The sequence below is a fragment of the Sphingobacterium sp. NPDC055346 genome (genome assembly GCF_053645235.1).
Genome location: NZ_JBSHMI010000001.1, coordinates 386,161 through 616,846, shown reverse-complemented (window position 1 = coordinate 616,846; position 230,686 = coordinate 386,161). Strand labels below are relative to the sequence as shown.

Genomic DNA, 230,686 nt, shown 5'->3' with positions numbered 1-230,686 from the left:
AATTCAAAAGAGCAAATGCTGCAGTAAGGGTATCTACAGATGTAAGTGATTACTTGACTTTGCGTGCCGGAGCCATGTTCTCCCAACGTCAAAAGCTATATCCTTATGCGACGAACTCTACCACTGCCGACCCTTGGTACTACATGTACCGTTGGTCATCAGTTTATCCAATGGGATTGGATGAGAACGGAAGCAAAATCCGTAGCCCTTGGTCGGAGTACGAAGATGCAAACGAAGCATCAATGAAACGTAACTACATCAACTTGAACGCTGGTGCAACAGTCAATATGACCAAGAACTGGAGATTAGATGTGGATTACAACTTCACCAATGAGGACTACGATTGGTTTAGACCGGGTACTCGTTTTACAGCAGCTAACAGCTGGATCGCTCCGGTTCAACGTTTAGACGCCAATGGTAACCAGGTTTATGTGGACAATACAGGTGCTGTAGTGCCTGCAGGTTCTCCTGGAGCTATCGCAGCATACGACTTGAATACACATGAATATACAGCCCCAGGAGCAAATCCTGACCACGTATACGCTCGTGCAGCATATGAGTATAAACATACTTTCAATGCTTTCTCTACTTATAATCTAAACCTTGACAACGGCCATGAATTCAAATTTATGGTGGGTTCAAACTTGGTGTCTGATTATGGTAAATACAACTGGACTCAAAAAACTAACCTACTTGACTTAAGCAATCCGCAATTCGATCTTGCTTCAGGTACAGTAACAGGTTCTGGTGGTACTTTCTGGACTAGTCAGGTAGGTTTCTTCGGTCGTGTAAACTATGCCTTCAAAAACAAATACCTTTTGGAAGCGAATGCACGTTATGATGGATCTTCAAAATTCGTGGATGATTTGATCTGGAGATGGTTTACATCAGCTTCTGCCGGATGGGTGGCTTCAGAAGAAAACTTCATGCAATGGGCTAAACCGGCATTATCTCACTTGAAATTTAGAGGTTCATACGGGGTAATCGGTAACCAAGCCGTTCCTGCAAGTTTGTATACACCTAACATGTTTCCTTACGAGACTTTGTGGATCGGTGGTCAGAATAAATACTATGGCGTACCTACGCCTACATTCAGCTTAAGAGATATCTCTTGGGAAGATCTAGAAACTATTGACTTTGGAGTTGATGCTCGTTTCTTAAACAACAAACTAGGTTTGGTTTTCGATTACTATGTTCGTAATACCAACAATATGTTCGTAGGATTTCAAGGTACAACCTGGACTACCGGTGGCGCTGCACCTCTTGGAAACTTCGGTACCTTAAAAACAAAAGGTTATGAAGTAGCAGTAGACTATAACCACCGCTTTAATAATGGTCTAGGCATCAATGTTCGTGCAAACTTTGATGATGCGATCTCAAGATTCTATAATGTGACTAGCCAAAGAACAACAGGTTCTTACTATGATGGTTCTGCATATGGAGATATCTGGGGTTATGAAACCGATAGACTTTACCAAATGGATGACTTCGTATTGGGCGCTGATGGAAAACCTCAGTTGATCAATTTAACGGAGGACATGACCAAATACTTTGCAAATGGTGATGGTAAAGCTTACCAATTAAAAGATCCTAATGGAGTTTACCAACCTCGTTTAGAAAATACCAATACGTTCAACTTCGGTCCTGGTGATGTGAAATTCAAGGATTTGAACGGTGATGGTGAAATCGATAACGGTGATGGTACGGTAGATAACCCTGGTGATAGAAGAATCATTGGTAACACGACTCCACGTTATAACTACGGTTTACGTTTAGGCGCTGATTACAAAGGATTCGATTTCTCTATCTTCTTCCAAGGAACAGGACAACGTGCAATGTGGGGTAATGGTGCATTGGCAATCGCTGGTTATAATACCGCGGATGGTGCTATGCCAGCAGCAATTGTAGATGATTACTGGACGCCAGACAACACAGCTGCTTTCTATCCAGCTGCGTTCAACAATGCGGGTAGCAACGATGCCAACAACATGCAGGTTCAGTCTAAATACTTATTGGATCTATCTTACACCAGAATCAAGAACATCACATTTGGTTATGTATTGCCTAAGAGCTTTATCGCTCCAGCTAAATTGAGCAATGTACGTGTTTATGTGGCTTTAGAAAACTTCTTTACATGGGATAAATTGAATGGCTTGCCAATCGACCCAGAGGTGGTTTCTGGATTCTCTATGTTTAATGAAAGTAACTATAACACAGGTAGAACTGGGGTTGGTACTCCATCATTCAAATCTGCTTCATTCGGTGTACAGTTAAACTTCTAATCCTTACGACAATGAAAAAATTATCATATTTATTTTTAGGTTCAGCCCTGTTTTTCAGCAGCTGTAATACCCTGCTAGATAGACCGGAGTTAAACGCCATGGTGGACTCAGAGCCTACCTACTGGAGAAATGAAAATGACCTACGTCTTTTTGCAAATGACTTTTATACCAGCTTCTTCGTTGGCTATAACTCCAGCTTCGGGACAGCTTATACTCCGCTAACAGGATATAACTTTTCCGATGATTTAACGTCAGAGAACCAACAGTTAGCCTTGCTGTCCAGTCTTCCGACTGATCCTGGCGGTTCGGCAAGTACTTTGGTAGCATCTTTACGTGCTGAGCACCCAGGTCCAAACTGGAACTTCGTATGGATCAGAAAAGCCAACTTGATGTTGAACCGTATCGAGAACTTAGCAAAACCAAAGTTGACAGAAGACGAATACAAGCACTGGTCTTCAGTTGCTCGTTTCTTCAGAGCTTATGAATATAGCCGTTTGGTTAGTAATTTCGGTGATGTTCCATATTATGGCGATATCGTTGACCCGACTAATTTGGACGAACAATACAAAGATCGTACGCCTCGTGCTGAGGTAATGGACCATGTATATGAAGACTTCAAATATGTATTGGCAAACATGCGTGATAATGATGGAGTAAGCAATCTGAATAGATACGTAGCAGCCACTTTGATGTCCAACATGATGTTATTTGAAGGTTCTTGGCAACATTACCACAACTTGGATAAAACTAGAGCAAAGAAATACTTGGAACTAGCTCGTGATGCCGCGCAATACGTAATGGAATCAGGTAAATTTACCTTTGGTTCTGATTTCAAGAGCTTATTCGCATCGGAAAGCTTAGCAGGAAACCCTGAGGTTATTTTCTTCAGAACCTATGATGATGCTTTGGCAATCAGACATGCGGTAGCTTCTTATAGTAACGGTACAGAAAACCAACCACGTTCAGCAAACTTGAACTTGATCGAAGCATTCATCTGTAACGATGGCAAGACTTACCAAAACTCTGGAGTAGCCAATGCTAAAAACTTCAGATTAAAAGAATTGGTAAAAACACGTGACCCTCGTTTCGAAGCTACTTTTATGGATACGGTAAACTCTCCAGCTGTTGGTACCTTAGTTTATGCCCATAAATTTGCTGGTAGAGAGGCTTTAGATTTCTTGAACTCTGGAAAAGCATATCCTGCTAAATGGAGTTCAAACACCAATACCAATGATGCACCAATAGCTCGTTACGCTGAGGTGGTGTTAAACTGGGTAGAGGCAAAACAGATCTTAGCTGAGAACTATGGTGGAGCTGCGGTTTCTCAAGCTGACTTGGATAAATCCATCAATGCCATCCGTAAAAGACCATTGGATGCAGTTGCTGTAGCTAAAGGAGTTAAACAAACAGAACCTTTGATGCTTGGTGCTATTCCTGCAGATCCTAATAAAGATGCTGATGTATCTCCACTAATGTGGGAAATCCGTCGCGAGCGTCGTATGGAATTTGTATTCGAATATGCACGTATCCAAGATATCCGCCGTTGGAAAAAACTAGAAAACCTTAACTTTAATGATGATTCCTATAAATTGGGTTCATGGGTTATCGGTGTGAAAGATTTCGGCGACAAGAGTAATCCTGGAAAAATCTTAAACGCTTTCGTAAAAAGATTACAGGTTAAAAAAGCGGATGGTACCATCGTAACTTATGATGGAAGCAATGATGCTGAAATGGAGGGTTACTATGTGGTTAGAAATTTCACTAACCGTCTACCTGTCCTACCTAAAAACTACCTTTCTCCAGTAAGTATCGGGTTGATCCAAGCTTACCAAGACCAAGGTTATACTTTGACCCAAACACCGGGTTGGAATTAATGAAAATTTTAAGCAAAAGGTCAAGCAATTGACCTTTTGCTCTATATTTATGCTATGAGAAGACTATTATTTTTGCTGTTCCTATTGCCATTAAACCTATTTTCTCAGACTTTCAGATTTGCTCAAGTAACCGATACACATGTTGGTGGTGCTACAGGAGCTGATGATTTACGCAGAACGGTTCTGGACTTAAATCAGCAGCAAGGCATCGACTTCGTGATCCTGTCGGGGGATGTCACCGAGTTTGGTTCCGATGAGGAACTGGCCTTGGCAAAACAGATTTTGGATAGTCTGAACTTACCACTATATGTCATTCCGGGAAACCATGACAGCAACTGGTCAGAAAGTGGTGCGAACTCTTTCCGTAAGGTTTTTGGTGCTGAAACTTTCTTTTTCGAACATAATGGCGTTCAGTTTATAGGAACTACTTCGGGGCCTAATATGCGTATGAGTCCGGGGCAAATTCCAAGGGAGAACCTGGTATGGATGGATTCGATCTTTAAGGCTCATCCTGATCAACAAAAACCCTTGATCGCCATTAACCATTACCCTTTGGATTCTTCATTGAACAATTGGTATGAAAATATTGATCGCATCAAAACCAAAAACGTACAATTGGCGCTATGTGGTCATGGCCACATCAATAAACTGTATGATTGGGAGGGAATCCCTGGCGTAATGGCCAGATCTAATCTGCGTGCAAAGGATGCAGTAGGTGGATATAATATTATCACGGTTTCTTCCGATTCGGTGTTTTTCCAGGTCAGAAGGCCTCTTTTTATTACCGAAGATTATTGGCTGAAACTGCCGCTTAAACCTGTCTCTCCAGACGCTGTTCAAGGTGTAAAAAGACCAAACTACGCATTGAATGCAAACAGCCAAGCGAAAGTGCTTTGGGAATATGAAGACCATGGTGATATCGGTGCCGGTATTACGGCCGATAAAAAATGGATGTACACTGCCAATACGGTAGGTGAGGTTTATGCATTGGATCTGAAAACAGGAAAGAAGCAATGGACCTTCAAAACTGCTGGAAAAGTATATTCTACCCCGGCAGTACATAAAGGAGTGGTAGTGGTCGGTTCATCAGACCATTTTATTTATGGCATAAATGCCAAAACTGGAAAAGAACTTTGGAAGCTGCAGGCTGATAAAGCAGTGCTTGGTTCGCCAGTGGTAAAAAATGGAAAAGCCTATATCGGCGCATCAGATGGAATCTTCCGTTGTATAGATGTGAAAACCGGAAATTTAATCTGGAGCTTTAATGAGGTGCAAGGCTATGTTTCGACTTTGCCAACCTTAGCTGATAATAAAGTAATTTTTGGAAGTTGGAAAAACGGTTTCTATGCGCTAGATCAAAAGACAGGTCAGTTAGTTTGGAAATGGGACAACGGCCATACCAATAGGATGTTTTCTGCGGCAGCCTGTTATCCAGTAGTGGAAAACAATCGTGTTTTCATCGTCGCTCCGGACCGCTTTATGACAGCGATCGATCTAAAGACTGGCCAAACTATTTGGCGTGAAAAGAAAGATGAATACCGTGTAAGGGAGTCGATGGGTATTTCAAAAGATAGAAAGCTAGTCCTGGCCAAGACCATGGACGGAGAATTGATCGGAGTGCCGGTTACTGCCGATAAAATGGAGGTAAATTGGAAGGCCGAAATAAAATTACCATATGAATTAGCTCCAACTGCAATTTATACCAATTCAAAATATATATTTGTACCTAGCGACAAGGGATTATTGTCTGCTGTTGAACCTAAAACCGGAAAAACAGCTTGGCAATACAAGATTTCCAATGGTATGATCAATCCGCCACTCGTACTGAAAGACAGAGTTGTTGTCAGTACTATGGACGGAAAAATCGTAATGCTAACCTACTAAACCGAGAATAATGAATAGAGTACTTTCCTTGTTTATTTTCCTTCTTTGTGCTTTTCAGGCCTTTTCACAAGAGAATTCCTGGATCAGGATAAACCAATTAGGCTATCTTCCTGATAATAAAAAAGTAGCTGTATGGGTAACTAAAGGAGATAAAGGGATCAAGAAATTTAGTTTAATCGATAAAAACAATAATAAAGCCGTTTTTACGGCCAAGACAGGTAAACAATTTGGCCAATATGGACCCTTCCAATTAGGTTACAGGTTGGATTTCAGTAAATTCAACAAAAATGGCGAATATTACCTACTGGCCGATGATGGTACAAAGTCTCCAAGTTTTAAGATCAATGCAGATGTCTATAAAGGCACCGCCGATTTTACCTTGAGGTACATGCGTCAGCAAAGGACGCTATTTAATCCATTCCTTCAAGATTCTTGCCATACTCATGATGGGTTTACCATGTATGCCAGTTCCGTTGGTATGCCTGATAGCACTCGTGTAGAAGTGGCGGGCGGATGGCATGATGCTTCTGATTATTTGCAGTATGCCACCACATCGGCAAATGCTACCTATCATTTATTGGCAGCTTATCGTGATTTTTCATCCGTATTTACCGATGAGAAACAAGCAAACGGACTGGATGGTAAAAACGGAATTGCTGATGTTTTGGATGAAGCTATCTGGGGATTAGATTGGTTGGTGAAAATGCATCCCAAACCCAATATCATGTTCAATCAGATTGCAGATGACCGTGATCATACCGCCATGCGCTTGCCGGGCCAAGACTCAGTTTATGGAAGAGGCCATGAAAGGCCGGTATATTTTATCGATGGTAATCCGCAGCAAAGAGGAAAATTCATGAACAATACCACAGGGACAAGTTCCACTGCTGCAAAATTTGTGAGCGCCTTTGGTTTGGGTCATCAATTACTTAAAGATCAGAACGCTGATTATGCCTCAATCTTAAAGGAAAAGGCAGGTACGGCTTATCAATACGCATATATCAAACCAGGGGTAACCCAGACTGTTTCGGTCAAATCACCTTATATTTATGCTGAAGATAACTGGGTTGACGATATGGAATTGGCTGAAGCCACCATGTTCAACCTGAACCAAAACCAGGAACATATCCAAAAAGCAATGGACTTTGCCAGACAGGAAAAAGTAACTCCTTGGATGGTAAGGGATACCGCAAACCACTATCAATATTATCCTTTCATTAACCTCGGCCATTTTGAATTGGCAAAATCAGTGGATGGCAAGGTGAAGAAAGAAGCCCTAGGCTATTATAAGGAAGGTATCGAGGAAGTAAATGCTCGTGCTAAGGACAACATGTTCTATCGCGGAGTTCCTTTTATTTGGTGCAGTAACAATTTGACCACCTCATTTGCTATCCAATGCTTATGGTATCGTGAAGCTTCTGGGGACAAGCAATTCCAAGAATTGGAACAAGCTAATATAGATTGGTTATTTGGTGTTAATCCTTGGGGAACCAGTATGGTTTATGGATTACCTGCACATGGTGATACACCAACCGAGCCACATTCGTCGTTTACATATTTACACAACTATCCAATCGATGGGGGATTGGTGGATGGACCGGTATATTCAGCGATCTACAATAACCTGATCGGGATTCAATTGTACAAGCCGGATGGATATGCTCCATTCCAAAGTGATTTGGTGGTTTATCATGACGATTTTGGTGATTATAGCACGAATGAGCCAACCATGGATGGAACAGCTTCGTTGATCTATCTGTTGTCGGCAAAAGAGAGTGAATCAAAAAAAAAAGAATAACGGATTCACAAGGCGCCATCATCAGGGGCGATACCAGTAAAAGGCAGGTTAGCTTGATTTTTACAGGCGATGAATTCAGGGAAGGACTGCAAACAGTTGCAGAAACACTCGATAAAGAAAAAGTGAAAGGGAGCTTCTTTGTTACAGGAAGATTTCTGGAAGATCAGAAATCCGCAAAGGTGCTGAACAAATTATATCGTCAAGGACATTATGTTGGTCCACATTCTGACCAGCACCTGTTGTATGCACCTTGGGAGAACAGGGATAGCCTTTTGCTATCTAAAGTGGAGTTTGTCAACGATTTACAGGCCAATCTGGATAAGCTTCATGCGATTGGTATCAAGAAAATGGACAAATTTGTTGCTCCGTATGAATGGTACAATAAGCAAATTGCAGCCTGGACGAAGGAATTGGGCATGGACCTGTATAATTTTACTCCAGGTTTAAGAACAGCGGCAGATTACACGTATCCAGAAATGGGAGCGCGGTATTTGTCCACTGAAGCGATTCTGAAACAATTGGCTGAGTATGAACAGAGCAAGGGCCTCAATGGATTCCAAATTATTGTCCATCTTGGCACTGACCCTAAAAGAGAAGATAAATTATTTAATCAATTAGAAAGATTGATTGATTTATTGAAGAATAAAAATTATAAATTCGTCCCACTCGACGAGATATAAAATTAACATGCGTGTTTTTGCGTTTTTTAGCAAAAAGTCGCATATTTACGAAAAGTTATTGAATGTATTGCAAATGCTGAAGGCTATGATCAACACAACGGAGAAAGATTCCAACTATCAAGACCTAGATAAGATGTCGGTTCTTGAGATCCTGACTAATATTAATAATGAAGATAAAACAGTGCCGTTGGCAGTTGAAAAGGTTATTCCTCAAATTGATGCCTTAGTGAAGGTCGTTGCTGACCGTATGAAGGCTGGTGGGCGTCTGTTCTATATCGGTGCAGGGACTTCGGGTCGTTTGGGTATCTTGGATGCATCTGAATGCCCGCCTACTTACGGTGTGCCCTTTGATTGGGTAATCGGATTGATCGCTGGTGGCGATACGGCTATCCGTAAAGCGGTGGAGTTTGCTGAAGATGATGTTGAACAAGCTTGGAAAGATTTAGAAGAATATGCGATCAATGAAAATGACTTTGTCCTTGGTATTGCCGCTTCTGGAACCACTCCTTACGTTATTGGCGGACTTGATAAAGCGAATGAGTTAGGGATTGCAACCGGATGTTTGGTTTGTAATGGAAACTCACCGATTGCAGCCCGTGCAAAATATCCTATTGAAGTTATCGTAGGCCCTGAATTCGTTACGGGTTCTACTCGTATGAAAGCTGGAACTGCTCAAAAATTGGTGTTAAACATGATCAGTACTGCTGTCATGATCCAATTAGGCAGAGTTAAGGGAAATAAAATGGTCGATATGCAGCTCTCTAATCATAAATTGGTAGGAAGAGGGGTTCGTATGGTGATGGCAGAAACCGGAACTGACGAAGAGACTGCAACTGCACTGATCGAAGAGTTCGGAAATGTTCGAAAGGCTATCGATAATTTTAACCTTAATAAATAAAATTTAGATCTACCTATGTCACCAATTATCCTGCTAACTTTTATCGTGGTTTATTTTGGGCTTCTTTTGGCTGTAGCTTATTTTACATCCAGAAATTCCTCCGATAACTCCACGTTCTTTGTCGCGAACAGAAATGCCAAATGGTACATGGTTGCCTTCGGTATGATCGGAACCGCCCTATCGGGAGTTACCTTTATTTCAGTTCCCGGTGATGTGGGCAACACGCCCGCAGGCCTGAGCGACCCCAATAATTTCAGTTATTTTCAGTTTGTCCTCGGGAATGCCATAGGCTTCATTATCATCGCCTATGTCTTGCTTCCGCTTTATTACCGCATGAACCTAACGTCCATCTATACTTATTTGGAAGAACGTTTAGGTCACAAAAGTTACAAGGCCGGAGCAATGATCTTTTTGATCTCCAGGACTATCGGATCTGCATTTAGATTGTACCTAGTTGCCATCGTATTGCAGCGCTATATTTTCGATGCTTGGAATGTACCATTCATCCTAACTGTGGCAGTCTGTCTTATTTTAATTTGGCTGTACACCAATAAGGGCGGATTAAAAACGATTATTATTACCGATACTTTACAGACGACTTTCCTATTATTGGCCGTTGTCCTGTCTATTTATTTTATGGCAGATGGCTTGGGCTGGACCGTTACAGAGGCCTTTGAAAAGGTTAAGGAAAGCACCTATTCCAAAGTATTTATCTGGGAGAACCTATTGGGCGACCCTAGGAATATCTGGAAACATGTGATCGGCGGTATCTTCGTGACCATTGCCATGACAGGTCTTGACCAAGATTTAATGCAGAAAAACCTGAGCATGAAAACCATCAAGGAAGCACAGACCAACATGATGACCTTTACAGGTATCTTCGTGGTGATCAATCTATTCTTCCTAGCGGTGGGTGCTTTGTTGTATTTCTATGCTGATGCAAACGGAATCAATATCGCTGACCTGGGCAAATCGGATTATCTGTATCCAGAAATCGCTTTGAGACACCTGTCTATCGTACCGGGAATTATCTTTATGATGGGATTGACAGCAGCGACATTCGCAACAACAGATTCTGCATTGACAGCCTTGACCACTTCTTATTGTGTGGATTTCTTGAACTTCAATAAAAAGGAAAACCCTAATGATCCAAAATTGGTCAAACAACGTAACTATGTGCACTTTGCATTCTCGATCGTTATGTTATTGGTTATTTTGTTGTTCCATGTCATCAACGATGAGTCGGTCGTATCAGCCATCTTTAAGATTGCTGGATACACTTACGGTCCATTGTTAGGCCTGTTCTCTTTCGGTATCTTGACCAAGATGCGGGTCAAAGATAACCTTGTGCCTTACATCTGTGTCGTTTCACCGATATTGATGTACTTGTTGACGACCTATCTATTACCACTGACTGAATATAAAATCGGCTTCGAGCTGATCGTTTATAATGGCTTAACTACATTTATCTTGTTATGGTTAACTTCTCCTGGAAAAGTTAGAAAACCCATGACTGCTGTAAAGTAAGCCTATTCCTTTGATTTGTGTGTGCAAAAAAATAACAGTAAGTTTGATTAACTAGTTTTTTTGCACACATGTATCAAATGATTGAAGAATCTATCCAATCTATCCGTCGTAAAATCGGCGATTTCACCCCAGAATTCGGAATTATCTTAGGCACAGGCCTTGGAAAACTTGTAGAGGAAATTGAAGTGGAATTTCAGATGATGTATTCCAATATTCCCAATTTCCCAATCTCTACCGTTGAATTTCATACCGGAAAATTGATCTTTGGAACCCTCAATGGGCGTAAGGTGGTAGCCATGCAAGGTAGACTCCATTATTATGAAGGTTACAGCATGCAGGAAATCACTTTCCCTGTTCGCGTGATGAAAGGCTTAGGGATCCAAAAATTATTCGTATCCAATGCTTCAGGTTCCTTGAACCCTGATATCCGAAAAGGTGATATCGGTATTATTGAAGATCATATCAACTTACTTCCCGATAATCCATTACGGGGAACGAACGATGAGGACCTGGGGCCCCGTTTCCCTGACATGAGCCAGCCTTATAATTTCCAGATGATCGAACAAGGCATGGAGATCGCCAATAATCTAGGTTTCAGAACCCATAAAGTGGTGTATGTCTCCGCTCCGGGACCAAATCTTGAAACCCGTGCCGAATACCGCTACATGCGTATTATCGGAGGAGATATCGTCGGAATGAGTACGGTTCCTGAAGTGATTGTTGCCAATCATATGGGATTACCTGTTTTTGCCATCTCCGTAGTGACAGATGAAGGTTTCCATCCGAATCTAAGACCGGTATCGCTTCAGGAAATAGTGGAAGTGGCCGCAAAGGCAGAACCAAAAATGACAAGTATTTTAAAAGAATTGATCGCATTGCAATAATTTTGGTTTTTTGCGCTATTTTTGAGGGCATAAATTTTGTACCGTTCCTGATTTGAGTATGCTAAGAAGGTTATTGTTTGTATTGTTGTTGTTTAGCCTTGTTCCTAAACTATACGCCCAGACTGAAGAGGAGTTCAGTTCTGCATTGGATTCTGCGCGTAATGCAGAGGATAATAAGAAAGATTCAGTCATCTTCACGGCTAAATACGTAAGGTTTACTAACCTGAAAACAATGAAGCGGGGAACAAAGACCTTTCAGATCGATACTTCCCATGTCAATTTCCAATATTACAATAAACAGAACCTTCCTTGGGATCCTTCAATCAACCTAGGGTCCTATGGTTTGGCGACTCGAGACTTGTTGTTCAACCCGGACAAGACCATTGGTTTTCAATCCGGCTATCATGCCATGGAACGATATATCCTGCATCCGGATTCTGTCCAATATTACCGTGCTCGTGCTCGTTATTCAGAATTATATGCTGTAGGTTTCTTCTTTGATGATCAGGTTTTCCGAGCTAAATTGGCGCAGAATATTAATCCCCACCTGAATATTGGTGCGGAATACCATGCTACCAATACCGACGGATTTTATAATAACCAACAATATAGTGACCGAAAAGGGGCTGTATTTGCCTGGTACGAATCGCCTAGCAAGAGGTACAACCTCCTTTCAAACTTTACGTTCAACACCTTAGACGCGACCGAGAACGGTTCGGTAAGGAACGATACCTTATTCAGGGATACTTCCAGCAATACTTCGCCATCTCGTTATCCCGTGAAATTGGATGGGATACAGTCAAACCGCCCTTATAATAAATGGAAAGATCTGGGCTTCTTTATCAGGCAATCCTATTTTATGGGAAGGATCGACACGGTCAGTGGCAATGGTCCAGACGCCGAAATCCATCCAACGAATGTTATTGCCCATAACTCCAGTATCAGGCAACAGAAGTTTATCTTCTTCAAGAATCAGGCGGACCTCTATAATGCCCTACCTTTCAACAATCTGGTAAGGGTAGAGGACACAACAAAAATTACAACCATTTCGAACGATTTTACCTATAGTTTCTATCTCCGAGGGAAAAGCCTCAAGAATGAAGCTAAGGTCGAACTGGGCTTCCAAAATGACCTGATATGGTATGCAGACAGTGTGTTGAATAAGTTTTACCAGAACTCCATGGTAAAGGGAGCTGTCGGCTATAAGTTTTCCGATAAAGTTGACGTCAATTTTACCGCCAACCAAATTGTGGTAGGCCGAAACTTTGGGGATTTCCTTTATGAGGCCTATGCCGACATACATTTGAACGAAACCTTAGGAAAATTAAGGATCGGTGCCTATTCCCAGAATAAATCGCCCGAAATGATATTCCAAAATGCCAACCTTTCTTACCATTCCTGGAAAGAGGAAGACCTTAATCTGAATAAGATCAAGACCCAAAACCTTTCCTTTCAATACGCAAATGATAAGTTAGGCTTCAACGGAAAGCTGGAGTATTTCTTGATCAATAACTATACTTATTTTCAGGAAGTTCCAAATCCTGACAACAATATATTGGGTGCGAGGAATATCCTGCCTACCCAAGAGGGAAACCTTAATCTCTTGAAACTGACCGTCGGCCAGAACTTCAAGTTCCGTAGGTTCCACTTAGATAACCGCGTGGTTTACCAAAAGTCCGATGCGATGGACATCCTGGCGACGCCAGAGCTGTACACATGGCACAGTTTCTACTATGCGAACAAGCTGTACAATGTCATGGACTTTAGATTGGGTATGGATGTACGTTTCAATACCCCATTCCGTACACCTTCTTATTCCATCAACTCCGGACAGTTCTATAATGACAACGTAGGGATCGAGTTCTCAACTTACCCTATCGCCGATCTTTGGTTCACTGGAAACATCGATCGTGTCAATCTTTTCTTAAGCTATAACTTCGTCAACCAACATGTGTACCCTAATGGGTATTACAGCGTAAGACGTTATCCTATGGCGCCTGCAAACCTAAGGTTTGGGGTATCCTGGAAGTTCTATGATTAGTGGTTTTTAGTATTTAGTAGAGAGTATTTAGTATTTAGACTTGGTGAAAATTCTTGCCAGGGAGGGGAGTTTTTGTGTGGATTACAGGTGAAATCTTGTAAAAGTGCGTAGTTTTTTGAGAGGATTTTTGGCGATGGGCTTTGAGTATTATTCGAGGCATGTTCGGGACATATTGCGAAAATTCCGAATGTGTCTCGAATGAGGTCAGGATTATTGCTGTGAGGATTTTTTGATTATGGTCTAATCACAAGCCATGGTGTTGAATTCGATCTGCAATTGGGTTGACCCTTTTTCGTCAACGGTTAGCCATTGATAGTTTTTAAGGGTATAAGCATTGCCTCCATCAATTGAAACCCATTCATCTATACCTTTTGCGCCGTTTTTTAAGTCGCCTCTCGTCGTGAGGCCAATTGGAGCTAGATATTTTCTGTCATGTACCAGGACTTTGCATTTAGAGCTTTTAATTGCTTCTGATGCTTGGACACTAGAATAAAATTTAGCTTTTGTTAGTGCAGGTAAAGCAGAGCTTATTTTTGAAGGAGACATTGAAGTTGCGCATGAGGTTATTAAAATAATAATACCCATTACTAATAGGTTTTTCATATTGAGATTTTTTGAGGTTGTAAATATAACGTTTTAAAATATTAAAAAATCCTATTGGTTTAATAATTAATAAATAGGAAATAATAATTATCAAAACATAGGTTTATAGCATTTTTGATTCTGAACGATCAGTAAAGAATATGTACGTTTCTTCTCTATATGGGCGTGTCATTCTGTACGGAAGGTACAGGAACTGTTCGCTAATACAATCATGGTCTGTATAGTTCCGAGACCTTTCGTTCCTCAAGGTGACATTGTTAAAATAAACTTATTTGAGATGTATTGCCCTATTTTAAATGAATGTTTTGCAAAAACGATGTTCGATTAATCGAACATCGTTTTTGCGCTACTTTCAGGCTAACGTACCATACCAGCTAAAATAATGGAACCCCAAAAGGGGTTCTATATTTAAAAAATAAAAGAGCTAATTGATTTTCATTGCCAATTACTGTCATCAACTTCCAATAAATTTAGTCCAAATTTTTACTTCTCAGGGTGGCACAAGGAAAAGAGAGCGTATTTGTGGCCTATTGTCCAATGAGACAACATTATTTTAGCTGGATGGTTTGAGGCCAAATAGGGTAAAGCAAAAAAGCATCAATTTCTTGATGCTTTTCTTTCGGTAGTGGAGGCTACTGGATTCGAACCAGTGACCCTCTGCTTGTAAGGCAGATGCTCTGAACCAGCTGAGCTAAGCCTCCTTTTTATTGACCACTTCCGAATTTTTATCGGAATGCTCTGAATGACTGAGCTTGGTCTTTTTTGGTGGAGAATACTGGATTCGAACCAGTGACCCTCTGCTTGTAAGGCAGATGCTCTGAACCAGCTGAGCTAATTCTCCTTTTCCGTGTTGCGGTGTGCAAATATAGGGGTTAATTCTGATTTACAAAATATTTTATGGATATTTTTTGTGGGTGAATTGGCAAATTATTCAAAGCCAAATAATTAATTTGATTTTTAGTGTGGCTTCTTGGATATTGAACGATCATAAATGTAGTGTGAAAGTCCATTAAAGCCTGCTATTGCAAGAAAGAATAGATTCTTTCCATGTAATAGGCCTCATCTAAAGACCTGACCAATTCAGTCATTTCAAAGTGATTGAAAGAGAAATTGATTCCCGAATAGGGGCTGTTCAATAAGATCCGTTCTCGGCCATCTGGAAATGATACGGGGCTGCTCTCGGCATAGATATCCTTCACGATCCTTCGGAACATGATAAAATCTTCTTTGCTGAAGTTGATGAGGATATTATTGAAACAAAGGTGTATGATATTCTGACCCTCTGGCATACTGATGAAGCCTTGGTCATTTTTGGAGAGAATTCTTAGGCGACAGTTGTCCATATATAGCCAATCCCGTTTTTTATTTGTGCCTGCATTACCCGCATGCCTATCTTCATGCGGGTAAACAGGACTTCTGTATAATTGAAACTGTTTTCTTTGCTGGAGTAAAAGTAGGTATTATTTAGAATGATTATAAATAATAGCTCTTTTATGACATTGGGATTATATATTGTCGCCTGAGTTAAAAAAACGTCAGGATTTCTCCTGTAATAGCCGTGTCTACAGTTCTCTGATGACGATATTTCGGAAACCAACAGAGTCTGTATGATTTTGGAATGCTATCTTTCCTTTAGGGTATGTCGCAAACGCTGGATAGTTTTTCATGTTGCTATTGGCAATCTTTTGTTTGAATGCAGGGGTATTGATGCTATCTTGAAAGGTGATCTTGTCATTGAGCCAAAAGGTAACCTGTCCATCTTGCTGTTTGATCTTGCCTTTGTTCCATTCGCCGAAAGGATTGGGCTTGGAGTTGCTGCCGATACATTCCACTGAATAGAGACAGCCGGCCCAATGCGTGGAATCTACCTGATGCCTTGGTTCGGCATTGGCATTGTCAAGGAGTTGCATTTCTAGTCCAGTTGCAAAGGTGGCTGCGTAGGTACTATCCTCGCGAACATTGATGAATACACCACTGTTTCCTCCTTTTTTAACCTTCCATTCGAAGTCCAGTTCAAAGTCTTGGTATTCTCTGTCACTGATCAAGTCGCCGAATTCTCCATTGCCCTTCGGGTCACAGATCAATTCGCCATTGTCGACCTTCCATTTGGAATCCATATTTCCACGGTTGTACACATGCCATCCGGTCAAGTCCTTTGCATTGAAAAATGCACTGGAATCTGAAGTTTCTGGATTTTCTTTTACAGTTGAGGATTGGTTACAGGAAGCTAATGCTAAGGATAGGATAAGTGCAACGGATTTGATAGGGTTGGTCGACATAGTTGTTGATTTTTAAAATTTTACAAAGGACTAAATGTAAAAAGAAAAATCAAGAAAATTTTGGGAGGACCCTGGAGAATAGCTTGTATAAAGAAAATATGACAGTGGAACCTAAAAAGCAGCTGGGCCTAGAAGCGTTCTATTTCGTCGATCTGTTCCATGATAAACTTCAAGGATATAGGATCTTGAAATTCTTCCTCTGAATTCAATTCGTTTTGGATCAGTGGAATGTGAATCTTTAAGGGCAAGACGTGCATGCGCATATAGTTGCATACACCAGTGAAGTGGTCCACGCCACGGATATTTCCATATTTTCCTGTTGATACCCCGACCAGAGCGGCCTTTTTGTGATAGAAAGAGGCAGGGAATGCGCAGGCATCTATAAACACCTTTAAGATTCCCGGGTAGGAGCCATTGTATTCTGGGATGATAAACACGAATTTTTTAGCTGCAGACACTTTTTCCTGGATCTCGGCAAAGGCTTCGCTGCGTTTTCCATATAGATCCGTATCAATGATATCATGGGGAAGATCCTCAAGGGAAAGTATCTCAAACTCTTCGCCCCTTTTTGACAATTCCTTTTGATAAAATTTTGCAACTTTTAATGAGTTGGAACGTTTTCTATTTGTGCCTGAGATAATTAAATTCATTGTTTGATGTTACATGTAAAAAGCAATAGCGTTCGGTATCAATACCTAAATCTATTTTTCGTATCTTAGCATCCTGACTTGGTAGAATGAGATTCGCTTCAAAATTAGCAAATTTAACATCATTTAAGTGTCTAATATCATCAAGGTATGTTAATTTGCATATTGAAGTGAAATAATGCCGGTCGACATTATTTTCAAAAATTGAGGAATCACAATGGGAAAGATTATTGCCATAGCCAATCAAAAAGGAGGAGTTGGTAAAACAACCACCTCCATCAATCTTGCTGCGAGTTTAGCTGTGTTAGAATATAAGACTTTGTTGGTGGATGCGGATCCGCAAGCAAACTCCACGTCTGGAATTGGTTTTGATCCTCGCGCCATTAAGACCAGCATTTATGAATGTTTGGTGAATGATGTGACAGCAAAAGAAGCCATACAGGCCACCGATACTCCAAATCTAGATCTATTGCCAGCCCATATCGACTTGGTCGGTGCGGAGATTGAGATGATCAACCTGGAGGAGCGCGAATACAAGATGAAACGGCTTTTGGATGAAGTGAAGGATGATTATGATTTTGTCATCATTGACTGTTCCCCATCTTTAGGGCTAATTACCATCAATGCACTTACAGCTTCAAATTCAGTGATCATTCCGGTTCAATGTGAGTATTTTGCATTGGAAGGATTGGGTAAGTTGTTGAATACAATTAAGATTGTACAGACACGATTGAACACCGAACTGGAGATCGAAGGTATTTTATTGACGATGTACGATGTTCGTTTGAGGTTATCGAACCAAGTAGTGGAGGAGGTGCGCACGCATTTCCACGATTTGGTGTTTGATACAATTATTCAGAGAAATACGCGTTTGAGTGAAGCACCAAGTTTCGGGATTTCAGTAATCATGCATGATGCATCCTGTAAAGGTGCCATCAATTATTTGAACCTTGCACGCGAGATTTTGGAGAAGAATGGATTATTAAAAGAGAATAATAAGCAAACTGTAACAGTATAGTATGGCAGCACAACAGCGGAAAACAGGATTAGGTAAGGGTTTAGGCGCATTGCTTCAACAGGAAGTGATCAGTAGTCCTAAAGACAAGACGGCCGATGTTCCTGCGAGCAAGACACCGAGCTCTCCTGCCGGTAGCATAAACTTTATTAAAGTAGAACAAATATCGATCAACCCTTTTCAACCGAGGACAGATTTTGATGAAGGAGCCCTAAGGGAACTATCTGAGTCTATCGAGGTACAAGGTTTGATCCAGCCAATCACCGTTCGTCAGGTTGGTAAGAATGAATACCAATTGATCTCCGGTGAAAGAAGGTTGAGGGCGTCCAAATTGGCAGGTATTACCGAAATCCCTGCTTATGTGAGGACTGCAAACGATCAACAGATGCTAGAAATGGCACTGATCGAAAACATTCAACGCGAAAACCTGAATGCCATTGAGATTGCATTGAGTTTCCAGCGAATGATCGAGGAATGCAGTCTGAAACAAGAGGAACTGGGCGATCGTGTAAGCAAGAACCGTTCTACAGTAACCAATTACCTTCGTTTGTTAAAACTTCCTCCTGTGATCCAGGCGGCAATCCGTGATGGAGATTTATCCATGGGACATGCCAGAGCCTTGATCAATGTCGGAGAGATCGATAAACAGTTGTTTATATTCAAGGAGATTGTTGAAAAAGGATTGTCGGTACGTAAGGCTGAGCAATTGGTCCGTGAGGTTCAACAGGCTAAGGATAAAAAACAAAAAGGCAAAAAAGAGGCAGCTTTGAATTTTCAATATCAAAAGATTGAGGATGACCTGGCTTCGAAATTTGCCACTCGTGTAAAATTGAACGTGAAATCTACAAAAGGGAAAGGAGCCATTGAGATTCCTTTTAACTCGGAGGATGATTTGAGCCGAATTTTAGAGTTGTTAGACTGGTAATGTATAAATTTTTACTGCTCTTTGGGATGATCTTTTCCTTTACTTGTCTTAAAAGCCAAGTGAAAGATACCATTCCTGACTCTACGAAAAAGGTCCAAGTGCAGGATTCTGTAAAGAAAGCTGCGCAAGATACCGTCAAGAAAGAGACTCGCGCGGAAAGGAAAGCCAGGATAAAGGCTGAAAAGGAGCGTGAGAAATTCTATTATAAGGATATCCGTAAGGATTCAGCAAGGTTGGCGATCGAAAGATTGACCAGGATTGCCTGGAAAAGATCTTTGATTTTACCAGGTTGGGGACAATATACCAATGGGGGCTTATGGTGGATCAAGGTGCCGATCATTTACGGAGGATTTGTTGGTGCAGGTCTGACCTTTAATTACTGGCAATGGTACTATAAAGAGTTCTTAGGTGAGCTGCAATATCGGGAAGAGTTTGGGCAGCCGTCCAATCACGAATCCTTGGGTATCAATAGTAGCTGGACCGTTCAGGGTTTGGTTCAACAGAAGGATTATGGTCGCAGAAACCGTGACCTGACGATCTTGCTAACGGTAGGTTGGTATGGATTGAACGTGGTTGAGGCCTATGTGGATTCGATCCTGAAAAACCGTTGGAATATCAGTAATGATCTGAGTTTTAAGGTTTCACCAACCTTACTTCCTAACTATGCTTATACACCGGGGATGGGTACTTTTTCTGGAAACGGATTTGTATCTCCGGGTTTGAAAATGACCTTTACCATTAAATAAAAACCAATTAACTATATGAAAATCGTTTTATTAGGTTATGGAAAAATGGGGCAACTGATCGAGCGCTTCGCCATGAAAAGAGGGCATGAAGTGGTTTTGATCGTTGATGAAAGAAATAGGGACAGCATTACTTCCGAAGATCTGGAGGAAGCTGATATGGCTATTGATTTCAGTACTCCAAATGCAGCCTTAGAAAATATCAGTCTTTGTTTTGAGTCCAATCTGCCCCTAGTGGTCGGAACCACGGGTTGGTATGAGCATTTGGACGAAGTAAAAGATACTTGTTTAGAAGCTGATCAAGCCTTGCTATATGGCTCTAATTTCAGCATTGGAGTGAATATCTTCTTCCATATCAACAAGATGTTGGCAAAGGCCATCAATCCATATAAGCAATACGATGTTCAGGTGGAGGAAATCCATCATATTCATAAATTAGATGCCCCAAGCGGAACAGCAATTACCATTGCTGAAGGGATTTTGGAGAACAGTGATGAAAAGAAATCCTGGGTAAATTCTGTGGAAGGGTCTGGTGAGGAAGTAATTCCAAAGCCAAATGAATTGCTGATCGAAAGTTTAAGAATAGAAGAAGTGCCTGGTACCCATACTGTTTTGTACAGCTCGGAAGTTGACCAAATCGAATTCAAGCACACTGCGCATAGCAGGGAAGGCTTTGCTTTGGGTGCGGTTATTGCGGCTGAGTGGCTTTTTGGTAAAAAAGGGTTTTATCAGGTGACTGAAATGTTTGATTTTAATAAATAATATATGTGGTATATCATTTTAGCCATATACATCATTGGTTCCGCTTACGGGCTGTACTTATTGTATAGAAAAGCGGGCATGCAAGGATGGGAAGCTTTTGTTCCTGTTTATGCACAATATGTCATGGCGCAATTGGTTGGAAGGCCAACCTGGTGGATAGTGTGGCTATTTGTTCCGATTGTAAATATCTTTATAGGGTATGATCTCTTATTGAACTTGATCAAATCTTTTGGGAAACGTAGGTTTTGGGAAAATGCTGCTGCAGTGTTAGTTCCCTTTATCGTATTGCCAATCTGGGGCAGGGATCCGAATGTGAAATATTTGGGACAGTCCACTACCGAGGAATTCAAAAAGAAATATCCATATAAAAAGTCAGTAGCTAGAGAATGGGCTGACGCCATTATCTTTGCTACCGTTGCCGCAACGCTGATCCGTGGTTTCTTGATTGAAGCCTATATGATCCCTACTGGATCGATGGAAAGAAGCTTGTTGGTTGGTGATTTCTTGTTCGTAAGTAAGCTGAACTATGGCCCAAGGATCCCGATGACTCCTTTGGCATTTCCTTTTGCTCACCATACCATGCCTGTCACTGGTGGAAAAGCTTATTCTGAAGCGATCAAGATCCCATATAAAAGACTTCCTGGATTTCAGGATATCAAGAGGAATGATGTGGTTGTATTCAACTACCCAATGGAAGCTGATGCACCTTTCAATAGACCTATCGATAAACGCGAAAACTACATTAAGCGCTGTGTGGGTATGCCTGGGGATGTTATTTCCATGGAACGCACAAAGCTTTTTGTCAATGGAGAACCTGCCTTTACGGATGAGGATTTTCAGACCAACTATTTGGTCATAACAGACCCGAATGGTCTAAACCTACAAAAATTGTTGGATATGCGTATCGAGATGGATATGCTGTATACAGATCCAAGTATGGGTCAATATGCCATGCACATGACAAAATCTGAGGCTGAAGAGGTGAAGAAATGGTCCAACATCAAGGAATTCAGAGAGATTATTTATGAGCCAGGGGATGCGAATCCAGGTTTTCAGGCTTTCCCGATGTATACCAATGGGATCATTTGGAACTACGACAACTTTGGCCCTATCCAGGTTCCTAAAAAAGGATGGACCGTTAAGTTGGATTCATTGACAGTTCCATTGTACGAAAGAGCGATCTCGGTTTACGAAGGAAATACCTTTGAAAAGAAATCTGATGGCTATTATATCAATGGACAGAAGACCGACAGTTATACCTTCAATATGGATTACTATTGGATGATGGGTGATAACCGCCATAATTCATTGGATTCGAGAGGTTGGGGTTTTGTGCCGGAAGACCATATCGTTGGTAAGGCCTTGTTCACATGGTTGAGCTGGGATGAGAACGGATCCTTCCTGTCGAAAATTAGATGGAATAGAATCTTTAGACCGATTCATTAAGGTCAATAGCAAATAGAAAATGGGAGTCAGCAAAACTGGCTCCCATTTTTCATTTATGTGTTCTGCCTATGCTATTTTAGGCAGGCTAAGTATCTCTTGATGGTTTCTTCCAAACCTAGGTAAAGGGCATCGGAAATCAGGGCGTGGCCAATACTGACCTCCAATAATCCAGGGATGTTCTGATGGAAATATTGTAGGTTGTTTAGGTCAAGATCATGGCCGGCATTTAATCCCAATCCAACCTTTTGTGCCGCAAGTGCTGCCTTAACATAGGGTTCGATCGCTTTTTCAGGATCATTGGTAAAATCAGTTGCATAGGCCTCGGTATACAGTTCAATTCGGTCGGTTCCCGTTTCTGCTGCTGCTTCAACCAATTCTACAACTGGATCGACAAAGATAGAAACACGGATGCCCTGATCTTTGAAAAGCTTCACCATTTCGGAAAGATATTCACGGTGCTTGATTGTGTCCCAGCCATGGTTTGAAGTAATCTGTCCTTCTTCATCAGGAACCAAGGTCACTTGAGCGGGGTTATTCGCAAGGACCAAGTCAATAAATTTCTGCTCACGGCAATTACCTTCAATATTGAATTCGGTACTGATGTTGGCCTTTAAGTCATAAACATCCTGGTAGCGGATGTGTCTTTCGTCGGGTCTTGGGTGTACGGTAATTCCCTGTGCGCCAAATTTCTCACAAGCTAGGGCAGCGGCAAGAAGGTTTGGAACATGTCCACCACGGGCATTTCTCAGGGTCGCGATTTTATTGATATTTACTGAAAGTTTAGTCATAGTTTAGCTCCTTTTTACAAATTTACTGTTTTGCACTGCCATATTCCTATCATTTTATGATTTTTAATAGGTTCATCAATGGATAATATTTTTTAAATTGCAGGAAGTATGGATGGTTTGGACTTCAATCTATTAAGTGGCTTCAGGCTACTGGATTTCATCGATATATTGCTCGTGGCAATTATCATCTACTATGTCTATAGCTTGATCAAAGGGACTATAGCCGTAAATATCTTGATTGGTGTGGGGTTGTTTTACGGTATATATCTAGTCGTAAAGCAGATGGAGATGCGCCTTTTGACCGAGATATTCGGCGGTTTTATCTCTGTAGGATCCATTGCCTTGATTGTCGTGTTCCAGCAGGAAATACGGCGTTTCCTTTTACATATCGGTAAAAATATCTCCCTAAGGCGTAAGAAGTTCTTGTGGTCCATCTTTGGAGGCAAGAAATCTACCCACCGTGAGAATGTTGAATTTATCAAACCTATCGTGGAGGCTTGCCAGAACATGTCAAAGTCTAGAACTGGTGCGCTATTGGTGTTTTCAAGATATTTTGATGAGGAATATTACCAGACCAGTGGTACGATGATCGATGCGCCGATTTCCAAAAGATTATTAGAGAGTATATTTTTCAAAAATTCCCCTTTACACGATGGTGCCGTTATTATTGTGGACAACAGGATCATGACAGCGAGCTCGGTACTTCCCCTGTCGGACAGTGAGGACCTGCCGCCTCAGTTTGGATTGAGGCACCGCGCAGCAATCGGTGTGACCGAGGTGTCTGAAGCTGTGGCCGTTATCGTATCGGAAGAAACCGGAGAGATTTCCTTCGCGAAGGATGGAAATATCAATATGAACCTGACTGCCGAGGAGTTGGAGAAGATTTTAGCGGAAGAATTGTAGTTTTCCTGAATAATATTTTTGGTTATCTCTTTTTTGCTGAACAATAGTTTTTGTTTGATAAATTTTAGATAACTTTATTCAAATTATAAGACTAAATTCATTGTTATGCATTTCGACGAAAAAAAGCCTATTGATATAGTGTTGAACGATTTGTTTGAACATTACCGAGCGAACGTTTCAGATGTTGATAAGATTACCAAGGCTCTTCTCGAGCGTGGAGTTGTACAATCGCAAGCTGACATCGTAAATGACCATATTGCATTCCGTACCTTAGGTGTTCCCAATCTAGGAATCGCCTCCTTCGAGAAGATTTTCCTTTCTTTCGGCTATAAAAAGATGGATTACTATTATTTTGAAGGCAAGAAACTTGACGCACATTGGTATGCACCTCCTGCTGACCATTATCCCCGAATATTTGTTTCCCAATTACGAGTATCTGAGTTGAGCCAAGCGGCACAAGAGATTATCCTGAAATATACTGCTCCAATCACTTCTGACCCAGTTGATGCTTTGGATTTGAACAATGGACAGCAATTGGCAGACTTCTTACAGAAACCTTTATGGGATCTACCTACTTCCTCTGAATATGAAACCCTGCTCGCAGAAAGTGAATATGCGGCTTGGGTCATCTATAATCGCTATTACTTGAACCACTATACCATCTCTATCCATGAATTGAAAGATGGATATAATACCCTTGAAGAGTTCAATGCATTTTTAGAAAGCATCGGCATTAAATTGAACACTTCAGGTGGCAAGATCAAAACAAGCGGAGACAATCTTCTAAGACAGAGCAGTACGGTTTCGGCCTTGTATGATGCTAAATTTGCAGACGGTAAAACCTTGGAAATTGCAGGTAGTTATGTTGAATTTGCAGAACGCAGTGTATTGCCACAGTTTAAACATTTAGCAAAGGAAGAAATTAAGAGAGAGCATCGTCGTGACGGCTTCGAAACGAACAATGCCGATAAAATATTCGAAAGTACCTATACATCACAGATTAAAGGATCATAACTTATGGAAGAGCAGTTAACCCTGCTTTCGGAACAACTAAGTGGTGAACTATATTGGGATGAAAAGATGCGTCTGTTATATGCAACGGATGCTTCTGCTTATCGTGAGTTGCCACTTGCAGTAGCTTACCCCAAAGATAAGCAAGACCTTCTTTTGCTTATTAAATTTGCCCGAGAACAAAAGACTTCATTGATTCCTAGGACAGCTGGGACCTCCTTGGCTGGTCAGGTGGTTGGCGCAGGGATCGTGGTTGATGTTTCTAAATATTTCACGGAAATACTGGAAGTCAACCAAGCAGAATCCTGGGTGCGGGTTCAGCCCGGAGTAATCCGCGATGAACTGAATCTTTTCCTAAAACCCTATAAACTATACTTTGGCCCTGAAACTTCAACGGCCAATCGTGCTATGATTGGTGGGATGGTAGGCAACAATTCTTGTGGTTCCAATTCATTGATCTATGGAAGTGCCAGAGAGCATACCTTAGAGGTGGAAGCCTTGTTGAGCGATGGTTCTGAAGTAACGTTCAAAGCATTGAGCTTTGAGGAGTTTGACAGCAAATGCAAACAACCTGATTTGGAAGGCCGGATCTATCATGAAATCCGGAGTATGTTGGGCAACTACCATAATCAGGAACAGATACGTGAGAACTTTCCAAAGCCTTCTATTCATCGTAGAAATACAGGCTATGCAGTTGATATGCTTCTGGAAACCGATCCTTTTACAGCGGGGAAAGAACCTTTCAACTTCTGTAAACTGATCTGCGGTTCGGAAGGAACCCTTGCCTTCATTACCGAAATTAAGGTGCATGCCAATCCATTGCCGAAAAACCCAAGTGGATTGCTTTGTATTCATTTCAATTCCTTGGAAGATGCCCTTAAGGGAAATCTTATTGTTTTGAAACACCATCCATTGGTCAGCGAACTGATGGATAAATATATTTTGGAGTGTACCAAGAATAATCTGGAACAGTCCAAGAACCGCTTTTTTGTGGAGGGCGAACCTGAAGCAATCTTGATAGCAGAGTATGATGGGCTGGATCAAGAGGCTATCCTGAGCAAAGTTAAGGCTGTTGAGGAAGATCTTCTGGCCCATGGACTTGGTTATCATTTTCCAGTGGTACTAGGTGCTGACAAAAAGAAGGTCTGGAACCTTCGGAAAGCAGGTTTAGGCTTGCTTAGCAATGTGCCAGGGGATGAGAAGCCTGTCGCGGTTATCGAGGATACTGCAGTTGATGTGGAGGATCTACCAGCCTATATCAGGGATTTCAATGAAATCCTAACGAAGTACAATCTTTATGCTGTTCATTACGCCCATGCGGCAACTGGCGAGCTCCACTTGAGGCCTATCATCAATTTGAAGACTGATGAAGGCAATCAGCTATTTCGTGAAATAGCCCTTGAAATTGCTCATTTGGTGAAAAAATACAATGGTTCCTTGAGCGGTGAGCATGGGGATGGGCGATTGCGAGGGGAATTTATTCCGCTCATGATCGGAGAGCATAATTACCAATTGCTAAAGGAAATTAAGCAGACATGGGATCCGGAAGGGATCTTTAATCCCGGAAAGATTGTTGATACCCCTTCCATGAATAGCTCCTTGCGCTATAAGCCTGGACAGGTCAATAGAGAAATCAAGACTGTATTCAGGTATAAAGGACAGACCATTTTACAGCATGCTGAGCAATGTAATGGTTCTGGGGATTGTAGGAAGTCGCATTTATCAGGTGGTACGATGTGCCCTTCATATATGGCTACAAAAGATGAGAAGGATACAACAAGGGCACGAGCGAATATCCTGCGAGAGATGTTGACCAATTCGGAGAAGGCGAATCCTTTTGACCATGAGGAAATCAAGGAGGTCATGGATCTATGTATAAGCTGTAAAGGTTGTAAATCTGAATGTCCTTCCAGTGTGGATATGGCCAAATTGAAGGCAGAGTTCTTACAGGCCTATTACGATAGCCATGGTATTCCATTCCGATCAAGAATGATAGCCCATGTGGATACTTTAACGCAGTTGATGCAACCTATATCAGGTCTGTACAATTGGGTAGTGGAATCAAAGCTAACTTCTGGTCTAGTTAAAAATGTTTTGGGATTTGCTCCTGAAAGACATATCCCTAAAATTGCTTCAAAGACCTTGAGAAAATGGTTCCAAGGAAAGGACAAGCCCTTTTCTGGTCATAAGGAACCAATTAAATCTGTATACTTTTTCTGTGATGAATTCACTAACTTCAATGATGTGGAGATTGGGAAGAAAGCTGTCATTCTCTTAGAGAAATTGGGCTATGAGGTGTTGATGGTGCCACATGCCTTTTCTGGAAGAGCCTTATTATCGAAAGGCTTATTGCGTGAAGCCAAGAAACTGGCCAATAAGAATGTGGAGACCTTCAGAGGAAGGTTGAATTCGAATACTAAGCTGGTTTCTGTTGAACCTTCGACCATTTTGACCTTCAGGGATGAATATGTGGACCTTGTAGACGAAGATTTGATGGCTGATGCCGAAAGGATCGCTCCTTTTGCATTGACTATTGAGGAGTTTATTTGGGAAGAATATATGGTCGGGAATATATCACCTAACCAATTTGTCTCGAAGGAAGAAAATATTCTTTTACATGGACACTGCCAGCAAAAAGCTTGGGGGCTGTCGCCAATCGTTGCTAAGATCTTGGAGATACCAGCCAATTATAAGGTCAAGGAAATTCCTTCCGGGTGCTGCGGTATGGCGGGCTCATTTGGTTATGAAAAAGAGCACTATGCGCTATCGATGAAAATTGGAGAGCTAGTGTTATTTCCGGCCGTGCGTGGAAAGGCTGATGAGACCTTGATTGCTGCACCAGGAGCAAGCTGTAGGCATCAGATCATGGATGGAACGGGTGCTGGAGCTTTGCATCCAGTCGAGATATTATTTAATGCCCTTAAAAGGTAAGGGACAGTAGTTGTTTATAAAAAAAGAAAGCGGAGATCGATGGTTCGGTCTCCGCTTTCTTGTCAAATGAATATTTTATTTTTTCGCAGCTTCTAGCGCTTGCGTGTTCAATTTTACATATTCTTGGTTGTTGCTTGCTTTTGCAATTGCTAAACCTTCTTCAGCAGCCTTAATTGCTCCGGCCTTATCGCCAGCTTTCGCCAAAACGATTGATTTCCAATATTTTATATGAGGAGCTTTTGTGTTTCCTTTGTCAGCCTCTTTCATCCAAGTCACGGTCTTTTGCATATCAAGACCATTGCTGAAATAGTACATAGCAGCTTGGAAATATGGTTTTTTATCACCTTTCATTGCTTCTTCGATGTTTGCCATGATCTCTTCTTTTTGATCTACAGCAATATTGAAAGAAACTTTTGTTTTCTCCCAGCTTAATGAAAGATCCAATGATTGCTCATGTACATCATCAAATTCAATGGTGAAGGTTTCAACAGGGTTTTCTAAGGTTGTAGGTTTTACTTTTACACGCAATACATCATCTTCAGCATTGTAGGTATAAGCACCCCACTGTTTTGCATTCGTATTGAAAACGATTGTCCATTCTTCTTTCCCAGGGATGGTAAATAGGGCATAAGTACCTGCCTCGAGCTTTTTACCTTCAATCATTACTTCAGATTGGAAAGTGATATTGGTTGCATCATTGGCACCCGTACGCCATATTTGATCATAAGGAACTAGATCTCCGAAAATAACACGTCCTTTAGCACTTGGGCGCTGATAAACCACACTAATCTGTTCTGTTCCCAAATCCTGTAGGATAAACTGGGTACTACTTGGTTGAGGCAGCTTTAATTGTGCTTCTGCTTGAGAAGACGTAAATACAAGCCCTGCCGCAACAAGGATACTTAATGCTAATTTTTTCATAATCATTTTAATAGAATATTCGAAGATAAGAAAAACTTCAAAAAAACAATGGAGTTAGTACACTAACCCCATTGCCTTGCTTAAATTTAAGCATGTGTCTTTTTCCTGACCTTGTGCCCTGAAATGGCATAGTATAAGATAAAGAGGTAGCATGGTAAAGCAATCCAGTATGCTTGGTGCGAATTAGTTACGTGGGCTAATTGTCCATATAACAATGGAATTACTGCTCCACCGGCGATACCCATCACCAAGATACCTGATGCAGCACTCGTGAACTTACCTACACCTTTTAACGCTAATGGCCATATTGCCGGCCACACCAACGAGTTTGCAAAACCTAATAGGCCTACCAAAGCCAATGATAATATTCCATCTGTGAAAACAATACCAATGGTCATGATGATACCTAGAATTGCACAAAGTTTTAATGCGGTTTCTTGATTTAAATATTTTGGGATAGCGATGATACCGATGATATAACCAGCAACCATCGATAACATGGTAATCCAAGGGAAGAATGAGGCAGTTGCCAAAGGAATACCCAAGTATTTACCATAAGCAATGATGGTGTCTCCAGCCAATACCTCTACCCCAACATAAGCGAAAAGAGCAACAAAGCCTAATAATACATGCGGGAAATCGAAGATAGACTGCTTAGATTCAGTTAAATTATGATGTTGAGCATCTTCCTCCTCATCACCTTTTACCTCTGGGAGATGGGTCTTAGATATCCAGAAGGCTAATATTAACAGTACGACTATAATACCGATATAAGGATTTACCACTTCAAGAGCCATGTTATCCAAGGCAGTTGATTTTTCTGCAGGCGATAAAGATAGGATCTCGTTTTGAAGTTTATCCACTTCATCTACCTTCAATAAGTAGCTGAATAATGTAGTGGCGATAGCTCCAGCTAATTTATTACAGATCCCTAAAATACTGATTCTTTTAGCCGCAGTTTCCACAGGGCCAATGATTGTGATATATGGGTTTGATGCCGTCTGTAAAATAGCCAAACCACCACCCATAACAAACAGTCCAGAAAGGAACAGTAAATAGGTTCTAGTATAGGCTGCTGGGATAAATAATAATGCTCCGAAGGCCATGATACCCAAGGCAACGGCCATTCCGTTTTTAAAACCAAATTTATTTAACACCCAAGTGGATACCGGTGCCATTACCAAGTAAGCGATATAAAAGGCAAAGGTCACAAAGTAAGATTGTACTTCGGAAAGTTCACAGGCAATCCTTAAATAGGGGATTAACAGGGAGTTTAACCAAGTGACAAAACCAAAAATGAAAAAGAGGGATGATATAATGATCATTGGCCCTACGGTCGATTGATTATTTTGATTACTCATAAATTTGATTTACAAATTAATAATAAGGTAGCTACAAGGCTAATAAAATAATTCGGTATTTTAAAACGCAAAATAACAAGCAATCGATTGCATCTGGCAGAAAAAATCTATTTATTCCACTCTTTCAGGAGTCTAGGAAGTCAGGCTACAAGATTTTTTATTTAATAAAAAAGAGACATTAAGCTAATGTCTCTTCTAAAAACCTAAACCGTATCATAAAACCATATAGATATGATACAGGTTCAACAGATGTTGGAACACATTGTTTTTTAGGCTGTCGGTTTTTTTATCACAGCAATCGTAAGCCTTGAAATACATACCAGCTGATTACGTTCGTTGTGGATTTGGATATCCCAAACATGGGTGGTCTTGCCTATATGGTAAGCCTTGCAAGTTGCACGGACCAGACCTTTCGTGACAGGTCTGATATGGTTGGCATTGATCTCCAATCCTACACCGGCCCATTCATTAGAATCGATGACCATATTGGAAGCTATGCTGCCTACAGATTCGGCTAATACGCAGGATGCGCCTCCATGCAATAGACCATAAGGTTGTTTTACCTTTTCAGTAACAGGCATTTCGGCCACTAGGCGGTCCGGAGTGATGGAAACAGCCTTGATGTCCAAGAAGCCGGTCATGTTGATGGCAAAAAGGCCATTGATTTCTTCTAGACTATATTCTCTATACCACATTGTTGTTTAAATTTTGATCTTTTAGATAACGGGATTTCAATAAAGTAACATGGTGGTTTAGGTGTCCTGCAATAATATATAAAAAGGCTCTCACACTGATCAAGCGGTCAGAAGCCATACCTTTTCTATTGAGTTCTGTTTCATCAAAGGAGTTGAACAGGAACATGTTTGCTTTCCGCAGGTGGATAAACTCTTCGGCGATATCGGCCATTTTTCTTTCGTTATGTCTTCCGTTGGCAACAAATTCATCCTGCTCAAAGGAAGCCAAGGCGGTCATGTCATTCCTGCCGAACCTCAGAGCTCTATAGGTCATGATTCGCTCTGCATCAAGGATATGGCACAGCACCTCTTTGATGGTCCATTTCCCTTCGGCATAAGAAAAAGTGCCCAATTCTTCCGGGATACTCGCAATAAATTCAGGAAAAGATTCAATTTGTTCATTTAATTCTTCCATTACATCACCAGTAATGGTTTCGATATAATCGTTGAAAATCGCTGGGTATTCGTCAGATTTGAGTGGGTTCATAGCGTAAATTACTTTTTAATACAATTCTAAATGTTGTACCTTTTCCTAATTCAGATTCTTTGACAAAAATTTGTCCTTTGTGATAATATACCATCCTCTTGGTCAAGCTCAAGCCTAATCCCCAGCCTCGCTGCCTAGTGGTATATCCTGGTTGGAAAATGGTTTCCCAATTTGATCGCGGGATTCCCTTTCCTGTATCACTAATGTCTATAAAAATTTCTTCTTTTGCAATGTTTTCCGAAATGTTGACCGTGATCTTTCCTTCGCCTTCGATGGCATTGACTGCATTTTTCAATAGGTTTTCGATGATCCAGTCAAATACTTGGACGTTCAGTTTAGCTTCCACCTGTTGGTCGCCTGTCAACTCAAACGATATCCTTTTACTGGTCCTTACCTTGAAATAATTCACGTAATCTTCAACAATCTTAAAGATGACCTGGTTTGATAATGAGGGAGTTGACCCGATTTTCGAGAAACGGTCCGCTACGATTTCCAGTCGCTGCACGTCCCTTTCCATTTCATCCAACAGGGAATTGTCCTTCCCCTGATAGGTTATCCTGGCCAGTTCAAGCCAGCCCATCATAGATGATATGGGGGTTCCCAATTGATGGGCGGCTTCTTTTGCCATACCGACCCAAACTAGGTTCTGTTCAGAATCCCGAATGGAGTTAAATACAGTATAGGCAACGATAAGGAAGACGGCTATCAAGGATAACTGTATATATGGAAAAATCCTGAGTTGGCTCAGTGCCTTGGAGTCATGGTAGTACACCAGCCATTTCTCGCCGGTATCCAAGGAAATATGGATGGGCGGATGGGCCTTTTTCATCTTAGCCAATTGCTTTTCGAAATATGGCGGATCATAAATTAAGGAAGTTGCGGAATCTTGGGTTGAAGGGTGAATATTTGTCTTGGTGCTGTCCAGGTCTCTCCAAAAAATGATCTCTCCCGATTCCTTGGTGATAATGGCAGGTAGAGAAAGACTATCTCGAACGGCATAGATAAAGCTGATGAACTGATCATCTACATCGGGCATCGAAACGATGCTTTGGGTGCTCATTGCCCATACTTCAGCTTTCGTCCGTTCCGACTTAGAAAGGCTTTTGACCAAATAATTGGAGTAAAGCAACGATGCAGCAGCAATCAATGCCGCAAATAAAAAAAGGAAAAACTTCCACTGTTGTTTATTGTATCGATAGGGATGTTGCTTCATAACTCTTCAATTCAACCAAATTAATCATTTTAAGATTGCTACGAGAAAGAAAAGTAATAATTGCTTAATTTTGTGGTTATGAGTTCAGACAAAAAAGTAAGGGTCCGTTTTGCACCTAGTCCTACAGGCGGATTACATTTAGGCGGCGTTCGTACCGCATTGTTCAATTATCTTTTCGCGAAACACAATAATGGCGAGTTTATCTTACGCATTGAAGATACCGATCAGACCCGTTTTGTGCCCGGTGCTGAAGAATATATTATGGAATGTTTAGCATGGTGTGGTTTGAATCCCGACGAAAGTCCCAACCACCCAGGCAACTTTGGCCCTTACCGTCAAAGCGAACGTAAGCCTTCTTATAGAAAGTTTGCTGAAGAACTAGTGGAAAAAGGCTATGCTTATTACGCCTTTGACACGGCAGAAGAGCTGGAAGAACAGCGAAAAATACATCCTAACTTCCGCTATGCCCACGATAACCGCATGAGCTTAAGAAATTCCCTTTCCCTAGGGCAAGAGGAGACAGCGCGTTTGTTGGCAGATGGTGCCGCACATACCATCCGCATCAAAATGCCTGAAAACGAAGTGGTTTCTTTTGATGATATGATCCGTGGTCGTGTGAGCTTTGAAACAAGCCTTGTTGATGATAAGGTTTTGTTGAAAGCTGACGGCATGCCTACCTACCACCTAGCGGTAGTAGTAGATGATAGAGCTATGGAGATTTCCCACATCTTCAGAGGTGAAGAGTGGTTGCCATCTGCTCCAGTCCATATTTTGTTATGGGATTATTTAGGCTGGAAGGATGAAATGCCTAATTGGGCGCACCTTCCATTGATCTTAAAACCAGATGGAAATGGAAAATTAAGTAAACGCGATGGAGACCGTTTAGGATTCCCGGTATACGCCATGAATTGGCAAGACCCTAAGTCAGGTGATCTTACCACTGGATTCCGCGAAAGAGGCTTCCTTCCAGAAGCATTTATCAATATGCTAGCCTTGTTAGGTTGGAACGATGGTACCGAACAGGAACTGTTTGACATGGATCAACTGATCCAGAAATTCTCTGTGGAGCGTATCAGCAAGGCCGGAGCTAAATTTGATTTCGAAAAAGCTAAATGGTACAATCAGGAGTGGATCAAACGTGCACCTAATACCGAACTTTTACCCGAAGTGAAGGCTGTATTGGAGAAACATGAGGTTCAAATTGCTGAATTTGGAGATGATTTTGTGGAAACTATTCTTGATTTAGTTAAAGAAAGATTAACTTACATAGAAGATTTTTGGGAGCAAGCTTCATTTTTCTTTCAAAAGCCCGCAAACTATGATGTCGATGCAGTAAAACCTAAATGGAATCAAGATAAAACAACTTTCTTTAATGAAGTAGCTGATTTATTTCAAGAACAATCTTCTTGGGATGCTACAACTCTTGAACCTCTATTTAAACAGAAGATAGCAGACTCAGGAATGAAGATGGGAGAATTGATGATGCCATTCCGTATCATGTTGGTTGGAGGAAAATTCGGACCCGATGTATTCAAGATTGCTGAGGTATTGGGCAAGGATGAAGTCATCGAAAGAATCAAGATTGCTGTTCCAAAATTTCAAGACTAAGAACTCAACTTAAATCAAATTATATGAAACAACTTAGTAAATTGTTTGTAGGATGCTTGGCCGTTGCCTTGGTCATTTTCTCATCCTGCTCTAGCAATGCCCCTGCAGCAAAGGGAACCGTAAAGGCTAAAGGCCCATTCCCTGAAGAAAAGTTAGGTTGGCATTTAGGTTCTCAAGCCTATACCTTCAGACTATTTTCTTTTGCAGAAGCATTAGATAAGATCGCTGCGGCAAACCTTCGTTATGTAGAGGCTTTCCCTGGTCAAACTGTAGGCGGGGGTAGCTCAGAAAAAATGACTTATGAACTTTCTCCAGAAGGACGTCAATTAGTGAAAAAACTTTTAAAGGACAGAGGGATTACCGTTCATGCTTATGGTGTAGTAGGTGCAAAGGATGAAGCAGAATGGGAAAAAGTATTCCAATTTGCTAAGGACTTTGATATTAAAGTAATCAATGCAGAACCAGCAGAAAATCAATTGGACTATATCTCAAAACTTTGTGATAAATACGATATCAAAGTTGCCATCCATAACCATCCTGATCCATCGCATTACTGGAATCCTGATGTAGTGCTTAAGGCCCTAGAGGGAAGAAGCAAAAGAATGGGAGCTGCAGCAGACGTTGGTCACTGGATGAGATCAGGATTAAATCCGATTGAATGCCTTAAAAAACTTGAAGGCAGGGTTTACCATGTTCACTTTAAAGATTTGAACGCCTTCGGTGATAAAAAAGCGCATGATGTGATCTGGGGAACAGGTAAATTAGGAATGAAAGAGGTACAGGCAGAATTAAAGCGCCAAAATTTCAAAGGAATGCTTTCTGCTGAATACGAATATAACTGGGAAAACAGCCTTCCAGAAGTTACTGAAAGCGTGGTAAACTTTAGAGCCGCTCTTTAAGTACAAAATGAATTATCGAATGGGCAATAAGGCAACTTATTGCCCATTCTGTTTTTAAGTCTCCTCCATAAGCTGTTCACAATTGTTTGGAAATTAAAGACATACACAATTGTAAATTGGGTATATTTATACATATATCATCCGCAATACTTCGTTTATGAGAAATTCCCTGATCAGCTTTATTCTATTGCTTCTTTTAATGATTTCATGTCAAGAAGGAACCGAAAACAAAACCAATAAAGATGTATTGGATCTGAAAAACTCCAATTTTGATGAAAATGTCCTAACCATTTTTGGGAATTGGATGGCAGAGGAAAATAATGTTAGTCTTGGTTCCTTAATGGAACATGAACTGAGTGATGAGAAGCTGGCATACCGGATCAAAGATCCAATTATAAGTGCAATCCATATTCAGGTTCCAAAAGCTGATTTTGGGTTTCTCCTGGAAAGCCCTTTCAAAGACAGTATCGCTTCCTATGGACCATTGATCTTCAAGACCGTTTCGGTAGTCACCGATCTCCATAAAAAACCTGTTGCCTACCAGGCCTTAGCTTTTTATAGATCTTTGGCGACGAGGGATAGCATACTATCTATCCTATATAAAGAATGGGGAAAGCCTGATCTTGAAACCGTAGTAAACAAATCGATTGGGTTAAAAGCCCAAGAATGGATATTGAATGATAGAACCATCCAAATAGTGCCGTTCAATGCTAAAGAACTAAGCCTGTCTTCATCAAGCCCTGATGACGATTATTACCAAGTTGACTTCCTAATGATCGATAATGCGCATAAAGAGGCGCTCAATAAGGCACATTACTATGAGTTTACAGAGGATATTGAGATAGAGGGAAAATTAAGGAACCATACTTATTTCGACTTGAAGAAGAATCAACTTTTTGCCGATAGGTTTTTGTTATATAGCGAAGAGGAAAAAGATAAGGGGGCAGGGAATTAAGTTTTAAAAGATACTTTGTAAGGCGTTAGTCAAAGTATCATTTTCATTCTTAATAGTTTCGGATCCATTGTTTTAGGACTTTCCGGTCTGAAGGAGCTTCTTTCCAGATTTCTATCCGGTAGTGATCATTGGGGTTGCGGTCATCAATTCCATTGTAAGGGTCATTAAGGTTATAGGAATAAATCCTGACCCTGTATGCCCCATTTTCTAATGGCACAGCGAGAATAGTTTCGCTATTTGGACAGTCTTGGATTTCCATAACCCCTGAAGTTATCTCCAGGCTTCCTTCTACGATATGGTCCGCTTGAGGATCAATGTCCTCATTTGGGGCCTCTAAAGTTTCCAGTTCACCCTTGACAATGGAGAAGTCGTTTTCAACGGAAACTCCCAACGTGTTTTTTTCCACCGCTAGGCGCTCCTTTAGCGCCTTGTCGCTCCAAAACTCCAGATCGTCCATTTCACTGACCTCAGCTATGTTCACCAAATAGAACTGGCCATACTGCGTGAAAAAATCGAGTTTGTACATTTTACTGCTTTTTAGGTGTTAATTGTATTAATGTATAAATATATTTAATTCGATTATTAAATAATGGGAAAATATGTAATTGTTTAACCACAAAAAAGTTTTATGCCTTAATATCAATAATCTGAGAAAACAAAACAGTCTTTTTAGGAAAAAGAATGTCGGCTAAAATTTAATTCAAGCTAATATTTGTGTAAATAAGTCAGGTAAAAAATTTTACAAGCTATAACCGAAATCCATTGTAACTTTTGCCTATTAGGTCTATGGTAGATTTTCTCTAGATAAAGTTCAAAATAGAGTGGGGAATTTAGAGTAATATTTTCCTTAATAATTATTGAAAAGTAAATATTAGTGCTGTTTCAAGATAAAATTGAAATATGAGCCAATTGAAAATTAGGATTTCAAGGAAGGAATATAGAAATGTGGCAGGAATGTTAGAAATACCTGATTTTCAATAAAAATACCTGTGCTGTCTGAATTGTAATATTTTCAGGGAAGAATTAACTAAAAAGTTCATTGATATCCTCTTTGCTTAGTGATTTCACGAAGCTCTCTTCTGTACTGATGAGTGAACTGGCCAGGGACTTCTTCATTCCCTGTAAGGCGAGGATTTTTTCTTCAATACTATCCTTGGCTATAAACTTATAGATGAATACATTTTTGGTCTGTCCGATTCGGTGGCTACGGTCAATGGCTTGTTGTTCGACTGCAGGGTTCCACCAAGGGTCTAAGATGAACACATATTCCGCTTCCGTTAGGTTCAATCCGACACCGCCAGCTTTAATGGAAATCAAGAAGACTTGGGTTTCCTCGTTTTCCTTAAATTCCTTTACGGCATTGTTCCTATCTGTCGTAGAACCGTCCAGATATGCATAACGGATTTTGTTCTTGTCAAAATAATCCCTGAAAATCTGAAGATGCCTTACAAATTGGGAAAATATCAAGACCTTGTTACCTTCATTTAAGATGGAATCCATGGTCTCTATCGCGGCATCAAATTTTCCAGAACCGTCCTTGTATTGGCTATCGATCATTAGCGGATGGTTTGCCAATTGCCTCAATTTGGTAAGCCCCTGTAACAAGGCAATCTGGGTCGCTTTCCCTGTGAAAGCACCGTCCAGCAGTGCATTTCTATATTCCGATTTTACCTTTTCGTAATATTCAGACTGCTCCTCGGTCATGCTGCAATAGAAAATCTGCTCCGATTTCGGTGGTAATTCCGTCGCAACTTGAGACTTGGTCCTTCGCAATACAAAAGGTTTTATGATAGCCTGTAGGCGTCTCGCTTTTTCCTCATCCTTTTTCTTTTCGATGGCCAGGACGAATTCCTTCTGGAAATAAGTGTAACTGCCCAAAAGGCCGGGGTTGACAAAGGACATCTGCGACCAGATATCAGCTACCGAATTCTCGATAGGGGTACCACTCAAGGCCAGTTTGTTCTTTCCTTTGATGTGTTTAATGGCCGAAAAAGACTTAGACCTTGGGTTCTTAATGTTCTGGCTCTCGTCCAGAATAATATAATTGAAGTAAAAGCCTGATAGCAGTTCTTCATCAATTCGCGCCACCCCATAGGTCGTGATCACCAAATCAAAATGACTGAAGGCAAAGTTGTTCTTGCTGCGGTAAGTTCCGGTATGTAACAATACCCGCAATTTAGGCGTAAACTTTTCAGCTTCCTTCTGCCAGTTAAAGATCAAGGAGGTCGGTACGATCAACAGGGAGGTTTTAGGCTGGTCGGCGGCCAAGGTTTCTTTCTGCTGCTGCAATAGCGCCAAGGTCTGAACCGTCTTACCTAGACCCATATCGTCTGCTAGAAGGCCGCCAAAGCGGTATTCCTGCAAGAAGTGGAACCAGTTGTAGCCAGCCTTTTGATAAGGACGTAAAGAACCTTTAAATTCTTTCGGTGTCTCGATGTCTGCGATCTCATCAAACTCCCCAAGTTTGTTCAACTTGCGCTGCATGCTGACTTGGGTATGTTCGGTGACATCGTTTAACAATCCGATATGTGTCCGATTTAATCGAATGCCCTCCTTTTGTGATGAAAACTGGAATAGGTGCTCATATTGGGAGAACCATTCCTGAGGAATAATGGCTATTTCACCATTTGGCAATTCAAATTCTTGGATCCTGTTCAATATATGCTGACGAAGATTGATGAAAGGTATTTCATATTCCCCGAACCGTACGATTGCGGATATGTCAAACCAATCGTTCTTCTCGGTGACTTCAATGCTGATGCTGGTCTTGCCGATCAGGAATTTCTTGTCATTATGGTTTTGGACGATATGGAAGCCAGCTTCGGTCAATTCCGAAAGGTGCTCATTGACCCACTCGATGCTGGAAATTCGATAGCCGTTGATCCCGGTAACAGGCAGGTAGGAACCAAATAGGGCGTCAGCACGCTCCAATCCATAATCTTCTAAGGTTTTGGCTTTCTTTTCCTCCCATTGTAGGGACCTTTTTATCCTGTAGAACTGATGGGAATCCTTTTCCTTGTCATAGACATAACGGACCGTCACTGGATGCTGTGCGCCCGCAGGAAAGCTGTATTCCCCATATTCAAAATACAGTTGCAGCTGTGCTTCTTGTTCTGGGCTATAGACGATCCTAAGTTGAGGGATCGCTTGTTCCCTGTAGTTGATGATCTCTAAACCTTCGGCATATACATGGTGCTTTTCAATCAGCGAGGTCACAAAGGTTTCGAAGTATTTTTTCTCCGTATTCCTTGGGATTGAAATAAAGCGTTTGTTTAAAAAGGGGGTCAATTTCTTGCCCTCAAGTTCTTCATCGAAATAATACAAGACATTCTCTAAGAGCAGCCAAGCCTGTTGGTTGACTATCACATCCGCATTCTTGTACATAAATTCCATGCGGAGCCCATCATATTTGAGGGTCGGAAAATAGCGTGTTTCCGTTTCATTCCTTCTGAAATGGAAAAGGATACTGGTTGGTTTATCCGCTATTTTCAGTTCCAGCTCTGCAGGATATCCATCCTTGCTCATCAAGAACAGTGGCTTATCGCCAATGTTGTTCAGTATATGTAATAAACGGCTTTCGATCTTTGGACGTATATGCTCGTAGATTTTTTGGTCAAAGATCTTGGAGAAGTAATCAGCGGGACGGATTGCTTTTTTATGGAACCGTTTGATCAACTGTGTCTGTTCAATTTCATCACAAAGACGGATCAGTTCATAATCGACTTCATCTAAGGCATCCGAAAATTCATCTACGGTATTGCTGAAAACCCTTTTATAGGATAGGGAATAAGATCCATTTTGGTTGAGCTGTACAATATGGGGTTCTATTAGGTAGCCCAGGTAGGGGTGCTTCCCTAATGAGTAAACCAAACGATAAGAAGTTATTGTGTCGACCTGCTGCATCCTATACTTTCCGTAGAAAAAGCTACTAATATACGTGTATTAGGTCTTTTTCTCCAAAATTAAGGAGGTTAAATTATTATGAAATATCGATTTTTCCTTGAAATACTTGGATTGCAGGTCCCGAAAGATAAACTTTGCTGAATTGATGCCCTATTTTGTGGAAAGAAATGTGAAGCTGTCCACCCAATACTCGGATCGGAATCTGAAAATCACCATCTTTGCCGGACTTCAATGCCACACTCATTGCCGAAGCAACCGCCCCCGTTCCACAGGCATAGGTCTCATCCTCTACGCCCCGTTCAAAAGTCCGCACAAAATACCCGTTTTCTTCCGCTTGGATAAAGTTTACATTGATGCCTTTCTCGCCATAGGTACTGTTGTTCCGGATCGCATGGCCATCTTGGAAAACATTTTTATGTGCTAAATCTTCTACAAACTCAACATAATGAGGAGAGCCTGTGTTTAGGACAAATGCCTCTCCATCCATACTGTATTCATTCACGTCAATCATGCCAAGGTTTACAGTATTTTGCTGGATTTGAGCATCATGTCTTCCGTCGACTGCCAAAAAGACAGTATCGCGGGAAATGATTCCAAGATCCCTGGCAAAAGCAACTAAACAACGCCCTCCATTTCCACACATGGTCCCTTCTTTCCCATCTGCATTGAAGTAAAGCATTTGGAAATCATAATTATTTGTATCTTGAAGAAGCATCAATCCGTCTCCACCAACCCCAAACCTTCTGTCACAAAGCTCTTGGATCAATTGTTGGTTATTGGCATCAAACGAGCCCTTTCTGTTATCAATCAAGATAAAATCATTGCCTGCACCCTGGTATTTGTAGAATTGGATTTCTTTTGACATTTTGTTGAGTTTCTGCTGTAAATTTAATATTCTTGTTACAATAAACCGAACTTTTGTTAAATCTTGTTAAATGCTTGACATAGCAGGCTTCCGTTAACATTTTTTAACTGACAAAAGTCTTTAAGGCCTTCTGAATGGTATTACATTTGAATTAGGAAACATAAATTAAAAAAAGTTAGATTAATTATAGATATGAAAAAGATAGGTGCAACCTTATTAGCAGCCATCATAGGAGGAGCCATAGCCGTGGGTGGGTTTAAACTCTTCGAAAACAAACAGATGGACAACATGACGTTTGAAGAACGTCAAAAAGTATATTATGCAAACAACCCCGGCGAAGAGATTCTTTCTTCTACCGGAAATCCGGATTTTACCCAAGCTGCAGCGGCAGTCTCTCCGGGGGTCGTACATATTCAAGTAACAATGGCAAGCCGTGGTAACCGTGGTGGTGGCGGTTCACCTTTCGATATGTTCGAAGAGTTTTTTGGCGTCCCACAACAACGCGGTCAGGCTCGTCCTGCAACAGCGTCAGGTTCTGGGGTACTGATCTCTCCTGATGGATATATTGTAACCAATAACCACGTGGTGGAAGAGGCCGATAAAATCGAAGTGGTCTTGACCGATAAGCGCAAGTACGAAGCCAAAGTGATCGGTAGAGATCCAAACTTTGACCTTGCCTTAATTAAAGTAAATGCTACTGGCCTTCCGATGGTTAAATTAGGTAACTCAGATAACGTTCAGATAGGTGAGTGGGTGTTAGCTGTAGGTTATCCCCTAGGTTTACAGTCTACCGTTACTGCTGGTATCATCAGTGCAAAAGGCCGCCGTATCGGTATCTTGGACGAACCGACCCAAGGCCGTGGATATGGTGGAATGGGTCAACAAGAGCAAATGATCAGCAATGCTGTTGAATCATTCTTGCAAACAGATGCCGTTATCAACAGAGGTAACAGTGGTGGTGCATTGGTTAATGCTAGAGGCGAACTGATCGGTATCAACTCCGCTATCGCTTCTCCAACCGGTACTTATGCTGGGTATGGATTCGCTATCCCAATTAACCTTGCTAAAAAGATTGTCGATGACTTCAAGGAATTCGGAAGTGTTAAACGTGGTTATGTAGGTGTGACCTTTACAGAGATCAACGATCAGTTACGTGCTGAAAAAGGTATTGAAGATGTAAACGGACTATATGTACGTGATGTATTGAAAGGTGGAGCTGCAGAAGCTGCCGGCATTAAATCTGGTGATATCTTGACCAAGGTTGAAGGCCGTGTCATCTACGGAACTCCGGACCTACAGGAATATGTTGCTCGCTTACGTCCTGGTGATAAAGTGAAGATCACTTACAAACGTGACGGTAAAGAGAAAGATGTTTCATTGACCCTGAAAGGTGAGGAAAGCAAACCGAAAACTGAAGATGCTGAATCTAGTGCATCTGCAACAGAGATCTTCAATAAATTAGGTGCTAGTTTTGTTCCTGCAAGCAATGCGCGCAAACAAGAATTAAACATCAAATCAGGTGTAGTTGTATCACAAGTACACAGAGGTGGTGTTTTCGAATACTTCGGCGTTGAAAGAGGATTGGTGATTACTGAAGTTAATGGTAAACCTGTAAACAATGTTGATGATGTAGAGGCTGCTCTAGGTAGCACTCGCCGAAACATCGTCCGTATTACCGGCGTACCTGAAAGAGGTAGTACCGTTCAATTCAATGTTCCATTGAAATACTAGTAAAAATAATAAAAAGTAAAAGGGGCCACATGGGATTGTGGCCCCTTTTGCCTTTTAGACTAATAGATATAAGACACAAGACCGTAGAACCTGCCCTAACGAGGGATTTCATTTAGTTAAGGTTGTCAGGATTTTAGAGAGAGGAACCGTACAGGTTCTTCACTAATTGTTCAGAATCAGAAGTAACTCAATAACATTGCCCTCTGAGGGTTGTATTGCCCAAATGTATCCCTTAAGCTGTCCAGTTGAGGCACGAAACATATCGGAATATTACGCACCTAAAGTCCAATTAGCGTCCTTAATATTGGCGTACAGGTACTCAATCAGAGATTGAGGATGGCAAGACCGAGTCTATCCACGAGCCATTCAGTTAGCCCGCCAGAAATTTCTTGTGTCTTGTGTCATATGTCTGTTTTTAGTGTCTAATATCTCATATCTCACATCTCAATACTAACTAGATAATGTTATATTTGAAACCATGAAAATACTAATGGTGTGTTTAGGGAATATTTGCAGGTCTCCATTGGCTCATGGCATTATGGAGCACATGGTTGCGGAGAGCGGGTTGTCTTGGGAGATAGATTCTGCGGGTACGGGAGATTGGCATGTTGGCCAGGCACCTGATCGTCGATCTATCCAAGTGGCTAAAGAAAGGGGTATTGATATCTCCAGTCAAAGGGCCCAACATTTTAATCCTTCCTTTTTTTCTAAATATGACCGTATTCTGGTGATGGACAAACAGAACTATGCAGACGTAGTGGGGATGGCCATATCTGAAGAAGATAGAGCTAAGGTTTCCCTGTTTCTGATCGATGATATTGTTCCAGATCCATACTATGATTCAAACATGTTCGTTCCAGTCTTTGAACTGATTGAATCTCGATGTAAAGAACTCATTCAAGACTGGTCAGAAAATTAAATTCATGCAAGCAGCAGAGATCAATAAGAAGTGGGCAGAATTGCAAGGAGCAATCGCCAAGAACTTCGATATGGACATTCCTGATATCAAGGTCATGCTTTTCCTGATTGGTGTTCAGGAATTGGGAAAAGGTCCGCAGGAGTTTTCAAAAAGAGAAAAAGAAGAGTTGATGCACATAGCGACCTGTAGACTTTTCAGTAGCTTAGGGTTTTATGAACTCGAAGGGCAGGATGAACAGGGCTGGCCACATTGGAAGCTCATTAAGCCGATTCCTAATTATACCCTTATGGAACAGGAAATGATTATCAAATCCTTGATAATTGATTATTTTGAAGATGTAAATTTCATTTAATATATGAGAAAAATTGTATTGTTGTTTGCCTTTGTGATGGGCTTGAGTTTTGTATATGCACAGACTCCAAAAAACTATTATGTTGAAGTAAAAACCGGTAAAGGCAACGGTATTATCAAACTCTATAACGAAACCCGTAAACACCGTGATAATTTTGTCAAATTGGTCAATGAAGGCTATTTCGACTCCTTATTGTTTCACCGTGTCATCCATAATTTCATGATCCAAGGTGGTGACCCTGATTCACGTTATGCAGGCAGCAGACAGCAACTGGGTAATGGTGGTCCTGATTACAAGGTCCCTGCTGAAATCCAAGCCGATATTATCCACAAGAAAGGGGCATTAGGTGCTGCACGTGATAATAATCCTGCCAAGGAGTCCTCGGCATCTCAGTTCTACCTGGTTCAAGGCCGCGTGTTCTCTGAAGCTGCACTTGACTCTTTGGAAAAATTTAGGTTGAAAGGCAAGAAATTGACCCCACTGCAAAGGGAAACCTACAAAACTATTGGTGGAACTCCTCATCTTGATGGTGAGTACACAGTGTTTGGTGAGTTGATCGAAGGAATTGCTGTTGTAGATAGCATTGCAGCGGTTAAGACCGATGACAACGACCGCCCCTATAATGATGAGCGTTTTGCCATGAAATTATTGGATAGGAGACAGGCATTGGACCTTGAACGCAAGTTGCAAGGGCTTCCTCCTAAGAAAGGCTTCTTTACCAAGCTGTTTGATTCCATGAAATCCAAAACCTACAAACTTCCTTAAGATGAAGATCATTACCTATAATGTGAACGGTATCCGCGCCGCTTTGAAAAAAGGCTGGCTGGATTGGTTCAAGGCTGAAAGCCCAGACGTAATCTGTATTCAAGAAATTAAAGCAACTCCAGATCAGGTTCCTGAACTGGTTTTATTAGAGGAGATGGGCTATGAGCATTATTGGTACCCCGCTCAGAAAAAAGGCTACAGCGGTACTGCTATCTTCACCAGGATTACCCCTAACCATATTGAATATGGTTGTGGCCATGAGGATTATGATTTTGAAGGTAGGGTAATCCGTGCCGACTTTGATAAAGCCTCCGTGATGAGTGTGTATTTTCCTTCGGGAACGACAGGGGATGTCAGACAGGATTTCAAATACAAATTCTTGGATGATTTCCAATTGTACAGCAATGACCTTTTGAAAGAAAAACCGAAATTGGTGGTCTGTGGCGATTTTAATATCTGTCACCGTGCCATTGATATCCATAACCCTAAATCCAATGCCAATAGTTCGGGTTTCCTACCGGCAGAGCGTGAATGGATGGAGAACTTTATCAACTCGGGATATACCGATTCTTTTAGGCGCCTCAACCCGGATCCGCATCATTACACTTGGTGGTCTTATCGTGCTGGAGCAAGAGGGAGAAACTTAGGTTGGCGTATCGATTACAATATGGTCTCCAATGATCTGAAGGACAGTATCAAGTCCTCTCGAATCCTTTCTCAAGCGGTTCATTCCGATCACTGCCCAGTGGAATTGATCTTGGACTAACTAGAGACGTTAAAAATATTTATATTGGATTGGCTAGAGAAAAACTCTGGCCATTTCTTTTTTTGTCATAAGTCTGTGCGATCTATATTTCGGTTTGACCTTATTCGAGACACATTCGGAACTTTCGCAAAATGTCCTGAGCTACTGTTCATTTTTCATCGGAGCATTGTCTTAGAAATTCGAAGATTTTGCCGAATGGTTCCGCAACATGTCTCGAATATGTCTCGAATGAAACCCTGTTTTAGGGATGATTTTTTCACCCTTGATTTGGGTGTTTTTCATGTGTATTACTGGATCACTTCTATATTGAATCGGACATTGGCATGCTGCTTTGGAACGATGACTGCAAACAAATAAGTGCCCATAGCGGTATAATTTCCGTTCTTGACTTTTGCAGAGTAGACTATCCCATGGTTCGCACAGTCTCTGTTGACCTGCTGACTAATTAGTGTAGCAGATATCCCTTGAACTAGTTTCTTGCCTATCAATAAACTTTGTGTCTTAAAATCTATTTCAGAAAACATTTTTGAAACTTCTTTGCAAGGCTCATTGGCCTCAGAATCGACAAAGGCAATTGCTTTCTCCAGTTCTGTCTTTGACTCAATGACGAGAAACCTATCTTCTAGTTTTTCATCAACTATACGGAATCTGCAAGTGGGATCAATGTTGATTGAAGTAAATTCAACCTCTTCCTCTTGGCAGTCCTCTGGAATGGATTCAGCACATCGAACCTGAATTAATGACATGAAAACAATGGCCAGGAAAAGGAATTTGGGGTACTTAGTGTTTCCCATGATAATTTAGATTAATGGTTTACTGTAATGAAGCTTTATAGGGCTAAATCTTGTGTGGTTTTTCTGAAAAGGAAGGGCTAGTATCTGAAAATAAAGTTAATGATTTTCTAAATTCAAACATAACTATTCATTAAACAGGGAGGGCCTAATTTATTCTAGCCTTTTTCTATACCGAATCAGTAGATTTTAAACTGATTTTCCTTATATTTATTTTATGGGCAAGAAGTTCGCAATATTTATGTTTACCATTACCGCCATTCTATTGCTGTATTGCACTTATGAACTCTATTTGGCATTTGGTACAAATGAACTTTCCTGGAAGGCTATTACCGGCCCTTTGTCATTGCTTATTTCAGCCGCATTATTCCTAAATAATGCCTTACGACCCACGAATCTGGGCTAATCTTATCAGCTTTTTACAATCTCTATATCAAGGAAAACGATTGAAAAGCGCTTAATAATTCATATTTTTATATCTATTCTTTGTTATTGTTAGTTTTTCAACAATAAACTGCTTAATATTTTGATTATATCATAAAATGAAAAAACCTATACTGGTCATCAAGTTTGGTTCGGCGGCCATAACGACCGATGGAGAAATTGATGAAAGAATTGTCCTGGAGATCGCTCGTCAATGCGCGCAGTTACAGCCGAAATATAATATTGTCATCGTTTCATCGGGTGCTGTTGCTGCCGGAAAGAAGTTTATCCCTAAATACACGGGTACCCTTGCCCAGAAGAAAGCCGCTGCAGCCATTGGAAACCCCCTGTTGGTGCGCACATATGGCACCTACTTCAAGCCTTTTAAGATTGCATTGGCGCAAAGTCTATGCGAGCGACATCACTTTGCAAACAGGAGCCAGTTTTTACAGTTGAAGAGTACCTACGAAACGCTGTGGAAGAATAATGTAATCCCTATCGCCAATGAAAATGATGTAGTCAGCAATAAAGAGCTCAAGTTCTCTGATAATGATGAACTAGCGACCTTGATTGCTGTGGGTTTTGGTGCCGAGCAGATTTTGTTCAGTACTTCAGTACCGGGGGTCTTGGACGAGCATGGGAAGGTAATACCGGAGTTGAAGATCATTGACAAAGCGGCATTGGCTTTGGCAAAGGAGGAAAAATCTGCTGTAGGATTAGGAGGGATGATCTCAAAATTGAATTTTGCAAGGTTGGCCAATCAAATGGGCATCAAAGCGGTTATTTTTTCGATGAAAACCGAGGATGGGATCTTGAAAGCAGTGGCTGGAGATACCGGGACGATATGCCAAGCTCAGGAGAAAAAGCTTTCCTCCCGAAACAAATGGTTGGCGAGTGGTAGTTTGATTACAGGCTTGGTACAGGTGGATAAGGGTGCTTTAGCAGCCTTGAACAAAAGAAAAAGTTTATTGGCTGTGGGTGTAAACAAAATTATCCAAGATTTTGAGGTCGGTGAGGTCTTCCAGATTGCTGATGAAGACCATGTGATCCATGCTGTGGCTAAATCGAAGATAGACTCGGTTTCGTTGCGGTCTAAGTCTGAGAAGAAGAATATTGAAATTGCGCATGCCGATGATATTGTGCTGCTATAAAGGAAATTAAAATGAAGAAAACGATATTAACCGAACTTGAAAATAGCAGAAAGGCCAAAAGAGCCATTGCACAATTGTCGATTGAAAAGAAGGCTGAAATACTGAATGCCATTGCGGCTGAAATATTGGATCGTTCCGAACAGATCATTGAAGAAAACAAAAAGGATTTGGACCGAATGGATCCTTCGGATTCCAAATATGATCGGTTGAGGTTGACTGAAGCAAGAATCCAAGACCTTGCTGACAGTGTGCGGGCTGTTGCTAAATTGGATGATCCTACTGGGAAGTTATTGAGCAGTAAAACGCTCGATAATGGGCTCTTGGTAGAAAAGAGATCGGTGGCTTTGGGTGTCGTAGGGGTTATCTATGAATCAAGGCCCAATGTGACCATTGATGTTGCGGTCCTTTGTATCCAATCGGGCAACGTTTGTCTGCTTAGGGGCGGATCGGATGCCTGGTACAGTAATTCCTATTTGGTTGGTTTGATCCAAAAGGTATTGAAAAGTTATGGGCAAGATCCGAATATTGTTCAACTGTTGCCAACTGATCGGGAACTTGTCGCTGAGCTATTGACGGCGGTCAAATATGTAGATATCATCATTCCTAGAGGATCCCAAGGCTTGATCGACTTTGTACGTGAAAACGCCAAGGTTCCCGTGATCGAAACGGGTGCAGGGGTATGCCATACCTATGTGGACAGGACCGCAGATCTGGAATTGGCAGCCAAGATTGTAGCCAATGCAAAGATTTCAAGACCATCGGTCTGTAATGCCTTGGACTGTGTCTTGCTGGACGAGGAGATCGTAGATGGGTTTGTAAAGAATTTAGTTCCCTTATTTGAGAAAGCTAAAGTGAAAGTATTGGCAGATGGTCAAAGCTATGCAAGCCTGAAGGAACAAGGCTATACGGAATTGGGTAAGGCGGAGGCAGATGATTTTGGCAGGGAGTTCTTGGACTTGATCTGTTCCATGAAGGTAGTATCTGGTCTAGAGGAAGCCCTTGATCACATTGCAAAGTATTCATCCAAACATTCTGAGTGTATTGTTTCTGCTGATTCAAAAAATATCCTGAACTTTATGAATGCGGTAGATGCTGCAGCGGTATATTCCAATGCGTCCACTCGATTTACGGATGGGGGCGAATTTGGATTGGGAGCCGAAATAGGCATCTCCACGCAGAAATTACATGCCCGTGGGCCATTTGCTTTAGAAAAACTGGTTACCGAGAAGTGGTTCGTGACGGGAGAAGGACAAATAAGATAGTTATGGGAATTAGATTTGAGAAAGATACCATCCTAAATTGGATCAATGAGATGGGGAAGTACATGCGGTTGGTCGTTGATCGGTACACTGCATTTGACGAAACAGAAGAACCGATGGACCTGACTGAAGGGTACACGGATTTTTTTAAGAAAGATAGGGGTTTCTTTTTAGAAACAGATACTGCTGGGTTAGAGGAGTTTATTGTGGCTTTGGAGCCGGAGCAAATAAGGCCATTGGCTCAATTGCTGATGTATGATGGTTTGATGAATCGGGACCATGCCTTATTGAAGAAAGCCAAGTTTCTTTTCGAATGGAACATGAAGAAAACGGGAGCCTTTTCTTTTGAAGATTTTGATTATTTATCAAAGATTGACAATGTTTTATAAAAAATTCCTCTTTTATAAGAGGAATTTTTATTTAAATAGCAAATTTTATTGCAAAAATTTAAAAAGCTGATTGTGTAGCTCGGAATTTTCCCGATTAACGGCGGAATTAGCCTGTTTATTGTATGCTCTGTTACAAAATAAATTTTTCAGTTAAAAAAATGAGTATTTATTTCTTTGATTCCTATTATTTTATCAATGAATAACAGTGCTTGGTTAAAAAAGTGATGAAAGTTATTGTTTCATGTTAATTTTTTGTTATATACTTGCCCAAATTATGGTAACTAATAGGACGCACTAACCTTCGTCCCTAATGAAAACAATTATTTAACAAAACTCAAACAATTATTATGAAACAAAAATTACTCAGCTTTTTTGTGCTGTTTATGCTGTCCATTGGATTGCTGAATGCGCAAAGTCGTCAGGTGAGTGGTAAGGTTACTGATGCTACAACAGGAACGCCCCTGTCTGGAGTTTCGGTAAAAGTTGTTGGATTATCCACAGCTACCCAAACTGATGAACAAGGAAATTACTCGATCATGGTGAATGAGAATGGTCGATTGACATTTTCTTTTATTGGATATGAGACCTTAACTCAATCCGCATCTGGCCGATCAACCTTGAATATTTCCTTAATTTCTACTTCTGATGCTTTGGATGAGGTTGTTGTTGTAGCCTATGGAACGGTGAAAAAATCTGACTTTACGGGTTCTGCGACACAGATTGGCACCAAAGAAATCGACAAAAGGCCGATTTCTAACGTGTTGACTGCCTTACAGGGGGCTGGTCCAGGTATCCAATCTAGCGCGCCATCTGGTGCTCCGGGTTCGTCACCAGGTATCCGTATTCGTGGTTTTGGATCGTATTCTGCAGGACAAGGCGCATTGGTTGTTGTAGATGGGGTTCCATTTGATGGGGGAATGACCAATATTAACCCTGCTGATGTGGAGTCCGTAACGGTATTGAAAGATGCTGCTACTATTGCGATGTACGGTTCACGTGGTGCAAACGGTGTGATCATGGTTACTACCAAACAAGGTAAATCTGGTCAGTCTGAGTTGAACGTGTCAGCGCAATACGGTTTCAATAAAAACGGGGTTCCGGCTTATGAAACTGTTGATGCAGGACAGTACTATGAATTAATGTGGCAGGCTTACACCAACAACCTGGCTTTTGGTTCGGCAAAAATCCCAATGGATGTTGCGAAACAATTAGGTTCTGGTCTATTGCCAAGAAATGCTAAAGGCTTACAGACTTACAATGGTAAAACATACCAAGATATTGTTCAATACCTAGGTAATTACAACGCTTTTGATGTACCTAACGATGCTTTAGTTGGCGTTGATGGTAAATTAAACCCGAACGCGAAGTTCCGTTATGAAGGATTTACTTCATGGGAGGACGAAGCTGCAAGAGCAGGAAAGCGTAATGAATATAACCTGAACTATTCAGGTGGTTTTAATTCTACTGACATCTATACCTCATTAAACTACTTAAAGGATAATGGATGGGGATTACGTTCGATGAATGAAAGATTCCAAGGTAGAGTTAACGTAAATACAAAAGTTACCGATTGGTTAAAGACAGGTGTGAACTTAAACGCTGCTTCTAGAAAAGCTGATTTTGCTTATGATGGTGGTGGTATCAACAACCCGTTCTATTTCTCTAGAGGAATTGCTCCAATTTATCCTGTTTATGTACATGATCCAGAAACTGGAAAGATCGTTTATGATGAATTTGGTGTAAAACGTTACGACTATGGTAACTTGGTTTCAGAGTTTGGTCTATCTAGACCTTTCAATAGCGGTCGTCACGCGATTGCAGAAACCATGTACAATACGAGTAAATCAAACCGTGACTTTATTGGTGCGAGAGCATATATGGACGTAAATGTATTGCCTTGGTTGACATTTACGATGAACTTCAGTCCGGATTTAGAAAATAACCGTTCAGAAGGATATGAAAATACAATTGTAGGTGACGGTGCTCCAGCTGGACGCTACAACCAAAGTTGGTACAGACAATTGTCTTATACATTCAACCAATTATTAAGAGCTAATAACACATTTGGACTTCATAACTTGGAAACTGTATTGGGACATGAGTTCTACTCGTACAAGATCGAGGACCTAAGCGGTATGAGAACCGGACAAGGATTCCAGGGGGTAAATGTTATGGAGAACTTTACTGATATCAGTTCATTGACATCAGGTCTTCGTGAAAATTCCATTGAGAGTTATTTTGGACGTGTAAACTATAACTACAACAGCAGATACTACTTAAGTGCAATGTTGAGAGCTGACGGTAACTCTAGGTTCCCTGCAAACTTAAGATGGGAGAATTTCTGGTCAGTAGGTGCTGCATGGAGATTGGATCAAGAAGACTTCTTCAAGAATGATTACACAGATCTATTAAAACTTAGATTCTCTTATGGACAATTAGGTAACTCTGATTTGAGTTCTTATTATCCTTATCAGCCAGGATATGAAATTGGTTATAACAATGCTTCAACCCCTGGATCTATCTATGCTTCATTAGGTAGTGATCGTTTGACTTGGGAAACACAAAAGCCATTGGACGTGGGTGTAGATTTCAGTTTCTTGAACGGAAGACTATCAGGTTCCCTAGAATATTATTATAGAAATTCAGATGGTCTATTGTTCAGCGTGAATCAGCCATACCATAATGGTGGTACAACTGCGGGATCATATGCGATCAACCAAAACGTTGGAGCAATGACCAACAAAGGTATCGAGGCAAGTGTAACAGGAGGTTTGATCAGAAAGGAAAACTTCAACTGGAACCTAACTGTTAACGTAACTACTGTGAAGAATGAGATCACAGCGATGCCTAAGGAAACTCCAGAGTTGGTGAGTAGCCCATACAAGCGCGCAGTTGGAAGATCATTGTATGATTATTATACAAGAACATACTATGGTGTAGATCCTGAAAATGGAAACGCATTGTACCTAGGACTTGCTGATGGTGTAACATACGATGCTTCAAACCCAGAACATAAATTGATCGAGAATAACGGACGTGTAGACACCGTTACTTCAAACCATAACTCGGCCCGTCAGTCATGGTTAGATAAATCAGCAATTCCTCCAGTTTATGGTAGTGTTGTGAATGACTTTACTTACAAGAATTTTGACTTCAGATTTGTTTTGACCTATAGTGTTGGTGGATATTTCTACGATGGATACTATGCAGGTTTGATGAGTTCAGGACCTTCAAATGGTGCTAACTTGCATTCAGATCTATTTGGAGCATGGAAAAACCCTGGTGATGTAACTGATATCCCACGCATGGACGTTGGTAGAACTTCACAACATGGTGCTGCTTCATCAAGATGGTTGACTAAAGCATCTTACTTAAATATCAGTGCGATCAATGTGGGTTATAGAATTCCGGAATCATTCTCAGGCAGAATCGGTATTAAGAGAGCGCGTATCTATGCGAGTGCTGAAAACCTATACTTCTGGTCTGCGAAAAAAGGATTTAACCCTGTGGGTGGTCTGACTGGTCCAACTGGAAATAGCTCATACAACCACGCGAGAACATTTAACTTTGGTATTAACTTCGGACTTTAAGACAATGAAAATATTTAATAGAAAATTACAATACCCTATTCTAGGAACAGTATTGACTGCTGTACTCTTCCTTTCGGGATGTAAAAAGGAGGCTCTGCAAAAAGACCCTAGTGATAAAATCAATACAGAAGTCGTATTTGCATCGACAGAGAATGCATATTCAGCGATCAATGGTATGCACCGTCTAATGTACTCGCAGTGGTATAGTAACCAAGCTGCGGGTGGACAGAGCGGTAACATGATTTATATGGAAGTGCTTGGTGACGACTTTGTCATGACCGGCGCAGCCAATGGTTGGTTCAATAGTGAATACAAATGGATCAGCCATAGAGATGCCAACTCATCGATCAACCAGTATAACTATGGTTTTTACTATGCCTTGATTGGAAACGCGAACCAGATCATCAATAATATCGATGGCGCAGCAGGTCCTGAAGAAGATAAAAACTTCATCAAAGGACAGGCCTTGTCATACAGGGCATGGGGCTACTATCAAATGATTCAACTATTTGGTAAACGCTATGTAAAAGGTGGGAATAACTCAGGTTTAGGTGTTTCCATTATCTTGGATAAATCTACTACAGCTGTTGAACGCAATACCGTTGAGGAAGTTTATACACAGATCAATAAAGACCTAGATGATGCGATTGCATTATTTGCAAATGCGTCAGGCAGACCTGATGTATCACATTTGAATATCGATGTTGCAAAAGGTCTGAAAGCTCGTGTTGCTTTGACTCAACAAGATTATGTAACTGCGGCAAAATTTGCCAAAGAAGCTCGTGCTGATTATGACCTGATGACCAACGCTCAATATATTGGCTCGTTTACAACATCTGCCAATCCAGAGTGGATTTGGGGTATCCGTCATAGAGAAGACCAACCAACCTATTTTTATTCGTTCTATGCTTATGTAGGTAACTTCAGTTCTACCAACACTCGTGGTAACCCTAAGGCGATTAACTCGTTGTTGTATGATAAGATTTCAGATACTGACGTTCGCAAGCGTGTTTGGGATCCAACTGGAGCGGATAAAACATTCCCAGTTGCAGCAAGTGGTGTTCGTATGCCATATATGACCAGAAAATTCACGTTGACAAACCCTGGAAATAGTAATGGTGACTTGATGTTTATGCGTGCTGCGGAAATGTACTTGATCGAAGCTGAAGCTTTGGCAAGATCAGGATCAGAAGCTGCTGCGAAAGATGTGCTGTTGGAACTTGCTGAAAACAGGGACCCTGACTATGTTCTTTCTACCAATACAGGAGCAAGCCTGATCGAAGAGATCTTGACCCAAAGAAGAGTTGAGTTATGGGGTGAAGGCTTCAGGTTCTACGATTTGAAGAGATTGAACCTTCCTTTGGATAGAAATGGAGCAAATCACATTGCTTCCCTTGCCGTGGAGTTTTCAATTCCTGCAGGAGATAAACGTTGGGAGTTCTTGATCCCTCAAGGTGAAATTGATAGAACCTTAGGTGTAGTGGTTCAGAACCCATTGTAGTACTAGATGTGAATCATTGAATTCCATTCATAAAAGAAGCCAGGCAATTTGCCTGGCTTTCTTTTCTTAGTTACACTTTGATTTATTAATAATTATACCTGTTTCTTATCTCAATACCTCTCTTGCGATGACCAAGCGCTGGATTTCAGATGTTCCTTCATAGATCTGTGTAATCTTGGCATCTCGCATCAGTCGCTCTACATGGTACTCTTTTACATAGCCATAACCACCATGGATCTGTACAGCTTCCACGCTATGCTTCATGGCCACTTCGGAAGTGTTCAATTTCGCCATGGCAGCGATCTTTCCGTAAGGAAGACCTTGATCCTTGGTCCAGGCAGCTTTATAGGTCAGTAACCTTGCTGCTTCAATATCTACTTCCATATCCGCTAATTTGAACTGAATAGCTTGATGGTCTGAAATAGGTTTGCCGAAGGTCTTTCTTTCCTTAGAATAGGCCAATGCAAGGTCATACGCCCCAGCAGCAATGCCTAAGGCCTGTGCAGCAATACCGATCCGGCCTCCATCCAAGGTTTTCATGGCAAACTTGAATCCGAATCCATCCTCACCGATCCGGTTCTCCTTTGGAACCTTGACATCGGAGAACATTAGGGAATGGGTATCCGAGCTGCGGATTCCCAATTTATTTTCTTTTGGGCCAATGCTAAATCCAGGAGTGCCTTTTTCAACAATGAGTGCATTGATCCCACGATGCCCTAATTCAGGGTGGGTTTGGGCAATAACAATATAGATATCTGCATTACCACCATTGGTAATCCAGTTTTTTGTACCGTTCAGTAAGTAATGGTCACCTTTATCTTCAGCCATGGTATGTTGAGAGGAGGCATCAGAGCCTGCCTCTGGTTCGGATAGCGCAAAGGCGCCCAGTTTTTCTCCGGAAGCCAAGGGTTTTAGGTATTTCTGCTTTTGTTCCTCGGTTCCGAACTCGTTCAAGCCGAATAGGACCAGGGAATTGTGGGCCGACATGATCACTGCCGCAGAGGCATCTATCTTGGCGATCTCTTCCAGAGCGAGTACATAAGCGAGCGTATCCATGCCTGCACCGCCATATTGTTCTGGCGTCATGATGCCCATAAAACCTAGTTCGCCCATTTTTTTGACAAACTCGGTCGGGAACTTGGCCAGTTCATCCCTTTCAATTACGCCGGGTTTAAGCTCCTGAGCAAATTCTCGGGCAGCTTCGCGGATCATTTTATGTTCTTCTGATAGTTCGAAATTCATCACTTTGCTTATAAGGTTATCTCAAATATAATTATATTTTATTATGCAAGCATAATAAAAACTAAAATATTATCTGTGTGGATGAAAAATATTTTATCCTGATAAACCTTTGTTCTGCCTTGAGTGTTATCTAGTTGTGAGCCATAAAAGTAAAATGATTGTAAGAAAAATCTGAAATCAGACCGCTGTATTGCGATTTACAATAAAATCTACTATATTGATAGAGTAAACAATTTCGTTCATTATAAACATTAATAGATATGAGTTTAAGATTAGGTGATGATGCACCAAACTTTCAAGCCAAAACAACAGAGGGTGATATAAATTTCTATGATTATATAGACGGCAAATGGGCTGTCCTGTATTCACACCCTTCAGATTATACACCGGTATGTACCACAGAATTAGGTCGTACGGCAAAATTGAAATCCGAGTTCGACAAGCGTAATGTAAAAGTGTTGGCATTGAGCGTTGACTCCGTTGAGGACCACAATGGTTGGGTAAAGGATATCAATGAAACGCAGAATACACAGGTTAATTTTCCTATCATCGCAGATGAGGACAGACATGTGGCCGAGTTGTACGATATGATCCATCCAAATGCTTCTGCGACAGCTACAGTGCGTTCGGTATTTGTAATCGGGCCAGACAAGAAGGTAAAACTTACCTTGACTTACCCAGCTTCAACAGGAAGGAATTTTGATGAGATCTTGCGTGTGATTGATTCCTTGCAGCTTACTGCAGACTATCAGGTGGCTACTCCAGCGGATTGGAAGGATGGAGAGGATGTAATCGTTGTTCCAGCGATCAAGACTGAGGATATTCCAGCGAAGTTCCCGAAAGGATATAAGGAGATCAAACCTTACTTGAGGACGACTCCGCAACCAAACAAATAAGCCCATCCGGTTTATCTGGACAGGATAATGTATAAGGCCAACTCTAGTTAGTTGGCTTTTTCTTTAAATGGATTTTTCTTTTTTCTAGGTACGATATACGAAGTGATCAGGGCAATAAGGGTCACGAGGCATAGTTGCTTTAAGATAGCTCCATAGTCGAGCTCAAAAGCGCTGTGTGATGACAAGAATTGAAAAACCTGTACAAAGATTGCCAATGCTAGAAAGATGAAAAAATAGGTCCAAAAGGTCCGCATATTCACTTTGTTTTTTTATTAAATATAATGAATAAGATATTTAAAATCAAAGTGATATAATTTTTGTCGGGAAGGGTAGGTATAAAAACAGACAAGGTGCTACATGTTTGTAACACCTTGCTTCATACAAAAGTCCAATTTATTTTTAATAGACCTTGACCATGTAGATAAAGTCTTGCAACTTTTTGATCTGCTCGGTACGAGGTAAATTTGATAGGCTATTTTTATTGTTCAGAACGATGTTCCCTTTCAGGGATTCTTCTGGGATACGGTTCAATGTTTCGATCAGCGCTTTGGTCTTGATCGCAAAAGCTGCTCCATCGAGACCTTTTTGTTTACCGGAGATAATACCGATGATATTTCCGTTCTTATCAAGGACTGGGCCCCCACTGTTACCCGGGTTTACGGGTACAGAGATTTGATAAGCTGTGGTATCACCGCTGTAACCTGTTGAGGAACTCAAGTAGCCTTCGCCATATACAGCTTCATCCCGTGGATAACCGATGGTGTAGATACCTTCACCAAGATCGGTGTTCTGTCTTCTGAACGTATATGGGATATTTGCCGATTGAGCGATAAAGTTTGAGTCTGAAATATGCAGGATAGCTAAGTCCTTCTCAGAATCCACGAAGATAATGGAAGCCTTATAAGAATCGCCTTTATTGTTTTGTAGGTGGATGGAGTCAGCTCCACTCACGACGTGAAAATTTGTTACTACGTAGCCATCTTTGGTCAGCATAAATCCAGTTGCACCATATTGAAGGGCATCCTGTGGAGCATTGCTTTCCTTGTTGATGTTCCTGATGGCATTGTGGTGAGCATTGACGTTGCGTTTAACGCTATTTATCTCTCTTTTAAGGGCGCTATAGTCCGAATTGGCTCTACGCAGCGTAGAGAAGTATCCGGTTGAATACAGCGTAGCTAAAGAAGAAAGAACGGCGACAGCAGCTGCTGCCACGGCATTGATCTTTAATTTCTTCCACAAACGAACCACAATAGTTTCGTTAGGCTGTTCCTGGATGGTTTTTTCCAATTGACTTTTAAACTCTGCACGCGCTTCATGGCGCTTCATGGTTTGCACGAATTCAGCATGCGATAGAAAAAGCGCATTCAAATCTGGGTCTTGATCGCACAACAGTTCAAATGATTCCTTTTCTTTAGGATCCATCTGGCCGTTGAGGTAGCGGTCTGCCAATTCTAAAAATTCTTGCTGTCTCATTTCAACTTTTACTAATCAGATTTTTGATCAAAGAAAAGCTTCTTCAATCGTTGTAAACATTTATATTTCTGAGTTTTCGCGTTGTCAGTATTGGTGTATCCAAACTTTTCGCAGATTTCGTTCATGGACTTGTTCCTGATGTAGAAATCCTTTAAGATCGTTTGGCAGGGTTCACCCAGTTGGCTCATTGCGCTGTCCATTTTGGAGAAGTCATTTTCTTTCTCGATATGGCTCTGGATGTCGCTTTCCACATCGGCAATTTCTAATCCGTCGGAGTCAGAAGTGCCCATGCTGTTTTCCCTTTTGTTCAGTTGCTTTAACCACAATCTCCTACATACTGCATATAGGAACGTACTTAACTTACTGCTGAGCTCGAAATTCTCATGAGTAACTTTATCGTACAATACCATGACCGCTTCCTGAAAAATATCTTTGGCTTCATCCTCCGTTCCTTTGTTTCCGGTAATAAGGTGGGATACGGAAGGATAGCAGGTTTTATAGATTTCTGAAATTACTGAGTTGTCTCCTTTTCGTAAACCTTCCAGCAATTCCTTGTCCTCACGGGTCTTTGGTAATATTTGTCTTATTTTACTCACTTATTAATACCCTAATTTTCAAATAGTAACCCAAGATTTGTTAAAAATTTTATTATTTGTGATTTCGTTTCCAAACGTAAGAGAATTTTTATGGAATATCAATCCAATTTATAATCTATTGACATTTTTTAAAAATTTGAAGGAATGACAAACTAAAAGACACCTGCCTGTCGGGGGTGTCTTTCATTTATTTGGTTCATGGGGCTTAAATCCCCGCAAATAGATTGTTGTAATACTCACCCAACAAAGGAACCGGTTTCTTGTTGCCATTGGCTGCATTGATAATCCCGATAATCCATAAGATAATCATCAATAACGCCGTTATGGCTGATATAATCCATCCTATAAATGGAATATAGCTCATTACACCGGAAACGAATAATGTCAAAAATATGCCCAATGATTGACGGATATGGTATGTTGCGAAATCATTCCGTTTTTCATTGTTCAATACAAAGGCAATTATAAGACCAATGATTGTTAAATAGGCAATTATGGCAATGTTTTTACCATCATTGATGATGTTGTTACCGCCACTTTCAATCGGAGTTTGTGGATTTTCCATAAGATTAAGGTTATAATTTAGATTAAAAATAAACAAATATTTCAATAAGTTTCTATTCATGTCCTTTAAGGTTCAATTTGCTCACGCTGAAATCGAATGAGGTGATTTCTTTTCATCTTCAAGGATGATTTTTATAAACAAAAGGTTTTGTAGCTTGTTACTCATTAAAATAGGAGAAAGAAGATCATGGAAGAAAAAATTATTCGCTATAAGCATCCTAATGGAGAGATAACGGTGCTTTGGCGGCCTAAGAAATGTATTCATTCGGCGGTATGTATCAATATGTTGCCCCGGGTGTATGATCCGGGGGACCGTCCCTGGGTGAAGCCTGAACATGCAAGTACGCAGGAGCTGATCAATCAGATTGATCGCTGTCCTTCGGGAGCTTTGCAGTATGAATTACATGGGGGTTAGAAAAGGAATTGGCATAAAACAAAAAAGGTATCATGGATTTCATGATACCTTTTGATTTTTTTGGCGGTCTGGACGGGACTCGAACCCGCGACCCCATGCGTGACAGGCATGTATTCTAACCAGCTGAACTACCAGACCAAAAAAATAAACTTAAAAAGAACAAATGAAAGACTAGCTTCATTTTAATTTTAGCGGTCTGGACGGGACTCGAACCCGCGACCCCATGCGTGACAGGCATGTATTCTAACCAGCTGAACTACCAGACCTAAAATCTCTTAAAATTAAAAAAAGAACTCTTTGAAGCTTCGCTTCTCTTTTTGTTAGCGGTCTGGACGGGACTCGAACCCGCGACCCCATGCGTGACAGGCATGTATTCTAACCAGCTGAACTACCAGACCTTTTTCCTTCTTTTCAGAAGGTGTGCAAATATAGTGTTTATTTCTATATCTGCTAATAAATTTTTGAAAAATCTTACTCTACGGCGCCTTCTTTCATCTTTTCTGCATTCTCAGCAAACTGCAATGCATCTATAATGTCTTGAATATCACCGTCCATAATTGCCGGCAGGTTGTACATCGTCAATCCGATGCGGTGTTCCGTTACACGGCCTTGTGGATAGTTGTATGTACGGATCTTTGCCGAACGGTCACCAGTGGATACCATGGTTTTACGTTTTGCCGCTATATCCCCGTGTTTCTTCTGTACTTCTAGTTCATAAAGCTTGTTACGTAGCATCTCCATGGCTAATTCACGGTTTGCTAACTGCGAACGCTCTACCTGACAAACAACTACGATACCCGATGGTTTGTGTGTCAACTGAACTTTGGTCTCTACCTTGTTCACGTTCTGTCCACCAGCACCTCCTGATCTTGATGTCTGCATTTCGATATCGCCTGGATTCAATTCCACGTCGACCTCTTCTGCCTCTGGTAATACGGCTACCGAAGCTGCGGAAGTATGCACACGACCCTGAGTTTCTGTGTCTGGAACACGTTGAACACGGTGAACACCTGATTCATATTTCAATTGTCCGTAGACATCCTCGCCGATTACTTTTAAGATAACCTCTTTGTAACCACCGGAAGTTCCTTCCGTCACATCCATTACTTCGTTTCTCCAACCTTTGGTTTCAAAGAAACGAGTGTACATACGGTAAAGGTCTCCTGCAAACAGTGCAGCCTCATCACCGCCAGTACCGCCACGGATCTCGATGATGGCGTTTTTAGCATCCTCTGGATCCTTAGGGATCAACATTAAGCGGATTTCCTCTTCTTTTTCCTCTTTCTCCGTATATAAGATATCCAGTTCCTCTTTGGCCATCTCTCTCAATTCCTGATCTTTCTCGTTGGCTAGGATATCTTTGTTGGTGTCGATATTGCTGACCATATTTTTGTAAATATGGTATTGCTCAACAATTTTGCCCAAGTCTTTGTATTCCTTGTTCAACTTTGCAAAGCGCTTCATGTCGCTGATGGTATCGGGATTGCTTAACTCTCTTTCAACTTCTTCCCAGCGCTCTTTTATGGCTTGTAGTTTCTCTAACATAAATTACATCTTGCTTTACCGCAGGGCGTTTGAAGACCATACACGGTAATTAATCGACAAAAATAAAGATTTTTATGCGCTTTTAAAGATACTAATGCGAAGAAACTGCTTTTAGCCCAACAATTGACCCGATTAAAGTGATAATAAAGAAGATGCGCCAGAAATCTGTAGGTTCTTTAAAGAAGAAAATACCCATTAAAACGGTACCTACAGCACCGATTCCGGACCATACCGCATAGGCAGTTCCTAAAGGAAGGGTACTGGTTGCTTTGATCAATAAACCCATACTGATAGTTACACTGATTAGAAAGCCTAGGTACCAAAGGTACATTTCAGTTCCAGTGGCATCTTTGGCGCGGCCAATACAATAGGTGAAGGCGACTTCAAATAAACCACCAATTATTAATATTATCCAATTCATTGCTGTATTTTTTTAATGGCGCAAAGGTCTATTTTAATTTAGCCATTTCTTTTTACAATTGTTAAATTTTTATCTTTTTATACCGCGTATACGGCTCAATGTAACTTGGGAGATGCCTAGATAGGAAGCAATATAGCCTAATTTGATCCGGTTAGTGATGTTTGGAGCCTTTTTTAAGAGTTCCTCGTAACTCTCATACGAAGACCTGAAAAGGCGGAGCATCAACCTTTCTTCAATTTTTAAGGCTTCAAGTTCGGCTAAGCGGCGGCCCCAATTGCTAATGGAGGTATGGTTTTGGTAAAGATCCTGTAGCTTTTGAATGGAGAGACGGTATAATTGGGATTTTTCTAATGTTTGTATGGTCTCATAGCCGGGTTGCTGATGGATATAGCTATTCAAGGACATCAGGACTTCACCGGGAAAGGTAAAACCAAGGATGATTTCCTTTTCTATTTTATGATAATAGATCCTACAGATCCCTTCTTTCTGGAAATAGAGATAGGGGCTGGTTTTATCAGCATAGATTACGGTGCTGTTCTTGGGGACTTCAATCAGTTCACAGATGCCTTCCAATAAGGAAAACTGTTCATCATTCATCGGGTAGATCGAGTTTGCTATTTCTCTGAATTCCATTTTTCAAGTTTAATTTCTTGCCCGTCCCAAACAGCATAAGTATGGTAGTTGATCCATTCGCCTAGGTTAATGATTCGGCTGCTGTTTTTCAATTGAATATCATAGGGTAGATGACGATGTCCAAAAATGAATAAGTCATAATGCTGTTTCTCGAGGATTTCCTTGGCATAAACAATCAGCCACTCATTCTCTTCTCCAAGGAACCTTTCTTCGGCATTATTGGATATGCGGCTATGTTTGGACCAGCGCTGTGCAATCCCGATCCCGAGATTAGGGTGTAGCCGGGCAAACAACCATTGGCAGAGTGAGCTGCGGAATATTTTCTTGAGAAATTTGTATTTCGAATCACCAGGGCCCAATCCGTCGCCGTGGTGGATATAAACGGATTTTCCATTGAGGTTGATGACTTTCTCATTGGATATGATTTCCGCTTTCAGTTCATCTTTCAGGTATCCGAACATCCACATATCGTGGTTGCCCTTAAATAGCGTGATTTTGATCCCCAGATCAGCTAATTCAGCCAATTTCCCCAAAAATCGGATATAGCCTTTTGGTACAACCGTGCTGTATTCAAACCAAAAGTCAAAGATGTCCCCAACTAAATAGAGCTCTGCAGCGTCGGTCTTGATGTAGTCCAGCCATGAAATAATATGCTGTTCCCTAACCTTGGATTGATCCATCGGATAGGAACCTAAGTGGAAATCTGATGCAAAATATATTTTATTGCCTGAGCTCATTCAGGTCAAAACTAGCATAATAATTACGGATTATCAAGACAGGGTAATATTTGGTTTAATGGAATTAAAACCAATATAATGAAGGGAATGGTAGGAAGGGAGAGAAATGAAAAAAGTTTGAACAACAAGTACCGTGATTTCCTTGCTGTCCAAACTGATATTATTAACTGTTTAATCAATGAAAATCTAGTCACGCTAGGTATGCAAATTTCATTTGGATTTGACTTGCAAATTATTTCATTAGTTTTGTGCTGAACTAATTGTACGATCAATATGATGAAATATTTAAGTATTGGCATCCTTGCTGTTGGATTGACAGCTTGCCAACAAGAAAAAGTAATTGAATCAAAAGCAGACATTAGCGTGAAACCCTACCCCAAAACCCAAAAAATAGAACAAAAAGACATTTTCTTTGGAACTGAAGTCGAAGACCCATACCGTTGGTTGGAAGATGATCTTTCCCAGGAAACCAAAAACTGGGTGAAAGAAGAAAATGAGGTAACGGAAGACTACTTAAGCCAAATCCCTTTCCGTGAACAGATCAGAAAACGTCTAGAACACCTTTGGGACTATGAAAAGGTATCCGCACCTTTCAGATCCGGTGACTATATCTATTTTTTCAAGAATGATGGGTTGCAAAATCAAAGTGTGTTATATCGCAAAAAAGGTGATGAAGGTAAGGAAGAGGTCTTTTTGGATCCTAATAAACTTTCATCAGATGGCACAACCTCATTAGCGGGACTGTCCTTTAGTAAAGATGGGTCTTTGGTTTCTTATCAGATCTCTGAAGGAGGTTCCGATTGGACCAAGGTCATTATCCTTAATGCGGAAGACAAATCCATTGTAGGAGATACCCTGATGAATGTAAAGTTCAGTGGAATGGCCTGGAAAGGTAATGAAGGAATCTACTATAGCTCTTATGACAAACCAAAAGAAGGCTCTGCATTATCTGCCATGACAGACCAACACAAGTTGTTCTTCCACAAATTAAACACGCCTCAAAACACAGATGAGCTTGTCTTTGGCGGACCGAAAACACCGAGAAGGTATATTGGCGCTGGCCTGACGGAAGATGAACGCTTCTTGGTCGTTACGGCTGCCAACTCAACTTCAGGAAACGAACTCTATATCAAAGACCTTTCAAAACCTGAGTCTCAGTTTGTCACCGTAGTAAACAATATGGAGAAAAACCACTATGTCCTGGACAATGATGGCGATCGTCTGTTGATCTATACGGAATTAAATGCACCGAATGGCCGCATTGTGCAAACAGATATCGCTACTCCAACCCCAGAGGCTTGGAAAGACCTGATTGCTGAAACGGATCAAGTCTTGAGTCCATCAATTGGTGGGGGTAAAATATTTGCCAGCTACCTTAAAGATGCAACGACCCAGGTGAAGCAATACGATAGAGCCGGTAAGTTTGAACATGATATTGAATTGCCAGGAGTAGGTTCTGCAGGTGGATTTAGTGCAAAGAAGGAAGAAAACGATCTTTATTATTCTTTCACGAACTATGTTAATCCAGGTACGATCTATAAATACGAAATTGCATCGGGAAAATCAGAGATTTACAAAAAACCTGAGGTCCAATTTGACCCAACCAAATACGAATCCAAGCAGGTGTTTTACACGTCCAAAGATGGAACCAAAGTCCCAATGATCATCACCTATAAAAAAGGAATTAAATTGGATGGAACTAATCCGACCATGTTATATGGTTATGGGGGCTTTAATATCTCCTTGACACCTTCCTTCAGTGTGAGCAATGTCATCCTACTGGAACAAGGTGGCGTCTATGCAGTCGCTAACCTTCGTGGTGGTGGCGAATATGGTGAGAATTGGCACCTAGCAGGGACGAAGCTCAAAAAACAGAATGTTTTTGATGATTTTATTGCTGCAGCAGAATACTTGATCAGCGAAAAATACACCTCTTCGGAGAAACTAGCGATCTCTGGAGGATCCAATGGAGGTCTATTGGTTGGTGCATGTATGACCCAAAGACCAGAGCTTTACAAGGTAGCATTTCCAGCGGTAGGCGTTTTGGATATGTTGCGTTATCATAAATTTACTGCCGGTGCAGGTTGGGCATTCGATTATGGAACAGCTGATGATAATGCTGAAATGTTCAATTACCTGTTGAAATATTCTCCATATCACGCTTTAAAGGCAGGTACCGACTACCCAGCGACGATGGTTACCACAGCCGATCATGATGACCGTGTTGTTCCAGCACATTCCTTCAAGTTTGCAGCTAGACTGCAAGAATACAACAAAGGATCCAATCCAGTATTAATCAGGATTGATACAAAAGCTGGCCATGGAGCAGGTAAGTCAACTGCCATGGTCATTGCTGAACAGACCGATAAATGGTCCTTTATGTTCCAGAACATGAAGCAGGGCTATAAGGAAGTTAAATAAATGAAAGAGGCTCGGAATTGTTTCCGAGCCTCTTTTTATTAGGTGTTGATACCTTATTTTTTAATCAATTTATAATAGTACTTCACGTTGGCATAGGCAAGCGTATCCGAAGTTTCGGTCATATCATCCTTACTCGGGAAATGATAGGGATTTCCCCAAAAGAAATCCTTGTCAGAAACGAGTCCTTCACTCCGATTATCTAGATAGAAAGAAGATTCTTTTCGTTTTTTAATCAAGCGACTATAATTGCTCTCATAAATGATTTCTTCCTTGGTACTTGGATAAGTTCCGTAGTATTGCCAAAAATCAGCATAAATATTCCATCGGAATAAGGAGTCCTTTTCACCGACCTTGAATCCAAAGACATTACTCTCATATTCATTGGGAAATTCAGTCAATGTATCTCTTCGTACCATCAATGAATCATATTTGAAATAGGAAAGCTTGTTCTCTTTCCCAAAAGAGGTCGTAAAATAAGTGTTAGGATCGAAACCTTCGGATTTATCTACAGCCCCTTCCTTTGACCCAACATACAATTTGGCATTGACGAGTTCAAATCGATCAAACTTATAAATCATGGGTTTGTTTGGATCCTCCTTGACATCTGGATCAATGGGATCCTTGGTACAGGAATAGCTAAATAATAACGGGAGAATAAATAGCAGGGAATTCTTAAAGTTAAGTGTAAATTTCATAGCATCTTGGTAATAATAGGATATGCAACAAATTTAGAAAGATTATTTATCAAAGGGAAATATTAGCCATTTGAATTTCGCTGGAATTCCCAAAAAATGCGTATATCAAAAAAAGAAGCTATCTGTTTTAGATAGCTTCTTTTTCTAAATTAAAATATCTTCCGACTCATAATGAGTTGGATAGGGGGATATGCTCTGTGTTCTTACCAGAATTATTTCACCCAAGTAGGTTCACCTTTTTTCATTTTCTCCAAGGTTGCTTGGTATTCAGCCTTACTGCCTTCATCCACTGCAGCAATAGCTTTCTCCTGCCATTCGATAGCTTCTTTTGTTTTTCCTACTTTGTGCAATAGGTTGGCGTAAGTATCCATTAATGCTGGATCATTTGCTTCTTCAAGGGATTTCTTGCTCCATGCTAAAGCCGATTCAACACAGGAAGGATCATCACAGTTCTCAAATATGGCCCAAGCAAACGAATTCAATTGTGATGCATTTACTTTAGAAGGGTCAAGGTTGATATAGGCTTGAACAGCATCCCTGAATGCTGGCCAATTTTGCTTTCTGGCATAGTAGTTAGGTTTGAAGCTGGCAATAGAATTCGTTAAAGAAATCGTTGGATACTTCTTGCTCACTTCCTCTACCGTTTTATCAAAGATATCAGTTTCAGACTTCATTACCACTGGAGCTATCTCTGAATTGATAATGGATACCGAAAGGATTTGGTCTGTTTTTCCAGCGCCTAATTTAGCATCAACTTTCTCTTTGTTTTCCAGAAGGGTATTGAATGCTTTAGATCCTGGTTTACCCACGTTTTTGCTGATCAATTTCAGAACATCGTCTTCCATTAATTCCTCTGCTGTAGAGTTGTTGATGACACTTTCAACAGCTTTGGCGGTCAATTCTCGGTCATAGGCCTTTACCGCTGCTGTAGCCATTGATTTAGCGGTAGCTTTATCATTGGGTTTGTCATTGAATTTCTTAACCAATGTTTCGTATTGCGTGTTTGGATCTAGACCTTCTTTTGCAGCTGCAATGAATTGGTCTGCCTCACCACCACCAACAATGCGGTGTACCAATTCGCCATCCGGACTGAAGATCAGGAAGGTTGGGTATGCCGCAACTTTATAATCTTTTGCAAAGCGTTTCGCTTCTTCGCGCCATGATTTAACATCCTCATTATCCGCTGGCGTTTCATCCATTTGGATTTTCAGGTTCACAAAATTCTCATTAAAGAAGGAACCTACCTTTTCTTGAGGAAAGATATTGGCAGCCATCCATTTACATGGTCCACACCATGTCGTAAAGGCATCAACAAATATATGCTTGTTCTCTGCTTTGGCTTTTTCTTTCACTTTGGCCCAAGTCGTGTTGTGCTCAAAGGAAATTCCTTTCTCTTGGCCGATTGCCAAAAAAGGAAGAGTGAATAACAATAATATTAACTTTTTCATAATCAGTGTTTATTACATATTGTGGAATTGTAAAAACTAAGTTAATTATTTAAATGAAAAAGTCCCGATTTTTATCGGGACTTTTGATATTTTATTTAAGATTAAATACCTAATTGTTTCTGCATGTTTTTATCCAATGCTTTCTTATGAACCAATAAAGAAATTGTTTTGTAGCGAACAAATTCTTTAGTTGCGTAAAGGTATCCTTGGTAATCATTGGAAACTCCCCATGAGTTTTTCACGATATAGTATTCTTTTCCGTTTTGATCCTTCACTTTACCTACGATATGCATACCGTGGTCATCAGTCGTTTCGTAGTTGTCAAAAGCCTCTTGTCTTTGGTCTGCTGTGATAGCTGGTTCCGCTTTAGGACCATTGAACAATTGATCTACTTCCTCTTTGCTCATTTTCTCGATCGGTTTCTCCGGTACGAAAGCAACCCCGTTCTTCCAGCTGAATGTTTTCTCAGAAACATCCGTAGCCCAAGCTACAGTGAATCCTTTTTCTAAGGCTTTGTCGATGATATCTGTTAGATCATTGATCTTCACATTATAAAAACTCTCAAACGACCAGTTGTCTGGAATCAAAAGGACAAACGGTTTATAGTAGGCATGTTCCTCAAATGAAGAGATCCCTACGTAGTCGTCAGGATTGATGCCGATTACTTGGTCAGCAAATGTTCTTGGCGTATATGTTTTTCCTTTGTACTGGAATGATTCTGGAACTTCCCCTAAGTAAGAGTCCATGGCACCGGTAAATGCGCTCATCCAGTTTTTTGAAGGTTTCTTGCTTTTTGCAACTGTCTCCGTGATGGATTGCAAGATTGGACTCATCTCACTGAAGTTGTTTCTGGATTGTCCCTCTGGCAGTCCTGTATATACATCATAAGGTACAGCACCGTATTTTCTGAAGATCGTCAATACATCATGCAATTGTCCACCATCACCTTGCGCTTGCTCACCATGTAAACGAACGAAGTTCTTCGCTTTTTCAACATATGTATTGCGTGCTGTATACAATTGGGAGATTTCAACGGGGTCTTTACCCATACGGATCATTTCTGACTCTAGGAATGAGTTTCCTGAGTATGACCAACAGGTCCCTGATGATCCCTGATCTTTAATAGAAGTCCTTCCTAAGTTGATGACTTCTGTGAACTTAAACCCTTCCTTGCTATTGTCGCTTGCATTTCCTTTTAGGGCATTTATTAGATTGTCTTGAGCTTGTACTTGTGTAGCAGCAAAGAACGCGGCTGCAATTAGAATAGATTTACTCCAATTCATATGATTTGTGTGTTTTTTTTAATTGTGCACGAATTTATTAATTATAAACCGCGAACAAGGGTAGATTTTGTAAAAATATTAGCACAAATATTTCAATAGGATTAAGATTAGCCTTCTATAAAAAGAAACGGGCTGGTGATATCACCAGCCCGTTTCTAAATTCTTTATGCTTTATCAAAATCCTGCTTCTTCGGAAAGGCTAAGGATGCAATGATACTTAGTGCTAGTATTCCTATAATGACGATCAGGGAATGCGAAGTCGTAAAGCCCCATTCTTTCAGGTAACTGTGCAACAACATTTTCAGACCGATGAAGATCAATAGGAATGCTAATCCGACTTTCAAATAATGGAACTTGTGGATAATGTTTACCAATAAGAAGAACATTGACCTTAATCCCAGGATCGCAAAGATATTGGAGAAGAATACAATATAAGGGTCTTTCGTTACCGAGAAGATCGCAGGGATCGAGTCAACTGCAAAGATCAAATCGGTAAACTCGATCACCAAAAGGACCAAGAACAAAGGTGTCATGTATTTTTCGCCATTTTCAATATGGAAGAACCTTCCTTGGTCTAACTTATGGGTTACTTTAAAGTGTTTTGAAGCAAATTTTACCACAGGGTGGTTCTCCGGATCAACCTCTTCCTCTTTGTTTCGGTTGATGTACATATTAAATCCAGTATAAACCAGAAATGCACCGAATACATAAAGGATCCATCCAAATTTGGTGATCAAGGCTGCACCTACGAAAATAAAGATACAACGCATGATAATCGCCCCTAGGATACCCCATACCAATACTTTATGATAGTATTTCTCAGGAATACCAAATGAACTGAACAAAAGAACCATAACAAAGATATTGTCAACGGAAAGGGCATATTCAACCACATAACCGGTCAGGTATTCCAGGGTCAGGTTCTTGTTGTAGATATGGATACTGCCCGCTAGGTCGTTTTCATTAATGGTAATGTTGTGGAAATGGTTTGCGACGACTTCCTTGAGTCGAGCCATGTCATGAACATTGTGGAGTTCATTCCCCCAATAATACAGGAGCAAGCCAAACAAGAGGGCAAAGGTTACCCAGATGGCACTCATGATTGCTGCAACTTTTAACGATACTGGTTTGTCACTTTTGGAAAATAGACCTAAATCTATCGCTAGCATCAGAATTATAAATATTATAAATCCGATCATAAAAAGTGCTTCGTGGCTCATATTCTATTTTTTTCTTTCTGTAGTGTAACGTACTAATTGTTCTAATCCTAATTTATATTCTCCGCCGTTCGGGATGGTATCTAAGATATCAAAAGCTTCCTGCTGATATTTCAGCATTTGCTCCGTAGCATAGTCCAATCCGCCGTTGATCTTGACGAAATTGATGACTTCAGCCACTTTTTGCGCATCTTCATTATGATGCTTCACTAAGTTGATGATCTTCCTTTTCTGCGCCTTATCAACGACAGAAAGGGCATGGATCAAAGGCAAGGTCATTTTCTTTTCCTTGATGTCGTTACCAACCGGCTTTCCGACATCATCCAAACCAAAATCAAACAGATCATCCTTGATTTGGAAAGCTATTCCAACCTTTTCGCCGAACAAGTGTAGCTTTTCAATGGTTTCTGGATTGGCTCCAGCTGATGAAGCACCGATGGCACAACAGGAAGCAATCAAAGAAGCCGTCTTTTTACGGATAATATCATAATAGATTCCCTCTTCAATATCCAGATGCCTTGCTTTCTCAATCTGCAGTAATTCTCCCTCGCTCATTTGCTCCACAGCTTCCGAGGCCAGGCGCAACAGGTCATGTTCCTTATGCTTTACCGATAACAATAAACCCTTGGAAAGCAAAAAATCGCCAACCAATACAGCAACCTTGTTCTTCCATAGGGCATTGATCGAGAAAAATCCACGTCTCTCATTGGAATTGTCCACTACATCATCATGAACCAAGGAAGCAGTATGAAGTAATTCTACCAACGAGGCACCATGATAGGTGGATTCGGTAATACCTCCGGTCAATCCAGCTGAAAAGAAAACAAACATAGGTCGCATCTGTTTTCCCTTTTGCTTAATAATATAACGTGTAATACGGTCTAACAGCGGGGCGGAACTCTGCATAGATGCCTTGAAGGTCTTTTCAAAGCGTTTGAGATGTTCTTTTATAGGAAGTTGTATTTCGTCTAATGTTAACATGTAGTGGGTATAAAACCTTCAGGTCAAACTGAATCGCAATAAAAATACTAAAATTATGCTTTAGAAGCTAAGGTATTTTCAAGCTGTTGGTACCATTCTTCACCGTATTCACGAATCAAAGGGTCTTTCAGGAACTTATAAACTGGGATTTTAAGTTCTTGCCCAAAACTGCAGGCATCTTTACAGATATACCAACGGTCATAATGCAAAACATCAAACTCAGGGTAGTGCGTAGCACGGATAGGATAGAGGTGGCAGGAAATCGGTTTCTTCCATTGCACATCTCCCATTTCATAGGCTTTTTCAATACCGCATTTCGTAATCCCGTTTTCCCAGGTTACATAGGCACATTCCTTATTGCCGCCCACACAGGTCGTCGTCAGGTCGCCATCGGCATCAACCACTGAGGTTCCCTGCTCCTCAATGGCTTTTATCCCCGCCTCAGTGAGGTAGGGTTTTACTTTTGGATAAATCTCCGCTAATATCTTGGTCTCAGCCTCCGTCAATGGTGCTCCTGCATCGCCTTCAATGCAACAAACTCCCTTACACTTGCTGAGATTACACACAAAGTCATTGTTGATGATATCCTCATGAACAAGGACATTTCCTACTTCTATCATTTTCTATTTTGAATAACTTACCCTCTTGCCCAATGGATACTTTAGACCATCTGCACTCACTAAATCCATAGTCACTGATCCAATCAAGATTTCCACTTGAGCCTTCACAGGTATACGATTGCCATCATTGGTAACCCAAAGATACAAACGACTGCTCTTTTTAAAGATTCTTCCTGGAGATATTTCTGGACTAAGCTTGATACATTCAAGTTCTCCCAATACCGACTTTACCTTTTCAACCCCAATATACTCAACACCAAGCTGTGCAACCTCATCGTTCAAAAAGTAAGTGATCTTAAATTTATCGCCAGACTTTAAGCCTGAAAAATCTAGGTTCCTGGAAAAATAATATGCAGATACCAAATCAAAAGTCTGCTGGGTCGGACTGGTGAAAGTACCTTTTTTACCCTTTACCTTCTTGGTCTTATGATCAAATGTCGCATATTCTACCCTACGATAGTTGTTCTCCCTGATATTCTCGGTATAGAGAATAGGAAGGAAGTTGGACTGATCTATATAGGAATCATACTGGTTCTTGACCGTGTAAAATTTGGAAAATGCTCCAGAGGTCTGCCCAAAGGCCGACAAATGGATAGCATCGTTGATCCCAAAACTATATTTTGACTCCTGAACTGAAAGTGTTCCAGTTGCTGCCGAAATAAAACCATATCTAAGCTTATATTTTAATATTTCGCCGGGCTTGAAAGTAGGTTCTTTTAAATAGGGTAGCGTTTGTCCAATGACCGTGGTCATCAAAAAAACACTGAATACAATTAATGAAATAAATCTTTTCATACGGGTTTGACAGCAATTATATTGGAAAGTTTAAGATTTTCGCTTGAATACAGGGACAGTGGAACAAGGTTCTCCGTACATGACGCTTTTGGCAACCTTGCTTAATTGTGTTGTAAATGTAACAAAGGCTGATTCAGGTACCGGAATATCTCCACAACCTTTTACTACGATGCGTTGGTCCTGGTACTGGCTATAGTCCAGGGTAGAAAGGGCATGGTCAAATAAGATCTTGCGCACATAGTCCTCATCCCCAAAATGGATCGATAAGGCTTGATCAGCTAATTTGGTAGATAGGAGCATATAGGCCCAGGTAGGCACAATCGCATCTGCAGAACAGATTATCCCGATATGTTTGTCCTTGTATTGGGTCCAGTCATGGGTTTTAATGAATTCCCTGAAGTCTTTTTCCTTAAGGATCAGACCATGGAATAAATTATCCTTGATATCATAAATTTCAATAGCGGCTTTTGGAGCATGCTCTGCCAAATCAATCGTTATCAACCCGCTCTGAGCGACCTTGTTTATTATGTTTTCTTGAATGTCCATTTCTATAAAAATAAAAAAAGCTGGATAACATTCGTCATCCAGCTACAAATTTAATCAATTCTATGTTAATAGAATTTAATACGATTGTCAACAATCTTCGCATTGTCCTGTAGGGCTTTCAAGATAGTTCCCCATGAGCGTTGCGATTTTGCTTCTGTGATCTGCTTTTGTTGTGTAGTCAATTCCTCGCCAGCTAATGCCTTAGGATTTACAAAACCTGCCACTTGAACAGCATAGATGCCTTGTTTTCCTTCGATAGACTTAGATGGTTTGTTTGGCTGAAGACCAAATACTGTACCTACGACAGCATTCTCAACAGCTACGCCCGGAATTACTGGGTTCGCTAAAACAACATTGTCTACTGTCTGAACATTCTTGCCTAATTTCTGAGCCACCTGATCGATGTTCCCAGCTCCGGACAATGCATTGTTCATTTTCTCCTTTAACATGCGTGCTTTAACTAAATTCTTAACAACTGGCTCAATTAATGTCTTAACTGATTCCAATGGCTGGATTCCCTTTGGTTGAATGTTGGTTACCCGTGCAACGATAAAGTTATCCGTAGTTTCATAAACCTTGTCGCTAACCTCTCCGTTTTTAGCCTCAAAAGCCCAACGGATTAGCTCTCTAGGTACTTCAACTCCACCTAACATATTGTCCATAGCAACAGTACGGTCGTTTTTCAAGATCTCAACGTTTTGTTGTTTCGCGATATCATTGAAATTATCTTTGTTTGCTGCTGTGTAGAATTGGTTCGCTTTAGAATATGCAGCATCTGTAGTTTCTTTTCCTGAATTGATGCTCTTGTCTACGATAGCAAGTTTCGCAATTTGAGAATTACCGATCTGTCTGTTGATTTTGACGATATGAACACCATAATTGGTCGATACCACTTTCACATCACCAGTTTTACCTTCGAATAAGGTTTCATCAAGCTCAGGGAATGCACCGCGAGTCAATGTGCCGATTTCGCCAGCATTGTTTTTGCTGTTAGGGTCTGCGCTGAACTCAACCGCTAGTGCTGAGAAGCTCGCTCCACCTTGAACCAAGTTCTTGATCGAATCTGCTTTAGCCATGGCCTTATCAACACCACCTTCTGTAGCTGGATTGATCAAGATATGACTTGCATTAACTGAATCTGGACTGTTCTTTACTGCGATTACTTTCGCAATTTCGTAAACATTCTGTGTCAAGAAAGGACCAACAACCGTTCCAGCAGCTGTTTGGAAAGCTACTGAATCCAATGCCGGACTCAATTGACCTTTTGTATAATATCTTACAGGGTATTTATTTTCTGAATTGATCGTTACGAAGCTTGAATCATTTGTTGAAGCCTGTAATTCTGTTTTCAATTTTTGAATCTCACCTAATACTAATGCTGAGTCAGCAGAATTTGGTTTCGCATCAAACAAAACATACTCTAACGTGCGGATCTCTTCTGGATTTTTGAACGCATTTTTGTTTTTATCGTAATATTCCTTGTAATCTGCATCTGTCAATTTGATCTCTGAATCTTTTACCGATGCATAGTCTAACATGACATATTTGAAGTTTGCAAGTTTATTACGTGAATTGTAATCATATTCAGCTTCTAAAGAAGTGGTGTAGATGCTGTTGTTGATCAAGTTCGTGTATTTCTGGTTCAAACGTTCGTTTCTCACATTCTGCAATAAACCTTCCCATTGTGCATTCATCTCCGGGTTAGTTTTCGCTTGTTCAATAACTGCAGAAAGATAGTTTTTGTCAAACTGACCAGTCTGTGGGTTGGTGAAAGCTTGAATGATCTGTGGTGAAGGATTGTTACCGAACAATAAGCTGTTCAATTCTTCCTTACCTACCTGAAGACCGATTTTATCAATTTCTTGATTTAATAAATTCTGTGTTAAAAACTGGTTCCATACTTGCTGTACGGCAAATCCGCGCATCTGTGGCGAGGAAGCTCCTCCCATTTGTTGTTGATACATTTGGCTTGCTTGGTCAACTTGTACATTGAAGTTTTGATAATCTATCCCTTCTCCATTGATACTACCCACTTCATTTTGGCTTCTCTGCCAAAATGGGGTACCAACATTGATGGCATCACCCAATAAAAATGCAACAATTGCCAAACCGATCACGAAAATGACTAAGCCCGCACGGTTTCGCAAAGAGGTCATTAATCCCATAACGATATTCTATAATTTTATGCTAATATTTTAATTAATTTGTTTTTCTTAAAAACAAGGCGCAAGATACAACTTTTATAAAAAAATAAGGTAAAAATTTATATTTAGCCTATTTCAATTTTCTTTTCGCCAATTCCTTCTATTTCTGTTAGTTCCCAAACGAAGGAAGCTGGGAGTCTGCTGATGGAATATGAATGGCAGTACCGTTCATAAATCGAATGTCATTGAAATCTGCATCCGCCGTGAAGGATGTCCCCTGTGCAGAGGTCCGGCCATCATTGTATTCCGCAGTAATGGGTTGACTACCATAGTATTTCTTGTTCTTCTCGTCGTAAATCAATTCTTCCGTCTTGATTATCGTCCCATCCACCTTGGTGATCACTACATTTTTCCGGAATTCTGTCAGTCCTTCAATCCTTTTCTGCAAAGCGTATTCGGAGGTTACTCGTTGCATCTCTTTGGCTTGGTCGTCGAAGAAAATAATCAGAACACCTTTCTTGAACTCATAATTTCCGGTACTGTCATGATAAACACGCATCTCAGGAGCCTTTAATTCAGCTTTTACCTTCGCCGAATCACTATATACCACCGTTACATCCTTGGAAATATCCACAGCCTCTTCCTGCTTGATATTTGCCAAGCGATCGATGTCCTTGGTGTCATTTTCACAGGCAATTGACAAGATTGCCCCTAGCAAAACAATTGTTAGGGGCAATATTCTTGATATTTTCATTTCTGCAATGCGCATTTGTTAATCGTAACTTCTTCTGATAAACCAAGCATCATTAATGGTGAACCCTAAGTTGATATTGATATATCGCTCACGGACCAAATTGCTCTTGATCGTTCCTTGTTGGCCAAACTCGGCCGAAATGTTCACATTGGAGAAAGTCCTTCCAAAACCGGTCTCCGGTAATGGTAATCCTAATCCCACCGTAACCGCCATATCATTGATACGTTGCTGGTTCACGGTCATGTGTGTTTTGTTATATCTGAAACCTAAACGGTAATCGATTACTTTTAGATAGTTCAAAGATGTAGGATCCGGTTTGATCTGTCCACCGACAGCAAAACCAATGTTCTTTCCTAAGGCATCTTCTCCCTGACGAACTTGGTACTTCGACCAATCTGCATATTTGAAATCAGCACCTACTGTCCAGTTCACACCTTTGCTGAACGTAAAACCTACATTATGTCTTAAAGGTAAGTTGATTTTGCGATTGGATAATACATCTGAATAGGATGTGTCAATTGGAACCTGTTCCGTTATGTTTCCTGTTCCGGTCATCGTACGGGTTACGATCGTAGAAACCTTACTCTTCACAGAATTATCCAGGGATCCGGAATATCCAATGGTTAAGTTCTTTCTGTTTCCCAATGGGATGAAATATTGCGCACCATAATCATATACAATACCTGTAACCCTTCTGGTGTCTGTTTTCGAAGTATTGTAGTAGTCGTAGTTGGAAGGAAACTCAATGATTGATTTGTCATATAAGTTACCAAATAGGAATCCAATATTACCACCAATGCTGAAGTTTTTGAATGGAGACACCCCATAACCAACATAAGCCTTGTTAAGGCCTCCCTCTCCAACCAATTTGGTCAAATAAGGAGTATTGCTGATATCTCTTTTTGCGGAGATGCTATAACCCACATCTGAATAAGGCATCAATCCGAACGAAATACCACCTAATTTTGGTCCATTGTTCTTGTTCAATGAGAAGCCGAAGGCAAAATGACTGAATGCAAAGTCTGCAGTATGGTCAGTCAAGCTGTTCTTCTGCAATTGAGTGACGTTGCCATATAGACCGGCATCCAAAATGGTCCGGTTGAATCCTGAATAGGATGCAGGGTTTGAAATATTTAAAACCGGTAAACCGCCCTGAAATCTTACTCCAGCAGAAATCCCACCCATTCCTCGGGTCTGAGGAAGTAGATCTTCGCGCATTTGTCCCAATCCAAATTGGGAATATGGCGAATGTGAGGTAGAGGATTGCCCATAGGAGCGTGTACTCGAGAGTAAAATTGAACTTATTCCTAATAAAATAAGTAAGGACGTATTAGAGTAAAATAGTTTCAACTGTTCTGACATTTTTAAGTGGATTTATCGCTGCATTATTCTTGCAAAATATCTTCTGTTCAAATCAATGCGCCTAAATCTTTTATGATGGCTGTATTATCCGAATTTTTGCTACAAAACTATCTATTTTTTAAATATCACAAGCTTTTTGTTTGTTAAAAAAGGTTAAACACCTATTGGACAGTAGTTTAGAAAAATTGAAAATAGATAATTGTGGATAATATGACTAGATATAGCGTTTCGTAAAACCATTTCACCTTGGCATGCGTGAAAAAATAGGCCAGGTAAATGGATAGAGGGGGTACACAAAGCAAAAAGTGATTGATCGATCTTTCCTGGTTCAAATAAAAGGAACCAAAGATCAATAACAACATGATAAACAATAACTGGAAGCTTTTTCTGATCTGTACAACACTCTTGAAAAAGTTGTCCTTCAGGATAAATAAAAACCCTCCCAACGAAATGACAATAGGGATCAGGACAAAATAATCATGCATATCCATGTTCAGTTTCGTCGGAAATGCATAGGTAAAGGGAAGGAATATCTGATAGAACTCATCCATTCTTTCCAACCAGAAGTAAGCTACCGCCAATAGGAAATAAACCGTTATCACCCCTAATAATGGTGTGATCCATTCCCGCCAGTAAAAAGGGCGGAATATGACTAAGCTTGACCAAATCAACAACAGCATCACGATGAACGGGAAATAGATTAAACTTCCCAATGCCACCAAAAGACCAAGATCAAACATGATCCCTTTAATATCCACGTGCTTGTAGATATTGAACAGCTTTTGGAGCATCCAAATGGTAATGAAATTACAGATTAGGGTAGGCGATAGAACCAAGAATGGGATGAATAGACTTACCAGGGTCATGAACATCAATGACGTCAGGAAGCTAGGTTTTCCCAATAGGTTGAAATGGTTTACTACCCGATTTAAGGAAAATGCCTGTAGCAAGGTCAGGATCAAGGTGATCAATACATTGCCGGAAGGTGAAAAGTTGGATCCTAAACGGATTCCAGCTAAGCGGTCCAATCCCGGTTCAAATAAAACTGGAGTCAGTTTCTCAGGCAGATGGTAGAACACACCTAGGCATAATACGGTACCAACAAGAATAACGAGAAATACGTTCAGACCCGAAAGTGTTCGATGTTGGTTGATCAGCATAGAATGGTATTCCCTTATTTATCTTTTTCTAGTTTTTTGACTCTTTTGTCTATGCTAAATAAGTAAATGGCAACTGATAAAAAGATTACCAGCATCACTGCCACAACCACATAGATTTTTCCTTCAGCACGAAGACCATCAGCCATCTGAACCTTTTCTTGGGCATTCGACGAAAAACTGATCATTAATGCCAGTAGGGACAATAGGAAATTTCTCATATTAAAAACTATTTCTTTTATCTTCAATTATACGAACGCGATAACGTAGGGTCGCTATCCAACAACCAATCAAAATCCAACCAATTACCGCTGTATAAAATACGGGACGCATGTAATTGTCCATATCCAAATCCCCGAAAGTAGAGTTGCCCCCGCTTCCCGGATGCAGTGAATCATTCATCTTTGGTAGGATATAGATCAATACGATCATGATCGGAAATGCAAAAATATTGTAGATCGCAGAGATCTTAGCACGTTTCTGTTCTTCTTCCATGGCATTGCGAAGTACCAAGTAGGCTAAGTACATCAAAGTGGCAATGGCTGCTCCATTCAACTGTGGGTCATTCGTCCAGGGTGCTCCCCAAGTAATATTTGCCCACAACATTCCTGTCATCAATCCACAGGCACAGAATAAAATACCGGTATTTACGGCCTCAACAGCCATGAAATCGTATTCACGCTTGCCCGTGTTCAGATACTTAATGCTATAGATCAGGGATATCAAATAAAGAATCATCATCGTAAACCACATTGGAACGTGGAAATATACATTACGAATGGTTTCATTTAAAATAGATAATACGGGAACGGGGCCAAGGAGTCCTGCAATTATGGTACTAGCGACCATGACAACCCCTAAAATTTTCCACCAACTTTTTTTCATAAGAACAAAAATCAATCTCGCCAAAGGTAAGGAAATAACAGCAAAGAAATAGCAATTGTAACGACATTAATTGCCAATAAAACAGCAATATCAGCCCAACTGCTCGATAAAAAGCCGCCCATTAATGCCGATCGAGAAAGTTTGATCAATATGATCAGTAAGGGAATGATAACCGGGAAACTCAATATCGCCATGATCGTGCTGTTATTGCCTGCTTTTGCACTGATCCCCGCAATCATCGTAAATACGGTGGCAAAGGATATGCTCCCTAATAAGATGCTTAGTAGATAGACTGGGAGATTCCCAATCTCTGTTTTAAAGATCAGGTTATATACGATGAATGCAATGGCGGTCATCAGTATCATGACCAGGGAATTGTAAATGATCTTGGCGAGGATAATCGCCTTCGGGCCAACGATCGAATAATAATAGAGATGGCGACTGCCCGTTTCCTGGATGAAACTGCGGCTCATCGCATTGATCGCCGCAAATAAGAGAATTATCCAGAACAAGGTGTTCCAAACAATAGTATCCACAGATTTGAATGATTGATAACATACAAATACTGTGGATACCACATAAAGTAGGATGCTGTTAATGGCATATTTCGACCGCCATTCTAATACAACATCTTTATATATTAATGTTTTTACTTGTTCGAACAGATTCATGTAGCACAAAGATACAAATCAATCTGTTGAGCATTGTATGATTGCGCTAGAAATTAAGCGTTTTTAATTTCTGATTTTGCTTTATCAGCTGCATCTTCAGCTCTGTTTGCTAAATTATGGGCAGCATCAGATGCCTTTCCAGCCCATTCGTTTGCTTTTGAGGAAGCTTTGTCCAAAGCATCACGGCCAGCATTCTTAGCACGGTCTTTTAAGTTCTCTAAATCTTCCTTAGCAGTTTTAGCTAATTTTTGAGCTCTCTTCGCTTCTTTTTTAGAAAGATCCTTGATCGATTTTGTTAAGCTCTTGATACCATCATTAGCACGATCTAATTGTTTCTTTCCATCTTCAGTTCCTAATAAGTAATATGCTGCAGTTCCTACTGCTAATCCTAGTAAGGCAAATGCCACTAATCCATTTCTATTTTTTTCCATGATTCTATTTTTTTATCCTATTTAGTCTAATATGTTCTGTTAATGATAAACAAGGTATAAGCCAAAATGTTTTTTGCTTCCCTAAATTAACAAAAATTAACTTTCAACTACGTGAAGGGACTGTAATGTATAGAGATGATGGTATAATCCGCTGCCTTTTTCCATTAATTCCTGGTGGGTTCCCATATCTGAAATGATGCCATCTTCGACAACAATAATCTTGTCAGCGTCTCGAATAGTGGACAGTCGGTGTGCTATAATTATGGATGTCCTGTTCTTCATCAGTTCTACCAATGCTTGCTGGACCATCCTTTCTGATTCTGAATCTAGGGAAGAGGTAGCCTCATCTAAGATTAAGATGGCTGGATCCTTCAATAGGGCACGGGCAATGGCAATTCTTTGTCTTTGCCCTCCGGATAATTTTACGCCGCGTTCACCTACAACGGTATCATAGCCCTCAGGGAAGTCCATGATAAATTGGTGCGCGTTTGCTCGTTTTGCAGCGGTAATGATATCCTCCGCTTCAGCATTCAGGTTTCCGTAGCTGATGTTCTCACGGATGGTACCTCCAAACAAGAGTACATCCTGTGGGACAATGGCAACTTGGTTCCTGATATCGGTCAGGGCCAGCTGATCTGCTGGAATACCATCATATTTTAAGGTACCACTGCTAGGCTGATAAAATTGTAGGATCAAGGATGCAATGGTCGATTTTCCAGTTCCACTAGGGCCGACAATTGCCAGTTTTTTACCCGCAGCAACATGGAATGAGAGATCTTTTAATATGGTCAGGTCCGGTCGGGTTGGATAGGCAAAGGTCACGTGATCAAATTGGATGTCACCATGCAACTCCACCTTGATCTCTTTATCTTCTTCGCTGACCTGTATATCTTCCTTAGGCTCGTTCAAGATTTCCAACACACGTTCACTTGCCCCTAAAGAGCGTTGTAAGGTGGCATAAAGTTCTGGGAAACTACCCATTGAACCAGCAACAAACATGGAATATAATATATACGTCGTTAAATCTCCTACCGAAATTTCATGGATGGAAACTAAGGATGCACCGTACCAGATAACGATAATGACTGCCCCGAAGATGGCAAATATTATAAATGAAGCAAAAATACCGCGGTAAGTTGCGCCTTTTACAGCTAATGCCACCGATTGGTTCAGCTTTTCTGCATAACGCTTTGATTCAAAGAACTCGTTTACAAAAGCCTTGACATTGCTGATGCCCAATAATGTTTCTTGTACAACAGAATTGGATTCTGCGAGTTTATCTTGTGCTTCCCTAGAAAGGTTCCGGATGAATCTCCCGAAAATAATCGCCACGATAATGATCAAGGGTAGGATACATAGGTTCATCAATGCCAACTTTGGCGAAACCCATATCAATAGAGCTACCCCAAAACATAGACTGATGGTCTGCCTGAGCATTTCTGCCAAGGTCGTGGTCATGGTGTCCTGGATCTGGGAAAGGTCGGATGATAGGCGACTGTTCAGTTCACCAACCCTGCGATTAGCAAAAAAATCAATCGGTAAGGTAATCAATCGATGGTAGGTGTCCTTGCGGATATTGGCTAATGCTTTTTCGGCAATCTCCACAAACAAGCGGATCCGAAAAAAAGAAATTACGGATTGAAAGGATAAGATGATCAATGACAATCCACCAATGTACATCACGCTAGCCGGTAGCCACTCGTATTTCACACTTCCCTGTGCGGCATCTATCATTGCTCCCAATAGCGCCGGAAACGTCAGCATGGTTAAGCTGGAAAGGATTAAAAAAACCATTCCAATCACAAATTTCCACTTAAAAGGCTTGATGTAGGAAAATATCCGTAGTGCTTTCTGGAAAATTTCTTTGTTCAGCTTCGGTTTGGGTAAATCCCCCGAATGGGTGTCTCCACTGTTCAATCTCGGTCTGGCCATGTACTAATTTCTTTCTCTTTTTGAGCAAAAGTACCAATATAAATAGGTCTTCTTATCACTATTCCGTCAATTTTTTGGGTTTATGCCTATTGTACTGATAAATCAGAAGGATTATTAAAGCTATGATGACGATAACCGCCAAATAAATCAGCACCCCGTTGCCCGTATCCGTACTTTCCATGGATTTCAGCTCTTCCCGTAGTTTGTCATTTTCATTCTGCAGTTTTGTGATGGTTTTCATGTATGCAGAAACCTGCATGTCATATTCACTGGCCAACCGTTGATAACGTTCACTTTGCGCATCCTTTAAATCTAATAATTTTCGGGTTTCCAAAAAGATGTTATTGTCGTTCAATACCACCTGTCTCAGGATATCGATGGATTTCTGCATGTCCTTCTTGGTCTTGAACAGTCCGAAAACCCCAGTTTTCTTCTCCAATGACTGGTCATATTCCCCAAATCGACGACTCCTATCGTTCAATAATTGATTCACTCGTTCCCGTTGTGCCTCAAATGTTATGGAGTCTGCCTTGACTGCCGTACTATCTTGAGCGTGCAACAATTGAACAAAAAAGAGGGCAATCAGTAGCAGGAAGTTGTGTTTTTTCATGTTTGTATGGATGATCCTTGCTTTATTTTTTTTAATCATGGCTTCGTTAACAGCAATTTTACTGCCTTTTTTTGTTTTGATGCTGTTTCTAGGTCTATATGTTGCCGACACTCAATAAAATCTCATTATTGTGAAAAAACATTAACCTGCTGTCGCACTTTGAGTTCTGTTATCGTATATCATAAATATAATCCAATTGTATAAACTTATGAAATCCACAACACTAACTGTTAAAAGATGCTTTTTGCTGATTTTGCCAGTCCTGCTATTTTCTCTTTTTTGGGGCTGTGACAAAATTGACTCCGAGGGGACCTATATTGCCAAGATTCCCATCTATAAAACTTTGCGAGAAATCAGGGCAAGCAATATTAGTATCACTCAACCCCAACCAATGACTTCAACAGGAAAAATTTATCTGTATAAGGATTATCTATTGGTCAATGAACCGAATAAAGGTATTCATATTTATGATAATAGCAATCCTGCAACTCCCAAAGCCCTGGGTTTTCTGCCGATCCTTGGGAATTTTGATCTTGGGGTACAAAATAACTTGCTCTATGTCGATAATATTGTCGATCTGTTGACCTTTGATATCTCTGATATCAGCAAGCCCGTCTTGGTTAATCGACAAAAGGATGTGTTTGCTGTCAAATATATAGTGGACAACAAACCGGTTAATGTTTTAAGGGATGATGACCCTGTGCCCGTGGCTTACCGGGACTCGTTGGTGAGTTTCGCTGATCATCGCGAATATAAACCTGATGGCCAACGCTATTTGGACTATGAAAGTATAGGTAATAATTATTCCGGTTCAAATGGGAGTGGCACCAGTGGAAACACGGTTGGACAAGCAGGTTCTTTGGCTAGGTTTGCCATTGCCGAAAACTTCCTATTTGCCATTTTTCAGGATAAAGTGAAAAACTTCGACCTTCAAAATGCCCGCGCACCAAAATTGATCAATGAAGTGAGCCTTGGTTTTGGAATCGAAACCTTGTTTCCCTACAAGAAATCTCTGTTTGTCGGTGCAAATAATGGTATGCATATCCTAGATATCACTAATCCGACCAGCCCTAAGGAGCTTGCTAATTATTCCCATGCCTTTGCCTGTGACCCTGTCGTTGTCAACGATGATTTTGCTTTTGTGACTTTACGAACCGGTACGATATGTAATGGAAACGTCAATGCCTTGCAAGTTGTCAATATCCGTGACCTGAGTGCACCGCAACTGGTGAAGAGCTATAACCTGAAAAGCCCTCATGGATTGGCCCTGACCGGTGAGCATCTCTATGTATGTGAAGGTGAGTCCGGTTTGAAAAGCTTCAAGGTTACCGATGTCACGGCCATTGATAAGAACATCATGCAGAACTTGGAAAACCTGAAAAGCTTTGATGTCATTGCAGGACCAAAATCCTTGATAGTCTTGGGGCCTGAGGGTATCTGCCAATATGATTATACTAACAAAGCCAATTTGAAACAATTGAGCTGTATTTCCATTAACCTGAAAAAATAATTCTTTATGAAGCAGTGTTTCAAATTGTTTTTGGTCCTCATTTTAGGACTGATCAGTATCCAAGTATTAAGAGCCCAAGAGAAAAAATACATGAACCATACCGAATTTGGGGTCATGGCCTATGATATGACATTCCATGAAGCCGGCATTACCGCCCAAACCTTTAATGGATACCTATTGAATCCTGATTTAGCTATCGGAGGGACTGCAGGTTTCGAAAAATATGCTGTTGATGCCATCCATACTTTTTCCTCTGTCCCGATTTCCTTGGGAGCACGATACACCTTTTTGGATCCCGGTAAGGCAAGGTTAATTTCTGGATTAGATGCTGGTTACGGCTTTATTTGGGAAAATGAACCTCGTCAAAAGGGCGATATCTCAGGTGGAATACGGATAGCCCCAGAATTGGGCGTCAAATTGAAACTGTCCGAAGGGACTGGTTTTATATCATTCACTTTAGGCTACCAGTACCAAGCTATAAAAGCTAAATATACCCAGCAAAAGCCTCCTATTTTTGAACCCTATGTGAATTACATCCAAGCTTATCCAATTGATGAGTATGCAGAAACCAAGAAAATGGATGCCCACAGGTTCTCCTTAAAGGTAGGATTTGGATTCTAAAACGCATTCACGATAAAAAAATAATCCTAATAACCATAACATGGGAAGGGTGGCAAAGTGATTTGCTACCCTTTGTTTTTTGTGCTTTCGAAGGGGCTATTTATTCGAGTTTTATTTAGACCTTATTCGAGGCATATTCGAGAAAACCCGGTTTGCGTTCGGAAAATTCGGAATGTGTCTCGAATGAGTCCCGAATGAGATATGGATAAATTTCAGTATTTCTTACATGTGAAATTAACACTTAACAATTTATCGGTTAGTCGATTGCGAACAGAAAAAAACGTGGAACATTTTGTCGACCAGACTCCATTTGAGGGTCTATTTCTTTTCCAGGAACTCAACAAGTATGGTTTCATCTTGGTATAGTCCTAACAACTGGCTTGCATGGCCTTTGTTTATGGCTATTTCCAAGAAGTTGCTGATTCCGAATAAGCATAGCTTCTCGCCTTCGGCAACCTCATTGTAGTGCCAAGACAGGTTGCTGATCGTTTCGTTTCGCTTGAAGCGTAGGATAAAATCTCGGCCCTGTTGGACTTGGTTGAAGAGGTCCTTGCTGATATTACTGATGACATTACCAAAGGAGTCGATGAAAGTGACATGGCCCTTGATGCTGTTCTGGTTGTAGATGGGTTGAAATGTGACTTTCTGTACCGCATTGTCGATAGGGAGGCCAATATCTTGGAGTTTACCGCCATCTGCGATGTGACAGGCAGCTTTGGTCAGGATATCAGCAAGCGGGAAATGCAGATAGCGTAGATCCTGCATGATATTGATCTCGACCATTTCAGTTGGTTTGTCTTCACCGATGATGATACTGAAGATACCGTTGTCTGCACCGACAAAGAACTGACCTTTGTAGGCCATGGCGAGGTAACGCGAGTCTTCTTGGAAGACGGTGTCGATACCGATTAAGTGTACGGTATTCTTTGGGAAGTACGGATAAGCGTTGTTGATAACGAATGCCGCATGTTGAATACTGAAAGAAGGGATATCGTGAGAAATGTCAACGAGCCTAACATTCGGCAACTGCGAAATGATACTGCCTTTGAGTGCAGCTTGATAAAAATCGCGATGACCTAAATCGGTGGTTAACGTAATTACTCCCATAGTGTTCAGCAAGCCTGAAGCTAAAAAAATTATATTGATATTTTGTTAAGCGAATTACAAAAATAGAAAAAGTAAATAGATTGCTAAATCTATTATGAATTAATACTTGCAATTGCTTTTAATTCTGCTCAATTAGTTTGTATTTTTGATTCAAGAAAGTGTGAAAAGCGCATAATATTTTCGTTTTTTTGATATCTTTATTTGCACGCCAATCGGACAGGACGTGAAATATTCAGGAAATTAATTAGGAAACAATTTGAGCGAATTAGAAATCAATTTAGATGTCGTCAATTTGGTGACATTATGGGGGGCTCAGAATGAAAATTTTGAGTTTATAAAGAAAGCTTTTCCGAAGTTACGTCTGGTAGCAAGAGGGAGTACCTTGAAGGTTTTAGGTGAAGAAGGGGAGCGGACAAGGTTTCAACAGGTATTTGATGATATTCTAGCTCATATCAACCAATTTCAGACTCTTTCCTTGTTGGAATTGGAAAGTTTGTTGGGTTCGGTGTCGAATGTAAAGCCAGTTATTGCAGAGAAGGAAGATGGCGAGCAAAAGGTTGCCGCATTTAAAGGTGAGCCTATCGTATATGGTCCCAATGGTATCGTAGTACGTGCTCGGACGCCTAATCAAAGGCGTATGGTGGACAGTATCAATAAGAATGACATTCTTTTTGCCATTGGTCCAGCAGGTACCGGAAAAACCTATACAGCAGTTGCCCTTGCGGTACGAGCTTTAAGGAATAAAGAAATCAAACGTATTATCCTGACCAGGCCAGCGGTGGAAGCGGGTGAAAACCTAGGTTTCTTGCCAGGCGATCTAAAAGAGAAGGTTGATCCATATCTACGTCCGCTTTATGATGCATTGGATGATATGATTCCAGCGGAAAAATTGAAAGGATATCTGGAGAACAGAACCATTGAAGTAGCTCCATTGGCATTTATGCGCGGAAGGACCTTGGACAATTGCTTTGTTATCCTAGATGAGGCACAGAATGCCACAGATATGCAGCTCAAGATGTTCTTGACGCGGATGGGGCCAACTGCCAAATTTATCGTGACAGGGGACATGACTCAGGTGGATTTACCTAAAAAAACGCAATCGGGATTAGTCAATGCCGTGAAGATTTTGGATGGGATCGAAGGGATAGATATGATTTACCTGAGCGGTTCGGATGTCGTTCGCCATAAATTGGTGAAACGTATCTTGGAAGCTTACGGTGACATTTAAGATTAAATTAACGCGTTTCAGACGCACACACAATGAATAATACAATAAAAGAAACAAATTTTAACTTCAAGGGACAGACAGCATTTTATAGAGGAAAAGTAAGAGATGTGTACAGCATCGGGTCGGACTACCTGGTGATGGTGGCTTCAGACCGAATTTCTGCTTTTGATGTGGTATTGCCAAAGCCTATTCCTTTTAAAGGTCAGGTTTTGAACCAAATTGCATCCAAATTTCTGTCTGCCACAGCTGATATCCTTCCAAATTGGGTGGCATCCGTTCCAGACCCAAATGTTACAATAGGAAAGAAATGTGAACCTTTCAAGGTTGAAATGGTGATCCGTGGATATGTTTCAGGACATCTTTGGAGAACCTACCGCGATGGTGGAAGGGTGCTGTGTGGGGTTGAGCTTCCTGAAGGATTAAAAGAGAACGATAAATTACCTACTCCAATCATTACCCCATCGACAAAAGCAGATGTGGGCCATGATGAGGATATTTCCAGAGCGGATATTATTGCTAGAGGCATTGTATCAGAAGAGGATTATTCGCAATTGGAGAAGTATGCCCATGCTTTATATCAGCGGGGAACTGAGATTGCTGCCGAACGAGGCTTGATCTTGGTGGATACCAAATATGAGTTTGGGAAGAAAGATGGACAGATCTATTTGATCGACGAAATCCATACTCCCGATTCTTCCCGTTATTTTTATGCAGAAGGCTATGAGGAGCGTCAGGAAAAGGCGGAACCGCAGAAACAGCTCTCGAAAGAATTTGTGAGGCAATGGTTGATCGAAAATGGATTCCAAGGAAAAGAAGGACAAAAAGTACCTGAAATGACCGAAGAAATTGTTAAATCCATTTCTGAGCGCTATATTGAGCTTTACGAACACATTACAGGGGAGAAGTTTCATTATCCGGAAGAAGGCCATGTCCTGGAGCGGGTAGAAAAGAATGTAGCGAAAGCCTTGGAAGAACTGATTTAAGGATAAACACAACTAATTATTTATAGACAGATGAAATTTACGGTAGACAAATACGATCGATATGTTGTAATAGAGCCTCTTCAAGAGAGGTTGGACGGAGAAACTGCCGCAAGTTTAAAAGGCGAGTTTATGTTGCGCAATACAGGTGGGCAACGCAATATTGTATTGGACATGAACAATGTGAAATCCACTGATGAGACAGGGATTCGCACAGGTCTATTGGCTCGTCGTCTATGTAAATCACTAGGGGGGCTATTTATCTTGACAAATCTAAATGAGGAGATCTTGACTTACATCAAATCTTTGGGATTGGATAAATATCTGATCATTACCAAGAACATTGAGAAAGCCAAGGACCTGATCTTTGGGAATGAAATCCGATTAGATTTAAAAGAAGAGCAAGAGTAATATGTTACGATTTGAGGTATTAATATTAGGAAACAGTTCGGCGACACCCATGTTCGAGCGTCATCCTACATCTCAAGTAGTAAATTATAATGAGCAATTGTTCTTGATTGACTGTGGAGAGGGCACCCAGATGCAACTCTCCAAGTATGGGATCAAGAGCAATCGCATCGATCACATCTTTATTAGCCATCTGCATGGTGATCATTACCTAGGTCTTGTTGGCCTGGTATCGTCCATGCACCTGGTTGGTAGGAAGGCTGATCTCCATATCTACGGTCCTGCCCCGTTGCAGGAAATCCTAGAGTTACATTTTAAATATTCTGAAACGGTAATCCGTTATAATATCATCTTCCATCAGACCAATCCGGATCAGGAGGAGGTAATATTTGAGTCGAGGATGTTGACGGTCAGATCCTTTCCATTGATCCACCGAATATCCTGCACGGGATTTCGATTTGATGAAGGCAAACGGGCAGCAGCCTTACGGGCGGATAAAGTGGAGGAGTTAAAGATACCCAAAGTATATTTTGCAGCGCTGAAAAAAGGGATCGATTATGTCGATCCACAGGGAAAGGTCTATGCCGCAAGTGAATTGACCTTGCCGCCTCCAGAATCTAGGAGCTATGCCTATTGCTCGGATACCGTAAGGCATCCGATTTACCTGCGTTCAATAGAAGGAGCTGATCTATTGTACCATGAGAGCACCTTTTTGCATGAAATGGTAGACCGTGCCAAAGAGACCTTCCATACTACTTCCTTGGAAGCAGCAGAAATTGCAAAGGAAGCACATGTAAAGAAGCTTTTACTTGGCCATTATTCAGCGAGATACAGGACTTTGCAGCCATTATTGGAGGAAGCGCAGCAGGTTTTTCCAAATACCGAACTGTCAGTGGAAGGGAAATGGTTTTTAGTTTAGTGATTTTGTTTATTTTTGGCCATATTTACAGCTCGAAAAAATTTAGACTACTACAATGTCATTCAACTTAACCGCACTTCTTCGAGATAACATCAAGAACCTTGTGCCCTATTCTTCGGCGCGAGATGAATTTAAGGGAGAAGCATCTGTTTTTTTAGATGCCAATGAGAACTCTTTTGGCTCTCCACTTCCACATGATTACAACCGTTATCCGGATCCCCTTCAACATCAACTTAAGGGTAAGCTATCCAAGATCAAGGGTGTGCCTGCGGAAAATATTTTCTTGGGCAACGGTTCTGATGAGGCCATTGATATTTTATACCGAGCATTCTGTACCCCTAAAATAGATAATGTGATCTTGGTCCCTCCAACCTATGGGATGTATGAGGTTTCCGCCAATATCAATGATGTTGAAACACGGAAAGTCAATTTGACCAAGGATTTTCAGCTTGACCTTGACGGGATTGCTGAAGCAATCGATATGCATACCAAGATGATCTTTGTGTGCTCGCCAAACAATCCTACCGGAAACAGCATCGATCCATTGGATATAGAAACACTTTTAGTGAACTTCTCTGGTTTAGTAGTCGTGGACGAGGCCTATATCAATTATTCAAAGCAGAAGTCCTTTACCCATTCTTTGCCTGAGTTTCCTAATCTGGTCATCTTGCAGACCCTTTCAAAGGCCTGGGGCTTGGCCGCTTTACGCTTAGGCTTAGCATTTGCAAGTAAGGAAATCATTGAGGTTTTCAACAAGATCAAACCGCCTTACAATATCAACCAAGCTACTCAAGACTTAGTATTGGAAGCTTTAGAGAATGTTGAGGTAGTCAACGAATGGATTAAGACGACTGTTGCCGAAAGGGAAGAACTGTCCAAGAAATTGGAGGCTTTTCAACAGGTTGAGCATATTACACCTTCAGATGCCAACTTTATCTTGGTAAAGCTGGAGCGACCAAAAGAATTATATGGGCACTTGGTGGGACGTGGCATTATCGTTCGCGACCGATCCAAAATAGCCTTATGTGAAGGTTGTCTGCGCATTACCATCGGAACAAAGCTTGAAAACGAAAAATTATTAGAAGAGATCCAACAATTTTATAAATAAGTAAGCATGGCAGATCAATTAAAAAGAATACTGTTTATCGATAGAGATGGAACTTTAATTTTAGAGCCTGAGGATGAGCAGATTGATTCCTTTGCAAAGTTGAAGTTTTATCCAGGGGCTTTGCAGTACTTGCCTAAAATTGCAAAAGAACTTGATTTTGAGTTGGTGTTGGTAAGTAATCAGGATGGTTTGGGAACTTCCTCGCACCCTGAAGAGAACTTTTGGCCGGTCCATCAATTTGTTGTGGATACCTTTTCAGGTGAAGGAGTGACTTTTGTTAAAGAACATATTGATAAAACATTTCCACATGAGAATGCGGAGACCCGTAAGCCAGGAATTGGAATGTTAAAGGAATATTTTGACGAAGCGAAATACGACTTGGCGAATTCTTTCGTCATCGGAGACCGCGTCAATGATGTGAAATTAGCACAAAACCTTGCCGCTAAGGCTATTTGGTTAAGGAATAACGACGAATTGGGCATGCATGAGAATGTTGCCATTTCGGAGGATTGCATTGCATTGGAAACCAGCGAATGGAAAGCTATCTATGAGTTCTTGAAATTGGGAAGCCGTACCGGTGAGCACCATCGTAAAACCAATGAAACGGATATCTATATTAAATTGAACTTGGACGGAAGTGGGAAATCCGATATTGAAACGGGCCTTCCATTTTTCGATCATATGTTGGATCAATTAGCGCGTCATGGTGCATTGGATCTAACGATCAAAGCTAAAGGTGATTTACATATCGATGAGCACCATACCATCGAAGATACAGGAATTGCCTTGGGTGAAATCTTTTTGGACGTGTTGGGGAATAAGCGCGGAATTGAACGTTATGCCTATACTCTTCCAATGGATGATTGCTTAGCACAAGTAGCTATCGATTTTGGAGGAAGGAATTGGATTGTTTGGGATGCAGAATTCAAACGCGAGAAAATTGGAGATATGCCAACCGAGATGTTTTTCCATTTCTTCAAGTCCTTTTCAGATGCGTCAAAATCGAATCTGAACATTCAGGCGACTGGCGACAATGAGCACCATAAAATAGAGGCCATCTTCAAGGCTTTTGCGAAAACCATCAAAAAAGCGGTACGAAGAGATGTTGATAATATGCAACTTCCAAGTACAAAAGGTCTTCTTTAAAAACGAAATGGGATTTAAGGGGTTATATATAAAGGAATTATGATTGGGATAGTAAACTATGGAGCTGGGAATATATTTTCCATCACTGCAGCCTTAAAACGACTGAACATTTCTTATGGGATGATTAACCATCCTGAGGATTTTGAGCAGTATGAAAGGATTATTATTCCAGGTGTAGGACATGCTGGGGCGGCCATGCAAAAACTGCTGGAATCTGGGCTGTCCGATACCATCAAGACCTTAAAAAAGCCGGTGTTGGGGATCTGTGTGGGAATGCAGCTGATGACGGATTATTCAGAGGAAGGGCAAGCAGACCTTTTAGGGATCATTCCCCTGAAGACGTTACACTTTGAGAATAGGGTTAAAGAGAAGGTACCTCATATGGGTTGGAACAGTATTAATTTTGAAGAGAACTGTCCACTTTTTAAGGAAATTCCTAATAATTCCTATTTTTATTTCGTTCATTCTTATTACATTGAACATGAATTAACCTACGGCATAGCTACTTGTGAGTACGGATTGCCATTTTCGGCAGCAATAGCAAAGGATAATTTCTGGGCAGTACAATTTCATCCGGAGAAATCAGGAAAAGTTGGGGAGCAGTTATTGCTGAATTTTAATGAATTATAAATGAATTTTTAGACTATGTATATTATACCTGCAATTGATGTATTGGACAAACAGGTTGTCCGTTTGAGAGAGGGTAACTATGAAGATGTTACGACTTACTCCATTACTTTGGAAGAACAGATAGAGAAATACCATGCTAATGGTACTGAAATCGTTCATATCATTGATCTCAATGGTGCAAAGGGAGATTTTAGCAATCAGGAATACCTGTTTGATATCATTCGGAGAACCGAAATGAAGGTCCAATATGGTGGAGGTGTCCGTAGCATTGAAAAAGTAAAGGAATTGGTTGATGCAGGTGTATATCGCGTTATCGTAGGCACACAAGCTATTACCAACCCTACCTTTTTAGAGGAATTGAGCAAGCTAAATGAAGGTAGAACAAAATATGCAGATCACATTGTGATTGCGATCGATGTATTGGATGAAGTCATCAAATATTCCGGTTGGTTGGAGAGTTCTCCGATCAAATTAATCGAATACATTGATAAATGCTTGGCATTAGGTTTTTATCGATTCTTGTGTACCGACATCAGTAAAGATGGAAAATTAGGTGGCGCAGGCGTTGAATTATACAAGAAATTATTGGATCATTCGCCAATTATCAAATTGATCGGTTCAGGCGGTATCAGTTCCATGGCTGATATTGAAGAACTGAACAATTTAGGTAAAATGGAATCTGTGGTTGTTGGAAAGGCAATCTATGAAAATAGGATCAGCATTGAAGAGATCAAAGCTTGGAACTTAAAAGCATTAATCAGTCTTTAAAATGCTAGCAAAGCGCATTATTCCTTGTTTGGATGTTAAGGATGGCAGGACGGTAAAAGGGGTTAATTTTGTTGACCTTAGAGATGCTGGGGATCCCGTTGAATTAGCTTGGCAATATTCGCAGCAAGGAGCAGATGAACTGGTATTCCTGGATATCACAGCTACCCATGAACGCCGAAAAACTACGGTGGATTTGGTAAAGGCTGTAGCCAGTCAGATCAATATTCCATTTACCATCGGAGGTGGGATCAATGAACTTTCAGATGCGGATATCTTGTTGAATGCTGGTGCAGATAAAATCTCTATCAATTCAGCTGCGGTCCGTAATCCTGAACTCTTAGATCAGTTTGCGAAAGCTTTTGGTGTTCAATTCGTGGTTTTAGCGGTTGATACCCGATTGGTAAACGGAAAGAATTTTGTTCACCTGCGTGGTGGTCGAGACCTTACCGATATTGAAACGGAAGATTGGATCAAGGAAGCAGAAAATAGAGGTGCCGGAGAAATCCTGTTGACTTCCATGGATCATGATGGAACCAAGAATGGATTTGATAATGGATTGCTGAAAAAGATCAATGATTCCATCCATATTCCCTTGATAGCATCCGGTGGAGCAGGGAATCAGCAGCATTTTGTGGATGTTTTCCAACAGTCCAATGTAGATGCCGCTCTTGCAGCTTCTGTATTCCACTATGGGGAGATTTTAATCCCTGAATTAAAAGAAACATTGCACGCCAATGGAATTTCCGTTAGGCGATAATACATAAAACATGAGTATTGATTTTAACAAAGGTGACGGACTTGTTCCAGTAATTATCCAAGACAATCAGACTTTAGAAGTTCTGATGCTTGGCTATATGAACGAAGAGGCTTGGAACAAAACCCAAGAAGAGAAAAAAGTTACTTTCTTTTCAAGGAGCAAAAATAGACTATGGACAAAAGGTGAAGAAAGCGGAAACTTTCTTCATGTTGTTAGTACTCATGTCGATTGTGACCAAGATACCATTTTAATTAAAGCTGACCCTGTTGGTCCTACCTGTCATACAGGAAGCCGAAGTTGCTTTAATACGGAATTTAATCAGAACTTTCTATTGCAGTTGGAGCGCATTGTTCAGCATCGAATTGATTTTCCAAGTGATGAATCCTATGTGAACCGCCTGCGTTCAAGAGGTATCAATAAGATTGCTCAAAAGGTGGGCGAGGAAGCCGTTGAAACGGTTATTGCAGCCCTTACGGAAACAGAAAAGGATTTTATCAATGAGACTTCTGATCTGATGTTCCATCTTATTGTTCTGTTAAAGGAGAAAGGCCTGAGCCTAGAAACCATTGCCAAGAATTTGGAAGGAAGACATCAATAGGAGTTAAGATATTTTTATTTGAGGGATCCTCAGCCTTTGGCTGGGGATTTTTTGTGTGGAGAGAGGGGGTGAATCCCAATCCCATCGCGCAGGTCAATGGCATTCTTTCCATTTTTCCGCCAAGGAAATGAGCCGGAGGCTAAAGGACTTCCTGCGGAAGGGTAATCGGAAAAAAACAAAATTTAGATTCTTCGTTACTTTTGAAGCCCAAAAGTAACCAAAACCGACGAAGGAGCTCACGGATACCAAAAACAACTCGAATCCGTAACGCTTCGGCCCATTTAAGGTGGCTTTTCGCACGGGCTCCCACACATGGATAGAATGCCTAGTTGTCGGGAATATCTTTCAATAGATCATCCCTTTTAATGGAATGATCTATTGAAAGCATTCCAAGGCCAATCCCATCGCGCAAGTCAACGGCATTCTATCCATTTTTCCGCCAAGGAAATGAGCCGGTTGCTAAAGGACTTCCTGCAGAAGGATGGTTGTTTGTATATATTGGGAACCCCTGGAAAGGGTGACAGCTTTCTAACGGGATAATAATCTTGGTCCATCCTCCTATCCCCTCCATCCTGGTTCCACCCAGATCTTGGTTTATCCTCCCATCCCTTCCATCCTGGTTCAAATATCCTTATGAACGTAAGACTTATGTCAGCATTTGGGATAGCTGGTCGGGTTTCTTTTATTTCTGTGCGATCAAGGGTATATTTGCATAACATGAATCTAGAAAAGTTTAATATCAACCTGAATGGGACCTTGTCTGGTCATCAAAACCCTGTATTTGCCTTGGCCATTTCAAGTGTTGATCCGAATGCACTATTTACAGGTGGCAACGATAAAGGGGTGGTAGAATGGGATTTAGAGAGCAATAGCTTTAAAAGGATCCTTTGTAAGGTTGGAAGCTCCGTATATGCACTCCTGTCCATACCTGGAACCTCTTTGTTGGCGATTGGGATGAGATCCGGTCAGGTAATGGTGGTAGATACACTGAACCAAAGTTTAAAGGCAAATCTTAAGGTGGAACAGGGCGCTGTATTTTCGATAAAAACCATTCCCGGTAAACAGGAAATGATTGCGATCGGTGAGGAAGGCTATGCTTATGTTTGGAGTTTGGAGAACTTTGAGCTGCTTTATAGGTTTAAGGTTTCCAATACTACCGTTAGGGTAATTGAAGTGGATAAAAATAATTCGACTGTTGCGTTTGGTGATAAGAATGGTGAAATCCATTTATACCATGCCCATGATTTTCAGGAATTCAAGAAAAGGAAAGTACATGAGTTACCGGTAACCAGTTTACAATTTGACCCAGCTGGGAATTTGCTTTCTGGGGGGAGGGATGCGAAGTTATATAAATTGGATGCCAATCTGGATACGATTCAAGATATCGTTCCACATATGTTCACGGTTTATGGTATCAGCATAAATATAGAGGAGAGTCTAATTGCAACGGTTAGTAGAGATAAGACCTTAAAAGTTTGGCGGCTGGAAGATCTAGCTTTGATCAAGAATATTTCGAGAGACCGTGGCTATGATAGCCATTATCTATCTATCAATAACATGCTATGGGATCAAGACCGGATCTTTACCGTAAGTGATGACAAGACCATTAAGTTATGGAAGGTGGTTCCTGAATAGCGACGGCAAGCGATTTTCTTCTGACCGTACACCTGTAATAGTTGAATGCAGTAAAGATTAACCCTAAAATCATAGAGATGATCAAGAATGGTAAGATGTCATATTGGGTAGGAAGAGGGTCCTGTTTGTTTTCTACATATGCCCCGTAGCTTCCCCAAGCCAATACGGCTGAGACTGAAGGCAAATAATTGTAGTAAGAGTATGCTAACATGCAGGCACATGTGATTGCCAGTGCGCCCAGGTTCAGATAGAAGTAAAAAGCATCCCCTAAGGAAAGGCTCAGTTTTGAAAGGATTACTGCAAAATTAAAGCCTATCACGAACATTAACCAGCCGGTATACACGCCAAATCCTAAACGGATAAAATATCGGGTAAAGGAATTGGTGGTCAGCTTTTTGATTTGGATCCGCTTGTTGATTACCATAACCGAAACGAGACAGATTATGGAATACATTAAGGACCAATAAAAATAATCATTGTGTTTCAAGGTCATGCTCAAACCGAGGGCCATCTGGTTCAAGATCAACAGGTAGTCGATTTTTTCTACTTTCCGGACTACATTTTCATTTAAGCTGTTTTTTTGCGTCCCTACATACATCATGTAAGCAGCCAAAACCATATTAAAAGCGATAAATGTCCATATTTTATAGCTGAACTTTGCTGGTGTCAGGTAAGATGGATAAAAGGCAATCGTATCAGTGAATGAAAAGCTGAATAGGAAACCATTCTCTAGGCATGCGATCCATAGAAAATTGAGGGCTACCATCACTAAATTCAAAAATGATAATGTCTTTGGTGCTGCCATGCTTGGTTAATAGTTAATGTGTTTGGCAGGACAAATATAATGATTTTTACTGAGGATTAAGAAGTTCTAAGATGGTATTTAGATACTGCTTGTCGATTAAGTCAAACGAATTTAATTCTTTGCTGTCGACATCTAGTATGGCAATACATTTTTTGTTTTGAAAGAGAGGAACAACTATTTCAGATTTCGATAAAGATGAGCAGGCGATATGTCCAGGGAATTCATCGACGTTGGGAACTATGACGGTTTCTTCTTTTGCCCAAGCAGTCCCACAAACACCTCTGTTATAAGCGATTCTTGTGCAGGCTACTGGTCCTTGGAATGGTCCCAGTACCAATTCATTTTCTTCAACAAGGTAGAACCCTACCCAAAAGAAATTGAACTGCTCCTTTAAAGCTGCGCAGATATTTGCCAGATTAGCAATAAAATTGGTTTCTCCCTGTAGAAGCCCTTTGATCTGTGGGATCAAGGATTGATATTGGTGTTCTTTACTTCCGCGAGCTATATGTAAATCTTCTGCCATGGTTTGGATACTTTTTGTGATGCAAATATACGGAATTGTTAGGTGATATGGGTTGAACCAGGATGCCCTTTGACGCCGCTCGGGGTACGGGATGAGAGGATGGTCCAAGATCATTTCTTTTATTTTGGAGAATTAGGTACGCTCATTCAATATTTATCATCGGAGTCAGCCTGAAGATTTCCCGAAAGATTTCTCGGGAATATTCATTCTTTAATTGAAATGATTTTCTTTGTTACTTTTGAAGCCCAAAAGTAACCAAACCGACGAAGGAGCCCACGGATACCAAAAACAACTCGAATCCGTAAACTCTTCGGCTCATTTAAGATGGCTTTTCGCACGGTCATCCGCACATGAAAAGAATGCCTTGTTGTCGGGAATATCTTTCAAAAGATCCTCCCATCCAAAGGGATGATCTTTTGAAAGCATTCCAAGGCCAATCCCATCGCACAGGTCATCGGCATTCTTTCCATTTTTCCGCCATTGGAAATGAGCCGGATGCTAAAATGCTTCCTTCGTAAGGATAATGTTTGTTAATGGCGAGAACCCCCAGAGGGGGTGACATCTTTATAGAAATTGGATGTTTGAAATGGCAAACCCAAAGCGTGGGTGAAATCTTTTTCAATAGTTCCTCTTTATGGGTTTAAAACAATAAAAAACAGTTTGCTCATCTTACGATTCGCAATGACCAAAATCCTCATAAAAAAACAACAATAGATTCTTCGTTGCACTCTGAATCCCTCTTTAGCATATTTTAATTCTGAACTGTCTGTGAGGAATCTGTATGGTACTCCTCTAGCAGGTCTTGTCATTCTGTACCGAAGGTACAGGAACTGTACGGCAATACAATCTTGAAAGATTTCAAAATTGGGCTTTTGATATTTCCGAGGCCTATCCTCGATCATGATGGCATAAAATTCTAAATCAACAATCAACCAAAAAAGAGGTTATCTTTATCAGATAACCTCTTAATCATGTTTTTATAAAGATAAATAACTCTTACAGGCGTTTTAAGGCTGCTTTGATCAATTGTTCTACAGAAAGATCTGGCTCGGCGGTATAAATGGCCTGAAGGGCTTTTTCCGCTTGAGCTTTTGGGAAACCTAACATGACCAATGCTGTCAATGCTTCTTCAGCTGAAGAAGGTTTGCTGACGATCAATGGAATCAATGCATCTGGGCCTTGCTTTTTAAGTTTATCTTGAAGTTCAAGAATCACGCGTTGCGCTGTTTTTGGACCAATCCCTTTTATTTTCTGGATGACATTGACCTGCCCATTGACGATAGCCTGTTGGATTTCTTCAGGAGTAATCGAAGAAAGCATCATTCTACCGGTATTCGGACCGATTCCAGAAACAGAGATCAAATGGTGAAAGAGATGTCTTTCTGCTTCTGTAGCGAAGCCAAACAGCGTTTGGGAGTCTTCGCGTACCTGAAAGGAAGCAAAAAGTTTACATTCTTCTTGATCTTTGATCTGGCTGTAGGTAGTCAATGAAATGTGCAAGTAATAGCCAATGCCATCCACCTCCAAAACGACATGGGTTGGAGCTTTAAAAACTAACTTACCTTTAAAATATTCGTACATAAGCTATGCTTACTGATTTTTTGATTCTTTTTCATGTTCAATTGCATCCACTACAGCAATGGTAACCATGTTCACAATTTCACGAACCGAACTATCCAATTGCAATACGTGGATAGGTTTGTTCATTCCTAATAGAACTGGTCCGACAGCTTCAGCATTTCCAACTTCCTGTAGTAATTTATAAGCAATGTTACCAGATTCCAAGTTCGGGAATACCAAGGTATTTGCTGGCTCACCATTTAAAGTCGAGAAAGGGAAGTTATCTGCCAATAGGTTTTTGTTCAATGCAAAGTTTGCTTGAATTTCACCATCTGCAACAATTTCAGGATGTTCTTTATGTAAGATGCTTACAGCCTCCCTTACTTTATCGGAAATATCACCAATATTTGAACCGAAGTTAGAGTAAGACAACATCGCTAAACGAGGTTTAACGTTGAACCTTTTAACTGCTGAATCCAATAAAACAGCAATGTCAGCAAGTTCGCGAGCGCTTGGGTTTGAGTTTACAGTGGTATCACCAAAGAATAATGGACCTTGGCTTGTCAACATAATGTACATCCCAGCAACTCTGCTTCCCGGTTTTGCTCCGATTACTTGTAATGCAGGGCGGATTGTTGAAGCATAATTGCGTGTCAAACCAGAAATAAGGGTATCTGCATCGCCAAATTCAACCATACTTGCTGCAAAGTAGTTACGGTTGGTCATTAACTTGCGAGAGTCTAACTTATTAACGCCTCTGCGTTGTCTTTTTTGGTATAAGTGTTCTGCGTATCTTTCAAATCTTTCAGATTTGATCTCAGCTTGAGGATCGATGATCTCAACACCATCCAGTTCAAAACCATATTCATGGATCAAATTGTTGATTTTTTCTTGGTTACCCAAAAGGATTGGGAAAGCAATTCCCTCTTCTTTAACAATCTGAGCAGCACGAAGGGTTTTATAATTATCAGCTTCAGCAAATACAACACGTTTAGGGTTAGATTTTGCTTTGGCGGTAATGGTACGGATCAAACGTTCATCTTTACCCAACCTCTTTCGCAATTCATCACGGTATGCATCCCAATCTTCGATTACCTTACGCGCTACACCAGATTTAATAGCAGCTTTTGCAACCGCTACGGAAACTTCCGTAATCAAGCGTGGATCTGTCGGTTTAGGGATCACATAATCGATTCCGAAACGGATGTTGTTGGCATTGTAAGCAATGTTCACTTCTTCAGGAACAGGTTGTTTTGCTAATTCAGCAATCGCCTTGACAGCAGCAATTTTCATGGCTTCGTTGATGGCCGTAGCTCTTACGTCTAGTGCACCACGGAAAATGTAAGGGAAACCAAGAACGTTGTTTACTTGGTTAGGGAAGTCAGAGCGTCCTGTACCCATGATAATATCATCGCGAGTTTCAAGAGCAAGCTCATAGGCGATTTCAGGATTAGGGTTTGCCATCGCCAATACGATTGGTTTTGGAGCCATGCTTTTCAACATTTCAGGCGTCAAAACATCGGCAGCAGAAAGACCGATGAAAACATCAGCATCCTTAACAGCATCTGCTAAAGTATGGATATCGCGGTCAGTTGCCCATTCAGCTTTAGTAGGGTCTAATACCTCACGGTCCTTACGGATAACACCTTTACTATCGCACATTACGATGTTATTTTTATTAGCGCCTACAGCCACGTACATTGCTGTACAGGAAATTGCTGCAGCACCTGCGCCATTCACCACGATTTTTAGGTCGGCGATATTTTTATCCTGTAATTCAGAAGCATTGATCAGAGCAGCCCCAGAAATAATTGCGGTACCATGTTGGTCATCATGCATTACTGGAATGTTCATTTCTGCTTTTAAGCGGCGTTCAATTTCAAAACACTCAGGCGCTTTGATATCTTCAAGGTTCACACCACCGAAGGTAGGTTCCAAAGCTTTAACGATATTGACAAATTCATCAACGTTTTTGGTGTCTAACTCGATGTCAAATACATCGATATCGGCAAAGATCTTGAAAAGTAATCCTTTACCTTCCATAACGGGTTTACCAGCTTGGGCACCAATATCACCAAGGCCTAATACGGCAGTACCATTACTGATTACGGCTACCAAGTTACCCTTGGCAGTATATTTATAAGCGTCTTCGCTGTTTTCTGCAATTGCCAGACAAGGCTCGGCTACACCTGGGGAATAGGCTAAAGATAAGTCTCTTTGTGAACTGTGTGGTTTTGTAGGAACCACTGCTATTTTACCCGGACGCCCCATAGCATGGTAGTTTAAAGCGTCTTTCTTTCTGTTGATGTTACTCATTACAATTTTGGTTTATACTAATATTTCATGATTATCACCTAGTAATAATCTACTTTAATACATCTAATAATTTAAACATACGTTGGCGCATCTGTCCAGCAGGGCCTTGGTAGTTGTTGACAAGCAATGCGAAGGTATATTCTTGTCCATCGCTTGATTTTTGGTATCCTGTGTAACCTAATACACCGCCAATAGTACCACTTTTCATGGTAGTATTGTTAATTGTTGGCAAAGATTTTAGAAACTCATCATACCACGGTCTCCCTTTAGCATATTGCATGATTTTGCTCATCGCCAAAGTCGTCACTCTATTTTGAGGCGATAAGCCAGAACCATCGAAGGTATTGATGGCACTTGGGTCTATCGATAATTTATTCTGCCAATATTTGGAAACTAAGGTTGCCGATTTTTCTGTGTTGTATTCCATTGCGGAAACCACACCAATCAATTTTAACAGCGACTCTCCATATAGATTGATGCTTTTTTGGTTGAACCAATGCACAATTTCACCTAATCTAGGCGATTTGATCAGAAGGATTGAATTTCTTTTTGCATCCAAGATGCTTGAAGAATCCATATCTGTTAATCTTTTTGCAGTAGTAACCTTGTTCAAGGAGTCTGTAACAAAGATAGAATCTCTACCAAGCGCATCAGAAAGCGAATATGCTAAGTCCAATGCTGGATCAGGTACTGAGATTTCAATTGTTTTTTTGAGATTGGCGCCATAGGTACCTCTTAGGTAAACTTGTGTAGAATATGGAGCTGAATAAGCATATACATTATCCCCCGAACCATTGGCTCCTGTTTTTACTTCATTGATTAAATGGTAGAATGGAGCTTTCTGTACAGGCTGTAAGGTTGCTGGTTTACCAGGTGCACCCGGTGTAAAGTTGATTCCAAGTTTGTTTTCTTTCCAATTTAAAGCAGAGAATCCTGCCCCATAATAATTTCCGATATCTGTCCACATCCAAGTTCCCGGAACATCGTAGCCGTTGAAGAAAATATCATCAGCAATGATTTTACCATTGATTTTTTTGATGCCAAGGTTCTTGATGGCTTCGGACCATTTTGCCAATAGGACTTCCGGTTTAGTGTCTGGGTATCTATCACTGCCAAGGGTAGGGTCGCCCTTACCTTCGATAATGATATTGCCATTTAAGGTGCCTAAGGAGTCAATCTGACCGGTGTAGAAAAGTTCAGTATTATAGGTGAAATCAGCCCCTAACAGATCTAAAGCTGTAATGGAAGTGATCACTTTCAAGGTTGATGCGGTAGGCATTCCGATCTGGTTATTGCTGTCGAAAACAATTTCACCAGTTTTAGAGTTTATGACCGTCAAGGAAGCCATGCCATTTTTTAGAGACGGGTTCTTGCTAAAAGCATCAAATGCCGTTTGGACTTTTGCCTTTACTCCTTGGGCTTGTACTGTTTGCGTGTTTAGGACGCTAATAACAGCAAGGAAATAAAAAAATGAAAAAAATCTTCTCATAGGTAGCAAATATCGTAATCTACTGCACAAGTAGTACATTTAAATTGTAAAATTTCAAATGTATGATGAAGTAAATGTATTAATTGTGAGAGTTTTTATAACTTGCGGGGATTATTAAAAATTACATAATGAAATACATCGATAAGTTAGCTTCCATCCGTAAAGAGATGAAAGAAAAGGGTGTAGATGCCTATATAATTCCCTCCTCCGATCCACATATTAGCGAATACCTTCCGGAAAGATACAAATGCATAGCATGGACCTCTGGTTTCACCGGTTCCGCTGGGACATTGGCCATCACGCAAGATTTTGCGGGTTTATGGACAGATTCTCGTTATTTTGTTCAAGCAAATGAGCAATTGGCGGGTACCGGATTTGAATTAGTGAAGTTGCAGGTTCAAGGTAAAGCAGAATATGCAACCTGGCTTTCCAAGACATTGAAAAAAGGCGATACTGTAGCTTTCGATGGCAATTTAGCTTCTGTTGCGGTTGCACAAGCCGTAGCGTCTGAATTAAATCCCTTGGGCATCCATGTAAATGGTCATCTAGATCTTTTGGAACCTATTTGGGATGGTAGACCTGAACTGCCTACTGAAAAAGCATTTCTTTTGGATGAAAGTACTACTGGACAATCTACAAAAGACAAAATTGCTAGCATAAAATCAAAGCTTAAAGATAAAAGGGCCGACCTTCATTTTGTTTCTTCATTGGATGATTTGGCATGGATCCTTAATATCCGTGGGAATGATGTTCATTGTAATCCGGTTGTATTGGGCTTCTTGCTGATTGAAGAGGATAAAAATTCCTTGTTTATTGGTTCGGGGAAATTATCTCCTGCTGATATTTCTTCTTTAAAGGATTCTGGAGTAGAAGTCGCTGACTATCAGCAAGCATTTGAGACTGTAAAACAGTTGAAAGGCGAACGTATATTATTAGACCCCAAGCGTACTTGTTTTGCCATTTATGATTCTGTTCCAGAAAACATCGAAATTTTGGAAGATATGAATCCTTCAACGACATTGAAGGCTATTAAAAACAAGGTAGAGGTAGATCATACCCGAAATGCCATGATAAAGGATGGGGTTGCATTGACCAAATTTTTTAAATGGGTTGAGGAAAACGTAGCATCGGGAGAACTTTCAGAAATTTCTATTGCTGAAAAATTGCAAGGACTACGTGCTGCTTCCACGGGTTTTGTTGATATCTCATTTGATACCATTGCTGGTTATAAAGCGCATGGTGCTTTGCCACATTATAAAGCAACAGAAAGCAGTAATTCAGTATTGAAGCCTGAGGGATTGTTGTTGGTGGATTCAGGTGGTCAATACCTAGACGGTACGACTGATATTACCAGGGTAATTTCTTTAGGACAGATACAACCTGAGGAGAAAACCGATTATACCATTGTTCTAAAAGGAACTATTGAGGGTTCTCAAGCTGTATTTCCTGTTGGAACTAAGGGATATTCCATTGATGCCATTACCAGAAGGCCTATCTGGGAAACCTTGCGCAATTACGGACATGGTACTGGACATGGGGTAGGATTTTTCTTGAACGTTCATGAAGGGCCACAGGTTTTCAATATGGCGGCAATCGATATTCCGGTTGAGGAAGGTATGATTACTTCCATTGAACCAGGTTTATATCGAGAAGGTCATTATGGAATCCGTATTGAGAACTTAGTACTTTCGAAGAAAGTGGAGAGTAATCAATTTGGTGATTTTATGGATTTTGAGACTTTAACGGTATGTTATATCGATACTGCGTTGGTTGATAAAAGCATATTGGACCAAAAGCACATTGATTGGTTGAACCAATATAATGGCTGGGTCTATGAACAATTGTCCCCTAAATTGGATGATGCTGAAAAAGCTTGGTTGAAGGCGAAAACAAAAGCGATTTAGTTTTTTAGACATAAGACAATAGACACAAGACATAAGAGCTAAGCGGGATATTAAAATTTTATGCAATTGCTGCATGAATTTGAACCAGGATTGATGGGATGAGAGGATGGGCCAAGATCTGGGAAGGAATCAGGATTCCCTTCGACTTAGCTCAGGGTACTGGATGAGAGGATGGACCAAGATCAATATTCCGATGGTCGAGCGGCGTCGAGACCCGGCACAGGATTATTGTTGGTATTACATTCAACATTATATTCACAAAATTCGGGGTGTATCGCATAAGTCCGCCGCGAAAAAATAAATAGAAAAATATTTTCCATCGGGGTTCCATTATTTTAGCTAGCATGGCAGGTTAGCCTGGAGATAGCGCAAAAACGATGTTCGATTAATCGAACATCGTTTTTGCATTAACCCTATATTGTTCGATACCATTGCTAAAATAATTCTGCCCTTCCAAGGCAGTATGTCGCAAAAATAGATTTTTCTAGAAAATAATTATAGCTCTAAACACCTAGAAACACAGATCTAACACACTTGTCATTGGTGCGCAGGAAGTCCTTTTGCAACCGGCTCATTTCCAGTGGCGGAGAGATGGATAGAATGTCGTTAACAGGCATGTTAATCTTGGTCCATCCTCCAATCCCATGAATCCTGGTTCTTGACCAGATCTTGGTCCCTCCTCTCATCCGGTACCCTGAGCGGCGTCGAAGGGCATCCTGGTTCAAGCCCTCAATCTTCCTTACTCTTTCTTTTTTTCAATCCATATTCTGTTAAAAAGAATAGGGTCTGATGCTGAGAATTCTAGATTTAGTTCTATTGGTTTTGTGATGCTGATCATTCCTACCGGGACATCCAAGAATTCTTCTACATACCAGTTTTGATTAGGTTCGACCGTTACTTTTCCATTGGGAGCTGCAGATACCGTGAAGGTGCTTTCGATATCCTTGATGCTGAGTTGGGTTGTTTTGCCGGAACCATTATGTAAAGAGGTTTCTATGCTGTATTCACCAGCTTCTGGAAGATAAACCTTCCATTGCACTTTTTGGTTGGCCTTTAATACAAGGTGATCGGGTTTAGTACCATCAAAGGCATTGAACTCCAGTCCTTTTGAAAGATGGTTCTTGGCATTTAATGAGAATCCGCCAAAGGTAGATTCAGCAACGACTTCAGTATTGAATTGAGGCTGGTCCATGGTTACTTTTAGGACCGATACATAGGGGTCAGGTTGTTCTTCAGGTACATGGATATGGATGATAGGGCCCAACTGTTCAAATTTTACTGCTTGGGTTTTATTTCCTTTTAACAGCTCGATTTTGGTTGGTTTGCTCTGCAAACCTGTCACACGAAGGATTTTATCCAAAGGCCAATTATAGACGTGTAAATAAAGTTCTTTTGTTTTGTTGTTGATGGTCATTTTACCCCAGTCATGTTGGGAGAATCGGATTGGCAGACCATTGTTATAATAAACAGCTTGTCCATACTTATTGAGCCATTGTCCCATGTCCATTAATCGCTGAACGCCTTCATATGGCACAGAACCATCGGCACGGGGGCCGATATTCAGGGTGTAAGAGCCATTCAAGCTAACATTGTTGATTAAGGATTGGAACAATTGATTGCTGGACTTCCATTCATTTTCCAGGGCATTGAATCCCCATGAATGCGCGATGGTTCCAGGTGTTTCCCAGATATGGTCGGTGTATGCGGATCCGAATTGATTGTCACCTAAAGTTTCAAAGTCTACATGTTCATTTTCAATCGGGAAACCCAGCCGTGAATTGATTAAACACTTAGGTTGTAATTCATGGATGAGGTTAGCCAGTTGATCCAGCTGTTCTTTTTTGATGATGCTCTGTTGGTAAGGAATCCACATATCAAACCACATCATAGCGATATCGCCATAATTAGTAAGCAATTCACGGATTTGAGGGATTACCTTTTCCTGCCAATACTGATTGTATTGAGCATCTGAAACTCGACCTGTGACTTCTTGGTTATGGTTCCAAGCATAGGGATGTTGCCAGTCGATCCAGTGGGAATAGTAAAAACATAGTTTGATATTGTGTTTTTTACAGGCTTCAGCAATTTCTTTTATGACATCTCTATTGGTTCCGCTAAGTTTTGGCAGAGAATAATCACTGACCTTACTATCCCAAAGTGCCACACCATCATGATGTTTTGAGGTAATGACAATATACTTCATACCGGCTTTTTTGGCTAGGAGTACCCATTCTTCTGGATTGATTTTATCCCAGTCAAACCTTTTTGCCAATTCACCATATTCTGCTTCACCGATACGGTTTCTGTATCGAATCCATTCCGCGTAATTATTGGGATGTCTTAACCTTTCGCCCTTCCAAATCCCTTCGGTTGCACTATAGAGACCCCAATGAATAAACATGCCGAAACGGTCATCTTCCAACCATTGGGCTTTCTTGGTTTGGGAAAAGATATTGAGACTAGTCAATGTCAATAACAGGATCAGAAGGATATGTTTTGATGATGATGCCATGTTGGTTTTAATAAAATTGGGTCTATCCAAATATATGGAAAACTGAAAACATATTCTAATGAGATTGATTAGCAAAAGATAGTTTATTTACCGCTAAAAGGATAAAATTGATTAAATTACCATGATTATAATATGTAGATTTTTATCCCTAATCCCAAGCATTGTTAATAGATGAAAATTAAGATAAAAGGACTTTTGATTTTTGGTTTGATGGTAGCCTGTCAATCCACTTTACAAGCACAGGAGTTTCCCTATAAGAATAAGGATCTTCCCGTAGAAAAACGGGTGGAAGACCTTTTAGGCAGAATGACCCTAGAAGAGAAGGTTGGTCAACTATCGAAGGTTCTGGGTTGGGAAATGTATGATAAGAATGCTGGAAAAATAGGGGTAAGTCAAAAGTTTAAAGAAACAGTCAAGAATCAAAAAATCGGATTATTATGGGCAACATTACGCGCAGATCCATGGACACAGAAGACTTTAATCACAGGCCTGACTCCAGAGGAGGCTGCCAAGGCAACCAACGCCTTGCAAAAATTCATGGTTGATAGCACGCGCTTGGGGATTCCATTGTTACTTTCCGAGGAGACTCCACATGGGCATATGGCTATTGGAGCGACCACTTTTCCAACGGCCATTGGCCAAGCGAGTACCTGGAATCCGTTTTTAATAGAAAAAATGGCCGGAGTAATCGCTGCAGAAGCATCTGCAGTTGGAGCTCATAATGGCTATGGTCCTGTTTTGGATCTAGCTCGAGAACCAAGGTGGTCAAGGACGGAAGAGTCTTACGGTGAAGATCCTTTTTTAGTGGGGAGGATGGGCGAAGCCATGGTCAGGGGCATGCAAGGAGAGAAACTTGGTCAAACAGGAAAGGTGTTTTCCACTTTAAAGCATTTTGTGGCATATGGTGTCCCGGAAGGGGGGCATAATGGAGGTAGTGTTTCTGTTGGTGAGCGAGATTTGAGGATGAATTATCTATTCCCTTTTGAAAAAGCGGTTAGGCAGGGAGCTTGGTCCGTAATGACGGCTTATAATTCCATAGATGGGATTCCATGTTCTTCAAATTCCTGGTTGTTGAATGAAGTTTTGAGAAAAGAATGGGGATTTAAAGGGTTTGTCGTGTCTGATCTATTGAGTATACAAGGTTTATCGGGAGGACATAATACAGCTGCAAACCCAGCAGAAGGGGCATCGCAAGCCTTGAATGCAGGATTGGATGTAGATCTAAGCGGTTCGGGGTATGATAAGAATTTGTTGTTAGCTATCAAAGAAGGGTTAGTGAGTGAAGATGAATTAAACCAATCGGTTGGCAGAGTCCTAACCACAAAGTTTCGCTTAGGTCTGTTTGAAAATCCTTTTGTTTCAGAAAAGGAAGCCAAGAAGAAAGTGGCTAGTCCTGAAAATATAGAAGTTGCAAGACAAGTTGCTCGAGAGTCTATCATTTTACTAAAAAATGATGGGGATCTTCTTCCTTTGAAAAAAGATCTCAAGCGAATTGCGGTGATTGGACCGAATGCAGATAATGTTTACAATCAATTAGGCGATTATACAGCGCCACAGGCAGATGGCAAGGTCAAGACAGTTCTGGCAGGGATTAAGGAGAAATTGGGAGCAAGAACTGAAGTTGAATATGTAAAAGGGGCTGCGATCCGTGATATGGGGCAGACCGATATCCCTGCTGCAGTTGCTGCTGCGAAACGTTCGGATGTTGTGGTCTTGGTTGTTGGAGGTTCAAGTGCTCGCGACTTTAAGACTTCCTATCAAGCAACGGGTGCTGCAGAGGTGGAAAGTAGCAAAAAAGGGATATCTGATATGGAAAGTGGAGAGGGGTTTGATCGTGCTTCATTGGATATGATGGGTGATCAACTGGAATTAATGCAGGCCATTCAGGCAACCGGAAAGCCAGTTGTATTGGTGGTTATTAAAGGAAGGCCATTAAACCTGAATTGGGCAGATGAACATATTCCTGCCATTCTTGATGCCTGGTACCCAGGGCAAGAAGGAGGGACAGCAATCGCGGATGTGCTATTTGGGGATTATAATCCAGCAGGTCGACTTCCTATATCAGTTCCAAGGTCTATTGGGCAGTTGCCGGTATATTACAATCATCAAAAGCCCAAACATCATCCTTACATTGATGAAGAGTCTACTCCATTATATAGCTTTGGATACGGGTTGAGTTATACTGATTTTGAATACAAGAATTTGGAAATGGGAATATTAGAAGGGGATGAGGATGTTGTTGTGGAAGTTTCCTTCGATTTGGTCAATACCGGAAATTTTGATGGTGAAGAAGTGCCACAGCTATACCTAATCGACGAGGTCAGCTCCGCTGTTTCAGCAGTTAAACAATTACGTGGATTTGATCGGGTTCCTTTGTTGAAGGGAGAAACGCGAAAAGTTAGTTTTACCCTTGATCAAAATGATTTGAAGTTATGGACAGCAAGCAAAGATTGGCAAGTCGAAAAAGGAAAGTTCAAGGTATTGATAGGTCCAGCATCCGATAATATTAAGCTGAATGGGGAATTTGAGGTTATGGACAGTAAAAAATTGAAGTAAGAGAAAGGCCAGAATTAATTCTGGCCTTCTGTTTTATTTTGGGTCTAAAACCACATGTTTTACATTGACTCTATTGTAGGTATAAGTTATATGAATCTTGCCTTTGGAATCTTGGAAGATAGTTGGATAGCTGAATTCACCTTTATCATGATTTTCTAATTCCATGAACTTTTTCCAATCCCGTCCATCATTGGAAAAGGCAATATTTAATTTTGCTCTTCCTTCCCACCATTCTTTTCCGGGAATGTCAGGATTGTAAACAATCCAATATTGGTTGTTTACCGGTATGGCATCAGTTCCAGAATTGGGGTTGATCAGATTTGTTTTTTCAAGGTCTGACCAAGTTTTGCCATTATCGGTAGACCAAGATGAAATGACCGAACCTTCCCTGCTGCGGCAGAGCACTTGAATCTTATTGTCTGGATGTAAAATAACGCTTGGTTGGATCACGTTCAAGGTTGATTCATGGTGGATTGGATATTTTTTCCATGTTTTCATATTCTTATCAGCAATTTCAACATGGGCAAGCCAACGGGTTTCACTTAATTCTTCACTGGATGGAGAAACAACGGTACCATTAGAAAGCTGTTTCGGTTTATTTTTGATTGGGCCTAAAATTCCATCAGGTAGTTTTTGTGCCTTTGACCAAGTTTTTCCATTGTCTTTTGAGGTCTTGACCATTCCCCACCATTCCCTTGGATTCGGTCCCACCTTATAAAAAAGATAGATGGTTTGATCATTATTTTTACGGAAAAGCACGGGGTTCCAACATGGGTAGGTTTTATCAGCGACTCCATCGGCCCAAATTGTTGGGTCTGACCATTTCTCTCCATCGTAAGTAGCTCCCCAGATCTTAACGTCTTGGTTGCCCTCATGGGTTCCTGCAAACCAACTGGCCAACAAAGTTCCGTCTTTTGCCTCTTCCATGGTTGAAGCGTGACATTGATCGAAATATTTGCCTTGTTCGAATATAAATTCAGATTTCAAAATGTTGGGTTGGGGCGATTGTGCAAAAAGATTTAAGTTAAAGAGAAGAAGGAGGATTACATAGGAGGTTTTCATACGCATTGATTTCATTTTAGATTACAATTTCTTATCCAGTATTTAAGATAAGAAATTGTAATCAGATAGTGGTTATCTTAAGCTGACTTGAATGGCTGTCGCATAATCCAGGTTCTTGGCTGAATTCTGTACAGTGAGTATGTTTTCCTTTAGATTCCATTTTGCTTTTCCATTATGGCCTAGGATTTTCACTGCCTTAATTTTACTGTTGGCAGGGATTTGGAATGAAAAAGAGGTTGGAGCACTGTATTTTTCGCCTTCGGACAAGTGGAATACGTTAATGGTTTTATTGTCCTTGCTACGGGTGTAGTAATATCCATTTTCATGATATGGAGCAACACTTCTTGTGGCGTAAATTGCAGACTCATTGATCTGCACCCATTTTGCCAATTCCTTAAGGCGATCGTATGCAGCTTGATCAAAGTCTCCATTTGGTCCAGGAGCAATGTTCATCAGGTAGTTGCCACCTCGAGAAATAATCTTGACTAAGGTTTCTACAATCTTTTTTGTAGGCTTATATTGGTCATTAGGGACATAAGAGAAAGAATTTCCCATGGTGATACAGCTTTCCCAAGGAATATCTAGTGGATGTTCAGGAATAGCCTGCTCCGGTGTCACGTAATTCTCCCATTTTCCGGGAACAGTACGGTCTACTACAATGATTCCAGGTTGATTTTTTCTTGCCATTCCACCAATACGGTCCATATCGATGTCCTGTTCGACCTTAATGCCGCGTTGCCAATCCACGGATTGGTCAATGGTGCTGAAGGGTCTGACCCAGCCACCATCAAGCCATAGGATGTCGACCTTTCCATATTCTGAGGTCAGTTCATTGATCTGGTTATAGGTGTAGTTTTTAAAATTGTTCCAGCGTTCTGGATATTTAGTAGGGTCGTAATTTACATTTCTGTCTTTTGGTGGGAAATATGGCCACCAATAATGTTCTGTGTGCCAATCAGGTTTGGAGAAATAGGCTCCTATTTTGAAACCTTCATTTCGAAAGGAATTGAAAATTTCTTTGGTGACATTGGCCTTTGGGTTACTAAAGAAAGGGGTATTCTTGGAAGTGATTTTGTAATCGGACTCTTTGGTGTCAAACATGGCGAAGCCATCGTGGTGTTTGGTCGTAAATACGACATATTTCATTCCGGCAGCTTTTGCTGCATCAGCCCATTTTTGGGGATTGAAATCTACAGGGTTAAAGGACTTCTGTAGGTTTTCGTAATTTTTTACATATTCAAAATAGGTTTTTCCGTGTTCGGGTTTACGTTGGGTCCAGCCTTCATCTTCAGGGCAAATACTCCAACTTTCCACGATTCCCCATTGGCTGTAGGTTCCCCAGTGCATAAACAGTCCAAACTTCATGTCCTGCCACTGCTCCAGATTTTGGATGACCTGTTGATCAGTAGGTTTTTGATAACCCGCGGAGACGTTGTGTGCTTGGCCAAAAGAAAGGGATGAAGCAAGGAGGAAAGCTGCGGTAAATAATATTGATCTCTTCATTGGTATTAAGTTTAGGGGGTTGATAAAAGAAAAGCCACGCGAAGTGGCTTTTCAAATAATAATTAGTTTGGGCATTAATTTACATCCCAGAATAATTTTGTATTTACGTTGTCTTGATCTTTGATAGCGTTGTAGTTTTCTTGATTGTACGTGATTTCATCTTGAACCATATTCCATTTTACAGGAACTGTTTTTTGGAAATCTGAAGTTTCAACACGGAATGCAAAAGTTGGGTAGTTTAATCTTCTCACCTCCGACCAGTTTTCTACAGATTGGATAATGTTGAAGTGTAACCATTTTTGCATAGCGATCAATTGGAGGTTGTTTGTTCCCCATCCGATTTTATTGATATAAGCTGTTGTCTGAGCAGTAGTTGGAGCAGTAGGTTTTGCTACGGTTCCATCATTACTGATGTTTCTCAATGAAACCTGTAGTTCAATGGATTCTTTGATCGCTTTTTCAAAACTAGCTTTTGCTGCTGTCGCGTTTCCACTGTTCAATTGATTTTCAGCTTTCAAGAAATCAACTTCTGAAGCCGTGATCAATATACCAGGGAAGTTCTGGTTGCGAGAATAAGTAGATCTGTTATAGATGGCAATCTTACTCGGGTTAGCAGGTGTTCCAGCAATCTGTGATGATTGAACAGCACTTGTTAGCGATTGATCTAGACCGATGAAAGCTCCATTAGCACCAGCGCCTGGTTCAAACATAAATGGAAGTCTTGGATCTGCATTGTTTAACATGTGGTCAATCATTACTTTTCCAGCAATATTGTTGTTCCAGCTTTCAATTGCATCCCTAAATCCTCTTGCATTCACATCTGAGGCATTGTTGAAGATATCAATTTGGATATTATCTGCATTCGATGCTAGGACAGGGAATTTTGTTGGATTGCCTAATATTTCATTGATTTCTTGGGTAGCTCTAGCAGAAAACTGTGAAGCTTTTCCAACGCGAGTCAGCATACGTAATCTTAAGGAGTTACAGTATTTTTTCCACAAGTCTACATTTCCGGAGTTAACCAAATCTTGAGTCTTGAAAGAACTAACTACCGCTGCTGGAAGCGTATAATTACTCAATTCAGTACTGATAGATTTTAAATCGTCTAACATAGCAGTATAGATATCTGCAGCCTTGTCAAATTTTGAGTAGGAGATGGTATAATCACCACCATTTGTACTTAACATACCAGCTTGAGACCATGGAATATCGCCATGTAAATCCACTTGTTGTTGCGTTAGGTCGTAGAAAAAGACCTTTGCAGTCAATAAGAAGATTTTCTTCATTGCCTTTTCATCTTCAGGGCTAGCGTTATACACTTTTTCAAATTCCCTGAACTGTGCCAATCCCCTATAGTATCTTTCCCAACGATCGTTAATTGCAGCCATACCTGGCGTTAATTGATCAGTGGTGTTTGCCCAGCCAATCGTTTGTAGATAACGGTGAATGGTTGGAGAAAGGGTTACAAAGTAATTTCTATAGGTTGGAACGACTAGTTCTATATAGCCATATTGTACACCTGTATATTGTTTTTCGATGGTTGAACTCGTTACTTTAGAAGGGTTCCGATATTCAGCATCAAAGGACTCTTTTTTACAAGAGGTTATCGTTGCTAGTGATGCAGCCATTAATCCCGCGATCACCAATAATTTGTTTGTTTTCATAATTTTAGAAGCTTGCACGTAACATGAAACCATAAGTTCTAGTTGCAGGAGAAGTACCCGCATTAGTAACGTTGTTTACCCAATAAGAACCACCTGTCATTTGCTCAGGATCTAAATCTTTCATTGATCTATAAATGAAGAATAGGTTTCTTGCAAATGCAGAGATCTGAAGGTTTTTCGCTCTTAAGCTTTTTGCTACAGAAGCAGGTAATCTATAACCCAAAGAAAGTTCTCTTAACTTGATGTAGTTGTTTTTCTGAACATACAAACCGTAGTTTGAGTTAGAGTATTGAGGACCTCCCCAGTTGTAGGTTTGAGCGTAGTAGAATGCTTGAGAAATGATATTGGTATTTGGAGAACCATCTGCTAAAACGCCGTCCATTACCATACCATCGTGGAATACTTTTTCACCAGCAGGGCCAGCGTTTCCAGTTGTTGCAATACCTTTACCATCTTTGATATAGTAGCTTAGACCACCGTGCTCAGCATCCATTGCTGTAAGGGTTTCTTCCAATAGACCACGAGATTTCATCCAGTTGATACCAGTAGGCATAGCATGTCCGCCCCAACGGAAGTCGATCAATGCATCTAAAGTGATGTTTTTGTAAGTAAAAGTATTGATGAAACCACCTGTTACTTTTGGCATTGCATTACCCGCTTTAACCCACTCATCTGGATCTAATTGATAAAGACCATTATCATTAACAATCTTTTTACCGCTTGCATCATACACATAAGGATGTACCATGATGTCACCCATAGATTGGCCTACGTTAGCAACTAATCTTGCTGCAGAACCATCGTAATCTGCTAACATTAATTGGGATGCACCACCAGGAAGAGCTTCTACCTTATTGCGGTTGAAGGCAAAGTTTAAGATAGAGTTCCATTTGAAGTTATCATTTGAAATAGGAGCTCCGTTTAATGCAAATTCGTAACCAGTGTTTCTCAATGTACCTACGTTAGCAAGGATTGAATTAGAACCTGTAGAATAAGGAAGGGTATAGTTTAAGATCTGGTCAACGATTTTACCGTTATAATAGGTAATGTCTAAACCTAATTTGTTATTGAACAATCTTGTTTCTAAACCGATTTCCAATTCGTGTTTGTTTTCAGGTTTGATTTTTTCATTACCGAAAGAAGAAGTTGGTATCTGGGTATACAATACTGATGCATCCGTACCTTGATTACCCAAAGTAGCTTGGGAATAACTTAAGGCACTTAAATAGATGTCTGGATATTTACCCACGATACCATATGAACCTCTTAATTTAGCATAATTGAAGAATTCAGGCATTTGGAATGCTTCATTCAAGATAATACTGGTGTTTACGGAAGGGTAGTATAGTACGTTGTTATCAGGGTGCATTTGAGAAATTTGCTCTCTTCTTAATGTACCTTCTACAAACCAGAAATCTTTAAAGTTAAAGTTGATGGTTCCGAAAGTAGCATCACGTAAAGAGTTCAATTTTGTTGAGTTACCTCTTGAAATATTGTTTGACGCACTGATATCATACCAATTTCTAACAGATAATCCACCGTCGGTATTTGCTGATAAATTCGTAGTATTCAATTTAGTAGCAGTATAACCAAGCATGGCACCTAATTTTACATCTTCGGTGATTTGCTTGCTATACGAAGCCAATAAGTCGGTGTAGTAAATATTTGCAGTCGTATTATTAGATGCATAGTATCCAGACTGTCCGAATGCTACCGGAATTTCGTTTGGTTGTTTATCATCTGTTTTTAAGTTCGTCATATCTGCAGAGAATCTACCGCGGATAGAGAAGTCTTGTGTTACTTGCCAAGTGTTGGTAAATGATCCGATCACCCTGTTCGAGTATTCATCATATTGTCTAGCCAAGTTATTCCACATGAAGTCTAATACGTCAGCTTTGTAGCCATTGTGTCTTAAGTTTTCTCCAGGTGTCAAACTTTGGTTAGAACCAGTTACATATTTATAGCCAAGGCTAGTGCTGTATCTGTCCAAATACCACTCTGGGTTATCGAAGGTCGAGATCATACCTGTAAAGTTGTTTACAAGACGGTCTGTCAAGAAGGGTCTGTTGTGGGTATGTTGATTAACATAGTTTACTACGATATCTGTGGTCAATTTATCCCAGAATTTCATAGTTGAATTGATACTAGCGATGTTCTTCTTGTTGTATGAAGACAGTGCGGTCATTTCGTTGTCTTGTCTAGTCAACGAGAACCTTGTGTTTGCTTTATCACTTGTATGCGATAGGGCTAAGTTGAAGATGGTGTTATTTGGGTTGTTGAATAGTTTGCCATATGAATTTTGCGCTACATAAGGTCTTACTTTACCATCCCAAGAAACAACAGGTTGGCCGTCGAATTTAGGGCCAAAGTTAATTGTTGCTCCTAAAAGACCTCTTTTTACACCATCAACTGCTAGATCATCACCATAATAGAAGAACATGTCTTCGCCTTGGCCTGCATCAGCATATTGAGTTGTATAACCAGGACCTCTCACATCTTGAAAGCGAGGTAAGTAGGCAATTTGGTCATGGGTATATGTTGCATTAAAGTCGATGGCAACACCTTCTCCACCTTTACCAGATTTAGTCGTCACCATAACTACCCCATTTAATGCTTCGGAACCATATAATGCGGCTGCAGAAGCACCTTTAAGCACAGTGATGGATTCGATATCTTCAGGGTTTAGGTCTTCTAATCCGTTACCTCTTGCTCTTTGGTCACCCCAGTAGTTAGAGTTATTGAAGGTGGTAGTTCTCATTGGAACACCATCAATAATAATTAATGGCTGAGAGTTACCGGTGATCGAGTTGACCCCACGGATATTGATGTTAATACCAGAAGTAGCACCACCTGGAGCTGCAGAAATACGAACTCCTGGCGCTTTACCATATAATGCACCTGCAAAGTTAGGTGATCCTGTTTTGGTCAATTCTTTTGCTTCTACGGTACTCATGGCATAACCTAATTCCTTAGGTGCTCTTTTGATACCCATGGCAGTTACCACGACTTCATCGATGTTACCAGCATCTTCCTGCATGGTTACATTTAAGATAGAAGAAGTAACATTGACTTCTTGTGTTTGATAGCCTACGCTGGTGAAGCGTAGTTTTTGGCCATTATTGGCTTCGATGGAGTAGTTTCCATCCATGTTGGATTGAGCTGCTTTGTTTGTTCCAACAACAGACACACTCACTCCTGGAAGACCTGCTCCATTAGGATCTGTTACTCTCCCCGTAACAGTTTGTTGTGCAAATAACGAAGATAAGCTGAAAAGCATAACTAAGGTTATACTGCAACATTTTGAGTAAAAATTGCTCATTTGTTGATGTTTTAAGTAATTAGTCTATTAATTGTGTTTTATAGATGTTTTTGTCTGCGTTCAAGATGCAGATGCATGTTGAACCCAATAATTGTATGTTTTCTGTGTTAGAGAATTCAATTTTTGTGTTTTGTGATAATCTTTTGATACTAAACTCCAATACTGCGCTTTGAATTTTAGGCAACAGTACATCCTTGGCTTTTGCACCACGTCCAGATATCAACACCAATTCAGGGTTGATGATATGGATTAGGGTTGCTATACCTTTTCCTAACATATATCCAATTTTATTGACCGCTTCCATGGCGAGTTGATCTCCATGTATGGCAGCAGTTAAAAGTTGGTCACCAGTCAGGTATTTTTGTTGTTTGAAAACAGCTTGTAGCGAGGATGCCTCGCCGGATTTTAGAGAGTTAGATGCAGATTCTACGGCAGCCAATAGGGAAGCATCAACTTCTAGGCAGCCTTTTTTACCACAAGAACAAAGTTTGTTTGAGTCAGAAAGAGGGATGTGACTGAACTCACCTGCAAATCCAGAATGTCCACGGTAGAGTTCGTTGTCCAGGATCATTCCTAGTCCAACACCCCAATTGAGGTTGACCACCATGACATCTTCAATGGATTTTGCAGATCCAAATTTATGTTCTGCAATTGCAATTGCGGAAGAGTCATTTTCCACAAAAGTCGGCAAATTAAATTCTTTTTGAATGTTAGTTTTCAGGTCGTAGAATGGGGAATTGCTACTATAAGAATTGTTTTTGCCAGTTTTGCTATCTACAAATCCAGGAATGGTTACACCGATCCCATAAATTTGATAAGCGTCGGTTTGTTTGATTGTGTTTTTAGTCAGTGCAATAATTTTTTCATAAGCATCGTCCTCTCTTAGGTCGATCACTTCAGTGTTTATTGCAGTTTTATATTGGTTTTTAAAGTCAACAACGACTACTGAAGTATAGAATTGGTCAATAGCAATGGATAGAATTAAAGGGAGATGTTTTTCGTTTGGTACAAATTGAGCAGCACGTCTACCGCCTGTGGAAGGGGCTAGGCCGTCTTGTTCGATCAGGTTTAGTTGCAATAATTTATTTACGGCATTGGTAATATTGGGCACACTTTTCCCAATCGACGCACTAAGTTCTGCAATCGATTGCGGATTGGAAAAATATAACCGCTTTAGTATTGATAATTTAAGGCTATCCAAAGTTAAAATTGATTATTTAATACTTTCGTAAAGTTATGATAAAAAGAAATTAACAAACAAATACTTTTTAAAAAAATTAATAAGTGTTGTCATATTTATCGGAAAATATAGCAAAGTAGCGATGATTTATGCGTTTTTATGCCTGTTTGGCTAATTAAAAGTATTTGTATTGCATTTTTATGTGGGTTTAATTGTAACTTCGGGAGGATTTAAATTATGAAACAGCGCTATTATTCATTAGATGTCTTTAGGGGAGCGACAGTTGCCTTAATGATTTTGGTTAACAACCCGGGGACCTGGTCGCATATGTTTGCTCCATTAAAGCATGCGCCATGGCATGGTTGTACCCCTACGGATTTGGTTTTTCCTTTTTTTCTATTTGCAGTAGGAAATGCGATGTCATTTGTGATCCCGAGATTACAGGAGGCAGGCGATGGCATATTTTGGAAGAAAGTGATCAAGCGGACGATATTGATCTTTTTGATTGGATTGGGATTGAACTGGTTTCCATTTGTCCATTGGTCTGATGGGGTTCTACAATTTAGGGAATGGGTAAATAGCAGTAATCCTGAACAGGGAGTTCGGATTTTAGGAGTATTGCAGCGAATTGCCATTGCTTATTTCTTTGCCTCAATTTTGGCTTATTATTTTAAACCTAGAACCTTAATATTTATATCAGCGTTGATCCTTTTAGGTTATTGGGGATTATGCGCCTTTTTGGGAACAGGAGATCCTTATTCATTAGAAGGATGGTTTGGTACTGCGATAGACAAGCAAATTCTTGGGGTGGCCCATATGTACAAGGGAGAGGGTGTGCCATTTGATCCAGAAGGATTAATGAGTGCTATGCCCGCTGTTGTTCAGGTGGTATTCGGTTATTTAGCAGGAGTGTTTATCAAAAAGCAGGGTCAAGTAGATTGGTTATGGACAAAGGTACCACAGACCAATGAACCACATTTTAAGCTGTTGTCTGGGATGTTTGTAACCGGGTTTATTCTATTGGTCTTGGCATGGACCTGGTCATTAGGATTTCCAATCAATAAAAAGATCTGGACAAGTTCATATGTTTTATATACCACTGGCCTAGGAATTCTGACAATTGGAACCATGATCTGGTATATAGAAGTGCAGGGAGTTAAGAATTGGTTGACACGATTCTTTGATGTCTTTGGGAAAAATCCACTTTTTATCTTTGTTTTAAGTGGGCTGTTGCCGAAGACCTTGGGTTTAATCCGTATTCCGATGGGAGTGAACGACCTTGGAGAAACAACATTCGGTAGTCCATTTACCTGGTTCTATAAAAATGTATGTGCACAGATTCCAGGAATACCCGAAATCGGTTCGTTTGCCTATTCATTATGTTTTCTGGTCGTTATGTGGGCAATTTGTTACTGGTTAGATCAAAAGAAAATCTACATTAAAGTATAATTCTAAGTTACTGAGCAATAGAAGCATCAATAAAAGAACAATAAATTTTTTGTTTCGGTAAGAAGATGTTAACTTTGCACGCAATTAATAAAATTTTTAACGCTTTAATATTATTCACGAAATGTATTTAAGTAAAGAGTACAAAGCTGATATCTTCCAAGAATTTGCAGGAGCAGCTGAAAACACAGGTTCTGCAGAAGGACAAGTAGCTTTATTTACAAAAAGAATTGCTCACTTAACTGGGCACTTGAAATCAAACAGAAAAGATTTTAACACACAACGTTCCCTACAAAAATTAGTAGGTAAGCGTCGTTCATTATTAGCTTATTTGTACAAAAAGGATATCGAAAGATACCGTGCTATCATCAAAGCATTAGGCTTACGTGATATCATCAAATAAGCAATCTGTAAAGAGCTTTTAAAAGGGACCCTGAATATTCAGGGTCCCTTTTTTATTTTGAATTAATAAAATTGCACCACGCTTATAATGAATGGGCTGAGATTCTAAAATTTTGGCCGTTGATGATTCGGCAATGAATTTTTAATTACCTTTGTGCGATTAAAAAGGTCAATATTAATTTGGTGCATGTAAAATGACGCAAATGCATCACAAAGAAAAAACAATGAGTTATAACGAAAAGAAAGTAACAATTGAGATGGGTGGCGGACTAGCTCCCATTGAATTGTCGACTGGTAAGTTAGCTAAACAGGCTGATGGATCAGTAGTTTTGAAACAAGGAGCAACGATGTTGCTAGCGACCGTGGTGTCGTCAAAAGAACCTAAAGCTGGTGCTGATTTTCTTCCATTATCAGTAGACTACCAAGAGAAATATGCGGCTACAGGTCGTATTCCAGGAGGATTTTTACGTCGTGAGGCAAGACTTTCAGATTATGAGGTTTTGATTTCACGTTTAATCGATAGGGCTTTACGTCCATTGTTCCCAGAAACTTACCATGCTGATACGCAGGTTATGGTAAGCTTAATTTCTGCGGACAAAGAAATTATGCCAGATGCATTGGCAGGATTGGCAGCATCAGCAGCTATTGCTGTATCTGATATTCCATTCAATGGACCTATTTCAGAGGTTCGTGTTGCGAAGATTGAAGGTGAGTTGGTGATCAACCCGACTGTTTCAGCATTGGAGAAAGCATCTTTGGAATTTATTGTTGCGGGTTCTGCACAAGACATCGTGATGGTAGAAGGAGAAGCGAAAGAAATTTCGGAAACTGAAATGGTAGAAGCTATTGCTTTTGCTCATGAAGCTATCAAAAAACAAGTTGCTGGACAGATTGAATTGGCAAATTTAGTAGGATCACAAGAAAAACGTGATTTCAACCATGAGCCTTCTAATCCAGAATTGAAAGATGCAATCTATGCAGCTACTTATGAGAAAGTTTATGAAGTTGCTAAATCAAAATCTAGCAAGCATGAACGTACAGAGAAGTTCGCAGAGATTGGTCAATCATTCTTTGAAACTATGGGTGATGAAATCGATGAGGATACTGAATTCTTGATGAAGAAGTATTACCACGATGTTCAATATGACGCAGTTCGTAATCTTGTATTAGATGAAGGAATTCGTTTAGATGGTCGTGATGTTCGTACTGTACGTCCTATCTGGACAGAGGTAGATTATTTGCCAGCTGCTCACGGATCAGCGGTATTTACACGTGGTGAAACACAATCATTGACTTCAGTGACATTGGGCGCTAAAGATGATGAGCAAATGATCGATGGAGCTTTCTTCCATGGGTATAATAAATTCATCTTACACTATAATTTCCCAGGATTTTCAACTGGCGAGGTAAGACCAAATAGAGGTCCAGGTCGTCGTGAAGTTGGACACGGGAACTTAGCGATGCGTTCATTGAAACAAGTTCTTCCTTCAGAAGACAATCCTTATACTATCCGTGTTGTTTCTGATATCTTAGAATCAAATGGTTCATCATCAATGGCAACTGTATGTGCTGGTACATTGGCACTAATGGATGCAGGTGTTAAGATTGCTGCTCCGGTTTCGGGAATTGCAATGGGATTGATCACTGATGAGAAAACAGGTAAATATGCAATCCTTTCGGATATCTTAGGTGATGAAGATCACTTAGGCGATATGGACTTCAAAGTTACTGGTACTGAAAAAGGTATTGTAGGATGTCAGATGGACCTTAAGATCAATGGTCTTAAATGGGAAGTGTTGACTCAGGCATTAGATCAAGCGAAAGAAGCTCGTCTACATATCTTGGGTGAAATGGCTAAGACTATTTCTGCTCCACGTGAAGACTACAAACCACACGCTCCACGTATCATCCAAATCTTAATTGATAAGGAATTTATTGGTGCTGTAATTGGACCAGGTGGTAAAATTATCCAAGAAATGCAACGTGAGACTGGTGCCACTATTTCAATTGAAGAAGTTGACAATAAAGGTGTGGTTCAAATCTTTGCTGACAATAAAGAAGCCATCGATGCTGCATTGGCAAGAATCAAAGCGATTGTTGCTAAACCAGAAATTGGTGAGATCTACGAAGGTAAAGTGAAATCAATCATGCCATTTGGTGCATTCGTTGAAATCATGCCTGGTAAAGACGGATTATTACATATTTCTGAAATTGACTGGAAACGTCTTGAAACAATGGACGGTGTATTCAAAGAAGGTGATATGGTGACTGTAAAACTTTTGGATGTGGACAAACAAGGAAAAATGAAGCTTTCTCGTAAAGTTTTGTTGCCTCGTCCTCCAAGAGAAGATAAGCCAAAACAAGAAAACAAGCCACAAGGCGAATAATATAGAGAAAGAGAGCGATGCGAATTGCTCTCTTTCTTTTTTGACCTCCAACCAGAGGATAAAAGACATTAGACTTGAAACTTACAACAGGTCTAATGTCTTTTGTTTTTTAGTCTTAGGTCAAAATTCGTAAATTAATGAAATGAAAAACCTACTAAACCTAATCCTTTTATTATTTCCTTGTTTTCTGATCGGTCAGGAGTCTGATCTAAAGTTATGGTATCAACAACCAGCTGTCAAGTGGACAGAAGCATTGCCGTTGGGTAATGGTCGTCTTGGGGCGATGGTTCATGGTCGATATGATCATGAGCTGTTCCAGATGAATGAGGAGAGCCTATGGGCAGGAAGCCCAATTAATAACAATAACCCAGAATCTGCCTCGCACTTGAAGGAAATCCAAGATGCCATATTTAGAAATCAATTCGATTTGGCTAAGGAGTTGGCAACAAAATATATGGTTGGCACTCCTGCTAGGATCCGATCCTATCAACCTTTGGGAAATGTAAGAGTGGAATACGATTGGGGGAAAGATAAGGTAGAGGAATATTCAAGAGTCCTTAATCTAAATGAAGGAGTTCATCGCACAGCATTTACAATCCATTCTAATAAAATAACACAAACTTCCTATATCCCTTCTGTTGGGGATGCATTGTTTCTGAAATGGGAGTCAAGAGCAGCAATTTCGTTTACTGTAAAGCTTGATAGAAGTCGAGATGTGAATGAATATGGGACATGGAAGAATGGAGCATATTATACTGGACAGATTCAAGATTCAATCAAAAAGGATGCTGGACCTGCCGGATCACATATGCAATTTGCAGCTGGACTTATGGTCAAGAGTATCGAAGGGGAATATGAAGTGTTCAGTGATGATACGGGGTCAGGCATTCGATTTAAAGATGTAAAAAAGCTTGAATTGGTCTATACCGGAATCACGGATTATGAATTGGAGGAACTTAGCTTTACAGGAGAAAAGAACCTGAAATCAATAATTCAATCTAAATTGAACCATATTCAGGCTGATCAGACGCAAGACTACTATCGAAGTCATGTTCATGAGCATCGTTCCATGTTTGAAAGAGTTAAAGTAGCTATAAATTCATCTGGGGAGTCAAATTTCCCTACAGACCAAAGGTTGAAGGCTTTTTCAGAAGGGAAGGAAGATTTTGGCTTGCCGGTACTATTTTATCAATATGGCAGATATCTTTTGATGTCTTCAAGTCGTTCACCCGGCCGATTACCAGCGAATCTGCAAGGGATTTGGAACCAGGAATATGAAGCACCCTGGAACTCTGATTTTCATACGAATATCAATCTGCAAATGAACTATTGGCCTGCGGAGTCAGGTGATTTAGGAGAAACTAGTGTGATATTGGCGAATTTCATGAAAGAATTAATGAAACCGGGAGAAAGAGCAGCAAAGGAAATGTATGCTGCGCGAGGTTGGACGATCCACCACTTGACTGACCCATTTGGAAGAACAGGGGTGGCTGATGGTGTATGGGGAGTCTCGCCGATGGCTGGTCCATGGATGACATTCCCGGTTTATCGTCATTTTGCTTTCAGTCAAGATAGGACATACCTGAAGAATGTGGCTTATCCAATCCTTAAAGGGTCCTTATTGTGGGTTTTAGATTTCTTGATCAAGTCACCTGAGGGGTATTTAGTGACGAATCCTTCTCACTCTCCTGAAAATGAGTTTAAGACCATGGTTGATGGCAAAGAAGTCAGGTCTCAATTATCTTATATGAGTACCATAGATATAGAAATCATTTTGGAGCTGTTTGATAATTTCGAAGAGGCTGCCACATTATTGAAGGAGGACAAAGAACTGCTGGCACGGATTAAAGAAGTGAGGAAGCAATTGCCTCCAATCCGAGTTGGGAAAAATGGCGGAATCCAGGAATGGATCCATGATTATGATGAAGTGGAGCCTGGGCATAGGCATATGTCGCATTTGTTGGGTTTATATCCCGGGAATTCCATTAACCCTAATGACCCTAAATTATTTGAGGCTGCCAAGAAAACGATTGAAAACAGACTTGCCTCAGGAGGTGGGCATACTGGTTGGAGTAAAGCATGGATTGTCAATTTTTATGCCCGATTATATGATGGAGAACAAGCTAATAAACATTTAAAGGAACTGATCGGGAAAACCTGCCTTCCTAATTTGTTCAGTACCCATCCACCGTTCCAGATTGACGGGAATTTTGGTGGAGCTGCCGGTTTTGCTGAAATGCTAGTTCAATCCCAAAATGGTGAAATTCATCTTTTGCCAGCAGTTCCTGTTTCTTGGAAGTCTGGTTCGGTAGATGGGATAAAAACTAGGGGAGACAAAAAAGTTAGTTATAAATGGGAAAATAATAGGATTGTTTCTTTAACTGTACAAGCAAAAGGTGCAGAAAAGATTAAAGTTCGTTTTGGGAAAGTGGTTAAGGAATTTAAAGTGAAGGAAGGGTTGAATACCTTGACTTTAAATTGATTTGATGATTTATGTTTAAACAGCTTATGATTTAATCCCTCATTAGAATAAATTGTTCACTCAATCTGCACTGGGATTTACTCATTATTGATAATTTAAGTTTGCATTAACAAGTAGTTTAGGTCATCCAATAATATATGATGATTTTAAACAAAAGATTATGAAAACTAAATTATTAATGATTTTACTGGCCTTCATTATTTTCGGGGCAGGTTCATGTAAGAAGGGTGATCAGGGTGAAATGGGCCCTGAAGGAGCAAAAGGAGATAAAGGTGATAAAGGTGTTACGGGTGCAAAAGGAGCTGATGGATCTATGATTTACAGTGGTACTGCAGTTCCGGCTACGAGTTTGGGTAAGAATGGCGATTTTTATTTTAGAACAACGACTGGAGACTTATATGGGCCTAAGGCTAGCTCAGGTTGGGGAAGTCCTACGAAGTTGAAAGGTGCCGATGGCAAGAACGGAACTAATGGAACTAATGGGAGCAACGGGAAAAATGGTTCTCAATTTCTTTCAGGTACTACAATTCCCGCGGTAACATTGGGAGCTGTAGGCGATTTTTATTTTAACACGGCTCAAATGGTTTTATATGGCCCAAAGACAAGTACTGGATGGGGAGTTGGAGCAAATTTAAAAGCCAATGTTAAGATTATGTATTCAGGTTGGAGAACTGTGGTCCGCATGGTGGATACATCATTTGACAATACAAGGGTTAGGGCTGCTCATATTTATGAACCACAATTAACCAAAGAGGTTTTAGCAAATTCTGCTATTTTGGTTTACTTGGATTATGGTCAAGGTGTTTACCCACTGCCATTTACAAGTTATGCGGTATTTAGGATGTCGACCATTACATTTCACCCCAAATTGAGGGAATTGGTAGTTATGAGGATGGCTTATGATGGTGGGCCAACAATTTCCATGAGCAGCTACATACTATATCGATATGTTATTATTCCAGGTAATTTTTATATTTCTATGAAAAAAAGAGGGGTTAATCTGAAAGATCCTGAAGCAGTTGAAAGGGCTATTCAAGGGTTGAAAGAATAGAAAAAGGGTGTCAATTTGACACCCTTTTCTATTTTAGTATTTTACTTATAACATCATTACACCTGGGATTTCCCCCACTTTTTTGTAATAGTTGATTACTTCGTCGGCATTGTTTACATAGTTTTCGATTGAAATCGAAGTGTATTTTCCTCCTGATGATTTTTTCTCAGAAAACTTAGCTGAGGCATGAGTAAACAATCCTTTTACCTTTTCAGCTTGGTCAGAATCAGATTTTACGATGAATTTGAAAGTATAGATGGTCGGAAACTGTTCTACCTCAATCAATTTATCTTTAAAGTTTTTGTAAAAGTCCTGATTGTTACTGTCGTCTTGTATGTCTTTGATGTTAATATTGTTGTTTAATTCTTCCATTTTTTCTTCTCCTTTCCCTTAGTTATCAATAAGTGTACCCAAGGCCAATATATGACAAAACGCTATATTTTTGGTTTTGTTTAGTTTTCCATGGAAGTTGGTAAAGATTTCTTTTTTGTCCCAAATTTTAGATTCGGGACATCGCTCATCTGGAATTCCAGAGTTCCTCCCATTAACATGTCTTTATGGGTGATATAGGTCTTATTATAAGGTTTTCCGTTTAGAGTTATGGATTTGATATAAATATTCTTTTTAGAGTTGTTTTTGGCAATAATGCTGAATGTTTTGCCATTTGGCATTGTAATATGAGATTTGTCAAGGGCTGGACTTCCGAATACATATTCTCCATTTACAGGAGAAGCAGGGTATAAGCCCATCATCGACCAAACTGCCCAAGCGCTCATTTGACCTGCATCTTCATTTCCTGCATATCCATCTGGCCTTTCATGGTACATGGAATCTATAATGGCTCTAACTTTTTCCTGTGTTTTCCATGGTTTCCCTAGGTAGGAATACATGTAGGCAATATGATGGCTCGGTTCGTTTCCATGAGCGTATTGACCAATAAAGCCACTTGCATCAGGTGATTGGTTTTCTCCAGTCATATAGGATGGGGCAGTGAATAAGGTGTCCAACATGTAGTCTAGACCATCCTTTTTCGGGAACAATTTAGCTAAACCCCTAACGTCATGAGGGACAAAGAAGGAGTGTTGCCAAGCATTTCCTTCGATATATTGGCTTTTTGAGAATTCATGTTCTGAATAGAACGGATCAAAGGGTTCAACGAATTTTCCGTTTTTCAATTTTGCCCGCATAAAACCAGAGTTAGGATCGAAAAGGTGGATGTAATTCTTAGCGCGTTTAGTGTATTCTTCAAACTCCTTTTTCTTTCCTAGTTTTTTGGCAACCAAGGAAATGCAATAATCATCAAATGCGTATTCCAGCGTTGATGTCACTGATCCGCCGTTTACATCTTGCGGAACATATCCATATTCAATATAATCAGGGACTTCCCTAATTTTTTGATTAGCACTTGCTAGCATTGCCTTAAATGCTTTTTCCTGATCGATTCCTGGGATATCTTTTAATACAGCATCTGCAAGTACAGGGACAGCATGATAGCCAGTCATTGTATTGGTTTCAAATGTGCTAAGGTCCCAAACCGGGAGCAATCCATTTTCATCATAGAAAGCTAACATGCTGTTCATCATATCTGTATAGCGTTCAGATTGCGTGATAGTTAGTAAGGGTTTTAATGCACGGAAGGTGTCCCAAAGTGAAAATAATGTGTAACGTTGGCCATCATTATTCATTTTACGAAATTCCCCTTTGTAGTTCTTGTATTCACCATCCTGATCTGAATAAAGGGTTGGGGAAACAGCCGTATGGTATAAAGCAGAATAAAAGATTTTTTTCAAGGTTTCATCTGTGGATTCTACCTTGATTTTTCCTAATTCTTTTTCCCATTGGTTTTCGGCATTCGATTTCACCTGGTTAAAATCCCAATTCGGTATTTCATTTAGAGCATCCACTGCTTTTTCTTCCGATGTGGTTGAAAGAGCTACCTTGAGATCCACTTGATCTATCTTTTGGAAAATAAATTGTGCATTTACTGCATTAACAGGGCCTTGTCTTGAATTGTTGAGTTGAGAAATCTGTTTTTCATTGGATTTGTTCCCATTCAATAAATAAGAGTTAAATGGTTTATTGAAGCGGATTGCAAAATAAATATGCTGTTGATTCGCCCAGCCATAAGAATACCTTTTACCAATTGCCGTACTGTCATTTAAGATCTTGATTTCGGTATCCATTGGTCTATCCCAGTTATAGGCATGACCCAGGTCTAATCTGATGGTTGGTTCGGTGTTTTTTGGGAAAGTGTAGTTGTGTAGTCCTACGCGTTCAGTAGATGTAAGTCTAGCTTGTATCCCGTTGTCTAATCTCACTTCGTAATATCCCGGGCTAGCTTTTTCATTATTGTGCGAGAATTTTATTCGGGTATCGAAGTCTTTTTTGTTGACAGGTTGATTTAAGGGCATGATGGCAATATCCAGCCAATCGCCGATACCCGTTCCGCTGAGGTGCATATGGCTGAATCCAGCGATGGAATCTGCACTGAAATGGTAGCCACTCACCCAGTCCCAACCATTCTTTCCATTATCAGGAGATAGCTGCACTAAAGAAAAGGGGACAGTAGCACCTGGGAAAGTGTGACCATGACCACCCGTACCGATAAAAGGGTCAACATATTTTGTATATTGCTGAGCGGCGACTTTGGTTACAGGAAGAGACAGTAATCCTGTTGCAAAAATAATTGCAAATGATTTATAATGTAATTTCATAAATGTCGTTATAAATAGTGTACAATAACAAATGTACGTTTTTAAACCTAATAAACCCTTTTAGCCAAATTTTTAGCAAAATCTTTAGCATAAATTTGCTAAAATTTAGCCGAGTTTATATATTTGATAGATTTTGAATTGCATTTTATTAACCTAACATGAGAAAACGAATTTTAATTAGTGACATTGCAAAGAACCTTGGGGTATCCGTAACGACTGTATCATTTATATTAAATGGTAAGGCTAAGGAAAAAAGGATCAGTGAGGGTTTGACAAAGCGGGTTTTGGACTATGTGAAAAAAGTGGGGTATAAGCCCAACCAATTAGCCCAGAGTTTGAGGACTGGTCAATCCAAGATTTTAGGTTTGATCGTTGAAGACATTTCCAATCCCTTCTTTTCCAATGTCGCCAAGTATATAGAAAGGATTGCCTATGACAATGGTTATCATATTATTTATTGTAGTATGGATAATGATGAGACCAAAGCGAGGGAATTAATCCAATTATTTTATGATAGACAAGTTGATGGGTATATCATTACACCTCCAGAAGGATTGGATGATACGCTTTCCAATTTAATCAAGAACAATGTGCCATTGGTACTTTTTGACCGCTATATCCCTCAATTAGAGACCCATTATGTGGTATTGGACAATTTTAATGGAGCATTTGACGCAACTAGGCACTTATTGGAAAACCAGAATAATAAACGAGTTGGCTTTGTTTCATTGTATTCTAATCAAACCCAGATGCGAGACCGTCTAGATGGCTATATGAAAGCAATTGACGAGTTCCAACAACAAGCGTTCATTAAAAAAGTGAAGATAGATGAAAACGAAGATTCTTCAATAGATCAAATCCATGAATTTATCAGTGCCAATAATTTAGATGCTGTTTTATTTGCAACTAACTATCTGGCCATTGATGGTCTAAAAGCAGTGAAAAAGTATAGTATGAAGTTGCCAAATATGGTGGCGTTCGATGACCACACTCTGTTTAAGCTGTATGAGCCAGGCATCAGCGTGGTAACTCAGGATACATCTGCCATAGCAAATGAACTAATCCATACCCTATTAAATGAGATTAAGGGGAAAAACAAAGAATTACAGAAAATTGTAATCCCTAGTGAGCTATTGGTTCGAGGTTCCTCGGTTATTTCTGAGGAGACGCTGGAACAAACTTCATTGAAATAGAATTGACACAGTGCCTAGTGTTTTTGGAGGTGAATCCTTCGCCTTCAAAAACATGGCCCAAGTGGGCACCACAGGCAGCACAAAGGATCTCGGTCCTTCTACCATCCGCATCAGTTTCTCTTTTTACAGCACCTGGAATTTCATCATCAAAACTTGGCCATCCACAATGGGATTCAAATTTATCTTCCGAATGGTATAATGGAGCATCACATCGTTTACAAACATAAGTTCCCTTTTCTTTGTTATTCAGAAGTTGACCAGTAAATGGCCTTTCTGTTCCTTTATTGAGGATTACATATTGTTCTTCGGGAGTTAATTCGTTGTATTTTTTGTTTTGATCCATAGTTTTAGCAGTATTGTTTGATTGCGAATGAGCACAACCAGATAAAACAATTAAAATTAATATGCAATATATTGCTTTCATAAGGAAGCTAATTTACTAAAAAAAGATTATTGAAATATCAATTGAATGTTAATTTGTAATGATATAGAGCTATATAAAGCGCTCTATTTAGAATGAATATAAATTGATAAATTACGTCATCAAATTGTCAGGGATTGCTTAATAAGTTATACTTTTGTGCATTGTTTTGTACGGTATTGTGTACATGTACTGAAGAGTCAACAATTAATTATTACACATAAAATAGTATAAAGTGCTAAATATGAGAAATATCTCATCCGTTTTGGGAAGACTTGCGAAGTCAATATCAATCAGTTTGGTATTGTTATTTGCCGTTACTACTACCACGCAGGCGCAGGATGCTGCGAATGGTGCAGCGCTATTCAAGTCGAATGCGTGTAATTCATGTCACGCTGTAGGTAAGAAATTGACCGGTCCAGATTTGGCTGGCTTGTCAGAGCGTCGAGAAGAAGGATGGATTGTGAAATGGATCCATAACCCGCAAGGGATGATTGATTCAGGCGATCCACAAGCTATTGAATTGAAGTCTCAGTTTGCTACAACAATGGCTCCTTATGCTAACCTTTCTGAAGGTGATATTAAGGATATCATTGCGTACCTGCAAGCAGAAGAGGTGAAGTTAGCTGAGAAAAAGGCTGCTGGTCCTGCTGCTGGAGGTGCTGGTGCTGCAAGTTCAGATGCGAACAATTTGATGATTATCGGATTGGTTGCTTTGTTTGTGGTTGCTGTGGCAGTGATCTTTGCATTGAACAGGGTAACAAAAACTTTAGAACGTGTTATTGCTAACAACCAAGCGTCAATTGCTGAGGCTCAGGCGAAAAGTGAAGAGGAAGGCGAAAGCAGTTCTGTAAAATTTGCGAAGGCATTTTTAAAGAACAAGAAGTTGGTATTCTTCGTTGTACTGATGGTCGTTGGTTTATTGGGTGTAGCAGGTTGGAAAACCATGTGGAATGTTGGTGTTCACCAAGGTTACAAACCGGTGCAGCCAATTAAATTCTCTCACCAAATCCACGCTGGTGTTAATCAGATTGAGTGTCAGTATTGTCACGGTGGAGCATTTAAATCGAAAAACGCTTCGATTCCGTCAGCAAACGTATGTATGAACTGTCACAATACAGTAACAGGTTCAGATCATTACGATGGTAACATTTCTCCAGAAATTGCGAAATTATACCGTGCAGTAGATTGGGATCCAGAAGCTAGAACATATGGTACAAACACAAGACCTATCGAATGGGTTAGAATCCACAACTTGCCGGACTTTGCGTATTTCAACCACTCACAACACGTTGTAGTTGCAGGAGTTGAATGTCAAACATGTCACGGTCCTATCCAAGATATGGAAGAAGTTTACCAATATTCACCGCTTACCATGAAATGGTGTATTGACTGTCACAAAGAAACTTCTGTGAACACAGACAATGCGTACTATGATCAATTGATCGAGGCTCATGATAAGTTGAAAAAAGGTGAGAAGATGACAGCAGCTATGATCGGTGGATTAGAGTGTGGAAAGTGTCATTATTAATAAATTAATTTAGAATAACGGAATCTTATATATAGCTTAAATGGAAAGCAATAAAAAATATTGGAAAGGTTTAGAGGAATTGAATCAAACTCCTGCTTTTGTTGAAGGAAGCAAGAGTGAGTTTGCTGAGCCTATTCCCGTAGAAGATGTGTTAAATGAAGCTGGTTTAAGTACCAAGACACCTCGTCGTGACTTTTTGAAAGCTTTAGGTTTTGGTTTAGGAGCTGTGACATTGGCAGCGTGTAACCGTACGCCAATTCACAAGGCAGTACCTTATATAATCAAACCTGAAGAAGTAACTCCAGGTGTACCAAACTTCTACGCTTCTTCCTTCAATGGTCAGAGTGTAATCGTTAGGACAAGAGAAGGAAGACCAATTTCATTGGAAGCAAATCCAAATGCAGTTGGTTTAAATCAAGGTACAGACGCTTCTACATCTGCATCTGTTCTTGACTTGTACGATATGTCCAAATTACAGAACCCTCAAATTGGAGGTAAAGATGTAGATTGGGCAAAATTGGACCAAGCAGTAGTTGATGCATTGAATAAAGCACAAGCAGCAGGAAAACAGATTACAATTGTTTCAAACACAATCAATAGTCCTTCTTCATTGGCTGCTATCGCGGCATTTGCTGCAAAATATCCTGCAACTCAACATGTTCAAGTTGATGCAGTTTCTTACAGCGGTATCATTGAAGCCAATAGAGCTTCATTCGATAAAGCAGTTGTTCCTTCCTATCATTTTGATAAAGCGCAAGTTGTTGTTTCAGTAGCAGCAGACTTTTTAGGAACTTGGGTAGCTGGAGAAGAACATACACAAGACTATATTAAAAACCGTGACTATAAATCGTTGAAAGGCGGAAAGATGTCACGTCATATTCAATTTGAATCAGGTTTATCAATGACTGGTTCAAATGCAGATGTTCGTATTGCAATCAAACCTTCAGAAGAAGGAGCAGTATTAATCAGCTTGTACAATGCCATTACTGGACAATCAGTTGCTGGCGGTACAAACAATGCGAAAGCAAAAACAGCAATCGCTCTTGCCGCTAAGGAATTGGTGAATGCAAAAGGTTCATCAGTAGTTGTTGCAGGATCGAATGATACGAATGTTCAAGCTTTTGCAAACGCAATCAATACAGCATTAGGAGCTTATGGTTCAATCATTGACCTAGATAATTTCTCTAAACAACATCAAGGATCGGATTCAGCATTCCAAACTTTCTTAACAGCTGCTAAAGCTGGGCAAGTAGGTGTAGCTATTTTCTGGAATTCAAACCCAGTTTATGACTACTATAAGGCTGATGATGTAAAAGCAGCAATTTCAAAAATCGGTTATACAGTATCATTAGGCGATCGTGCTGATGAAACTTCATCAGAATTGAAAGCTATTGCTACAAACAATACATTCTTGGAATCTTGGGGTGATGCTTCTGCAAAAGAGGGATTATTTACTATCGTTCAACCAACCATCAATCCAGTTTTTAACACACGTCAAGCTGAACAAAGTTTGATCAACTGGGCAGGTGTCAACAAACCTATCCATGACTTCGTTAAGGAAAATTGGGAGACCAATATCTTAGCAGGAACCGGAAAAGTTTGGAAAGATGTACTTCAACAAGGATTTATTTATAAAGGTTCAAACACAGGTTCATCTTATTCAGCTAACGTAGATGTCAATGCAATTGCTGCTGCAATTACTAATGACGCTAAGCGTGTTGCAGGAGGGGTTGAATTAAAGATTTATGAATCTCCAAATATTAGAGACGGACGTTGGGCTAACAATGCTTACTTACAAGAATTGCCAGATCCAGTTTCTAAAGTAACTTGGGATAACTTTGCAGCTATTAACCCGGCAGATGCTGAGGAATTAGGTGTTAAAGAGACCGGAAAAGTTACTGTTGAAGCAAATGGCTATAAAGTAGACCTTCCAGTGTTGTTACAACCAGGCCAAGCAAGAGGCACAGTTTCAGTTGCAATTGGTTATGGTCGTACTAAAGTTGGTAAGGCAGGAAATAATGTAGGTGTTAATGCTTATCCATTTGCAAGTTTAGTAAATGGTACTATTCAATTCGCTGCAAAAGCTTCGATTTCCAAAGCTTCTGGAATCTATGAATTGGCTCAAACACAAACGCACCACACCATTGAGGGGCGTAACATTATCCGTGAGACTACGTTTGCTAATTACTTAAAAGATCCTAATTCTGAGTCTGGTCGTTTCTCTGATACGCACCAAACATATGATCTATGGAATAAATTTGAACAACCTGGTCACCGTTGGGTGATGGCAATCGATTTGAATGCTTGTACCGGTTGTGGATCTTGTATTGTTGCATGTAACGTTGAGAACAACGTTCCGGTTGTAGGTCGTGACGAGGTTCGCCGTCGTCGTGAAATGCACTGGTTGCGTATCGACCGTTACTATACCTTGAATACAGGAGAAGGTAAACTAACAAAAGAGAAAGAAATTGCTAAGGCAGCTGGTTATGACTACGAAGATGTATCGGTAGTTTACCAACCAATGTTGTGTCAACACTGTGAGCACGCTCCATGTGAGACTGTATGTCCGGTGTTAGCAACTGTTCACTCTTCAGAAGGTCTTAACCACATGGCTTATAACCGTTGTTTCGGAACACGTTACTGTGCGAACAACTGTCCATATAAAGTACGTCGTTTCAACTGGTTTAACTACTGGAATGATTCTCGTTTTGACAACTACTTGAACAACGAGTTTACGCAATTAGTATTAAATCCAGATGTAACCACACGTTCTCGCGGGGTTATGGAGAAATGTTCAATGTGTATCCAACGTATCCAAGCAGGTAAGTTGCAAGCTAAAGTGGAAAACCGTAAAGTGAAAGACGGAGATATCAAAATGGCTTGTCAAGCGGCATGTTCGGCAAATGCAATCATCTTTGGTGATGCAAACGATCCGGAGTCAGAAGTTTCAAAAGCATTACGTAATGAACGTGTTTATTATGTGCTTGAAGAAATCAACGTACAACCAAATATTGGTTATATGACGAAGGTAAGAAACACATTTGAAGCATAATTTATTCTAGACTGAAATAAAATAACTATGTCATCGCATAACGAATCAATATTAAGAGAACCATTAATCACCGGCAAGGATATCACCTATGCAAAGATTACAGATGATATCTTACTTCCGGTTGAAAATAAACCAAACAAAGCGTGGTGGATCGGTTTTACCGTAGCTGCCTTAGGCGCCATGTTATGGGTTGTAAGTGTCGGATACACGTTCTGGACGGGTATCGGCGCTTGGGGATTAAACAAAACAGTAGGTTGGGCATGGGATATTACCGACTTCGTATGGTGGGTAGGTATTGGTCACGCCGGTACTTTGATCTCCGCTGTATTATTAATATTCCGTCAGAACTGGCGTAACTCCATTAACAGATCGGCTGAGGCGATGACAATCTTTGCCGTAATCTGTGCTGCTACTTATGTAGTAGCTCACATGGGTCGTCCTTGGTTGGCTTACTGGATTTTCCCTCTACCAAATCAATTTGGATCATTGTGGGTTAACTTCAACTCACCATTAGTATGGGACGCATTTGCGATCTCTACCTATTTCACAGTATCATTAGTTTTCTGGTACTGTGGTTTATTACCAGATATTGCATCGGTTCGTGACCGTGCTTCTGGTATCAAGAAAAGAGTTTATTCAATTTTATCTTTTGGATGGAATGGATCGGTAAAAACTTGGCAACGTTTTGAAATTGTTTCCTTGATCTTAGCTGGTATTTCCACACCATTAGTACTTTCGGTACACACTATCGTATCCATGGACTTTGCTACATCGGTAATTCCTGGATGGCATACGACAATCTTCCCTCCATATTTCGTTGCAGGGGCGATTTTCTCAGGCTTCGCGATGGTACAGACCTTATTGTTGATCTTACGTAAAGTAATGAATTTTGAGGATTACATTACTATGTTCCATATCGAAGCCATGAACAAGATTATCATGACTACTGGTTCAATCGTAGGTATCGCTTATTTAACTGAGTTATTCATTGCATGGTACTCAGGTTCTGAATACGAGATGTATGCATTTGCTAACCGTATTGCTGGACCATATGCTTGGGCTTACTGGGCGATGATGACATGTAACGTAATCTCTCCTCAGTTATTCTGGTTCAAGAAAATTCGTACAAGTATTCCTATCTCCTGGATTTTGTCTATCGTTGTGAACATCGGTATGTGGTTTGAGCGTTTTGTAATTATCGTAACATCATTACACCGTGACTACTTACCATCATCATGGGCAATGTTCTACCCAACTTGGGTTGACGTAGGTATCTTCGTAGGATCTATTGGATTGTTCTTTACTTTATTCTTATTATTCCTTCGTTTCTTACCAGGTATTGCGATTGCAGAGGTTAAGTTGTTGTTGAAAAGCTCAAGCTTACAGCATAAAACTAAACTTGTACAAGAAGGTGCATTCCCTGAGGAGCAAGTTGAATACTTCAGAGATTCATTGGATAAATACGATACAGTTACAGAAGCGGACATTAAGGCATTACATCAAAAATAATAGCAATGAGCAATACAAAATATATACTAGGTAGTTTTGCTGATCCTGATGAAATGATGCATGGGATTGACAAGTTGCAAGCAAACAATATTAGCATTTACGACTGTTTTACCCCGATGCCAATCCACGGGATTGAGGCGAAGTTGGGTGTAAGACCTTCAAGATTACCCATTGCGGCATTTATTTTCGGAGCATTGGGAACAGTTTTAGGATTTAGTCTTTTGTTTTACACCATGTCCTATGACTGGCCTATGAATATTGGTGGTAAACCATCAATGCCATTGCCAAACTTTGTTCCAGTAACATTTGAGGTGACAATTTTATTATGTGCCTTGGGTATGGTTGCAACATTTTTTTTCCGTAACCATTTATTTCCAGGCCGTGCACCACGTGTGATGGACTTGAGAGCTACGGATGATCGTTTTATTATTGCAGTAGATGCAAATGAAAATACTGACCATGCGTTGATCGATGGCTTATTGAAAGAAGCAGGAGCAGTAGAAGTTAAGTACAATGAAAGAAAATATGTTAGTTATGAATAAAAGGAATTTTCTTGGAACTGTATGTGTTGCTGTCGCTTTAGCAGCAGTTGTTTCTTCATGCGGAGATGGCACCACTCGCAGTGCAGGATGGGAATTCTCACGTAATATGTATGATCCAATTGCTTTTAATCCGGATCAGCCAAATAAGAATTTTAAGAATAATAGTACAGCTCAAACTCCACCTCAAGGGTCTAATCCTATCGGATTTGATCGTTTTGACTATGGAAACTCTGTTGAAGAATATGAGCGTGCGGGATTGGAATTAAAGAACCCTTTAGTTGTCAATCCAGCTCACTTAAAAGAAGGAGAGGCTTTATACTTGACGTACTGTGCAGTTTGTCATGGTAAAGATGGAGCAGGTGATGGTGCTATTACAAAAGATAGAGAAGTTGAGGATTCTAGAGGTAAAAGAGCTCTAGAGAATTTCCCTCCTCCGCCATCATACCATAAATCAGCTGGAACTCCATCTTCAAGAGGAGGTCAAATGTCTGAATTGACAGATGGAAAGATTTACCATACAATTACTTATGGATATAATGCGATGGGTTCACACGCTTCGCAACTATCTCCAGAAGAGCGTTGGAAAGTGGTAATGTATGTTCACGAATTGCAAAAAAAATAATTTAACATCGAATATTATAAATGGGAACTCACAATCATCATCACGATTATAATTTCAGCGAGCAATTTAAATTCGCAGGTATCGCAAAGGTCCTGAGTTTAGTTGCAATCGTTGTAGGGATAGCCGCAATTGCAATTGGCTTACTATCAAGTGACCATATAATGGTTGAGCGTACATATGCCAATTTATTATTGATGGGATATTATTTTACTTGTGTTTGTGCAGCAGGAGCTTTTTTCGTTGCCTTACAATTAGTAACTCAATCAGCATGGTCTGCAGGTTTAATCCGTATTCCTCAGGCAATGGCTAGTATCCTTCCAATTGCTTCCGTGATTCTATTAATCATCGTAGCGTTAGGATTGAATACGCATAATTTATACCACCACTGGCATGCAGATGGATTAACTGATCCAAACAGCCCTAACTATGACAGTTTAGTTGCTGGAAAATCTGCTTTCTTAAATGTACCAGGATTCTTGATCCGTCAGATTATTTTTATGGGTAGTTATAGCATTTTTGCCTTTATCCTTGCAAAATTATCTTACAACGAGGATTTAGCAGGAGGCTTAAATTCATATAAAAAGAGCTTTAAATTATCCGCAATATTCTTGGTAATCTTCGGATTTACTACTCCAATCTGGTCATTTGATACCATTATGTCTTTAGAGGCACACTGGTTCTCTACCATGTTCGGTTGGTACAACTTTGCAGCTATGTGGGTTAGCGGATTAGCTGCTATTACAGTTATCTTAATCTTGGTTAAGAAAGCTGGTTATATGAACTGGGTAAATGAAAACCACTTACATGACTTAGGTAAATTAATGTTTGGTTTCTCGATTTTCTGGACTTATGTATGGTTTGCTCAATTTATGTTGATCTACTATTCAAACATTCCAGAAGAAACTGTTTATTTCTATAAACGTTGGGAACCAGAATACAAGCCATGGTTTTGGATAAATATTGTTATTAACTTTGTGGCTCCATTATTACTATTGGTAGACCGTGACGCAAAACGTAAGCAAAACATGATGTTGTTTGTATCTATCGTATTGTTGTTAGGTCACTGGTTAGACTACTATATCATGGTAATGCCTGGTACAGTTGATGCACACCGTGGTTTTGGTTTCATTGAAATCGGTACTGCAATAGGATTTGTTGGAATCTTTACTTTCTTAGTTCTTTCGAAATTGAGCAAACATGCTTTGGTACCGAAGAACCACCCATTCTTGGATGAAAGTTTACACCACCAAATTTAATAGAGATTAAGTTGAAATAACGTTCAAACGTGTTATAAGAGATGAAGTTTAAATTACATAACAGATTTAAGTCCTTATTTGGAGGCTTATTAGCTATTAACCTATTGTTTGCTGCTCCTGCAATGGCTACCATTCAGGAACAAGCAGCTGATACAGCGAAGGTTGAGCAAGCGGCAACACCTGCAGTAACTGCAGATTCGGCTGCTGCACCAGCTGATAGTGCTGCTGCGGCGCCTGCTGCAACAGATTCAGCTAGCGTTTCAGCATCTAGTACTTCAAGCAGCACAGTAACTCCGGCTGCTTCAACAACCAAAGAAGAGAAGAAAATTGATCCTCAGGTTTACAAAAACTTGACTTACTATATTTTACTTTTCTTGGTTTTATGTACTGTGGTTGCAGTTATCGGAAAGGTACAGTCGATCTACGTATTGACTAAGAAAGTAAATGGAAAATACAATCCTTTGGCAAATAATACACTACAAGCAGTTTTATTATTTGTTTTCTTGGTTGGATTTTTAGGATTTGTGTATTACGGATATGCAGTTTGGGGAAGTTGGTCATGGAGACCTGCGGCGACCGAGCATGGTAAGGATATCGATAGAATGTTTATCATCACTACAGTTATCATTACTATCGTATTAGTATTGGTTCATATTTTATTATTGACCTTTACTTTTGTCTACAGGATGCGCGCTAAACGCAAAGCATATTTCTATCCACATAACGATGCTATTGAAAGATTATGGACAATTGTTCCAGCGGTAGTACTAACTATCTTGGTATTGTTCGGTTTCTTTACTTGGAGATCAATCACTAATATTCCGGAAGATCTAAAAAAATCAGCTTTACAGATTGAAGTTTTAGGTGAGCAGTTCATGTGGACAGTTCGTTATCCAGGAGCGGATGGTGAATTTGGAAAACGTAATTATAAATTGACTACTCCATTGAACTCTTATGGTATAGACTATAATGATAAGACAGCTTGGGATGATGTTAAAGGGGATGAAATTGTAATTCCGGTTAACAAACCAGTTCGTTTCCACATTATGTCAAAAGATATTATTCACTCTTTTTATATTCCTGATTTCCGTGTTCAAATCAACGCTGTACCAGGAATGACCAACTACTTTCAGTTTACACCAACCATCACTACTGATGAGATGCGTGATAAGATGAATGATCCACAATACAACTTCGTAATGTTATGTGCGAAGATCTGTGGTGAATCTCACTACAACATGCAAAAGAATGTAAGAGTGGTTACCGAAGCTGAGTACAAAGAGTGGTTAAGCAAACAAGCTAAATTTTTCACAGAAGACCTTCAAAAAGAGTTTGCTCAAGCAGAAGGAAACACTGAGAAGAATGACCATATCGCGGCTTCAATAAATTAAATATAACAGAGAATTTAAATAGAATATGTCAACTACAGTTATATCGCACGACGCAGCTCATCACGGATCACATGATCACCATCATGAGACCTTTTTGACGAAGTATATCTTCAGTCAAGATCATAAGATGATTGCTAAGCAGTTCTTGATCACTGGTATCATAATGGCGGTTTTCGCTATGATCCTGTCGATTTTATTCCGTATTCAATTAGCATGGCCTGATCATGAGTTTCCAATTCTTGAGGTTTTCTTGGGAAAATGGGCTGAAGGTGGTCGAATTAGACCGGACTTCTTCCTGTCCTTGGTAACTATTCACGGTACCATGATGGTATTCTTTGTATTAACAGCAGGTCTATCAGGTACGTTCAGTAACTTATTAATCCCTTATCAATTGGGAGCTAGAGATATGGCTTCACCATTGATGAACATGTTATCATACTGGTTTTTCTTTACCGCTTGTGTGATCATGGTTGCTTCTTTCTTCATTGAAAGTGGTCCTGCATCTGCTGGATGGACAATTTATCCTCCACTTTCTGCAGTTCCAAAAGCTATCGCAGGTTCTGGATTAGGTATGACCCTATGGTTAATTTCCATGGCTTTATTTATTGCATCACAGGTATTAGGAGGTGTTAACTATATCTCTACAGTATTGAACATGCGTACTAAAGGAATGGAATTATGGAAAATGCCTCTTACTATTTGGGCATTCTTCTTAACAGCTATCGTTGGTTTGTTATCTTTCCCAGTTTTAGTTTCTGCAGTAGTATTATTATTCTTTGACCGTTCAGTTGGTACATCCTTCTATTTATCAGATTTAGTGGTTCAAGGTACTATCCTTCCTAACGAAGGTGGTTCTCCAATTTTGTTCCAACACTTATTCTGGTTCTTAGGACACCCTGAGGTATATATTGTAGTAATGCCTGCATTAGGTTTAACTTCTGAGGTAATTTCTACAAACTCTCGTAAACCAATCTTTGGTTACCATGCGATGGTTTATTCCCTAGTTGGTATTACAGTTTTATCTTTCATCGTTTGGGGTCACCACATGTTCGTAACAGGTATGAGTCCATTCTTGGGAGGTGTATTTATGATTACCACCTTGATCATTGCTGTTCCTTCAGCCGTTAAGGCCTTTAACTATATTGCAACTCTATGGAGAGGTAACATCCGTTTCACTCCTGCGATGATGTTTGCAATTGGTATGGTTTCTTTCTTCGTATCTGGAGGTTTAACAGGTTTGTACCTAGGTAACGCAGCATTAGACATCAACTTACATGATACTTATTTCGTAGTAGCTCACTTCCACTTGGTAATGGGTTCAGCATCTATCTTCGGTATGTTGTCAGGAGTTTACCATTGGTATCCTAAGATGTTCGGACGTATGATGGACGAGCGTTTGGGTTACTTCCACTTCTGGTTGACATTCATTGGTGCTTACTTGGTATTCTTCCCAATGCACTTTATGGGTATTGATGGGGTTCCTCGTCGTTACTATGCTTTCACTGAGTTTCCATTTATGGAAAAATGGGTATCTGTTAACTTGTTGATTACTTGGGCAGCTATCGTTTCAGCTGTTGGACAAGTTGCTTTCTTGTGGAACTTCTTCGGATCCATCTGGTGTGGAAAACGTGCTCCGCAAAACCCTTGGGATGCAAATACATTGGAGTGGACTACTCCAGTAGAACATATTCACGGAAACTGGCCAGGAGAAATCCCTACAGTATACCGTTGGCCTTATGATTACAGTAAACCTGGACATGATGCAGATTTCATTCCTCAAAGCACTCCACTTTCACAAACAATGAGCTCAAACTTATTGCATGACTGGGAAGGAAATGAAGAAGGTATTGAAGCTCAAAAGGTTTACAATCGTGAGCATAACAGAGAAGAAGAAGGGTAGGTTCATACCTACCTCTCTTTATACTTTTTAATGTAAAAGGAGAGATCTATGTATCCAGCAGCTGAAAAGCGTTTCATACGGATAAATAAGATCACGATTATCGTTCTTTTCTTAGTAATAACAGCAGGAGGTGTCGTTCGGAGTACAGGTTCAGGAATGGGCTGCCCGGATTGGCCAAAATGTTTTAACAGGATTATCCCTCCAACAGATGCTTCTCAATTACCTGAAGGTTTCGAGCAGCATTATGTAGAAGGTCGCATCAAGAAGAATGAACGCTTTGCCAAAATGATCGAAGCGTTTGGTTATTCGCACTTAGCAGATCAAATTCGTCACGATGAAACAATCCATGAGCATGAAGAATTCAATGCTGTAAAAACTTGGACTGAATATATAAATCGTCTGACTGGAGTTTTAGCCGGTTTCAGTATGCTGTTTACAGCAATATATTCTTTTACTTATTGGAAAAAGAAAAAAGCCATAGTCATATGGAGCGTTCTTAATCTTATTGTCGTTGTTATACAAGCCTGGTTAGGGTCGATTGTTGTTTCAACAAATCTTACCCCTTGGGTCATTACCATTCACATGCTATTGGCTTTGATAATTGTTTGTATTGCTATACAGACATATTATTGGGCGATTAAATTGCGAGACAACTCTTTCTTGAAGAATACCAATAAAGGGTTTACATGGATCACATTGATCTCATTGGCAATTTTAGTTATTCAAGTAGTATTTGGTACTGATGTTCGGGAGATAATTGACCATCTTAATCAACAAGGAGTACAACGTAGCGAATGGATTGATTCTATTGGGTTACCCTATGTAACGCATAGACTCTTAGCATATGTCACTTTAGCCTTGAGTGTATTTTTATATTTCAAGATAAGGTCTTCAGAATTGATCAATACGGTTCAATTCAAGTATGCGAAGATTTCATTGGTGTTAGTTTGTATCCAAATGTTGTCAGGGATAATATTGGCTAGGTTTCATGTTCCCGCAGTGGCACAAACAGTGCATTTGGTAATTGCAAGTTTATTGGTTGGTTCACAATATTATTTATTGTTGATCCTTAACAAACCAGAGAAAGCATTATCAACAACGGTTTAGGGATTTATTTTGGTTATGAAGGAATTTATTTCAGATTTTAACAAACTTGTCAAGCTGAGGCTTACGCTAACAGTTGTGTTCTCTGCTTCCATTTCATTTTTGATTGGAGCAACACAGCAAGGTGATATCATCTGGTTTAATTGGGCGTTGTTGACTATTGGAGGATTTTTGGTAACAGGTGCTGCCAATGGATTTAACGAGATCATCGAAAGAGATCTTGATAAATTAATGAAGCGTACCGAAGATAGACCATTACCTGCAGGAAGGATGACCACAGGACAGGCTTTAATTTTAAGCGTGTTCATGGGAATAGCTGGGACTTTGATCCTGGTAGAATTGAATTTTATAGCAGGTTTACTATCTGTGTTTTCAATTTTCCTTTATGCCTTTGTCTATACACCATTAAAACAAAAATCACCAATAGCAGTGTGGGTAGGAGCGATTCCAGGAGCATTGCCACCACTAATTGGTTATTACGCTGCATTTGAATCTGCAGGATTCGGATTAGCATATGCCGAGGTAAGTGAGCAGGCAATCGTAATCACGCCATTGGTTTTGTTTACCATTCAGTTTTTCTGGCAGTTCCCACATTTCTGGGCAATTGCTTGGGTATCTGATGACGATTACAAAAGAGCAGGTTTCAGATTGCTACCTACGACGAGGAAGGATAAATTATCAGCATGGTTCATTTTTGTTTCATGTCTGCTAATGATTCCAATTGGTTTTCTTCCGATGTATTTTGGAATTGGCGGATGGGTATTTACCATTCTTTCCTTAATAGGAGGATTACTTTTCACCTGGTATGGTTATCAACATCTTCAAAAGATGGAGGTCAGTACAGCGAAAAAGATCATGTTTACTTCTTTTGCTTATTTGCCCTTAACTCAATTAGTGTTGTTGTTTGACTTTATACCTTTTAAATAAAAAATGGATTTACAATTATCGATGGATAAGCAAGAGTTGATGAATGAAGAACTACTAAAATCAAGAAAAGCAAAGAAATTTAATCTTTGGCTTGGAATGATCGGTATGTTCATGATGTTTGCTGCTTTGACAAGTGGATTTATAGTATATACTGCAAGTGGTGTTGATAAGGGGATCAAAACTATCTTACCATATGCGTTCATCTATAGTACCGCAGTAATTGTATTAAGTAGTGTTAGCATGTACCTTGCTTTCAAAGCAGTAAAAGCTAATCAAATATCAAAACAAAAGACCTACTTATTGATTACTATTGTATTAGGGGTAGTTTTCTTTTGGTTGCAAGTCGAAGCTTGGTCTGTATTGTTTCATAGAGGGATAACCTTTGTGAACTCTAATGCTTCGCAATCGTTCATATACGTATTTACAGGCTTACACTTAGCCCACATCATAGCCGGAATATTGGTGTTGGTTAGATGTTATATTGGAGCAATGCGCAAAATTGCTCTTGATAACAATATCTTCCGGATGGAACTTGCCTCTATATTTTGGCATTTTCTAGGTCTATTATGGATTTATATTTATGTTTTCTTACTTTTGAATCAATAACAGTAAACAATGAGTACAACAGTATCGCAATTGGATAAGGTAAAACAAGGACCTTGGAGCGGAGGTAAATCACCTTGGAACTTAGAGTATGGAAAGATCATGATGTGGTTTTTCCTAGTATCAGATGCATTTACATTCTCTGCATTCTTGATTTATTATGGTGCTCAAAAATTTGCGCAACCTAGCTGGATTGATGCGGATAAGGTATTCCAATCTATTCCAGGTATCGCAGATTCAGGTCAACCTTTGGTTTTCGTGGGTATCATGACTTTTATTTTGATCATGTCTTCCGTTACGATGGTACTTGCCGTAGAAGCAGGACATCGAAATTCAAAGCAAGAGGTTGTCAAATGGATGTTATGGACTATTTTAGGTGGCCTTATGTTCATAGGCTGTCAGGCTTTAGAGTGGAGCCACTTACATCACATGGGCTTCTGGTTCGGTCAAAATCCAGCAACTGGATTAACGGATGATAATGCCATTGTAAATGCTCTCCAACCTTATTTTACCAAGGACATTTCTTACACAGCTGCATTGCAGTTCTCTAATCTATTCTTTACCATTACAGGTTTCCACGGATTCCACGTATCAATCGGTATATTGTTGAACATTATTGTGTTGAGCATGACCTTAAACAATACGTTTGAAAGAAGAGGAACTTACCTAATGATTGAAAAAGTAGGTTTATACTGGCACTTTGTGGATTTAGTTTGGGTATTCGTATTTACCTTCTTCTACCTAGTATAATTTTTGTAAGAATTATTTTAAAATTCATTGAACATGACTAATCACGAAAATATATCAGAACACGATGCGCATGCGCATGGCGAAGGAATGGATAAAAAACGTATCTGGAGTGTATTCTTTGTTCTATTAGCTTTAACAGCATTAGAATTCTTAATCGCTTTAGGTTTTGTACACCACTGGGGAATCATACAAAAAGGAATGCTAGTGAATACAATCTATATTGTATTGACATTGGTAAAAGCCTATTATATCGTAGCATTCTTCATGCACTTGAAGTTCGAGAAATCTAGCTTTATCGTTACTTGTGCAGTAGTATTTTTCTTTATTATCTATTTCATTATTTTAATGTTGGTTGAAGGTGGTTATTTACACACTGTAATGACTCATCAACCTACTTTCCCACATCAATAAGCATATAAGTAATGAGTAAAAATACTCGTTCAAAAAATATATCAAAATTAATAATCCTGGCACTTGTTCTATTTGTGCCAGGTTTTTTATATATACTGGTTAATAAAATGGGCTCTAATGAGTACATTAAGCTGCCAGTTTTTGGAGAGAAAAAGCTTTCTGGTGAAATGCGACGAGTGATGGGTAGAGAAATCCCCGACACCATATTCCACCAATTAAGTCCGGTTGAGTTTATGAATTATGACAATAAACCGGTTAAATTCCTAGGTACTGACACAGCCGTTTCAGTAGTTCATTTATTCTATACCAGAGATCAAGGTCTTTCTAAGCAATTGGTTCATGATATGAGTACCATTGCAGCTAGATTCAAATCGAATCCTAAGGTGGAACTTTATTCTATATCAGTTGACCCGAATGATTCTTCAGCTGATTTGGAAAAGTTTATTGCGCCTTACAAGAAAGACAAAAATCCACATTGGTTTGTCGTGAACAAACCAAGTGTAGATATCTTTGAATTTGCAAGAACCGCGATGCTCATTGAAGCCATGCCGGTACCAGCGGATAGCACAAAATTTATTATCAGCAACCAATTTGTCTTGATAGATTCCGAGAAAAGGATCAGAGGTTTCTATGATATCAGTCTTCGATCAGAATTGGATCGCCTAGAAGATGAGATCAAAGTTCAGTTGGTTGAAGAGGTTAGAAATAATCCATTAAAAGTAGAGAGAAAGTAATTATGGGAATGACTGAAGAAGAAAAGAAATATAAAGGCGTAATCTGGACCCTGTCTGTAATTATTCCTTTAGCGGTTGCTGCCTTATTTGGCATAAACCTACAAAAGATGGGCTATGATGTTGAACCCCTTAGTTTTCTGCCTCCGATTTATGCTACCATCAATGGATTGACAGCAGTATGTTTGGTAATCGCAGTTGCAGCTATCAAAAGAGGAAATGTCAAGATGCACGAAAACTTGATTAAGTTGTGTATGGTTTTCTCTTCCTTGTTTCTGCTGATGTATGTAGCTTATCATATGACTTCCACTTCAACAAGTTATGGTGGAGAAGGAGCAATTAAATATGTGTATTTTTTCATTCTTGTGACACATATCATTTTATCGATCGTCATTATCCCATTCGTATTATTTACTTTTGTTAGAGGGATTGCTGGTGCCTATGAGCGTCATAAGAAGCTAGCACGCATCACTTATCCCATGTGGCTTTATGTTGCAGTTACAGGAGTAATTGTGTATCTCATGATTTCTCCGTATTACACGCATTAATAAATTGAGATATGAAGAAAGTTTGGATTTATCAGGCAGATCGATTTTTCACACAACCCGAGCATGAGATCGCTCAAGCAAAATTAGATTCCTTTATCAGAGAATGGACTGCGCATGGTAGTCAGTTAGCAGGCAAGGCAGAAATTATCAATAACCTTTTTATTATATTAACTGTTGACGAAGAGATCGCTCAGGTCACTGGATGTTCTATTGATAAGTCAGTAAGGATCCTAAAGGAGCTGGAGGAAGAATTGAACATTGGTCTATTCAACAGAACCTTGATCAGTTACCGTGATAGTGAAAACAATATACAATTGGTTTCAAGGGATGTTTTTGAAGCGCTGTGCAAAGAAGGTGAAGTAAATGCTGAAACCATTGTCTTCAACAATTTAGTGCAAACAGAAGAAGAATTAAAGAGCAATTGGCAGGTCCCAATGAAAAACAGTTGGCATGCCACTGTATTTAAATAGAAATTCGAATCAAGAAAACCAGAAGGGCTTTGCAATTTGCAAAGCCCTTCTGGTTTTATAACTGTTATTTCGATTACTTTTTGTCGATGCTAAGTTTTCCAGGACCCATAATGGCGAATGCGATATAGACGATCATAAATTCAATCGCGTGTGATGCTCCAGACAGACCATCACCTTTGGCAAGATGGTTCAATGTAGCCACCAACATGGTCAAGGCCAAAATAATGGCCGCTGGTCTTGTCCACAAACCTAATATTAACAACAGAGATCCCAGGGACTCTGCTAATCCTGCGGTAAACCCAAAAATAGTAGGCATAAAGTCAATTCCTAAGTTTCCCATTGATTTACCAATTGCAGTCCATTTTTCTGGACCACCCATTAACTTCTGTAGGCCGTGAAAGGCAATCATGGTCAATCCGAATCCTATGCGAATTATTAATAGACCTAAATCTGTTCTTGAATTTTTCATATTGAATAATAAGTGTCTGTAACTGAAGCGAAGATACATATTTTCAGAAATAGCCTCCATTATCATAGATCAAGAAGATAAACTTTTTAAATAATGAAATTATTTTTTTGTATTCTTCATGAAAATCACCCTAGAAATAGCAGAATACTCCAATTTGCCTTATCTTTGTTCTCTGAGCTGAAAATGGCTCGATATTAATCATTAATTGCAATCAAATTGGATATATTCAGTAAACAACGTTATACCATTACATCTGCATTGCCGTATGCCAATGGTCCACTTCACATAGGCCACCTTGCTGGGGCTTATATTCCAGGAGATATTTTCGTGCGATTCTTAAGATTAAACAACAAAGACGTTGTTTATGTTTGTGGATCTGATGAGCATGGCGCTGCAATCACGATTAAAGCCAAGAAGGAGGGCGTAACTCCTCAAGAAATCATCGATAAATACAACCAACAGATTAAAGAGAGTTTTGAACAGTTTGGTATTTCTTTCAATATCTATCACCGTACTTCTGAGCCTATTCACCATCAATTGTCCCAAGAATTCTTCTTGAACCTTTACGAAAAAGGAGAGTTTATCGAACGATATTCAGAACAATATTATGATGAAGAATACCATCAGTTTTTAGCAGACCGTTATATCGTAGGAACTTGCCCACACTGTGGAAATGAAGGTGCCTATGGTGACCAATGCGAAAAATGTGGGACGTCACTTAACCCGACAGATCTGATCAACCCTAAATCAACCCTAAGTGGTAAAGCTCCGGTTCTAAAGGAAACAAAACATTGGTATTTGCCGTTGGATAAATATCAACCTTGGTTAGAGAAATGGTTGATTGAAGGCAAGAAAAATGAATTAAAATCAAATGTATTCGGGCAATGCCAATCATGGTTGAAATCCGGATTGCAACCGCGTTCTATGACCCGCGACTTGGATTGGGGGGTAGATGTTCCTCTTGATGAAGCTGAAGGAAAGAAATTATATGTTTGGTTGGATGCACCAATCGGATATATCTCTGCGACCAAGCAATGGGCTATCGATGAAGGAAAGGATTGGGAGAAATATTGGAAACAACAATCCAACCCTGAGGACAATTCAACATTGATCCATTTCATTGGAAAAGATAATATTGTTTTCCACTGTATCATTTTCCCAGCGATCTTACATGCTCATGGCGAGTATATCCTCCCTGAGAATGTTCCTGCCAATGAATTCTTGAACCTAGAAGGAGACAAACTTTCCACATCAAGAAACCATGCCGTATGGTTGCATGAATACTTAGAGGAATTCCCAGGTAAACAAGATGAATTGAGATACATGCTGACCTCTATCCTTCCTGAAACCTCAGATTCTGAATTTACTTGGAAAGACTTCCAGGCACGTGTAAACAATGAGTTGGTGGCCATCTATGGTAACTTCGTTAACCGTGTGATGGTACTTTCCCATAAATATTTTGAAGGAAAGGTACTATTGGGTTCTCCATTGACTGAATCTGATCAAGCGGTCTTAAAGGAACTTGCTACCTATCCAGGATTAATCAAGCAATCGCTATCCCAATACAGATTCCGTGAGGCCCTTGCGCAGTTTATGAGCGCAGCTCGCTTAGGAAATAAATACTTGGCTGATGAAGAACCTTGGAAAGTAATCAAACAAGACGAAGAACGTGTTAAAACCGTATTATTCGTAGCAAGTCAAATTGTTGCAAACCTTGCATTATTAGGCCAGCCTTTCTTGCCTTTCACCTCTACGAAAGTCTTTGAAATGCTAAACTTGACCGCTCAGAATTGGGGTGAAGCTGGAAAATCTGATCTATTGGAATCCGGTCATCAATTAGGAGAAACCCAATTGTTGTTTGATAAGATTACTGATGAACAAGTAGAGTTTCAATTGAATAAATTGGCCAATGCCAAAGCAAGCAATGCTTTAGCAGCACCTAAAGCGGAACAAAAACCGAATATCAACTTCGATGAATTCATGAAAATGGATATCCGTGTTGGTCGAATCCTGACTGCAGAGAAAGTCGCTAAAACTAAAAAGCTTTTGAAACTGACCATCGATACAGGCATTGATAAGCGTACAGTCGTTTCTGGTATTGCGGAATACTTTACGCCTGAAGAAATCGTAGGTAAGCAAGTGTCCATCTTAATCAATCTCGAACCAAGAGAAATTAAGGGAATCCAATCTCAGGGTATGATCTTAATGGCTGAAGATGCAGATGGCCGTCTAGACTTTGTTAGACCAAATACAGATATTTCCGCTGGAAGTATTGTAAGATAGTCAATAGCATTATTGATAAATGAAAAGGCTGGTCACATCGACCAGCCTTTTCATTTATAGCATTTTTTCTTCTTCTTTTTTGTGCCCAGTACCTGTAACCAAGATCAACAAAACAAACAACACAAAGGAAGGGACTACCCAACCTAATTCATATTGAAAGAATGGAATATGGTTCAGGGTTGAAATCATGCTTTCACTCAATAAGTTGAAATGTTTGGCCAATGATAAACAGGCAATAACGGTTGAACCGATCAAAGCAGCCACATAAGGCTTTTTGTTTTTCACAAAGCTTCCAAAGAAAACCGTGTATAGAACCAATGTGATGACAATCGGATAAACAAAAGTTAGGATAGGATAAGCAAAGGAAATAATATTATCAACTCCTGTAATAGAAAGCACACAAGATGCTATACAACATACAGTCACCAAAAGCTTATAGCTCAATTTTCCTTTTGTCAGTGAGGAAAAGAAGGTTCCCACAGCAGAAGTCAATGCAATGGCAGTAGTCAAACAGGCCAAAGCGATACTGACTGCGATAGCAATGGTTCCAAATGGTCCCATGATGGCACGAGAAATACGGATCAGCAATTCCGATCTCTTGATCGCTAAATCCTCGATTCCAGAAGTTGCACCAAGATAGATCAGACCTCCATATATTATAAAAAGACAGGATGCAGCCAAAATACCAGCTGCGATTACCACTTGGTTCTTTGATTTCACGCTCGTATAGCCCTTTGTGCGGGATGCCGTAATGATAATCCCAGCAAAGATCACAGAAGCCAGTACATCCAAGGTTTGGTAGCCATCTACAAAACCTAAGGTAAAGGACTGCGCCGTATCCAAGGAAGATTCACTGAAATCTCCCATAGGGGAGAATATGCCCATGGCAATCAAGCTAATCAATAAGACCAGCAGCAATGGCGTCAATAGATTCCCGATAATATCTACCACTTTTGATGGTGCAATGGTCAGTAACCAAGTCACTGCAAAGAAGGCAATCGAGGTCCAAAGGGGATCTGCATTAGGGAATGATGGCAATATACCAACTTCAAAGGTTGTAGCTGCTGTCCTTGGAATAGCAATCAGAGGCCCAATGCAGAGCATGATGACGGTTCCTAAGATAGGCGAAAGGAATTTGTTGATCCTAGTCCCAAGATCCTCAAATGATTCCCCTGAATTTACAACAGAGAGTATTCCGAAAAAAGGCAATAATATTCCGGTCAGACCAAATGCCAAGATGGTGATCCAGACATGGTCTCCAATTTGTATTCCGATATAAGGGGGGAGTAATAAATTTCCAGCTCCGAAGAACATGGCAAATAAGGCAAAACCTATCGTGATTATGTCTCTAGTTTTCTTCAAAATGATTAGGTATAAAAAATTTCAATTAATTGTTTGGCCTCCTTGACATCATGGACCCTCAATATTTGGGCTCCACGTTCTAGAAGCAAGGTGTTAAGTGCGATTGTTCCAGGTAATACTTGGTCAGGGGTAGATTTTATTTTTTTGTAGAGCATCGATTTTCTAGATATACCTCCTAAAAGGGGCAATCCGAAATAATGTAGCTCTTGGATGCGCATCAGTAACTCATAATTCTGGTCAATGGTCTTGGCAAAACCATAACCAGGATCAAGGATGATATCCTTTACCCCTAATTCCCTGAGTTTTGCAACACTGTTTCCCAGACTTACCGCTACATCATTTACGACATCATCATAATCAGTCATTTGCTGCATGGTAGCGGGTGTTCCGCGCATATGCATCAAAATATAAGGAACTTGAAGCCTAGCAACCGTATTGAACATATCCGCATCTAGACTCCCACCTGAAATATCATTGATGATATGGACCCCAGCCTTTACGCAGGCCTCGGCAACATCAGCTCGAAAGGTGTCAATGGATAGAATAGCTTTTGGAAATTGCTTATGTATAGCTTCAATAATTGGTATAGCGCGATCTAATTCTTCTTGATGACTTATTTCCTTTGCTCCAGGTCGGCTTGAGTAAGCACCGATATCAATGATATCTGCCCCTTCGCCAATTAATCTCTCCGTATGCTCCAAGGCCAAGTTCAGCGATTGGTGCTGGCCCGCATCATAAAATGAATCTGGTGTCAGATTGAGAATGCCCATGATCCTCGGGACTTCAAAAGTCATAAGTTGATTACCAAGGCGAATGCTTTGACAAGGAACAGGCTGAAAAACTGACATTTACGTAAGATTAATAAAAAAATAAGGCTGCAAATTCTCATTTGCAGCCCCCAAAATAAGTCTTTTGCGTCTACTTTACAACAAGAACTCCATCTGCAACCAAAGAAATATCTTTTCTTGGCTGGTTAATTTTAGCAATTTCTTCTTTGCTCTTGCCCATATCCTCAGCATAATGCTTTTGCCACTCTACTGTGGTTTCTTTCACTTTTGCCTTGCCTTCCAATACCACAGTCTTGCCAATGATATCTTGAGGAACGAAATAAGCATAGTCTGTAAAACGTACCATGATCGGTTCCTTGCCTTCTTCTGTTTTCAGCGTCAGGAAACAACCTTTTTTCGTACATACCTGAACAACCTCGCCTTGAACTTTCCCTGTATAGGATTCTTTTCCAGTTAGGTTCTTTTCAAGTTGTTTGACAGATATAGCGCCATTTTTATCTATTTTCTTGCCATAGCTAACACCAGCTTTTGCTGGTTGAATGGCAGTTTGTGCATGGCTAAATGCAATGAATGCAACTGCACAGATCAGTAAAGAGATAATCTTTTTCATATTTATTTTCTAATAAATTCAAATTTTCCACTCGGATCCAATTTCATGATCGTCGATGCCGTACCATTTGATGGATCCTGTTGCCCAAATTTAACAACATAGTCCACTCCATTTACAATCTCATCAGAGACTTCCACGAAATTCCTGGCGGAGGCATCACCGCTGATGTTTGCCGAGGTAGAAACAATAGGTTTTCTGAACCTTTGTAACAACTGCTCGCAAAATGGATGGTTCACAATACGGATTCCAATACTGCCATCCTCTGCCACGACATTGGCGGCCAAGTTCTTTGCTTTGGAATAGATAATGGTCAAAGGCTTATCCGTTGCTTCCAATAATTCATAAGCAACTTCAGGAACCTCGCTCACATAGCTTTGTAATTGATTGTCATTGCCCAAAAGGATGATCATGCTCTTGCCTTTATCTCTTCCTTTCAATGCAAAAATCTTTTCAACAGCTTCCGGATTAGTCGCATCACAACCGATTCCCCAAATGGTATCGGTAGGATACAAGATCAATCCCCCAGACTTCAGTGTTTCCAAAGCCTGATTCAAATCCTCTTTATCTATATAAGGTCTTTGCATCAGTGTGCTATACTGCTACATTATGATCACGAAGCGCATCGTTTAATGAAGTCTTCTTATCGGTAGATTCTTTTCTTTGCCCAATGATCAATGCACATGGTACTTGAAATTCTCCAGCTGGGAACTTCTTGGTATACGAACCTGGAATAACCACAGAACGCGCAGGTACATAGCCTTTGTATTCTACAGGCTCAGAACCTGAAACATCAATAATTTTGGTTGATGCTGTCAAGACCACATTAGCACCTAATACAGCTTCTTCCTCAACACGAACGCCTTCAACGACAATCGCTCTTGACCCAACGAATACGTTGTCTTCAATAATTACTGGCGCTGCTTGTACAGGTTCTAATACACCACCAATACCAACACCACCGCTTAGGTGAACATTCTTGCCGATCTGAGCACATGAACCAACGGTTGCCCATGTATCCACCATCGTACCTTCACCAACATACGCACCAATATTGACATAAGAAGGCATCATGATTACACCCTTAGACAAAAAAGCACCGTAACGGGCTGAAGCTCCAGGAACAACACGAACACCTAACTCCTTGTAATTTGTTTTTAATTTCATTTTGTCATGGTAGACAAAAGGATCATTCTTGATCACCTCCATATTACGGATAGGGAAATAAAGAATTACAGCTTTTTTAATCCAATCATTGACATACCAAGATTCTCCAACAGGTTCAGCAACACGTAATTCGCCTTTGTCCAAATGCTGAATTACGAATTCAATCGCCTCGTAATATTCTTTGTACTCCAATAACTGTCTGTTCTCCCAAGCTTCTTCTATTAATTTTTGAAGGGTTGTATTATCTACCATAATATTCTTAAAAGTAATTTTAAATTATTAACAAATATGGAGATTTTTAATGATATGTAAGTTACAGAAGGGGCAAAATTAAGAAGATATGACTATTTTTGTAGGATGGCAGAGGCAGCAGACAAATTGCGGATTGATAAATACTTATGGGCAATTCGTATATTCAAAACCAGAAGTTTGGCAACAGAAGCTTGTAAAGCAGGGAAAGTTAAACTCAATGGCCAAAATGTAAAACCTTCAGCAATCGTCAAAGTGGGGGAAACCTATAGCATTCAGAAGGGAATTGAGCGTAAGGTCCTTAAGGTTACTGGATTGCTCGAACGTAGGTCTGACGCCAAAACGGCCGTGCAATTTTATGAAGATCACACACCAGTAGAAGAAACCTATGCTTTCAAATCATCATTCCACGCACCTGTCCTGAAAAGAGACCGTGGAACTGGTCGACCTACTAAAAAGGATAGAAGGGAAATTGATGATCTGAAAAGTGATTGGTGGGAAGAAGATAATGATAACTAAACTTGAATTAAAGAAAGTATTCTTTTCTATTTTATATTTATTGGCACTGGTAGGACAAACTTCCTTTGCCCAATCTGTCGTGGATGTGAGCCCTAAAGACTCTGTGGAAAGAGAACTTAAAAAGGTGCTAGGCAGAAAGATTGAATTTGAAAAGGAAAAATTGATGAAGATCTTCGAAATCAAGGAACGCCTGAAACTAATGCCTTCTCCTGCCGATCGGTATAACTTCCAAGACAAACTTTATAACGAGTTCAAGACCTATCAAATCGACTCTGCTATCTTTTATGTCAATGAAAATAAAAAGCTAGCCCTACAATTGAATGATAACTTTAAAAAGAATGAAGTCGATATCCAATTGGCAAGCTTATATTCCTCTGCGGGGCGATTCATCGAATCAAACGAAATCTTAAAAGGTATTCCAAGACAAAGCCTCTCCAGTGAACAGGAGGCTGATTATTACCGGGCCTTCTCCGATTTCTATTCCCATTATGGACAAAGTACCAACCACTATAATTATTTTAGCCTGAGCGAAGTCTACCGCGATTCCTTGCTCAACGTTCTTCCTACTGATTCCAAAGAACATCGAATAAGTTCTGCAACAAGAGCATTATTTGGAAATAATTTCGAAAAAGCGGAAAAAGAACTCCTGCAATTATTGAGTGAATATAAAGACACCGACCATGAACGGGCTGTAATTGCCTATTTATTAGGGTTACTCTATAAAAACAAGGATGACCAAGAAAAACAGATTTACTATTTAGGCCTTTCTGCCATCACCGATGTTAAAAATACGGTTAAGGATAATGCTTCTATGCAAAGTCTTGCCCTGGTCTATTTTGAAAGAAATGAAATCGATAAGGCCTACCTCTTTATTCAGGAAGCCATGGAAGATGCCCTTTTCTGTAATGTTAGATTTAGGACCATAGAAAACTCCTCTTTTTATCCGATTATCAATTCTGCTTTTCAGGAAAAAGAACAAGCAAATAAAAATCAGCTCAAAAACTTCCTGTACACCATATCCCTGATGTCCATCCTGCTTCTGGTCGCCTTCATCATATTATATATGCAGATGAAACGGTTGAAAAAAACCAGAAAGGACCTGAAAAACCTAAATGACGAACTGCAAGGCCTTAATGCCCAATTGTTAAAAGTCAATCAAGACCTTCAGGAGTCAAATCATATTAAGGAAGAGTATATGGCGCAGTTTTTTGAATTATGCTCCGCCTATATCGATAAATTAGATAATACCAGAAAAGGGATCTTAAAAAAGATCTCCAATAACCAATTGGATGAACTCAGTAAGGAATTGAAATCCCAAGATTTTATCAAGACCGAACTTGACGACCTATATCACAACTTCGACGTGATTTTCCTGAACCTTTATCCAACCTTTATACAGGAGTTCAACAACCTGTTAAAACCCGAAGAAAGATTGAGCTTGAAACATGATGAATTGCTGAATTCCGAACTCCGTATTTTTGCGTTGATCCGTCTCGGTATTTCTGATTCCACCAAGATTGCTCGGTTCCTTCGCTACTCTTTGCGTACGGTTTATAACTATAGAGTTAAGGTCCGTAACAAAGTTTTAGGTACCAAAGAGGACTTCGATGAACAGATTAAGGAGATTGGTAACCTAAAATTTTAGCATATCCCTTTACTTTTTTTCTTTTTAAAAGCGCCTAATAACCTGTAAAACAATGCTTATTGATTTACTTTGGTTACTTTTTTGTTTTGGCCCGCCTCAAATGCTAACTAAAAATTAGCACCCTGCTTAACTTTGGAATGGGAAGTTTAGGTATACCCTAAATTATTTTATTAATCTCATAACTGATTATAAGACGTATGAAACTTTTTACTAAAGTTAGTATCGGTCTTTTCCTTTTTATGGTATCTGTTTTTTCAAATTTTGCATTCGCGCAAAATGGAATTCGAGTTTCAGGAAAGGTTATAGACGAAGCCAGCAATGAACCAATTATTGGGGCTACCATTACTGTTATCGGAGGTTCTGCATCTACCTCTTCAGATAACACGGGACTATTTACACTCGAGAATGTTCCAGCAAATTCAAAACTTCGAGTTTCTTATCTAGGCTATAAAAGCCAAGAGGTAATTGCACAAGCAGAAATGACCATCACTTTGACTCCAGAAACAAATGCGCTGGAAGATGTCGTTGTTATCGGTTATGGTGCAGTTAAAAGAAAAGATGTAACAGCCGCTATCTCCTCCGTATCCTTGGAAGACATTGACGAAAGACCAATTGTCAATGCCAACCAAGCTATTCAGGGTAAAGCAGCAGGGGTAACCGTTTCTCAACCTTCTGGTGCTCCAGGTGGTGGAACTTCTATCCGTATCCGTGGTACCACTTCCTTCAACGGAAGTAATGACCCGCTTTATGTGGTTGACGGAGTAACAGTTGACAATATCAACTTCCTTTCGCCTAATGATATCGCCGATATGCAGATCCTAAAAGATGCATCTTCAGCTTCTATTTACGGGTCGAGGGCTGCAAACGGGGTTATCTTGATCAGCACAAAACAGGGTAGAGTTGGAAATCCAAAGATTACTTTGAATGCTTTAGCGACTCAAAATAGAGTGACCAACAGCATTACGCCCTTAAACACAGCGCAATACAAAGAGTTGATGGATGAGATCGGTATTGTGAAATTGCCCGATGGATTGACAGACCAAACCGATTGGTTCGATGAAACCTTCAGCAATGGATTGACCCAAGATTATCAGCTTTCCATTTCAGACGGTTCGGATAGAATCAAATACTTCCTTTCCGGTGGCTATGTAAATGATAAAGGGATTGTCCATTCCACATTCTATAAACGTTATAACTTCAGGGGTAACATTGAAAACAAAGTGAGGGATTGGTTAACTGTGAATGCTAACTTCTCCTATGCTGACTATAACGGAAACGGAATGGTGGAAGGTACAGGTTCCAATAGAGGTGGGGTTGTCCTGTCTGCAATCAATACGCCGACTTTTGCGCCGATCATGGATCCTTTCAATCCGAAACAGTTCTACAATAACTTCTACGGTCTGAACGTGACTTCTCCACTGGAGAATTTAGCAACGACAGGAAATAACCGCAACCGTGAAAACAGATTGATTGGATCAGGTTCTGCTACAGTTCACATTACTCCAGGATTGAACTTCAAAACGTTGTTCGCCCTAGATAGAAGAAATGCTTTTTCTTCTACTTTCTTGGACCCATTGTCTACTTCTTGGGGTAGGAACCAATTCGGTGAAGCAACGGATTCTAGAAACATGAATACCGTCATCACTTTTGATAACACCTTGACCTACAATAAAAGCTTTGATAAACATAACTTCGAAGCCATGGCAGGTACAGCTTGGTTAAGCTCAAACTATACCAACAGTTATATCCTCGGTTCGCACTTTAGAAATGATTTGATCGAAACCTTGAATGTGGCCAATAAAATCTCCTGGACTGGTACCGGTTCATCAGCATCTGATTGGGCAATGATGTCTTATTTCGGACGTCTTTCCTATAATTATGATGGCAAATACTTGGTAACTGCCAATTTAAGATCAGATGGTTCCTCTAAATTACACCCTAGCAAAAGATGGTCTATGTTCCCATCGGTTTCAGCCGCTTGGCGTTTATCATCGGAGGAATTCCTAAGTGATGTGCCTTGGATGAACGACTTAAAACTTCGTGGAGGTTGGGGTCAAACAGGTAACCAATCGGGTATCGGTGACTATGCTTACTTACAACGCTATAATATTATCCGTTCACCATGGTTCGAAGAAGGTAAAACCAACGATTTAGCTTCCGTTACTCCAGAAAACCTAAGAACAATTGACTTAGGATGGGAAAGAACCACACAAACTGGGGTAGGTTTGGACTTTACAGGTTTCAATAATAGATTGACCGTAAACTTGGATTACTACTACAAGAACACAACCGACATGTTGATGTGGGTGGATCTTCCAGGTAGCGGTAATATCTCCCAAATCCAAAGAAATGAGGGTGAAATGACCAACCGTGGTTTTGAAACCAATATCAATGCTGATATCTTAAAAGGCGAAGGCCTAACTTGGTCTTCAGGTTTTAATATCTCTTTCAACAGAAATAAATTCACCAAATTGGTGCTGAAACCTGTTTATTTCGATGCTAGAACCACGGATTATGTTAATGAAACCGTAGTAAGAAACGAGGCAGGAAGACCTGTGGGTGGTTTCTTTGGTTATATCAGCGAAGGGGTAAATCCTGAAACTGGTGATATGATCTATTCCGATATCAATGGCGATGGAAAAGTGACTGTCAATGATAAAACTTACATCGGTGATCCTAACCCTAACTTCACTTTCGGATTTACCAATAACCTTTCTTACAAAGGATTGAACCTAAATATCTTTATCCAAGGTTCTCAAGGCAATGATATCTACAACGTTTCCAGAATGGAAATGGAAGGCATGTACGATGGGAAAAACCAATCTACACGTGTCCTTCAACGTTGGAGAGTCCCAGGTCAAATTACCGAAGTCCCTCGTGCAGGTTATGATATGAAAAACTCCTCATACTTCGTAGAGGATGGAAGTTATATCCGCTTGAAAAACATTTCCCTTTCCTATAACATCAAAGCTCCAGCCTTGTCAAAAATTGGAATTAACAAATTGGCTCCGTTTATCTCAGCCACCAACTTAATTACCTTGACAAAATACACCGGCTTGGATCCAGAAGTTAACCAATGGGGGAATTCAGGTAGGGTGCAAGGTTTAGATTGGGGTACATATCCTCAAACTAGGTCATTCGTGTTTGGATTAAATATGGAGTTCTAAGATTATGATGATGAGAACAATGAAATTTAATATAATGAAGAAGATGCTGATCGCAGTACTCGGTACTGTGGCCATCTCAAGCTGCTCTCTTGATAAAGATCCTCTTGGTCAATATTCTGACGTGACCGAAGGGGTAAATGAAGAAGGAAAAAAAGTAGTCTTTAAAGACAAAGCTGCGGTAGACAACTACATGCAAGGCTTATATAACATCCTACGTGATAGACAGGAACATTGGTATCTTGACCAAATGTTGATTGCTGAATCGCATTCAGATAATGCTTACGCAGGAACGACTGGTGCCGAAGTAGTGCCTTATGAAAATAACGGCATCGAAGGTTCCAATTCAGTTGTTCAGCGTGATTGGATCCGTTACCTGGAGGATGTTGCCAAACTGAATATCCTGATCGTTAATGTGGATTCGGTGGCTGACAATTCCCTGTCCTCTGCATTACGTAAGCAATACAAAGCGGAAGCAAAAATTCAAAGAGCTTTGATTTTCTTTGATATGGTGCGTTTGTGGGGCGATATTCCTTTGGTGACCACAGTGGGTAAAGATATAACCGCAGAAAATATCGAAGAGGTTTACGACGATTATTTCCCGAGCCAGACGCCTGAAAAGGAGGTTTATGAATTCTTGGCCAAGGAATTGGAAGAAGCCATCGTCGATGCGCCATCCAATAATGCCGCTAACAAAACAAAATTCTCAAAATCCGTAGCCAAAGCTTTATTGGCCAAGGTCTATGCTGAAAAACCAATCCGTAACTATGCAAAGGTTATTCAATATGTGGATGATTTGGCAGCAGATGGATTTGCTTTAGATGCAGATTATAAAAATTTGTTTGGCGTTCAAGAAGGAAATGCAGAACCATTGATCAGAAATAGCAAAGAAGCTATTTTAGAAACCCAATTCTTTGCGGGTAATGGAAACTGGGTAACCTGGATGTTTGGACGTGACCTATCAAACTACAATAGCAATTTTACATGGGCAAAATGGATCACTCCTTCAAGGGATTTAATAAATGCATTCACCCGCGAAGGAGATGAGATCCGCTACACAGAATCTATAGTGTATTATCAAGCTGGTTGGAGCAACTACTACCCGGCAAGCAACTACCCATTCATGTATAAAACTCGTTCGGCATTCAGTAACATCATAAAAATTCGTTATGCGGACCTGTTATTGCTGAAAGCTGAAGCGTTGATCAATGGCGATAGTCCTAATCTTACAGCAGCAGCTGCAATTATCGATCAAGTTCGCCAACGTGTGAAACTTCCGAAATTGACCAATGCCGTTAAAGGAAGCAAAGACGCCATGTTGAATGCCTTGTTGAGTGAAAGAAGATTAGAATTGGCTTTCGAAGGACAACGCTGGTATGACCTTGTGCGCTTGAATAAAGTTGAATCGGTGATGAATGCAGTATATGCAAAAGATTCAGGCAGAAAAGCCCAAGTTTATCCATTTACAGAGAACTCATATCGCTTGCCGATTCCGCAATCGATTATAGATGAAAACCCTAAAATCAAGCAAAATCTAGGATATTAATACTGAAACTATGAATAATTTAAAGAAATATATATTTGTTGCAAGCTTGTTCTCCTCGATTTTTACGGCTTGTGGAAATGACACGAATATCAATGGCGGAGACCCAGTTCCTGTAGACCCTACATCAGGAGATGTATTAATCTATACAACAACCGGATCACTAAGCCATGATTTCAAAAAATCCTATGTGGACTTTAGCAAGACCAGTAACATGGGGACTAAGACCATTAAGATCGATGAAAGCAAAACATTCCAAACCATGGATGGATTTGGTTCTGCTATCACCGGTTCTGCAGCCTTCAACTTGTTGAAAATGGCACCAGAGGACCGTACGAAATTCCTAAAAGAAACATTCTCTCCAACAGAAGGAATGGGGCAAAGCTATATCCGTATCGCTATTGGCTGTTCTGATTTCTCATTGGATGAATATACCTTGGCCGATAAACCAGGAATTGAAAACTTCGCTCTTCAATCGGAAGAATTGGAATATGTGATTCCAGTTTTGAAAGAGATTATCGCCATCAATCCAGAAATCAAGATCATGGGCTCGCCATGGACTCCTCCAAAATGGATGAAAGTGAATAACTTGACGGAATTGAAACCCTACGATTCTTGGACTGGGGGGCACTTGAACCCTAAATACTACCAAGACTATGCAACCTATTTTGTAAAGTGGATCCAAGCCATGAAAGAACATGGAGTTAATATTTACTCCATTACAACACAAAATGAGCCATTGAACGATAAGAACTCGGCTTCATTGGTCATGTTTTGGAATGAGCAACAAGCATTTGTTAAAAATGCGCTTGGTCCTAAGATGAAAGCAGCTGGATTAACAACCAAAATCTACGCATTCGACCATAACTATAACTATGATAATATGCCAGAACAACAGGATTATCCAATCAAGATTTTTGAAGATCCTGCTGCAGCTGCTTATTTCGCTGGTTCTGCTTACCATAACTATGGTGGTGACAAGGCCGAGTTATTGGATATCCACGCCAAAGCACCGAACAAAGATTTGATCTTTACCGAAACTTCCATTGGAACTTGGAATGACGGCCATGCTCTAGGAAAAAGATTGTTGGAGGATATGCGTGAAGTAGCCTTAGGAACAGTAAACAACTGGAGCAAAGGGGTGATCGTATGGAATTTAATGTTGGATTCGGAAAGAGGCCCTAATCGTGAAGGTGGTTGCCAAACTTGTTATGGTGCCGTTGATATCAGCAAAGCCGATTACAAGACCATTCGCAGAAACTCACATTACTACATCATCGGACATATGTCAGCCGTGGTAAAACCAGGTGCAGTACGCATTGGGTCTGAAGGTTATACAGATGCTGGATTGTCATATGCTGCTTTCAAAAACACCGATGGTAGCTATGCTTTTGTGATTGCAAATGCAAATGGAAGCAATTCTAGAATTGTTATTGAGGATGGGAAAAATCATTTCAGTTATGATGTTCCTGCAGGTTCTGTTGTTTCTTATTCTTGGAAAAAATGAAAAAATTAATCAATTATTTAGCCTTTTCACTTCTTTTGAGCTTGATGTTCTCTTGTAAAGAAGATGAATTAATCGTGCCTTATGGCGCTGGGGAGCCTGCCATTGAAATAGTTAAAAGTCCAACTGCTTCTTTGTTTGGCGATAGTTTGCAATATACCGTGAATGTTTCGGATAAAAGCGTAGACCTTTCTACCTTGAAAGTACAATTGTTGTTCAGTGATGAAGTCGTTTCGGAACAGACCATACGTACAAAAGAAGCTGGATCGTACTCTGGGAAATTATATGTTCCTTACTTAAAGAACATTCCAAATGGTTCTGCCTTATTGAAATTTACCCTTCAAAATGTGCAGATGGTGAGTAAAACGGAAGAAAAAGTCCTGAATATCACGAGACCAGATTTTCCTTATTTAAACTTAGTAGCTGAAGGAAAGACCTATCGCATGAACAAGGTTGGGCCTAACCAGTACGAGGTTTCTGATGAATTTAAGATGAAAGCTCCGGCTTATATCGAAGCGCCTAAAGTAGGTGAGTTCGGAAATAAGATTCAATTTGGATGGGAGAATAAAGCGATCCTGCAAGGGGTAAATACGCCAATTCCTTTTTCTAATGCTTTCGATGGAGTTTATAAGATCAGTTTCAATACCTTGACTTATGCGGCTTCACCTTTCCTTCGTTATGCAATCAATGATACAGATATGTCCATGGTTGAAGATGAAATCTTCTCGGTTGACCTAACGATCAACAAAGATGAAGAATTGACCTTTGAAGGAATGCCAGCGGGATGGTGGGTCGATAAGGACTATATCCGTCAAGATGGTGATAAATACTACTTCAATGCCATGTCTGGAAAATACCGCTTCATTGCCGATCTAGGAAAAAAATATATTAAGGTAGAAGCTATGAACGGAAATGATCTAGCAAGATTGAATGCCGATGGTACCGGAGCTATCTGGATTATTGGTGAAGGTATCGGTAAACCAACTGTTGCTGACAATCAGGTAGGTTGGGATCCAGGAAAGGCCATCTGTGTGACACCAATTGGAGGTAAGAAATACCAAGTGACCGTAGTGGCTGGACAATCCATCAATACCGATAATATCAACTTCAAATTCTTCCATGAAAAAGGATGGAACGGTGAATTCAAGAATACAGACTTGACAACCTCTAGTGACATCATTTTGATAGGAGATGGAACAAATGGCCGTGACCCAGGCAATTTAGGTCTTCAGGCTGGTAAAAAACTGGAAGCAGGTGCAACTTATGTATTCGTAGTTGATCTGTCTGAAGGAAATAACAAAGCAAAACTTAGTGTGACAAAACAATAAAACAACTAACAGTTTAGATTGATTAGGGGTGGATGAAGGCGTTTCCACCCCTTTTGTTTTTTAGGTATTTATTGCGTTCTTTGTTTAAAACTGAATCTAATTATGAAAAAAAGTGTAACCTGCTTATTAATCTTAATGTGTGTAACGATGAATTTAACGCCTTCTTCTGCACAGAGCAATTCAAAACCAAAGTATGTTTTAGCCATTCATGGAGGTGCAGGTACGATACTAAAAAAGAATATGACGGACTCCCTGGAGAAAGCCTATATTGAGAAACTGACCGAATCCCTTCAGGCTGGTTATGAACAGATCAAACAGGGAAAATCTAGCTTAGACGCCATCGAAGCAGCTATCCATATCATGGAAGATTCACCACTTTTCAATGCTGGCAAAGGTGCCGTGTTCACAAATCAAGGAAAAAATGAACTGGATGCCGCCATTATGGACGGATCTAATCTAAAGGCTGGTGCTGTAGCCGGTGTTACCAATATCAAGAATCCTATCAGTGCAGCGAGAGCTGTCATGGATAGATCGGAACATGTCATGATGATTGGAAAAGGCGCAGAGGAGTTCGCGCAGCATAATGGTATCCAAATCGTTGACCCTTCCTATTTCTGGACAAAGCAACGTTGGGATGGACTGCAAAGGGCATTGGAAAGAGATAAAGATCGTGCTGAATTGGACCATGACGATAAAAAGGCTTTCTTGCCTCCATATAAAGATGAAAAATTTGGAACTGTGGGCTGTGTGGCCTTGGATAAACATGGTAACCTTGCGGCAGGAACTTCCACTGGGGGTATGACCAATAAAAAATTCGGTAGGGTGGGTGATGCGCCAATTATTGGTGCCGGAACCTATGCCAACAATGCCACGGTAGCTATTTCTTGTACAGGTTGGGGCGAGTTTTTTATCCGTTCTGTTGCTGCATTCAATGTGTCTGCAAAAATGCAATATGCCAAAATGGATGTAGCCAAAGCTTCGCAGGAAGTTATCGATGAAATAGGGAAATTAGGTGGCGATGGTGGATTGATTGCAATCGACAAAAATGGAGAAGTCGCTATGCCTTTCAATACCGAAGGCATGTACCGTGGAACGGTTACTGCAGACGGGAAAATCCATGTGGAAATCTATAAATAGGGAATAAATTATAGCATTACTCCGGTATGCTATAGTAATTCATATACCTCACGATGCTATTAGCTCTTCTATTAATATAATTAGAAGGTCTTCTAGCATCCCACTTTTGTGGACTAGGCAAGATGGCAATGATCAATGCAGCCTCTTTCTTGGTCAGGCTTTTAGCCGACTTATGAAAGTAATATTGTGCTGCCCCCTCGGCTCCATAAACTCCCTGTCCGGTTTCTATCACGTTCAGGTATACTTCTAAGATCCTTTTCTTACTCCAAAAGACTTCTATCAGTACCGTAAAGTAAGTTTCTAAACCCTTGCGGAGCCATGAACGTCCAGGCCATAGGAATACGTTTTTAGCTGTTTGTTGGCTTATGGTGCTTCCGCCCCTTAATCTTTTTCCTTCTTTGTTTTTCTCAAAGGCTTCTTTGATCGCTTGGGTATCAAAACCATTGTGCGTCATGAAATGAGCATCTTCACCAGCTAATGCAGCTCGCTTCAGGTTATTTGAGATATCCTCATAGTCCAACCATTTGCGTTCCAGTTTCCAATCCTTACCATCTGCTTTCCGCTCAAAACCTCTTTTTATCATCAAATAGGTTATGGGAGGATTCGTAAAACGTAGGGCAATGACCCAAAGTATGGTCAATACCAAAAAGGCAATCACTCCCCTGATTACCCAAGGAAGGACCTTGGTCTTCAGTGTGCTCCCGAAGGATGTATTGGTTTGCTTTTTCCTGTTCTTGCTGGTAGAACGTTTGATTGCCATTACTTTGAAATTTTATGCAAACATAAGATGTATTTTTTAATTATTATGTCATTTCCCTAATGCTTTTTGGATGTAGGCATTGTTTTGCAAATCGCCACAATTCTGCTATTTTTACATCTTATACAAAAAAAGAATAACCTTGGCAAAAGCAAAGAAACAAACCCCTTTAATGCAGCAATATAATACCATCAAGGCCAAATACCCCGGTGCCTTATTGCTGTTTAGAGTTGGGGATTTTTATGAGACGTTTGGAGAAGATGCTGTTAAAGCAGCCAAGATTTTAGGAATCGTATTGACAAAGAGAGGAAATGGTTCTGAATCTGAGACCGCTTTAGCCGGTTTTCCGCACCATTCCCTGGAGACCTATCTGCCTAAATTGGTACGAGCTGGACAACGGGTAGCGATCTGTGATCAATTGGAAGATCCTAAACAAACCAAAACCATCGTAAAAAGAGGAGTAACTGAACTTGTTACACCTGGTGTTTCATACAATGAAAATATAGTCCAACAGAAATCTAATAATTACCTGGCTTCTGTATTCATGGATAAACAGGCGGTAGGGGTCTCCTTTCTGGATATTTCAACCGGTGAATTCTTGGTCGCCCAAGGTTCTGTGGGATATATCGACAAGCTTTTGCAAGGCTTTAAACCTACTGAAATCATCCTTCCAAAAAAACAATATAAGGAGTTCGTGGAACAGTTTGGTTCCAACTATTACACCTATACCTTGGATGAATGGCCATATACCGGTGATTATGCCACCGAAAACCTCCTGAAGCATTTCGAAGTCAATTCCATGAAAGGATTTGGTATCGACCGTATGCCTATCGGGATAGTTGCAGCTGGAGTGGCATTGCATTACCTCAATGAAACCGAACATCGAAACCTGCAGCATATTTCCAATATCTCCAGGATCGAAGAAGATCGATATATGTGGTTGGACCGTTTTACGATCCGTAACCTGGAACTGATCAGTTCAGCCAATGAAAATGCAACTACGCTTTCAGACGTGCTTGATGAAACTTCATCGCCAATGGGCGCCAGATTACTAAAAAGATGGATCGTTATGCCTCTGAAGGATGAAAAATCCATTAATGAAAGGCTTCAGGTCGTTCAGGATTTTTATCAAGATAGAAACCTAAGGGACCAGTTGGTCCAAGAGATCAAACAAGTTGGCGATTTAGAAAGATTGATTTCTAAGATTGGACTGCAAAAAGCGAATCCCCGTGAAATTATCCAACTCAAAAGGGCCCTTTACGCTGTTGAGAAACTAAAAGAGCTTTGTCAAGAACAGGAATCGGAATCTTTAAAAGTTATTGCTGAACAGCTCAATCCTTGCCTGATCATTCGGGATAAGATTGAACAGACCGTTCAAGCTGAACCACCCGTTGCTTTGAACAAAGGCAATGTTATTGCTGATGGAGTGGACCCTGATTTAGATAAATTGAGAAAGGTTGCCTTTGGTGGTAAGGATTATCTCTTGGAAATTCAGAGACGTGAATCTGAAGCTACAGGTATTCCATCCCTGAAGATTGCATTTAATAATGTATTCGGCTATTACCTGGAAGTTACCAATACCCATAAGGATAAGGTGCCTTCGGGTTGGATCCGTAAACAGACCTTAGTCAATGCTGAACGCTATATTACCGAGGAACTGAAGGAATATGAGGAGCAGATTTTAGGCGCCGAGGAAAAGATCCAAGCCATTGAGAACCGTATTTATGCAGAGCTTATGCTCGCTATTGCGGAATATATCAAACCGATTCAATTAAATGCCCAATTGCTTGCAAAATTGGACGTGCTCTTGAATTTTGCCATCATTGCGGAAAAGAATTTCTATGTAAGGCCTGATGTCAATGTTGGAAAGAACATCGATATCAAAGGAGGAAGACATCCCGTTATTGAAAAGAATCTACCAATAGGGCAGGACTACATTACCAATGATACCTTTTTGGATCCCGAAGGTCAGCAGATCATTATCATTACAGGGCCAAACATGGCCGGTAAGTCGGCTTTACTGAGACAGACTGGATTAATTGTGCTGATGGCGCAGATCGGTTCCTTTGTGCCTGCTAAAGAAGCATCTATTGGTATTGTGGATAAGATATTCACCCGTGTTGGTGCTTCGGATAACCTTAGTTCTGGAGAATCTACCTTTATGGTGGAAATGAACGAGACGGCAAGTATCATGAACAACCTGTCTGACCGTAGTTTGATCCTGTTAGATGAAATCGGCCGTGGTACCAGTACCTATGATGGTATCTCCATTGCATGGGCCATTGCGGAATATCTGCACAACCATCCTTCCTGTCGGGCAAAAACTTTATTTGCCACCCATTACCATGAATTGAATGAATTGAGTACTTCCATGTCTCGGATCAAGAACTTTAATGTGAGTGTGAAGGAAGTCAATAATAAAGTGATTTTCCTTAGAAAGCTGGTTCCAGGTGGCTCTGAACATAGTTTCGGTATACATGTGGCTAAATTAGCCGGTATGCCTCCAAAACTGATCGGACGTGCTGGGGAGATCCTTAAACGCCTGGAACAGGAAAGGACCGGCGGAGAAAAGATCAAGGATAGTATGCGTAAGATCCAAAAACAGGCTTATCAACTTCAGATGTTTGCCATTGATGATCCTGTGCTAGAAAAGATTCGGGATATGCTGAATAATTTGGATGTGAATACCCTCACTCCGGTAGAGGCATTGATGAAACTGGACGAAATCCAGCGTTTATTGAAGAACTAAAAAATATGCTGGTAGTTTAGTACCTACCAGCATCATATATATCATAGGAGATGTCATTTGGATCATACCCTAATCGAGGATCGACCCGAATGATCATCGTTCCACGGAACGATTCACCGGCATATAAGGTACCAATGGGTGCCTCATTGAAAAAAGGTGCCCCATTATGTCCAACCAAGGAGAATTCTAAATAATAATCACCATCCTGTCCTTGGTAATAATCAATATTGGAAAGATTAGTTACCGCATACTCCACGCGGTAGGTATCTGGACTCACTTTATAGACATCAAAAACATCTACAGCAAAGTCTTCAGGATAAAAATAAGATCCCCCGATGTATTCTTTTGAACAGGCTGAAAATAGTCCTACGACCATGATCAAGGCTACGATTTTAAGTAATTTTGCTTTCATATGCTTGTCTGTCTTTAGGGAAATAGACTATAGGGATTCCATTTAGATTAATCCCAGCATACAAATATTTTAGCAAAGGTTCTTTTTTAGCTCAAAAACAAGCATTTAAAATTACCTTTGTGCTATGGGGAATATCTTCCAATTCAAGCAATTTTCAGTTAATCAAGAACACTGCGCCATGCGGATCAATACCGATGGGGTGTTGTTGGGGGCCTTCGCTAAACATACGCAGGCCGATTCCATCCTAGATATTGGAACGGGTACAGGGGTAATAGCACTCATGCTGGCCCAAAAATATCCGAAAGCTAAAATTTGGGCTGTGGAAATCGATAAACAAGCCTCCCAAAGGGCATTGGAAAACTTTCAAGCTTCGCCCTTTCAGGATCGTCTTTCCATTGTGCATTCTGATATCTTCCATTGGAAGACAGAACTTGAATTTGACCTGATTGTCTCTAATCCTCCTTTTTATATCAATTCGTTGCACAACCCTGATCAAAGGAAGAAAGTGGCCAAACATACCGATGTGGAATTCTTTAAGGGCTTGTTCAATTTTGCAGGCTCAAAGCTTTCAGTCCATGGAAAATTGCAGATCGTGGTGCCTATGGAACTCTTAGATTTTATGGTAACTGAAGCTAAAGGGAATCAACTATTTCTGGACCAACAGACCAATATGCAATCCTTTGTTGATTCAGAGCCCTTTCGCTGCATACTGAGTTTCCAAAGACAAGAAATCAAACCTGAGCTGCAGACTTTTGTTATCTATCAGGAGAGATCCCAATATTCAGATGCCTATAAACAGATCTTGCAACCTTATTTTTTAGCTTTTTAACATGAAAATCGGACTTCTTTCGGATACCCACGGATACCTAGATGATGCGGTCTTAAAACATTTTGAAAAATGTGATGAAATTTGGCATGCCGGTGATTTTGGCTCCATGGAGGTCATCGAGAAATTGGAAGCCTTTAAGCCTCTTCGGGCTGTTTATGGAAATATCGATGATAAAGATATCCGTTTGAAATTCCCTGAACACCTCAGATTCCATTGTGAACAGGTCGATGTTTGGATGACCCATATTGGCGGCTATCCAGGAAAATACAGCCCACTGGTCAAACCTGAAATCTTGAACAATCCCCCGAAGCTGTTTATTACAGGGCATTCCCATATCCTGAAGGTACAGTTTGATCCGAAGCTACAGTTGCTCCACCTTAATCCCGGTGCTGCCGGTAAACAAGGCTGGCATCAGATAAGAACCGCAATGCGTTTTGAAATTAATGGAGATAAAATTGAAAATTTGGAAGTTATAGAATTAGGGAGCAGAGCCTTATAGACTATCCCTAACTTCAATTAAAAAGCTTTTTAACCCCTCCAAAGATTCAATGATCCTTTGGTTTTCCCTTGCTTCGTTCTTGTTGCTTCTTAAGAATTCACGCGCTCCTTGTAGGGTATAACCCTTGTCCTTAACCAAATTGAAGATGATCTTGAGGTTCGCAATATCATTCTGGGTGAATAGACGATTCCCTTTTTTGTTTTTCTTAGGTTGTAGAATATCGAATTCACGCTCATAAAAACGGATTTGAGATGCATTTACACCGAACATCTCAGTGACTTCTCCCATGGTATAATACAGCTTGTTTATTTCTCGTTCTTTGTACGGCATGAACTTTTAATTTTAGTGTATTAACAAATATACAATCTAAGTTTGAAAATCAAAAAAACCATGATTGATATAAAGTTAAAGGCGATTTCGTAATTTTAAACTTTAGATGAAAGGTAAAGTAATTGTAAGTAAGTTTTGGACCAAGTTCTTTTCCATGGGAAAAGCGCAAGCTATTACCATATTTCCTTTTATCTTCCTCAAACATTCTTCTGATCGCGACAACAGGATTCTGATCAATCATGAACGAATCCACGTTCTGCAAGCTTTGGAGTTGCTCATTTTCCCGTTTTATTTACTCTATCTTTTGGAATTCAGCCTGCGAATGCTACAATACCGCAACTTTACTAGGGCCTACCTGAATATCTCCTTTGAGCGAGAAGCTTATGAAAATGAACATAACCTGAATTACCTCAAATCTAGAAAGCTTTTTAGCTTCTGGAAATATGTAACAAGGTAATTGGAGATTTATTATAGAGGGCGTATGTACTACGCCCCAACTTTTCAACTGCTTTCATTATGGCCATGATGCATGGAACATTACCATTGATCTGTTCGAAACGGGGATACCGGTAATCCATTGGAATTATACAGATTTGGCATAGCGATCTCCGTGAATCCAAAGCGTACCGCTACTGGATTTTTGACCTCTGCAGATTCTACAATCAGCTTGTCGCCCTTAATCTTGCCTTTGGCCGCTTTGAACTGCTTGTCTGCTCCTGCAATAAATAAGTCAGTAATTTCACCTTTTGAAGATAATTTCCCCTCTAGGTTACTAAAGCTAATTTCAATGCTGTTGCCTTTTATTTCCTGCGATTTAAAGATTGGTGATTTATAATCTTTCAGGGGTTTATGGTAAACCTCTGCAAGTGCTAGATCTGCCAACCGTTTGGCAACTGCCTTTTTCTGGATAGGATGGATGTCCTTAATATTGTCGACCAAGTCTGTAATCACGACCATGCCGGTGTTAGGCAATTCAGTTGCGGTCTTGGTCTGCTGTTCTCTTAGATAGGCTGCGAGAGGCTCTTTATTGTTATATTGGAAGGGTGCAATCTGAACGAAGTAAAAAGGAAAATCATCGTTCCAGGCCGATCTCCATGAATTGATCATGGTTTTCATCAGTTTATCATATCCATCCCAAGTTCCTACATTGCTCTCGCCTTGGTACCAGAATGCAGCCGTGATATTATAGCCTGCAAAGGGATGTACCATGGCATTCCAAAGAACCCCACTGTTGTGCGGTCGCCAATCATTCGCACTTTGTTGCTTACCTCGCTGCAAGAGGAAAGGATCGTTGTCGATTAAATAACTCGGCGTCCATACCTCTGCGGCCGTGCCACCCCAACTGGAGTTGATCACTCCAATAGGAACCTGCTGCTGGGAATTGATCTCTTTTGCAATAAAATAACCAATGGCTGAAAAAGGTTGTAAGGACTCTGCACTTAGGGTTGCCCATTTATTGGAAATCTGATCTTGAGGAGTCAATGCGCCGTTCCTGCTGATATGTAATAACCTGATGTTCGGATTATTGGCAGTTGGCATCTCATCGATGATCTCTTTGAGGTTTTGGGCCGCTCCCCATTCCATATTAGATTGTCCTGAACACAAGAAAACATCGCCAAGTAAGATGTCTTTTAACGTAATGCTCTCTTGATTGGCCATAATCTTGATCTCATAGGGCCCTCCAGCTTTTCCTGCTGGCAAAGTGGTTTTCCATTGCCCATCACCATTCGTCTTTGCTTTTACGGTGTCCTGAAACCATGTTCCAACAATGCGGATTTCCGAACTGGCAGGTGCCAATCCCCAGAAATTGATATCGGTTCCACGCTGCAAAACCATATGGTCCGAAAAGAAATTTGGTACCCGAAGCTGGGCGAGTACATTTTGCTGAAAAGCGAATATGGCCAACAGGGAAAGTAAAAAGAGGTTTTTTAAGTTCATGTGATTTTTTTAGGTTTATTGTTATCTAAATTTAACAAAAAAATCTAAATCTTTTTTCTGTTTAGCCTTGCTGGACAATTCGTTTTCAAAAATAGGGCAGGTTTTCCGGTTGATGATTTGACCTCATTCGAGGCATATTCGGAAATTTCGAATTGGCTGGAGTTTTTTGGCAAGGTTTCTCGAATATGTCTCGAATGATTCTCGAAGCAGACTCCAAAATGGAAGGGTCAAGTAAGGGAGAAGAATAGGCATAAAAAAAGCGAGCCATGTCTAGCTCGCTTTCAAATATGTTTAGAGTAACTCTACTTTACCATTTTAAGGAAAGTGGATACTTTTTCTTTTAATTGTCTTCTGTCGACGATGAAGTCTAGGAAACCATGTTCCAGAACGAATTCTGAAGTTTGGAAACCTTTAGGAAGGTCTTTTTTGATGGTTTCTTTGATGACACGAGGTCCAGCGAAACCGATCAATGCACCTGGTTCAGCGATATTGATGTCACCTAACATGGCATAAGATGCTGTAACCCCACCAGTGGTTGGATCAGTCAATAAACAGATGTAAGGTAATTTAGCTTGAGCCAAAAGGGCTAGTTTTGCTGAGGTCTTAGCCATTTGCATCAAGGAGAATGCGGCTTCCATCATACGGGCACCACCAGATTTAGAGATCAACATAAAAGGTAATTTATGCTCGATACAGTAATCGATGGATCTAGAGATTTTTTCTCCAACTACAGAACCCATTGACCCCCCAATAAAGGAGAAATCCATACAAGCTACAACAAGGTCTTGCCCGTTAACTTTACCAACGGCAGATCTCAAGGCATCGTTCAGACCCGTTTTCGCTTGGCTATCCAATAATCTGTCTTTGTAAGGTTTAGTGTCCACAAAGTTTAATGGGTCACCCGCTTTCAGGTTCGGAAATAATTCAGTGAATTCGTTGTTGTCGAATAATATGGAGAAATAGGCAGTTGATCCAATGCGGATGTGGTAATCACAGTAATGGCAAACATACTTGTTTTCAACTTGTTCCACATTCAAAAGAGGTTTTTTACAGTTAGGACATTTGTTCCACATCCCATCAGGTGCCTCTTTTTTGTTTTCTGTTGCAGTATGTATACCTGCTTTGTTTCTTTTAAACCAACTCATAGACTCATGTTAATTCGGTTTACAAATAAACGAAAAATATCTAATATGTGTATTTAGAAAACGAAATGAAGGAAATAAAGGAGAGTTTAGGCCAATAAAAAATGGGTAAGCTCCCTCTATCGCACCGCTCAACCAAATACCCTTGCTTTGTTCCCAACCTGGGGGAGTCAATGGGAGCTGGTCGTAGAGGACTTACCCACGGCAAAATTAACAAAAAATTAATCTTTTCGAAAAGAAAATCGCATTTAGGACGTATCCGGCTGAGATTCAACCTGAAAATTACATTTTGTCCTTCTGATATTCGCCCCTCAGAGCGAAATATCCAAAGACCCCAAGGCCAATCGAGATGATCGGCGTGAGGATAAACAGAATAATAATCCCAAATACAACGTCTTCCTGCTTTCCGGAAATAATTTTTGGCAAGCCAAATTTGGCAATGCAGAAATATGCCGCAAGTAGCGCTAAAGCTATCCAAAGGATCCCTAATATTTTTTTAATGCTCTCCATATCAATTCAAATCTTTTGCAACCATGTTTTTGTTGATGTATAGGGCGCCTATGACAAAACAGACCGCCGAAATAATGATGGGGTACCATAAACCCTCCAAGTAAAAAGTCGGATCGGCCGCTGTTTTGGCGTTCGTGGCCAAATAAGTGGAAACGGCCGGCAATAGTCCGCCGAAGATTCCATTTCCGATGTGATAGGGTAGGGACATGGAGGTGTACCTGATTTTTACAGGGAAGATTTCCACCAAGAATGCCGCAATAGGACCGTAAACCAAGGTGATATAGATGATCTGTATAAAGATTAATGCAATCAGTTTAACATAATTGGAGCCAGCTAAAAAGATTGCAGTCTTGCTGGTACCCTTGACCGTATCGGTGTTTTCGATGCTGTGCGATCCATCATCGTAATAACGGGTCAGCGATTTGATCTCATGCTCATTATCTGCACTCACTGGGATAATGGTTTCCGTTCTTTTATCAACCAATTCCTGTTTGTTTTGACTGTTTGTAATCTGGTACATGGCTTGGTAAATTGGCCTATAGGTCAGTACCGCCAATAACATACCGGTGAGCATGACCCATTTTCGACCGACCTTATCCGAAAGCCTGCCAAAGACCACAAAGAATGGGGTGCCAAAGAGCAGGGCAATCCCTAAAATAATATCAGCCTGATCGGAATCGAGGAACATGACCGTTTTCATAAAGCTCATGGAATAGAACTGTCCGGTGTACCACACCACACCTTGGCCCATTGCTGCCCCAAATAGAGCCAATAGGACAAACTTTAGATTGTACTTATTTCCAAAACTTTCTTTCAGTGGATTAGTGGAGGTCTTCCCTTCTGCTTTTGCTTTCTTGAATTCCGGGGACTCATCCATGTTCTTACGGATCAGGTATGATACATAGACCATGAGGATAGAAAGAAGAAAAGGAACGCGCCAGCCCCAATGGTCGAATTGGGCTTCGGTCAGAACAAGTTTAGTCAGTAAGATGACCACTAAGGAAATGAACAGTCCAAAGGTAGCCGTCGTTTGTATCCAGGAGGTCCAATATCCACGCTCTCCATTCGGAGCATGCTCGGCCACATAGGTAGCAGCCCCTCCGTATTCACCTCCTAAGGCAAGCCCTTGAAGGAGTCTCAGGATCAAGACAATCAATGGAGCCAGAAAACCAATGCTTTCATAGCTGGGGATACAACCAATGAGGAAGGTCGCTCCTCCCATAAGCATCAGGGTGACCATGAAGGTATATTTCCTTCCGATCAGGTCGCCCAATCTTCCAAAGAATAGTGCGCCGAAAGGACGGACCACAAAGCCAGCGGCAAAGGTGGCCAAGGTTGACAGGAAGGCTGCGGTTGGGTTGTCCGAGGGGAAGAATTTAGTGGAAATAACAATGGAAAGACTTCCGAAAATAAAGAAGTCATACCATTCGATCAGTGTCCCTAAGGAGGAGGCACCAATCACTTTCCAAATTCCTTTTTTACTTGCTTGTTCTTGCATAAAAGAAGTTTAGGTTTAAGGTAGTTTATAACGTTTTCCTGGTAAGGTCTGAATGATTCCATTCATTTCCATTTCCAGGAGGATCATAGCTAGTTTGCTCTGCGGAAATTCGCAGTAAGCGGCAATATCATCGATATGAGACTCTTTGCAGTCTTTAAGATAGTCAAAAACTCGTTGTTCTTGTTTAGTTAATTCAAAAATTAACGGGAGCTGTACATTTTTTTTGTTCTTGCTTTCGGGTTCATCCCATTGCATCAGGTTGAGCAGGTCCTTGGCATTTCGGATCAGGTGCGCTTTATGGGATCGGATGAGTTCATTGCAGCCTGCCGAATAGTAGAGGTCGACCGAGCCTGGAAAGGCACATACATCCCGGTTATAGCTATTGGCGATATCCGCGGTGATCAGTGCGCCTCCTTTATTGGCTGCCTCCACGACGACTGTCACATCGGATAGGCCTGCAACAATACGGTTCCGCATCGGGAAGTGTGTCTTTTCAGCAGTGGTTCCAGAAGGGTACTCGCTTAAGAGGCATCCATGCCTGCTGATCTCTTCGGCTATTTCACGGTGTTCAAAAGGGTATATTCTATCCAGACCATGTGCCAGGACAGCGGCAGTCTCCAAGCCTTCGTGCATTGCAGACCGATGGGCCATAATATCGATGCCGTATGCCAAGCCACTAACCACCAAGACTCCTAATTCCTTTAGGTCATGGACCAGTTCTTCGGTTAACCTTCTGCCATAGGAGGTCGCATTTCTGGTGCCTACGATGCTGATGGATTTAGCATGGTTCAGGTTGCAATTGCCCTTTTGGAAGAGGATCAATGGAGCATCTTCACAATGCTTGAGCCGAGCGGGATAGTTCTCATCTTCAAACCATAGGAGCTGTATATCGTTCTCTACCATAAACCGATATTCTTCTTCAGCTTCTTTCAGATAGGTTTTGGAAATCAATTGTTCGATTGCGACTTTTTGTAAGCCAGGAATAAGTTTAAGTTCTTTTTGGGGGCATTTGAATATTTCTTCCAAGCTTCCACAGTAGGCGAGTAACAAACGGCTTGTTTTCGGGCCTATACCTTTTATCTTGGTTAAGGCAATTTTTTCTATTGCATTCATTTTGGTTAGCTTAGAATTAAAGATAGGGATTCGATACACCTTATGCAATATCTATAAAGTATAATTGATTACCTTTGCTGAAAAAGAAATACCATGGAAATGCAAGAACCTTTTGATATCGAAGTTGGAGGCGTAACCTATTCCGTTTTTCCGGATGAGGAGGATACCTATACTGTTTTTAAGGATGGGAAGGAATATGTACAGATCATAAAAGATACTGAAACCACTTGGTTGAAACTGAATCCAGAGACCGGTTTGCCCTTGTTTGGGATGGATGAGGAGATTAATTTGATCGGGGCTGAGATCAATAAGAACGTGGAAGAGAAGTAGGGTTGTTGAAGGGCAACATCTTTGCTTCTATGTGAGCAATAGACATAATATCATTAATCAATAGGTAATATGGACAAGAAAATCTTTACAATTGAATGCCCGAAAAAGGAACGAAACTATTCAAACAGCTTCTGAAGAAGCTAAATGGAAAAATTGTTTCTCAAAGCAGTATAACCAGCAAAGAGACCCTAGAAGCTATGAAGGAATTGCAGGAGGGAAAAGGGGTAAGTTTTTCTAGCGTTTCTAAGCTTTTTAAAAGTATCGATATAAAAAAAGCAACCACAAATTGGTTGCTTTTTTTATAACATTAAAAATCTTCTCCCCCTGTGCCTATTTCAATTCGCCTTTTTATTAAGTAGCTGAAAGTAAACAGGCAATTACATCGGGATATACATCACATACTTGGTATCAAAGAAATCTTCTTTGAAATAAGATGATATAGGGTGTAGTTCAGCTTTTACTCTGGCTTCCTTGATTTCTTCTTTCAGATCACCACCTTTCAGATAAAGGATGCCATTAGGAATACCATTTTTATCTTGTTTTTCAATTTTGTTTCTTACCCATGGAATAAAGTCGCCTAAACGGGTAACTGCTCTGGATACCACAAAATCGTATTTATAGTCCAATTGCTCGGCACGGATATGGTCTGCTTCGACATTCGTAAGGCCTAAACCTTCTGCTACTTCGCGAACTACCTTGATCTTTTTGCCGATAGAGTCCACCAAATGGAATTTAACCTCTGGAAATAGGATCGCTAATGGGATTCCAGGAAAACCACCTCCGGTACCTACATCTAGAACTCTTGTATTAGGTGCAAATTCACCCACAAACTTTCCTATTGCCAAGGAATGTAGCACATGTTTCAGGTACAGGCTTTCGATATCCTTTCTGGAGATCACATTGATCTGGTCATTCCATAAGGGATATAGTTCTTCCAATTTGGCAAATTGTTCTTTCTGGGTTTCCGTCAGTTTCGGGAAGTAGTTATAGATAATGTCGACAGTAGGGTTCACGATGTAATAAATTAAGGGTTTTTATTTCCAAGAGACCTGCTTTTTGGAACGATTGAACAATCCATTGAAGCAGATGTAAAAATAATAATATAGATCTAATATCGGCAACCAGATTAAGAGGTCGCTGACGGCTAGTTTTTTGTAGATTGGGTTGAAGATCAAGAGTTGGCAGATCAATCGGATCAGGTAAGCACCCAAAGCCAAATACCAATAGGATGGTCCATTTGCGACACAAACGATTATCATCAGATAAAACAGCAGGGCGCTGATCAATTGCGTGCCCAACATGCGTTTATGGCGACCTTTATATAAGGTCGAAGCTCCCGAATGTCTAGCTTTTTGTTTGTAATAGCTTTTCCAGGTCCGTTTAGGATCAGAATAAACAAAGGCATCGGGATGGATATTGATCTCAACATTGTGTTTGTCGGCATTTGCATTCACAAAAAGATCATCATCCCCTGATTTGATATGCATATGCTCGGTAAATCCTTTGTTCTTAAAAAACAGCTCCTTTGTATATGCAAGATTTCTCCCTACGCCCATATATGCATTTCCCTTTAAAGCATACGACAAATAGCTCATAGCGGTATGGCTAGTTTCAAAGCGAATTAGTCGATTCAAAAAGCCTGGAAATTTGAAGTATGGCGAGTAGCCCAGCACAATCTCCTTGTTTTCTTGGAAGGACCCAGCCATTTCACGCAACCAATTGCTACTAGTAGGTTGGCAATCGGCATCCGTCATCAGGAGGTAAGGGTATTGGGCTCCCTTGATCCCCATCGTTAGGGCGAACTTCTTGCTGTGCTTTAATTGGATATGCTCCTTGATCTCAACGATCTTGAGGTGGGTATATTGCTCTGCAAATTCCTTTAAAACCCATTTGGTATCATCTTCTGAGCAATCATTGACGACGATGACTTCAAAATTTTGATAATCTTGCTCTAAAATAGCGGGAAGATAAGTCCTTAAATTTTCTTGTTCGTTATGTGCGCAGATGATAACAGAAACTTGCTTATCGGCTGCATTTTCTTGCTTGGGTTTGACCTTGTAGAATGCCAATTTTCCATATACAAACAGAATATAGTTGAGTTGGATTATCAACAAAAGCGCCAAGACTCCATAAGGAATAAGCGATAGATCGAGATCGATATAGAATATTAAACCCATAAAATTAGGTTCAAAGATACAGGTTATCGCCCAAATTTCTGTTAATTGTTAAGAAATGCGAATTAAAGGGCTGATATGCCATTCGCTAAGAATTTTATAGTATTTTTGCGGTCGATTAAGGATTACTATGAATTTTACGCTTCAAGCACAAGATAAATTTTCAAAAGCAAGGGCCGGAGAGATTGAAACTGCTCACGGAAAGATACAGACACCTATTTTTATGCCAGTTGGTACTGCCGGAACGGTAAAGGCGGTGCATCAACATGAATTGGTAAATGATATTCAAGCACAGATCATCTTAGGAAATACCTATCACCTGTACCTAAGACCAGGATTGGATGTGTTGAATAAGGCCGGAGGTCTGCATAAATTTATCAATTGGGACCGTCCGATCTTAACCGATTCGGGAGGTTACCAAGTATATTCCTTGACTGAAGTAAGGAAGATCAAGGAAGAGGGGGTGACATTCAGGTCCCATATCGACGGTTCAAAACATTTGTTTACTCCAGAGAACGTGATGGATACACAGCGTATCATCGGTGCCGATATTATTATGGCATTTGATGAGTGTACTCCTTATCCTTGTGATTACCGCTATGCAAGAAGGTCCATGGAAATGACCCACCGTTGGTTAAAGCGTTGTTGTGATCGTTTTGATAGCACAGATCCTTTATACGGATACGATCAGACTTTGTTTCCGATCGTTCAAGGTTCGGTTTATAAAGATCTGCGTGAGAAATCGGCAGAGACCATTGCCTCATTCAATAGAGAGGGGAATGCAATCGGCGGACTTTCTGTAGGGGAGCCGGCTGAGGAGATGTATGCGATGACTGAGGTAGTGACCAATATCTTGCCGCATGATAAGCCAAGATATTTGATGGGTGTAGGTACTCCAGTGAACCTTTTGGAAAATATAGCGTTAGGTATCGATATGTTTGACTGTGTGATGCCGACCAGGAATGCAAGAAACGGAATGCTCTTTACCCAAAATGGTATCATCAATATCAAGAATGAAAAGTGGAAGGATGATTTCAGCCCTATCGAAGCGGAATCAGACTTGATGGTGGATCAGATCCATACAAAAGCTTATTTGAGACATTTGATCAGATCGCAAGAAATTTTAGGAGCACAAATCGCTTCATTACATAATTTACATTTTTATCTTTGGTTAGTTAATCAAGCAAGGGAAAAGATCATTGATGGAACGTTTTATGATTGGAAAAATAAAATGGTTCCAGTATTAGGTCAAAGACTATAATTCGAAAGAAAGCGCATGTTTAAGATCATCGATCGATATATCATGAAAAAGTACTTGTCTACTTTTGTTTTCACAGTGGCGATCTTCTGTGTCGTGATTGTGATATTTGATATTTCGGAGAAGATCGATGATTTCAATAAATATGGGGCAACCATGACGCAGGTATTTTTTGAATACTATGCATTGGGAAGTTTGCCTTTCTTTATCAACATGCTTACTCCGCTGTTCAACTTTATTGCCGTAATTTTCTTTACTTCCAAGATGGCCGATCAGACAGAGATTGTGCCGATCCTAAGTGGAGGGATGAGCTTTAATAGGTTGCTGAGGCCATACATGATCTGTGCAGCTTTAATATTTGGGATGACTTTGTTGTCCAATGTCTACATTATCCCTTTTACCAATAAGGTGAAGGTGAATTTTGAGAACGTCTATGTCAAGCCCAATAAGGTGAGTACAACCTCTTCTTCCATACATATGCAGGTGGATTCAAACACCTATGTATATATGGGCTCTTTTGATACGAAATCCAAGGTAGGATATAACTTTAGTTTGGAGAAGTTTGACGGGGACAAGATGTTGGAAAAGTTGATGGCAGAGCGTGTGACTTGGGATTCCGTGGCAGGGAAGTGGAGTCTGCACACCTATACCACGAGAGAAATCAAGGGATTGAAGGAGGAGATGCTGAGTGGTGAGAAAAAGGATACAACCTTGGATATGCGCCCGCAGGATTTCGAATCCTATGAGGACGTGTTTACCACGATGGACCAGCATGAGCTCAATGAACGTATCAGTAAGGAGGAAGTTCGTGGGACCGGGATGATGAACGAATTGCTGCTCGAAAAATATAAAAGAATCATAAATCCATTTTCGGCTTTTATCTTGACCTTGATCGGAGTTTCCCTATCATCCAAGAAAGTTCGTGGTGGTATTGGCTTGAGCTTAGGACTAGGTATCGGCTTGAGCTGTATATATATCGTGCTTGAACGATTTTCAAGTATGTTCTCCATCAAAGGAGGATTGGACCCTCTGATCTCTGTATTGATCCCCAATGTCATTTTCTTGATATTGAGTTTTTATCTGTTGAAAAAGGCTCCTAAATAAGCATAACAAACCATGTCACAGTTAACCATTAACCGCAATACACTGATATTGCACTTTACCGTATTAATTTGGGGTTTTACAGGTGTTCTGGGCGAATTGATTACCGTTTCTGCCCTACATCTTGTATGGTACAGGGTGTTGATTGCTGCGGTTTCGTTGGTGCTGTACTATCTTTTTACCAAGAGGTCTCTGTTGGTTCCCAAAGATCAGCTGTTGCAGTATCTGGGTGTGGGAGTCATCGTAGGTTTGCATTGGGTTCTGTTCTTTCATGCCATCAAGGTGTCTACCGTATCGGTTACTTTGGTTACCCTTTCTTCAGTGACCTTGTTTACAGCCATATTAGAGCCCATCATAAACCGGAAACGGATTTCCATTGCTGATGTGATCGTTGGATTGGTGATCATTTTCGGAATCTATCTGATCTTTAAATTTGAGTTCAAATATTTCTGGGGTATCGTTTATGGTTTGTCCTGTGCATTCTGTGCCAGTATATTTTCTATATTGAATGCCAGAATGGTAAAAAAAGGAAGTCCGACGACGATTACCTTATATGAGATGGTCGGTGCCTGGATTGGCGTTTCTTTGGTCATGTTGTTTACAGGGGATTTCGATGAACAGATGATTCTCAGTCAATCTGATCTATTGTATCTTTTGCTATTGGGAGTGGTTTGTACTGCAATCGCTTATGTGTTGGGGGTTGCGGTAATGCGTGAACTATCTGCCTTTACGGTTGCCCTGACGACAAACATGGAACCTGTTTATGGGATTATTTTAGCATTACTGATATTTGGACAGAAAGAAGCGATGAGTACAGGCTTCTATTTTGGTGCTGTTATTGTCTTGGCGGCTGTATTTGTATATCCTTATCTGAAGACAAAAATCAAGATTTAACCTTCCGTTGATTAAAGCTTTACAATAAAGTTACACTTGGTTGTTTGTGCAAACGTTTGCTTATTTTATGCAAACGTTTTCGTTGTGAAATATTCATTTAATCTTTTCTATAAACTTTTACCTTCCTGCGTCTAAGTTGTGATAGGGCCTACGGCTTATTACTAAATTTTATTTAATAGATTAATTATGATAAAGAGATTTTCAAGTCCATTTTTTCCATTGAAAAGATCTCAATTAGTTACAGGAGCCATTATTTTAGGGTTGAGTCTATCAGGTGGATATTCTGTTGCCAATGATCTTAGTAAGGATAAAAAGGAAATCCATGCTTTTCAACAGGAGGTAAAGGGAAAGGTGACTTCAGGAGGTGTCGTCCTGCCAGGGGTGACAGTAACCGTGAAGGAAGATCCTAGTAAATCGACTTCTACCAATGCAGAAGGGGAATTCAGTATCGGCGCTGAAACAGGTCAGACTTTGCTGTTTTCTGCCTTAGGCCATGAGAAAAAGGAAGTGGCCGTAACAGGTGCTACCCTAAATGTGGAGCTGAGTTCGAGTGAAGAGAATATTGATGAAGTGGTGGTGACAGGTTATTCTACGCAGAAAAAGGGAGAAATCAGTGCGTCCATCGTTTCCTTAGATCAAAAGAAACTGAAAGACAGCAAGTCTCCGAATGTTTCTAACCTCTTGCAGGGAAAAGTTGCAGGTGTGGATGTGGTTGGAACAGGTAGACCTGGGCAACAAGCAAATGTTAAGATCAGGGGTAGAAGCTCCCTTTCTTCGGGAACAAATCCTTTATGGGTAGTGGATGGTGTTATCACACACGGTGTTGCCAATATTAACCCAAATGATATCGAGACTATTTCGGTATTGAAAGATGCCGCAGCTACCACGCAATATGGTTCCCGAGGTACCAACGGGGTAATCGTCGTGACCACCAAAAGAGCCTTGCGGGAAGGTGAAGGGACTTTCTCGGTAAACCTTTCTTCTGGTGTCAGCAAATTCAACTTCGGGCAGTTTAAGTTGATGAACTCTCAAGAGCTTTGGGATTACTATCAAACTTTTCCTAATCAAAAAGATATTGATCCGAATGTAACCCAGGATGTCCTGAACAACGATTATAATTGGATCAAAAACGGTACTCAAACCGCACCAGTGAACGACTTCTCGGCAAACTACATGGGTAAAACAGAAAAGACCTCCGTTTTTGCAAGTGCCAATTACTACGGTGAAAAGGGATCTTTGAAAGGTTATGATTTTGAAAGGATGACCGGACGTTTCAATGTGGAACATAAATTGACCGATCGCTTGACATTCAAGCCTAAGTTGAACGCGGCTTACACCACCTATCTGGACAAACAACATTCACTATATAATATGATGTTCTATTTGCCATGGGACAACCCAAATAATGCAGATGGAACAATCAAGAATCCGCAAGATGCCGATGCCAATGTGCTTTGGTTAGGTCGTGACCATACCAACTATTTGTATGACCTACAATATAATTACGGTAAGGGGCAGACTTTTGATATGCAGGGTAACTTTGATTTCTCGTATAGGATTTCAGATCGATTCACTTTCGAATCCATGAACAACCTGACCTACTATAACCAGACAACCATGAGTTATGCTGATCCGAATTCGAATGCTGGTCGAAATGATAAAGGAACCATCTACCAATTTTCTGATAAGCGCATCACCAGGTTCTTTAACCAGATGTTGAAATATAATGAAACGTTCGGCAAACATACGGTCTCAGGTTTTGCAGCCTATGAATACTCTGATTATGTGTATTCAAGTCTGAATGCTAAGGGAAAGGGGATTGCTCCAGGATCACAGATCCTAGGGAATGCAGCTAGCGTTCTTGATTTTGGCGGAACCAAAAATGATTATTCTTTCCAGTCTGGAATCTTGCAGGGTACTTATGGTTATGATAACCGTTATAACCTGATGGCTTCCTTCCGTGTGGATGGATCTTCAAGATTTGGCCAGAACCAACAGTATGGTGCTTTCTATTCCGTAAGTGGTGCCTGGAATATCAATAATGAAGCTTTCTTTAATGTTCCTTCCATCAACCTGTTACGTCTGAAAGCGTCCTATGGTGGAGTTGGAAACGTGCCGATCGATTATTATTCTTCATTCGCAACCTATGGCCTAAATGCCCAATACAATGGCGAGCCGGCAGCGATTCAGAAGAACTTCCAGAATGCAAATGTGAGTTGGGAAAAATCGTACGATGCCAATTTAGGCTTGGAACTGGGCATGTTCAATAGACTGAACCTGTCAGTAGATTTATACAATAAAAACACCAGCGGATTGCTTTATTATGTGGAGTTCCCTTCAACTGCTGGATGGGATGGGTATTGGTTGAACATCGGTGGATTGAGGAACCGTGGGGTGGAAGTTGCCCTGAGTGGTTCGGTCTTCAGTCCGGAAAACCCATTCCAATGGGATTTAGGTGTCAATGTCGCTCATAACAACAACAAAATTACCTCCTTGAAAGACGGTCAGGATATTCCTAAAGGCAATATGCGATTCTCTGAAGGTCATGATGTTGACTCTTGGTACATGCGTAAGTGGGCCGGAGTTGATCCTGAGAATGGTGATCCACTTTGGGAAACCATTGACGAGAATACTGGAGAGGTTTCAACCACCTCTAACTATAACGATGCTGCATTGCAGTTTGTTGGAGCAGCAACACCTAAGTTCCAGGGTGGTTTCAACTCGGCAATGAACTATAAAGGTTTCAACCTCAATGCCAGCTTTGCTTATCAAAACGGAGGTGTAACCTATAATGCTGCCAGAGAGTTATTCGATTCAGATGGTGCCTATGCGTCATACAATCAAATGATCCTGATGGATGGCTGGTCAAGATGGTCCGCTGAAAATCCGAATGCTACACATCCAAGAGCGGAGTACAATAATACCAGTCTTTCCAACAAAACCTCTTCTAGGTATTTGGAAAGCACGAATTTCTTGCGATTGAGAAACGTGACATTAGGCTATACCTTCTCGGAAAGCCTGGTTAGCAAATTGAAATTAAAAGGATTGAACGTTTATTTATCTGGTGATAACCTTTGGACTTCAACCAAGTTCTCAGGTCTAGATCCAGAAGCTGCGATCTTAGGAAATGATAATTCAGCAGATAAGGCTGGAGGTGGTGATGCTACCTCGCAATATCCTGCACCAAAACGCTTGATTTTCGGGCTTAACCTAACATTTTAAAAGAAAGAAAGATGAAGAAATTATTCATATTAAGTGGGGTCGTTGGTCTGTTGATGACATCTTGTTCTTTGGATAAGGAGCCTTATGATGCGATGACCAATGAATCGATCGAAAACACTGAAGGTGCTATCCAAGCTTTACATTTGGGGAATTACCACACCTTGAAAGGTTGGGTTGAAAATTGGCACCGTGTTACAGAATATCCTGGAGACAATGTCTCTTTAAGTGGAACAACTACCGATAACCTGTTTTATAACTACAACTACAAAAGAGTTGTCAATAATGCAAGGGTCAATAGCTATTGGGAAAACTCCTACCGTGTAATTGCGGGAACCAATTTATTGCTTCAGAAATTGAAAGAAGGTGAAAGTGATGAGGTCGATCAGATGATCGCCGAGAATCTTTACTTGAGAAGCTTGATGTATTTCTATTTGGCAAATGTGTTTGGCAAGCCTTATACCCAAGATCCACAATCTTTGGCAGTGCCGATTAAATTATCCGATGATCCATTCGAGATCCTGCCACGTAATACCGTTAAGGAGGTCTACGATCAACTGGAGAAGGACCTCTTGAAAGCAGAAGGTATGTTCAAATCCTATAAAAGCAATGTATATGGAAATGTTTATGCAGCACAGGCATTGTTGGCGAGGGTTTACCTGTTCAAAGGCGATAATCAAAAAGCCGTTCAATATGCGAACAAGGTTATTGAATCCGGTAAGTTTTCGCTTTTGGCGGGGGCTGATTACAATAAACTAACCGTTTCCACTCCGGAAGAGAACAGGGAAAACATCTTTGCCATCAAATTCGTAAAGGATATTGATTACCCAGATGATGGATGGAGTACGATTGGATCCATGTATGCCAATATCCAAGGATCAGGTTGGGGGGAGATGTATGCGTCCAGGACCTATTTGGAGGAAGTCAGGAAATATCCCGAAGATGTCCGCTATAAAATGATCCAGCCTGTTGTTGAAAAAGCAAATGAATTGCATGCTTATTACGTCACTGATGACTTCAAATATGCAAGCGTGCAAGTTACCCAGGCTGGAACGGATTATTCTTATACGGAAGCTGGAGCTAAAAAGAACCTGATCAAAGAATCTAACGGAGCCGGAGCTTTCCAATACTATATTCAAATTGCAGGTAAGAAAAGAACAGTTTTGATTGACAAGAAATTGGCAAACCGTAACGGTTATCTGAAATACTATGTGATGAAATGTTCCGGTCAGGAAGGCCAAGCGCATTTATGGTCGCCGATTATTTCCAGATTAGCTGAAGTTTATCTGATCCGTGCGGAAGCCAGTGCGAAATTAGGCGATGTAACTTCAGCATTGAAAGATGTAAACCTAATCAGGCAAAGAGCCGGAATTCCAACAGCAGGACTTTGGACAGCTTCCAACTTAAATGGGAAGACAGCTCTGGATGTCGTATTGGAAGAAAGAAAATTGGAGCTTGCTTGGGAAGGACATAGAAAGTTCGATGTGTTCAGGAATGGTAAACTCATGGATAGAAAATATCCAGGAACCCATACTTCAGGAACAACTCCAATCTTGACCATCGACGCGAAGAGCAATCAAGCAATAGAATTTATTCCAGAGCAGCAGATCGTACTTTCCAACGGTGTCCTGAAACAGAATCCTTAAAACATATTATTAATATCAAAAGAGCAGCTATACCAGACTGCTCTTTTGATTTACATCATCAAATCATTAAAGTTTTGGGACTTTATTTGTCATATTAAAAAAAAACTTTAGAGAATTATGATATTTGCAGGGGGTAGATCTACGTAGTGTTAATTTGCTTTCTGTGATGTGTTTCTTTCTTGAGAAGAATAGTGTAACAATTCGTTTGCATTTATGAGTTATTAAGATTTCGATTATGTTAAAAAACTCTATTATTCAACTGATTAAAGAAGTTTATCTAATAAATCAGGTTAAAATTTCCTCTTGGAATTATTTAAGTTTTAGGAATAAATTTTCTATCTTTCAGCATAATTTGACGAAGTCAGATGTCTTTGTAGAGATAATCATCTAAGTAAAATTACTTAGTGGAAATTCTATAGAGATTCTTAATAACATTTCTAACTGTTAATTTTCAAAACTATTTTTAGGCCATCCCCTTCAGGGACGGCCTATTTTTTTTCAAAAAAAACAGGCCAAAGTACAATAAAAGATTCCTCCCGAGAGGAGATTAAAAAATAGCGAAGTCCATTATTTGTCCATAAAGCTGTCATTTTCTGATTTCTCACGCAAGATGTGCGATTTATCCGTAACTTTGTACCTTTACAAGATACCTGAAAACGTTGCCGTGAGGTAACGAATAGAAAGAAATATGGCAAATATCGTAGCAATTGTAGGGAGACCCAATGTTGGTAAATCGACCTTATATAACCGTTTGACAGAGAGTAGAAAAGCTATCGTAGATGACTACAGCGGGGTTACCCGTGACAGACATTATGGACAAGCGGAATGGATCGGAAAGAAATTCACAGTGATCGACACAGGTGGTTTTGTTCATGGTTCAGATGATGTTTTTGAAGCAGCCATTCGAGAGCAAGTTTTGATTGCCATCGATGAGGCATCCGTTATTTTATTTGTAGTGGATGTCACTACTGGAGTAACCGATTTAGATGATGAGATCGCAAATATGTTGCGTCGAAGCAAAAAACCGGTATATGTCGTTGCCAATAAGGTGGATAGCGCCAAACAGACCCATGATTCAGCAGAGTTTTATTCCTTTGGATTAGGTGAGATCTTTAATATCTCATCCATGACTGGTTCAGGTACTGGTGAACTCCTTGACGAAGTGGTTTCTAATTTTGAAAACGAAGAGGAAGATGATACCGAATTGCCTAAGTTTACTATCGTTGGACGTCCTAACGTTGGTAAATCCTCTTTGACGAATGCATTGTTAGGTAAAGAAAGAAATATCGTAACCCCAATTGCAGGGACTACCCGAGATTCCATCCGTATCCATTACAATCAATTTGGACATGAGTTCCTGATGGTGGATACTGCTGGATTGAGAAGAAAATCCAAAGTGAATGAGGATATCGAATTCTATTCGGTCATGCGTACCATTAAAGCATTGGAGGATTCCGATGTGGTGATCTTAATGATTGATGCCAAAGACGGTATCGAAGCGCAGGATATCAATATCTTCCACTTGGCAGAGAAAAACAAAAAGGGTATCGTGATTTTGGTAAACAAATGGGATACCATTGAAAAAGACCATAAAACAGCCAAAGAATTTGAGCAAGCTATCAAAAACAAGATCGCTCCATTCACGGATGTTCCAATCCTGTTTACTTCCGTAACGGAGAAACAACGTATCTTCAAGACCGTAGAAACGGCTATGGAGGTTTATAACAATAAAACCAAAAAGATCCCTACTTCTAAATTGAATGATGTGATGTTGGAGATTATCGAAAGGTATCCACCCCCAGCAACCAAGGGTAAATTCATTAAGATTAAGTACGTAACGCAATTACCAGGAAGATCGCCAATGTTTGCTTTCTTCTGTAATCTGCCTCAATACATCAAAGACCCGTACAAGCGTTTTATCGAAAACAAACTGCGCGAGAACTTTGACTTTTCAGGAGTGCCAATCCAGATATTCTTTAGACAAAAATAATTAGTTTCAACCGTCGTATGGAGCATAATTTAGTATTATACAATACCCTTACCCGTAAGAAAGAAAAGTTTGTACCCATCCATCCTAACCTTGTGGGGATGTATGTTTGTGGACCCACTGTGTACAGTGATGTGCATCTTGGGAACTGTAGGACTTTTGTTTCCTTTGATTTGATTTTCCGCTACCTGTTGCACCTTGGATATAAAGTACGTTATGTGCGTAATATCACAGATGCTGGGCACTTAGAGGGAGACAATGACGAGGGGGATGATAAATTTGCGAAAAAAGCGAAGCTTGAACAGTTGGAGCCCATGGAGATTGTTCAGAAATATACCATTGGATTCCATGATGTACTGCGTCTATTCAATACCATTCCACCGAGCATTGAACCAACTGCCACCGGTCACATCTCTGAGCAGATTGAAATGGTACAGGAAATCATCAAGAATGGTTTTGCCTATGAAGTAAATGGTACGGTCTATTTCGACGTAGAGAAATACGTCAAAGAATATAACTACACCATCTTGACCAATAGAAATCTAGAAGATCTATTGAACAATACCCGCGAGTTGGGTGGACAGGATGAGAAACGCGGTAGACTTGATTTCGCCTTATGGATCAAGGCTAAACCAGAGCATATCATGCGTTGGCCTTCTCCTTGGGGAGTAGGGTTCCCCGGATGGCATATCGAATGTTCAGCAATGAGCAGGAAATATCTGGGCGATCAATTCGATATCCACGGCGGTGGAATGGACTTGGCAGCTACCCACCACACCAATGAGATCGCACAATCTGAAGCATGTAACCATACCACACCGGCAAAATATTGGATGCATACCAATATGTTGACCGTGAATGGGACAAGGATGTCCAAATCCGCAGGAAATGGTTTCCTTCCGGGAGAACTGTTTACAGGTAACCATCCGCTTTTGAATAGGGGTTATTCACCTATGGCCGTACGCTTCTTTATGTTGCAGGCCCATTACAGAAGTACATTGGATTTCTCCAATGATGCTTTGGATGCTGCAGATAAAGGCTATAAACGTCTGATGGCAGCTATCGGCTTATTAGAAAAAGTTGTACCGTCCAAATCTTCCAATTTCGGCGACTTGGATGAAATCAAGAAACGCAGCTATGCTGCCATGGATGACGATTTCAACAGCCCAGTTTTAATAGCTGAGTTATTTGAGGCCGTGCGTATCATCAACTCCATCTATGATGGGAAATTGACGATTACCGAAGCAGACCTCAACGAGCTGAAGAAATATATGCAAGAGTTTGTATTCGACATTCTAGGGCTAAAAGATGATCAGATCGGCGAAGGTGACAATATGGATGACCTGATGCAAATCATCATCAATATGCGTAATGAAGCCAAGAAAAACAAGGATTTCGTGACCTCCGATCGTATCCGCGAACAATTGAATTCCGTAGGTATCCAACTTAAAGATAGTAAGGATGGAACACTTTGGAATAAGATTTGATTAGTAAGGTAAAATTTACAGTAATGATTAATAAAAAAGGCTTAACTCTATTAGCCGCAACGCTAATTTCTTTTTCGAGTTTTGCCCAACTACCTGAGAAGGTAGGGGGGCTTCTTTCGGTTGATAGAACAGCAGCGAATCTTTCAAAAACAGAAAGTCCCTATGCTGGACTTAAATATATCATTGACAAGGAATCTACTTTCCTTGTGCCTTCACCAGTCAATGCAGCCAACTATTTAGATAATAGGCCCAATCTTCCAGATCGTCTTTCCTGGAACCCCAACTTTGTTCTTGTATCAAGGAGTCTGGACTGGGGAGTAACCTCAGGACCTACCGAATTCCAGAAGATGGGTTCTATCAAACGTTTTGGACAGTACCTTACGGTTTGGCATCGTGACAGAAAGGGAAACTGGAGAGCGCACCTTCGCGCCGAAGTAGAAAACTACGGCAAGAAGAAAGCCAGTCCTTTGGAATATTACGAACCCGATGATAAAGCATACCTAAAACATCGCTCTGTAAAGCGCTTAGAGCAGCGTGAGGAAGTCGTTCTGCAAACAGATGAACTCTTCTCTACAATTCTAAAAGCGGATACTAAAACAGGCTATAAAGAGTTTTTGGCAGATGATGCCCGGTTCTACTTCCCTTGGCAGAACGAAATCGAAGGTAGGGACAATGTATTGGCCTTCCTGAAGAAAGAAAGAATCGAGATCGATACTGATCCTACCGAGGTAGGCCGTGCCTATAGCGGTGAATATGCCTATACTTCCGGAACAGCTACCGTAGGCCTTAAGGACAAGGTGGTAAAATTCAGTTATATCCGTATCTGGCAACTAACTGGCGAGTTCCAATGGAAAGTGATCTTAGAAATGATGTTCGAAAGATAACAGGACAAAATAATATAAAAGAAAAACCCCGATCAATCGATCGGGGTTTTCTTTTATCATTTAATTTTTCTTAATCTTCTTTCGATGAGGCCAGGTTCTCACTCGCTGGCGTAATCCACATCTGCAGTTCATCACAAGTTGCAAATTCATTGTTGATGTGAACAAAGGTGTTCTTTGTTTTCTTCTCAAACCATTCACTTAAGCTTCTGCGGGTTTTATCCTCCTGAGCAGCTTCTTGGATCTTTGCAAAATCTTGCTCTAAGCTTGCTTTGTGTGGCGGAATCCTTGTTTTCAAGTAAGTGAACTTATAGCCAGACTTACCTGTTCTAGGATCTTGGAATGGGTATGGTCTAGACAATTGGCCTTCTTTCAAGGTGTCGATTGCCATGAACACTTCTTTTTCCAACATATCCACTGGGATCAAGGTAGAACGGGATGCTGATTGTTGGTTAACCACCATACCGCCATTGAATTTGGTCTCTTTATTATCTGAATATCTTGTTGCTGCGGTACTGAATGGTAATTTACCAGAATGTACGTTATCATAGATCGAATCAATTTTATCTTTGATCCTGTCCATACTAGCAGTAGTTGGTTTGGTAGTCACAAGGATGTGCCTAGCATTTACCTCTTCACCACGGCGCTCCAATACCTGTAAGAAGTGGAATCCATATTCCGTTTCAAATACGGGAGAAATCTCGCCCTCTTTCAATCTAAAGGCCATAGCCGAAAACTCTTTCACGTAGTTTTCACGTGGTGCGAAACCCAATTCACCCCCTTGCACTGCCGATCCTGGATCTTCCGAATAGAAACGGGCAACCGTTCCGAAGTCAGTCCCGTCCATGATTTGCTTACGATATCCTTCAGCTTTCTCTCTAAATACGTTTTTCTCTTCTTTGGTCAACTCCGGATAGATCACCACTTCACCGATCTCCACTTCCGTGTTGAAAGCCGGTAAGCTATCTTGGTTCAACCCTTCAAAATATTTCTTTACCTCCTGAGGAGTAACTGTAACCTTGCTAATGATGGTGTTCTGGAACTTTTCAGCTTTGATCTGCTCCGAAAGGACAGGTCTCATCTCTTCTTTGTACTGCAACAACGAACGCTTTAAAAAGGCTTCTAATCTTTCTTTACCACCTGCTCTACGTGTCATTTCACGCATACGTGCATTCAATTGGTCGTCAACTTCAGATTCAGAAACTTCCACAGAGTCCAATACGGCCTGTTGTGAAAGCAATTTGGTCATGATCAATTGTTGAAGAGCGGTACACTTGAAGTCTTCACTTGGCGTTCCGCCATTGGCTAGGTACTGCGAATATTGCATGTCAACATCTGATTGCAAAATAATTCCGGAACCCACAGTCGCCACCACGCGGTCAATCAGTTTTTCTTGGGCATTAGCCTGAAATGTACAAGCTAATAAAAGTAATATAAGGAAACTTGAAAAGTTTTTCATGCTGTCTGTTGTCACACTAAATCTAAAGTTCAATCGCAAAATTATTAAATATTATGCCTTTTTTCTACTTTTATATAGTAATAATTGTAATAACACCTAGCCTAAGCTAAGATATTCGGGCTAAAATACTTAAACGGCTTTAAACTTAAGGCGATTTAACCATATTTAACAGATGAACACACGACTGCTAATTTTCCTATTCCTTTTCATGAATGTCACATTAACTCGGGCTCAGAATACCCAAATCCCACTTTATATCGGTACCTATACTTCCCCAAATGGAAGCAAGGGAATTTACGAGTTCAGCTTTGATACTAAAACTGGAGATGCAACCTTGGTCCGCGAGACAAGTACCCCTAACCCTTCATTCTTGGACAGAAGAGGCTATTTCCTGCTTGCCGCAAATGAAATGACCGACGGTAGTCAATCTCTTTCTTCCTTTTCACTGGGCAAAGAGGGCCTGAAATTTCAGAACAAATTAGCAACTGGAGGTTCAGCACCGTGCCATGTGGTCATCGGTAAAGATGCTGAATATGCAGTAGTTTCCAATTATCTGGGGGGTGCCTTGGATTTGTTTCAGCTTTCTCCAAAAGGGGAGGTCCTATCCAAGGACGATACCAAACTATATCATGGAAAAAGTGTAGATAAAGCCCGTCAAGAGGCTTCCCATATCCATTCCGCTTTTTTTGGTCCCGATAATCTATTGTATGTTTCCGATTTAGGTGCTGATAAGATTTATATCCTCGATGTTCAGAAAACCGACAACGGCAAATTCCAATTTGTTGAAAAGGGGCAACTCAATGTCAACCTTGGCGGAGGTCCTAGGCATATTGCCTTTCATCCCAATGGCAATGTCCTGTATTCCCTGATGGAAATGACCGGTGATATCGAGGTTTTCAAGAAGAAAGATGGCGTTTGGGATTCTTACCAGATTATCTCCATGCGTTCTCCAGAGTTTGAGGGAAAAAGTGGCGCCGCAGATATCAAAGTGTCCTCAGATGGGAAATTCCTGTATTCTACCGATAGAATTGATGCCAATACCATAACGACATTTGCGGTTGGCAAGAATGGGAAACTAAGAAGAAAAGAAGTGATTTCAGTACAGGGGAAAGGACCTCGAAATTTCAATTTCAGTCCAGATGAGCGATTCATCTTGGTTGGCAATCAGCTGACTGACGAAATTGTCGTTTTCAATAGGGATAAAAAATCGGGAAAATTAACCGATTCAGGAAAAAGGATCAAAGCATCCAAGCCCGTTAGTATCCTGTTTTAGTTAATCTGTTGCATCGTCGGTATCCGCGATATTGTCTGGTGCATTCTGGTCCGCTTTTTTAGGGTCGCTTTCCAGGCAGTGGGTTTCTTTATTGTACATCCCTTTCAGTTCATCGATGACTGTACCTTTCCATAGGGGAATACCAATGAAATAAGCCGCTTTTCCGATCATATGGGCTGCAATTGGTGCCGTAAGCAGTAAAAAGAAGATGATGGCAATGGATTTTGTCGTCACGGAAACATCCTCAGGGAACATGATGGCTGCACAGATCAGCAACAAGCCGACCCCTAGGGTAGAAGCCTTTACCGTTACGGATAACCGCAGATAGAAATCCGGCATTCTCAGTACCCCTATGGAGGCAAAGAGGATAGAAAGTGCACCAACAGTGCTCAGTATAGCTAGAATAATTTCAATCATCTTGTTGTTTTTCTATATAGTAAGAGAATGCAATGGTACCGAGGAAGGCAATCAGTGCCAAGATAATGGCCACATCCAACAGCACTTCCTGCTCTTGACGGATACTGTAGACCGTAATGATCCCAATACCAATGGTAATGATGAGGTCCAAGGCCATCACCCGATCCACAACGGATGGTCCCTTGAACAAACGGATAAACACCAATAAAACCGATATGGTCAAGATTGGTAATATGACAAAATCAAAGTAGGTTTCTAAACTCATCGTAATATCTCCAATAATTTCCGTTCAACCCCTGTTTTTAATGTCCTTATAAATTGTTCTTCGTCCTTGAGGTACATCACATGGATGTAAATGGCTTTCTTATCATCACTGATGTCAATAATCAGTGTGCCCGGAGTCAGGGAAATGAAAGTCGCCAATATATTGATCTCAAAATCTGTCGTGGTATTGACTGGATAACGAACGATACCCGGTTTGAAGAAGTATTTCGGCGTGATCACATCATAAGCCACCTGAATATTCGCTTTGATCAACTCAAATAGAAAGAAAAAGAAGAAACTGATGATCTTAGGCACACGATAGAAATAACGCTGATCAGTTTCATTCCTGTTCATGATCCATAGCACGCCGAACCCCAGCAAATAGCCGAAGATAAAGTTAGAATAGTACAGCGAGCCTGTCAGAGCTACCCAGATAAAGGATAGGAGCAGGTTCATTAAAAAAAACTTGATCATTGTTCAAAAGCTTTATCGCCCAAAACGGTACGGATGTAAGGGCTTGTGTCCAACAATTCATTTGTAATTCTATCGACCACCGTAATGATGTTCTCCGCATTGAATCCAATGTACAGGGTTACGGAGCACAGGATCAGGATCGGTCCCACCAACAGTATTTTCTTGAACAATGGCTGATCATGGAATTTATCCTCAACAACCACTCCAACTGGAACATCTTTCCAGAAAACATCGGCCCACATCTTGGCAATCACATACATGGTTACCAAACTGCCGATGATCAATGCTGCAATGAAGAAGTACTGCTTATCCACGAAAGCTTCCTGGAAGAGATAAATCTTTGGCCAAAATCCTGAAAGTGGTGGAATACCCACCAATGAAAACAGGACCAAGGCGATAATCAGGGAAATTAACGGATAATCTTTATATAATCCGCCAAGTTTTTTCATGTCCATGCTGCCTCTTACCAATCGTATATACCCTGCGATCAGGAACATATTGGTCTTGACCATGATGTCATGGATCAGGTAAAATACAGTTCCCATTAAAGCGAGTTTGGTAAACATGGCAATACCTCCCAGCATAAACCCGATATGGCAGACGATCAGATAGGAGAACATCCTTCTGATATTGGTCTTGATCAATGCCCCAAAGGCTCCCGTCAATACCGTCAAAACAGCCAGGACCATAAAGAGGTTTCTGGTGAACTCATCGGGTATAAAGATCAGGCTGAAAACCCTTAAGATGGCGTAAATCCCTAATTTAGTCAATAAGCCACCAAATGTCGCCGCGACGGCAGAGGGTGGAGTATGATAGGATGAAGGTAACCAGTAGTACAACGGGAATACCGCCGACTTGATTCCAAATCCTAAAATAAAAAAGATCGACGTAATGCCTACCAATGCCTTATTATCAAAATCCCTGATTTTTAGGGAAAGATCAGCCATGTTCAAAGAACCGGTGATTCCATAAAGGATACCGATTCCGGTCAGGAAAAATGTTGAGGCCAAAATATTCATGGCCATGTACTTCACGGCACCTTCCAATTGCGCTTTTCTTCCCCCAAGGGTCATCAATACAAAGGAAGAAATGATTACCACCTCAAACCATACATACAGGTTAAAGATGTCTCCGGTCAAAAAGGCTCCGTTCAGGCCCATCAACAGGAAATGGAAGATAGGGAAATAGCCATATAGCATCCGTTGCCTGCTCAATCCAACCGATGAAAAGATGGATACGGCAAAGCCAGCAATGGAAGTCAATAAGACCATGGTCGTACTCAGCATATCTGCAACGAATACAATCCCAAAGGGAGGCTCCCAATTGGAGGCATTCATGTGCAAGGAACCTTCCGTGTACACCTTTGCAAATAAACGAATGGCAATCAGCAAACCTATAAATGCTCCACCAACGCTTAAGAAGCGCTGTGAAATAGTCTTTCGCCAAGCAATCAATTGTATGATTGCCGTAAAAAGATGTATGAATACAGGGGCTAAAATATGGTTGTCGATCATATATCTTCTTCTTCCGGCGTGTTTAAATCATCTAAATCATCTGTGTCCACTAAAGCATAAACACGTTTTAACAATACAATGGCAAAGGCGGTCAGGGCGAAACTGATTACAATTGCCGTCAAAATCAAGGCCTGCGGAATAGGGTCTGCATAAATATCCTGGAAAACATTGTGCTGTGAATCGATCACAGGCGGTTTACCCTTGGTGATCGAACCTAATAGGAAGATCAGGATGTTCGTTCCATTCCCTAAGAGCATAATTCCCAGTAATAGCTTGACCATGCTCCTCCGAAGGATCAGATAGACCCCGGCAGCATATAAAAAACCTAAAACGAGTACTAACAGTAATTCCATCTATTAATCCTTAGTAAGTGAAATAGTGAATAAAATAGTTAATACAACTCCTATCACGACCAGGTAAACCCCGAGGTCAAAAAATAAAGCCGATCCGATCATCCCGATAACCGGAATTTTTTCTTCCCACCACAATCCAGTCATGGGGGGCAGCCCAAAAAAGGTAGGCATCACCACGGCAACTGCAGAGATACCCAATCCAATGGGAATCAGGGACAAGGGTTTTCTCCCCAATATCTTCATGGTCGCTTCCGTACCATTGGCAAAACTGTGCAATACGAAGGCTATGGAGGCCACAAGACCACCCACAAATCCTCCTCCAGGATAATAATGCCCTCTCAACAACAGAAAGAAAGAGAATAGAAGTAAAATGGGTAACAGGTATCTTGTAGCTGTCTGTAATATTATACTGCGCATGATCTTATTCCTTTTCTGAAGATTTTAATCTCAATTTCAACAAACTGTACACGCCTAATGCGGCAATTCCCAAGACCACCGTTTCAAACATGGTATCGATCCCACGGAAATCTGCCAAGATCAAGTTCACCACATTCTTTCCTTTTGCCAAAATATAGGCGTTCTCTCCGTAAAAATCGCTCGTTTGCGTTTGTATTGGCTCATACAGCACTTTCAAGGCAATGATGGAAAGTATAGCGCCAAAGGCCAGTGCAACGATGCTATCCCGGTATCTTTCTCGCTTTGAAGCAAGGTTCAGGAAACTCGGTAATTTATATAGGACCAATACGAAAAGTACGGTACTCAAGGTGTCAATGGTAAATTGGGTCATGGCCAAATCTGGTGCACTGTAGAACACATACATCAAACAGATACAATAGCCGATGACACTCATCGCCACCACCGAGGTCAATCGGGAAGGTGTAGAGATAACGATCACCAAAGCACCCAAAAGGATGATCACCACGGCCACCTCGTAGATGGTCAATGGGGTCAGGTTGTCGAAATCAATCTGGATTGGGCCACTTTGCCAAAGTTTATATATCAATAAAGCTTCAGCAAAAAGGATGATCTTCATGTGGTATGACCGTAGATAGCCATTATGGAAAAAGTTACTGAACCAATCGGCAAAGCGTACGATATCATTGGCATAACCGGTTATGATCCGCTGAGGAGAAATCCTATCTAGGTTTTCCACCCGTTTTACTTTCGCTTCGCTAGGTTTATTGATGAAATAAACAAAAGTTCCTGCCCCAAGTGTTGCCAAACTTAAGATCAGCACGGTGTTGAAGCCATGCCAGATTGCCAAATGCATTTCGGTATCAGCAGCAAAGATGGAATTGGCAGTTTGGTAACTCAGTAAGTTTCCGGTCAGTCCGGGGATCAACCCAAAGATTAGGCCTAAAGTGGCAAGGATCAATGGTGGAATCCACATGGATTTATAGGGAAGGTGCAGTTTCGAATAGGCTGATGGAAGCTCGCCAAAGAATGGCTTGATCCCAGCCATAAATCCAGCTGCTACCAAGCAGACATTGGTTGCGACAGCCAATATCGTCAATATCAATATCCAATTTTCCTTTGCATGTAGGGTCGCTTCATAAATGAGGTCCTTACCGATAAAGCCGAATGTAGACGGAAGGCCCGCACTGCTCAATGCGGCTAAACCAGCGGCTAGGGCAACTGGGCCCAACACTTTTCGCAAACCAGAAAGTTTCGTGATATCCCGTGTCCCAGTTTCATGATCGATGATTCCTGTGACCAGAAATAGGGTGGCCTTATAGAGTGCATGCACCAAGATAAATACACTGGCTGCAATAACAGCTTCCTTCGTGCCGACTCCCAACAAAAAGACCAGCATACCAAGGGCTGAAATGGTCGTATAGGCCAAGATAGATTTCAGGTCAATCCTGAACAGGGAGTGAACTGCGGAATATAACATGGTAAATCCGCCCACGCCTATCAAGGTATAGCTCCATAAATCCGTTCCGCTCAGCACCGGGAAAAACCTAGCTAAAAGATAGATCCCCGCTTTCACCATGGTCGCAGAATGCAGATAGGCCGACACCGGAGTAGGGGCCTTCATGGCTCCCGGCAGCCAGAAATGGAATGGGAATTGGGCCGACTTGGTAAATGCTCCAATAAAGATCAGGAATAGGATCAATGGATATTGGGGATGGTTCAAGATAACGTCCCGATATTCTATTAATTCAGAAATCCTATAGGTTCCAGCTACATTGCCTATCAAGACAAGGCCGGCAAGTAAAAAGAAACCGCCCATACCGGTAATGGTCAGCGCGGTCATCGCACTTTTTCGGGATGCCTCTTGGTCATTGTTGAACCCAATCAGGAAAAAAGAACTGATACTGGTCAATTCCCAAAAGATAAACAGCAAAAAGATATTGTCCGAAAGGACCAAACCCAGCATGGCCGACATAAAAAGATAGAGATATCCAAAAAATCGGTCAAAATAAGGGTGTCCTTTGAGATATGTTCGGGCATAAAAGAAAATTCCACAGCCAATTCCCGTGATCAACAGGCAAAACAACAGAGATAAACCATCCAACTTGAGGTTGAAGTCGACCCCTAAGGATGGAACCCAGCTGATTTCTTGGAAAAAGGTAGATCCAGCAGCAATTTTTGGGATATATCCCATGTAATAAATAAATAGAGCTGTGGGAATGAGCGGAATGATGATGCTCCAGGATGATTTAAGCTTTTTGCCAAATGGAATGAGCAAAATCGAAGAAATCAAACCTAGAAGTATCGTAAATAACATGCGCGCTCTCTTAAAGAATTAATGGGATTCGGCTAAAAATAATAAAAAACAGGCATTTTTCTCGCCTTAATTAAGAGAAAACATGATGAAATTCAAAAATAATTGCAATAAGCCGATTCCTCAAAATCCATCATGAATATTTTTGTCCCCCAATAAAAACATATACTTTCAATAAAAATCCCCTTTTCTTATTAAATTTAGATAATCAACTTTTAATCATTATGAATTTTAAATCTTTTTCAGTGCTCTCCACTTTGTTGGCGTTGCTATTGTTCTCGCAGCAGTTGATTGCCCAACAAAGCTATGTCAAACCTAAACTTACTAACAGCAAATCCTGGTCTTTGGTTTTAATTCCTGACCCGCAAACCTATGTCAAATATGACCGCAATGTGGGGATATTAAATCTGATGACCTCTTGGGTCCGTGAAAATGCAGACTCATTAAATACCCAATTTGTGCTATGTACGGGTGATTTGGTTGAGCAGAATGATCTATTGAACCCAGACAGCAAGGCCGCAAACCAAAACAGCAAACAGCAATGGACCAATACCAGCGAAGCTTTCCGTAAACTGGACAACCGTGTCCCTTATGTTTTGGCAACCGGTAACCATGATTATGGCCATGTGAGCGCTGAATATAGAGCTACCCAATATGACAGGTATTTCTCAGCGGAACAAAATGGATTCAATGCAAGAGCATTGCGTGAGGTAGGTCCAAGCTTGAACGGCAACTCATCGGCTGTCAATGCAGTCTATGAGTTTGAAACACCTCATCCAAAGAAATTATTGGTAATGGTCCTTGAATTTGCTCCTCGAAATGAAGTGCTTGCTTGGGCAAAGAAAACTTTGGACCAACAGAAATATGAAAACCATGATGTGATCTTGTTGACCCATACCTATTTGGACAGCAAAAGCAACCATATTCAAAAAGAAGGCTACAAGATTGAGGATGCAAACTATGGTGCCGCGGTGTTTGAAAAACTGGTAAAACCTTCCAAAAATATCCGAATGGTATTCTCTGGACATATTGGCGATCCGGATAATTTTGATGGACACATTGGTTTCAGACAGGATAAGAACGCTGCCGGAAAAACCGTCAGCCAGATGACCTTCAATGCCCAAGCCATGGGCGGAGGCTGGTTCGGGAATGGTGGTGATGGCTGGTTGAGGTACCTGGAATTCCTTCCGGATGGAAAGACTGTAAAGGTGAAAACCTTTTCACCGCTTTTTGCCATCTCCCCGGCAACCCAGAACCTAGCTTACAAAACTGAAAAAAACCAGGAATTTCAATTTTCACTGGAGGATTGATTCGATTTTCCTGACCAAAAGGCTTCGGGTTTTGCTTTGACCTCATTCGAGACACATTCGGAAAATTCGGAATGTGTCTCGAATGAGGTCAAAATATAAGCTAGGATTTTTCTAAAAAACTAGCCAGAACATTTTTCTAGATCAAATCGGCAAAACAGGACATAAAAAAATGGAGCCTACTTATTCTGTAGGCTCCATTTTTTTTATGGAATACTTATTTTAATCCTGTGCGATTATTTCTTCATTTCCTTAGAACCTTCAATGATAGCTTCCACTACGTTTGGATCTTGGAGGGTTGAAGTATCGCCTAGATTATTTAATTCGCCTTCGGCAATCTTACGTAGGATCCTACGCATGATTTTTCCAGACCTAGTTTTAGGAAGGTCCGTAACGAATTGGATAATATCGGGTTTTGCAATGGCTCCAATAATACGGGTCACCGTTTGCAGGATATCTTGTCTTGTTTTTTCTGCGTCGATATGGTGGTTGGCAATGACGTATGCATAGATACCTTGCCCTTTAACAGGGTGAGGGTAACCTACGATTGCTGACTCCACAACATCCGAGTGCATATTGATTGCATTTTCAACCTCAGCGGTGCCGATACGGTGTCCGGAGACGTTCAATACATCATCCACACGACCGGTAATACGGTAGTAGCCTTCAGGACTGCGGTAACAACCATCGCCAGTGAAGTACATATCTTGGTAAGTAGAGAAATAGGTTTGTCTACAACGCTCATGATCGCCCCAAGTCGTACGCAACATGCCTGGCCAAGGGAACTTGATACATAGGTTGCCCGTCACATCGTTGCCTTGGATTTCTTCACCGTTTTCATCCATTAAGCATGGTTGAACTCCCGGTAGTGGCAACATCGCATAGCCAGGGATCTCTTTCGTTATGCCTGCAATCGGGGTAATGAGGTGTCCTCCGTTTTCAGTTTGCCACCAGGTATCTACGATTGGACATTTGCCATGTCCGACTTTATCGTGGTACCAGTTCCATGCTTCTTCATTGATCGGCTCACCAACAGTTCCTAAAACACGTAGTGAAGAAAGATCTTTTCCTTCTAGGAACTCATCGCCAAAGGCCATCAAGGAACGGATAGCTGTAGGAGCGGTATATAAGATGTTCACTTTATATTTATCGACGATATCCCAGAATCTACTTGCATTCGGGTAGGTCGGGATTCCTTCAAACATCAATGAGGTAGCACCTTGAGAAAGAGGTCCATAGACGATATAGCTGTGTCCGGTAATCCAACCGATATCAGCTGTACAGAAGTAAACTTCGCCCGGTTGATATTGGAAGGTGTTTGCAAAGGTGTATCCTGTGTAAACCATGTATCCAGCTGTGGTATGAACCACGCCTTTCGGTTTACCGGTTGATCCGGAAGTGTACAGGATAAACAAAGTATCTTCAGCGTCCATCTCTTCAGCAGGACATGCAGGATTACCTTGGGTTTCCACTTTCTTGATCTCATCTTCCCACCATACATCACGACCCTTGATCATGGAGACTGGAGTACGGGTACGGGTCAAAACGATTACTTTTTCTACAGAATCACATTGCATCAAGGCATCATCCACAATAGATTTCAGTTCCAATATTTTTTGGCCACGGAAACCACCGTCAGAGGTAATGACCAATTTACAGTCTGCATCGTTGATACGATCTGCGATAGAGCGTGCGGAGAAACCGCCGAATACCACATTGTGGATCGCGCCGATACGAGCACATGCCAAGACAGCAATGACCAATTCAGGTACCATCGGTAAATAGATACATACCCTGTCGCCTTTGCGGATATTATTGTTCTTTAGGACATTCGCAAACTGCTCAACTTTTTGCAATAATTGTTTATAGGTCAGGATACGGTGTGCCTCATTGGGATCGTTAGGTTCCCAGATAATGGCAGGTTGATCTCCTAATTTATAGATATGACGATCTAAACAGTTCTCTGTAATATTAAGTTTCGCGCCTTCAAACCACTTGATGTCTGGATCTTTAAAGTTCCAGTTCAACACATTGTTCCATTTTCTTTTCCAAAAGAAATGGTCTGCCACATCACTCCAAAACGCTTCGGGTTCTTCTACACTTCTTTTGTAAGCTTCTTGATACTCCTCAAAAGATTTAAGCTGAAAATTCATCTTTTTTTAAAAAATTATAGGTCTACATTATCTTTACGTCAGGAAATTATTTAATTCGGTCAATTAGTTATTGAATGCGGAAAAAACAAGGACCTGTATAGCTAATTTAATTTTTTTTCGATTGAAATACTAATTTTTGTAGGCTAGGAACAAATATTGAGAACAATTGTTAGGTTACCATGACAGGCATTTTGAAAAGGATATACTATTTTTTGGTTCATACGAATCTACTGATTGCCTTGGCAGCGGTGGCTCAATGTGCCTTGACCTATTATATCCTGCAGTTTCCGGTCAACAATGATATCTTGATCATTGAAGGCGCTACCACCTTGCTTCTCTATAACCTGAGCCTGTACCTGTCCCTGCCAAAAGACCCCAGTAAATCACCATTCCAGCGAACGCGTTGGATCGGGAAGAACATGTGGCTCTTCTGGCTATTGAGTGGCCTGTCTGGTTTGATCACGGTTTGGACTTTGTTACATGTCCATATCTTGACCTTGTTTTTTTTGGGCTTTATTGGTGCGATGAGTTTGGCCTATGCCGTTCCATTGGTCAAGGTAAATGACAGATGGGTAGGGATGCGGCAGATTCCCGGACTTAAAGTTTTTTATATTGCCTTAGTCTGGTCTTTAAGTAGTGTGGGACTTCCCGTAGTGGAGCTGTTTGCCAATGGCGAGCAAATAGATTGGTACTTTGCCAATTACTTAGGACTAGTAAAAATTGTGTTCTTAGTGCTCTGTACACTGCCTTTTGATATCAGGGATTATGAACAGGATAGTTTGTATAACCTGAAAACAGTGCCGATCTTATTGGGAAAAGAAAGAGCGATTAATTTATCCTATGGAATAGGGGTCTTCCATTTGATCCTAATTCTCTTGTCCCCAAATACCTGGGCTGTAAAAATTGGTTTGTTGTTGACGACGATCCTCATCTTGGCCATGTTCAGGATCATTATCTTTTCAAAAGAAAAGCACTATCACCATGTCTATCTCCTAGACCTAGCTTTAGTGCTTCAATGGTTCTTTGTATGGCTATTGATACTCGTAAGCAATAACCTTATCGGCTAATACTTCGGATAGCTTATAATAACTTTCGAATGTCCAACCGGCAACATGTGGGCTCAATAGTACATTTTCCCTTTGGATCAGGTCCTGATACCAAGTCTCTTCGGCCAAAGCAGGGAATTTCTCAACGGGCAGCACATCAAATGCCGCAGCAATAATTTTGCCTTCGTCCATTTTCTTCAATACTGCGGGGATTTTAACGATTCCCCCGCGAGCACCCATCAAAAAGAAGATGGGTTTCCTGAAATGGAATAGGTATTCGTCATCCACCATACCTCGGGTCTCACGTGTTAAAGGAATATGGAAACTTAATATATCGGCTCTCCGCACGACTTCTTCCATGGAGACCTCACTAACATATAGATCGGAAAAACCAGTTTTATACTTATCGTAAGCAATGACTTTTACATCAAATCCAGATAGTTTCTTTGCCATGGCTTGACCATTATGGCCATATCCGATGAGTGCCACGGTCTTTCCTTTCAGCTCATAGCCTCTGTTTTCTTCTCTATTCCATTCGCCAGATCGAACCTCACGATCTCCACGGTTCAGGTTGTTCATCAAGCTCAAGAGCATTCCGATCATGTGTTCGCCTACTGCATCGCGGTTTCCTTCATTGGCAGGGATCAATTTGATACCCTTGCTGCTAGCGTAAGCTTCATCTATATTGTCCATTCCCGCTCCGGCTCTACCGATCATCTTGAGGTTGGGGTTGAGGTCAATAAATTCTTTGTCCACTTGGAATTTCGAACGGATGATAAGGCCATCAAAATCAGGGATAGCTTTTTCCGCTTCCGCTCTGTTCATATCAGGTTGGTAAGAATAGGCAATTGCAGCGCGACTTAGTTTCTGCAACAGAACTTCATGGATATCGTCGACTATTAAAATATTCATATTATGCATTATTTCATGAAATCTTCCTTGAACAGCTTGATCAAAGCTTTTTGGTTCATGCTGTCGGGCATGATCTTCATGAGGTTATTTCGGACTGAAATTAAGAATTTATTCTCCCATTGAGCAAAATCACCGATCAATTTTGAAGTATCTGTGATATACTTGGTCCGGGATAATCTTCGATTTTCAAAAGATAGGAAGGCTTGCCCTACAGATTGTTGCTTTTGTAGTTCCTGATGGAGTACCGCGACATCTTCCATGGCTTGGCATGCTCCTTGGCCCATGTTGGGGGTACAGGCATGTGCTGCATCCCCAATGATCAGGATATTGCCAAATGCAAAGTTCTTTAACGGTTTGATATCTATGATATCGGACCAGATCAAATCGGAATCTAAGGTTCTGTCCAGTACTTCTTGTATAGGTTGATGGTAATTCCCAAATTGACGCTTCAGGTCCTGTACCCCATAATCCCTGAAAGTTGGGTTTTGTTGGGGCCCATTGATACAGGCATACCAATAGATTCGTTTATTGACGAGTGGTGTTAGTCCAAATCGGCCTTTATTTCCCCAAGTCTCAGACCCTCTGTTCAGGTTGAGTTCCGTGTTGTCTATTGTCGCTCGCCAACAGCTATAACCAGCATATCTCGGTTTTGAAGTTGGGACGAGCTGTTGTCGCAGGGGCGATTTGACACCATCAGCAATGATGAGGTATTTGCTCCTGTGCGAGCTTCCATCTTCAAATTGTATTTCTACATAATCCTCTTTTTGGGTCAGATGACTTGCTCTCTTGCCAAGAGCAATGTGTTCTTGATTTACTTTTGATAAGAGGTATAAATGTAGATCGGCGCGATGGATGGCAAAATTCTTTTGCGCGTATTTATCGGATAATTTATTGGTGTTTGGGTTGACAAGGATATTTCCTTTCTCGTCAAGGATAGCAAAGGAATCTAGGTAATAACCGATCTTTTCGACCTCCTCACGGATTCCGATATATTCTAGGGCTTGCATGGCATTGGCTGCTAAGCCAAATCCTGCACCAATACCTTTGATTTCTTTGGCTTGTTCAAAAAGAGTGAATTCACGGTTTAGGTTTTGTAGAGCAATGGCAGCGGTAAGTCCGGCAACTCCGGCTCCAATAATGGCAAATTCACTTTGTACATCCATGTCAGAGACTTTTTGAAATTTCGTTGGTCAAGGTTTCAAAATCTTGAACGGACAGGCGTTCTGCCCTTAATTCATAGAGCGGATTGTCACTCATCCTATCTTTAGGGACTACAGCTGACAGGGCATTCCTCAAGGTTTTACGTCTTTGGTTGAAGCCTGCCTTTACCACGCGCCAGAATAATTTCTCATCACAGTCCAAGGTCTCGCGATTGTTCCTTACCATGCGCATCACGCCTGAAAGAACTTTTGGTGGCGGATTGAATGCTCCTGCTTTTACGGTAAAGAGATAAGAAACATCATAGTATGCCTGCAGAAATACACTCAGAATTCCGTATTCCTTGTTACCAGGTTTGGCCACACATCGTTCGGCTACTTCTTTCTGAAACATACCTACCATTTCAACTACACGGTTTCTTTCTTCCAAGACCTTAAAAAGGATTTGGGAAGAAATATTGTAGGGAAAGTTTCCGATAACGGCCATCTTTTCACCAAAATATTGGCTGAAGTCCAGGTTTAGGAAATCGCCATGGATCAGACGGTTGCCAAGTTCAGGGTATTTGTCTGCTAAATATTCAATGGATTCATCATCGACATCGATCAAGAAGGTTTCATAGGCCTCATTTTGAAGCAGGAAATCGGAGAGAACGCCCATTCCAGGTCCAACTTCCAAGACCTGGTTGAAGCCAAGAGAAGGAGTTAAAGCATCAACGATCCGTTGTGCTGCATTTTTGTCGTTAAGGAAATGCTGACCTAAATGTTTTTTTGCGCGTACTGAACCCATAGGAATTATTTGCTACAAAGATAGTGTTTTTTAGGCGAGCAGGATTTGAATTGTATGTTCCATTTGCATGTTAATGCCATTTGAACCTTAATGTTTATGTTTTTTTGCTATTTTTGACTATATCTAATAGCATTGAAGATGAGTGAGAAACTAAAAATAGGCATTTCAGTAGGAGATATTAACGGAATCGGTTTAGAGGTTATTATTAAATCCTTGATGGATAACCGTGTTCTGGATTTCTTTACGCCCATAGTTTATGGCAATACCAAAGTTGCCTCCTTCCATCGAAAGGCGATTGGAGTGAATGATTTCAGTTTCAATGTGATCAACTCAGCGGATCAGGCAAACGCTAAGCGTCCCAATATGATCAATTGCTGGCAAGAGGATGTAAAAATCAGTTTGGGCGAGCAGAATGAAATTGGTGGGAAGTATGCCTTTATTTCTTTGCAAAAAGCTACAGAGGACCTGAAGGCTGGTTTGATTGATGCTTTGGTCACTGCGCCGATCAACAAACATAATATACAACAAGAAGGCTTTAACTTTCCTGGACATACCGAATACCTACAGGATGCATTTGAAGCCAAGGATGTCTTGATGTTTATGGTGAGCGATGACCTTCGAGTTGGCGTGGTTACAGGGCATATTCCTGTGAAAGAAGTTGCGGCTTCCATTACAGAAGAGGGCATATTGCATAAATTGAGGATGATGAACGAAAGCCTGAAGAAGGATTTCTGGATTCAAAAACCAAAGATTGCGGTGCTCGGCTTAAATCCACATGCCGGTGATGATGGCCTGATCGGTACAGAAGACCGTGATATCATAAAACCAGCTATTGAGAAAGCCAATGAAGAAGATATCTTTTGTTTTGGTCCATTCCCAGCGGATGGTTTCTTTGCGGCTGATGCCTATACCAAATTTGATGCGGTACTAGCCATGTACCATGACCAAGGTTTGATTCCGTTTAAACATATCGCTGCGCGTAATGGAATTAATTTTACAGCAGGCCTACCAGTTGTCCGTACTTCCCCAGATCATGGAACCGGATATGACATCGCTGGAAAAAATATGGCCTCACATGCATCTTTCTTAGAAGCGATTTTTGAAGCAGTTCATATTGTAAATAGACGTAGAGAACAAGAGGTTCTGACTGAAAATCCATTAGCTTTCCGTAGACTGTCGAAAGATCGTGACTAAGTAAAGGCTGGATTTTATAAAGGCTGACACCTGTTGTCTATAAATTTCATTACTTTTGCACTTTGTTGCTATGAGTGAGAATTTAAGTCATCCCATTTTTTCCATAATAAGAGAATTAGCCCATCAAAAGGGAGTTTCCTGTTTTGTTATCGGAGGCTATGTCCGTGATAGAATCATGGGTCGTCCATTCAAGGATGATATCGATATCCTTGTTTTGGGAAGCGGGATTGATTTCGCGAATAAACTAGGAGAAAAACTACATACGAAAGTTGCTGTCTATAAATCATTTGGAACAGCAATGTTGGTCTATGAAGGCCTTCAGGTTGAGTTTGTTGGTGCAAGAAAGGAATCTTACCGAAAAGATTCCAGAAAGCCTATCGTAGAGGACGGTACCCTGGAGGATGACCAAAATCGACGTGACTTTACCATCAACGCCATGGCTTTTTCACTGAATGAAGCGAATTATGGCGAACTCATCGATCCCTTCCAAGGACTGAGCGATATCCAAAACAGATTGATAAAAACACCATTGTCTCCGGACATCACCTTTTCAGATGATCCATTGAGAATGATGCGTGCCATCCGTTTTGCTACCCAGTTAAACTTTAGGATCGACTCAACTGCCCTGAATGCCATCAGTGAAAACGCTGACCGTATCCAGATTATCTCCAAAGAACGGATCACTGACGAACTCAATAAAATTATCCTTGCTGAAAAACCTTCTATCGGTTTCAAGTATTTATTTGATACGGGCCTTCTGGAAAGGATATTTCCTGCCATGTATCAATTGTACGGTGTGGAATATGTGGATGGTAAAGGGCATAAGGACAATTTCTACCATACCTTGGAAGTATTGGACAATGTGGCGGAAATGTCCAATGATCTTTGGCTTCGTTGGGCAGCGATCATGCACGATATTGCCAAACCTGCAACCAAGCGCTTTGATAAAAAAGTAGGATGGACCTTCCATGGCCACGAGGACCGTGGGGCGAAGATGGTACCCAAATTGTTTGCAGACCTGAAACTTCCTTTGAATGAAAAGATGAAGTTTGTGCAGAAATTGGTGATGCTTCACCTCAGACCGATTGTCTTGGCCAAGGATATCGTGACAGATTCGGCGGTTCGCCGCCTGTTGTTTGAGGCTGCTGATGATATCGACGACCTGATGTTGTTGTGCCATGCGGATGTCACCACCAAAAATGAATATAAAAAGAGGAAGTACAGGGACAATTTTGAGCTCGTAAAACAGAAACTGAAAGATGTCGAAGAACGGGACCACCTGAGAAACTGGCAACCTCCTGTGGATGGTGATGATATCATGAAAACCTTTGGTATCGGACCTGGAAAACATGTCGGAATTATCAAGAAGGCTATACGTGAGGCGATTTTGGAAGGTGAAATTCCAAATTCAAGGCAAGAAGCGCTATCATTGATGATAGAAAAAGGGAAAACATTGGGCCTAACCAAAGTTTGAACGGATTGATTTTTTAAAAAAATATGTAATTTTAAAGCTTGAAATAGAGCTTGTCCAAATTAATACATTTTACGAATATGGCGATTTATAGATTTAGAGTAACTTTTGAAGACTACGAAGATGTTTACAGAGAGATTGACATGCCTTCAAAAAGTACTTTCTTAGATTTACACACACAGATTCAAAAAAGTACTGGCTACGACCAAGAGCGTTCCTCTTCGTTCTATGTGAGCAATGACCAATGGAAAAAAGGTACGGAGATTGCTTTCTTGCCGAACGATAGAAAGAAAGCTGCTGGCGTTTTGATCGTGGAAGATGTTCGTTTGAGTAAATTTATTGATGATCCGCATCAAAAATTTTACTACACCTATAACTTTGACCGCCCGTATGATTTCCATGTGGAATTGATCAAGATCTTGAAAGAAGAGGAGGGAAAAGAATATCCTGCCCTTTTCAAGAAAGTCGGTGAAGCACCAAGAAACTTGACTGCAGCAAACTTCCCTGTTACGGCTGATGATGAAGATGATGACGATTTTGTGTCAGAAGATGCAGAGGAATATGGTGTAGATGAGGAGGATGATTATGATATGTTTGATGATGAGGAAGGCGAAGAGTCTGAAGGTGAATCAAACAAGTCTAATGAAGACGAATATTAAGATTATTCGACGATAAGATTTTAAATAGATGATAGAGCTTCTATCATCTATTTTTTTTATTCTGTAAATAAGTAAAAAGGATGTCCACTGAATTGAATAGGCAAAAAACATTGATCGTAGTCGTTGGACCTACCGCTGTAGGAAAAACTGCTCTGGCAATCCAATTGGCCAATCATTTTAAAACATCCATAATTTCTGCCGACTCCAGGCAGTTTTACCATGAAATGAGCATAGGGACGGCAAAGCCCAATGCTGAGGAGTTAGCCCAAGCATCCCATTATTTTATTAATTCCCATTCCATTGCTGAGGACTATACTGCCGGTGATTTTGAACGGGAAGCTTTGATTCGTTTGGCGGTCTTGTTCAAGAGCAGGGATGTGGTGATCGCGGTCGGTGGTTCTGGACTATTTGTGCGGGCACTGACGGAAGGCTTGGATGACCTTCCCAAAGCAGGAGATGATATCCGTGAAAGCTTGAATGAATGGTTTCGAAGGGATGGCCTGGAACCTTTGAAAGAGCGATTAAAAGAGATCGATCCTGCATATTATGAAAAAGCGGACATTGACAATCCACAACGTGTCATCCGTGCCATTGAGGTTTTTGAGGCATCTGGGAAACCAATCTCTTATTTTATGACCAATCAGAAGGCTGAAAGACCTTTTCAGGTTATCACGATTGGCTTAAATACAGATAGGGAATGGCTCTATGATCGTATTAATCAAAGGGTAGACCTGATGATGGAGGCTGGATTGTTGGAGGAAGTGAAATCCTTATTGCCTTTCAGGAATAAACCCGCTCTGCTGACCGTAGGCTATGCTGAAATCTTTGATTATCTGGATGGAAACATCAGTTTGGAAGATGCAGTTTCGCAGATTAAGCAGAATTCCAGAAGGTATGCCAAGAGGCAGATTACCTGGTTTAAGAAATATGGTAATACTGTTTGGTTTGAGCCTCAGGCTAGGGAAGAGGTCATCTCCTATCTTGAGCAAAGGTTAAAGCAAGAAGGTTAATTAGTCCCATAAAAAAGACTTAAAAATAAAAATAGCCCAGAGAGGGCTATTTTCAAATATAGTTTATGCTTATTAGTTATAGATGAATTAGTCATTCGGTAAGTATTCATTGATATACTTGATGTCATCTTCATTCAGTCCATCTTCCGAATCGGTGATGGTCCAAAGAATATCCTGAAGTTTGCCTACTAAAGCATTATAACTTTGATCCACCTTATTGTCCTTGTAATATTGTTCAATATTGATTTTCTTGTTCTTTAGTCTATTGATCAGATCATGAAGGCTTGAGGAGTTGGAAATAACAGCTAAGTCATATTTTTCATATTCTGAAGAAGCTGATTTTTTTTCATTTCCACAATACATATGTAAATCCAGATAAATAGTCTTGTTTGCAGGGATATCGATGCTCACTTTTTTCAAAAGCACACCATTTTGATAGTCTCCAGATCTGGATTTGATAATCAGACCGGCTGGTAGTTCCAGTTTTTTAGTAGTTGAGGTGCTGTTTTTCAATTTGATTCCCAATCTGACGAAATAACCGCTTCCACGTGAGAAATCAGGAGAAAGATCTGCAGGGACTTCCGCTTTTAAGTCGGATGATCTCCTTGCTACCATCGCTTTTTTAGACCTAGCTCTAGCTGTCGTATTTATATCGCCTTCGTATCCAGTGATCTCTCCTTGCAGTTCGATGCCTTCAGGTAGGCTATATTTTTGACCAGTAGGCTCGCCATCGGTATTTCCAAGTCCTGGTATCTTACCGGGTTTGTCCTCTACAATTTCTATGTCATTGTCTTTGTCGTCCTTGCTGCAGGAACTTACTGCGAAAGCTAATACTAAGGATAATAATACGACAAATGGCATGCTGATTTTCTTTTTCATGTTTTTTACAGGATTGATTTTATGTGATGTTTCAAAGGTATTGCTTAATGAAAAAAGGGTAAATACCTGTATTCGGGTAATTCTACTTACTGACTTTGTTACGAAAACCATTTCGCTATTCATGCAATCGATTGATAGCTTGGGGGCTATATGAATTCAGTATATTAGATTCATATAAATCTAAAACGTGAATTGATCTATACCAATGAACAGAATACTAAAACCGATATTCCTTGCAGCATTAGCCCTGGCTTTTAGTCAATACGCCTATGCTCAATGGACAGGACCAAAGGTTAAACCCACAGCACATACCGAAGTGAAATATGGGTCCCTGACGCCTGAGCACCGTACGGATGCCGATATGGAAGCCTTCCGTAACTATGGGCTTGGCCAATTTATCCATTGGGGTTTATATGCCATTCCTGGGAATGAATGGGAAGGGGTGAGCGCCAAAAAAGGTGCTGCTGCCTCGGAATGGATCAGGACCTGGTCTGGACCAACTGCGCCTAAGAATTGGAAAGAAACCTATGATAACCTATATAAAAAGTTTGATCCCAAGGACTTTGATGCCAAGAAATGGGCCAAGCAAGCTAAGGATATGGGTGCAAAATACATGATCTTTACCACCAAGCACCACGATGGTTTTGCTTTGTGGCCAACCCAATATTCAGGGTACAATATCACCAAATCACCTTATAAGAAGGATATCGTAAAGGAAGTCGTAGATGCCTATACGGCTGAAGGAATCGATGTATATCTTTATTTCTCCATTCTGGAATGGAACAATCCTGATTATCTTTCCAAGGAACCCAAGACAGAGGAAGAAAAGAAGAAATACGATCGCTTCTTACAGTACACTAAAAATCAACTGTTGGAACTGTTGGCAAACTATCCCCAGATTAAGGGTTTCTGGTTTGATGGTACTTGGGATCAATCCTGGGTCAAGGCCTATGACTTTACCTACAATCTGGAAAAGGAACTGCGGGCAAAGCATCCGGGTTTGATTATCGGGTCTCGATTTAGAAATGATGAACATGGCAAAAGGCATTTTGATAGCAATGGGAAGATCCTTGGCGATTATGAACAGGGCTGGGAAAGAAAGTTGCCGCAGGAATTTGAATGGCTCGATGGCAATGATTGGGATGCGGTCATGACCATTCCTCCCAATGGTTGGGGATATATGAAAGATTGGTCAGGAATCTATACCAAGACCACGGATGACCTATTGGACATGTTGATGCATACAGTTTCCATGAACGGAAATTTTGTATTGAATTTTGGGCCTGATGGTCAAGGGTTGATGCATCCTGAAGAGGATAAGATTGCAAAGGAACTGGGGGATTGGATGAAAGTGAATGCTGAGGCCGTTTACGGGGTGAGGCATGCAAATCTTCCAAAAACGAAATTAGGCTACTTAACGCAAAAGGATAAGCATTTATATCTAACGGTATTCAATAGGCCGGTTAACAATATTGCGAGGATTGCTATCCCTAAAAAGGCTACGGAAGTTCCGGTATCAGCTGTTTTGCTCACCAATGGACAGAAGCTGCAGGTCAAGCATGCCGATATTGGACTTGATCTGGATAAGAATACCTACTACGATGTGATTATTCCAGCTGATTTTAAATCAGAGCGAGCATTCATCATTAAGATGGAAATGGGCGCTCCTGAAACAAAGTCTGAGAAGCTGATGGATGCCAAGATGTAGACTGAAGATTAATTTTTCTCCTGAATACTGGCTTCGAGGTCGCTGAGCTTTTTCTTCGGCTTCTTGACGGTGTCATCTTGACCGGCAAGCTTGTTCCAGATATTTCTAGACTCTTTGGTCAATAAGGGCGAAATAATGGAAAGGATCAGGACATAGACAACCACAAAGGATTGGATCACGGGCAGGAGTTTACCTGCTTTACCGATGTTGGCCATGATAATGGAGAATTCTCCTCTAGCGGATAAGGTAAAGCCAATGTCCACTGAGTTTTTGGGTTTCAATCCGGAGAAGCGGCTAGCAAAGTATCCAGAAGCTACGTTGCCTACTATGGTGATGGCAGCGGCAAATGTTGCCCAACCTACGGCACCTCCAAGGCTGTACATATCAATGGAAAGACCAAAGCTAAAGAAGAACATGGCGCCAAAGAAGTCTTTGAACGGCAACACCATTCCTTCGATTTTCTTGAGGTATTTGGAGTCTGCAAAAACCAATCCTGCCATCAAGGCTCCGATGGCTTCTGCCACATGTATGGTTTCAGAGAAGCCAGCAATGACAAACAGCAAACTGAAAATGATCAGGATAAATAACTCCGAGGATTTCTCCTGAAGGAGCTTGTCAATGAATGGGACAAGTTTCCTGCCTAGGATCAGGAAGGACAGGATAAAACCTAAGGCCAATAGGGAAGTCCCAGCAACGGTCCAGAATGATCCACCACCCGTTAGGATCAACCCTGAGAGGAAGGAAATATGCATGGCGATAAATAGGTCATCAAACATGATCATCCCCATGATTACCTCAGTTTCAGGATTAGCCGTCCGTTTCAGGTCTGTCAGTACCTTGGCAACAATGGCCGTAGAGGAACTGGTCATGATACCACATAGGACCATCATTTCCTTGAATGGAAGGTTCATCATCCATCCCACCAAGAGGCCAGAAAAAAAGTTGAGGACAACATAGATGCTACCACCTGCAACAATGGATTTTCCAGATTTGATTAGCCTACCGACCGAAAACTCGAGCCCTAAATAGAATAAGAGAAATAGCACACCCAAGCGCCCCATAAAGTCTATGAACGGTTTACTTTCGGTAAAGGTCAAAAAGGACCAAACCGAGTCGACAGCTGAGGTTAAGTTCTCGTTGTTGACATTCGCCAAGAAGTCTGCTACGAATTTTGGATAAGATTGATTGCCCAGTACCATTCCGATCACAATAAAAAAGGGGATCACCGAAAATTTTAGTCTATTGGCAAGAAGGCCAACTGAAGCTACCAATAATACTGCGATTCCTATTTCTATGATGAGGTTACTGTGCATATAATTCTTATAGTAATATTTCCTTTAAAAGTTTGATGTTCTTCTGCTTTCCGGCGATTACCAGGGTGGTTCCCGGAGTAATGACATAGTCGGGTCCTGGGTTAATGACTGTTTCCTCTTCGCGGATAGCGGCGATAATGGAAGCTCCGGTGCGTTGCCTTACTTCCAATTGTCCGATACTCTTGTTGACCCCGTCATTAGACTCGCCAACCTTATACCATTCAATGCGAAGGTCGTCCAATGCCACCTCAATGGTTTCCAATGCCTTGGGTTTATAGGATAGCCCTCCTAAGATTCCGGCAACCTGACGAGACTCTTCATCCGACAATGTCATCACACAGTGGGTTTCGTTATCTTCATCCTCATGGCGGTATAACTCTCTCCGTCCGTCATCGTGGATGACAACCACCATATTGTCTCCAGCATCAGTTTCAATTTGGTATTTCTTACCGATACCAATTAGGTCACTTTCTCTAACTATCGACATGATTTCCTTTTATTTAATTAAAAATTAGATAAATTATTTTTCGTTATCCTCAAATATATCGATTCTGAATGGATTATTCGGCATTTACAATCTTATAAGTGCCGTCTGGCTTCTGTTCAGGCCGTCCTACCGCGATATTTTTTGAATGGTAAAATAAAAATACCCATCCCTCAGGAGCACCTGCAGCCCAATATTCTGCCCTTAGGTCTCGTGCTTTCCGGCCATCAAAATCGTACTTGGCGATAAAACTCCTGAAGATTTCCTCAGGTTCCGGTAATTCATCTCCACCAAAGAAAAAATGTTCACCTTCGGTCTCCACATGGAATACCTGATGGAACTCGCTGTGACCGCCTGAAAGTTCATAGCGGATCTCTGGAGTCAATTGTCCGTCGCCATCCACAAACAGGATATTCCCGCTTCTTTGAAGTACATCAAAAACCTCAGTACGGTAGGAAGGGGATTCGGAACTGTAAGCTGCTTCCCATTCTTGTTCCTGGATGACATATTCAGCATTTGGGAATGCCAAACGCTTCACGCCATCCTTGATGTCCACCATGCCGCTTGCATGGTCTTTATGAAGATGAGACATCAGTACATACCGCACATCATCTATTGAAAATCCTAGTTTTTTGATATTCTCGTGGATGACCAACTCGTCGTTTTCATTGCGTAATCCTAGGCCGGTATCAAGGACGATAAGGCCGTCTTTTGTCTCAATTAAAAAGGGGTGGACATGAATGAACAACGATCCTGGTCTATCTTTTGGATCATCTTTTTTTGGGTCGAAGGGGATAAATTGCTTGCTTATATCTACAGAGTAGGAACCTTCAAATAGTGAATGCGCTCGAGCCATTTGTATTTGTTTGTTATCTTGACAGTTATGTGTGCATATCATTTTACATCGGGCTCCTCATTAGGTAAGTCCCCTGATATAATGTATCTTTACACGTTTATTAGAAGGCAAAGATATGCAAAAAAGGTGGGTGCTGAAACCTAAAAAGAACGTAGAGCAAGCGAAGAAGCTACAACAGGAGCTGGGTGTAAACCATATAATTGCAGAACTTTTAATAAACCGTGAGGTCGAAACCTTTGACCAAGCGAAAGACTTTTTCCGCCCTTCTATCGACAATCTCCACGACCCTTTTCTAATGAAAGACATGGACCGCGCAATCGACCGGATTGAGCGTGCCATCGGGAATAAGGAGAAAATCTTGATCTATGGTGATTATGATGTCGATGGCACCACCGCCGTTTCCGTAGTCTATAGTTTCTTTCGAGACTTCCATACCGGCCTGGAGTTCTATATTCCGGATCGCTATGCAGAAGGCTATGGTATTTCCAATAGAGGTATCGATTATGCAAAGGAGAATGGATTCTCCTTGATCATTGCCTTGGACTGTGGTATCAAAGCAGTCGATAAGATTGAGTACGCGAATGCAAAGGGCATTGATTTCATTATCGGTGATCACCACTTACCGGGAGATGAGCTTCCGAATGCCGTTGCGGTACTTGACCCAAAGCGAAATGACTGTCCTTATCCCTACAAAGAACTTTCAGGCTGCGGTATCGGGTTCAAGATCATACAAGCATTCATCAAGCAAAATGATATGCCGATGGAATTGGCATACCAATACTTGGATTTGGTGGCGGTTAGTATTGCCTCCGATATTGTTCCCATAACTGGTGAGAATAGAATATTGACGCATTTCGGATTGAAAAAGCTGAACAGCAACCCTTGTTGCGGTCTTCAGGCCCTGATCAATCTTTCTACCCATAAATCCGGACATTTTACGGTTAACGATATTGTGTTTCAGATTGGTCCGCGTATCAATGCCGCCGGACGGATTGACCATGCAAAGGATGCCGTCAAATTATTGATTGCAAAGACATTGGCTGAAGCTGCAGTGTTCTCTGCCAGTGTTGACGATCAGAACAATACCCGAAAGGGCTATGACCTGAAAATTACCGAAGAGGCATTGGCTCTGCTGGATAACAACGCCCACCTGCAAACCAGAAAAACTACCGTCCTATATAAAGAGGATTGGCACAAAGGAGTGATCGGTATCGTCGCATCCCGATTGACGGAAAGATATTATCGACCCACCATTATCCTGACGAATACCAATGGTCATATCGCTGGCTCTGCAAGATCGGTGCTGGGTTTCGACCTATATGAGGCACTAAGTGAATGCAGTGATCTGTTAGATCAATATGGAGGTCATAAATATGCCGCTGGATTAACCATGCCAACCGACAATATCGGTCTCTTTCAACAGCGTTTTGAAGAAGTAGTCAGCAAGAGCATCAAACCGGAGATGCTACAGCAGGAGGTTTCCATCGAAAAGGAAATCAAACTGGCAGAGATTGATTCTAAATTTTACAGGATATTGCAACAATTCCAACCTTTTGGTCCTCAAAATGAAGCCCCAACCTTCATCAGCAAAGGGGTAACCATGGGTTATAATGCCTATATCGTTGGCAGTACACACCTTAAGTTTTCCGTAAAACAGGAGGATTCTACTATATTTGAATGTATTGGTTTCGGGTTAGGCGAATATGCTGACCTGATCAATTCGGGAAAAGCCTTTGATATTTGCTTCAATATTGAGGAAAACTCTTGGCGAGGCAAGAAGAATTTGCAATTAAATGTAAAGGCAATTCGATTTTAAAAAATATATTTGCAAATAAGGGTTTATTCACATGATTCTAAGAGCAGAACATTTAATCAAGAAATATAAACAGCGAACAGTAGTAAACGATGTATCCTTCCATGTTGAACAGGGAGAGATCGTAGGTCTTTTAGGTCCAAATGGTGCTGGAAAGACAACTTCATTTTATATGATCGTTGGATTGATTAAACCAAATGATGGTCATGTCTTCTTAGATGATCTCGAAATTACCCAAGATCCCATGTACAAGCGTGCGCAGCGTGGTATTGGTTATCTTGCGCAGGAGGCTTCTGTGTTCAGGAAACTTTCTGTTGAAAACAACATCCTTGCCGTATTGGAAATCCATTACCCAAACAAGGAAGAACGCAAAGCAAAACTAGAAGAGTTATTGACGGAGTTCAGTCTGCACCGCGTGCGCAAGAACCGTGGTGACCTTTTATCGGGTGGTGAGCGTAGAAGGACTGAGATTGCCAGAGCCCTAGCTGCAAACCCTCACTTTATCCTTTTGGATGAGCCATTTGCAGGAGTTGACCCCATTGCGGTGGAAGAAATCCAAACGATCGTAGCCAAATTAAAGACCAGAAATATCGGAATCCTCATCACTGACCACAACGTTCAGGAAACTCTTTCCATTACCGATAGAGCATACCTGTTAACGGAAGGGAAGATCATGTTGACCGGTACGCCAGAAGAAATTGCCGACAACGAGCTTGCCCGTAAGTTCTATTTGGGTAGACATTTCGAATTAAGACGTAAAAAATTCTAAATAAAATATAGCATAAAACTAACCTATGGCTTTATTGAATTCTCTTTTTACTTGGATAATGAAAAAGCGGATGCATCAGATTGATCTATTCATGAAGTATCCCCACGACGTTCAAGATGAATGGTTTCAAAGCCTGATTTCTGCTGCCGAAGCAACAGAATGGGGAAAGAAATACGGCTATAACAGTATTTATACTCCTGATGAGTTTAAAGAACGGGTTCCCATCCAGGATTATGATGACATCAAGGTGTATGTAGATCGCATGATCAAGGGCGAACAGAATATCCTTTGGCCATCTGACATCAAATGGTTCGCAAAATCTTCAGGAACGACTTCCGATCGCAGTAAATTTATTCCTGTCAGTATCGAAGCATTGGAAGAGTGCCATTATCAAGGTGGTAAGGACATGCTTTCAATCTACTGCCATAATAAACCTGAAAACAAGGTCTTCACCGGAAAATCCGTTGTCATTGGTGGTTCATCGCAAATCAACAATTTCAGCCCGGATTCCTATTACGGTGATCTGTCATCCATCCTTATCCGCAATCTCCCTTTCTGGGCTGAGTTTAAGCGGACACCAAACATCGAGGTGACCCTAAACCCTAATTTCGAAGAGAAGATTGAACAGATTGCCCAAATTACCATCAAGGAAAATGTAACGAGCTTGGCCGGAGTGCCGACCTGGAACATGGTCATGGCAAACCGTATCCTTGAGATTACTGGAAAGGATAATCTATTGGAAGTATGGCCTAATCTTGAATTCTACAGCCATGGTGGCGTTAGTTTCAAGCCCTATAGAGAGCAGTTCAAGAAGTTGATCCCTTCAGATAATATGTACTATCTGGAGAACTATAATGCCTCCGAAGGCTATTTTGGACTTCAGGACCGTTCCGATTCCGAGGATCTCCTGTTGATGCTGGACTATGGAATCTATTATGAATTCCTTCCAATGGAACAGATCAATGAAGAGCGTCCGAAAACACTTTGCTTACATGAAGTGGAATTGGGCAAGAACTATGCTTTGATCATCTCCACCAATGCGGGGCTCTGGCGGTACAAGATTGGTGATACCATCCGATTTACCTCTTTGTCTCCTTATCGTTTTCAGATCTCAGGAAGGACAAAGCAATATATCAATACCTTCGGTGAGGAAGTGATCGTGGACAATGCTGAACAGGCATTGCAGGTCGCTTGTAAAGCTACTGGGGCAACTATCCAAGATTATACGGCTGGTCCAGTCTATTTCAATGACAAGACTGCAGGGGCGCATGAATGGATCATCGAGTTTGAGCAAGAGCCAGATGATTTCCAACGATTTGGCGAAATCCTAGACGCCACACTCCGAGAGATCAACTCCGACTACGACGCTAAGCGGTATAAAAACATGGCTTTATCCTTTCCTATCATCCATAATGCAGCGAAAGGAAGTTTTTATACCTGGATGAAAAGTAGGGGTAAGTTGGGAGGACAGAACAAAGTTCCTCGATTGGCTAATAGCAGGGAATACCTGGATCCACTATTGAAGTTAATCCAAGCTTCTTAATTATATTATTTTTTTGCCTAATTAGGCAGTTCAGTAGATGTATGGGTAATATGTTTTATTATTCGGAGCAGCTATTTATTTGGGACGAATTGCGGTATTGTACAGGTAGACGAAAAAGCCTAGGATAAATTTCCAAACTCCAACTGTCGGAGCGGCTTGAGCATTAAAATCAGTCGATTCTCTTTCCATTTTCGGATTACTTAGTTAAACCTTTAATTATATGCCTTTTATTTTTAGCAAACCATCCATTTTATTTTAGCAGACTGTCCGGAAACAGAAATAAAAAATCATCTTTTGCACTTACAATTCTTGGTTAGAAATCCTTTTCAAAGATTTGCTAAAAAGCATAAGCCCTATTCCAAATACTGTACCGAGAAAGAAAACAAGTAATAAACAATAGAATTCGACATATCAGGACAATGCCTGTATAGCAAACAGTATACAGTGATGGATAGGAAAACATACATATTTCATTATAGCTAAAATGCTCAATTCATAAGAAATCTCAGGGGAAGGCCTGTATTTGTGGAGATTGGACGATTATAAATCCACAATTCATTTATGCTTTTGTTTTTTTTACCTAAATTGCACAGCAATAAATATTCTTTTTGATATGAGTGCCATAGATAATTTCACTATTCAAGTAGAGCCTACCCAACAATCAAGAATTTCGCAAGTAGACTTTGATCATTTAGTTTTTGGAAAAATAATGTCTGACCATATGCTGGTTGCCAATTATGACAATGGGCAATGGGAAGATGTCAAGATAGTGCCTTATGGAAACCTGAGTGTTAGCCCTTCGATGTCCGCCTTGCATTATGGACAGGCCATCTTTGAAGGTATCAAAGGTTATAAATTCCAAGATGGTACCGTGAGTATCTTCCGTCCTGATAAAAACTGGGAGAGATTCAATAAATCTGCAAGAAGACTTGAAATGCCTGAGGTTCCTGAAGAAATCTTCATGAACGGCTTAAAAAAGCTATTGGATGTAGATCGTAACTGGATCCCATCCAAAGAAGGAACTGCCCTTTATATCCGTCCGTTTATGTTCGGTACAGAGGCTGCCCTAGGTGTTCATCCATCTAAATCTTACCAATTCATTATCATCACCTGTCCTGTTGGTGCTTACTATAGCAAACCGATCAGTCTAAAGGTAGAGACACATTATACGCGTGCTGCTGAAGGTGGTGTTGGATTCTCCAAAAACGCCGGTAACTATGCTTTGTCCCTTTATCCTACCCAGTTGGCTAACAACGAAGGATATGACCAGATCATGTGGACAGATGCATTGGAACATAAATACATTGAGGAAGCCGGAACAGCTAACCTGATCTTCCGTATTGGTGATACCATAATCACGCCTCATGGAGACACTATCTTACATGGTGTTACCAGACGTACCATTATGGAACTTGCCGAGAAATGGGGTTATAAGGCCGAGCAGAGAAAAGTTTCTGTACAGGAGCTGATCGATGGAATCAAAGCAGGAGATGTAACAGAAGCCTTTGCTGCTGGTACCGCTGCAACCATTACGCACATTGACAGAATCGGTTTCAATGGCCAAGATTATACCCTTCCTCCGGTAGAAGGTCGTGAATTCTCAAACAAGGTATTGGCGTATCTAAATGATTTGAGATACGGTAAGATCGAAGATCCATTTGGTTGGAACTTTATCGTGAAGTAATTAGGAATAATCCTATTCAATAAAAAAAAGACCGGCACAACGCCGGTCTTTTTTATTGATATAGTTTTATCTTAATCCTCATAACCAAACCTCTTCAGGTAGTTTTTCTTGCTTCTCCAATCAGGCAGCACCTTCACAAAAAGTTCCAGGAAGACCTTTCCGCCAATAAACTCCTCAATGTCCTGACGGGCATAGGTTCCGACTTTCTTGATCATGGCCCCAGCCTTTCCGATGATAATGTTTTTCTGTGAATCACGCTCCACGATGATCTCTGCTGCAATACGGGTGATATGAGCTTCCTCCTTGAAAGAAGTGACCACGACCTCCGTGCTATAAGGGATTTCCTTGTCATATAGCTTAAATACCTTTTCACGGATAATCTCCGAAACAAAGAAACGCATGCTCTTATCGGTCAGTTCGTCTTTCTCGTAATAGGGTGGGTGCACCGGCAATTTACTTTTGATATAAGCCATGACCGCTTCCACATTATAGCCTAGCAAAGCCGAAATAGGGAATACCGTATCCGGATTGATCTTCTCTTCCCAGAATGCAATCTTGGCTTTCACCTCTTCTTCCGAAGATTTATCAACTTTGTTGATGATCACCGCAACTGGAGAACTGGTGTTCCTTAATTTTTCCAGCACGTCATTTTCATCATACTTTTCATGGATGTCTGTAACAAATAAAATAACATCAGCATCGATCAATGAACTCATAACAAAGTTCATCATGGACTCTTGAAGATCATAATTTGGTTTTATTACGCCAGGGGTATCAGAAAATACAATCTGATAGTCTGCATCGTTGACAATTCCGATGATACGGTGTCTAGTTGTCTGAGCCTTAGGGGTTATGATGGACATCTTTTCACCCACTAGGGCATTCATCAAGGTCGATTTACCCGCATTAGGTTTACCGATGATACTCACGAATCCTGCTTTATGTGACATTATTTGATTTTTTATTTGTTTTACAAAGAAACAAATAATATCTTTGTGCTCCAATTCGGAGATAGTATAATCTACTTTTAACAAATACCAACGTAGATTTCTAGAAAATATATTGCGGGGTGGAGCAGTTGGTAGCTCGTCGGGCTCATAACCCGAAGGTCATCAGTTCGAGTCTGGTCCCCGCTACTAAAAAACAAAAAAGGATTGAGCGCGAGGCTCAGTCCAAAAGAAATTCTAAAATACATTGCGGGGTGGAGCAGTTGGTAGCTCGTCGGGCTCATAACCCGAAGGTCATCAGTTCGAGTCTGGTCCCCGCTACTACTAAGGTTTCAATCGAAAGATTGGAACCTTTTTTTGTATAGACATAAGACAATAGACACAAGACATAAGAACTTTCTGGGGTCAAGGTAAAAGATCATGACATAGGGATTGTTTGATGTTGGTTTGTATTTTATTTGAAATCACCTCGCAAAAAAAGGAGCTGTTTTAACAGCCCCTTTAAAAAATGGAAATAAACTTAAATGTTTTGAAAATCCTGTCATTATCCATTTGAAACGTCTGAAATTTCTCCTGTCTAATGTCTTTTGTCTAGTGTCTTTTGTCTAATGTCTTATGTCTATTGTCTTATTTAGGCTGTGGCATAAACCGCCTCCTTGCTTTCCAGGACTGAAGTGCCCATCAGGTATTCATCAACCTTTCTGGCGCATTCTCGGCCCTCAGAAATGGCCCAAACGACCAAAGATTGTCCCCTTCTCATATCGCCAGCCACAAATACTTTGTCCACACTGGTTTTGTATTCCGTTTCCGTAGCGTCTACATTTCCTCTATCGGTTGTCTTTACGCCCAATTGGGTCAAGAGTCCTTCATGCTGAGGGTGTAAGAAACCCATGGCCAGGGTCACCAGTTCGCAAGGGATTTCACGTACTGATCCCTCCACTTCCTTAAAGGATAGCGGTCTGCCAGAAGGATCCAATTCCCATTCCAGGTCAACGATCAAGGCAGCCCTTAAGTTTCCTGCTTCATCACCTAAAAATTCCTTGGTGCTGATGCTCCAATGGCGTTGGCAACCTTCCTCATGCGAAGTGGTGGTTTTCAACAGCATCGGATAGCTTGGCCAAGGCATGGCTTCCGTACGAGCTGTAGGTGGGGTTGGCATCAGCTCAAATTGTGTTACTGATTTCGCCCCATGTCTATTGGATGTACCCACACAGTCTGAACCTGTATCTCCACCGCCGATTACCAATACGTTTTTATCCTTGGCATGGATCTCCTCTACTTCAATTGGAGAACTGCCGACGCGCTTGTTCTGTTGCTTTAGAAATTCCATGGCATAATGAACGCCCTTCAGTTCCCTGCCTGGTATATTCAGATTCCTAGGAATAGTTGAACCTCCAGCCAATACAATGGCGTCAAACTCATCCAGCTCGCTTGCAGGGACATTGTTGCCCACTTCGGCATTGGTCCTGAATACTACGCCTGATTGCTCCATGATCTCGACTCGACGGTCGATGACCGATTTGTCCAATTTGAAGTCTGGAATGCCATATCGCAACAGACCACCGATTTTATCATCCCTTTCGTACACGACTACATCATGCCCAGCTTTGTTCAGCTGTGCTGCTGCCGCAAGTCCGGAAGGACCCGAGCCAACCACGGCTACACGTTTTCCCGTCTTCAGATAGCTCTTGTTCGGTTTCACATAGCCTTTTTTATAGGCAATCTCGATGATGTGCTTCTCAATTTCCTCAATGGCTACCGGGTTTTTGTTGATCCCCAATACACATGCCGATTCACAAGGAGCCGGACAGATCCTGCCAGTGAATTCTGGGAAGTTATTGGTGGAAGAAAGGATTTGGTAAGCCTCCTCCCAATTGCCATCATAGACGGCATCATTAAATTCCGGTATCACATTCCCAAGCGGACATCCAGAATGGCAGAATGGAATCCCACAATTCATGCAACGTGCCGCCTGTTTATTTAACTGTTCCTCGCTGAACGATTGAACAAACTCTTGATAATTCTGCTTTCTGCTTTCCACAGCATCTTTCTGAGGAAGCGCTCTTTCAAATTCTAAAAATCCTGTTGGTTTTCCCATGATGATGTTCCTCCTTGATTATGCTGTTACTAATTTTTTGTTCACCACATTCTTGTACTCTCTTGGGTACACTTTGATGAATCGGTTCTTTTCCGATGCCCAATTTTCCAAGATAAAGCTGGCCCGCTCGCTTTGGGTTAGGTGGATATGGCGTTTCAGCAAGGCAATGATGGCAGTTTCATCCTCGGTTTCCAATGGATCCAGGTCAACCATTTCCTTGTTGCAGTTCTCTTTGAAGGTGCCCGCAAGGTCATAGATCCATGCGATACCACCACTCATTCCCGCGGCAAAGTTCCTTCCGGTCTCGCCTAAGATCAAGGCCCTTCCGCCGGTCATGTATTCACAGCCGTGGTCACCAACGCCTTCCACAACGGCAGTCGCTCCCGAATTCCTTACCGCGAAACGCTCTCCGGCCATTCCGTTGATGAATAGGTGGCCAGAAGTTGCACCATAAAGGGCCACATTGCCGATAATGATATTATCCTGTGGCACCAAATTACTTTCCTTTGCAGGATATATGGCCAACTGTGCTCCTGAAAGCCCTTTTCCTACGTAGTCATTGGCTTCGCCTTCCAGTTCAAAGGAGATTCCCTTGGTATTGAATGCGCCAAAGGACTGCCCGGCAGAACCCTCGAACTTAAAGTTGATCGTATTGTCCGGAAGACCTTCTGAACCATAGATCTTCGAGATCTCATTGGATAATAGGGTTCCGATGGTACGATCGGTGTTTTTCACCTTAAAGGTGCCAAAAACTGGAGTCTTGGTTTCCAGCGCCAATTTTGATTGGTTCAATAATCCCCAATCCAAGATCATGCTCATGCCATGGTCCTGTTCTTCCGTATTGTACAGGGTTTCTCCGTTTGCGTTTGGAGCTACGTGTAATATGCCCAAGAAGTTGATTTTATTTACTTTCCAGTGGCCTAGGTTTTCTCTTTTCTTCAGGAATTGAGCTTTACCAACCATTTCATTGATGGATTTAAATCCTAACTCTGCCATGATCTCGCGCATTTCTTCCGCCAAAAAGCGGAATAGGTTCACGACATCGTCCGGTTTTCCGGTGAATAGCTTTCTCAGTTCGGGATCTTGGGTTGCAACACCTACGGGGCAGGTGTTCAGATGGCATTTACGCATCATGATACAGCCGCCAGCTACCAGCGCTGCTGTTGCAACGCCCCATTCTTCAGCGCCTAATAAAGTGGCGATCACCAAGTCTCTACCGGTCTTCATCTGTCCGTCTGCTTGCAAGACCACACGGCTGCGAAGTTTGTTCAGTACAAGGGTCTGATGAGCTTCGGCCAAGCCTAGTTCCCAAGGTAGTCCTGCATGTTTGATGGAGCTGATTGGAGAGGCTCCAGTTCCACCATCATAACCGGCAATCAGGATCACGTCGGCATGTGCCTTGGCAACCCCTGCTGCAATGGTACCTACTCCAGCTTTCGACACCAATTTTACATTGATGCGCGCTTGTCTATTGGCATTCTTCAGGTCGAATATCAATTGCGCCAAATCCTCAATGGAATAGATGTCGTGGTGTGGCGGCGGGGATATCAGGCCCACTCCAGGTGTAGAATGTCGCACTCTCGCGATCCAATCATCTACTTTATGTCCCGGTAGCTGTCCTCCTTCTCCTGGTTTGGCCCCTTGAGCCATTTTTATCTGTAATTCATCCGCTTGGGTCAGGTAATTGGATGTTACCCCAAAACGTGCCGAAGCAACCTGTTTGATTGCCGAACGCATGGAATCTCCGTTCGGTAATTTTTGATAGCGAATTTCATCTTCACCACCCTCACCTGTATTGGACTTCCCGCCGATGCGGTTCATCGCAATGGCCAAGGTACTGTGGGCCTCATGCGAAATCGATCCGAAGGACATCGCACCAGTGGCAAAGCGTTTCATGATTTCGCTCGCCGGTTCCACCTGATCGATGGAAATCGGACTTCTATGTTTTGCAAAATCCAACAATCCCCTCAAGGTGAACATACGTTCCTTTTGGTTGTTGATCAGTGTTGCATATTTCTTGTAGGTAGAAAAATCATCTGTCCTGCAGGCCTGTTGCAACAAATGCACGGTCTGCGGATTCCATAAGTGACCTTCACCTCTTCTTTTCCATTGGTAGATACCACCTTCCGGCAATAGGGTAGGTGCCGATCTGCTGTTTTCAAATCCGCGCCAATGTTTTGCCAGGGCTTCCTTAGCGATATCATCTAGGTTCAAGCCGCCAATTCTGGAGACTGCACCACAGAAGTAGCTGTCCACGACTTGGCTGTCTATTCCCAGTACCTCAAAGATCTGGGCACCATGGTAAGATTGCAGGGTTGAAATACCCATCTTCGAGAAGATTTTCAACAACCCGTTGCATACCGCCTTGACATAGTTCTTTTTCAGGTCATCCCAGGTCAGTTCAGTTTCCAGATGGCCGATCTCTTTCATGGTCCGGATACTTGCCAATGCCATATATGGGTTGATGGCTGTAGCTCCGAAAGCCAATAGACAGGCAAAATGATGAACCTCCCATGCATCTCCAGCTTCTACGACCAAACCTACAGCCCCACGGTTGCCCGTTTTGATCAAGTGGTGGTGTACTGCGGAAACAGCTAGTAGAGAAGGGATAGCACAGTGCTGGGAATCGATCGCCCGGTCAGACAGGATGATCACTTCAAAGCCATCACGTACGGCATCGTCTGCATAGCGACAAAGCCTTTCCAGACCAGCTTCCAAGGAACCTTCCTTGCCGTCAGCACGGAAATAACTCTGGATGGTTTTAGCCTGGAATACACCGGTGTCGATGGAGCGTAGTTTCTCCAATTCACTGGATGTCAAGATCGGATGTTCAAGGGTTACACAGTGGCAGAATTTCTTGTCTTCTACCAAAATATTGCCGGAGTTTCCGATAAAGGTTGCCAAGCTCATCACCAAACGTTCGCGGATCGGGTCGATCGGTGGATTGGTAACCTGAGCAAAGAATTGCTTGAAATAACTTGAGATATGCTGTGGCTGATCAGAAAGGACGGCCAATGGAACGTCCGTTCCCATAGAACCGATCGGCTCATAGCCGGTCAAGGCCATTGGGGTCAGAATCGTTTCGAGGTCCTCTCGAGAATAGCCGAAGGATAATTGATATTTGAATACAGATTCCTTGGACAGGTAGGTAAAGGTTACCCTTGGCTCTGCCAATTCCTCTAATTTGATTTTATAGTTGTTGATCCATTCTCCATAAGGTTGTTGACGGATCAATTCGCCTTTTACTTCTTCATCCGAACGGATCTTTCCAGCTTCCATATCCACCACGAAGATCTTGCCCGGTTGCTGTCTTCCTTTCTTGATGATTAAGGCTTCATCAATTGGCAATGCACCAGCTTCTGAAGCGACCACCACCCGGTCATCTGAAGTTACTGCGTAGCGCAATGGACGTAGACCGTTACGGTCTAAGGTCGCACCAATGATTTTTCCATCGGTAAAACATAATGCTGCCGGACCGTCCCATGGCTCCATCAAGGTCGCATGGTATTCATAGAATGCTTTTTTCAGTGGGTCCATCTGCTCGTTGCCATCCCATGCCTCTGGTACCAACATCAACATGACATGCGGCAAGCTACGGCCACTGTGAAGCAGGAGCTCCACCACATTGTCCAAACATGCCGAGTCTGACTGTCCGCGGTCTACTAC

Annotated in this window: 194 protein-coding genes, 7 tRNA genes and 1 other RNA gene (2 of these 202 running past the window's edge); 106 read left to right on the top strand and 96 right to left on the bottom strand. The window is 40.8% G+C overall.

The annotated features are described in order from the left end of the window. The 9 genes from ACWICE_RS02615 to ACWICE_RS02575 all read left to right on the top strand — a co-directional run. Positions 1–2,282, top strand: partial view of a SusC/RagA family TonB-linked outer membrane protein gene (locus tag ACWICE_RS02615; protein ID WP_454297565.1) — the 3' portion only. The gene continues 1,189 nt to the left of window position 1, outside the view; 2,282 of the gene's 3,471 nt are visible here — the last part of the coding sequence; the start codon falls outside the window, past its left edge; its stop codon occupies positions 2,280–2,282. Between the two features lie 11 nt (positions 2,283–2,293). Beyond that, complete coding sequence (locus tag ACWICE_RS02610) at positions 2,294–4,156, top strand: RagB/SusD family nutrient uptake outer membrane protein (protein ID WP_454290636.1); 1,863 nt, start codon at positions 2,294–2,296, stop codon at positions 4,154–4,156. 54 nt (positions 4,157–4,210) lie between these two features. Continuing rightward, complete coding sequence (locus ACWICE_RS02605; RefSeq protein ID WP_454297564.1) at positions 4,211–6,040, top strand: outer membrane protein assembly factor BamB family protein; 1,830 nt, start codon at positions 4,211–4,213, stop codon at positions 6,038–6,040. Between the two features lie 10 nt (positions 6,041–6,050). Further along, entirely contained in the window at positions 6,051–7,838 is a 1,788-nt protein-coding gene (locus ACWICE_RS02600; RefSeq protein ID WP_454297563.1) for a glycoside hydrolase family 9 protein, read from the top strand. A 53-nt stretch (positions 7,839–7,891) separates the two neighbouring features. Then, the gene (locus ACWICE_RS02595; RefSeq protein ID WP_454297562.1) at positions 7,892–8,518 is read left to right on the top strand and encodes a polysaccharide deacetylase family protein; all 627 of its coding nucleotides are present in this window, start codon (positions 7,892–7,894) and stop codon (positions 8,516–8,518) included. Positions 8,519–8,603: 85 nt separating this feature from the next. After that, positions 8,604–9,416, top strand: a complete 813-nt coding sequence (gene murQ / locus ACWICE_RS02590; protein WP_185212982.1) for an N-acetylmuramic acid 6-phosphate etherase — start codon at positions 8,604–8,606, stop codon at positions 9,414–9,416. A 15-nt stretch (positions 9,417–9,431) separates the two neighbouring features. Then, positions 9,432–10,943, top strand: coding sequence for a sodium:solute symporter (locus tag ACWICE_RS02585; protein WP_185212983.1), 1,512 nt, complete (start codon positions 9,432–9,434; stop codon positions 10,941–10,943). Between the two features lie 68 nt (positions 10,944–11,011). After that, positions 11,012–11,827 carry a purine-nucleoside phosphorylase gene (locus ACWICE_RS02580; RefSeq protein WP_185212984.1) on the top strand — a complete coding sequence of 272 codons (816 nt, stop codon included), beginning with the start codon at positions 11,012–11,014 and terminating at the stop codon, positions 11,825–11,827. Positions 11,828–11,885: 58 nt separating this feature from the next. After that, complete coding sequence (locus tag ACWICE_RS02575; RefSeq protein ID WP_454297561.1) at positions 11,886–13,868, top strand: putative porin; 1,983 nt, start codon at positions 11,886–11,888, stop codon at positions 13,866–13,868. 240 nt (positions 13,869–14,108) lie between these two features. Here the strand turns inward: ACWICE_RS02575 and ACWICE_RS02570 are convergent, their stop codons facing one another. The 6 genes from ACWICE_RS02570 to ACWICE_RS02545 all read right to left on the bottom strand — a co-directional run bounded on the left by ACWICE_RS02570 (position 14,109) and on the right by ACWICE_RS02545 (position 17,400). Beyond that, positions 14,109–14,471 (bottom strand): hypothetical protein, encoded by a 363-nt coding sequence (locus ACWICE_RS02570; protein WP_185212986.1) that lies wholly within the window; start codon positions 14,469–14,471, stop codon positions 14,109–14,111. A 626-nt stretch (positions 14,472–15,097) separates the two neighbouring features. Continuing rightward, positions 15,098–15,172 (bottom strand) — tRNA-Val (locus tag ACWICE_RS02565). Between the two features lie 62 nt (positions 15,173–15,234). Beyond that, a tRNA-Val gene (locus tag ACWICE_RS02560) sits at positions 15,235–15,312 on the bottom strand. Positions 15,313–15,490: 178 nt separating this feature from the next. Continuing rightward, complete coding sequence (locus ACWICE_RS02555) at positions 15,491–15,814, bottom strand: DUF6686 family protein (protein ID WP_185215839.1); 324 nt, start codon at positions 15,812–15,814, stop codon at positions 15,491–15,493. Between the two features lie 219 nt (positions 15,815–16,033). Next, entirely contained in the window at positions 16,034–16,750 is a 717-nt protein-coding gene (locus tag ACWICE_RS02550; protein ID WP_454297560.1) for a 3-keto-disaccharide hydrolase, read from the bottom strand. A 128-nt stretch (positions 16,751–16,878) separates the two neighbouring features. Then, complete coding sequence (locus ACWICE_RS02545; RefSeq protein ID WP_185211409.1) at positions 16,879–17,400, bottom strand: NADPH-dependent FMN reductase; 522 nt, start codon at positions 17,398–17,400, stop codon at positions 16,879–16,881. A gap of 214 nt (positions 17,401–17,614) precedes the next feature. Between ACWICE_RS02545 and ACWICE_RS02540 the strand changes: the two genes are divergently transcribed. The 5 genes from ACWICE_RS02540 to lepB are packed head-to-tail and all read left to right on the top strand — an operon-like array spanning position 17,615 to position 22,288. Next, positions 17,615–18,415, top strand: coding sequence for a ParA family protein (locus ACWICE_RS02540; RefSeq protein WP_185211408.1), 801 nt, complete (start codon positions 17,615–17,617; stop codon positions 18,413–18,415). A gap of 1 nt (position 18,416) precedes the next feature. Further along, positions 18,417–19,337 (top strand): ParB/RepB/Spo0J family partition protein, encoded by a 921-nt coding sequence (locus ACWICE_RS02535; protein ID WP_254526594.1) that lies wholly within the window; start codon positions 18,417–18,419, stop codon positions 19,335–19,337. Then, complete coding sequence (locus ACWICE_RS02530) at positions 19,337–20,083, top strand: DUF5683 domain-containing protein (RefSeq protein ID WP_454297559.1); 747 nt, start codon at positions 19,337–19,339, stop codon at positions 20,081–20,083. Before ACWICE_RS02535 ends, ACWICE_RS02530 begins: the two co-directional genes overlap by 1 nt. A 15-nt stretch (positions 20,084–20,098) precedes the next feature. Further along, the gene (gene dapB, locus ACWICE_RS02525; RefSeq protein WP_185211405.1) at positions 20,099–20,842 is read left to right on the top strand and encodes a 4-hydroxy-tetrahydrodipicolinate reductase; all 744 of its coding nucleotides are present in this window, start codon (positions 20,099–20,101) and stop codon (positions 20,840–20,842) included. 3 nt (positions 20,843–20,845) lie between these two features. Beyond that, a complete protein-coding gene (lepB, locus tag ACWICE_RS02520; protein WP_454297558.1) occupies positions 20,846–22,288 on the top strand; it encodes a signal peptidase I in 1,443 nt (480 codons plus the stop codon). Between the two features lie 71 nt (positions 22,289–22,359). On the opposite strand, the gene ACWICE_RS02515 is transcribed toward lepB, so the two are convergent. Next, positions 22,360–23,076 carry a pyridoxine 5'-phosphate synthase gene (locus tag ACWICE_RS02515; protein WP_454297557.1) on the bottom strand — a complete coding sequence of 239 codons (717 nt, stop codon included), beginning with the start codon at positions 23,074–23,076 and terminating at the stop codon, positions 22,360–22,362. A gap of 108 nt (positions 23,077–23,184) precedes the next feature. On the opposite strand from ACWICE_RS02515, the gene cdaA reads away from it, so the two are divergent. From cdaA to ACWICE_RS02500, 3 genes are all read left to right on the top strand, one after another. Next, positions 23,185–23,979, top strand: a complete 795-nt coding sequence (cdaA, locus tag ACWICE_RS02510) for a diadenylate cyclase CdaA (protein ID WP_185211402.1) — start codon at positions 23,185–23,187, stop codon at positions 23,977–23,979. Between the two features lie 105 nt (positions 23,980–24,084). After that, positions 24,085–24,993 (top strand): DUF1338 domain-containing protein, encoded by a 909-nt coding sequence (locus tag ACWICE_RS02505; protein WP_185215843.1) that lies wholly within the window; start codon positions 24,085–24,087, stop codon positions 24,991–24,993. Between the two features lie 3 nt (positions 24,994–24,996). After that, positions 24,997–27,921 carry an FAD-binding and (Fe-S)-binding domain-containing protein gene (locus ACWICE_RS02500; RefSeq protein ID WP_454297556.1) on the top strand — a complete coding sequence of 975 codons (2,925 nt, stop codon included), beginning with the start codon at positions 24,997–24,999 and terminating at the stop codon, positions 27,919–27,921. A 75-nt stretch (positions 27,922–27,996) separates the two neighbouring features. On the opposite strand, the gene ACWICE_RS02495 is transcribed toward ACWICE_RS02500, so the two are convergent. The 5 genes from ACWICE_RS02495 to ACWICE_RS02475 form a co-directional block, all read right to left on the bottom strand. Continuing rightward, positions 27,997–28,842, bottom strand: coding sequence for a DUF2911 domain-containing protein (locus ACWICE_RS02495; protein ID WP_185211399.1), 846 nt, complete (start codon positions 28,840–28,842; stop codon positions 27,997–27,999). A gap of 86 nt (positions 28,843–28,928) precedes the next feature. Further along, a complete protein-coding gene (locus ACWICE_RS02490) occupies positions 28,929–30,203 on the bottom strand; it encodes a sugar MFS transporter (RefSeq protein WP_313261049.1) in 1,275 nt (424 codons plus the stop codon). 269 nt (positions 30,204–30,472) lie between these two features. Further along, the gene (locus ACWICE_RS02485) at positions 30,473–30,898 is read right to left on the bottom strand and encodes a hotdog fold thioesterase (protein ID WP_454297555.1); all 426 of its coding nucleotides are present in this window, start codon (positions 30,896–30,898) and stop codon (positions 30,473–30,475) included. Beyond that, a complete protein-coding gene (locus ACWICE_RS02480; RefSeq protein WP_185215846.1) occupies positions 30,888–31,424 on the bottom strand; it encodes a DinB family protein in 537 nt (178 codons plus the stop codon). The genes ACWICE_RS02485 and ACWICE_RS02480 overlap by 11 nt, the downstream gene beginning before the upstream one ends. Beyond that, positions 31,405–32,637 carry a sensor histidine kinase gene (locus ACWICE_RS02475; protein WP_254526590.1) on the bottom strand — a complete coding sequence of 411 codons (1,233 nt, stop codon included), beginning with the start codon at positions 32,635–32,637 and terminating at the stop codon, positions 31,405–31,407. The genes ACWICE_RS02480 and ACWICE_RS02475 overlap by 20 nt, the downstream gene beginning before the upstream one ends. Before the next feature lie 78 nt (positions 32,638–32,715). On the opposite strand from ACWICE_RS02475, the gene gltX reads away from it, so the two are divergent. The 3 genes from gltX (at position 32,716) to ACWICE_RS02460 (ending at position 36,099) form a co-directional block, all read left to right on the top strand. Next, positions 32,716–34,245 (top strand): glutamate--tRNA ligase, encoded by a 1,530-nt coding sequence (gene gltX, locus ACWICE_RS02470; RefSeq protein ID WP_454297554.1) that lies wholly within the window; start codon positions 32,716–32,718, stop codon positions 34,243–34,245. Positions 34,246–34,268: 23 nt separating this feature from the next. Next, on the top strand, positions 34,269–35,144 hold the full coding sequence (locus ACWICE_RS02465; RefSeq protein WP_185211393.1) for a sugar phosphate isomerase/epimerase family protein: 876 nt from the start codon (positions 34,269–34,271) through the stop codon (positions 35,142–35,144). A gap of 157 nt (positions 35,145–35,301) precedes the next feature. Beyond that, positions 35,302–36,099: a hypothetical protein gene (locus ACWICE_RS02460; protein WP_454297553.1), complete on the top strand. Its 798-nt coding sequence runs from the start codon at positions 35,302–35,304 to the stop codon at positions 36,097–36,099. Between the two features lie 49 nt (positions 36,100–36,148). Here the strand turns inward: ACWICE_RS02460 and ACWICE_RS02455 are convergent, their stop codons facing one another. From ACWICE_RS02455 to dapF, 3 genes are all read right to left on the bottom strand, one after another. Beyond that, the gene (locus ACWICE_RS02455; protein ID WP_454297552.1) at positions 36,149–36,625 is read right to left on the bottom strand and encodes a hypothetical protein; all 477 of its coding nucleotides are present in this window, start codon (positions 36,623–36,625) and stop codon (positions 36,149–36,151) included. A gap of 497 nt (positions 36,626–37,122) precedes the next feature. After that, positions 37,123–40,002, bottom strand: coding sequence for a DEAD/DEAH box helicase (locus ACWICE_RS02450; protein WP_185211390.1), 2,880 nt, complete (start codon positions 40,000–40,002; stop codon positions 37,123–37,125). Between the two features lie 76 nt (positions 40,003–40,078). Further along, complete coding sequence (gene dapF, locus ACWICE_RS02445; protein WP_185211389.1) at positions 40,079–40,867, bottom strand: diaminopimelate epimerase; 789 nt, start codon at positions 40,865–40,867, stop codon at positions 40,079–40,081. 192 nt (positions 40,868–41,059) lie between these two features. On the opposite strand from dapF, the gene ACWICE_RS02440 reads away from it, so the two are divergent. From ACWICE_RS02440 to ACWICE_RS02420, 5 genes are all read left to right on the top strand, one after another. Beyond that, a complete protein-coding gene (locus tag ACWICE_RS02440) occupies positions 41,060–42,598 on the top strand; it encodes a Do family serine endopeptidase (protein WP_185211388.1) in 1,539 nt (512 codons plus the stop codon). 478 nt (positions 42,599–43,076) lie between these two features. Further along, a complete protein-coding gene (locus ACWICE_RS02435) occupies positions 43,077–43,517 on the top strand; it encodes a low molecular weight protein-tyrosine-phosphatase (protein ID WP_185211387.1) in 441 nt (146 codons plus the stop codon). A gap of 4 nt (positions 43,518–43,521) precedes the next feature. Continuing rightward, the gene (locus ACWICE_RS02430) at positions 43,522–43,869 is read left to right on the top strand and encodes a hypothetical protein (protein WP_093101611.1); all 348 of its coding nucleotides are present in this window, start codon (positions 43,522–43,524) and stop codon (positions 43,867–43,869) included. A gap of 3 nt (positions 43,870–43,872) precedes the next feature. Next, on the top strand, positions 43,873–44,634 hold the full coding sequence (locus ACWICE_RS02425) for a peptidylprolyl isomerase (protein WP_185211386.1): 762 nt from the start codon (positions 43,873–43,875) through the stop codon (positions 44,632–44,634). A 1-nt stretch (position 44,635) separates the two neighbouring features. Next, a complete protein-coding gene (locus tag ACWICE_RS02420; protein WP_454297551.1) occupies positions 44,636–45,400 on the top strand; it encodes an exodeoxyribonuclease III in 765 nt (254 codons plus the stop codon). Between the two features lie 287 nt (positions 45,401–45,687). Here ACWICE_RS02420 and ACWICE_RS02415 read toward each other — a convergent pair whose 3' ends face one another. Further along, the gene (locus tag ACWICE_RS02415; RefSeq protein ID WP_454297550.1) at positions 45,688–46,194 is read right to left on the bottom strand and encodes a hypothetical protein; all 507 of its coding nucleotides are present in this window, start codon (positions 46,192–46,194) and stop codon (positions 45,688–45,690) included. Positions 46,195–46,733: 539 nt separating this feature from the next. Between ACWICE_RS02415 and proB the strand changes: the two genes are divergently transcribed. The 5 genes from proB to ACWICE_RS02390 all read left to right on the top strand — a co-directional run bounded on the left by proB (position 46,734) and on the right by ACWICE_RS02390 (position 54,504). Continuing rightward, positions 46,734–47,765 (top strand): glutamate 5-kinase, encoded by a 1,032-nt coding sequence (gene proB, locus ACWICE_RS02410; RefSeq protein WP_185211382.1) that lies wholly within the window; start codon positions 46,734–46,736, stop codon positions 47,763–47,765. Positions 47,766–47,776: 11 nt separating this feature from the next. Then, the gene (locus ACWICE_RS02405; RefSeq protein ID WP_254526582.1) at positions 47,777–49,027 is read left to right on the top strand and encodes a glutamate-5-semialdehyde dehydrogenase; all 1,251 of its coding nucleotides are present in this window, start codon (positions 47,777–47,779) and stop codon (positions 49,025–49,027) included. Positions 49,028–49,029: 2 nt separating this feature from the next. Then, positions 49,030–49,413, top strand: a complete 384-nt coding sequence (locus tag ACWICE_RS02400; RefSeq protein WP_313261039.1) for a hypothetical protein — start codon at positions 49,030–49,032, stop codon at positions 49,411–49,413. 347 nt (positions 49,414–49,760) lie between these two features. Further along, positions 49,761–53,003 carry a SusC/RagA family TonB-linked outer membrane protein gene (locus ACWICE_RS02395; protein WP_254526580.1) on the top strand — a complete coding sequence of 1,081 codons (3,243 nt, stop codon included), beginning with the start codon at positions 49,761–49,763 and terminating at the stop codon, positions 53,001–53,003. 4 nt (positions 53,004–53,007) lie between these two features. Next, positions 53,008–54,504, top strand: a complete 1,497-nt coding sequence (locus ACWICE_RS02390) for a RagB/SusD family nutrient uptake outer membrane protein (RefSeq protein ID WP_454290654.1) — start codon at positions 53,008–53,010, stop codon at positions 54,502–54,504. A 105-nt stretch (positions 54,505–54,609) separates the two neighbouring features. On the opposite strand, the gene ACWICE_RS02385 is transcribed toward ACWICE_RS02390, so the two are convergent. After that, entirely contained in the window at positions 54,610–55,746 is a 1,137-nt protein-coding gene (locus tag ACWICE_RS02385; RefSeq protein WP_313261037.1) for an acyl-CoA dehydrogenase, read from the bottom strand. Between the two features lie 260 nt (positions 55,747–56,006). On the opposite strand from ACWICE_RS02385, the gene ACWICE_RS02380 reads away from it, so the two are divergent. Continuing rightward, positions 56,007–56,642, top strand: a complete 636-nt coding sequence (locus ACWICE_RS02380) for a peroxiredoxin (RefSeq protein ID WP_185211376.1) — start codon at positions 56,007–56,009, stop codon at positions 56,640–56,642. 399 nt (positions 56,643–57,041) lie between these two features. Here ACWICE_RS02380 and ACWICE_RS02375 read toward each other — a convergent pair whose 3' ends face one another. The 3 genes from ACWICE_RS02375 to ACWICE_RS02365 form a co-directional block, all read right to left on the bottom strand. Further along, positions 57,042–58,115, bottom strand: a complete 1,074-nt coding sequence (locus tag ACWICE_RS02375) for a S1C family serine protease (RefSeq protein WP_185215857.1) — start codon at positions 58,113–58,115, stop codon at positions 57,042–57,044. Between the two features lie 11 nt (positions 58,116–58,126). Continuing rightward, positions 58,127–58,711: an RNA polymerase sigma factor gene (locus tag ACWICE_RS02370; protein ID WP_185211374.1), complete on the bottom strand. Its 585-nt coding sequence runs from the start codon at positions 58,709–58,711 to the stop codon at positions 58,127–58,129. A gap of 205 nt (positions 58,712–58,916) precedes the next feature. After that, positions 58,917–59,276, bottom strand: a complete 360-nt coding sequence (locus tag ACWICE_RS02365) for a DUF4870 domain-containing protein (protein ID WP_185211373.1) — start codon at positions 59,274–59,276, stop codon at positions 58,917–58,919. 186 nt (positions 59,277–59,462) lie between these two features. On the opposite strand from ACWICE_RS02365, the gene ACWICE_RS02360 reads away from it, so the two are divergent. Further along, positions 59,463–59,690, top strand: a complete 228-nt coding sequence (locus ACWICE_RS02360; protein WP_185211372.1) for a (4Fe-4S)-binding protein — start codon at positions 59,463–59,465, stop codon at positions 59,688–59,690. 61 nt (positions 59,691–59,751) lie between these two features. Here the strand turns inward: ACWICE_RS02360 and ACWICE_RS02355 are convergent. From ACWICE_RS02355 to ACWICE_RS02325, 7 genes are all read right to left on the bottom strand, one after another. After that, positions 59,752–59,828: transfer RNA gene (locus ACWICE_RS02355), tRNA-Asp, on the bottom strand. Between the two features lie 54 nt (positions 59,829–59,882). Next, positions 59,883–59,956: transfer RNA gene (locus tag ACWICE_RS02350), tRNA-Asp, on the bottom strand. A 58-nt stretch (positions 59,957–60,014) separates the two neighbouring features. Beyond that, positions 60,015–60,088 (bottom strand) — tRNA-Asp (locus ACWICE_RS02345). A 73-nt stretch (positions 60,089–60,161) separates the two neighbouring features. Beyond that, positions 60,162–61,235 carry a peptide chain release factor 1 gene (gene prfA, locus ACWICE_RS02340; RefSeq protein ID WP_093100683.1) on the bottom strand — a complete coding sequence of 358 codons (1,074 nt, stop codon included), beginning with the start codon at positions 61,233–61,235 and terminating at the stop codon, positions 60,162–60,164. Positions 61,236–61,326: 91 nt separating this feature from the next. Then, the gene (locus tag ACWICE_RS02335; RefSeq protein WP_185211371.1) at positions 61,327–61,656 is read right to left on the bottom strand and encodes a DMT family transporter; all 330 of its coding nucleotides are present in this window, start codon (positions 61,654–61,656) and stop codon (positions 61,327–61,329) included. Between the two features lie 69 nt (positions 61,657–61,725). Beyond that, positions 61,726–62,289 (bottom strand): Crp/Fnr family transcriptional regulator, encoded by a 564-nt coding sequence (locus tag ACWICE_RS02330; RefSeq protein WP_185215858.1) that lies wholly within the window; start codon positions 62,287–62,289, stop codon positions 61,726–61,728. Beyond that, the gene (locus tag ACWICE_RS02325) at positions 62,271–63,026 is read right to left on the bottom strand and encodes a UDP-2,3-diacylglucosamine diphosphatase (protein WP_454297549.1); all 756 of its coding nucleotides are present in this window, start codon (positions 63,024–63,026) and stop codon (positions 62,271–62,273) included. The genes ACWICE_RS02330 and ACWICE_RS02325 overlap by 19 nt, the downstream gene beginning before the upstream one ends. A 273-nt stretch (positions 63,027–63,299) precedes the next feature. Here ACWICE_RS02325 and ACWICE_RS02320 point away from each other — a divergent pair, with 273 nt between their 5' ends. After that, positions 63,300–65,447: a prolyl oligopeptidase family serine peptidase gene (locus tag ACWICE_RS02320; protein ID WP_454297548.1), complete on the top strand. Its 2,148-nt coding sequence runs from the start codon at positions 63,300–63,302 to the stop codon at positions 65,445–65,447. A gap of 53 nt (positions 65,448–65,500) precedes the next feature. Here ACWICE_RS02320 and ACWICE_RS02315 read toward each other — a convergent pair whose 3' ends face one another. The 18 genes from ACWICE_RS02315 to ACWICE_RS02230 all read right to left on the bottom strand — a co-directional run bounded on the left by ACWICE_RS02315 (position 65,501) and on the right by ACWICE_RS02230 (position 82,978). Then, a complete protein-coding gene (locus ACWICE_RS02315) occupies positions 65,501–66,142 on the bottom strand; it encodes a hypothetical protein (RefSeq protein ID WP_454297547.1) in 642 nt (213 codons plus the stop codon). A 212-nt stretch (positions 66,143–66,354) separates the two neighbouring features. Continuing rightward, complete coding sequence (locus ACWICE_RS02310) at positions 66,355–67,590, bottom strand: thioredoxin fold domain-containing protein (protein ID WP_454297546.1); 1,236 nt, start codon at positions 67,588–67,590, stop codon at positions 66,355–66,357. Positions 67,591–67,691: 101 nt separating this feature from the next. Continuing rightward, the gene (locus ACWICE_RS02305; RefSeq protein WP_185211366.1) at positions 67,692–68,873 is read right to left on the bottom strand and encodes a C1 family peptidase; all 1,182 of its coding nucleotides are present in this window, start codon (positions 68,871–68,873) and stop codon (positions 67,692–67,694) included. A 164-nt stretch (positions 68,874–69,037) separates the two neighbouring features. Next, positions 69,038–70,072, bottom strand: coding sequence for a TerC family protein (locus tag ACWICE_RS02300; RefSeq protein ID WP_308214526.1), 1,035 nt, complete (start codon positions 70,070–70,072; stop codon positions 69,038–69,040). 24 nt (positions 70,073–70,096) lie between these two features. After that, positions 70,097–71,071: a polyprenyl synthetase family protein gene (locus ACWICE_RS02295; protein ID WP_454297545.1), complete on the bottom strand. Its 975-nt coding sequence runs from the start codon at positions 71,069–71,071 to the stop codon at positions 70,097–70,099. A 53-nt stretch (positions 71,072–71,124) separates the two neighbouring features. Then, positions 71,125–71,691 carry a DUF3109 family protein gene (locus tag ACWICE_RS02290; protein ID WP_185211363.1) on the bottom strand — a complete coding sequence of 189 codons (567 nt, stop codon included), beginning with the start codon at positions 71,689–71,691 and terminating at the stop codon, positions 71,125–71,127. Between the two features lie 3 nt (positions 71,692–71,694). Next, entirely contained in the window at positions 71,695–72,486 is a 792-nt protein-coding gene (locus ACWICE_RS02285; protein WP_185211362.1) for a DUF3108 domain-containing protein, read from the bottom strand. 30 nt (positions 72,487–72,516) lie between these two features. Beyond that, the gene (locus ACWICE_RS02280) at positions 72,517–73,032 is read right to left on the bottom strand and encodes a DUF2480 family protein (RefSeq protein WP_185211361.1); all 516 of its coding nucleotides are present in this window, start codon (positions 73,030–73,032) and stop codon (positions 72,517–72,519) included. A gap of 65 nt (positions 73,033–73,097) precedes the next feature. Next, positions 73,098–75,197 (bottom strand): peptidylprolyl isomerase, encoded by a 2,100-nt coding sequence (locus tag ACWICE_RS02275; RefSeq protein ID WP_185211360.1) that lies wholly within the window; start codon positions 75,195–75,197, stop codon positions 73,098–73,100. A 148-nt stretch (positions 75,198–75,345) separates the two neighbouring features. After that, positions 75,346–75,930, bottom strand: coding sequence for an LPS export ABC transporter periplasmic protein LptC (gene lptC / locus ACWICE_RS02270; RefSeq protein ID WP_236736560.1), 585 nt, complete (start codon positions 75,928–75,930; stop codon positions 75,346–75,348). Positions 75,931–75,948: 18 nt separating this feature from the next. After that, positions 75,949–77,148: a hypothetical protein gene (locus ACWICE_RS02265; protein ID WP_185211358.1), complete on the bottom strand. Its 1,200-nt coding sequence runs from the start codon at positions 77,146–77,148 to the stop codon at positions 75,949–75,951. Between the two features lie 320 nt (positions 77,149–77,468). Next, on the bottom strand, positions 77,469–78,452 hold the full coding sequence (locus tag ACWICE_RS02260) for a DUF6427 family protein (RefSeq protein WP_185211357.1): 984 nt from the start codon (positions 78,450–78,452) through the stop codon (positions 77,469–77,471). Between the two features lie 14 nt (positions 78,453–78,466). Further along, on the bottom strand, positions 78,467–78,670 hold the full coding sequence (locus ACWICE_RS02255) for a CcmD family protein (RefSeq protein ID WP_254526570.1): 204 nt from the start codon (positions 78,668–78,670) through the stop codon (positions 78,467–78,469). A gap of 1 nt (position 78,671) precedes the next feature. Continuing rightward, positions 78,672–79,334: a cytochrome c biogenesis protein gene (gene ccsA / locus ACWICE_RS02250; protein ID WP_185211355.1), complete on the bottom strand. Its 663-nt coding sequence runs from the start codon at positions 79,332–79,334 to the stop codon at positions 78,672–78,674. An 11-nt stretch (positions 79,335–79,345) separates the two neighbouring features. Next, entirely contained in the window at positions 79,346–80,005 is a 660-nt protein-coding gene (locus tag ACWICE_RS02245; RefSeq protein WP_454297544.1) for a heme exporter protein CcmB, read from the bottom strand. A 53-nt stretch (positions 80,006–80,058) separates the two neighbouring features. Continuing rightward, positions 80,059–80,436 carry a YtxH domain-containing protein gene (locus ACWICE_RS02240; RefSeq protein WP_185211353.1) on the bottom strand — a complete coding sequence of 126 codons (378 nt, stop codon included), beginning with the start codon at positions 80,434–80,436 and terminating at the stop codon, positions 80,059–80,061. A 96-nt stretch (positions 80,437–80,532) separates the two neighbouring features. Beyond that, on the bottom strand, positions 80,533–82,368 hold the full coding sequence (locus ACWICE_RS02235) for an ABC transporter ATP-binding protein (protein WP_454297543.1): 1,836 nt from the start codon (positions 82,366–82,368) through the stop codon (positions 80,533–80,535). A gap of 58 nt (positions 82,369–82,426) precedes the next feature. Then, the gene (locus tag ACWICE_RS02230) at positions 82,427–82,978 is read right to left on the bottom strand and encodes a hypothetical protein (RefSeq protein ID WP_454297542.1); all 552 of its coding nucleotides are present in this window, start codon (positions 82,976–82,978) and stop codon (positions 82,427–82,429) included. A 391-nt stretch (positions 82,979–83,369) separates the two neighbouring features. On the opposite strand from ACWICE_RS02230, the gene ACWICE_RS02225 reads away from it, so the two are divergent. Further along, entirely contained in the window at positions 83,370–84,488 is a 1,119-nt protein-coding gene (locus ACWICE_RS02225) for an LVIVD repeat-containing protein (RefSeq protein ID WP_454297541.1), read from the top strand. Positions 84,489–84,494: 6 nt separating this feature from the next. Further along, complete coding sequence (locus ACWICE_RS02220) at positions 84,495–85,109, top strand: hypothetical protein (RefSeq protein ID WP_313261021.1); 615 nt, start codon at positions 84,495–84,497, stop codon at positions 85,107–85,109. A 318-nt stretch (positions 85,110–85,427) separates the two neighbouring features. Here the strand turns inward: ACWICE_RS02220 and ACWICE_RS02215 are convergent, their stop codons facing one another. Beyond that, positions 85,428–86,216 (bottom strand): SAM hydrolase/SAM-dependent halogenase family protein, encoded by a 789-nt coding sequence (locus tag ACWICE_RS02215; protein WP_185211348.1) that lies wholly within the window; start codon positions 86,214–86,216, stop codon positions 85,428–85,430. 256 nt (positions 86,217–86,472) lie between these two features. Between ACWICE_RS02215 and ACWICE_RS02210 the strand changes: the two genes are divergently transcribed. The 11 genes from ACWICE_RS02210 (at position 86,473) to ACWICE_RS02160 (ending at position 96,393) form a co-directional block, all read left to right on the top strand. Continuing rightward, positions 86,473–87,444, top strand: coding sequence for a PhoH family protein (locus tag ACWICE_RS02210; protein WP_185211347.1), 972 nt, complete (start codon positions 86,473–86,475; stop codon positions 87,442–87,444). A 32-nt stretch (positions 87,445–87,476) separates the two neighbouring features. Further along, on the top strand, positions 87,477–88,427 hold the full coding sequence (locus ACWICE_RS02205) for a phosphoribosylaminoimidazolesuccinocarboxamide synthase (protein WP_254526566.1): 951 nt from the start codon (positions 87,477–87,479) through the stop codon (positions 88,425–88,427). Between the two features lie 30 nt (positions 88,428–88,457). Further along, a complete protein-coding gene (locus ACWICE_RS02200) occupies positions 88,458–88,835 on the top strand; it encodes an STAS domain-containing protein (RefSeq protein WP_093100638.1) in 378 nt (125 codons plus the stop codon). A 1-nt stretch (position 88,836) separates the two neighbouring features. Further along, positions 88,837–89,751 (top strand): ribonuclease Z, encoded by a 915-nt coding sequence (locus ACWICE_RS02195; protein WP_185211345.1) that lies wholly within the window; start codon positions 88,837–88,839, stop codon positions 89,749–89,751. Positions 89,752–89,806: 55 nt separating this feature from the next. Next, positions 89,807–90,859, top strand: a complete 1,053-nt coding sequence (gene hisC, locus ACWICE_RS02190; RefSeq protein ID WP_454297540.1) for a histidinol-phosphate transaminase — start codon at positions 89,807–89,809, stop codon at positions 90,857–90,859. A 6-nt stretch (positions 90,860–90,865) separates the two neighbouring features. Continuing rightward, complete coding sequence (gene hisB, locus ACWICE_RS02185) at positions 90,866–92,005, top strand: bifunctional histidinol-phosphatase/imidazoleglycerol-phosphate dehydratase HisB (protein ID WP_254526563.1); 1,140 nt, start codon at positions 90,866–90,868, stop codon at positions 92,003–92,005. 39 nt (positions 92,006–92,044) lie between these two features. Continuing rightward, complete coding sequence (hisH, locus tag ACWICE_RS02180) at positions 92,045–92,635, top strand: imidazole glycerol phosphate synthase subunit HisH (protein ID WP_254526562.1); 591 nt, start codon at positions 92,045–92,047, stop codon at positions 92,633–92,635. A 15-nt stretch (positions 92,636–92,650) separates the two neighbouring features. Continuing rightward, a complete protein-coding gene (locus ACWICE_RS02175; RefSeq protein ID WP_185211341.1) occupies positions 92,651–93,403 on the top strand; it encodes a 1-(5-phosphoribosyl)-5-[(5-phosphoribosylamino)methylideneamino]imidazole-4-carboxamide isomerase in 753 nt (250 codons plus the stop codon). A gap of 1 nt (position 93,404) precedes the next feature. Further along, a complete protein-coding gene (hisF, locus tag ACWICE_RS02170; protein ID WP_254526561.1) occupies positions 93,405–94,160 on the top strand; it encodes an imidazole glycerol phosphate synthase subunit HisF in 756 nt (251 codons plus the stop codon). A gap of 10 nt (positions 94,161–94,170) precedes the next feature. Continuing rightward, positions 94,171–94,758, top strand: coding sequence for a bifunctional phosphoribosyl-AMP cyclohydrolase/phosphoribosyl-ATP diphosphatase HisIE (gene hisIE, locus ACWICE_RS02165; protein WP_313261014.1), 588 nt, complete (start codon positions 94,171–94,173; stop codon positions 94,756–94,758). Between the two features lie 717 nt (positions 94,759–95,475). Further along, the gene (locus ACWICE_RS02160) at positions 95,476–96,393 is read left to right on the top strand and encodes a WD40 repeat domain-containing protein (protein ID WP_454297539.1); all 918 of its coding nucleotides are present in this window, start codon (positions 95,476–95,478) and stop codon (positions 96,391–96,393) included. On the opposite strand, the gene ACWICE_RS02155 is transcribed toward ACWICE_RS02160, so the two are convergent. The 5 genes from ACWICE_RS02155 to dacB form a co-directional block, all read right to left on the bottom strand. After that, positions 96,365–97,198 (bottom strand): hypothetical protein, encoded by an 834-nt coding sequence (locus ACWICE_RS02155; protein WP_313261010.1) that lies wholly within the window; start codon positions 97,196–97,198, stop codon positions 96,365–96,367. The genes ACWICE_RS02160 and ACWICE_RS02155 overlap by 29 nt on opposite strands. 46 nt (positions 97,199–97,244) lie before the next feature. Then, positions 97,245–97,721, bottom strand: coding sequence for a GAF domain-containing protein (locus ACWICE_RS02150; RefSeq protein ID WP_185215875.1), 477 nt, complete (start codon positions 97,719–97,721; stop codon positions 97,245–97,247). Positions 97,722–98,717: 996 nt separating this feature from the next. Continuing rightward, complete coding sequence (gene ruvA, locus ACWICE_RS02145) at positions 98,718–99,302, bottom strand: Holliday junction branch migration protein RuvA (protein WP_454297538.1); 585 nt, start codon at positions 99,300–99,302, stop codon at positions 98,718–98,720. 9 nt (positions 99,303–99,311) lie between these two features. Beyond that, entirely contained in the window at positions 99,312–101,597 is a 2,286-nt protein-coding gene (locus ACWICE_RS02140) for an NADP-dependent malic enzyme (protein ID WP_454297537.1), read from the bottom strand. Positions 101,598–101,646: 49 nt separating this feature from the next. Continuing rightward, complete coding sequence (dacB, locus tag ACWICE_RS02135; protein WP_185211331.1) at positions 101,647–103,086, bottom strand: D-alanyl-D-alanine carboxypeptidase/D-alanyl-D-alanine endopeptidase; 1,440 nt, start codon at positions 103,084–103,086, stop codon at positions 101,647–101,649. A 128-nt stretch (positions 103,087–103,214) separates the two neighbouring features. Between dacB and ACWICE_RS02130 the strand changes: the two genes are divergently transcribed. Further along, entirely contained in the window at positions 103,215–104,990 is a 1,776-nt protein-coding gene (locus ACWICE_RS02130; RefSeq protein ID WP_454297536.1) for an aminopeptidase P family protein, read from the top strand. Between the two features lie 739 nt (positions 104,991–105,729). Here ACWICE_RS02130 and ACWICE_RS02125 read toward each other — a convergent pair. Next, positions 105,730–107,502, bottom strand: coding sequence for an alpha-L-fucosidase (locus tag ACWICE_RS02125; RefSeq protein WP_454297535.1), 1,773 nt, complete (start codon positions 107,500–107,502; stop codon positions 105,730–105,732). Between the two features lie 171 nt (positions 107,503–107,673). Between ACWICE_RS02125 and ACWICE_RS02120 the strand changes: the two genes are divergently transcribed. Beyond that, positions 107,674–110,058 (top strand): glycoside hydrolase family 3 N-terminal domain-containing protein, encoded by a 2,385-nt coding sequence (locus tag ACWICE_RS02120; protein WP_454297534.1) that lies wholly within the window; start codon positions 107,674–107,676, stop codon positions 110,056–110,058. A gap of 33 nt (positions 110,059–110,091) precedes the next feature. Here the strand turns inward: ACWICE_RS02120 and ACWICE_RS02115 are convergent, their stop codons facing one another. From ACWICE_RS02115 to ACWICE_RS02095, 5 genes are all read right to left on the bottom strand, one after another. Continuing rightward, positions 110,092–111,120 carry a sialidase family protein gene (locus tag ACWICE_RS02115; protein WP_454297533.1) on the bottom strand — a complete coding sequence of 343 codons (1,029 nt, stop codon included), beginning with the start codon at positions 111,118–111,120 and terminating at the stop codon, positions 110,092–110,094. A 72-nt stretch (positions 111,121–111,192) separates the two neighbouring features. Beyond that, a complete protein-coding gene (locus ACWICE_RS02110; protein WP_454297532.1) occupies positions 111,193–112,623 on the bottom strand; it encodes an alpha-L-fucosidase in 1,431 nt (476 codons plus the stop codon). Between the two features lie 74 nt (positions 112,624–112,697). Then, positions 112,698–114,287: a SusD/RagB family nutrient-binding outer membrane lipoprotein gene (locus ACWICE_RS02105; protein WP_185211325.1), complete on the bottom strand. Its 1,590-nt coding sequence runs from the start codon at positions 114,285–114,287 to the stop codon at positions 112,698–112,700. 4 nt (positions 114,288–114,291) lie between these two features. Then, the gene (locus ACWICE_RS02100; protein ID WP_313260991.1) at positions 114,292–117,564 is read right to left on the bottom strand and encodes a SusC/RagA family TonB-linked outer membrane protein; all 3,273 of its coding nucleotides are present in this window, start codon (positions 117,562–117,564) and stop codon (positions 114,292–114,294) included. Positions 117,565–117,625: 61 nt separating this feature from the next. Beyond that, complete coding sequence (locus ACWICE_RS02095; RefSeq protein WP_185215886.1) at positions 117,626–118,807, bottom strand: ROK family transcriptional regulator; 1,182 nt, start codon at positions 118,805–118,807, stop codon at positions 117,626–117,628. 216 nt (positions 118,808–119,023) lie between these two features. Between ACWICE_RS02095 and ACWICE_RS02090 the strand changes: the two genes are divergently transcribed. The 5 genes from ACWICE_RS02090 to ACWICE_RS02070 all read left to right on the top strand — a co-directional run bounded on the left by ACWICE_RS02090 (position 119,024) and on the right by ACWICE_RS02070 (position 126,554). Further along, positions 119,024–120,235 (top strand): acyltransferase family protein, encoded by a 1,212-nt coding sequence (locus tag ACWICE_RS02090; RefSeq protein WP_454297531.1) that lies wholly within the window; start codon positions 119,024–119,026, stop codon positions 120,233–120,235. Between the two features lie 121 nt (positions 120,236–120,356). Then, on the top strand, positions 120,357–120,635 hold the full coding sequence (gene rpsO, locus ACWICE_RS02085) for a 30S ribosomal protein S15 (RefSeq protein ID WP_093100604.1): 279 nt from the start codon (positions 120,357–120,359) through the stop codon (positions 120,633–120,635). Positions 120,636–120,858: 223 nt separating this feature from the next. Further along, complete coding sequence (gene pnp / locus ACWICE_RS02080) at positions 120,859–123,021, top strand: polyribonucleotide nucleotidyltransferase (protein WP_454297530.1); 2,163 nt, start codon at positions 120,859–120,861, stop codon at positions 123,019–123,021. 142 nt (positions 123,022–123,163) lie between these two features. Continuing rightward, positions 123,164–125,503 carry a glycoside hydrolase family 95 protein gene (locus ACWICE_RS02075; RefSeq protein ID WP_454297529.1) on the top strand — a complete coding sequence of 780 codons (2,340 nt, stop codon included), beginning with the start codon at positions 123,164–123,166 and terminating at the stop codon, positions 125,501–125,503. A gap of 160 nt (positions 125,504–125,663) precedes the next feature. Continuing rightward, positions 125,664–126,554, top strand: a complete 891-nt coding sequence (locus tag ACWICE_RS02070) for a hypothetical protein (RefSeq protein ID WP_313260984.1) — start codon at positions 125,664–125,666, stop codon at positions 126,552–126,554. A gap of 45 nt (positions 126,555–126,599) precedes the next feature. Here the strand turns inward: ACWICE_RS02070 and ACWICE_RS02065 are convergent, their stop codons facing one another. Both ACWICE_RS02065 and ACWICE_RS02060 read right to left on the bottom strand, forming a co-directional pair. Beyond that, the gene (locus tag ACWICE_RS02065; protein WP_093100599.1) at positions 126,600–126,926 is read right to left on the bottom strand and encodes a DUF493 domain-containing protein; all 327 of its coding nucleotides are present in this window, start codon (positions 126,924–126,926) and stop codon (positions 126,600–126,602) included. A gap of 80 nt (positions 126,927–127,006) precedes the next feature. Further along, positions 127,007–129,268 carry a GH92 family glycosyl hydrolase gene (locus tag ACWICE_RS02060; RefSeq protein ID WP_454297528.1) on the bottom strand — a complete coding sequence of 754 codons (2,262 nt, stop codon included), beginning with the start codon at positions 129,266–129,268 and terminating at the stop codon, positions 127,007–127,009. 158 nt (positions 129,269–129,426) lie between these two features. On the opposite strand from ACWICE_RS02060, the gene ACWICE_RS02055 reads away from it, so the two are divergent. After that, entirely contained in the window at positions 129,427–130,461 is a 1,035-nt protein-coding gene (locus ACWICE_RS02055; protein WP_185211319.1) for a LacI family DNA-binding transcriptional regulator, read from the top strand. On the opposite strand, the gene ACWICE_RS02050 is transcribed toward ACWICE_RS02055, so the two are convergent. After that, complete coding sequence (locus tag ACWICE_RS02050; RefSeq protein WP_185211318.1) at positions 130,421–130,885, bottom strand: methionine-R-sulfoxide reductase; 465 nt, start codon at positions 130,883–130,885, stop codon at positions 130,421–130,423. The two genes, ACWICE_RS02055 and ACWICE_RS02050, sit on opposite strands and share 41 nt — an antisense overlap. Positions 130,886–131,126: 241 nt before the next feature. On the opposite strand from ACWICE_RS02050, the gene ACWICE_RS02045 reads away from it, so the two are divergent. The 16 genes from ACWICE_RS02045 (at position 131,127) to ACWICE_RS01970 (ending at position 148,229) form a co-directional block, all read left to right on the top strand. Then, entirely contained in the window at positions 131,127–132,413 is a 1,287-nt protein-coding gene (locus ACWICE_RS02045; protein ID WP_454297527.1) for a cytochrome c3 family protein, read from the top strand. 40 nt (positions 132,414–132,453) lie between these two features. After that, entirely contained in the window at positions 132,454–135,465 is a 3,012-nt protein-coding gene (locus tag ACWICE_RS02040) for a TAT-variant-translocated molybdopterin oxidoreductase (RefSeq protein WP_454297526.1), read from the top strand. 27 nt (positions 135,466–135,492) lie between these two features. Beyond that, the gene (gene nrfD / locus ACWICE_RS02035) at positions 135,493–136,974 is read left to right on the top strand and encodes an NrfD/PsrC family molybdoenzyme membrane anchor subunit (protein WP_185211315.1); all 1,482 of its coding nucleotides are present in this window, start codon (positions 135,493–135,495) and stop codon (positions 136,972–136,974) included. A 5-nt stretch (positions 136,975–136,979) separates the two neighbouring features. Next, positions 136,980–137,516: a DUF3341 domain-containing protein gene (locus ACWICE_RS02030; protein WP_185215891.1), complete on the top strand. Its 537-nt coding sequence runs from the start codon at positions 136,980–136,982 to the stop codon at positions 137,514–137,516. Then, positions 137,509–138,138, top strand: coding sequence for a c-type cytochrome (locus tag ACWICE_RS02025; RefSeq protein WP_308214522.1), 630 nt, complete (start codon positions 137,509–137,511; stop codon positions 138,136–138,138). The genes ACWICE_RS02030 and ACWICE_RS02025 overlap by 8 nt, the downstream gene beginning before the upstream one ends. 20 nt (positions 138,139–138,158) lie before the next feature. Continuing rightward, on the top strand, positions 138,159–139,394 hold the full coding sequence (locus tag ACWICE_RS02020; RefSeq protein ID WP_185211312.1) for a quinol:cytochrome C oxidoreductase: 1,236 nt from the start codon (positions 138,159–138,161) through the stop codon (positions 139,392–139,394). 41 nt (positions 139,395–139,435) lie between these two features. Next, positions 139,436–140,785 carry a cytochrome c oxidase subunit II gene (locus ACWICE_RS02015; RefSeq protein WP_454297525.1) on the top strand — a complete coding sequence of 450 codons (1,350 nt, stop codon included), beginning with the start codon at positions 139,436–139,438 and terminating at the stop codon, positions 140,783–140,785. 25 nt (positions 140,786–140,810) lie between these two features. Further along, positions 140,811–142,685 (top strand): cytochrome c oxidase subunit I, encoded by a 1,875-nt coding sequence (locus ACWICE_RS02010; protein WP_374670187.1) that lies wholly within the window; start codon positions 140,811–140,813, stop codon positions 142,683–142,685. Positions 142,686–142,733: 48 nt separating this feature from the next. Beyond that, a complete protein-coding gene (locus ACWICE_RS02005; RefSeq protein WP_185211311.1) occupies positions 142,734–143,792 on the top strand; it encodes a COX15/CtaA family protein in 1,059 nt (352 codons plus the stop codon). A gap of 15 nt (positions 143,793–143,807) precedes the next feature. Beyond that, the gene (cyoE, locus tag ACWICE_RS02000; RefSeq protein ID WP_185211310.1) at positions 143,808–144,716 is read left to right on the top strand and encodes a heme o synthase; all 909 of its coding nucleotides are present in this window, start codon (positions 143,808–143,810) and stop codon (positions 144,714–144,716) included. Between the two features lie 3 nt (positions 144,717–144,719). After that, a complete protein-coding gene (locus tag ACWICE_RS01995; protein WP_254526542.1) occupies positions 144,720–145,322 on the top strand; it encodes a cytochrome c oxidase subunit 3 in 603 nt (200 codons plus the stop codon). 9 nt (positions 145,323–145,331) lie between these two features. Next, positions 145,332–146,069, top strand: a complete 738-nt coding sequence (locus tag ACWICE_RS01990) for a cytochrome c oxidase subunit 3 (protein WP_093100577.1) — start codon at positions 145,332–145,334, stop codon at positions 146,067–146,069. A gap of 33 nt (positions 146,070–146,102) precedes the next feature. Further along, the gene (locus tag ACWICE_RS01985) at positions 146,103–146,480 is read left to right on the top strand and encodes a cytochrome C oxidase subunit IV family protein (RefSeq protein WP_185211309.1); all 378 of its coding nucleotides are present in this window, start codon (positions 146,103–146,105) and stop codon (positions 146,478–146,480) included. A gap of 107 nt (positions 146,481–146,587) precedes the next feature. Continuing rightward, positions 146,588–147,214, top strand: coding sequence for an SCO family protein (locus tag ACWICE_RS01980; protein ID WP_254526541.1), 627 nt, complete (start codon positions 146,588–146,590; stop codon positions 147,212–147,214). An 8-nt stretch (positions 147,215–147,222) separates the two neighbouring features. Further along, positions 147,223–147,759, top strand: a complete 537-nt coding sequence (locus tag ACWICE_RS01975) for a DUF420 domain-containing protein (protein WP_237219418.1) — start codon at positions 147,223–147,225, stop codon at positions 147,757–147,759. 11 nt (positions 147,760–147,770) lie between these two features. Then, positions 147,771–148,229 carry an ABC transporter ATPase gene (locus ACWICE_RS01970; RefSeq protein WP_185215894.1) on the top strand — a complete coding sequence of 153 codons (459 nt, stop codon included), beginning with the start codon at positions 147,771–147,773 and terminating at the stop codon, positions 148,227–148,229. 73 nt (positions 148,230–148,302) lie between these two features. Here the strand turns inward: ACWICE_RS01970 and ACWICE_RS01965 are convergent, their stop codons facing one another. Continuing rightward, positions 148,303–148,698, bottom strand: a complete 396-nt coding sequence (locus tag ACWICE_RS01965; protein WP_185211305.1) for a DoxX family protein — start codon at positions 148,696–148,698, stop codon at positions 148,303–148,305. A 216-nt stretch (positions 148,699–148,914) separates the two neighbouring features. Here ACWICE_RS01965 and metG point away from each other — a divergent pair, with 216 nt between their 5' ends. Next, positions 148,915–150,981 (top strand): methionine--tRNA ligase, encoded by a 2,067-nt coding sequence (metG, locus tag ACWICE_RS01960; RefSeq protein WP_454297524.1) that lies wholly within the window; start codon positions 148,915–148,917, stop codon positions 150,979–150,981. 54 nt (positions 150,982–151,035) lie between these two features. Here metG and brnQ read toward each other — a convergent pair whose 3' ends face one another. From brnQ to ACWICE_RS01935, 5 genes are all read right to left on the bottom strand, one after another. Further along, positions 151,036–152,343: a branched-chain amino acid transport system II carrier protein gene (gene brnQ / locus ACWICE_RS01955; RefSeq protein WP_254526538.1), complete on the bottom strand. Its 1,308-nt coding sequence runs from the start codon at positions 152,341–152,343 to the stop codon at positions 151,036–151,038. Positions 152,344–152,348: 5 nt separating this feature from the next. Continuing rightward, the gene (gene folP / locus ACWICE_RS01950; RefSeq protein ID WP_454297523.1) at positions 152,349–153,137 is read right to left on the bottom strand and encodes a dihydropteroate synthase; all 789 of its coding nucleotides are present in this window, start codon (positions 153,135–153,137) and stop codon (positions 152,349–152,351) included. 124 nt (positions 153,138–153,261) lie between these two features. Beyond that, the gene (locus ACWICE_RS01945) at positions 153,262–153,741 is read right to left on the bottom strand and encodes a DUF4920 domain-containing protein (RefSeq protein WP_454290682.1); all 480 of its coding nucleotides are present in this window, start codon (positions 153,739–153,741) and stop codon (positions 153,262–153,264) included. Between the two features lie 2 nt (positions 153,742–153,743). Beyond that, positions 153,744–154,325 carry an L-threonylcarbamoyladenylate synthase gene (locus ACWICE_RS01940; protein ID WP_313260961.1) on the bottom strand — a complete coding sequence of 194 codons (582 nt, stop codon included), beginning with the start codon at positions 154,323–154,325 and terminating at the stop codon, positions 153,744–153,746. A 7-nt stretch (positions 154,326–154,332) separates the two neighbouring features. Then, positions 154,333–155,157, bottom strand: a complete 825-nt coding sequence (locus ACWICE_RS01935) for a 2,3,4,5-tetrahydropyridine-2,6-dicarboxylate N-succinyltransferase (RefSeq protein WP_254526534.1) — start codon at positions 155,155–155,157, stop codon at positions 154,333–154,335. A 105-nt stretch (positions 155,158–155,262) separates the two neighbouring features. Here ACWICE_RS01935 and ACWICE_RS01930 point away from each other — a divergent pair, with 105 nt between their 5' ends. From ACWICE_RS01930 to ACWICE_RS01900, 7 genes are all read left to right on the top strand, one after another. Next, on the top strand, positions 155,263–155,673 hold the full coding sequence (locus ACWICE_RS01930; RefSeq protein WP_454290683.1) for an RNA-binding S4 domain-containing protein: 411 nt from the start codon (positions 155,263–155,265) through the stop codon (positions 155,671–155,673). Beyond that, positions 155,663–157,318, top strand: a complete 1,656-nt coding sequence (locus tag ACWICE_RS01925; RefSeq protein ID WP_237235534.1) for a DUF6377 domain-containing protein — start codon at positions 155,663–155,665, stop codon at positions 157,316–157,318. Before ACWICE_RS01930 ends, ACWICE_RS01925 begins: the two co-directional genes overlap by 11 nt. 197 nt (positions 157,319–157,515) lie before the next feature. Beyond that, positions 157,516–160,485 (top strand): SusC/RagA family TonB-linked outer membrane protein, encoded by a 2,970-nt coding sequence (locus ACWICE_RS01920; protein ID WP_454297522.1) that lies wholly within the window; start codon positions 157,516–157,518, stop codon positions 160,483–160,485. Positions 160,486–160,519: 34 nt separating this feature from the next. Next, the gene (locus tag ACWICE_RS01915; protein ID WP_454297521.1) at positions 160,520–162,028 is read left to right on the top strand and encodes a RagB/SusD family nutrient uptake outer membrane protein; all 1,509 of its coding nucleotides are present in this window, start codon (positions 160,520–160,522) and stop codon (positions 162,026–162,028) included. Positions 162,029–162,038: 10 nt separating this feature from the next. Next, on the top strand, positions 162,039–163,532 hold the full coding sequence (locus ACWICE_RS01910) for a glycoside hydrolase family 30 protein (RefSeq protein WP_185215902.1): 1,494 nt from the start codon (positions 162,039–162,041) through the stop codon (positions 163,530–163,532). Continuing rightward, positions 163,529–164,857, top strand: a complete 1,329-nt coding sequence (locus tag ACWICE_RS01905; RefSeq protein WP_254526531.1) for a DUF5125 domain-containing protein — start codon at positions 163,529–163,531, stop codon at positions 164,855–164,857. The genes ACWICE_RS01910 and ACWICE_RS01905 overlap by 4 nt, the downstream gene beginning before the upstream one ends. Before the next feature lie 147 nt (positions 164,858–165,004). Beyond that, positions 165,005–165,994 (top strand): isoaspartyl peptidase/L-asparaginase family protein, encoded by a 990-nt coding sequence (locus ACWICE_RS01900; protein ID WP_454297520.1) that lies wholly within the window; start codon positions 165,005–165,007, stop codon positions 165,992–165,994. Between the two features lie 16 nt (positions 165,995–166,010). On the opposite strand, the gene mtgA is transcribed toward ACWICE_RS01900, so the two are convergent. Then, positions 166,011–166,754 (bottom strand): monofunctional biosynthetic peptidoglycan transglycosylase, encoded by a 744-nt coding sequence (gene mtgA / locus ACWICE_RS01895; protein ID WP_313260950.1) that lies wholly within the window; start codon positions 166,752–166,754, stop codon positions 166,011–166,013. A gap of 139 nt (positions 166,755–166,893) precedes the next feature. Between mtgA and mutS the strand changes: the two genes are divergently transcribed. Beyond that, positions 166,894–169,500, top strand: coding sequence for a DNA mismatch repair protein MutS (gene mutS, locus ACWICE_RS01890; protein WP_454297519.1), 2,607 nt, complete (start codon positions 166,894–166,896; stop codon positions 169,498–169,500). A gap of 16 nt (positions 169,501–169,516) precedes the next feature. On the opposite strand, the gene ACWICE_RS01885 is transcribed toward mutS, so the two are convergent. Then, positions 169,517–169,912 carry a hypothetical protein gene (locus tag ACWICE_RS01885; protein WP_185211290.1) on the bottom strand — a complete coding sequence of 132 codons (396 nt, stop codon included), beginning with the start codon at positions 169,910–169,912 and terminating at the stop codon, positions 169,517–169,519. A gap of 124 nt (positions 169,913–170,036) precedes the next feature. Between ACWICE_RS01885 and ACWICE_RS01880 the strand changes: the two genes are divergently transcribed. Then, a complete protein-coding gene (locus ACWICE_RS01880) occupies positions 170,037–170,741 on the top strand; it encodes a tRNA1(Val) (adenine(37)-N6)-methyltransferase (protein ID WP_454297518.1) in 705 nt (234 codons plus the stop codon). A 1-nt stretch (position 170,742) separates the two neighbouring features. Next, on the top strand, positions 170,743–171,240 hold the full coding sequence (locus tag ACWICE_RS01875) for a metallophosphoesterase family protein (RefSeq protein ID WP_313260944.1): 498 nt from the start codon (positions 170,743–170,745) through the stop codon (positions 171,238–171,240). Here ACWICE_RS01875 and ACWICE_RS01870 read toward each other — a convergent pair. Then, positions 171,235–171,570 carry a MerR family transcriptional regulator gene (locus ACWICE_RS01870; RefSeq protein ID WP_093100690.1) on the bottom strand — a complete coding sequence of 112 codons (336 nt, stop codon included), beginning with the start codon at positions 171,568–171,570 and terminating at the stop codon, positions 171,235–171,237. The two genes, ACWICE_RS01875 and ACWICE_RS01870, sit on opposite strands and share 6 nt — an antisense overlap. 106 nt (positions 171,571–171,676) lie before the next feature. Between ACWICE_RS01870 and ACWICE_RS01865 the strand changes: the two genes are divergently transcribed. Then, entirely contained in the window at positions 171,677–172,027 is a 351-nt protein-coding gene (locus ACWICE_RS01865; RefSeq protein ID WP_237219421.1) for a hypothetical protein, read from the top strand. Positions 172,028–172,107: 80 nt separating this feature from the next. Here the strand turns inward: ACWICE_RS01865 and ACWICE_RS01860 are convergent, their stop codons facing one another. The 6 genes from ACWICE_RS01860 to dprA all read right to left on the bottom strand — a co-directional run bounded on the left by ACWICE_RS01860 (position 172,108) and on the right by dprA (position 177,771). After that, a complete protein-coding gene (locus tag ACWICE_RS01860) occupies positions 172,108–173,508 on the bottom strand; it encodes a sialate O-acetylesterase (protein WP_454297517.1) in 1,401 nt (466 codons plus the stop codon). A gap of 302 nt (positions 173,509–173,810) precedes the next feature. Then, positions 173,811–174,653 carry an acetyl-CoA carboxylase, carboxyltransferase subunit beta gene (gene accD, locus ACWICE_RS01855; RefSeq protein ID WP_094255578.1) on the bottom strand — a complete coding sequence of 281 codons (843 nt, stop codon included), beginning with the start codon at positions 174,651–174,653 and terminating at the stop codon, positions 173,811–173,813. 100 nt (positions 174,654–174,753) lie between these two features. Further along, positions 174,754–174,851: signal recognition particle sRNA small type (gene ffs / locus ACWICE_RS01850), an RNA gene on the bottom strand. An 81-nt stretch (positions 174,852–174,932) separates the two neighbouring features. Next, a complete protein-coding gene (locus ACWICE_RS01845; RefSeq protein ID WP_185211286.1) occupies positions 174,933–175,160 on the bottom strand; it encodes a DUF6814 family protein in 228 nt (75 codons plus the stop codon). 1 nt (position 175,161) lies between these two features. Next, complete coding sequence (locus tag ACWICE_RS01840; protein ID WP_454297516.1) at positions 175,162–176,658, bottom strand: MFS transporter; 1,497 nt, start codon at positions 176,656–176,658, stop codon at positions 175,162–175,164. A gap of 15 nt (positions 176,659–176,673) precedes the next feature. Continuing rightward, entirely contained in the window at positions 176,674–177,771 is a 1,098-nt protein-coding gene (gene dprA / locus ACWICE_RS01835; protein ID WP_454297515.1) for a DNA-processing protein DprA, read from the bottom strand. Positions 177,772–177,864: 93 nt separating this feature from the next. Here dprA and ACWICE_RS01830 point away from each other — a divergent pair, with 93 nt between their 5' ends. Further along, on the top strand, positions 177,865–178,101 hold the full coding sequence (locus ACWICE_RS01830; protein ID WP_185211283.1) for a hypothetical protein: 237 nt from the start codon (positions 177,865–177,867) through the stop codon (positions 178,099–178,101). Positions 178,102–178,196: 95 nt separating this feature from the next. Further along, positions 178,197–178,406: a hypothetical protein gene (locus ACWICE_RS01825; RefSeq protein WP_454297514.1), complete on the top strand. Its 210-nt coding sequence runs from the start codon at positions 178,197–178,199 to the stop codon at positions 178,404–178,406. Between the two features lie 72 nt (positions 178,407–178,478). On the opposite strand, the gene rsmG is transcribed toward ACWICE_RS01825, so the two are convergent. Together rsmG and ACWICE_RS01815 are read right to left on the bottom strand one after the other, a co-directional pair. Further along, positions 178,479–179,114: a 16S rRNA (guanine(527)-N(7))-methyltransferase RsmG gene (gene rsmG, locus ACWICE_RS01820; protein ID WP_254526521.1), complete on the bottom strand. Its 636-nt coding sequence runs from the start codon at positions 179,112–179,114 to the stop codon at positions 178,479–178,481. 21 nt (positions 179,115–179,135) lie between these two features. Next, entirely contained in the window at positions 179,136–180,278 is a 1,143-nt protein-coding gene (locus ACWICE_RS01815; protein WP_185211280.1) for a glycosyltransferase, read from the bottom strand. A gap of 127 nt (positions 180,279–180,405) precedes the next feature. On the opposite strand from ACWICE_RS01815, the gene tgt reads away from it, so the two are divergent. The 8 genes from tgt to ACWICE_RS01775 all read left to right on the top strand — a co-directional run bounded on the left by tgt (position 180,406) and on the right by ACWICE_RS01775 (position 192,751). Beyond that, positions 180,406–181,536 (top strand): tRNA guanosine(34) transglycosylase Tgt, encoded by a 1,131-nt coding sequence (tgt, locus tag ACWICE_RS01810; protein WP_185211279.1) that lies wholly within the window; start codon positions 180,406–180,408, stop codon positions 181,534–181,536. 42 nt (positions 181,537–181,578) lie between these two features. Beyond that, the gene (locus ACWICE_RS01805) at positions 181,579–182,637 is read left to right on the top strand and encodes an LptF/LptG family permease (protein WP_313514195.1); all 1,059 of its coding nucleotides are present in this window, start codon (positions 181,579–181,581) and stop codon (positions 182,635–182,637) included. 12 nt (positions 182,638–182,649) lie between these two features. Continuing rightward, positions 182,650–183,528, top strand: coding sequence for a DMT family transporter (locus tag ACWICE_RS01800; RefSeq protein ID WP_185211278.1), 879 nt, complete (start codon positions 182,650–182,652; stop codon positions 183,526–183,528). Between the two features lie 186 nt (positions 183,529–183,714). After that, positions 183,715–186,750 carry a SusC/RagA family TonB-linked outer membrane protein gene (locus tag ACWICE_RS01795; protein ID WP_313260929.1) on the top strand — a complete coding sequence of 1,012 codons (3,036 nt, stop codon included), beginning with the start codon at positions 183,715–183,717 and terminating at the stop codon, positions 186,748–186,750. An 11-nt stretch (positions 186,751–186,761) separates the two neighbouring features. Next, the gene (locus ACWICE_RS01790) at positions 186,762–188,393 is read left to right on the top strand and encodes a RagB/SusD family nutrient uptake outer membrane protein (RefSeq protein ID WP_254526517.1); all 1,632 of its coding nucleotides are present in this window, start codon (positions 186,762–186,764) and stop codon (positions 188,391–188,393) included. A 688-nt stretch (positions 188,394–189,081) separates the two neighbouring features. After that, positions 189,082–190,383 carry a ribosome biogenesis GTPase Der gene (gene der / locus ACWICE_RS01785; protein ID WP_185211275.1) on the top strand — a complete coding sequence of 434 codons (1,302 nt, stop codon included), beginning with the start codon at positions 189,082–189,084 and terminating at the stop codon, positions 190,381–190,383. 17 nt (positions 190,384–190,400) lie between these two features. Further along, a complete protein-coding gene (gene cysS, locus ACWICE_RS01780) occupies positions 190,401–191,867 on the top strand; it encodes a cysteine--tRNA ligase (protein ID WP_185215914.1) in 1,467 nt (488 codons plus the stop codon). Between the two features lie 23 nt (positions 191,868–191,890). Beyond that, positions 191,891–192,751 carry a YybH family protein gene (locus ACWICE_RS01775; RefSeq protein WP_185211273.1) on the top strand — a complete coding sequence of 287 codons (861 nt, stop codon included), beginning with the start codon at positions 191,891–191,893 and terminating at the stop codon, positions 192,749–192,751. A gap of 70 nt (positions 192,752–192,821) precedes the next feature. Here ACWICE_RS01775 and ACWICE_RS01770 read toward each other — a convergent pair whose 3' ends face one another. Then, positions 192,822–194,207 (bottom strand): peptidylprolyl isomerase, encoded by a 1,386-nt coding sequence (locus ACWICE_RS01770; RefSeq protein WP_454297513.1) that lies wholly within the window; start codon positions 194,205–194,207, stop codon positions 192,822–192,824. A gap of 208 nt (positions 194,208–194,415) precedes the next feature. On the opposite strand from ACWICE_RS01770, the gene ACWICE_RS01765 reads away from it, so the two are divergent. After that, positions 194,416–195,480: a lactonase family protein gene (locus tag ACWICE_RS01765; protein WP_454297512.1), complete on the top strand. Its 1,065-nt coding sequence runs from the start codon at positions 194,416–194,418 to the stop codon at positions 195,478–195,480. Here ACWICE_RS01765 and mnhG read toward each other — a convergent pair whose 3' ends face one another. The 7 genes from mnhG to ACWICE_RS01730 are packed head-to-tail and all read right to left on the bottom strand — an operon-like array spanning position 195,481 to position 201,233. Beyond that, entirely contained in the window at positions 195,481–195,897 is a 417-nt protein-coding gene (gene mnhG, locus ACWICE_RS01760) for a monovalent cation/H(+) antiporter subunit G (RefSeq protein WP_185211270.1), read from the bottom strand. Then, positions 195,890–196,162 carry a monovalent cation/H+ antiporter complex subunit F gene (locus ACWICE_RS01755; RefSeq protein ID WP_093100515.1) on the bottom strand — a complete coding sequence of 91 codons (273 nt, stop codon included), beginning with the start codon at positions 196,160–196,162 and terminating at the stop codon, positions 195,890–195,892. The genes mnhG and ACWICE_RS01755 overlap by 8 nt, the downstream gene beginning before the upstream one ends. Continuing rightward, on the bottom strand, positions 196,159–196,635 hold the full coding sequence (locus ACWICE_RS01750) for a Na+/H+ antiporter subunit E (RefSeq protein ID WP_094255556.1): 477 nt from the start codon (positions 196,633–196,635) through the stop codon (positions 196,159–196,161). The genes ACWICE_RS01755 and ACWICE_RS01750 overlap by 4 nt, the downstream gene beginning before the upstream one ends. Further along, positions 196,632–198,149: a proton-conducting transporter transmembrane domain-containing protein gene (locus ACWICE_RS01745; protein WP_454297511.1), complete on the bottom strand. Its 1,518-nt coding sequence runs from the start codon at positions 198,147–198,149 to the stop codon at positions 196,632–196,634. The genes ACWICE_RS01750 and ACWICE_RS01745 overlap by 4 nt, the downstream gene beginning before the upstream one ends. Further along, a complete protein-coding gene (locus ACWICE_RS01740; protein ID WP_185211268.1) occupies positions 198,146–198,502 on the bottom strand; it encodes a Na+/H+ antiporter subunit C in 357 nt (118 codons plus the stop codon). Before ACWICE_RS01740 ends, ACWICE_RS01745 begins: the two co-directional genes overlap by 4 nt. Before the next feature lie 3 nt (positions 198,503–198,505). Continuing rightward, positions 198,506–198,919, bottom strand: coding sequence for a Na+/H+ antiporter subunit B (locus ACWICE_RS01735; RefSeq protein WP_093100507.1), 414 nt, complete (start codon positions 198,917–198,919; stop codon positions 198,506–198,508). Positions 198,920–198,923: 4 nt separating this feature from the next. After that, positions 198,924–201,233 carry a putative monovalent cation/H+ antiporter subunit A gene (locus ACWICE_RS01730; RefSeq protein WP_454297510.1) on the bottom strand — a complete coding sequence of 770 codons (2,310 nt, stop codon included), beginning with the start codon at positions 201,231–201,233 and terminating at the stop codon, positions 198,924–198,926. A gap of 221 nt (positions 201,234–201,454) precedes the next feature. Between ACWICE_RS01730 and ACWICE_RS01725 the strand changes: the two genes are divergently transcribed. Continuing rightward, positions 201,455–202,540, top strand: coding sequence for a metallophosphoesterase (locus ACWICE_RS01725; RefSeq protein ID WP_454290700.1), 1,086 nt, complete (start codon positions 201,455–201,457; stop codon positions 202,538–202,540). Positions 202,541–202,773: 233 nt separating this feature from the next. On the opposite strand, the gene acs is transcribed toward ACWICE_RS01725, so the two are convergent. Further along, on the bottom strand, positions 202,774–204,690 hold the full coding sequence (acs, locus tag ACWICE_RS01720) for an acetate--CoA ligase (RefSeq protein ID WP_185215919.1): 1,917 nt from the start codon (positions 204,688–204,690) through the stop codon (positions 202,774–202,776). Between the two features lie 179 nt (positions 204,691–204,869). Between acs and ACWICE_RS01715 the strand changes: the two genes are divergently transcribed. Then, positions 204,870–205,757, top strand: a complete 888-nt coding sequence (locus ACWICE_RS01715) for a hypothetical protein (protein ID WP_454297509.1) — start codon at positions 204,870–204,872, stop codon at positions 205,755–205,757. Here ACWICE_RS01715 and ACWICE_RS01710 read toward each other — a convergent pair. Genes ACWICE_RS01710 through rsmA form a run of 3 tightly spaced genes read right to left on the bottom strand, consistent with a single transcriptional unit; the run spans position 205,722 to position 208,592 of the window. Beyond that, on the bottom strand, positions 205,722–206,657 hold the full coding sequence (locus ACWICE_RS01710) for an NAD(P)-dependent oxidoreductase (protein WP_454297508.1): 936 nt from the start codon (positions 206,655–206,657) through the stop codon (positions 205,722–205,724). The genes ACWICE_RS01715 and ACWICE_RS01710 overlap by 36 nt on opposite strands. Continuing rightward, positions 206,657–207,811 carry an FAD-dependent monooxygenase gene (locus tag ACWICE_RS01705; protein ID WP_454297507.1) on the bottom strand — a complete coding sequence of 385 codons (1,155 nt, stop codon included), beginning with the start codon at positions 207,809–207,811 and terminating at the stop codon, positions 206,657–206,659. Before ACWICE_RS01705 ends, ACWICE_RS01710 begins: the two co-directional genes overlap by 1 nt. 1 nt (position 207,812) lies before the next feature. Continuing rightward, positions 207,813–208,592, bottom strand: a complete 780-nt coding sequence (gene rsmA / locus ACWICE_RS01700; RefSeq protein ID WP_185215922.1) for a 16S rRNA (adenine(1518)-N(6)/adenine(1519)-N(6))-dimethyltransferase RsmA — start codon at positions 208,590–208,592, stop codon at positions 207,813–207,815. 138 nt (positions 208,593–208,730) lie between these two features. Between rsmA and pdxA the strand changes: the two genes are divergently transcribed. The 4 genes from pdxA (at position 208,731) to miaA (ending at position 212,926) form a co-directional block, all read left to right on the top strand. Further along, positions 208,731–209,786, top strand: a complete 1,056-nt coding sequence (pdxA, locus tag ACWICE_RS01695; RefSeq protein WP_185211260.1) for a 4-hydroxythreonine-4-phosphate dehydrogenase PdxA — start codon at positions 208,731–208,733, stop codon at positions 209,784–209,786. 70 nt (positions 209,787–209,856) lie between these two features. Then, positions 209,857–211,260 carry a CCA tRNA nucleotidyltransferase gene (locus ACWICE_RS01690; RefSeq protein WP_454297506.1) on the top strand — a complete coding sequence of 468 codons (1,404 nt, stop codon included), beginning with the start codon at positions 209,857–209,859 and terminating at the stop codon, positions 211,258–211,260. Between the two features lie 77 nt (positions 211,261–211,337). Then, complete coding sequence (locus ACWICE_RS01685; protein ID WP_254526506.1) at positions 211,338–211,916, top strand: plasmid pRiA4b ORF-3 family protein; 579 nt, start codon at positions 211,338–211,340, stop codon at positions 211,914–211,916. 80 nt (positions 211,917–211,996) lie between these two features. Beyond that, the gene (gene miaA / locus ACWICE_RS01680) at positions 211,997–212,926 is read left to right on the top strand and encodes a tRNA (adenosine(37)-N6)-dimethylallyltransferase MiaA (RefSeq protein ID WP_454297505.1); all 930 of its coding nucleotides are present in this window, start codon (positions 211,997–211,999) and stop codon (positions 212,924–212,926) included. Positions 212,927–213,013: 87 nt separating this feature from the next. Here the strand turns inward: miaA and ACWICE_RS01675 are convergent, their stop codons facing one another. After that, a complete protein-coding gene (locus tag ACWICE_RS01675) occupies positions 213,014–213,805 on the bottom strand; it encodes a hypothetical protein (protein ID WP_454297504.1) in 792 nt (263 codons plus the stop codon). A gap of 205 nt (positions 213,806–214,010) precedes the next feature. Between ACWICE_RS01675 and ACWICE_RS01670 the strand changes: the two genes are divergently transcribed. Next, positions 214,011–215,513 carry an alpha-L-fucosidase gene (locus tag ACWICE_RS01670; protein ID WP_454297503.1) on the top strand — a complete coding sequence of 501 codons (1,503 nt, stop codon included), beginning with the start codon at positions 214,011–214,013 and terminating at the stop codon, positions 215,511–215,513. Positions 215,514–215,521: 8 nt separating this feature from the next. On the opposite strand, the gene ACWICE_RS01665 is transcribed toward ACWICE_RS01670, so the two are convergent. From ACWICE_RS01665 to ACWICE_RS01655, 3 genes are all read right to left on the bottom strand, one after another. Further along, positions 215,522–216,826: a cation:proton antiporter gene (locus ACWICE_RS01665; RefSeq protein ID WP_185211254.1), complete on the bottom strand. Its 1,305-nt coding sequence runs from the start codon at positions 216,824–216,826 to the stop codon at positions 215,522–215,524. A 7-nt stretch (positions 216,827–216,833) separates the two neighbouring features. Beyond that, entirely contained in the window at positions 216,834–217,313 is a 480-nt protein-coding gene (locus tag ACWICE_RS01660; protein ID WP_185211253.1) for a cation:proton antiporter regulatory subunit, read from the bottom strand. A 73-nt stretch (positions 217,314–217,386) separates the two neighbouring features. Next, positions 217,387–218,166, bottom strand: a complete 780-nt coding sequence (locus ACWICE_RS01655; RefSeq protein WP_454297502.1) for an MBL fold metallo-hydrolase — start codon at positions 218,164–218,166, stop codon at positions 217,387–217,389. 115 nt (positions 218,167–218,281) lie between these two features. Here ACWICE_RS01655 and recJ point away from each other — a divergent pair, with 115 nt between their 5' ends. The 4 genes from recJ to ACWICE_RS01635 all read left to right on the top strand — a co-directional run bounded on the left by recJ (position 218,282) and on the right by ACWICE_RS01635 (position 223,975). Then, entirely contained in the window at positions 218,282–219,982 is a 1,701-nt protein-coding gene (gene recJ / locus ACWICE_RS01650) for a single-stranded-DNA-specific exonuclease RecJ (protein WP_454297501.1), read from the top strand. 31 nt (positions 219,983–220,013) lie between these two features. Continuing rightward, positions 220,014–220,748, top strand: a complete 735-nt coding sequence (gene lptB / locus ACWICE_RS01645; protein WP_185211250.1) for an LPS export ABC transporter ATP-binding protein — start codon at positions 220,014–220,016, stop codon at positions 220,746–220,748. A 25-nt stretch (positions 220,749–220,773) separates the two neighbouring features. Continuing rightward, positions 220,774–222,291: a GH3 auxin-responsive promoter family protein gene (locus ACWICE_RS01640; protein WP_185211249.1), complete on the top strand. Its 1,518-nt coding sequence runs from the start codon at positions 220,774–220,776 to the stop codon at positions 222,289–222,291. Positions 222,292–222,904: 613 nt separating this feature from the next. Further along, positions 222,905–223,975, top strand: coding sequence for a branched-chain amino acid aminotransferase (locus ACWICE_RS01635; protein WP_454297500.1), 1,071 nt, complete (start codon positions 222,905–222,907; stop codon positions 223,973–223,975). 71 nt (positions 223,976–224,046) lie between these two features. Here ACWICE_RS01635 and era read toward each other — a convergent pair whose 3' ends face one another. Beyond that, positions 224,047–224,925 (bottom strand): GTPase Era, encoded by an 879-nt coding sequence (gene era / locus ACWICE_RS01630; RefSeq protein ID WP_185215929.1) that lies wholly within the window; start codon positions 224,923–224,925, stop codon positions 224,047–224,049. Between the two features lie 113 nt (positions 224,926–225,038). On the opposite strand from era, the gene ACWICE_RS01625 reads away from it, so the two are divergent. Together ACWICE_RS01625 and ACWICE_RS01620 are read left to right on the top strand one after the other, a co-directional pair. Further along, positions 225,039–225,111: transfer RNA gene (locus ACWICE_RS01625), tRNA-Met, on the top strand. A 59-nt stretch (positions 225,112–225,170) separates the two neighbouring features. Next, a tRNA-Met gene (locus ACWICE_RS01620) sits at positions 225,171–225,243 on the top strand. 310 nt (positions 225,244–225,553) lie between these two features. Here the strand turns inward: ACWICE_RS01620 and ACWICE_RS01615 are convergent. Both ACWICE_RS01615 and gltB read right to left on the bottom strand, forming a co-directional pair. Continuing rightward, the gene (locus tag ACWICE_RS01615; RefSeq protein WP_454297499.1) at positions 225,554–227,020 is read right to left on the bottom strand and encodes a glutamate synthase subunit beta; all 1,467 of its coding nucleotides are present in this window, start codon (positions 227,018–227,020) and stop codon (positions 225,554–225,556) included. 18 nt (positions 227,021–227,038) lie between these two features. After that, positions 227,039–230,686: the 3' portion of a glutamate synthase large subunit gene (gene gltB, locus ACWICE_RS01610; RefSeq protein ID WP_454297498.1), read on the bottom strand. 852 nt of this gene lie beyond the right edge of the window; 3,648 of the gene's 4,500 nt are visible here — the last part of the coding sequence; its start codon lies beyond the right edge, outside the window — the gene reads right to left on this strand; it ends in the stop codon at positions 227,039–227,041.

Coding starts and splice junctions, on each gene's coding strand:
- ACWICE_RS01870 (WP_093100690.1), bottom strand. CDS start 171,570: ATGCCGTACAAAGAACGAGAAATAAACAAGCTGTATTATACCATGGGA.
- ACWICE_RS02240 (WP_185211353.1), bottom strand. CDS start 80,436: ATGGAAAAAAATAGAAATGGATTAGTGGCATTTGCCTTACTAGGATTA.
- lptB (WP_185211250.1), top strand. CDS start 220,014: ATGATTCTAAGAGCAGAACATTTAATCAAGAAATATAAACAGCGAACA.
- pnp (WP_454297530.1), top strand. CDS start 120,859: ATGAGTTATAACGAAAAGAAAGTAACAATTGAGATGGGTGGCGGACTA.
- ACWICE_RS01725 (WP_454290700.1), top strand. CDS start 201,455: ATGAATTTTAAATCTTTTTCAGTGCTCTCCACTTTGTTGGCGTTGCTA.
- ACWICE_RS02220 (WP_313261021.1), top strand. CDS start 84,495: ATGAAGCAGTGTTTCAAATTGTTTTTGGTCCTCATTTTAGGACTGATC.
- ACWICE_RS02540 (WP_185211408.1), top strand. CDS start 17,615: ATGGGAAAGATTATTGCCATAGCCAATCAAAAAGGAGGAGTTGGTAAA.
- ACWICE_RS01740 (WP_185211268.1), bottom strand. CDS start 198,502: ATGGAATTACTGTTAGTACTCGTTTTAGGTTTTTTATATGCTGCCGGG.
- ACWICE_RS02005 (WP_185211311.1), top strand. CDS start 142,734: ATGTATCCAGCAGCTGAAAAGCGTTTCATACGGATAAATAAGATCACG.
- ACWICE_RS02010 (WP_374670187.1), top strand. CDS start 140,811: ATGTCAACTACAGTTATATCGCACGACGCAGCTCATCACGGATCACAT.
- ACWICE_RS01640 (WP_185211249.1), top strand. CDS start 220,774: ATGGCTTTATTGAATTCTCTTTTTACTTGGATAATGAAAAAGCGGATG.
- ACWICE_RS01945 (WP_454290682.1), bottom strand. CDS start 153,741: ATGAAAAAGATTATCTCTTTACTGATCTGTGCAGTTGCATTCATTGCA.
- ACWICE_RS02545 (WP_185211409.1), bottom strand. CDS start 17,400: ATGAATTTAATTATCTCAGGCACAAATAGAAAACGTTCCAACTCATTA.
- cyoE (WP_185211310.1), top strand. CDS start 143,808: ATGAAGGAATTTATTTCAGATTTTAACAAACTTGTCAAGCTGAGGCTT.
- cdaA (WP_185211402.1), top strand. CDS start 23,185: ATGGATGGTTTGGACTTCAATCTATTAAGTGGCTTCAGGCTACTGGAT.
- ACWICE_RS02260 (WP_185211357.1), bottom strand. CDS start 78,452: ATGCTGATCAACCAACATCGAACACTTTCGGGTCTGAACGTATTTCTC.
- ACWICE_RS01825 (WP_454297514.1), top strand. CDS start 178,197: ATGCCCGAAAAAGGAACGAAACTATTCAAACAGCTTCTGAAGAAGCTA.
- ACWICE_RS02255 (WP_254526570.1), bottom strand. CDS start 78,670: ATGAGAAATTTCCTATTGTCCCTACTGGCATTAATGATCAGTTTTTCG.
- ACWICE_RS01690 (WP_454297506.1), top strand. CDS start 209,857: ATGAGTGAGAATTTAAGTCATCCCATTTTTTCCATAATAAGAGAATTA.
- ACWICE_RS01980 (WP_254526541.1), top strand. CDS start 146,588: ATGGGCTCTAATGAGTACATTAAGCTGCCAGTTTTTGGAGAGAAAAAG.
- ACWICE_RS02535 (WP_254526594.1), top strand. CDS start 18,417: ATGGCAGCACAACAGCGGAAAACAGGATTAGGTAAGGGTTTAGGCGCA.
- ACWICE_RS02230 (WP_454297542.1), bottom strand. CDS start 82,978: ATGAAAAAACACAACTTCCTGCTACTGATTGCCCTCTTTTTTGTTCAA.
- ACWICE_RS01940 (WP_313260961.1), bottom strand. CDS start 154,325: ATGCAAAGACCTTATATAGATAAAGAGGATTTGAATCAGGCTTTGGAA.
- ACWICE_RS02570 (WP_185212986.1), bottom strand. CDS start 14,471: ATGAAAAACCTATTAGTAATGGGTATTATTATTTTAATAACCTCATGC.
- ACWICE_RS02295 (WP_454297545.1), bottom strand. CDS start 71,071: ATGTTAACATTAGACGAAATACAACTTCCTATAAAAGAACATCTCAAA.
- murQ (WP_185212982.1), top strand. CDS start 8,604: ATGATCAACACAACGGAGAAAGATTCCAACTATCAAGACCTAGATAAG.
- ACWICE_RS02310 (WP_454297546.1), bottom strand. CDS start 67,590: ATGAAAAAGTTAATATTATTGTTATTCACTCTTCCTTTTTTGGCAATC.
- ACWICE_RS02435 (WP_185211387.1), top strand. CDS start 43,077: ATGAAAATACTAATGGTGTGTTTAGGGAATATTTGCAGGTCTCCATTG.
- ACWICE_RS02130 (WP_454297536.1), top strand. CDS start 103,215: ATGAAATACATCGATAAGTTAGCTTCCATCCGTAAAGAGATGAAAGAA.
- ACWICE_RS02580 (WP_185212984.1), top strand. CDS start 11,012: ATGTATCAAATGATTGAAGAATCTATCCAATCTATCCGTCGTAAAATC.
- ACWICE_RS01685 (WP_254526506.1), top strand. CDS start 211,338: ATGGCGATTTATAGATTTAGAGTAACTTTTGAAGACTACGAAGATGTT.
- ACWICE_RS02215 (WP_185211348.1), bottom strand. CDS start 86,216: ATGGGAGTAATTACGTTAACCACCGATTTAGGTCATCGCGATTTTTAT.
- ACWICE_RS02415 (WP_454297550.1), bottom strand. CDS start 46,194: ATGGGAAACACTAAGTACCCCAAATTCCTTTTCCTGGCCATTGTTTTC.
- ACWICE_RS02330 (WP_185215858.1), bottom strand. CDS start 62,289: ATGGAATTCAGAGAAATAGCAAACTCGATCTACCCGATGAATGATGAA.
- ACWICE_RS02060 (WP_454297528.1), bottom strand. CDS start 129,268: ATGAAATTACATTATAAATCATTTGCAATTATTTTTGCAACAGGATTA.
- ACWICE_RS01930 (WP_454290683.1), top strand. CDS start 155,263: ATGGCAGAGGCAGCAGACAAATTGCGGATTGATAAATACTTATGGGCA.
- lptC (WP_236736560.1), bottom strand. CDS start 75,930: ATGAAAATATCAAGAATATTGCCCCTAACAATTGTTTTGCTAGGGGCA.
- ACWICE_RS01765 (WP_454297512.1), top strand. CDS start 194,416: ATGAATGTCACATTAACTCGGGCTCAGAATACCCAAATCCCACTTTAT.
- ACWICE_RS02555 (WP_185215839.1), bottom strand. CDS start 15,814: ATGGACAACTGTCGCCTAAGAATTCTCTCCAAAAATGACCAAGGCTTC.
- rpsO (WP_093100604.1), top strand. CDS start 120,357: ATGTATTTAAGTAAAGAGTACAAAGCTGATATCTTCCAAGAATTTGCA.
- ACWICE_RS01755 (WP_093100515.1), bottom strand. CDS start 196,162: ATGAGTTTAGAAACCTACTTTGATTTTGTCATATTACCAATCTTGACC.
- ACWICE_RS02100 (WP_313260991.1), bottom strand. CDS start 117,564: ATGCTTTTCAGCTTATCTTCGTTATTTGCACAACAAACTGTTACGGGG.
- ACWICE_RS02335 (WP_185211371.1), bottom strand. CDS start 61,656: ATGAATTGGATAATATTAATAATTGGTGGTTTATTTGAAGTCGCCTTC.
- ACWICE_RS01975 (WP_237219418.1), top strand. CDS start 147,223: ATGACTGAAGAAGAAAAGAAATATAAAGGCGTAATCTGGACCCTGTCT.
- ACWICE_RS02585 (WP_185212983.1), top strand. CDS start 9,432: ATGTCACCAATTATCCTGCTAACTTTTATCGTGGTTTATTTTGGGCTT.
- ACWICE_RS02065 (WP_093100599.1), bottom strand. CDS start 126,926: ATGGAAGAATTAAACAACAATATTAACATCAAAGACATACAAGACGAC.
- ACWICE_RS02365 (WP_185211373.1), bottom strand. CDS start 59,276: ATGGAAAATCCACAAACTCCGATTGAAAGTGGCGGTAACAACATCATC.
- ACWICE_RS02360 (WP_185211372.1), top strand. CDS start 59,463: ATGGAAGAAAAAATTATTCGCTATAAGCATCCTAATGGAGAGATAACG.
- ACWICE_RS02235 (WP_454297543.1), bottom strand. CDS start 82,368: ATGGCCAGACCGAGATTGAACAGTGGAGACACCCATTCGGGGGATTTA.
- ACWICE_RS02375 (WP_185215857.1), bottom strand. CDS start 58,115: ATGAGACAGCAAGAATTTTTAGAATTGGCAGACCGCTACCTCAACGGC.
- ACWICE_RS01715 (WP_454297509.1), top strand. CDS start 204,870: ATGACAGGCATTTTGAAAAGGATATACTATTTTTTGGTTCATACGAAT.
- ACWICE_RS01860 (WP_454297517.1), bottom strand. CDS start 173,508: ATGAACTTAAAAAACCTCTTTTTACTTTCCCTGTTGGCCATATTCGCT.
- ACWICE_RS02390 (WP_454290654.1), top strand. CDS start 53,008: ATGAAAATATTTAATAGAAAATTACAATACCCTATTCTAGGAACAGTA.
- ACWICE_RS02450 (WP_185211390.1), bottom strand. CDS start 40,002: ATGCAGCAGGTCGACACAATAACTTCTTATCGTTTGGTTTACTCATTA.
- ACWICE_RS01900 (WP_454297520.1), top strand. CDS start 165,005: ATGAATTTAACGCCTTCTTCTGCACAGAGCAATTCAAAACCAAAGTAT.
- ACWICE_RS02325 (WP_454297549.1), bottom strand. CDS start 63,026: ATGAGCTCAGGCAATAAAATATATTTTGCATCAGATTTCCACTTAGGT.
- ACWICE_RS02455 (WP_454297552.1), bottom strand. CDS start 36,625: ATGTACAAACTCGATTTTTTCACGCAGTATGGCCAGTTCTATTTGGTG.
- ACWICE_RS02610 (WP_454290636.1), top strand. CDS start 2,294: ATGAAAAAATTATCATATTTATTTTTAGGTTCAGCCCTGTTTTTCAGC.
- pdxA (WP_185211260.1), top strand. CDS start 208,731: ATGAGTGAGAAACTAAAAATAGGCATTTCAGTAGGAGATATTAACGGA.
- ACWICE_RS02405 (WP_254526582.1), top strand. CDS start 47,777: ATGAAGAAAACGATATTAACCGAACTTGAAAATAGCAGAAAGGCCAAA.
- ACWICE_RS01745 (WP_454297511.1), bottom strand. CDS start 198,149: ATGATCGACAACCATATTTTAGCCCCTGTATTCATACATCTTTTTACG.
- ACWICE_RS02515 (WP_454297557.1), bottom strand. CDS start 23,076: ATGACTAAACTTTCAGTAAATATCAATAAAATCGCGACCCTGAGAAAT.
- ACWICE_RS02530 (WP_454297559.1), top strand. CDS start 19,337: ATGTATAAATTTTTACTGCTCTTTGGGATGATCTTTTCCTTTACTTGT.
- ACWICE_RS02605 (WP_454297564.1), top strand. CDS start 4,211: ATGAGAAGACTATTATTTTTGCTGTTCCTATTGCCATTAAACCTATTT.
- ACWICE_RS02550 (WP_454297560.1), bottom strand. CDS start 16,750: ATGTCGACCAACCCTATCAAATCCGTTGCACTTATCCTATCCTTAGCA.
- ACWICE_RS01705 (WP_454297507.1), bottom strand. CDS start 207,811: ATGGATGTACAAAGTGAATTTGCCATTATTGGAGCCGGAGTTGCCGGA.
- hisF (WP_254526561.1), top strand. CDS start 93,405: ATGCTAGCAAAGCGCATTATTCCTTGTTTGGATGTTAAGGATGGCAGG.
- ACWICE_RS02265 (WP_185211358.1), bottom strand. CDS start 77,148: ATGCGCGAAGATCTACTTCCTCAGACCCGAGGAATGGGTGGGATTTCT.
- recJ (WP_454297501.1), top strand. CDS start 218,282: ATGCAAAAAAGGTGGGTGCTGAAACCTAAAAAGAACGTAGAGCAAGCG.
- ACWICE_RS02315 (WP_454297547.1), bottom strand. CDS start 66,142: ATGAAATTTACACTTAACTTTAAGAATTCCCTGCTATTTATTCTCCCG.
- hisC (WP_454297540.1), top strand. CDS start 89,807: ATGTCATTCAACTTAACCGCACTTCTTCGAGATAACATCAAGAACCTT.
- mnhG (WP_185211270.1), bottom strand. CDS start 195,897: ATGATTGAAATTATTCTAGCTATACTGAGCACTGTTGGTGCACTTTCT.
- ACWICE_RS02025 (WP_308214522.1), top strand. CDS start 137,509: ATGAATAAAAGGAATTTTCTTGGAACTGTATGTGTTGCTGTCGCTTTA.
- ACWICE_RS02575 (WP_454297561.1), top strand. CDS start 11,886: ATGCTAAGAAGGTTATTGTTTGTATTGTTGTTGTTTAGCCTTGTTCCT.
- ACWICE_RS02040 (WP_454297526.1), top strand. CDS start 132,454: ATGGAAAGCAATAAAAAATATTGGAAAGGTTTAGAGGAATTGAATCAA.
- ACWICE_RS02090 (WP_454297531.1), top strand. CDS start 119,024: ATGAAACAGCGCTATTATTCATTAGATGTCTTTAGGGGAGCGACAGTT.
- ACWICE_RS02425 (WP_185211386.1), top strand. CDS start 43,873: ATGAGAAAAATTGTATTGTTGTTTGCCTTTGTGATGGGCTTGAGTTTT.
- cysS (WP_185215914.1), top strand. CDS start 190,401: ATGGAGCATAATTTAGTATTATACAATACCCTTACCCGTAAGAAAGAA.
- ACWICE_RS01865 (WP_237219421.1), top strand. CDS start 171,677: ATGAAAGGTAAAGTAATTGTAAGTAAGTTTTGGACCAAGTTCTTTTCC.
- rsmA (WP_185215922.1), bottom strand. CDS start 208,592: ATGGGTTCAGTACGCGCAAAAAAACATTTAGGTCAGCATTTCCTTAAC.
- ACWICE_RS02280 (WP_185211361.1), bottom strand. CDS start 73,032: ATGGACATTCAAGAAAACATAATAAACAAGGTCGCTCAGAGCGGGTTG.
- der (WP_185211275.1), top strand. CDS start 189,082: ATGGCAAATATCGTAGCAATTGTAGGGAGACCCAATGTTGGTAAATCG.
- hisB (WP_254526563.1), top strand. CDS start 90,866: ATGGCAGATCAATTAAAAAGAATACTGTTTATCGATAGAGATGGAACT.
- proB (WP_185211382.1), top strand. CDS start 46,734: ATGAAAAAACCTATACTGGTCATCAAGTTTGGTTCGGCGGCCATAACG.
- miaA (WP_454297505.1), top strand. CDS start 211,997: ATGTCCACTGAATTGAATAGGCAAAAAACATTGATCGTAGTCGTTGGA.
- ACWICE_RS01845 (WP_185211286.1), bottom strand. CDS start 175,160: ATGGAGAGCATTAAAAAAATATTAGGGATCCTTTGGATAGCTTTAGCG.
- ACWICE_RS01990 (WP_093100577.1), top strand. CDS start 145,332: ATGAGTACAACAGTATCGCAATTGGATAAGGTAAAACAAGGACCTTGG.
- ACWICE_RS01875 (WP_313260944.1), top strand. CDS start 170,743: ATGAAAATCGGACTTCTTTCGGATACCCACGGATACCTAGATGATGCG.
- lepB (WP_454297558.1), top strand. CDS start 20,846: ATGTGGTATATCATTTTAGCCATATACATCATTGGTTCCGCTTACGGG.
- dprA (WP_454297515.1), bottom strand. CDS start 177,771: ATGAATGCAATAGAAAAAATTGCCTTAACCAAGATAAAAGGTATAGGC.
- ACWICE_RS02380 (WP_185211376.1), top strand. CDS start 56,007: ATGAGTTTAAGATTAGGTGATGATGCACCAAACTTTCAAGCCAAAACA.
- ACWICE_RS02300 (WP_308214526.1), bottom strand. CDS start 70,072: ATGATCGGATTTATAATATTTATAATTCTGATGCTAGCGATAGATTTA.
- ACWICE_RS02320 (WP_454297548.1), top strand. CDS start 63,300: ATGATGAAATATTTAAGTATTGGCATCCTTGCTGTTGGATTGACAGCT.
- nrfD (WP_185211315.1), top strand. CDS start 135,493: ATGTCATCGCATAACGAATCAATATTAAGAGAACCATTAATCACCGGC.
- ACWICE_RS01805 (WP_313514195.1), top strand. CDS start 181,579: ATGAAAAAGTACTTGTCTACTTTTGTTTTCACAGTGGCGATCTTCTGT.
- ACWICE_RS01995 (WP_254526542.1), top strand. CDS start 144,720: ATGGATTTACAATTATCGATGGATAAGCAAGAGTTGATGAATGAAGAA.
- ruvA (WP_454297538.1), bottom strand. CDS start 99,302: ATGTACGAATATTTTAAAGGTAAGTTAGTTTTTAAAGCTCCAACCCAT.
- ACWICE_RS02205 (WP_254526566.1), top strand. CDS start 87,477: ATGAATAATACAATAAAAGAAACAAATTTTAACTTCAAGGGACAGACA.
- ACWICE_RS02430 (WP_093101611.1), top strand. CDS start 43,522: ATGCAAGCAGCAGAGATCAATAAGAAGTGGGCAGAATTGCAAGGAGCA.
- ACWICE_RS01910 (WP_185215902.1), top strand. CDS start 162,039: ATGAATAATTTAAAGAAATATATATTTGTTGCAAGCTTGTTCTCCTCG.
- ACWICE_RS02385 (WP_313261037.1), bottom strand. CDS start 55,746: ATGAATTTCGAACTATCAGAAGAACATAAAATGATCCGCGAAGCTGCC.
- ACWICE_RS02285 (WP_185211362.1), bottom strand. CDS start 72,486: ATGAAAAGATTTATTTCATTAATTGTATTCAGTGTTTTTTTGATGACC.
- ACWICE_RS02420 (WP_454297551.1), top strand. CDS start 44,636: ATGAAGATCATTACCTATAATGTGAACGGTATCCGCGCCGCTTTGAAA.
- ACWICE_RS02440 (WP_185211388.1), top strand. CDS start 41,060: ATGAAAAAGATAGGTGCAACCTTATTAGCAGCCATCATAGGAGGAGCC.
- ACWICE_RS01795 (WP_313260929.1), top strand. CDS start 183,715: ATGATAAAGAGATTTTCAAGTCCATTTTTTCCATTGAAAAGATCTCAA.
- dapF (WP_185211389.1), bottom strand. CDS start 40,867: ATGTCAAAAGAAATCCAATTCTACAAATACCAGGGTGCAGGCAATGAT.
- ACWICE_RS01840 (WP_454297516.1), bottom strand. CDS start 176,658: ATGCAAGAACAAGCAAGTAAAAAAGGAATTTGGAAAGTGATTGGTGCC.
- dacB (WP_185211331.1), bottom strand. CDS start 103,086: ATGAGAAGATTTTTTTCATTTTTTTATTTCCTTGCTGTTATTAGCGTC.
- ACWICE_RS01615 (WP_454297499.1), bottom strand. CDS start 227,020: ATGGGAAAACCAACAGGATTTTTAGAATTTGAAAGAGCGCTTCCTCAG.
- ACWICE_RS02500 (WP_454297556.1), top strand. CDS start 24,997: ATGGAAGAGCAGTTAACCCTGCTTTCGGAACAACTAAGTGGTGAACTA.
- ACWICE_RS02115 (WP_454297533.1), bottom strand. CDS start 111,120: ATGAAAACCTCCTATGTAATCCTCCTTCTTCTCTTTAACTTAAATCTT.
- ACWICE_RS01655 (WP_454297502.1), bottom strand. CDS start 218,166: ATGGCTCGAGCGCATTCACTATTTGAAGGTTCCTACTCTGTAGATATA.
- ACWICE_RS02480 (WP_185215846.1), bottom strand. CDS start 31,424: ATGAACCCACTCAAATCTGACGAATACCCAGCGATTTTCAACGATTAT.
- tgt (WP_185211279.1), top strand. CDS start 180,406: ATGAATTTTACGCTTCAAGCACAAGATAAATTTTCAAAAGCAAGGGCC.
- ACWICE_RS02150 (WP_185215875.1), bottom strand. CDS start 97,721: ATGGCAGAAGATTTACATATAGCTCGCGGAAGTAAAGAACACCAATAT.
- accD (WP_094255578.1), bottom strand. CDS start 174,653: ATGAGTTGGTTTAAAAGAAACAAAGCAGGTATACATACTGCAACAGAA.
- dapB (WP_185211405.1), top strand. CDS start 20,099: ATGAAAATCGTTTTATTAGGTTATGGAAAAATGGGGCAACTGATCGAG.
- ACWICE_RS02055 (WP_185211319.1), top strand. CDS start 129,427: ATGAGAAAACGAATTTTAATTAGTGACATTGCAAAGAACCTTGGGGTA.
- ACWICE_RS01970 (WP_185215894.1), top strand. CDS start 147,771: ATGAAGAAAGTTTGGATTTATCAGGCAGATCGATTTTTCACACAACCC.
- ACWICE_RS02050 (WP_185211318.1), bottom strand. CDS start 130,885: ATGAAAGCAATATATTGCATATTAATTTTAATTGTTTTATCTGGTTGT.
- ACWICE_RS02120 (WP_454297534.1), top strand. CDS start 107,674: ATGAAAATTAAGATAAAAGGACTTTTGATTTTTGGTTTGATGGTAGCC.
- ccsA (WP_185211355.1), bottom strand. CDS start 79,334: ATGAAAAAAAGTTGGTGGAAAATTTTAGGGGTTGTCATGGTCGCTAGT.
- ACWICE_RS01775 (WP_185211273.1), top strand. CDS start 191,891: ATGATTAATAAAAAAGGCTTAACTCTATTAGCCGCAACGCTAATTTCT.
- ACWICE_RS01925 (WP_237235534.1), top strand. CDS start 155,663: ATGATAACTAAACTTGAATTAAAGAAAGTATTCTTTTCTATTTTATAT.
- ACWICE_RS02225 (WP_454297541.1), top strand. CDS start 83,370: ATGACTTCAACAGGAAAAATTTATCTGTATAAGGATTATCTATTGGTC.
- hisIE (WP_313261014.1), top strand. CDS start 94,171: ATGAGTATTGATTTTAACAAAGGTGACGGACTTGTTCCAGTAATTATC.
- ACWICE_RS01815 (WP_185211280.1), bottom strand. CDS start 180,278: ATGGGTTTAATATTCTATATCGATCTCGATCTATCGCTTATTCCTTAT.
- ACWICE_RS01935 (WP_254526534.1), bottom strand. CDS start 155,157: ATGGTAGATAATACAACCCTTCAAAAATTAATAGAAGAAGCTTGGGAG.
- ACWICE_RS02175 (WP_185211341.1), top strand. CDS start 92,651: ATGTATATTATACCTGCAATTGATGTATTGGACAAACAGGTTGTCCGT.
- ACWICE_RS02485 (WP_454297555.1), bottom strand. CDS start 30,898: ATGTGGTATAGAGAATATAGTCTAGAAGAAATCAATGGCCTTTTTGCC.
- ACWICE_RS02490 (WP_313261049.1), bottom strand. CDS start 30,203: ATGAGTAATCAAAATAATCAATCGACCGTAGGGCCAATGATCATTATA.
- ACWICE_RS01915 (WP_454297521.1), top strand. CDS start 160,520: ATGAAGAAGATGCTGATCGCAGTACTCGGTACTGTGGCCATCTCAAGC.
- ACWICE_RS02245 (WP_454297544.1), bottom strand. CDS start 80,005: ATGAATCTGTTCGAACAAGTAAAAACATTAATATATAAAGATGTTGTA.
- ACWICE_RS02475 (WP_254526590.1), bottom strand. CDS start 32,637: ATGAAGCAACATCCCTATCGATACAATAAACAACAGTGGAAGTTTTTC.
- ACWICE_RS01830 (WP_185211283.1), top strand. CDS start 177,865: ATGGAAATGCAAGAACCTTTTGATATCGAAGTTGGAGGCGTAACCTAT.
- ACWICE_RS01965 (WP_185211305.1), bottom strand. CDS start 148,698: ATGAAAAATTCAAGAACAGATTTAGGTCTATTAATAATTCGCATAGGA.
- ACWICE_RS02275 (WP_185211360.1), bottom strand. CDS start 75,197: ATGGGATTAATGACCTCTTTGCGAAACCGTGCGGGCTTAGTCATTTTC.
- ACWICE_RS01770 (WP_454297513.1), bottom strand. CDS start 194,207: ATGAAAAACTTTTCAAGTTTCCTTATATTACTTTTATTAGCTTGTACA.
- ACWICE_RS02600 (WP_454297563.1), top strand. CDS start 6,051: ATGAATAGAGTACTTTCCTTGTTTATTTTCCTTCTTTGTGCTTTTCAG.
- gltX (WP_454297554.1), top strand. CDS start 32,716: ATGAGTTCAGACAAAAAAGTAAGGGTCCGTTTTGCACCTAGTCCTACA.
- ACWICE_RS02020 (WP_185211312.1), top strand. CDS start 138,159: ATGGGAACTCACAATCATCATCACGATTATAATTTCAGCGAGCAATTT.
- ACWICE_RS01735 (WP_093100507.1), bottom strand. CDS start 198,919: ATGCGCAGTATAATATTACAGACAGCTACAAGATACCTGTTACCCATT.
- ACWICE_RS01635 (WP_454297500.1), top strand. CDS start 222,905: ATGAGTGCCATAGATAATTTCACTATTCAAGTAGAGCCTACCCAACAA.
- ACWICE_RS02290 (WP_185211363.1), bottom strand. CDS start 71,691: ATGATAGAAGTAGGAAATGTCCTTGTTCATGAGGATATCATCAACAAT.
- ACWICE_RS01675 (WP_454297504.1), bottom strand. CDS start 213,805: ATGAAAAAGAAAATCAGCATGCCATTTGTCGTATTATTATCCTTAGTA.
- ACWICE_RS01880 (WP_454297518.1), top strand. CDS start 170,037: ATGGGGAATATCTTCCAATTCAAGCAATTTTCAGTTAATCAAGAACAC.
- folP (WP_454297523.1), bottom strand. CDS start 153,137: ATGACTTTTGAAGTCCCGAGGATCATGGGCATTCTCAATCTGACACCA.
- ACWICE_RS02395 (WP_254526580.1), top strand. CDS start 49,761: ATGAAACAAAAATTACTCAGCTTTTTTGTGCTGTTTATGCTGTCCATT.
- ACWICE_RS02045 (WP_454297527.1), top strand. CDS start 131,127: ATGAGAAATATCTCATCCGTTTTGGGAAGACTTGCGAAGTCAATATCA.
- ACWICE_RS01730 (WP_454297510.1), bottom strand. CDS start 201,233: ATGTTATTTACGATACTTCTAGGTTTGATTTCTTCGATTTTGCTCATT.
- ACWICE_RS01920 (WP_454297522.1), top strand. CDS start 157,516: ATGAAACTTTTTACTAAAGTTAGTATCGGTCTTTTCCTTTTTATGGTA.
- ACWICE_RS02400 (WP_313261039.1), top strand. CDS start 49,030: ATGGGAATTAGATTTGAGAAAGATACCATCCTAAATTGGATCAATGAG.
- ACWICE_RS02140 (WP_454297537.1), bottom strand. CDS start 101,597: ATGAGTAACATCAACAGAAAGAAAGACGCTTTAAACTACCATGCTATG.
- ACWICE_RS02155 (WP_313261010.1), bottom strand. CDS start 97,198: ATGGCAGCACCAAAGACATTATCATTTTTGAATTTAGTGATGGTAGCC.
- prfA (WP_093100683.1), bottom strand. CDS start 61,235: ATGTTAGAGAAACTACAAGCCATAAAAGAGCGCTGGGAAGAAGTTGAA.
- ACWICE_RS02070 (WP_313260984.1), top strand. CDS start 125,664: ATGAAAACTAAATTATTAATGATTTTACTGGCCTTCATTATTTTCGGG.
- ACWICE_RS01885 (WP_185211290.1), bottom strand. CDS start 169,912: ATGAAAGCAAAATTACTTAAAATCGTAGCCTTGATCATGGTCGTAGGA.
- ACWICE_RS01665 (WP_185211254.1), bottom strand. CDS start 216,826: ATGCACAGTAACCTCATCATAGAAATAGGAATCGCAGTATTATTGGTA.
- ACWICE_RS01905 (WP_254526531.1), top strand. CDS start 163,529: ATGAAAAAATTAATCAATTATTTAGCCTTTTCACTTCTTTTGAGCTTG.
- ACWICE_RS01710 (WP_454297508.1), bottom strand. CDS start 206,657: ATGCATAATATGAATATTTTAATAGTCGACGATATCCATGAAGTTCTG.
- ACWICE_RS01670 (WP_454297503.1), top strand. CDS start 214,011: ATGAACAGAATACTAAAACCGATATTCCTTGCAGCATTAGCCCTGGCT.
- ACWICE_RS02030 (WP_185215891.1), top strand. CDS start 136,980: ATGAGCAATACAAAATATATACTAGGTAGTTTTGCTGATCCTGATGAA.
- ACWICE_RS02505 (WP_185215843.1), top strand. CDS start 24,085: ATGCATTTCGACGAAAAAAAGCCTATTGATATAGTGTTGAACGATTTG.
- era (WP_185215929.1), bottom strand. CDS start 224,925: ATGTCACATAAAGCAGGATTCGTGAGTATCATCGGTAAACCTAATGCG.
- ACWICE_RS02015 (WP_454297525.1), top strand. CDS start 139,436: ATGAAGTTTAAATTACATAACAGATTTAAGTCCTTATTTGGAGGCTTA.
- ACWICE_RS01800 (WP_185211278.1), top strand. CDS start 182,650: ATGTCACAGTTAACCATTAACCGCAATACACTGATATTGCACTTTACC.
- ACWICE_RS02465 (WP_185211393.1), top strand. CDS start 34,269: ATGAAACAACTTAGTAAATTGTTTGTAGGATGCTTGGCCGTTGCCTTG.
- ACWICE_RS02110 (WP_454297532.1), bottom strand. CDS start 112,623: ATGAAGAGATCAATATTATTTACCGCAGCTTTCCTCCTTGCTTCATCC.
- hisH (WP_254526562.1), top strand. CDS start 92,045: ATGATTGGGATAGTAAACTATGGAGCTGGGAATATATTTTCCATCACT.
- ACWICE_RS01750 (WP_094255556.1), bottom strand. CDS start 196,635: ATGATCAAGTTTTTTTTAATGAACCTGCTCCTATCCTTTATCTGGGTA.
- acs (WP_185215919.1), bottom strand. CDS start 204,690: ATGAATTTTCAGCTTAAATCTTTTGAGGAGTATCAAGAAGCTTACAAA.
- ACWICE_RS02075 (WP_454297529.1), top strand. CDS start 123,164: ATGAAAAACCTACTAAACCTAATCCTTTTATTATTTCCTTGTTTTCTG.
- ACWICE_RS02195 (WP_185211345.1), top strand. CDS start 88,837: ATGTTACGATTTGAGGTATTAATATTAGGAAACAGTTCGGCGACACCC.
- ACWICE_RS01790 (WP_254526517.1), top strand. CDS start 186,762: ATGAAGAAATTATTCATATTAAGTGGGGTCGTTGGTCTGTTGATGACA.
- mtgA (WP_313260950.1), bottom strand. CDS start 166,754: ATGGCAATCAAACGTTCTACCAGCAAGAACAGGAAAAAGCAAACCAAT.
- ACWICE_RS02105 (WP_185211325.1), bottom strand. CDS start 114,287: ATGAAAACAAACAAATTATTGGTGATCGCGGGATTAATGGCTGCATCA.
- ACWICE_RS02460 (WP_454297553.1), top strand. CDS start 35,302: ATGAGAAATTCCCTGATCAGCTTTATTCTATTGCTTCTTTTAATGATT.
- ACWICE_RS02125 (WP_454297535.1), bottom strand. CDS start 107,502: ATGGCATCATCATCAAAACATATCCTTCTGATCCTGTTATTGACATTG.
- ACWICE_RS02495 (WP_185211399.1), bottom strand. CDS start 28,842: ATGAAAAAATTAGCATTAAGTATCCTTGTTGCGGCAGGGCTTGTATTT.
- ACWICE_RS02200 (WP_093100638.1), top strand. CDS start 88,458: ATGAAATTTACGGTAGACAAATACGATCGATATGTTGTAATAGAGCCT.
- ACWICE_RS01660 (WP_185211253.1), bottom strand. CDS start 217,313: ATGTCGATAGTTAGAGAAAGTGACCTAATTGGTATCGGTAAGAAATAC.
- ACWICE_RS02160 (WP_454297539.1), top strand. CDS start 95,476: ATGAATCTAGAAAAGTTTAATATCAACCTGAATGGGACCTTGTCTGGT.
- ACWICE_RS01985 (WP_185211309.1), top strand. CDS start 146,103: ATGACTAATCACGAAAATATATCAGAACACGATGCGCATGCGCATGGC.
- ACWICE_RS02305 (WP_185211366.1), bottom strand. CDS start 68,873: ATGAATTGGAGTAAATCTATTCTAATTGCAGCCGCGTTCTTTGCTGCT.